This window comes from Campylobacter gracilis, assembly GCF_001190745.1.
Classification (GTDB): domain Bacteria; phylum Campylobacterota; class Campylobacteria; order Campylobacterales; family Campylobacteraceae; genus Campylobacter_B; species Campylobacter_B gracilis.
In genome coordinates, this window is sequence record NZ_CP012196.1 from 505832 (window position 1) to 733007 (window position 227176).

A 227176-nucleotide genomic window follows, 5' to 3' on the forward strand; every position below is an offset into this window, starting at 1 on the left:
ATTTAACCCCGAGGAATTAAAAAAGGCGCTGATAGATCTAAATTTAACCATGCAAGAAAAGGTAAATCTAGTCGAAATGGCTAAAAAGCAGATCAAAGAGGAGCTAGACAAAAAGGCGGCCAAAGTAGCCAAGGGCGAGCTTGCCAAGCAGGGCGAAGGCTTTATGATGAAAGACAGCGGAGTGGCAAAGAGCGATCGATTATAATGTCAAATTTGAGCTAGCCCCAAATGTGAGAGATTTAGCGAAGCTGCAAACCGATGAAATTTCAGCAGATTTAGAATATTTGGCGAATAAACACCCCGAGATGTTTAGCGGCAGACCTACCAACGTGTTTAAGCTGATCCGAGAAATAAAAGAAAACCCGACGCATTTTTACGCCAATAACAGGCTAGATTATGGGTTGATAGTCAAACGATTAGATGGCAATAAAATAGGTAAGCTTGCGGTAGAAAAGCAAACGGGCGATGTTAAACACGCAACCAAAGTAAATGATAAGACCTAAAGAGGCTTGAGAAAATAAGCAAGGAAAAATCAGGAGATGCTGGTATTATCCAAACTTTCACCCAGCCAGGTAGCAAACTTGAAAATCAAGGCTTAGGCTACCAAACTACGAGTATTATACCCCAAAACTCCCAAAAAGTAAAGGAACTTCCGCCCGCCGATCTTAGAAAGGCGATAATAAACGCTAAAGACGACAAAGAGCGCCTAGCCATAATAGAAAATCAAAAGGCAGGGATTAGACAAAGGCTTAAAGAAGAGATGACAAGCGAGGTCAAAACTGCGAATAACAAAGAAGCAACACCGCTTTTGGATCAAAAACTAATTGAAAGAGCAAACGAAAATTCACAATTTAATAGAGGGAACATTATAGAGAGCAATTTAAGAAAAACTCTAAATTCGATCGATGATCTTGAAATTTCGGAAGCCAAAAAAGAGATGGCTAAGAAAAAGATAATCGTCGAAACACAAAGGGAACTTAAGGCGGCAGCAGATTTTATTCCCGCAAATGTTTTGGGCGCGGCGGGATTTAATGTCAAAAAGGCGGGAAAGCAGTTGGATAGAATAACAAAAGCCCAAGAAAAAAAGGCGGAAATTATAGAGCGCGCCGGAGAAAAGAATAGTCGTTTCAACTCATTTAATGCCGATATAGCTGATAGTGAATTTATTAAAATTGGGAATTACGTTACGCTTAGCGGTAAGCCAAAAATAGCCGTATCTTTTAGAACGATACCCGACGGGAGCGTAAGGCTAGCTCTCAAGAAAAAAGGATTTTTTTATGATAACGGCATAAGCGCGTGGAGTATCGAGCCTGAGAAATTTGATAAGAGTTGGATAAGCGGGAGATTATCACAACTTTTTAACAAAGATGAAAGCACTCTTAATTTAAAGGCGATGACAAAAAACGATGACCCTTTTGCGCTCTTACCTAACGCAACTGCAACTCGTTTAAGGAAAATGAGACGAGATGCGAGCGAAAAAGATATACCCGATCATCTAATAAACGATAAGAGCTGGTATGATAAATACGTAGTAAAATATAATAAAGACAGAAAAACGCTAGAGAAGGCGCTAAATATAGCTCCTATTGAGAAATTTGGCATTAATTATGCCGAGTTTTACCACGACGGAAGCGGTGCGGTAAAGAAACTACTAGCCGAAAGGCAAGGACAGGTAGCGGGCGCATTTTATCGCAAGGATTTGGGCGACGTAGATATAATATGGGGTGAGGCAAAACAAAACGCAAAAGGGGGATGGGACGGCTATGGCTTAGCCAAAATAGAAAAAAAGCACCCTGAAATTTCAGCCCAAATTTTAGAGATACGATAAAAAATGGCAAGCTAGAAAAAACACACAATGGGTATAATGTAAAAAGCGGCGGCTACGTAGTCGGACTAAACCGCGGATGGAACGAAAACGGCGTAAAGGTTGGGGATAATAAATGGATCGTAACTGCATTTGATGATAGCAAAGAGAAAGCTATCAGCAAAGCACCCGTTGATAGCTTTGACAGCAGAAACGCTGCTTTTGCCAATTCTGTTTCTAGTATACCACAAAATCTCAAAAATGCGTCAATGGCTCAGTGGCAAAGCGAAATTTCTAAAGCCAAAGACGACTGGAACGGGCTAAAACGCCTGATGGATCAGATCAAACAAAACGAAACACTAGGGAAAAACGAAAGAGCCAAGCTATACGTAGATATAAGCGATAGATTAAAAGAGCTAAGAGAGGCAGAGAGATAATTCAGGTGCGAGGTATAGCCCCGCGCCAATGGCTGCCCCCTCGGATCTTAACTAACAGACCACGCAATCGTATCTAAATTTATCAAAAATCCTTCAAATTTAATATAAAAATACCAAAGGGTGCGTTTTATGGGTAGATTACGCACCCGCACTTGCGCGAAAATTGCCTTAACTTTCAAAAGGAGAACGTTATGGCAATCACATCTACGGGCTTTCAAGCTCCAGCAACAAAAAGAGAGAAGTTTAAATTTTGCTCTAGCACCATCATTAGATATATAGCTAATCTTATTTTGCACCTGATTTTAATTCTGTTAAAAGACTATTTATTGGACATCTTCTTAAATAATTGAATCAAATTTATCATTATGTCGTATCTTTATTGAAAATTTATCAATAAAATTTTGCTTAAGAGCCAGCGGAATCATGTCCATGTCGATTATCGTAAGCTATTTGTAAAATTTATGGCTTATGCAGAATTAGATTATTGAAGATAGCGGTAGCATATTTCACAAAATAGCGTCTGCAGCGCATTATGATAAAATTTCAGGTAAGCTTTCGATATCAAAAGGTGTAATACACTCAGCTTATAAATTGGCATTGCCCGATAGGCTTTGCCGATTTGTAGCGCTTAACACCTATCTATAGTTTTCGTTAAAATACCCGACTGCATTAGACTGGAGGTGCTACCAAATTATAACGTAGCACAAGAACGCGGCGTTATTAAATTTAAAATGGAATTCCATGGGAGTTGGAATTATTGTGTCTAATCTTAAGCCGCAGGAATTTTGAATTGTATGGCTGGCGAGCTAGGACTTCGTGCATTAGGCGCAGGGGCGGACGCTTTGGGCTTTGATAATGCAGGCAAGAGCTTAAAAGATACCGCAGACGATCTGGGGCAAACCTTTTCTCAAAGCGCGGAAGCAGTAGGACAAACGGGAGGTGCAGGCACTACCCGCATAATAGGGCGAGGATTAAAAAACTTCGTAACGGGTCAAGCTGCAGCCAATCAAAAGCTAGCTAGAGGCATTAACAACGTTTTAGCAGATACCGCAGATTTTTACGGAGCGGACAGGGCTAGGGATTTCTTTAGGCAGAACTCAAATTTAGCAAGCTCGGCGATAAATAAAATTGAAAACTTCGGCGATAACGATATGAAAGGTTGGCAAGCAGCAGGCGAGATAGCAGACGCTACTGCACTAGCTCCTGCGATGCTAGGCCATAGCGCAAAGGCTGCCCGCCTAGCAAAAGCATTGGGTGCTAGCGAAAAGGTAGCTACTCGCATCGGCAACGCCGCAGGATCTGCAGCAAACGGCGCGATAATGGGAGGCTTTACCGGAGGGGCTAGAGCTTACGGGCAGGAAAAACCAGGTCTAAAGCAAGCGGGGCTTGAAAGCACTATTTGGGGTGGGGCAAATGCTATTTTAGGCGGACTTAGCCGCGCTCCTTTAGCTAAAATAGGGGCGCGGAAACTAGAGGAGGCAAGGGTAGCCGCGCAGGAGCTAAAACCCGAAGCTAGCCCCGCAAAAGCGGCGCAAGATATTCAAAGTGCGACCCCTGCAGGACAAACCGCGGGCGAGGGCTTTACTATGAACGGAGGCACGACACCTTATCAATATGCAGAACAGAAATTTAAGCCCGAGGAATGGGTGAATAATTTAAGCGGCGTTTTAAGCGATGAATGGGCGGCAAATTTAAAGAGCCTCGCGGTTAAACATCCTGAAATGTTTAAAAGCGAAGCGGACGTATTTAGAGTAATCAAGCAGATCAAAGATAATCCGACACATTTTTTAGAGAATACAAACGAAAATACAGCCCTAATAGCAAAAAGATTAGGTGAAAATAAGGCAGGAAATATTGGCATAGATAAAAGTAGCGGTAAAATTATACACGCAAATAAAACCGATGAGCATGATTTAGATAGGTTAATAAGACGAGCGAGAGGATTAGAACAAGACAGAGGAAAGGGCGTCCCGACGCCCGCTGGGACGACCGCTCCGCAAACGCGGGCGGATGGCGAATTATTAAGCCCCTCCTCCGATAACACTATTATACCACAAAATTCTATCGCAGAGGGAATTTTAAATAATCCTAATCTTTTCGGACTTGACGAAAACGTGATAAAGGCCATTCGCTCAGAGCTTGAGGAAGCAGCCGGGATTGCTCCAAAAAAGATGAGCGAAGCGGTAAAAGGGGCAGATAAGGCAGAGACCGCAGCAGCACAAGCACCTAATCCGTTTTTAGATGAGATTTTAAGAGCTACGAATCCCGCTAATAATAACGCATATTTGGATCAGATCTTAGCAATTACCAATCCTAAAGCCGTCATCGCTGCCAAAAAAGGAAGTCCGACAACCCAGACTATTACCTCAACCTTAAATGGAAGCGATGAAGCCGCCAAAAAGGGATTAAACCCAAATAGCAGCCTTTACAGCAAGGATAAATATATCAAAGGAAGCGGGACAAACTCCGCAATTACTTCAACCTCTGATATATTTGACGGAGGGGTGGGGTCCACAACCCACATTACTACAACCCCCGCCAATGATGAAATTATATCTCTTTCCTCTGATAAAAACCTTAATGCCCCCGCGGAGTTTAAGAATTCCGCAGGAGGAGGCATAGACCCCGCTGCAGTAGTCCGTAATATAGCGGAGCGCGGAGATTTGGCGCTAAGACTAGAGCCTAAAGCCGATGTGCTTTCGCTCGTCCGCGACTTTCAGGCTCCTATTAAAACTCCGATATTTGAGGCAAAAATTGCGATTGATAAGATGTTAAATCATTTGGCGGATAAAGCAGGCAGCGAGCGTAGGCTCGAATATGTAAATTTAATCAAACCTACATTAGAAAATCCATTATTCATCGCAAAAGATGGCGAACGATATAGATTTTTTAAAACTTTTATCGACGATCGCGATAAAACTTTAAAATTCTTAAGCGTGATAGAAAACGACAGAGGAGAATTTTTAGGCGTAACCGCGACGCCGCTAAAAAACACCGATTTAAAAAATCTAATAAGAAAAGGCAATATAGTTTGGGGTGGGGACACACTCTCTAGCCTAAGCACCCCACAAGCGATGAGAAATCAAGGGCTAGACACCGCTACAGATATTATACCACAAAACGGCGAGAATATGATTAAAGGTTTTAGCTCTAGCGCAATCCCTGCTAATATCGCAAGCGCTGGAGCTGGAGCAGCCACAGGTGCAGCGCTAGATGATAAAAATAGAGCAAGAGGCGCTTTTATCGGAGCGTTGGGCGGGCTTGGGCTAGTAAATGCACCAGCTCTTGTTTCAAAGCTAAAAGGAGGCGCTAAGGTAGGCGAGATAGCGCAGGATATAGAAGCTGCAGCAAAAGATAAGCCTAGCATCTTAAGCAATATGCGCTCCTATCTTAAAGCCGTAGGCGCAAACTCCGCTTCAGAGCTAAAGGATTTAAGCGGCAAGGATATAGGGCTAAGCTACGCAAGGCAAATGGCAAGCGAGCATATCAATAAAGAGTTTAAAAATATCGCTTATGAAATTTTATCCGGCTCTCAAAGCTTAGCGCAGAATTTAAAAAATGGCGCTATTAATGCAGCTCGCTTTGTAAGGCGCGCATTAAGCGAAACCAAAGGCGCGGATTATCTTTTGCGAAACGATGAGCTATTTAGCGCCAAAAGCGCATATAGCGCTAAAATGGAAAATCTACAATCCGCGCTTAGTGGATTAGACGATGCTGATCGCGTAGCTATGCATGAATATATGGTGGGTGAAGCAAATGCCATTAAGCCTGAGCTAAAGCCACTAGCAGACGCGCTAAGACGTCAGATTGACGATATGAGTGCTAAGCTCGTGGATCTAGGCGTTTTAGATAAGGCTAGCAGAGACGCGCTAGCGGGGCAATATCTTGCTCGCTCTTATGAAAAGCATCTAAAAGATCGCATCAACTCAGTGTTTTCAAGCGGTAAAAAGGTAGATGAAATTCACAGCAGAGGCTTTGCGTTTAAAGAGTTTAAAAATAGGGAAGCGATGGATAAGTTTCTATCTAAAAACCCGCAGATCGCAAAGTCTATGGATCAGGCTTACAATAAAGGCGGCGTGCGCGTAGTAGAAAAGCCTAATGGTAAAATTGAGCTTTGGAGGGATTATACCAAAGATGAGCGTTCGGCTATGGGGGAGATAAAAAGATTAGCTTTTTATCTCATTTACCTCACATAGTAGCCAGCCAAACGGCACGCACCCCGCTTCTATTTGGTCTTTAACCTTTGCAAGCCAGGTCGTAGTTTCGGCTTCTTTTATGATAGGATTTTTACCGACGCCTTGCTTTATGCTAATTTCTCTCTTGCCCTCTATCGTTACAGCACGTGCGCCGCTATGTCTACCTATGCGCAGTAAGAATTGATTTGGCGCCAAATTGCTTCTACCAAAATCCTTGTAGCTTTCATAAAATTTTTCGCTCAAGCATTCGAGCACTCCGTCGTCATTAAATAAAGAACGAAATATCGGCTCATAGTGATCGTTGCAAGCTTTGATTAGGCGATTAATATCTAGGGGCTCTTCCGTAGAATTTTGCTTAATGCTTAAAGGAATTTCGCATGTCACGTTTGAGACTATAGCTTCTAAGCGGGTGCTTAGCGAATCATTGTATTTTATATCATCATTTTTAAGCTCTCGTTTGACGTTTGCGGTGGAATAAATTTTACTTGCTAAACCACCGCTATCGCTAATGAGTAGATTTTTAAATGGATTTCCGTCGCTCGGACTTAGTAAAAGATCGCGCACATCATGATACTTTATTCCTTCTTTTACTAATAGCTCTTGGTATGCTGTAGAAATCGCTCCCTTTAAACTGCTGCCAGTTAGGATCGCCGAATCCCTTTTTTGATTTTTATTCGATACGCATTTATAAATTTCAAGCTGATTTATTACGTTATTTTTGCCACTTTCTTTTTGAACTACCTTGCCAATTTTATCGTAATATTCTTGCGCGGCATTCGGGCTTACTTTTACGATTTTATAAGCTACTTGTCTTCCTTGTTTTTTATGCGCGAATATAAAATTTTGCATTTTAATAAGCCCATTTTCATCGGACGCTTCCACTAGATCGAGGAATTTTTCCTTATCCGTTTCAGATAGAATTTCATATAGAGCCATTGTGTCAAATTCATAAAGTGCATCTATCTCTTTTCTGCTAGGTTGTAGAATTTTTTCTATTACATATCCGGTCGGTTCATAAATCTCGCCGCTTCCAATATGCACGGGGCTTAGAATTTTGATTTTTAATTTATAGTGTTTTACAAAGCTCATTTCCGCTCCATTTCGTAGGTATTAAAATAGCGTATCCTTGTTGCACGCTTTTTTTGTGGGTTGAAACACCGCGAATGCTTTTACCGATAAATTGTATATTGCTTTCATCTTCTAGCGCTATTAGGGCTGACGTTTGTGCCATTAATACGGGTTTTTTAGTCACATCTGACGATGAAGCCAGATCTCCGCCATGCTTTCCGAACCTAGTAAATGGCTCGTAAAAGCACTTCTTGATAGCCAAATCGGATCCTTGTAAAACAAAAGGGCTGAGCGCCATAAAGATTTTACTTGCAGGCGTATTTAAATTTTCAAATTTATCGATCTTAAATCGCCCTTTGCCAATACTTGCCTTTTTTCCGTAGCCGCATTCTCCTATATCATGCATGACGGCTTTTAATTCCTCTTGGCTAAAAGCATTTTCATCGATTAAAAAATATATATCAAGTGGCGGCAATGCAGTCTCGATTAGTGCAAACGGAGCGAATTCATCGGCATCGGTAGTAAAAGTAGCGTAGTTAATAGAATTCTTTATTGTGGCGTTTTGTTTGATTTTTGACTCTAATTCATCGCCTGCTAGGGCGTTTTGAAATTTGCCTTCGGCAAAATCGTCCGCTTTGAGCCAAATCTTTTTTCTTATAGCTTTCTTATCGATATTTTTTCCAAAAACGCTAAGCGGCAAGCAAGGCTTTGGCAAAAAACCTGATAAAAATCCATCGGAAGCGATCAAAAATGGCTCTTTATCATAATTTTCAAGAAGGCTTTCCAATCTTGCTTCGCCGTATCTATATCTTATTGCCCAACAAATTTGCCCCCATAAGGTATCGCCTTTTAGCGAGGTTGCAAAAGACGACGTGGGCGTAATCGTGGTTTTAAGGAGCTTCATTTTTCGACCCATTCGTCTTTGTTGCTAAATTCCACTCTTCCGTATCCGCGAGAACCGCTACCACCCAAATAATCATTTTCCAATAAATTTAAACCGCGCTTGATAAGCTTTTTAAAATCATCGATATCATCGCCTTCTAATACTTTGATTTTAAAATCGTAGCAAAATTTAATTCCTTCAGGTACTCGCTCGCTTTGACGCGGATGTTTGGCGGTACCTTTTTGTCGGTCGATTATGTTTTCATATTTTGCTTCGCTTAAAATTTTATCTTCACTCTCGGGGCTTATTCGGCAGTCGCTAAAACTAATTCTAGTGATGCCAAATTTATTTTCTTTGACATCGCTGTCCCCAAATAGCTTTAATAGAATTTCTGCAGATTTTCTATCTTTGGCTCTTTCTATATTTTTATAAGAAAATGGTGCACCTTTTTTATCTTGATCTAGTCCTACCAATCCTAAGTCCCATTCGAGCAAGCTTCTAATTTTGCCTTTGAGCGAGCTAGCTGGTATATAAGGCCTGCCAGAATTGGCGTCTTTTATAACTTGATTATCTATGCCGCCGATTTTCATAACGTCATCGCCACCGCCTATGTGAAGTCCACTTAAAAGCCTAATATCGCCTTTTAAAGAGTAAATTTTCATCTTTCTTCCTTATCTTTACTAAATCCTAAAACCGCTTCAAAAAACAGTTTAAACACCTCGAGCTTTTCTACGCTATCTACCTGCGAAACACAGTCTTTTATAAATTCTACAAAGTTTTTACTTACATTCTTTCTGCTTGAAGCATAGGCCACTTTAGAATTTAGCATTTTCACAAATGGTAAAATTTCAGAGGAATTTTTAGTTTTTGCTTTTTCGCATAGATCCAGCACGTAGTCGTAAAATCTTCTGATTTGCGATTGACTAGTTCTAATACTATTCGCCGTTTTCTTCGCGGTTTCATTAAAAAGTTCGCCGTCTTTGATATAATCTAGCGTGATCTTTTCATATAAAATTCCAGACTTATCGGCTTTGGAATTGTCGTAGCTTTTGCGTTGTTGGCCGTTATGGGCGTAGTTCATCTTGCTCTCCTTTTATAAATGAATTCACATAGTGCCATTTTTACCTGTTCGGGACTTTTTTCTAGTGCATTTTGCAGCTTTTGTATTAGCCATTGCGAGTCTTTGGATAAATTTCTTACTATTAAATAATTCAGCTTCGAAGCCCAGATATTGGATATTGCGTCATTAGCTTTAGCGCTTTTTGCCATATCGCAAAGCTCTAGCAGATGATATAAAAATGCTGTATTTAGCTCCTCTATGCTTTCAAGCGTATTTGTTATGAGCGCATACATCGTTTTGTACTCGCTCCATCTAGCCGTTTGTCCAAATAGAGTAATAGCGTCCTTTTTTATCCCTTTTTCATCTTTAAATTCCTTGGCAAGCTCGAGCTGGTTTTCGCTCAGTTCGGCTAGGTATTTAATAGGCACGGAAGGTTTTGCAATGCAAATCCCCATACTTAGGCTAAGTGTTTTGTCGCTAATAAATTTTTTGAACTCATCATCTATAAATCTAGCAATATCTAGCACCGTATCCCAAGCTCCCACCAATAGTAAATCATCTCCGCCTGAAAATACTATATAGGTATGTGGAAAATTTTGTTTTATTAAGCGCGGAATGTAAATGCTAAAAAAGCTATCAAGCCCCTTCGAAAACATATCAAAGCTATCAAAACTATTAGTAACATTACTATTTTTGATGAAATCTCCCATTCCATCGACATCGGCTTTCAGTACGGCTATAGCTTTTAATCCCGAAGGCTCATCCTCGTGCATTTTATTGCATGCGAGTTGCGCCAGTTCGTTAAAGCTTGCCGTTTGCCCATCTTTTTTAAATACATAAGATTTTATACGATCATCTAGTTCTAGCTCGCAATTAAAGCCTTCTAAATCGATTCCTAGCTCGTCGAGAGAAATTTTTGAAGTTTTTGTGTCTGCAAGCTTGGCTCCAAGCCTCTCAAAGCCGTTTTCTATTGCTATTATATCGGCATAATTTAGCACGATTGCGCTTTGATTTAAAAGATCGAATTTATTAAGTTTTTCTAGCTCGAAAGCATCGCTTACTCGCTCTCTAAACTCCTTGTAACTATCCATATCACTAAAATCACTTTTTTTACAATCAAGCGCCACTAAACTCATACCTGCAATAGCACTAAATTTATCGATAAAAAATTTATCCACGTTGCGTTTGATATAGTTAAACGTATCTTGGGTGAAATTTTGCTTCGGTATTAAAATTTCAAATTTTCCCGCGCTTATGCTTAGAATTTTACTTTCGTTTATTTTCAATTTAAAGCATATAAATTTAGCGATCGCTTTGGTGAAAAGCTGAACGTAAGCAGATTTGGCACGTAGAATTTTAGCCGCATTTTTAGTATTAATATTTTCAAAAATGAATTTTTGAATACCGTAGAAATCTCCGGCTATAAGATACATTTCATCATTTAAAATATTGTCTATATCGGTAATCCGAAAGCTTTGCTCAAGCTCTTTAAATTCGCTATTAAAGAAATCGCTAAATTTGCTCAAAGATACTCCTTTTTAAAATAAATCTTTATAATTTTAGTGTTTTTATAATTAAGCAACCATTAAAAAAATAAATCTGGAACTAAATTTTATTTTTTGGTTTTGCCTTGTTGCATAAATCCATAAATATTACAAATAAAAATTTTTATTATTTAAATGCTAGCATTATTACGCCTGCGCCGATTAGTGCTAGCGCAAGCCATTCACGCAGACTCGGGCGCTCGCCTAAAAAGATCACGGCGATGATTACAACGAGCACTACGCTTAGTTTATCGATCGGTGCTACTTGATAGGCTTTGCCGATTTGTAGGGCTTTGAAATATGCTAGCCACGATGCACCCGTCGCCAGCCCACTTAGTATCAAAAATACCCAGTTGCGAGGGGTTAGGCTCGATAACGGCTGCCAGGCTTTAGCGTAGCGCAAGAATATGGCGAGACACAGGGCGATGATGATCGTGCGAATAAAAGTCGCAAAGTGGGAGTTGATGCCTTCAAGCCCGATTTTTGCAAATATCGCGGTCAGCGCCGCAAAGAGTGCTGATGCAAGCGCCCAAGCCGCCCAAGTTTCCATGATCTTCCTTTAGAAAAATTACTAGATTATAGCTCTATTCGGATAAAATTTTCTTATAATTTCGCGAGCGTCGCAGTAAAAAGCTAAATCGCAAGCGAGCAATCCCACGAAGGCGACATTTAAATTTTAAAATTTTAGCCGCAAAATACGGCTAAATTTCAGTTCTGACAAGCAAAACTTGCCTCGCGCGCTACCGAATGAGTTTGGGCACCGTTTGAGTAGTATGCCGCAAGACACGGTTCGCAGGAGTTGCTATAAAATTTTGCTTTGGCAAGATAAAATTTTACCAAGGCAAGACGAGCTTTCCTTCGAATGCAAAATTCTATTTTAATTCAGCAAAAGCACGACCGAATACCCCTTTCGCAAATCCAAACGCGATATAAATTCCCCCGAGCAGAAAGATCTGAATTTAAAAAATATTTATCGTTTGTATATAGAACCTCAAAATTTCTACGAGGAGAGCTTATGAAAAAATTCCTACTCGCGCTCATTGCGATATTCGTTTTAGCGGGTTGCGGCAGCGATCCAAAAGGCGTCGCCGAAGACTTCGTAAGAGCCCTATATGAGGGAGATTCCAAGACTTTGGTAAATATCATCGATATACCCGATAAGGACAGATCGGACGACGGCGCGATGCAGATGATAAACGGCAAATTGATGCAAATGGCAGGTGCTGGCAAGGAGGAGGCCTCTAAGCGCGGCAGGCTAAAGAGCATCTCGGGCGAGCTGCAAAATAGCGACGAGAAATCGGTGCTCGTGAAAGTCGCCGTGTCTTTTAAAAACGGCACGAACCGCACCGAGGGCGTTAAGCTCGTCAAAAAAGACGGCAAGTGGAAAGTCTCGCTTTAGCGAAAAAGTTTCTCATCTGCCTGATCTTTGCCGCAGGCGGGCTCGGCGAGCTCTGGATGCTCACGCGCGCATCTGCCGCAAAAGAGCCGCTGCGGGTGCCGGATGAAATTTTATCAAATCTACGCACGGGCGATCTCGTCTTTCGCATGGGCGACGTCACCGACAGCCGCATAATCGCGACTGCGACGGATTTTAAATACTCGCACGTAGGCATGATCGTGCGCGAGCGCCCGCTTTTGGTGGTGCACGCGGTAACGGGCGAAGGCGAGCAAGACGGCGTCGCGACCGTTTCGATGCGGGAGTTCTTGGAGCATGTGCGAGACTTTGGCGCGGTGCGGATGAAATTTTTAAGCGAGGAGCAAAAGGCGCGCCTCGCTGACTCTCTGCTTAGGCGCGTCGGCGAAGATTTTACGCTAAGACCTCGCGGCGAAGCGAACCTCTACTGCACGACGCTACTCGAGCAGGAAATTTCAAAAATCACGGAATTTTCTCCGCAATATTTTAAGCTAAGCTTAGCCGTCCTGGGCGGCGAATACCTCGCGCCGAAGGCATTTTGGCACTACGGCGGCGTCGAAATTTTATATGAGCGGTAGGCGCGACTTAACTTGGGGCGGAATTTTGCGCGCTGTGTAAATTTAAATATAGCATCAATTTAAATCCTCGCATGAATAAAATTTGAGCTTAGAATTCTGCGCCGTAAAATTTTGGTCAAATTTCGCCTTGATGCTAAATTTTAAAATTCCGAACGGCGTAAAATTCTACGTAATATAGAATTTCGTGGAGTACTAAATTACAAAATTCCATTAATTACTAAATTTGCAAAATTTGGTAGGCATGGAATTTTATAGAGCGCGCAACCTGCAAAATTTTAAAAAGCGAAGTGCACTTCGCCTCTACAGCTCGCCGAAAAGCGCTTCGAGATTTTTAAGACCTTCTTCCTTGGAGACTTTTTTCTCACTCGCCGAGCCGGTTTCGATAAGCTCGATCTCGCAGCCGCACAGCATCGAGGCGAGGCGGATATTTAGGCCGTTTTTGCCGATCGCTTTGCTTTTTTGATCGGGGTTTACGTAGACGATCGCCTTGCCGTCCTGCGTTATTTTGACCGAGTTTACGATCGCGGGCGCCATCGCGCGAGTGATCAAAATTTCGGGGCTTGCGGAGTATTCAAACGCGTCGATGCTCTCGCCGCCGCTTCCGTCTTGCAAATTTTTGCTCAAAAATTTACTTACCGCGTCGATGCGCGCGCCTCCTTTGCCGACGGTAGCGCCTACCGGATCGACATTTGGCGAGACGACGCTAAGTGCGATCTTAGCGCGCCTACCCGGTATCCTCGCGCAAGCCTGGATAATGACGCTGCCGTCTTTGATCTCGGGGACTTCGGCGGCGAGCAGGGCTTCTAGAAATTTCGGGCTGGTGCGCGAAAGCTCCAGTCTGATACCGTGGGATTTGTCGATGGCTACGTTTTTGATGACGGCTTGCAGCACGTCGCCCACTTTGAAATTTTCACCCTTGATGCGGTTTTTAAGCGGCATAAAGGCCTTCGTATCCTCGATCTCTACGTAGGTCGTGCCGTCGTGATCGATCTTGGTGACCGTGCCGTGGGTGAGGGTGCCCACCTTGCTTTTATAGTTTTCAAAAATTTTCTCTTCAAGCAGCCTTTGGATGTGGAAATTTAGCTCTCTAGCCAGCACGCCGGAAGCCGTGCGACCGAGGTTTTCTATATTTATTTCGTAGCTTAGCTCATCTCCGATCTCCGCGTTTTCGCCTATTTTTTTGGCTTCGCTTAGCGCGATGAAGTTATGATCGCCGAGCCGCTCATCATCATCCGCGACGACGTGGACTTTTTGGTAAAGCTTGACGCGCTTGGTTTGCGGATCGACTTCGCTGTCGTAGAGATACTCCTCGCCGAAAAGTCTTTTTGCGGTCTGGATGAACGCCGTTTTGACGCGCTCTTTGACGTCCGCGGGCTCAAGCCCCTTTTCATTTGCAATCGACTCGATGATGTCAGTGATTTTTTCCATAAATTTTCCTTAAGATTTGATTTCGTGCTACTAAATTTGGATTTTAAATTTTGAAGTGCGGTATTATATGGAATTTTGACTTTATTTTTATTTAAACGAATTATTATCTAAATTTCGCTAAACTCGCGGGTTTAAAAAGATAAATGAAAGGATAGATCATGCAGCTAAAACTTGCCAGAACGGAGCTCGCCTCTAAGCCAAAAAGCGTTAAGATCGAGGATTTGCAAGCCCAAGTAGAAAAGAGCGGACAGAAAATATTTTATCTGGATAGAGAAAATTCTCAAAAAGATTTAGCCGCTTTGGTAGATTTTTTCGATACTAAGGGTTTTAGTGTGTATCAGCGCATAGTGCGATACGGGCTAAACGAAAACGAGTATATGTACGAGGTGCATATCCTTTGAGTAAACTCCTCTTCATCCAGACCCTAGGTTGCGCGATGAACGTGCGCGATAGCGAGCATATTATTGCGCAGCTAAAAGAACAAGATTACGAGATTACCGACGACGTAAATATCGCGGATCTAATCTTAATAAATACCTGCTCCGTGCGCGAAAAGCCCGTGCATAAGCTCTTCAGCGAGATCGGCGCATTCGATAAAGCTAGAAAAAAAGGCTCCAAAATCGGCGTTTGCGGCTGCACCGCAAGCCATCTGGGCGGAGAAATTTTTAAGCGCGCGCCTTTTGTGGATTTCGTACTCGGTGCTAGAAACGTATCTAAAATTTCGCAAGCCGTTCGTACTCCTAAATTTATTAGCACTGACATAAACTACGACGAGAGCGAGTTTGCATTCGGCGATTTTGCGAGCTCGCCATATAAATCCTTCATAAACATAATGATCGGCTGCGACAAAAAGTGCTCCTACTGCATCGTGCCGCAAACTAGAGGCGATGAAATTTCGATCCCCGCTCAAATCATCTTGCGCGAAGCCGAAAGATCCGCAGCTCGCGGCGCCAAAGAGATATTTTTGCTCGGCCAAAACGTCAACAATTACGGCAAGCGCTTTTCTAATGCGCACGAAAAAATCGACTTCAGCGACCTGCTCATGCGGCTTAGCAAGATAGAGGGCATCGAGCGCATCCGTTTTACTAGCCCGCATCCGCTGCATATGGACGATAAATTTTTGGACGTTTTTTGCAATAATCCTAAAATTTGCAAATCGATGCATATGCCGCTGCAAAGCGGCTCTAGCAAGGTTTTGCGCGATATGAAGCGCGGATATACCAAGCAGTGGTATCTGGACCGCGCGCTTAAACTGCGCCAAAGCTGCCCGGGCGTGGCGATTAGCACCGACATCATCGTGGGCTATCCGAGCGAGAGCGAGGATGATTTTGCTGAGACGATGGAAGTATTGGAGGCGGTGAGATTTGAGCAGGTTTTTTCCTTTAAATTTAGCCCGCGACCGCTCACGCCGGCGGCAAGCTTAAAGCCGCTGGATGATGAAATTTCAAGCGAAAGATTAAGCAGGCTGCAGAACGCTCACGCTAAAATTTTAGATGAAATCGCAAGGGCGCAAAAAGATAAAATTTTCGACGTATATTTTGAGGAGCTGCGCGAGGGCGGCACCGCGTGCGGTAGAAGCTTTTCAAATTTTTTAATCTGCGCGCAAGGCGGCGAAGAGCTTTTAGGAAAAACGCGCGGAGTGCGTATCGAAAAGACCGCCAGAATGGCGCTTTATGGAAAAGTTATCGCTTAAAAAGCGGTTGTTTTTCCGCGTCGCCGAATATCTCATTTTTATCCTGATTTGGTGTATTTTTTTAACGTGCAGGGTTAAATTTACCCCTACGAAGCTGCCAGAAAAGCCCTGCGTCGTCGTGTTTTGGCATGGAAGATTAGCGATGATGAGCTTTGCGTATAGGCGCTGGTGGCTGCGGGATTTCGGCAAGAGGCGCGCCAAGGTTATCATCTCAGATCACAAAGACGGCGAGATCATTACGCGTGTGATCTCACATTTTGGTATCGGTGCGATCCGCGGCAGTAGCTTTAAGGGTGGCGCACGCGCACTTATGGGTGCGATCAAAGAGATAAAAAACGGCACAGACGTCATCATCACTCCCGATGGGCCACGCGGCCCGTTTCATAGCGTCGCCGACGGAGCCGTGATCCTTGCGCAGCGACTAAACTTAGACATTTACGCGCTAAATTATGAAGCAAGCAGTTTTTGGAAATTTCGCAGCTGGGACGAGATGTTATTGCCAAAGCCGTTTTCGCGCATAAATTACAGCCTCAGCGCGCCGCTAAATTTGGCGGGGCTTAGCCTCGATGCGGGCAAAGAGGCGATCAGGCAACTGCTTTTTGCAAGCGCTGAGCAGGACATTAAATTTTAGTTTGAAATAATAGTGTTTCGATATAATTGCAATTTTAGGAGAAAAAATGGCACTATTTAAAGCAAAATCATTCCTCGGCGTCGCTAAAAGTGTCGACGCATGCGAGTTTTTTTATAGAAAATTGGGCTTTGGTAAAAGAATTTTGGATGAGAAATCCGATCGCTTTCCTATAGCGCAAGAAAATGATCTGGCTACCTCGCTGGCGGGCTTTGCGGATCTGAGTGATAAAAATTTAATCTCTTGCGTGCTGATAGACGACGAAAATCAAAGAGTGCATTTTAACGAGGATTATATGATTAAAGAAAATAGCATTTATCAAAAAGTCGATGATAGCTTCATAGTGGAATTTCCTCGCGCAAGTGCACAGGCGGCGGATGAGACTTTTGGAATAGAATTTAACTCGCACGCCAGTTTATTTAAAATTTTATACTTCTTGCTAAAAAATCAAAGCGATTTTGAAAACATGGCGATGTTCGCACTGAAATTTAATAACCGCGCATGTTTCGTCGTCGCCAACCAAGAGCGCGTGCTCTACGCCGACATAATGCGCATCGATGAGGAGATGCAGGCGGCGATGAGCGACGCGGACGAGCTTTTTTACGAGCTTTTAAATTTTCAGATCGAGACCTTCTACAAATCCGAAAATAGCGAGTTTCTCACTAATGTTTTCATCTACTCAGATGGTACGCTTAGCAACGAGATCGGCTACGTGATTTTCACGCGCATCTTCATCAAAACAAATCTGATAAATCTAAATTTTGCCGATTATATCAACAAAATTGCGATGCTGGAAGCCCGCTAGATCAATTTTTTCGCTCTGCACCTAGGCAGAATTTTAAAATTTTATCTTTGCAATATTGCGCTTGCTCGGTACGATTTGGTTGCTCGTTCGCGGCTACGTTTTATTAAATTTATTTTGCGTTGCAGAATGGAATTTTGACTGGGCAAAATCATCCGTATTTAAGTGGCTCGCTTTTAAATTTAAGCTTATTTGCCGCAAAGGGTCCGTCTTGCGCCGTAAATTTTGTCTTTTTCATGAATCCCGATTAATTTTGCGTAAAAAATTTTCTATCAAAGCTCGCCTTTGCTCCATGTCGTCGTTCTCGCTAATGCCCTCTAGCTCGCTTGCGTGATGGGCCTTGGGCGGGATATCTTTCAGATACGACCACACCTCGTCTTCGCTTAAAATTTTGCCGTGCAGATCAAAGCCCACGTTTAGCGCCCTGCCCGAAACTTCAGCCATATCTGCGTGCAGGTGACCGTAGAGCATCAGCGCGCCATAATGGCAGTTTGCCCACTCGATCATCGGGTAGTGAGACAGAGCCGCTCTCTTATGCGATAGACGCACAAAGGCATATCCCACGATCTGCTCAAACATAAAATTACCGTCCGCCTTGCGTCCGCTTAGCAGTTCGTTTTTCATTGCGGCGATGCGCCCATCGTGGTTGCCGAGCACCAAAAAATGTCGCCCGTTTAGTCTGCGAAGTAACTCGCAAGTGTGCGCAAAATCCTTGTGAAAGGAGACGTCGCCGAGATTATAGACAAGATCCTCGGGTGTAACAAGCGCATTCCAAGCGGCGATGAGATTTTCATCCATCTCGGCTACGTTCGCGCCTTTTCTAAAATTCGGGTATTTTTTCAGCACCAGCTCGTGGCCGAAGTGTAGATCGGAGGTAAAATAAACGCTCATAAAAGCTCCTCAAATAGCGCAAGATCCGCTCCCGCGGCAAATAAAAATCCACGGTTTATCGGCGGGATTTTTAAGGTGCGGCACGCTTCTTTAAATTTCTTGTCCATCGTCGCTTTGATATATGGCGTCACAAAAATAAAATTTTCGCCCGCACCCACGGCTACCTTGCCGCCTAGCACGCAGTCGGCGCCATTTTCTAGGCAGCGAGCGCATTCGTTTCGCTGCGCCGAGCTTAGCACGAGCCCTAGCCGCTTGCAGGTAAGACTCACGCCGCGAAGCTCGCTTGTGCCTCGTTTTACAAGATAAATTTTAGGTGCGGGGTTAGAAATTTCAGGAGTTAAGCTTAACGCGTCGGTCGCCAAAAACTCAAAGCTTTTTTTCACGCCGCCAAAGCACTCGTTTAAAAATGGCTCGCTAAATTTCGCGCGAATAAAGCCGCGTTTAAACCGGTCCGTCAAATTCGTCTCGTCGGTGAAGTATTTTAGGTTTCGCTCACGCAAAAACCGCTCCAGCTCGCACTTTCGCACGCCTAGAAGCGGACGAGCGATCACGTAGTCCTCGCTGGCTTCGAGCTCTTGCATGCCAAGTAGCTCGCTAAGCCCTGCACCGCGCCCAAGTTGCATCAAAAACCACTCGAATTTATCGTCAAACTGATGCGCCAAAATCAAATTTTCATATCCCCGCTCGCGGCAAATCTCGGCGAAAAAATCATATCTGGCTGCGCGTGCCTCGTGCTCGAAATTTGACGCGCCTAGCCGCACGCTTTTTACGTAGATTTGTTTGTTAAATTTGACCGCCAAATACCTTGCCGAGGCGACTTCGTCCTTGCTCTGCGCGCGGACGTTATAATCCACGATCGCAAGGTCAAATTTCACGCCAGCCTCGTCCAGAAGGTAAAAAAGCGCCGTGCTATCGACGCCGTGCGAAAAAGCAAGCAGATTTTTGCCAGCCCGCAGCAAGGCTAGAATTTTGCTTGGAATTTCGGGCGGATTTTTCATCTCTCTTACGAGCTTCTTAGTACTCGCGCGAGCAGCCTATCGCCCGCAAATTCCGTGATTTCGCACTCGTATAGACCGCCTACTTTTAGATTTTGCACGTAGCTTTCATTGATTAAAATTTCGCCGTCGATGTCCTTGTCCCATGCAAGAGGCTTGGCGCCGTAAAAAAACTCGCCCTCGCTGCTGGCGCCTTCGATTATTAGGGGCATCTTTTTGCCTACGAGCGCGCGCATGCTATTATCTATCGCCTCGCGCGTGATTTTTTCGATTTTATTTAGGCGGCGGCTAATTGTCCGTGCGAGGATTTGCGGCATCGCAAAGCTCGCCGTATCCTCCTCCTTGCTGTAGGCAAAAGCTGAAATTCTATCAAATTTAAACTCCCGCAAAAATGCGCAAAGCTCGTCAAATTCGGCTTCGCCTTCGCCCGGGTGCCCCACTATGACGCCCGTGCGGAGGAATGAATTAGGCGCTTCACGCATTAAGCTTAAAAGCTCTTTGATCCGCGCCGCGCCTGCGCCGCGCTTCATCAAGCTTAGCATTTTGTCGTTTATGTGCTGGATCGGCATGTCGAAGTAGTTTGCGAAAACGGGTGAGCTCACGATCGTGCGGATGAGTCGCTCGTCGGTGCTGGTGGGGTAAAGATACAGCACGCGCGCGACCTTGACGCCCTTTATTTTTTCGATGCGTTTTATCAGCGCGACTAAATCTATGTCCTGCTCGTGGACTCTTTCGTCGTCCGCGTCCGCACTCTCGCCGCCAGAGTCCTTATCGCAGACGAGCCTACTTTGAGCGGAAATTCCATCTGCCGCGTCGCCGTTTGAGCTATTGGGGTTTTGCTCGCAGCAAGAGGCGTTAAAATTCTCTCCGTCGCGAAGGCCCGCAAAATTTAACTCGTCTTCGGAGCCATTAAAATTTGCTCCGTCCTTTTTGCTGCGTCTTAGATCGCGGCCGTAGCTGCTAGAATCCTGCGCGATAAAGCTGAAATCGTAAAATCCGCGCGCTACCAAGCCGCGCACCTCTGCTTCGATGTCGTCGATGCTGCGGCTTTTTAGGCGGCCTTTGAAGCTCGGAATGGCGCAGAAAGAGCATTTTTGATTACAGCCTTCCGAAATTTTAACGTAAGCGTGGTAGTTTGAGCCCGTTATCACGCGTGAAGAAGTAAGCGCGGGACTTTGCAGATAGGTTTGCGGGCTGAATAAATTCTGCTTTTTTAAGATCATTTCGTCGATCTTGTCGTAGTCGCCGACGCCGCTGAAAATATCGACCTCGGGCAGCTCTCGCATAAGCTCGTCTTTGTAGCGCTGCATCAAACAGCCCGTGACGACCAGCAGCGCGCCGCTTTTTTTCTGCTCGCTAAGCTTCAAAATTGCACGGATACTCTCTTGCTTAGCGCTTGCGATGAAGCCGCAGGTGTTTACGATCATCACATCCGCGCTCGCAGGCTCATCCGTGAGCTCGTAGTTTTGCAGACGCCCGAGCATGATCTCGGAATCAACTAAATTCTTATTGCAGCCCAGCGAGACGAGATGGAGTTTTGCCATTTTACAGCCAGATATTATCGATCAGGCGGGTTGTGCCGACCTTTGCGGCAAGCAGGATTATCGTATCGCCTTGCTTGATCTGCGAAATTTCATTAAATTTATAATCCACGAACGCTATGTAATCGACCGCCAGCGGCTCAAGTACGTTAAGCATCTTTTCGCGGACGATATTTATGCTGATCTCGCCTTTTTTAATAAGCGAGCTGGCATTTAGCAAGGAGCGCGAAAGCTTAAGCGCCATAAGCTTTCCCTCCTCGTCCAAGTAGGCGTTGCGCGAGCTAAGCGCGAGCCCATCACTCTCGCGCACGATCTCACAAGGGACGATATTTATAGGCATAAAAAAGCTCTTTACCATCTTCTGCACTATGAAAAGCTGCTGGGTGTCCTTTTTGCCCATATAAACGTTGCTAGGACGAGTTAGATTAAAAAGCTTATTTAGCACTTTAAGTACGCCGTCGAAGTGCCCGGGGCGCGTTTTGCCTTCTAAAATTTCACTTATCGGCTTAGGCGCTATGATCGCTGGCTCCTCCGTGCTGTAAATTTCATCCGCGGTCGGGATAAAAAACGCGTTCACATCGAGGCTTTCGCAAATTTTAATATCGCCCGCTTCATTTTTTGGGTAGCTGTTTAGATCCTCGCCGGGCAAAAACTGCGCCGGATTGAGGAACGCCGAGACGATTACGATGTCGTTTTCGTTCCGCGCTCTTTTTATGAGGCTCGCATGCCCCGCGTGCAAAGCCCCCATAGTAGGCACAAAGCCCACGCTGCCGCTTGCCGCCGCTCTGAAGCTTTTTAGCTCCTCTACGCTTCTAATGATCTGCATTATTCTCTCTTTTCAATATAAAATATTAAGGTTGGCAATTATATCAAAAAATATTAAAGGTATAAATTAAGCGCGAAAGGGCAATCTATTTAGCGAGCGTTAATCAATAAGTACTAAAATCTATCACGAGCTTTAGCTCTAAAATAAACTTCAAAAGGAGCGAAAATGGCTACTCAAGAGACAAATTTAGATTCTTTGAAAAAGGATATCGACTCTTTAAAAGCGGATTTTAAAGAGATTATGAAGTCCATCAAAAATATAGGCGCAGAGCGTGCGGAGTCTGCTAAAGATAAAATTCTAGATCAGCTAAATAGCAATGAGATCAAAAAATATATAGATGATCTAAGGCTCAAAGGCAAAGACGGCATAGAAAGCGTAAATGACACGATAAAACAAGACCCGATAAAAAGCATCGCTATCGCTGCTGGCGTCGGATTTTTGCTCGCTTGGTTGCTGAAAAAATAATGGCCGGCATATCTGAATTTATAGTTTCGGTAGTAGAGCTCGTAGACGCTCAAGCTAGCGATATTAGGCGCTCTTTTTTAAAGAGCGCCAATTCGGTTTTATTAAATATAATTACGGGCGTGATTTGCATTATAGGCTTAGTATTCTTTTTGTTAGGACTGCACGCGCTTCTTGAAAAAACTATCGGAGAAATTTGGGCGTATTTTGCTTGCTCTCTCGCAGCTTTTTTATGCTCTATTATCGTGTATAAGGTGCTTTCGTGCAAAGCGAAATGACAAAAGAAAAGCTAAGACTAGTGGTGTCTATGCTTGAAGACAAAAAAGCCGATTGCAAAAAGTTAAAGCTAGAAGAAGCAAAGCTAAAACTGCTACTAAACGACCCTTTGCCCGATCTCTCGACGGAGCTTAAACTGATTAATCATGGCAATATCAAGCAGGTTTTGATATCCCTAATAGATAAATGCTTCATAATACCCGCCTTAAATAAAATTTTATAAACAACCTTAATCCAAAATATGTTATAATCACGCCAAAAGCATAAAAAGGTCTTAAATTTTGGATAATTATGAATACACGGAACTTTTAAAAACCCTAAGTATTAAAGTCGAAAATATTGCAGGCGTCGTAAAACCGGAGAATATTAAAGCGCGTCTAAAAGAGATCGAGGAGCTTGAAAACGATCAAAATCTCTGGCAGGACATCGCAAAAGCAGGCGCCATCGGCAAGGAAAAAACTAAAATTTCAAATATCTTAAATAAATTTCTAAACGCTAAAAATGCCGTAGACGACGCAAAAGCTCTATATGAGCTGGCAAACTCGGAAAACGACGAGGAGACGATAAACTCGCTTTTTGCCGAGGCGGACGAGCTAGAGGACAAGATCATAAATTTAGAAATTTCTATGATGCTTAGCGGAGAAAACGACGATAAAAACGCTATCGTCAGCATTCATCCGGGCGCGGGCGGTACGGAGAGCAACGACTGGGCGAGTATGCTATACCGCATGTATCTGCGCTTTTGCGAGCGAGAGGGCTTTAAGATCGAGGTTTTGGACTTTCAAGAGGGCGAGGAAGCGGGTCTTAAGGACGTTAGCTTCATCGTGCGTGGCGAGAACGCCTACGGATATCTGAAAGCCGAAAACGGTATCCATCGCCTGGTGCGCGTAAGCCCGTTTGATAGTGCAGGGCGCAGACACACGAGCTTTTCAAGCGTGATGGTAAGTCCTGAGTTAAATGACGATATAGAGATAAATATCGAAGAGAAGGATATCCGCGTCGATGTGTTTCGCGCAAGCGGCGCAGGCGGGCAGCATATCAATAAAACCGAAAGTGCCGTGCGCATCACGCATATCCCGACGGGCATCGTAGTAAACTGCCAAAACGACAGAAGCCAGCACAAAAACAAAGAAACGGCGATGAAGGTGCTAAAGTCGCGCCTTTACGAGCTTGAGCTGATGAAGCAGCGCGAGAAGGACGAAAACGCGCCTAAGAGCGAGATCGGCTGGGGGCATCAGATCCGCTCCTACGTGCTTTTCCCGTATCAGCAGGTCAAGGATAACCGCAGCGGCGAGGCGTATAGCCAGACCGATGCGATTTTAGACGGCGATATAAAAAGCATAATCGAAGGCGTTTTGATTTCACAAGCGAACAGATAAATTTTTTTGAAAGGATGAGAATGAGTGAAGATGGAATTTTGCTAGCGCTAGGATATAGCGTAAACGACGCGACGGTCGCGCAGCTGCGAGGAATTTTATCGAAGTGCGATTTTGAGGATAATGAGCTTGATCGCATCGTGGGGCTGAACGATAAGCTTAAAATTTACGGCGCGCATGTGGCGATGTCTAATTCAAACCCGTATTTTAAGATCAAAAACGACGCTACAAATGAGGAGCGCAAGACCGCTGCGGAGGAGATTATCCGCTCTTGGTCGGAAAAATTTAAGCTCAAGCTGCAAAAGGTCGCAGGCAAAGAGACCTATTACGTTTTGGGTCGCCAAATTTCAAAAAATTAAGGAGCAAAATATGAAAAAAATTCTAGCTTTGATCGCCGCCGGGGTATTTTTAGCAGGCTGCGTTAGCAACGCGCCAAAGAGCGCAGTCGATGCGCCTAAGAGCGGTAAATATTCTTTCGCCGACGTTCAAGACGGTATCCGTGCGATGAACCTACAAGGCAGCGTCGTGCAAAGCGATGCGTGCAAAAACGGCAATGGCGCGATGTGTTTAAATTTCGCCGATTCTATGTATTCCAAGCACGACTATGCTTCTGCCGCCAACGCCTACAACGCCGCATGCACGCTCTCTCAAAATTTCCCTGCTTGCCAGAAGCTCGCAGCGATGTTTGAAAAAGGTGAAGGCGTAGAGCAGAATAAATTTAACGCCATTGATCTATACCGCATCTCGTGCTATTACGGCTACAAGGACGCGTGCGCAAATATGCGCCGCTTAGGATACAACGGCTAGCGTTTTTGGGATTTAAATTTTAAAATTCTGTTTAGATTTACTCGCTACGAATGAGCTGCTTTTAAATTCCATTCCGCCGTATCGCGGGATGGAATTTGATGCATTAAAAATTCTGCATCATATATTTTGATAAAATTTTGTGTCACTTATAGCTAGAGATAAATTTTATCTACATCGTTGATATTTATATTATGTCTAGTTAAGAAATATTCTTTCAATTCAAAATATATAGAATTTCTAAATATCGGTATTAAATAATATCTAGAGCAAGCAAATAAGCCGATATGTCCATAATGCGGTTCGCCAACTCTCAATGCAGGAAAAAGCGAAAATCTCCTATCGCCGCTCTTTCCCAAAACAAGGCAAAAGATAAATTTTACTAATATATTGCCCGCAAACTGAAACAAAGCAAAGCTCAAAAACCAACGAGCAGCTACAAGATCAATCGTCATGAAAACCAAGCATAGCAATACCGCCATAAACATATATAGCAATCCTCTTTTTCCTTTAAAATTTCCTATAAAAAAGGACCAATCCATATTATGCTGCAAATTTTCACATTGCTCGACATACGCGATTTTATCTTTTTCGTAAAATTCTATTTGGTTGTTTTTAAGCCGTATCGTCGGTCTCTTTTTTCTATAATCTATAAGCTCCGGCAATATAATAAATAGTGATAAAAATGATAGAAACAAAATCATGTATATACTGTCCTTGACGCTATAATCCACTGCGTCGCTGGTTTTCCAATCGAAATTTACGATTATGGCAAATACGCCGCCTATAAAAAGAGAGAAAACCATTAATAGCTTTTGATATAGATATTCGTAGTTTTTAAGAATTATCGGATCTTTGTCGTAATCTCTTGTTTGCTGTTTATTAAAATTTTCCATTTATCAGTACTTTTTATAAAATCAGCTTATTTCCTTGCTTTTTAATTTGCCTTATGATATCTCTTTTTAAATTTAAATTTTCTAAATTTTACCTTTTTGCTAAATACCGATAAGGTGCGCGGGACGGTATCTAAATCTATATGCGTTTTGCGCATAAAATACTCTCTTAATTCCAGATACTCTTTTTCGCTATAAATCAAAACATTTATAATTCTAAGACGCCCGTTTCGCCGTATATCACAAGCCGGTCATAGACGCCTAGGCATCTGAAACTGCCATTTTTAAGATGCATCAATATACCCGCTCCGAATAGGCTAATTGCTATCATCGAAATTAGCGCGATCATTGCATGCATTCCGCGCATAACTTATGCGCCCAAAGGCCAAAGCGACAAAAACATCATTTCAGGTATGCTTATCCTCTGCCGCCGGTCCCAGCGCGGATCAAAACTGATCGCAACGGCGCCGATTTGTTCAAGTTTCAAAGATTTATAAGCTTTATCTTCTTTGTAATATTTGATATCCGAATCGTTAAATACGAAATAGACGCCCTTTTGTTGCTTTCGCCTGATAAAAAACATTACCAAAGCGAAAGGAAGTAATCTAAAATTTTTGGGCTCAATGGGGTTTACTACGGTAACGACCGAGATGAAGAATAAGCATCCTATAAGCGTGGCAATCATGGAATATTTCATATAGTCGTAAAAAGCATAGTCTTTTATTATTATCGGATTTTTGTCGTAATCTCTGGCTTGGACTTCGGAGCTTTTGTTAATAGCGGTATCATCAGAATTTAAAGTCTTAGAGCTTGCATCTTCTAATTTTAAATTTTTGAAGTCGAAAGCGTTAAAATTTTTGGGATAAAGACCTTCTGTTAGATTTTGCTTTGCATCGCTGTGCTGATTATTTAGGAGTTTTCTTAATTCCTCAAGCCTGCTTTGATCCATTTATCGCCTTTAAATTTGATGGACGCACCATTTTATATTCTCATCACTTAAAGCTCAGTAAATTTTATCGCTCATTCGCTGTCCTACAATAAGGCAAAGACTCTAGAAATTTTAAGCTATACGTAAAATCTACCATAAATCCAAAAAATTCTAATCAAGCGTATAAATTTCCTTATTTTTAAATCCGCCTTATACTCAACTTTTTAAATTTTAAAGCAACCCTCGTGTCTTATAGTAAATTTCTCTCTTAGCAAATCACCTCTTTCTTAGATCAAGTAGCTATATAGCCCGATGCCCTGTCGTAAGTTACTTTCTAGCGCTTCACGGAGCTGCGCTAAATACGCATCAGGAATTTTAGATGTAGAAACAACCTGTATGGTATGATACTACTAGATGTAAAATATATATAAGAAATCTAAAATATAATCTTTAAAGAATTTTTATTAAATTCTATATTTCAAATTTAAGAAATTTCCGCGGAATTTTGACTAAATTTCGCATTTTATAATTTTATTATGTCATGGAATTTTCGAGGTAAAATTCCAACCAATTCCGCGGAATTTTAATTTGCGTCTGTGTCAGTCAAACTAGCTAAAAAGCTTTTTCATCGCCTTAAAAAACATTGCGGTGAGCGGATTTGATTTACCTGAGACCTTTGCGATCCAGCTCTCGTAGGTCTCGCCTTTGCTTTTTAAAAAGTCCACGAGCGCCTTTTGGCTAGCCTGCATACCGCCGTTTCTTTCAGCATCCAGTAGCGCCCTATAAATTGGCTCTATAGTTTCGATCGCGGATCTTGGCGGAGCCTTGCGAAATGCCGTGTATTCGGTGATCTGCCCTGTTACAGGATCTTTTTTAGAAGTAAATTCCGTAATGACCCAATAAAAGCGCCCATCTTTGGCTAAATTTTTTACCACGGCGGTAAAATCCTTGCCCTGCTGTATCGTATCCCACATAAGCTTAAACGCTATGCGCGGCATATCCGGATGCCTGATGATGTTATGCGGCTGCCCCAAAAGCTCAAGCTCACTATAGCCGCAAATCATACAAAAATACGGATTTGCAAACGTGATAATGCCCTTCGGATCGGTTTTGGAAACGATATAGCGCTTCTCATCGAGTTTGATTTCCTGATTAATCGGAGTCGGTCTTTGCATTTTTAATCCTTTGCTTAAAAATTTATTGCAGAGTATATAAAATTTTTCTTTTCAGAAATATTAAATTTTCGTTAAATTTTTATAAATGTTAAATCTTTAAGTGAATTTTTAAAATTTAATGTATAATCTCAAATCAAAATTTCAAAAGGCAGTGCGTTGAAAAATCCCTTCCTATCGCTTAAATACTCAAATTTTAGAATTTATTGGATCGGGATGAACCTCTCGCTGATCGGCTCTTGGATGCAAAGCGTCGCGCTGCCGTGGCTAGTGCTAAGCATAACCGCAGACGCTTTTAAGGTCAGCCTCGTAGCTGCGGCGAGGTTCTTGCCCGCGCTACTTTGCACGCCGTTTTCCGGTGTACTGCTCGATAAGTTTAATCGCAAAAAGATCCTTCTGCTCGCTCAAATAGGCATGGCGGTGACCGCTTCAATTTTCGCGGTTATGAGCTTTTGCGAGCTATATTCTTTCGGCAAAATTTTATTTTGTGCTTTTGCAAGCGGCATCTTTACCAGCATGGATGCCCCAAGCCGCCAGTCGATGGTAAAAGACCTCATCGACTCGCCCCGCGATCTAGCCAACGCCATAGCGTTAAATTCTATGTCCTTCAACGTCGCTCGTATCGCAGGACCCGCACTTGCGGGGATAGTGATGGCGCTGTGGGGCGTGGGCTTTTGCTTTTTATTCAACGCGCTTAGCTTTTTAGGCATCATCGTTTCGCTGTTTTTCATAAAAATTCCGCCATCCGCTACTACGCTATCTAGCAGAAGCGGAGGCGTTTTTGCCTCGATTGGTGCCGGAATTTCGTATGTCTTGCACAAAAAAATTCTAAGCGAGCTAATGATAATAGTGCTTATTGTAGCGACGTTGGTGCCAAATTACAACGTAACGATCTCGGCGCTTGTTAAGCTTAGCCTGGGTGCGGATGAGCGAAGCTTTGGATATTTGATGTCGGCTCTAGGCGTGGGAGCCTTTTGCGGCGCACTTTTCGTAGCAGTCTTTGATAAACTCGGCATCCGCAAAATCAGATCGTGCGCGATCGCTATGGGGGTGAGCTTAGCTCTTACTGGGGCTGCGAATTCCTTTACATGGGCTGCGGCAGGGCTTGCCGTAACTGGGTTTCTTTTCGTAATCACAAACTCAAGCATCAACTCCACCGTGCAGATGCACGTAAGCAACGAATTCCGCGGGCGCGTGCTTAGCTTATACGCGCTATTTTTAATAGGTAGTACGCCATTTGGAGCGCTCATATCGGGCTTTTTTACCGAGTTATTAGGCGCTCGCGTAGCCCTTGCGATCTGCGGCGCAATTAGCATTTTGCTACTGCTGGCGCTATTTTACGGCTTTAAAATACAGCGCAGGACGCATTTTATCTTTTGAGATAAAGTCTAAGCCAAAAGCTGCATTATCAAAATTAACCTTATTTTTACGATGAATCCTTAGAATTCCTACCGAAATTTAAAGGTAAGGAGTTTTTATGAATAGACGAAATTTCTTAAAAAGCACCGCCGCGATCGGCACGCTAGCGACGCTAAATCTAAATTTAAACGCTAGCGCGGTCACCGGCGGGACGGAAAAGAAAGTCGCCAGCGTCTGCGAGATGTGCTCCTCGCGCTGTCCTATCGAGGTGACCGTCAAAAACGGTCGCGGCGCTCTCATCGAGGGCAACCATCGCTTTTCGAACAAAACCTCAGTCTGCGCTCGCGGAGGCGCGGGCATCAATCAGCTCTACGACGATCAAAGGCTCATTAAGCCGCTCATTCGCGTAGGCGAGCGCGGCGAGGGCAAATTTAAAGAGGCGAGCTGGGACGAGGCGCTTAAAATTTGCGCGCAGAAGCTTGGCGAGATTTCGCAAAAATACGGCCCACAAAGCGTAGTTTTTACATCCAAAACGGGCGAACACCACACCCAGATGATGAATTTCGCCTGTGCATACGGCAGTCCGAACATCTACTCGCACTGGTCCTGTTGCCCGGTCACCTACAATATCGCCGTGCCGCACACTTTCGGCACTAACATGCAAAGAGACTACGGCGACGCAAAATACATCGTAAATTTCGGCCACAATCTCTTTGAGGGCATCGACATCTCAAAAACAAAAAAGCTCGCAAAAGCCGCAAGCAGAGAGGACGTAAAGCTTTTGGTGCTCGATCCGCGCTTTAGCGTCGTAGCTTCTAAAGCCGACGAGTGGCTGCCGATAAAGCCGGGAACCGACGCGGCGTTTTTGATGGCGCTGATTCACGTCTGGCTACGCGATAACAAATACGATAAAAAATTTATCGAACAATACGCCGTGGGGCTAGAGGAGTTAAGGCAGTCCGTGAAAGATACGACTCCGCTTTGGCAAGAGGGTATCACGGGCATCAAAGCGGATAAGCTCGAGCGCATCGCAAATGAAATTTACGCCGCAGCTCCCGCAGTCATAATCGATTGGGGTCATAAAACCACGACCGCCAAAGCCGAATACGTCCGCACGCGCGCCATCGCGATCGCAAACGCGCTGATGGGAAACGTCGAGAGAAAGGGCGGAATTTACTTCTCGAAGGACTCCAAAACCTTCAACGCGCTTTGCAAAGAGGATCTATTCCCTACTATCTCAAACCCCGATAAGGAGTTTAAAATTCCAAAGACCGCGCGCATCGACGGCTGCGGCGAAGAAGGTAGCGAAAATTTCTTCGTGCCGCGTAAACACGGCGTTTTGATGCAGATCGCGCCTACGATTTTAAGCGAAAAGCCTTACCCCGTAAAAGGCTGGGTCAGCACGCGCTTTAACCACCTTATCAACGTTGCGGGCGTGGATAAGAGCGTAGAAGCGATCAAAAAGCTAGACTTCGTGCTCGCAATAGACGTGTATATGAGCGACTTTGCGTGCCTAGCCGATGTGATCTTGCCCGAATCCACGTATTTGGAGCGCGACGAGTCGATTCAAAACAAAGGCGGCACCGCGCCGGGATTTGTGATGCGAAACAAAGCCGTCGAGCCGGTGGGCGATACGAAGTGCGGCTATGAAATTTTTAGAGAGCTTGCGAGGGTGATGAAGATCGATAAGGACTACACCTGGAACAATATCGACGAATACCGCATGCAGCAAGCCAAAGGCAACGCCGAGCTAATCGCAAATTTAATCAAAAACGGCTACGTAAGCTACAAAGTGCCGAAGCTATATTACCGAGAGCCGAAGCTCGTGGCTAAATTTATCGATAAATATCCTGCCGCGGCGGAGTTCGTGGACGAAAACGGCGAGATGAGCTCGCAGATGAAATTTAAAACCCCAAGCGGTAAGATCGAACTTTTCGCGCCGAAAGTGGAGGAGCTTTTCGCAGGATACGGCTGCTTAAATACCGAGGGTATGGACGTATTCGGCGGGCACAAATACTGCCTCATGACCGGCAAGACCGCGCTTCACACCAACGGCCACACTCAAAATGTCAAAATTTTAAACGATATGATGAGCGAATCGCCGGTTTGGATCAGCCCGGCTTCCGCAAAAGCGGAAGGGCTAAAGACGGGCGATATCGTGAAGCTCAAAAATAAATTCGGCGAGCAAAAAGCTAAAATTTTCGTCACGCAAGGCATCAGAGACGACTGCCTGTTTTTATACCACGGCTTCGGGCACGTAAGCCCGGGACTAAAGCGCACGAACGGCATAGGCACAAACCAAAGCGTCCTTCTCGATCCGGCTGCGGGTCCTGTGGTAAGCACGATGGTAACCAACGTCGGCGTCGATATAGTTAAAATTTGAAAGGGGCGGTTATGAAAAAACTCATAATGATTCACGACGAAAATTTATGTATAGGTTGCCAAGCCTGTTCGGTTGCGTGCAGGAATGAAAACGGCGTACCGAGCGGCGTTTATAGGCTGCAAGTGCACGGCAAAACAAGCGGCGTTTTTCCAAATTTAAAACTTGATTATTCGCGCGCCAGCTGCGTTATGTGCGAGGATAGCCCCTGCGTGGACGTCTGCCCTACGGGAGCGAGCTTTAAAACCAAAGACGGCGTAACGCTCATAGACGAGAGACTTTGCGTCAGCTGCAAATACTGCATCCTAGCCTGTCCTTACGACGCGAGGTTTGTAGATCCCGTCACGCACGCTATCGGCAAATGCACCTTTTGCTACACGAACCGCACTAGCAAAGGCTTACAGCCTGCCTGCGTAAGCGTGTGCCCAACGGATGCTTTAACTTTCGGCGACGTAAATGACGTAAATTCCGAGGTAAGCAAGCTGCTAGCCAAAACAAGCGTAGAATATCCAAAAGCATATCTAAACACCAAGCCGCGCCTAGCGAATATCAAAAACAAAAAAGGAGGACGCTATGAATAATATGTGGGGCGATATGAGCCAATACTCTGAAATTTACTGGCCTTGGCCGATTGCGATTTATCTATTTTTGGCGGGTCTTAGCGCGGGAGCGACGATGGTGGCGCTTTTAGTCAAATGGAATCGCCACGAAAGCGAGCAAAATTCCATCTGGGACGCGATGATTAGAGCGGGTGCGATCACGGCGCCGCTTACGATCTGCGCGGGGCTTTTGCTTTTGATCTTTGATCTGGGCAAGCCTCTTACCTTCTATCTTTTGCTGATCAAATTTAACTTCGGCTCGGTGATGAGCCTCGGCGTTTTGGCGCTTTTGATCTACGTGCCGTTTAGCTTTGTATTTGCGCTATGCGTATTCGGCGAAGAAATTTGTAAATTTAAACTACTTGCATTCCTACGCCCTATCGTAAATTTACTAAGCTCGTTCGCCAAAGCTTCCAAACTATTCGAGCGAGTTTTATTTATCCTTGCTCTTTGCGTGGGCGCATATACGGGCTTTTTGTTAAGCGCGGTGATGAAAATTCCGCTTTGGAATACTCCGGTGCTGCCGATTTTATTTCTGCTATCCGGCTTTTCCAGCGGCATCGCGGCGAGCATTTTAGTTGGACTTCTGTTTTTTAAAGGCTCGTTAAACAAAGATAGCATAAAATACCTTTTGGTGCTTGATCTGCGCGCGATACTCTTTGAGATTCCGCTTTTATTCATTCTGTTTGTCGGTATGTATTTTGAGGGCGGCACTAGCGCGCTTGCGGCACAGCAGGCTTTGACGCACGAGGTTTACGGTAAAATTTTCTGGATCGGCGTTTTAGGCACGGGGCTCATCGCTCCGATCATCATCGCCTTTACGGCGCTGAAAAACCACGCCTACAAGCCTGCGTTTATAGTTTTAAATTCTTTCGTCGTGCTTTGCGGCGTCATTCTGCTTCGCTACTATATCGTATATGCGGGGCAAATTTGCACGGGAGCGTAGCCTCGCTCCCGATTTAGGGAGTGAGTTTGAAAATTTTACTTTTAGAAGACGATTTTGAATACAGAAGCAGCGTAAGCGAGTATCTCACGGAGCTCGGCTACGAGGTGGACGAATGCGAAAGCGGCGACGCAGCCTGCGATAAGATCGCCGCGAATGCATACCACTTGCTGATTTTAGACATCAAAGTGCCGGAGGTTTCGGGAGAAGAGGTGCTTAGATATGCGCGAAGCCTCGGCCTCAACACCCCCGTGATGATGATGACCTCGCTCGGCGACATCGACGATTTGAGCCAGTGCTACGAGCTAGGCTGCAACGAATACCTAAAAAAGCCCTTTCACCTAGCTGAGCTTAAATTTAGAGTAAGCGAGCTGATGCGAAAGTATTTCGGCGACGAAAAGGGCGCCGTCAAGATCGCGGATAAATTTCACTACTTCGCAAATTTAAAAATTTTAAAGCGCGCAGACGAAGAGATATCGCTAAGCGCCAAAGAGATCAAAATCATAGAATTTCTGCTCGCCAATATCAAAAGATTCGTTAGCGTCGATGAGCTCATCGCCGACGTATGGGACGGCGAGGCGGGTAGCGTCGATGTGCGCGTGCATATCAGCAACCTCCGCTCCAAAACGAGCAACGATTTCATCCTCTCCAGCCGCGGACTCGGATATAAGATCAATGCTTAAAGGGTTTAAATTTACGCTTTTTAGCGCGATTTTTATCATCGGCGCCTTTATAAGCGAGAGTCTTTATATCATCTATTTAAACTCCAAAATCGAGGAGAGCGCCGACGTCGCCGAGCTGATGCAAAAAAGCAGCGAAGCTCTAGCCGGCGCGTATCCCGATCTAAAAGACGAGCTCATCTACGACTATGCGATCCTAAACGCAAACGGCGAAATTTTAAGATCAAACCTCAGCGTGCAACCGCCCGATTTTGCGTTTATCACGCTGAAATTCGGCGGGCGAGTATTTTTTAAGCGCCATTTTCTACATGAGGGCAAGCTGCATTTTTTCGTCATCTCAAAAAAGATAAGCTACGCCAAGATAGAATTTATCGCGATCTCTACGATCTTTATCACGATTTTCGTAGCGCTCATCATCGCGCTGTTTAACTACAAAATCATTAAAAATTTCTACGCGCAGCAAAGCAACCTCATCAAGGCGTTTTTCAACGACGCGATGCACGAGCTAAAGACCCCTCTGGGCGTCGCGCTCATCAACACCGAGATGCTTGGGCTGCGCGACAAACACACTGCGCGTATCAAATCCGCACTCAAGCAGATGGTAATTACTTACGAGGACGTGGAGTACTTCATCAAAAGCGGTAAGATGAGCTTCAAAAGCCGCCGCATCGATATGAGCGAGTTTTTGGGCGCTAGGATAAATTTTATCTATCTGGTCGCAAAAAGTAAAAACATAAGCCTGCAATCGCGAATAGCGCCCGATGTGAGCGTTTTTATGGACGAGACCTCGCTGATGCGCCTCATCGACAACACGCTAAGCAACGCCATAAAATACTCGCGTCCCGGCGGCAAAGTCATCATCGCACTGGAAAAGGGGGTGAGCATAGCGGTATTTAGCGTGCAGGACTTCGGCATCGGCATAAAAGATACGAGCGCGATCTGGGAGAGATACTCGCGCGAAAACGCGGCTCTTGGCGGATTCGGCCTCGGGCTAAACATAATCGATAAAATTTGCAAGCGCTACGGAATCGCAAAAAGCGTCAGCTCAAAACCGAACGAGGGCAGCACCTTTTGCTACAAAATCCCGCTGTTTAAGCAGAAGCTTTTGGACTAAAGGCGCGTTAAATTTAGGCGCAAATTTTAAAATTTAGAAGTAGAATTCGCGCGGCTAGGGCTTTTTAAAATTTTGTTTTAGCGCGGCTTTTCAGCCACCTTTAAACATACTTTCTCTTACCAAGCGATTCGCTATTTCCTCGATATTACTTTCATAAACTTCAAAATCACTATTACCGCATGTGTCGATTTTTAAATAATACTTCTTCTCGCGCGAGCCGTTTTCTATAGTCTCATCATAATGTTGCTTCGCTTCAGATAAATCTTTTATAGTGTCTCCCACATATATTTTAACCACGGCATCTCTAAATTTAAAATTATCATACAATATAAAGCTTTTATCGAAGTATAAAATATACTCGCGCAAACCGCCGTATTCTACTATAGGCTCCTCAAAACCGGCTGATCTGCCATCTAAATTTATTTTTAACTTTTCTGCGATATTTACGGGCTTCATTTGAAATTTCTCGACAAAAATACTTCTATACGGCCAAGCGACTTGATTTTCACGTTTTTGTATCTCATATTCTTTAGATAGAACTTCCAGCCAATCATTGTTATTAAATTTATCCGTTTCGTAAAAGCCTACTTTAACGGCAAATTCTCTATTGCCGTAGTTGCAAGTTTCACTGCCATATACATAATAGCATTTATCGGTAACGAGGGTTTGAAACAGCATACGCCTCTTTAAAAGATCTAAAATTCCGCGCTTAAATCGCTCCTCTTTGGGTAAAATTCTATCCTCTTTGAGGCAGTATCCTTGCTTGTATTTATTGTAATCGGGGAGGGAAACTACGGCGAAGCCTCGCGAGGTGGAATAGTCTGGCACGATGCGGATAAATGCGGCGCAGAGTATTATTATAAGAAGCAGCACTGCGGCTAGCGCTTTAAATTTAGCGGATTTATAAAATTTCATACCGACGCTCCTTTTAAAATTTAAAATTTCAGCGCAAATTTCCGCGATCTTGCGATTAAATTTAAAACGCTGCACCGCTGCGATAAAGCAGGCAAGCGACAGTCGCCTAAATTTAAATCCCGCCGCTAGCCTTCGCGGTGCAAAATTATATAGCCCAGCTTCGTGCCGTTTTCGTCCGAAAACGCCCTCACGTAAAAATAGTGGCCATCTTTTTTGATAAAACTCTGCGCCCCAAAATCAAGCGTCGCCAAAATCGACAAAACGTCGTAATCCGGCGCGCTGTTTACGACGATAAAGTCCTTGATAACGCCTATTTTATCGTAGAAGCAGTCGGTTTCAAACCTCTTATCGACTAAGATAAAAATATCGTTTCCTATGCGGTTGATCTGCGCAATGACGTGCTCGAAATCGAGCATTATCTCGGCGCTTCCGATAAATTTGCCCTCGCTAAAAACGGGGGAAATTCCGCGCATGAAAACCCCGCACCGCCCCATCTCGACGAGCGCTTTAGGAAGCAGGCTTTGACGGATCTGCAAAAGCGAATGGCGAAAGGAGCTCAGATCGTCGTTGTAAAATTCGTCGCTCCAGCTCCTAGCCAGGCTTCTGGCGCTTTGCGTATGAAAATGTATCTTCACGCCCGTATAGAATGGTACTGCGCTTAAGATGTCTTTGTATTTTTTCGTCACGTCCATACACTCGCCGTGTTTGCCGCTCTCAAAGCAGCGCACCACGTCGCTATTCTGCGACAAAATCAGCGAGATCGCAAAGGCGTTTAGCTTCTCTTCGTCCACGATCTTTTCAAACAGGCTCGCGCTAAAATCGAACTGCTGCTTGATTTTTATCTCGTTTTCCTCGCTTTTAAAGCGCAGATAAAACGCAAAGGTAGCGACGCAGCAAGCAAGCGCAAAAAGGCTTAGGTATTTTTTAGAGCGCGCGCCTATCATCTGAATTCCATCTTTAAATTTGCTGCTAAAACCTCTGCGAATTCGCTAAATTCCGGCAGATCGAGCTTGCCATTTCGCATCTTTTTACCCCAGACGGACTCCGGGAAAAAGCTGTCGTTTTTAAAGCGCGCTTGGACGTGAAAATGCACGCGCGGCACGTAGTTGGCGAAGCTTGCGATGTTGATCTTATCGGGTGCGTAAAACTCCCGCAGGCTCTTTTCGCACTGAAGCACGGCGCGCCACAGATGCGCCAGCGTCGCCTCGTCGCAGTCGCTGAGCTCCTTAAATTTCGCCTTCGTAAAGACCTTCACCCACGGCACTTCGTGCTCCTCGCGCTCCACATAAATCATCTCATCTTCGTAAATCATCGCTTCTCCTTGAAAATGGAATTTTAATGCAAAGCCCATTAAAGCTCGGTAAATTCCTCCTACATAAATAATATACTAAAATACATTAATTAAATATATCTATAAAATCTCGGTATATTCGTGATTTTTATGCTATAATTCTATTTTTTAAAAGGAATATATATGAAATCAGTTTGGATAATGATCCTATGCGCCGCGGCGATTTTGATGATTACGATGGGCATTCGTATGTCATTAGGTCTTTTCATGCAGCCTATAATGCAAGCAAATTCCCTATCCATCGCGCAAGTAAGCTTTGCGATGGCAACTACGCAGCTGGTATGGGGCTTTTCGCAACCGCTTAGCGGGATACTTGCAGACAAGCTCGGTGCCTACGTCGTGCTGTTTTGGGGCAGCGTGCTTTTGGCGATTAGCTGCACTCTTGTGCCGTTATTTAGCAGCGAAAGCTCGCTTGTATTAACGATGGGTTTTGGGCTTGCGCTGGGGCTTGGCGCGGGTAGTTTTCCGATTCTAATGAGCCTAATGGCAAAGCGCCTGCCATTTTCTATCCGCTCGGTTGCTAGCGGAGTGCTAAATGCAGGCGGCTCGTTCGGGCAGTTTTTATTTGCGCCAATGATTGGGTTTTGTATCGCAACGCCTGCTTTAGGATACGGCGGCGCATTTTTTACGCTTGCAGGGCTTAGCTTGCTAATTCTGCCGCTTGCGAGGCTTTTAGCAGGCGGCAAAATTCTATTCGGCGAGCAAACCAGCCTGCATGAAGAAGATAAGCGCAGCTTAGGCGAAGTGCTGCGTTTGGCGCTGCGTGATAAAAGCTATATTTTGATAAATTTAAGCTTTGCTACGTGCGGTTTTCACGTAGCGTTTTTAGTGACGCATCTGCCTAGCGAAGTAGCACTAAGCGGGCATGGCGCGCAGGTAGCATCCTTTTCGCTCGCACTGATTGGCATCGCAAACATCGTAGGCAGCTTATTCGTAGGCTGGTGTGTTTGCAAAGTGCGATGTAAAGTCATTTTATTTTGCATATATGCCCTGCGTATCGCTCTTATTGGTGCTTATGTGCTCTCGCCCAAAGATAGCCTTACGTTTTATATCTTCAGCGTGGGATTAGGATTTACCTGGCTAGCGACCGTGCCGCCTACTGCGGCTGCCGTTGGTAAGCTATTAGGGACGCGATATTTAGCAAGCCTATTTGGATTTACGATGCTTTCGCATCAAATCGGCGGATTTTTTGGCGCATATATCGGAGGTCTTGCGGTGCGAGCATACGGCGCGTATGATTATATGTGGTATTTGGATATGACGCTAGCGGCTATTGCAGCTCTGCTAAGCCTGCCTGTGCGTGAAGCTAAGATGAAGCACGTGAAATTTTAAAGATTTTATGGGATTTTGAAATTTACGGACGGAATTTTTGCGTGATTTTGCAAGCTAAATTACGACAGAATTTTGAAATTCTTAAAATTTTAAAATTTATTGGATTTTATGTTTCGCACGATAAAATTTCACTTTAGCTTTAAAATTCCGCTACTATAAAATGCAAAATCCGCTTATGCTTTCAAATTTAGCCGAGACGAGCTTTTAAATTTTATAGAATTTTGGAATTTTAAAATTCCGGCTCGTGCAGCATTTTAAGAGCCGGCGCGAGAGCATCTGCAAAGCCTTTAAATTTTTCAAATTCCTCCGCGCTAAACTCTGCGCTAAACTCCGCTCCCGCAGCACCGAAGCTCGCCTCATAAACAAAACCCGATTTTTTTAAAAAATGTTCGAATTTCGCCACCGCCGCAAACGGCACGAAAAACGCGCAATGCCTTTTAAGAAAAAAGTCGGTTAAAGCACCACTGCTTGCGGCAGCCTCGATAGCGAGATTTGCGCTACTAGCGTATGCGCGCACTAGCCCGCCGGTACCCAGCTTGATGCCGCCGAAGTAGCGCACCACGAGCACTGCGGCGTTAATCAATTCGGCACCGCGAAGCGCGTTTAGGCACGGCGCGCCCGCGGTCGATTTGGGCTCGCCGTCGTCGCTTGAGTTTTCTACGATCTGCCCGGGCTCACCGAGCGCGCGATACGCCCAGACGATATGGCGCGCCTTTGGGTGTTGCTGCCGCAACTGCGCACGCAGCGTCTCAAAGCTCGCTAGCGGCGCTAGATAGGCGATGAAGCTTGATTTTTTGATCTCCTGCGCGGCGCTGATCTCTTTTTCAATCGTTTTCAAGGCTTTCCTTTGCGGAATTTTATCTTTTTTGCATTATAATAAAAGTTCAAAAAAAGATCAAAGGAGCTTCATGATCCAGACTTGTTTATTTCCCGCGGCGGGCTACGGTACGCGCTTTTTGCCCGCGACCAAATCGCTACCAAAAGAGATGCTTCCGATCCTTACCAAGCCGCTCATTCACTACGGCGTGGACGAGGCGCTGGAGGCGGGCATGGACAATATGGCGTTTGTCACGGGTCGCGGCAAACGCGCGCTGGAGGATTATTTCGACCGCAGCTACGAGCTGGAGGATCAAATTTCAGGCAGCAGCAAAGAGTATCTGCTCGACGAAATCAGGGCGCTTATGAAGCGCTGCACCTTCTCTTTCACACGCCAAGAGCAGATGAAGGGGCTCGGTAACGCGATTTATACGGGTAAAATTTTAATCCGCGACGAGCCTTTCGGCGTAGTGCTCGCAGACGATCTGTGCGTGAACGAAAACGGCGAGGGCGTGCTTGCGCAGATGGTTAAAATTTACGAAAAATACCGCTGCAGCGTCGTTGCGGTGATGGAAGTGCCGCCGCAGGACGTAAATAAATACGGCATCGTCGCGGGAAAGAGCATCAGCGACGATCTGATAATGGTCTCGGATATGATTGAAAAGCCCGAGGCTAGCGAGGCTCCCTCAAGCTTAGCCATCATCGGGCGCTACATCCTAACGCCTAATATTTTCGATCTCATCGAGCAGACGGCGCCGGGTAAAAACGGCGAGGTGCAGATCACCGACGCGCTTTTGAAGCAGGCTCAAAACGGCGTGGTGATCGCGTATAAATTTAAAGGCACTCGCTTCGACTGCGGCTCAGTAAAAGGCTACGTGGAGGCGATCAAATATTTCTACGAGCGAGAATTCGGCGATGGTAAAAAATGAGCTGTTTTTCCCGCTGGCAAAAGATGGCGCACTAGAGGAGGTAGCGGCAAAGATCCGCGCCGAATACGAAAGCGGCGAGATAGGCTACTACTGCCTGCCGCAGCAAGGCGCAGACGAAATAGCGCAGGCGGAGGAATTTTTTAGCGCGCGAAACTACGATGCGATCGTGCTTATAGGTATCGGCGGCTCCAGCGTGGGCGTGCGGGCGCTTTATGAAATGCTACGCCCACGCGTAAGAAAGAGTTTGCGCTTTGAAATTTTGGATAATCTCGACGGGCACAGTGTAAACCGCGCGCTTGAAGGGTTAAATTTTGCTCGCACGATCTTCATTATATCGTCCAAATCGGGCGGTACGATCGAGACGATCTCGCTTTTTAAGGTCGTTTTGCAGCGTTTTGGAATTTCAAATTTAAAAGCGCTAGCAAAAAATTTCATCTTTATCACCGATGCGGGCTCGCCGCTTGATATCTTCGCGCGCGAGCACGACGCCTGCGTGATAAATATGCCCGCTAACGTAGGCGGGCGCTTTAGCGTGTTAAGTGCGGTAGGGCTAGTGCCCGCAGTTGGGCTAGGCCTTGATGCAAGCGCGATGCTATGCGGAGCCGCCGCCGCAAAAGAGCGGTATCTGGATGAAATTTTAGCATGCGATCCCGCTAAAATCGCGGAGAATAAAATTCTACGAAAAGCCCATCACTACGCCACACACAAAAGTGCGAAAATCAACGTCCTTTTTAGCTATGGCGACGCGTTGCGCGCATTGGACGAGTGGTACGTACAGCTATGGGCGGAAAGCCTAGGTAAAAAGATCGGCTTTAGCCGCGAGGGGCTTACTCCTGTGGGGCTTGTAGGCTCACGCGATCAGCACAGCTTCCTTCAGCTCATAATGGACGGCGTAAAGGATAAGACCGTGACTTTCTTAAAGCTCACGGACAACGGCATTGCGGATGCGGTGCCCGGTATCAGTCTGCAAGGTCTTGAGGGCTGCGACTTCGTAAACGGCATGCGACTGGATGAGGTGCTAAATCTTCAGTGCGATGCTACGCTGCAAGCCGTGCTAAACGAGGGTATCAGCGTCGATCTAATCGAGGTTTCGCGGCTTTGTGAACAGAGCGTGGGCGAGCTATTTTACTACTTTGAGCTGCTAACTAGCGCTACTGGAGCGATACTGGGCGTCAGCACTTACGATCAGCCGGGCGTCGAGGTAGGCAAGAGAATTTTAAAATCGCTAGTTTTAAAATCGCGAGATTAGAATTTGCGGCGCTAGCTAGACGGAATTTTGCTGGGTCAAATTTTACTAAAGCCAGGTTCTACTTGCATCCCATTTTGCTTAGGCTAAATTTTAGAATTTTAAAATTGTAGCCGCGGAATTCTGCGCGTAAAATTGTCGCTGCGGAATTTTGATTTTTTGCTACTAGCATTTGGAATTTTGTCGCAAAATTTCACGGTAGAATTCCAAAATCGTACCGCGAGGCGTAAAAATTTTACGACTTGCGAGCGCACAAGGAGGCAAAATGAAAATCGCAAAGATCGATCACTTCGTCCTAGTTACGGACGATTTGCAAAAATGCGTGGAATTTTACGAAAGAATTTTAGGGCTAGAGCATGTTTGCGAGGGCGGCAAACACAGCCTGCGTTTCGGCTCCTCAAAGATCAACATCCACACTCGCGCGGGCGAGTTTGCGCCGTTTGCGGCGCGTCCTGGCACGGGCTCGGCGGATTTTTGCCTCATCTGCGAAGGGCAAAGCACGCAGCAGCTTAAAACGGAGCTGGAAAGCAAAGGGGCGCAAATAGAGCTTGGCGTCGTGCCTCGCACCGGCGCGCGCGGCGCTATGCAAAGTATCTATCTGCGCGATCCTGACGGCAATCTCGTAGAGCTCGGCGTATATGAAGGCAGCGATGATAGCGCGTAAATTTAAAAGCAAAATTTTAAGCGGAATGTTAGAATTTAAATTTTCTAAATTTTACCTTTTTGCTAAATACCGATAAGGTGCGCGGGACGGTATCTAAATCTATATGCGTTTTGCGCATAAAATACTCTCTTAATTCCAGATACTCTTTTTCGCTATAAATCAAAACATTTATAATTCTAAGACGCCCGTTTCGCCGTATATCACAAGCCGGTCATAGACGCCTAGGCATCTGAAACTGCCATTTTTAAGATGCATCAATATACCCGCTCCGAATAGGCTAATTGCTATCATCGAAATTAGCGCGATCATTGCATGCATTCCGCGCATAACTTATGCGCCCAAAGGCCAAAGCGACAAAAACATCATTTCAGGTATGCTTATCCTCTGCCGCCGGTCCCAGCGCGGATCAAAACTGATCGCAACGGCGCCGATTTGTTCAAGTTTCAAAGATTTATAAGCTTTATCTTCTTTGTAATATTTGATATCCGAATCGTTAAATACGAAATAGACGCCCTTTTGTTGCTTTCGCCTGATAAAAAACATTACCAAAGCGAAAGGAAGTAATCTAAAATTTTTGGGCTCAATGGGGTTTACTACGGTAACGACCGAGATGAAGAATAAGCATCCTATAAGCGTGGCAATCATGGAATATTTCATATAGTCGTAAAAAGCATAGTCTTTTATTATTATCGGATTTTTGTCGTAATCTCTGGCTTTTTGTTTATTATAATTTTCCATTATTTCAAGCACCTTTTTAAAAATAGATATAAATTTATAATAGCTTAATTTGACAAAAGACTTTTATACGCGTTGCCTGGCTTCTTTCTTAGCAACCTCTTCCCTCATCATTTTATCCTCCTCATTAGATAAACAAATAATCTTTCTTAACGTTATTTATATTTACGTTTTTCAGCAAAAAATATTCTTTAATTTCATCATAAATTTTTTGATTATAGAGATAAACGAGATAATATCTTGGATAAACGGGTTTGTTCCTAAACCATCTGCCGTATGAGGGGCATGCGATCCTAATAAACGGCAGAGCCCTAAACCCTTTTAAATTCCTATTTATAAATAGATAAAGTATAAAATTTAATAAAAATCCAAATAAATATGTAAAGAATACTGCTATAAAAAATATATCCCACCATGTTACGCATATAAAAATAGCGATAAAGTACAAAAATATCTTTTCAGATTTTCCTATCTCATATGAACTTGCCAAAATTCCGATAGAGAAATTTAAAGATAAAGCGTTTTCGTCAATTTCGCAGCGTTTTTCAACCAGACCGTCGTTAATAAATTCTATATACTTGTTTGTAAATTTTATCTCTTGTCTAGGGCGGATTATGGTAAATATGGATATTATAACTGTAGATAGTAAAATAATGAATAAAATAGCGAAATACTGAACTATATCAATATCTTCATGATTTATAAAATTTATAATTAAAAATGCATGTAGCGTAGAGATCGGCAACAATAGGACTAAAAACGAATATACAAAAAACTTTTCATAATTTTTTATTACTATCGGATCTTTGTCGTAATCTCTAGCTTTGGAATTTTGCGGCAAGGCGTCGCTATCATCCGAGATAAAATTTTGCTGCTCTGCGTTGTTTTCACAGGCGGAATTCTGATCCGCTTCGGTTTCTAAATTTAAAGCGTCAGAATCGGAATTTAGGGTTTCAGAATTTGAAGCTTCAAAATTCGGGGCTCTAGAATTCAGGGATTCAAAATTTGAAGCTTCGGAATTCTGGATTTCAGAATTTGGGGCCTTAAAATTTTCGCCGTTAAAATTTTGTTCCAAGCCCCGCTTTGGCTCCTGATGCCGCTTTTGTAGTAGCCTTTTTAATTCTTCAAGCCTGCTTTTATCCATTCGTCGCCTTTAAATTTGATGGATGCGCCATTTTATAGCGCCGCCACTTAAAGCTCATTAAATTTTACCGCTCGCCCGTCGCGCACCGTTTGATCAAAATTTAGCCCTCGTATCTTTGCAGCGATTTTTTATATGTTTTCGCGGCAGCGCAGCCCGCGCTCAGATATGCCTCAAACTCCTTGCTAGTAAGCCTGCGCGGCTCATTCGCAAGCTTCGCCGCACCCGCCGCGCCGTTTGGCGTATTTGCGTCCAGATTCGCTTCATTTACGATCTCGCTCCGTCGGATTCGGTTGCTAAAGCCCGCTGCGCGCGCTGTTTTCGGCGCATACTTTAAAGAAAAGCTTAAATTTTGCGTTTGCAGATTTAAAATTTTACCCATGCATTTGCGCGGACCCGCTATAAAATCGCCATTTTGTATGAGCGGGGCGGCGGAGCCGAGCGAATCACTCTCCGTCAAGCCGTGCAAGTCGCCTGCCAAGCCGGGTAAGCAGCCCGTTGAATCCGGTAAGCTACCCGCCAAAAACTCTGCGCCGCTTAGGACGCGCAGGCTTCGCACCAAAATCCCGCCGCCGCTTTGCGGGACGCTGCGAAACGAAATGTCAAAGCCGAAATTGTGAAAAAATATCTCGCCCGCCCGCGACGTGCGCTTGTAGGTGTTGCGGTCCGCGCACGTGAAATACGCCTCGATCTCCGCGAAGGCGAATTCCGCGCCGCTTACGCAAAGCACATAGTTTTGCAGCAAATCGCGCATGAAATTTTGGATCTTTGTCTGCGCTCGCTCGGCATCAAACGGCGCCTGCGGCAGCTCGGCATCAAACGCAAGCGCTTGTCTGACGCCCGGCTCCAGCTGCGATGGACGGACGTTAAATTTTAAGTGTGCTTGCTCCGTATCAAGACGCGCTTGCTCGGCGTCAAACGGCGGCTTGGCATTAAATTTTAAAATTTCATCTTGCTGCGCGCCGCTAAAATATGGCTGTTCGCCGCGAAATTCCGCGCCGCCTTGTGATTTTAAGGGCTTGTCGCCGCTCCCATCTCTAGTGCTTCCTGCAAGTTTGGGATTTTTTGAAGCAAGCTTTGAACCTGCCGAAATCCCAAACTCCGCCGCGTCGATTTTTGAGAAAAATTTTTCTAAATTTTCATCGCCCAGCATTTTGCTCTTCCGTAGAATTTCCTTTGCGCTTCGTCTTGTCCACCTTGCTGCCCGTAGTGTCGGCTTCGCCGTTATTTGCCTCGGCGCGCGTTAAATTTCTCTCGCCGTCAGTCGCGTTCGTATCGCCTCGCGCTAAATTACCGCCGCCGCTCGTCGTATTTGCTTCGTTATCTCTAAAATTTGGAGCTTCGCAACGATCTACACCTAAACGCTCGAAATAATATCTCTCTCGCTCGCCTAAGTTTTCTACTCCCCTTTCGCATACGCGCTTGATATACGCCTTGCTAGGGTATCTAAGCCGATTGAGCGCCAATTCACTGCCTGCGTCTGCGCGCTTTATCAGCTTGGCGATACAGGCATCATCCTCTTCACTATTTGCGATATAATCCCATATGCCACAGTATCTATCACCGCCCAGCGTCGTAATCAAAAAATAAACCCAAAGCAGGATTATGGCAATCGATATGCTTCCTTTTATTTTTAAAGATCTCTTTTTTACCATGTTTTTCCTTGAGTAATAAATTTTAACTCATTTTTTCATAGATTTGACCAACGGCATAAAATTTACGATATCGCCCTCAAGGCTAATCTTATCGCCCAGTATTTTGTTCTTCCGTAGAATTTCCTTCGCGCTTCGTCTTGTCTGCCTTGCTGCCCGTAGTGCGGGCTTCGCCGTTGTTTGCCTCGGCGCGTGTTAAATTTCTCTCACCGCTCGTTACGTTCGTATCGTCGCTCGTCGTATTTGCTTCGCCGCCTTTTGATTTGGGCGTTTTAAAGCCCCAAATCTCGCAGCGATCCCCGCCAAAGCCCTGGAAATAATATCTCTCGCGCTCGCTCAAGTTTTCCACTCCCTTTTCGCACACTCGCTTGATATATTCCATAGTTGGGTATCTAAGCCTACTTTCTGCAAAACTATTTCCGTCGTCCGCTCGCTTTACCAGCTTGGCGATGCAGGCATCATCTTCTTCATCATGCCTGCCTGAAAAAAATTCTCTCGCGCTACAATACCCGCCGCTACCGCTTATAAACGCGGCATAAATAATAATAAGCGCCAAAATTAGCACAAAAACATGACTTTTACCGATTTTCAAGTTCGCCCCCTTCGCGGTTAAATTTTGATTTTTTCCGCAGATTTACGATTTGCGGGCGGATCGTAAACTCGCTCACGTTGGACTTCGTGCGCAGAATTTGCAGCGTAAAATTTGCGATCTCCCCTGTATCCACGAAGCTCGCCTCATCATATGCGGGCTCGAAGCTCAAATCCTCGTAAAAGGGCGTTTTGGTGACGTCAGGGTTGATGCAGCTTACTCTGATCTGCTTGCGCGCCTCTTCGAAAAGGCAGAGCAGAAACGCCCGCAGCCCCGCTTTGCTCGCGCTATAAACCGCGCTAAAGCGGCTAGATCGCAGCGCCTCGATCGAGCTAATGCCGATGATATGGGCGCGGTTGCGCTTTAAATTCGGCAAAAGCGTGCGCGTGATGATGATGTTTGCGGCAAGATTCACGTTTAAAATTTTTGAAATTTCGCTCTCGCTCATCGCCTCAAGCGGCGCAAATTTCGCCGTACCCGCGCATAAAATCAGCGCGTCGACCTCGCATGCCGCAGCCAGCGCGCGGCACTCCTTCGCTAGCGCGTCCGTATCCTCAAAGCGCGAGGCTAGCGTTAAAATTTCATAGCCGTTTTGTCGCAAAAGCTCCGCAACCGCGCTGCCGATACCGCCGCTTGCGCCCGTGATCAATGCTTTCATCTTTTCTCCTTTAAATTTTCATGCCGCTTCGGCGCGATAAATTTCACGCGCCCGGTGAATTTCGCTGCGCTAAAATTTTCTTTGCTCGCGCCGTATCTGCCGTCCACCGTGCCGCCGCTAAATTTACGCGATTGGACAATCCGCGCCGCCGACCTGCGTTGGATAAAATTTTAAATTTAGCCCGCGGATGTTTTGCTGCGCCGCTGCTTTGTAAAATTTCATCGCCGCTCGCTGTGCCCGCCCCGCACGATTTATAAAATTCAATTTTATAGAGCCGGGCGTGCCGTTAAATTTTAATTGCTCGTTCGCCGCTAAATTTCGCGCTGTGTCCTTGACGCCGCATGCGAGCCGGCACAGGCCGCGACATCTGCGACAAACAGCGCGTCTAGCACTGCCGTATCTTTGCAAAATACGCCGCTTTCATCGCCTCCTCAAACGCGTCGTTACTTTCGTACTCGTGCCCCAAGACCTCGCGCCACAGGCTCGCATCCTCCATGCAGAGGTAGAAAAATACCCGCTCGCGCCAAGACGAAAGCGCGTCCGCGGCAAATTTAAAAAGCTCGCGTTTGATCTGCAGCGGATAGGACAGCTTGCCGTTCGCGTCCGCAAGGGGCATCTGCAGAATTTTACTCCGCAGCCCGCGAGAGCGCAGTTTTTTGACGACGGGCTTGATGAAGGTAAGCGTGCCGAGCGAGACCATCGCGACGCCGCTTGGATCGAAGCTACGCAGCAGCCGCTCAAAAAGCGCGCCGTAATCACTCTGCCAGCCCTCGTACCAAACCATCGGGTGGAGGTGAAAGCCCACCAAAATGCCGCGCTCCGCGAGCGCTTCGGCTGCCGCCAGCCGCGCATCCAGGCTCGCGCTTAGATGCTCCTCGTTCGCTATGATCGCGGGGGTATTTAGCGAAAAGGTGACGATGAGGTTGCGCGGGATCTCGCGCTGCAGGAAAAACCGGATATTATTCGACTTGCTTTTAAGCTCCAAAATCACGTTTTCATGCCGCGCCGCAAAATCGCATAATGCGCTTAAAATGCCGAAGCGATCGCCCCACATGAGCGAGTCGGAGCTCTGCCCTGTGCCGATGTGGTAGCTGCGCGCGGGATCGAGCCGCAAGCGCGCTAAATTTGCCGCGAAATTCTCGTCAAAGCCGATTTTCCCCTGCTTGTAAAAGGAGCCGATCGCGCAATAGGAGCAGTCAAAGCCGCACGAATTGACCGCATCGAGCGTCAGCAGATTGCAGCAGCGCGTGTTTTCGCTCGCCACCGGGCAGCGCCCCAAAGCGATGCGGTCCGCGCGAAAGGAGGAAATTTCAAATTTTCTCGGCGCGTAATCGCTTTTGAAGCTCGCGTACGAGTGCGGGCGCGACTTGAGATCCAGCCAAACCTCGCGCACGAAATTAAAAATTTGCTCGCCGCTCGGGTTTTTCCCTGCGTTATTAAATTTGGCTTTATTAAAATTTAGCCCGCACCGCTCGTCCGCAAGCAGCTCATAAACGGGCGTCTCGTCCCACGCCTCAAAATCGCTCGCAAACTCCGCAAGCTGCTTTCGTTGCTGAAATGAAAAGTGAAATTTATCAAATAGCGCGCCCAAAAACGCGCTTGATCGCTCGTCCAGATTCACGCCAAACTGCGCGCCCGGCTCTTTTTTCGCCTCCGTCATCTTGCTCCGCTTCGTTTAAATTTTGCAAATTATACTTAAATTTCGCGCGTCGTCACTGAAAATCGTTGAAATTTCAGATCGCGTCATAGAATAGTCGCTCGAAATAGAAGGCGTAAGCTAGCGTAATAGCGACATTTAGGATCAAAATTCCGCCGAGTATGAGCTTTTGCGGGATTTTTTTGACGCCCGTTCGGTAGTAATACGGTAGGGCGCAGAAAAACGCGGGCAGCACGAGCAGAGCGATACCTAGCGGTATGCCCGCACCGCCCACGCCTATCTCGGCACTGCGCACAAACTGCGCCATGGCGGGAAATTTATGAACGGCGAATATGACCGCTACAAAGAGCAGCTGTACGCAGACGCAGTAAAATAGGTAACGCGCGCCTATTAGGGTATCTTTTAGCCATAGCCCGATACAGGCAAATGCGAGCAAAAGGGCTAAAAAGACTAGCGAGGGCGGATCCGCGAACAGATCTGCCACGGCATACGCGCAAGCCGCGACGCATGCGCACGCTAAGAGGGCAAAATACAGATAAGAGCCTTTTATTTTCATCGTTTCTCCTGCGACTCCGCAATACCTTAAAATTCCGCGTCGTATTCGGCGTATGAGGCTAAAATTTCATCTCTCGGCTCGGTTTTTTGCATACGCCCTCGTGGTTAAATTTCGCCCTTTATCGCGGCGCGGATTTGCGGCAGGCGCGCCTTTACGAGCTCATAGACGAAGCTTTTGCTAAGCCGCTCGCCGCGCAGATGATCGCTTACGATCTTCATCATCGCCCACGGCACGCCCGCGCGCTCGCAAGCACCCACGAAAAGCGCGCTCTCCATATCGTAAAGCGTAACGCCGCGATTTGCACGCTCGCAAGTAGCGCCTTTTGCCGTGCATAGCGTATTTTGTGTTGCTCGTGCTGCGGTATTCGTCGCGATGCTGTGCCTGCCTACCGCGATTTGTGAGGGTTTTACGCTCGCTAAATTTTGCGTCTCGACTTGCGTTACGCCTTGTATTGTAGCCCGCGTCGCCTCGCGCGTGAAATTTTTTGTATTTGCTGCGCCGTTCGCCCCTTGCGTTGGGGTTTGTGCGTTTATCTCGCCGCACGCTTCAATCGCTGCGATATTTGCCTCATCGGTTTGCTCCGCTGCGTTTAAAATTTTAGGCTCGCTTACGCAGATCAAATTTGCCCGCAGCTTGTCGCCTAAACTCGCGCCGCAAAATTCACGCTCGCAAACGTTTTGAAATTTTAGAGCTCGCGCGCTGTGTTCCCGAACCTGCGAGCTATAAAATTTCGATCCGTCCTCGCCGCAAAATTCCTGAGCTGCCGTGCCGTCAAAGTAAAACGCCTCGCCGATTTGCACGCCTTTATCCGCGCAGCCGCAGACGCCTATGTTTAGCGCAAAGTCTACGCGCCGCGAAAGTAAAATTTCACCGAAGCGCTCTGAATTTTGCGCGGAGCCAAGATCTAAAATTTTAAAATTTTTGATCGCATTTTGCGCGGAGCCGGTCTCTGCATCGCCGCCGCAGAGCGCGTCCGCATCCGAACGGTGCTCAAATTTCACGTCCGCACCGAGCCGATCCCTGCGGAGCTCGCGCCCGAATTCTGCGTCTGTATCGGCACGGCGAACAAATTTTGCGCCGGGTTCGCTCTTAAATTCTATTTCTATGTCGCCTGCAGCATCTGCTTCAAATTTAGCCCCAAACCTCACGCCGCATATGTATAGAAGCATCTGCTCGCCTGCGAACAGATCGCCGCTACGAGTAAGTTTAAAACTCTCGATTATCGCTTGGGCTTCGCAGCGCAAAGCCGTGCAGATTAGTATCATCGCCGCCCCTTCCAAAAGCACAATTTTAACAATTTGAGCTATAATGTAAGATTAATTTGGCACAAAAGGGCGAAAATGAACGATCTCATCACCATCACGGGCGCGCGCGAGCACAATCTGAAAAATATAAATTTGCAAATTCCAAAGGACAAACTCGTCGTTTTTACCGGTCTTAGCGGCAGCGGCAAGAGCACGCTGGCGTTTGATACGCTATATGCCGAGGGACAGCGCAGATACGTCGAGAGCCTAAGCAGCTACGCGAGGCAGTTTTTAGACCGCGTAGGCAAGCCCGACGTCGATAAGATTGACGGTCTGACGCCTGCGATCGCGATTGATCAAAAAACGACGTCGAAAAACCCGCGCTCGACGGTGGGCACGATCACCGAAATTTACGACTATCTGCGCCTCTTATATGCGCGCGTTGGGGTGCAGCACTGCCACAAATGCGGCAAGCCGATCTCAAAGATGAGCTCCAGCGACATCATCGCTGAGATTATGAAGCTGCCGCGCGGCGCAAAGGTGATCTTGGGCGCGCCCTTGGTGCGCGAGAAAAAGGGCAGCTTCGCCGATATGCTACAGAGCCTACGCGAGCAGGGCTACGTGCGCGCTCAGATCGACGGCGTGCTGGTGCGGCTGGATGAGGAGATCGAGCTAAGCAAGACGAAAAAGCACTCGATCAAGGTCATCATCGACCGCACGATCATCGACGAGGAAAATTCCATCCGTATCGCAAGCGACGTCGAAAAGGCGCTCAAGCTCAGCTTCGGCGAGCTTGAGGTGGAGATCGCAAACGCCGCTGAACTGGGGCTTGCGCAGAGCCTGATCCACTACAGCGAGCATATGGCGTGCTTTGATTGTAAAATTTCATTCAAGCCGCTCGAGCCGCTCGCGTTTAGCTTCAACTCTCCAAAGGGCGCGTGCGAGAGCTGCGACGGGCTGGGGATAAAATTTAGCCTCGATCTGGGCAAGATCATCAACGAAAATGCCTCGATCGAGGGCGGCGCGATCAAGGTGATGTCGGGCTTTAACAAGAGCTATTATTATAAATTTCTACTCGGATTTTGCGAAGCAAACGGCATAAACGTCAAAATCCCGTACGCAAACTTAAGCGAGGAGCAAAAAAAACTGATCCTCTACGGCAGCGTCAAAGAGATCGATTTTTACTGGAAAAAACATAAGCTCGTGCGAAAATTTGAGGGCGCGATCAAATACGCCTACGATCTGCTCAAGAACGAAAGCGATCTGGACGATTATATGAGCGAAAAAATTTGTCCCGACTGCGGCGGGTTGCGCCTGCGCCCCGAAAGCCTAGCCGTAAAGGTCGCGGGGAAAGGCATCGGCGACGTGATAAATATGAGTATCGCAGACTGCGTGGAATTTTTCAGCGACGAGAAGCGGTTTTCAAATTTAAGCGAAAAGGACGCACAGATCGCTGCGCCGATCCTAAAAGAGATCAACGAGAGGCTGTTTTTCTTAAAGGACGTGGGACTTGGATACCTCACGCTGGGGCGCGATGCGCGCACCATTAGCGGCGGCGAGGCGCAGCGTATCCGTATCGCAAGCCAGATCGGTTCGGGTCTTAGCGGCGTGATGTATGTGCTCGACGAGCCTAGCATCGGGCTTCACGAGCGCGATACGCAAAAGCTCATCAAGACGCTACGAAATTTACAGGAAAAGGGAAATTCCGTAATCGTCGTCGAGCACGATAAAAAGACGATCGAGGCGGCGGACTTCGTCGTGGATATCGGCCCTGGGGCGGGTAATCTAGGCGGCGAGGTCGTATTTGCAGGAGATGTGGCGCATCTGCTTAAAAGCAACACGCAAACTGCGCTGTATCTGAATAACCAAAAGGAGATAAACTACCAAAAGCACCGCAAGCAAGAGCTTTGGCTAAGTATCAAAAACGTAAATATCAATAACATCCACGGCCTTTGCGCAAAATTTCCGCTGCGAAATTTAGTCGGTATCACGGGCGTTAGCGGCAGCGGCAAGAGCTCCTTGGTGCTGCAAACCATACTGCCTACCGCGCTTGAGGAGCTAAATCGCGCTAGAAAGGTGCACGCGGTAAAGGACGCTAAAATTTCGGGGCTTGATAGCCTGGATAAAGTGATCTATCTGGATCAAACCCCGATCGGACGCACCCCGCGCAGCAATCCCGCGACCTACACGGGGGTGATGGACGAGATCCGCGCGCTTTTTGCCGCGACGAAAGAAGCGCAGCTGCGCGGATATAAGATCGGCCGCTTCAGCTTCAACGTCAAAGGCGGGCGCTGCGAAAAATGCGCGGGCGAGGGCGAGATCACGATCGAGATGCACTTCCTACCCGATATCAGCGTCGTCTGCGACGTCTGCCACGGCACGAGATACAATGCGCAGACGCTTGAAATTTTATACAAAAACAAAAGCATAGCCGACGTTTTGGCGATGAGTATCGACGAGGCGCTCGAGTTTTTCAAAGCCGTGCCTAAAATTTATCAAAAGCTAAAGACGCTCGCGGACGTCGGGCTCGGCTACGTTTCGCTAGGCCAGCCCGCCACGACGCTTAGCGGCGGCGAGGCACAGCGCGTCAAGCTCGCCAAGGAGCTAAGCCGCACCGACACGGGCAACACGCTCTATATCCTAGACGAGCCCACGACGGGGCTACATTTTGCAGACGTAGATCGCTTGGTAGCGGTGCTGCATCATTTGGTTGATCTGGGAAATTCCGTCTTTGTGATCGAGCATAATTTGGACGTCATCAAAAACTGCGATTATATCATCGACATGGGACCCGAGGGCGGCGAGGGCGGCGGACAGATCGTCGCTTGCGGCACCCCCGAAAAGCTCGCAAAAGATTTCAAAAAGACCGGTAGCTACACGGGGGAATTTTTGGCGCAGGAGCTAGCGGCGATGAAGAGCGCAAGCAAAAATAAGCGAGGTTAAAGCGCCTTACCGGGGGCAAGAATGGATCAAAATAGGCTTGAGGAATTAAGAAAGCTACTACAGAAGCGGCATCAGGAGCCAAGGCAGGGCTTGGAGCAAAATTCTAACGGCGACAATTTTAAAGCCTCAAATTCTGAAACCAAAAATTCCGAAGTTTCAAATTCTGAAACCAAAAATTCCGATCCTGACACTTTAAATTTAAAAGCCGAATTAGAAGCCGAAGCGGACCATAATTCTGCCTGTGAAAACAGCGCAGAGCCGCAAAATTTTATATCGGATGACGGCGGCTCTTTGCAGCAGAATTCCAAGACTAGAGATTACGACAAAAATCCGTTAATCATAAAAGATCATACTTATTATGACTATATGAAATACTCTATAATTCCTACTATGGTAGGCTTGTTAGTAGCGCTTGCATTTGCCACTATCGTAAATCCTATAAACATTGAAATGTTTCGCCTCGTTCCTTTGGTCTTGGTAATATTCGTAACAAATTTTATGAATAGAGACGGCGCATACTTCGTGTTTTATAACGATAAAATTTTATATTACAATAAAAATAAGATTCGTAAAACGTTCGAGTTAAATAAGATCGGCGCTATGGTTTTGAGCTTTGACTGGAGATGGAGCTGGAAGCAAAAAATCCCAATTTTTATAAAAATCTTTCTTGTTATTTGGTTTTTGCTCGGTTGGCTTGCGACGGGAGAGCCGATCAACGGCGTGGCGATAATTTTTACTTTTTGCTTTTCCATTTTAACCACCAAAGCCTATATGCATCTGCTTAACGGTAGCCTCGGCTTTTTCGGTCTTCACGATCAGCTTGTGCTTTATGATAAATCTCATATAAAAGGTAAAAAAAGTGAGATTGATAAAAAATGCGGAGCGAATAGCGATTTGGGCGATATTTGTAAGCATATAGGGGTGAGGTAAAAAATGAGAAACTAAAATGCGAATTTTGCAATTTTCGCGCATTTTTTTCACATTTTTGAAAACGAGCCCTAGGGGGCTTCAAAATAGCTTCAAAGTTCTTTCAAAAAGCTTCAAAATCCCTAAAAATAGGCTTCAAATCACGCAGCGCAAAACCTTACCGACGATTTGTACTCGGACCTCGTCATTCGGTCCTATCTCATAGCTGCGGTATTCTTGATTGACGCTATTGACAAAAAGCGTACCGTTTGGGTGCTTTTGTAGCAATTTCACCATAAAATTTCCGCCGAAATCTATGATATAAAGTCCATCCCCATCGAAGCTCGGCCCCATGCGTGCTATAACCCAGCTATCCGGATAGAGCATCGGTATCATCGAATATCCGACGACTTTGAGGCAGCGGATATTATGCTCGTTTACGGGTAAATTAAAAAGCATCCGAGAAAAAGGCACGAGCACGTCCGTATCGTATACTTCGACGCCTTCGATATCGACGCTCTCGCCCGCACCAACGGCCGAGCTCAGCTTACGGATGAAAATTTGATCCTCTGCGATCTGCTCTTTTTGTGACTTTTTAAGGTTTGCGGGACTTACGACAGAATTTTTATTACTTACGAACGACTTACGAAGCACTAACGAACTTTTGTCTTTTGTAAAAAAATCAATATCGACATCCAAAACCTTTGAGATGTCTGATAATTTTTTAACCGGAATTTCAACTTTATCTGCTTCGTATAGTTGAATACTCGCTCTTGATATTCCGCTTAAATTTGCTAATTCTAGTTGAGTTAATCCGCGCTCTTCTCTTAAATTTTTAATTCTTAAGCCCAAATTCATATGCTTATCCTTGATAAAGCATAATATCTTATGCTATAATTCAAAATATCTTTAGAAAAATAATACCTATAAAAAGGTTAAGGTTTTCTAAAAGTTCTTTGAAATTTTATTGTTAAACCTATTTAAGGAGGATACGATGAGTAAGATAGATGAGCTACATAAAGAGTATCTTAGACAAAGAGACGAGCTGATCGCAAAGATGTTTATGGAAGAAGATGCCAAGGCGGCATTGTCGAGAGAAAAAAGAGGGCTACAGGGTATGATTTTACCCCCGTAGTGATAATTTTATCTAATGAGATTTGCAGACTTCGTCGATCATCTCAAGAGCGGCAATGTAACGATTAGTAATATACTCTACGCTGTCTTCGGGTAGCCCGTGGGGTTCTAGATGCGCTTTGGACGCTATGCGTTTAGCTTCATCAAAGCATCCGAGCTTTTCTAGAATACTTAGGGCTAGCCGCTCTTTTGCGACTTGGCTTAAACTTTCCATTTTAACGACTCCTTTCTATAAGATATGTGCAAAAAAATTATAGCAAAAGGGGTCTTTAAAGTCGAAAAATCGGTTTACCAATAAAATTTTAAAAAGGAGCGGCTTTGAAAGCGAAAAGAAAAGAGAGCCTAGCAAGGCAAATAAAGGCTAAAACAAAGTATGTATGATCTAAAGGCATACTGCGAGATTAGAGGGCTTAGCGTTACGAGCCTTTATAAGGGCTTTATTAGTAAAAAGAGCAAAAAGATACTCGAAAAAGACGGTATAGCGGTAAGTAGGGTAGCCTAAGGCTTAGATATGTGGGTAAATTCCAAGTGCGCGGCTGAAATTTTGGGTGTAAGTGACAGAGCTTTGCAAAAATCTACTAAACTAGCATCTCAAAAAGGCAAAAAAATTTGTTCTGTAAAGCATAATATATTATGCTTTACCTACACCGATGGCATCGGTCGCGGTGGTAAAACCCTTCAAATTTGGATTGATGATAATCTGATAAACGGCGAAAACGGCGAAATTTCACAGCAAAGCGCGCCCGCCGCCATTAAAAATAGCGCAGAGAGCGAAGATAAATACCAGGAACCCGCGCTCTCCGCAGAGCAAAACGAGCGTAGCGACGCAGGGCGAGGCGGCGTTTCTTGCGAGCGCAGCGAAGCAGAGCAAAACGCTCCGAGCCTAAAGATTAAGGATATAGAAAAGATGAATAAGTTAAAGGCGGTAAACGAGCTAAAAAGCTGCCCTGCGGGAATGAGTAAGACGCTATGGGGCAAGGGGGTAGCGGCGAAATACGAAGTGAGCTTAAAAACGCTTTATTCGTGGGCTAAGCTATTTAAGCAAAGCGAAGTAGAGGTAAAAAACGATGAGCTAAGCATTGATTTCAAAGCTAAATTTAAAAGCTCCAGCTTTTAGATGAGCGCTTTAGAGTGGGCGGTGGGCTTTATGCTGCACAATCCGCTAGCTAGCAAGAGCTTTACTTACGAGCAGCTGCAATCCTATGCGAAAGATAACGCCCTTAAAATCGGCTCATATCAAAGCTTTGCCCGCCTAACCGCGGCGCCCGAGATTAAAGCGATGTTACTTCGTGCAAGCTGCGGCGATCGCGGCGTACGAAACGAGTGGGCTATGCATATCATCCGCGATCTAAACTGCTATGAAAGTATGGAGATGATCTGCGGCGATCAGATAGTATTTGATTTCGATGCGGTAGGCCCCGCAGGAGAGGTAGTTAATCCTAACGCTTATGTTTGGATCGATATGGGAAGCGGAGCGATAATAGGCATAGATATAGTGCTTGGAAAATATAACCGCCTAAGCGTAGGCAATAGTCTAAAGATGGCTTTGCGCTTTGGCATCCCCGATGCCATCTATACTGATAACGGAAAGCCCGAGCTAAGCGAGTATATCGCAGGCGTCAGATCTCAGCTAGGCGGGATCAAATTTAGAGATTTTGACGATTTGGCGCCAAATCTACTTCATAAAAAAGCGAAGGTAAGGAATTCCCGCGCGAAACCTATCGAAAATATCTTTAATCACGTCCAGCGCCGCATGGGCGAGATGGTAATAGCCGAGCGCGGCGGAGCGGGATACCATAAAGACGGCGATAGACAAAGCGAAATCGTAGCTAAATATATGAAGCAAAACCCGCTTAATTTTACCGATTTCATCTCATATTTCGAGCGGGCGGTGAGGTGGTGGAACGAGCACTATAACGCATCTCGTAAGATCCATCCTCTAAAAAGCTTCTTAGATAAGTTGGAGGCTAAGCCTCGGGCGGTATTTGATGAGACGACGCTTGAGTATATCTTTAGCGAGCGCAGATCTATCAGGGTGAGAAATAGCTGCATAGCTCTATCGGTAATGGGGCAGAGGCGGACATATTCGCATCCTGCGCTTTGCAAACTCGTAGGGCAAAACGTAGAGGTAAGGATAAACAGAGGCGAGGTAGAAAGCGTATTCGTCGTAGATATGAAAAATAATCGCCCTATCTGCGAGGCTCATTTGATAGATCGTATAGATCCGCGCGATCATGCCGCGCTTAGCGCGCAGCTAGCTAAAAATGAGGCGGTAGTAAGCGCCGTTAGGCAGGCGTTTGGCTATTACGCAAACCTTTATAAACGTCCTAATACTATCAGCTCCTATGCGAGTACGGCGTTTGAAGTCGAGGCCCAAAGACAAAACAGCAGGCGTCTGCACTCCAAAATTGCTATGAGCAACGAGGAGCTTTTGGCGGCGATGTAAAGCGCCTTTAAAATCCGCTAGCGGGCAGATTTTATAAGCGTTTGCTTAAATTTAGCCTACGGGCAAAGGAAAGAGCGATGAGTTTAAAAGAAAAATTCGAGGTATGCAAGGCTTACGGCATAACCTTAGGCAAGATCGCAGATGCGATCGGCAAGAGAGAAGGCACCGTTAGCGGCGTGCTAAACGGCAAATATGACTCCTCTAAAAGCGAGCTATATGCCGCTGCGATCGAGGCGTTTTTAGATAAGGTAATTGCCGCTAATACTCCCAAAAAAGAGGCGCGAAATGGGGGCGAATGGCTAAGCCTGGCACAGCAAAAGATCAAGGAGCGCATCTATAAGATGGAGCAGACGAAGCTTAGCTTTTTTGAGCTCATTTTGGGCGAAAGCGGCATGGGGAAAACCTACCTGCTTCAAAAGCTTACGGGCGATCTCGGCGGTATCTACGTAAAGGCTAGAAAGAGCCTAAGCGCCAGCGCATTTATGAGTTTGCTGCTGCGAGCCGTGGGTGAAAAGCCTAAGGGCAATACGGATGATAAATTCGAGCAGTTTTGCGAGGCGATCTCGAACTTAAAAACACGTCTGATAGTAATCGACGAAGCCGATCTTTTCGTGCGCGATAACGATCTGACTTTTGAACGGAAATTTGAGCTTTTGCGCGAGATCTATGAGTTTAGTAAACGCGAAAACCTAGGCATAGCCGTAATTGCCGTAGGTATCGGAGTGCTTAAAAAGCGTATCGATAGGCTAGGAGGCTATCTGCAAAGTAGGCTTACCTACTCGCCAGAGATGACGCTAAGCAGGGATGAGCTTATTAAAATCGGCAAGCTGGCAGGTATTGATACGGAAGTGGCGGAGTTTTTAGCCGAGGGGCAAAACGCAAGGTTATATGAAAAGACGGCGCTAAATTTAGCCCTAGGCTACGAGCAAAAAGTAGCCGCTAATTTAGTTTATCACGTACGAAAAAGATAAGGGGTAAAAAATGAAAATTTCAAAAGATATGAAAATGAGCGATCTAAAGGCCTGCAGAGATGAGATCATCATCGCGCACTCATTCATTCTATTTCACACCCCGCGGGGCTGGATCGCAAAGATGAGAAAGCGCGAGAGCATAGTAGTGCCGATGCCTAGATTTCGTCGCGGGCTAGGAACGATTTGGAGCTAAGGCTTTGATTTTAAATAGCGCCCTGCGCGGGCGTCTTATAAAGTCAAATTTAAAAGGAGCGGATATGAAATTTCCAAAAGAGCTTGAAGCAAAACGCACCAAGTGCATAGTATATACCCGTGTGATGGGCTACTTACGCCCGGTAGAGAGCTTTAATATCGGTAAGATAGGCGAGCATAAGCAGCGCGTGCTATTTGAAGAGAAAAAAAGATGTCGCCCGCACTAAGTAGGCGCAATAAGCGGAAGCAAAAGGAAGGGTGAAATGCAAAGAATTCAAGGCTACCGCACGGACAAGGTATGCGCCGAGCGGGTGAGGATGCTAAAGGGCGATGCGGATGTAGCTTACCACGAGCTTGCGGCGATGCTAGGTATCAGCGTCGAGCGCGTCGCGATGATAGAGCGCACGGCGCTTGCGAAGCTTAGGCACCCGAAAAACCGCAAGAAGTGGATGGAGATATTTGAAACCATCGCCGAGCTTGAGCGCTGCGAAGCTCAAAGGCTCGGTAGTGGCTGGAGCCTGAAAGGAACAAAAAGTTGAAACTTAAGGATTTGATAAACCTAAACACGCAGGATTATAGCGCCACAGCTCTGCGCGAACTACACGCAAAGATGAGCGCCACCATGCCCTCGATGGTAAGCGTAGGTTTGCGCTCGGTGCGTCGCGACGAAATAAGAGGCGGGTTGCTCGTAAAGGGCTGGGCATTTTATGTGAGCTTTTGGTGCAAAAGCAAAAAGGAGTGTGCGGAAATCGCATGCTTTGGTAGGCTTCATATTTGCGCCGATGAGACGATGGCGGCAGATCCGTATATAGAAAAGATTTTAAGGCATTTAAAAGAGCCTTAATAACGCCCAAAGCTTTTAATGGAGCTTTTAAATTTAAAAATTCCATTAAGCGCTTAATGAGCTCAAAGTGCGGCAGAGGAGTTATATCAATAGCTCAAGGTGGGTAAAGCCCTGAAAAATCAAAAGAAAGGTCGAAGAAATGACGATAGTAAATAGCGATATAGATGTCTTAGTTGACGCCTTGCGAAGCTTAGGTGCAGGAGCGCTTTTAGGCGCAGCCGCAGAAAATTTAAAAGAAGCCATAAGGGCGGTGCAGATTACGGGGAAAACGGCGGGGGTCACGATAAAAATAAGTGTGAAATCCGATCCAAATTCCGAAGGAGAGGTACTCGTTTTCGGAACTACGAGCGCAAGCCTTCCAAAAGAGCCCGTAAAAGCTAGATTTTATGTGTCAAACGAGCTATTACCGGTACGAAATGCGCCTAATCAGCTCGTAATGAAAATGTAAATTTTAAAAAGGATAGAAAATGCAAGAAAAAGAGAGTAAATACGTAGTACCTAGCGTAGTGCTGGACGAAGACAAAAGAGCCATACTAAGGCACCAAGACTACGGAATATCCGAGGTTTTACTAAAAGAGCCTCTAAGAAACAAATATACCGTAGACGCTCTTGACGTAGATAGCTTCGTTGATCTAGTCAATGAATATAAAGAGCCTAGCTCAAAGCTATTTTTCGACGATAAAAGCATAAAGTGCATCGTCGATTTTAATTCTAAAGATAAGGCTGAGTTTTGTGAAAAGCGCATAAATCTGGGCTTAGGCTACACGCCGTTTTATGAAACCTTTGCCGCCAGCGTAGGCAAAAATCTAGGTCAGCGCGATTTCGTATTTTTGCTAAAAAGCCTATTTATGTTTATTTCAGACATTGACGGCAAGGCAAACGACGATATGGATGTGATCGAGTTAGCAGAAAGCCTGCAAGCGGTTAAGAAATTTGACAGCGTGCAGAAAAACACTAGCTCAAAAATTAGCCTAGACGTCGAGATCAAATCGGGAGCGAAAGAGACCATCTCTATACCAAAGACGATCACTTTTACATTACCCGTTTACGAGGCCGATACGGAGATTAGAGGGAAATTCGAGTGCGAGCTTTTCGTAAGTATCGATGAGGAGAGGTTCGGTCTAAAGCTAGTGTGCTATACGGCGGAGGTTTCAAGGCGTGAGGTGCTAAGCAAGATAGTATCAAAGATCAGCGAGCGCTGCGAAGGGGTGAAAGCCTATAAAGCCAGCATAAATTAATTTTACAGAGCCCTTTTTTGAGGGCTCGATAAAGTTAAATTTAAAAAGAAAGGAGCAAAAGACAATGGACAAACGAACGGCAAGGCTTTGTTTCGTAAGCTCGCCGTATGCAAGTATCAAATGCAAGCATGATCGAGATCGCGACTACTACGCCCGCAAGCTTGCCGAGCAGGCCTGCGCCATCGTGCGAGCTAACGGCTACGAACCCATAAGCCCGGTGCTTGCATGGCTAGGCGTATACAGCGAACTGGAGCGAGATCGCATAATGAAAAACTGCGAGGAGCTTCTAAGCGTTTGCAGCTATTACTATTTCTTTCCGTGTGAATACTCGGAAAATAGTAAGGGTATGGCTTACGAGCGAGAGCTTGCAAGGCAGCTCGGCGTAAATGAGCTGAAATTTAGCCTTTTTGACTAAAGGGCATGCGGTGCGGATCGTAAAGAAGAATAAAAATCACCTTCCGATCTGCCTACGATACGGCTACGTCATAAAATACGGACTAGCTAAACGCCTAAAGTTAGAATATCGGCGACAAAAACCGATAAAAAAAGCGGCGATAGCCGCCGTAACTTTAGCGGGGTGCGGGGTAGAACCCCGCTCGCAGGCTCGGACTTGTTTGAGCCGAGAAATAAAAATATAAAGGAAAAACTATGGAGATCAAAAACTTCGCAGACGTCGATAACGCGCTAAAGAGAGTGTGTGAGCTGGAGGTGGCTCTTGCGGACATTAACGGCGAAATAACGCTGAAGTGCAATGAGATCAAAGACGCGCAAAAAGCTAAGGTAGAAAAGCTCGATAGCGAAAAGAAATATATCGAAGCCCAAATCACGGCTTTTTGCGAAAGCAATAAGGCGGAGTTTGCCGAAAAGCGCAGCAAGGATTTTACTTTTGGCAAGATCGGATACAAACTAAGCAAGAGCGTAAGCTTGCCGCGCATCAAAGAAAAGGTCGAAAAGCTCATCAAAGCGCTAAAGAGCTATAAGCTTGATGATTGCATATCCTACGAAGAGACTATAAAACAAAGAAGCGATCTGCGAGCTCGATGACGCAAGCCTCGTTAAGCTTGGGCTAAAGCGTACGGTAAAGGATAACTTCCGCATAGAGACTAAGATAGAAAATTTGCAAAGCGCAAATATTTAAAGCTTTAACAAAAAGCCCTATTCAAGGGCTTTTGATTAAGGTTTTACGAAGCGAAATTTTGGTAGAATATCGCATCTTTTAAAGGAGAGAAAATGGCAGAAGCAAGCGACAATCTGATTAAGCGAACCTGCAAACAGCTTGGGCTTACTTATAAGCAGCTCGGGGAGCTGATAGGGTATTCCGAGAGCGCGCTAAATAACGCCGCAAGGCAAGATAAAATTAGCGAACCGCTTACATTTGCCATAAATTTATATCTTGAGAATTTAAAACTCAAAGAGGAACTTAAAGATTTCAGGACTTTAAAAGACATTCTCTCAAAAACACTTTAAAAGTGCCAATTCTTAATTATAAACATAAAATATCGCTTCAAAACCTTGACAATAATACTGTAAAAGTGTTATAATCCTTTCATCAAGCACTAATAAAGTGCTTTAGCTTTTACCGACGGCTTAATTTTAAGCCATCGAGCGAAGCACGGATTATAGCCTAAGGTTTGTCGAAAGACTTCAATCGTTTAAAATTTTACCAAAGGAGTAAAAGATGAACGCTGTCGTAAATTTTAACGGCTTGGATTTAGAGGTGCTTGAGTTTAATGATACTTGGGCTTTATCAAACAAACAAGTTGCAGATGGCTTTGGGGTAAGTGAAGAGGCTATCAGGCAACAAAAATCGCGCGGAGAATACCGAAATAATGTGCATTTTTACACTGTGACAAATTGTAACGGTGGTGCATATAAGACTTTTTGGACTAAAAAAGGCGTCATCACGTTGGGTTTCAAGCTACGCGAGACGCCTCAAACTATCGCCTTTAGAGATTGGGCGAGCGACTTTATATTAAAATCGAATGATATTATATCTAAATCCAACCCATATTTAGATAAACTAGTTGATAATATGGGCATCCTAAACGAAAAGATAGATAAGCTTCAGGCTAAAAACTCCGCCCTTGCAGGTGAGCTGATCGAAGCTAGCCGCAAATACACCGCCGCACTCGAGCGCGAAAACGCCCTATTGCGTCGTGATGCCGAAGGAGCCGGGCGGCTGCTTAAGAAGTCCACCAAGCTAAGCGAAGCGGAAAGAGATGAAGTAGCAAGGCTGTATGAAAGCGGGCTATCGCAGGCACAGATATGCCGCAGGCTCGGTCGCAGCGATACGGCGGTGCGAAACGCGATAAGATCTCGCAGCTTGGGCAGCGCGGGCGGACTTTTCGAAGGTGCGCTATGAGGGAGGTAAGTATTGCCTATATCGATGCGGCGGATAGGGCAAGGGATATGCTTTTATGCCTAGGCGTTTTAATGCAAGGTCTTGGCTTAGTATGCGAGAATTACGAAAGCCCCAGCGGGCTAAAAGAGGCTCTATATCTTTTAAGCAGATCCTGCGACGACGCAAGCGACGATATGGCTCGGGCGAAAGCTGAGGGATTGCCGCCTGCTAAGGCATAAAATAACTTCATCGGGGCGAGAGATCGCCCCTGTTAAAAATTCCGCCCGTTTTTGCTACAATCGCAGCGTCTTTAAACCGCAGGAGCGAAATCATGACCAAATCCCAAGAAATCTATCGCAAAAAGCTTCTAGCGATGATCCATCTGCACCCGTTTCATAAGCACGCCGTGCAAGAAGGGGCGTGGGATGTATTTTTGCAAAGCTGGGGTGTGGGCAGCTGTGCCGAGCTAAACGTAAAAGAGCTCGTAAACGTGCTAGCGGTAATGGACGGCAAGGCTGCCCCTCGCAGATTTGAGGACGCAGCGACCGCTCCGCAAGTGTTTGCTATAAGAAACGCATGGCAAAGAGTAGCGGTAAACGTAAGCGAAACTGCGCTGCTAGCCTTTGTAGGGCGCATCATTAAGCAGCCTTGCACCGATGTGTCAAAGCTAAGTAAAAAGCAAGCATCCTGGGTTATTGCCGCTCTTAGGAAAATGAGGGAGGCTAGATAGTGTTTTGCCCGAAGTGCGCACACGAAAAAACCGCCGTGCTAAAAACCATAAAGGGGCTAAAAAATATCCGTATGCGCCGCTGCGAAAAATGCGGATATACCTGGATTACTGAAGAAAAACCGCTTAAAGATAAAGATCTGGCGGGTTACGTAGAGTATATTGACGAGATAGATAAAAAAGTTTAAAAATAATATCTCTTTTCGCGAAGTTAAACCGCTGAAAATTCCAAAATTTTGCGTAGCAAAATTTCTGAAACTTTAGCGGGGCGCGGGGTAGAACCCCGCTCGCAGGGCGGGCTTGGCTCGCCCAAGAAGTAAAAGCAAATAAAAGGTAAAAAATGAGAAATTTAGCTAGATCTTTAATAAGATTTAAAATTTTAAAAGCAAAGGGCGAGGTAGAAGCCTTGTTACAAAACTACTCACAGACGCAAAGACAGAGGCTGGAGCAGATCTTAGATGAAATCGTAGCTCTTAGCACGCAAGAAACGGATGCGTCTACGTTAAAAAAGCTACTCTTAGATAAGGCTGCAAGTGCAAATATCGAGGTTAGCCCGCAGGATTTAGAAAGCATATATATCATCCTTGCGCAAAAGGTGAGCAAAAAGCTTGCCGTAGCGGCTGCGGGGCACATTAAAGAAGCCGTTAAATTTAGCTTTGACACCGTCGATGCCGAAGCGATCGAGGCTATGCGCAAGGGATTTTATTGGATGGGCAAAGAATACAACGAAAGGCTGCAGAATAGGCTAAAAGATATTATCGAGCGGGTTTTTAAAGCAGAGATTGCAAACGAGGAGGTAGGCTCCGCACTAAAAGAGGAGTTCGGCTCCATTATAAACGCAGATGAGAGCTATTTTAAAGGAGTAGCCGATCATATTGCGCTTCAGGCGCAAAACGTAGCCGCCGTGACGCAAGGAAGCAAATACGGCGTGCAATTTTACAAAGTGCTTGCGATCTTGGACGATCGTACTACAAAAATTTGCCGCAGCATGCACGGGCGCATAATACCCGCCGAGCATCTAAGCGCACAGGCGGATAAAATTTTAAACGCTCATAGTTTAGCCGATAAAAAAGCCGCCGCCGCGTGGCGGGATCAGGCCTTTTTCGGCAAGAGTTTGCCTAAAAACTTCGGTCTGCCTCCGTATCACTTCCGTTGCCGCACGGAGGTAACGCCCGTGTGGGTGGATGAAGAGGAAGAAGATGGAGTGATGATGCGAAACACGCAGCCGCTAAGCAATGATGAGATAATCAGGCATATCGATAAAATCGGCGTGGAGCGCGTGCTAGATCTAAAAGCGGCGAATGGCGAGCACGGGTTAAAAAATAGATTAAAACGAAACGAAAAGCTAAAAAGCGATATAATAAAAGCGTTAAATTCGATAATTGCTATAGCCCCTAAAAAGGATGAGGAAAACTTAAGCAATGCCGTAAGCAGCAATGGCTATTTTATGGTGTTTGATGGCAATAGGATAGTAACGGCATACAAGCCAGGCAAAGGTGCGCAGACGTATTTTAAGGAAAAAAGCCTAGCGTTGCAACAAGAAATAATTAAGAGATGGTGGCAAAAATGAGGGATTTTATTTTATACATTGATGAGCCCGAATGGGGCGTATACCAAAAGGGCTATAACCTTTGGGCGGGGGAGGATTACGATAAAAAGCTTGCGGACAGATATCCCTTTGCTACGCTTTGCGTAAAAGACGGCCTAATTATGGGATTTTTTGATATATCTGTCTCGGACAAAGTCATAAAAATATCTCAAAATGACGAGATGATGAGGGAAGTTTGCAACTTCAGAGTACTAATTCATAATAAATTTAAAGAGATTTTTAAAGGTTCATTTATTGACGCGCTTAAATATATAAAGGAGCATTCGGCTAAATGAAAAATTTAGATAAAGCTTTACGAAATTTCATCTACCGTGTGGGTGCGGAGACCGTGAATGTAGCTAAAGAGCATACCGCACCCATTAAAACGGGTGCGCTGAAGCGGAATATAAAAGTAATAAGGATAGATGCAAGAAGCGTAACTATAGGCAATACTGCAGGGGTTGGTTATGCTAAGTTCGTCCATGAAGGCACGGGGCTTTACGGAGCCAAAAAGCGTAAGATAACGCCTAAAAAAGCTCGCGCGCTAAAGACGCCGTATGGATACAGAAAATCGATAAAAGGACAAAAGCCGAATCCATATTTGCTTAGGGCGTGGAACGAATACAAGCTTAAAGGGCTTGCTAAGGCCCACGTGGCACTCACTAAAGACATCGGGCAAGAGTTGGCGGCGGAGATAAAGGCGAGCTTACAAAAAATGACTCCGTAAACGCGATAAAAATTTTTAAAATCGCAAACTCTCGTATATTGTTGAATTTGACATCGGACTTTAAACGATTTATAATTTAAAGAAAATTTTAAAGGCGCATCGGTGTTTCAAATTTTCATCATCTTATTAGGGTTGTTTGCGATTCTCTTATTAATTTCAATTATAAATAGGAAGAAATGGAGCAAAATTTTAGGCTACGAGCCCACATTGGACGAGATGAGTATTATACTTGAGCTTAGAGCGGCTGGATGTTCTCAAGAAAAAGTAATTGAAATTTTACACGCATTTAATTCAAAAATGCTTGATAAAAAGGCCATTGACGCCATTATAAAAGACAAAAAACAAAGATTAAAGTTTCAAACGAAACGGCAGGAGTTGCAAAATAGACCTACGGAAATTACGGCATACGAACAGGAATCAGAAGAATCGGCGGATGTTATAGACATAGACCCAAGCGATGAGCAGATGATCTATAGTACCGATATCTGTGCCAATAGATATGCCGATATCGTATATCAAAGCCTTCATATAGCCATAAATAGTAAAAAACTAGACACGATAGAAAGCAGGATCGGCGTAGCCGAAGATGACTTTGAAAAAATCATACAATATGATAGCTATTTTGCCAAAGCTATAGAAAATAAATATAAAGACCTTTTAAAAAGAGCATACACGGCCAAATATATCAATGTAGCGCAAGCTTATTATGAAAAATACCAAACATTAAAATCGCAAAAAGCCAAAGATAAGTATTTTGATATGGCAAAAGAGCATTTAGAAAAAGGGATGGAGGATTTTGCCGCGGATCAAGACACAATACGCGGGAAATATAGAGAACTGTTTGACGAAAATTTTAAAGTTTTGCCGCAAATTTTAGAGGCAGAGGTGATCGACTCAGACGAATATCCAGCTGGAACGACTAATGAAATGATCAAACTTTTTAAAATGGGTAGCTTCGATGAGTTAAGAATGTTGATAAGCCAGATGGCCTATAAATTTGCTAGCACGCCGCAAAGCGATGCCGTAAAAAAGATAGGTATGTTTTTCGTAAAGCACGATCCGATATATATAGACATATTATCAAAGGTACAAAAGATAGTTTCTAAAAGTCAAGGCGTAAAACAATCAACAATATATAACGACGTAAGCCCCGATGAAGTTTATTCTGTTGAGGATATACGATACGTACTTTATTATGCAGCAGAATACGGAGATATTATAAGAAAACCGTTCGGCAATAGCTACAAACTATACACGAAAGAATATCCGCAAGATAACCTACTTATCTCAGGTAGCTAGTTTTACGTTTACGATGCCTGAAATTTCAAATTATATACGCCTTGTTCCTTCTCTCGCGTACCTTTTCAAAGTAGCTAAGCGCTAAAGCCAACGCCCAAAACCTATCGGCATGGCCGTGCTCGTTTCGATCGCTATCGTATAAAAAGCTCTTTTGCCCCGCTTTACGCTTAATGGCGTGCAGGTCTGCGATAAGCAAAGGATCGTTAGGGATAGATATGCTTTTGTCCTCAAAGTGCTTCTTTAAATTTAAAGCCAAAGCCTCCTTGACGCTAGCGGTAAAATATACTCCGCTCACGCGAGAGGTAAAGCGCGATTTAAGCCGCTCTGCTACCGGCATACCGATGCCCGTTTTATCGATCTTAAGGTAAGCTAGTAAATTTAGTCTCAAAAAATCCGTTAATAGATTTTCTTGCGCCTCAAAGCTTGCTTTTGCTATCACATCGTAAAGACATAGCCTTTTGATGCCCTCCCCGGCGTCATAAACCCCCATATGCACGCTTCTGTCCTTGGTGCGTCCTACGTCATAACCTGAAAATACGGGTATATTTTTTGGCGGCAATGTGGGGGTAAAATCGCTTACGCAAGATTTGATAAGATCGATACCTAAAAGTGCGCTTTCATCATCTACAAATTGACATTCATAGGCGCTAGCCCAGGTATCGGCATCAAATAATGCCCTCATCGTCTCAAGATCAAATTTCAATCCCCCCGCCATAGCCCGGTAAATATCTACGCGGTGGCGGCTAAACATATAAAATTTAAGCTCGTCGCCAAATAGCTCGGCAAAAAAACTATTCTCTTCAAAAGGTGTAGAGAGAATGGTAAGCCTACCGGCTACGGCGCCGATAGAGGGCACGAAGGCGTGCCAGATACGCTTTTGATTGGGATACCAAGCAAACTCATCCATCCAAATATCGCCGGTAAAGCCTTGAACGGTGCGAAAATTATGTGCCATGACGCGGATGGTAGCGCCGTTATCAAGGCTCTTTTCATATTCGCTATCCTTGGCAAAGGATACGCCTAGCTTTTTCGCCCACATTTGCGAATAATTCATTAAAATTCGGGCCTGCTCCTCGCTGGCGCTTAAAAATAGTTGATTACGCCCCGCTACGGCGCCAAGGAGCGCATCGAGGCTCGAGACATAGGAAAATCCTATCTGACGGGATTTTAATACGATGCGAAATTGCGAAGCGTCGTTTAAAAAATCCTTTTGATAATCGAATAGCTCGCCGCTTTTAAGCGCTATTTCTTTTAGGCTTTCATATGCTCCGTTCATTAGCGCAATGGGTTTTTTCTTATTTTTTACCTTTTGTTCTTTTGCTTTGGCGCCCTGCAGCCTAGAAAGCGAAGCTGTAAGCATGGCGATCTGCTTTGCCTTGGAGTCGCTGCTTTTGCCCTTGCTAAGCGTAGCTATTTGAGCTTTTAGATTTTGGATCGTCATCGCGCCGCCCTCTTCCGCACCTTTCTTACGCCAGCGCGCGATCGTAGCGGCATTTACTCCGTAAGATTTAGCTAACTCGGAGGCGGCATAACCCGAGTGCAAAAGATTTAGGATAAGCTCTTTCGTCTTTTTGCTATACATCACTCATCCAGACTAGCCATAGCCAAAAAATCTAGGGTAAAGGTGAAATTTAATATGTCCACGCCACGCTCATCCGTAGCATCTACGCTAGAGCCCGTAAAGCTTAGTAGCGGAGTTAGTCGCATCAGCTCTTTTAGCACCGTCTCTCCGCTTGCGATAGGTACTATTACGCTAAGATTGACGCGGTATTGCGTGAGATTTAGCGCCGATCTTTCGGATACAAAAACTTTATAATCGTCCTCATGTTTTAAGATAAGTTCTTCGCAAAGTGCAATAAGCGCTTTTTCAGTAGTGATTTTTTCGCCCAGATCCATTTTTACTCCTTAAACCGCGGCATAGAAGTAGCCGTTAGTGTTCTTTTTAGTCGTTAGCTTATAAAATTTATCCATCCAGTACTCCTCCCATTGCTTTACGTCCTTGAAAGTCTCCAGGCTTTCGTCGTATTCGTTCGCACGCTGCTGGATCTTTAGCCAAAGCTTTTGCCCCAAAAGAGCAAGGCTCATATAGGCTTTAGCCTTAATCAAGTTTAGCCCGCTAATGTCATATTTTTTTATCTCATATTCTGCCATCTCGATATATGGGATAATCTCTTCGTCGCTTATCATCTTTAATTTGTTATATCTGCGAATTTCGTTTAAAATTTCATCCATGTTTTTTTATCCTCTGTGCTCATAATTTAAAACCCCCTTCAAAAAGCTTCAAAACGCTTTCAATTTTGCCGCAAAACTTTTTCCCGTATGTTTTATCGTCTTAAGCCATAAAACGAGCGTAGCGACGCGAGGCGTAGCCGAAGCGACGTTTCTTGCAAGCGCAGCGAAGCAGAGTAAAACGGCTTAAACGCTTTTATTTGTCGTATCCTAAAATTCCACGGGCCTCGGCGAGCGATAAGATACCGCTAGCAACCAAAGAACTCATTAGCTCGCCGTCGTCCTTAAAGCTGCTAACATCGATCGGATTTAGTTTGATCTTAAAACCCAAAGAATCGAAAAACCACTCTATCTGTTTCTGCTTAGGTATAATAGTAAGCTCATTAAAGCTATGTAGCTGCTGGGCGACCTCGCCGCCGCCACCGAGTTGAGAAGCGTTTATTATGCCCATCATCCGAGGCGGTACGCCATGAGCGGCAATAATCTCGTCTCGATTTAAATTCTTAAGTTTTTCAAAACTTATATCTTCTACTTTGCTGAGATCTTCTATGCGTACCTTAGCGTTTTCGCCGTTTGCCGTAAGCACCAAAGTTTTATGGGCCTTCTGATGGCCTTTAAAATTTACTCCAAAAAAATCTCTAAAAGCATTAAGCTGCGCCTCGTCGGGTTCGGAGTTTTCAAATATGATCGCAGTATCGGCTCTAGCTGAGTTTTCAAAAAAGGCGTTATTGAAGCTATCGGCTTTTTGATTAGTCATTATGGCTAAAAGCGCGCCTAAATAATCAGGCTCGCCGTAGTATCTGCTCATCGGCGAATAATATGCTAACTGCCTCGCATTTAGCGCGATCTTACGCCCGTTTTTTACCTGAAAAACCTCTTTGTTTTTGTCCACTCGCGCTTCTACGGAGGGCAAGATATAAAGATTTCGCCCGGCGATCTCCAAATAAGCATTGCCGAAGATTTCTAAATTTAATATGAAGGCGTATAAAAAATCCTTAGGCGTGCCTGCCATACCTTCTAATGCTTTGCCGTCTTGCACGTTTGAAAGCAAAGAGGCCTTTAGCTGGATCGCTCTACGGTGATAGGTATTGGCATAAAATAATCCAAGCAAGTGTTCCGGAGCGCAAAACGGCTCTATAATACCGTCCGCACCTACAGTTTCATCTTTTATTTGCGCGCTGGCTTCCGCGGCAGCTTTAAAAATCCTATCCATATTACACCTTAAATTTTTAGCGACATTGTATAGAAAAATTTTATAAAAGTTAAGCTAAATAGCGCGTATAGCGCTTATATGGGTTTTAATTTTTTCATATTTTTGTAAAAATAACGCAACTTTTTGAGCTTATGGCAATAACCCATCGCGAGAAATTAAAACAAAGGAGGTACAAAGGTGGCAAAAGAGATCACGGATCTACAAATTCATCTGATCTCGCTCGTAAATGCAGGGGCGAATAATAAAACCGTCATCTATAAGGATAAAAATTTCGAGGAGCTTTTGCGGGTAAGTTTCAGTAAGGACTCAGCAGGGGAGGAAGGGATCGTATACGGCATAGTTTATGCTCCGGACGAGGTGGATAGCCAAGGCGAGTTTGCAAATGCCGCCGAGATTAAAAAGGCGGCATACGACTTTATGAAAAGAGCCGATCTTAGCTATTGCGTCGACGTAAATCACGACTTGCGCCCGGCGCCTGCGTATATCTGCGAGAGCTGGATAGTCAAGGAAAAGGATGCGTTTTTCAGCGAAACGGGCGCTTGGGCCGTAGGCATCAAGCTTGAGGACGAAGATCTGCGCGCTCGCGTAAAAAGCGGCGAGCTTTCGGGGTTATCGATGTACGGCTCCGGAGTCATCAAGTCGGGTGACGGCACGGGCAAGGAAGGCGGTATGTTAGAGGCGGTCAGGCAGGGCCTGAGGGAGTTTTTTAGCAAGAAAGATGAAAGCGGAGCGACCCCGCAAGGGGTGGTTTCTAATAAAACCGAAAAAGGAGAGGAAATTACCGAGCTAATTAAGGCCAAAACGGCGGCGAGCGACGAAAAGATGGCGAACTTGGAAAAATCGCTAGAGGATTTAGGAGTGAAGCTCGGAGCTTTGCAGGAGCAGATCAATAAGTCCGCTCAAGATACGAGCGTTTCAAAACAAAAAACTTCAGGTAGCGAGGGGATACTATGAATAATCTAAGTGAAATTTTAAAAGGTTCAATAAATGCGCAAAACGTTACGTTAAGCGGATCGCTAACGCCGGCACAAGCGCACAACTTCGTAGATGCGATCAAAAACAATAACGGCTTTTTAAGCAAGATCCATACCGAAAAGATGGGAAGGCTTACCAAGGAGCTTGATGCATGGGATGTAGCCAAAGGGATCTTGGTGCGCGTAGCAAGTGGCGAAAAGCCTACTGAGGCGCAAAGAGCGGCACTCGGTAAGGTAGGTACGAAGCTCGATGCCAAAGGCGTGCAGCTATTTGCTAGGATTTTACAAGACGCGCTGGAGGACAATGCCGATAATCCAAATTTTGAGACCGAGACCCTAAACGCCTTTACGAAAGCTTTCGGCAACGATCTTGCCCTACTTGGTTTCATAGGTGAGAGCGACACCTACGACGGCACCTTTAAAAAGCTGCATAAAGGCTGGATCCAAGTCGCCAAAGACGCTAGCGATACTACGAAGCTAACCTATGCAAGCTCGGATAAGGTATCGGATAGACTAGGCGCGCTCGTAGGCTCCATTAATTCCGACATCTTGGGCGAAAGCGTGGTGCTGATCAACCCCGCCGACGCACAGGCTTACAACAAAGAGCTAAGCGCGCTAAATTCTCCGATTCACTTGATCCAAGGAGGCGCGGACAAAATTTTAGGCGTACCTTTGGAGATTACCCCACTAATGCCAAAAGGCGTATATATGGCTACTCCACTTAAAAATCTCGTGCTGGGAATGGGGCTTGACGTGCGCCGCAACCGCTGGTACGACGCGGAGGAGCGGGCATTAAAATATGTCTTTGATCTTTATACTGATTATGAGATCGTAATCAAAAGGTGGGTCAGCCTAGCGACCGCTGCATAAGGATGCGATATGAAATATTTTGCACTAAAAAACATCTGCGCGGGCGGAAATTTCGTCCGCGAGGGTGAATATGTGGAGCTAGGGGGAGAGGTTGCCGCGGAGTATCTAAGCGTGGGTGCGATAGAGCAGGCAGAGTCTTTAGAGCTGGATAAAACCCAAACGGACGAGCCTCAGGCGGAAGGAGCAGCGCAAGAGCTGCAACCGGATATTGATAAGGCCTCGTCTGAAGTCGCGGGGCAGCAGCCTACCGAGTCCGAATCGCAGGCAGGGCAGGCGGAAAAGACTGCGCCTGATGAGGCTGCCGCCAAAAAGAACAAAGGTAAAAAATGAGATTTATTGCCGCAAAAGTTTTAGACGAGCAAAGGAGCGAAGAATGAGCCTAATCGCAAACATCAAAGAAAACGAAGGCTTTTGCGGTGAAATTTATGAGGACACAAGGGGCTACAAGACTATCGGTTACGGCTTTTTGGTCGCAGCTCTTAGCAAGAACGAACTAGCGCTAAACGGCGGAAAAGTAGAGCCGATGAGCCGCGAGGCGGCGGATCAAATTTTAGAGCTGAAATTAAAAAAGTTAAAGCCTAGGGTATTTGAAGCCTTTGCCTGGCTTCAAGACAAACCGCAAAACGTGCAGGACGTAGTGATAGAGATGTGCTATCAGATGGGTGTTGTGAAAGTGCAAAAATTCGTTACGACGCTTCATCATATCCGCATGGGCGAATATGAAAAGGCTATCACAAACGGGCTTCGCAGCCTTTGGGCGCAGCAGACTCCAAACAGAGCGAAGAAGGTGTTAAATGGGCTTCTTGCTAAACATTAAATTTATACTGGCGGCTTTCGCGGTAATAGCGGTATTGTGCGGAGCCGAGATTTTAAGCCTTAAAAGCGATGTTTCGCAGCTAAGCACCGAAAATGCAGGGCTAAAGGCGAAGTTGCAGCAATGCGAGCTAAATCTAAGCTTGCAAAACGCCGCGATCAAATCCCTTGAGGTGAACGCAAGCCGCCGCAACGAGGATAAGATCCAAAGCGTTTCTAAAATTTATGTCAAAGATAAAAGTTGTGAGGCACAATTAAATGCATATAAAAAACTTCTTGATAGCGCTTTTTAGCGTGCTTTGTCTATTTGGTTGCAGCACAAAGGAACCACAGATAAAGCAAGTCTATGTGCCTGTGCGCTGCAATCTGAAAATGCCGCTTAAACCTGCGGCAAACGGCAACTTTGAAGCGCATAAAGAGCTTGTGAGGTATTTTTTAAAATGCGAAGAGATAGCCAAAGACTGCACAAGGAGCGAGTAATGAAAGCTTTGATTTGTCTGCTTAGAGCTTTTGTCTTGGTGGTATTTAACCTTGAGCTTTACGTAGTCTTTGACAACTTTATACGAAGCGAAAATTTAGTACTCCTTCTTTGGTCGCTTTGTATAGGTATTGCAGGCGCTCTTTTTTCGCCTACATTGCTATATAAAACCTTTAGAGTATGAGTCATGGAGTATCTGCTCTATATATTAGCTGCAGGCGTTGCGGGCAGCGTAACGGCCTTTTTGAAGTATGGCGAGCGTGGCGCGGGTAATTTTATCAAACGAGTATTGGACGGCTGTTTTAGCGCATACATCGTTTATGAGATATCTTTCTTTTTCTGCAAAGATATGCGCCTTAGCCTTGCGATCTGCGGGATTGGCGCTTTTAAAGGCAGCGGGATTTTAGATTTAGCGGTCGGATTTATAAGAAATAAATTTGATCTAGATGATAGAAACAAGGACGAACAATATGAGCAATAATCTAAATGAGATTGGCATCGTAAGCGAAGTAAGCGGGGATCGCGCAAGGGTTGCGATCGGTCTACTCGTGACCGATTTTTTGCCCGTATTTCAGCCTTTTGCCAATTCTTTCGCCACGGGCTTTGCTCCGATCCGAGTGGGCGAGCAGGTGCTTGTGCTGCCGGTACGAGGTGAGCTCAACGTAGGCGTGATCCTGCGCGGTATCTATCAGAGCGCCCATCGAGCAGCCGCGACCGATAAGAAGATCCACGCAAGTTTTGAGGATGGGGTAAGCTTTTCGTATGATACGGCTAGCTCCACTCTTGAAATTTCAAGCCCGAAGCAGATCAATATCACCTGCGAAAACGCAAGCTTGAACGCAAAAAGCGTAAACGTAAAAGCGGATGATACTACCATACAAAGCGGCAATATCAAGCTTTTGGGAAATACGCTCATTCAAGGCTCAATCTCTACCGCAGGAAGCGACGGGGGTAGTGGTAGCTTTTCTATCAACGGAGATCTAAATATCACAGGATCGCTTAAGACAAGCGGAGATATAAGCGACGGCAGAGGCTCACTTTCTAGCCATACCAACGGCGGAGTAGCGAGGGATTGAGATGAGCAAATACCTAATAAGCATTGAAGATAGCATAAAAGATATACTTTCTACCCCTATCGGCTCTAGGGTAATGCTGCCGCAGTACGGCAGCCGCCTTTTTGAGCTGATAGATAGGCGGGTCAATGATGAGTTTAGAGCCGATCTTAGCTACTTTGTCATCGAAGCGGTGCAAAGATGGGAAAAACGGGTGCAGATCGACGAAGTCAAATTAATATCGTTGAGAGATCACAAGCTAAGCTTTAAAATTTTGCTTACTAACGGCAAAGAGATCGGAGTGGAAATATGAGCTTTTTAAAAAATTTGCCCTATCCAAACGTCATCGAACAGCTTAGCTACGATGAAATTTTAAAAGCCGTTAAAGGGCTTTTTAAAGGTCATTTAAACGATGACGAGATCGCTTTGCTTGAGAGCGACCGTTTTTCGGCTCTGCTTGAAACGTTAGCTTACCGCGAGCTGTTTTTAAGAGCTCGCATCAATAGCACCGTAAAATCTATGCTGCTACCTTTCGCGCAAGGGGCTGATCTTGACAATATCGTTGCGATGTATGGAATTGCACGCAAAAAGGGCGAAAGACCCGTAGCGGAAGTAGAATTCACCTTGAGTATGGCGCGCGATTCGGACGTACTAATCCCAAAAGGCACTATCTTGTGCGCAAGCTCCGGCGAGCTTGCCGCTATCAAAGATGACATCACGATCGCAGCGGGGCAGCTAAAGGGTACAGGCCATAGTGTCCTACAGACCTTCGTCAAACAAAGCGATCTAAAATGCGAGCTCATCCAAACGCCTTTTTCATTCGTGCTTAAAGCGCGCCAAACATCGCGCTTTGAAGGCGGTGCAGATGAAGAGAGCGACGAGAGACTGCGCGATCGCGCCGTGCTTTCGCTGGAGCGATTTTCTACGGCGGGAAGCAGGAAAGCCTATATCTATCACGCTCTGAGTGCCAACGCCAAAGTGGAGGAAGTGAGCGTGATAAACGGAGGACCCGGTATTGTGAAGCTCTATCTAAAAACTGCCGATATGAGCGAAGAGACGAGAGTGAGCGTGCAAAGCTATATAGGCGGCGAGCGGGTGCGGCCGCTTTGCGATACCGTAGTCGTAGAGAATGCCAAAATTATTAATGCCGTAATAAAAGCCGAACTTGAGCTAAAAGATATGCTTTTGCAGGCTAGTATTCAAAGCGAAATCGAAGCCGGCAGGACCAGTCTAAGCCTCGGCGAGGATCTAAATCTAAGCTATATCTATTCTACTCTGCACCGCGAGGGGGTGTATCGGGTAAATCTAAAACAACCCGCCGCCGACATAAAAGCGGACGTAGATAGTTTTGTGAAAATCAAATTTGAACTAAGCTTTGCAAAGGCCGTATTATGAGTATTTTACCAAGCGGAAAGCCAAAATTTGACAAGAAGCTCGACGATCTTTTTGGCCTCAGCTTAGCAGGGCTTGATATAGGAGTGATAAACACCTTGGCGGATAGTTGCCCCGCTTCGCTTCTTGGGATTTTGGCAGATAGCCTGGACATAAATATAGATGGGCTAAATGAGACTGGCGCAAGGCTGCTTATTAAAGAGGCCTTTAAAATTCATTATTATTCAGGCACCTTTTACGCAGTCAAAAAGGCGGTGAATGCGATCGATAGCGGAGCGATCATAGTAGAGGGAAATTTAGGGCAGAAATATGACGGCTCTATAAAACATGATAGAAGCAGATTTTACGGCTCAAACTCGCATTGGGCCGAATATAGCATCATAAGCAGCGTTCCTCTTTCAAAGAGTAGGGCGGCGGCGATAGCGACCGCGGCAAAAGCGGCGGCGCCCGCAAAGTGTGTGCTAGCTCTGATCGAGCATCAGGCTAGCCAAATCACATATAACGGGCAAATAAAATATAACGAGCAATTCAACTATGGAGCATACAATGGCTAATATCAAAGAAGAAAAAACCTGGGAAGAAGGGATATATCAGCTCGAAGTAACCGATCCGGTAGTAGGCGGAATAGACGGCATAAGCAACAAGCAAGCTAAGCAGCTGGCAAACCGCACGAGATACCTAAAAGAGCAGATCAAAAACAATAAAAGCAGTATGGATACCGCCCTTGCTACAAAACGAAATGTCACAGATAGCTACTCAAAAACCCAAACCGATGAAAAATTCCTAAAAATTGGGGACTATGGCTTGGGCGGGGTGGACAATATGCCCATCCTAAATAATCTAGATGATTTTACAACAAAGACAGGTATTTATAGGACAGTAGAAGATAGGACTACTGGAACTCCTCCCGCTACTTGGTCAAAAATTAGACACTCTTCAGTAATAGTGGAAAGAGTAGACCAAAACTGGATAAAACAAACAATGACCTATATAGACAGTGAACATATACCGCTTGTATGGTATAGGACAAACAAGAGCAATACCATATGGCATTCTTGGACTTGTCTAAACCCTCTCGGAGTAGGTCAAACTTGGCAAGAGGTTACAAGCCAGAGGCTAAAGGGCGTTATTTATACTAATACAACAGGACGTCCAATTCTTGTATGTGCTACTGACTACAACGGAAACGGTGGAGGAAGTTCTGTCATAGAAATAGACGGAGCAGATAGAGGAGTGATTATGGGGGGTACCGCCACACAGACTTCCTGCACAGTAATAGTACCTGTAGGGTCAACTTATAAGGTAAAAGACAATGTTCCAACTCCTGGCAGTGAAAACTATTACAGATGCCACGAACTACGATAACGAAAGGACAAAACAATGAGATACTTCTTAAAAAACAATGACGTCTACGCATACGACGACGAGCAAATAGCTTTAGGCTATGCAGAGGGACTTAAAGAGCTTACAGAGGAGGAGCTACAAGAAAAATTAGCTCCATCAATCGACCAACTAAAAGAGGGCAAGACAGCAGCTCTTAACGAATGGTACAAGAATATGACTGAAAACTTCAAAGTCAATATCAAAGACTTCGGAGTAGTCGAGGGTGGGTACAAAGCACTCGTACAGATACAAGCTATTATAGACACATCAGACGACTTAGCAGTACGAGCATATCCTCTAGCTAACGGTAAAATGGCTAAGGTTAGCGGAGTAGAAGACATCAAGAAAATTAAGAAAGCTTTGCAGAGAGCAATTACAGGACTCAATGCCCTTAAAACAATCTACGAAGCTAAAATCAGTAAAGCAAAAAACAGCGCAGATATCGAAAAAATCGTATTTGCAGATACAGTACAGGAGACCTTATAATGAGCTACGTAATCATTACAGTACTATCGTTAGTAGTTGGCATCATTGCTTGCCCTTTCATCATCTTTTTACGTGCAAGAAAATGCGACCAGTGGGACAAAAGCAATATGATGAACATACTTCGCGTATTTGCTCATCTAGCTACTCATCCAGACGACTTCGCTAAGATGCAGTATGCAGACGGTAAAAAGCCTTTCTGGTACTTAAGCGGAGACGAATTCGCTGACGTAGTTAAGACACGACCAGAGGACAAGTAAAGCTATGTTTTGGCTGCTAAATAGACTACGCGGGAGCTACAACTACTTTGCTAAGGTAAATGCAATCTACCTAGCAGCCATAATCTATTTATCTACAAAAAACATATATGCATCAATACTCTGCGGACTAGGATACATTCTTGGTGAGAGCTTCGGCTGGGGCGTATGGGTCGGTGCGCTCATCACGCATAGCGGATTCAAAGATGAGCGCGAAAATAGGCTCATCGAGCGCGGCGCCGCTAGGCTTTTCGAGCCCAAAACTCATTGGCTGGCGTATTGCAGGCTTTGCCTCTTTCTGCGCGGGCTACTTTGGTGGCTGCCGGTATTCGTGCCGCTAGTCTTTGCGGGTCTTTACGGCGCGCCGCTTCTAGCCGTGCTACTCGCAGCAGGCTTCCCGCTTGCTTGTGAGCTGGGATACCGCACGCATTTCAAATTTAGGCTCAAGAAATTTGAGGTAAACACGGCATGGGCTAGGCAGGAGCTCTTTTACGGTGCAATGCAGGACTTGGCGTTTACCGCCATATATTTGATATCAAAATTTTAAACCGATGAAAGGTGCGGGCGATAGCCCGCTGTAACTTTAGGTGGGTGCAGGGAGTGCCTGCACTCCCGCTCGCAGGGCGGGCTTGGCTCGCCCGAGAAATCAAACAAAGGAGTAAGAAAGATGGCTGCAAAATTTGGAGTAAACATAACCGTTTCGGCAGAGGCGGCAAGGCCGATAAGCGTAGAAAGTACTACGCCCATCGGGATCGCAGGATATGAAGAGGTGCTGGGAAACGGCCTACATTTTTACATGACGACAGACAAGGCGATCACCGCACTCGAGGAAATTTACGAGGCAAAAAAGAAGGCAAGCGAGCAATTTAAAAAAGGCTCGATCTATCGCGCACTGAAAGCCATCAGCGATCAAAGCGTGCAAACGCAGATCATCCTATCGGTTTTTAGCCGTACCGATAATAATGACGATAGCGATGATATCACGGCTTGCAAGGCTGCGATAGAAGCTTTCAAAAATGCGAAGTCCGCCACCGGCTATCGTCCAAATTTGCTAATCGCCCCCGAATATAGCGGTGAGGACGCAATCAAAGCAGCACTCGAAGCTATGGCCACAAGGCTCAAAGCCACCGGTATCGTCGATCTCAAGGCAAGCGCCGCAAATGAGGCTATCGCAAAGATGAAAGATTTTGGCACGGCACGGCTGATTGCGGCATACCCCTATGTCAAAATTTGGGATGATGAAACAAACGGCTACGTTATGAGCCCGCAAAGCGCTCGTATTGCCGGAATGATCGCCTATGTGGACGGTCTTAGCGAATTCGGGTACTCCGATAGCTATTCCAACAGGGTGATGGGTGGTATCAGCGGCACGGCAATAGACGTAGACTTCGAGCCGGGGGAAACCTGCACGGCAGATGAGCTTAGGGCGGCTCATATCAGCACGGTCATTCGCGAACAAGGCTTCAGGGCTTGGGGTGGAGAGACTAGCGATGTCGATAGCATTTGGCAGGATCTTGCCAGGGTGCGCATTTTTGATCGTATCTCGCAGGCTTGTCAAAGGGGGGTATTTTTCGCGATAGATCGCAAAGCCGATCAACTCTATCACGCAAAAAGAAGCGTAGATGAGCTACTGCGGGCTCTCGTAGGAGCTAGAGTACTGCTCGGGTATGAGCTTAGCTGGAGCGCAAAGAACACCCTTGCAAATATCACGGCAGGTAAATTTTATCTTGACGTCAGAATGCAGAACAATCCGATAGTTAAGCAATTGACATTAGATTTTATCTATGTCGATTCTTATGGCAAAGCATTAATGGATTCGCTTAATGCATAACAAAACCAATAAGAAAAATTAAGGAGATAAAAATGCTTAGAAGACAAGTACCTCAGGCAATCCAGGAAGGAAACGTTTTTATTAACGGACAAGGTTATTTAGGGGTCACTAAAAAACTTAAAATCCCTATGATCGAGTTTGAAACGATAGAGGCGAAAGGTGCGATAAGCGCAAATTATTCGGCAGGTATAATCAAACCGATGGAGGTTGAGTTTACGATCTCCGTACTCGATAAGAATATGCTTGCCGCGATTGGCCTTAATAGCTTTACAAGCCGCATCCCGTTTCTTTTTAAGGCGTCTATCCACCAAAGTGGAAAGGATGGCCCCGTGCCTTTTAGCGCCGCTTTTACGGGCGATATCACGAGTTATGAAGTCAAGGAGTTTGAAAGCGGTAATGAAATGGAGATAACAATCAAACTAGCAGCAAATTTCGTTGACATTAATGTCGATAGTGTGCCGATGGTGCTAATTGATGTCGAAAATATGATATGTCGCATTAGCGGGATAGATTACATGGCAAGCGTCAGGTCGAATTTGGGCGAATAATTTTAAAGGAGAAAAAAATGGCAAAAGCAAAATCAAATGTCGTTGAAGAAAACGGCAACCAGTATACCGTAATAGCACTTAGTGATGGTAGGGAGATAAAAATCCGTCACCCAAAAGGTAAAGATCTACGCTTCGCGATGAACGGTAGCGGCGGAAACGATGCCGACATCGTTTTTAAACTCTCATCAACACTTACGTGCCTTAGTTTGGATGAGCTTGACGAGCTACAAGCAAAAGACTGTTCGCTAATCATCAAAGAGGTGGCCGCTTTTTTAGCATAGCCCACACCTTTGAAGGTGTGGCTTTGGTTGCGCATGTACTTCATTTTTCATTCAGCGAAATAATGGATCTGAATGTTAATGAGTACCACAGATTTTTGAAAATTTCGCAAGAAATTTTAAAGGCTAGTGCGGGTAGCTTTAATTAGTTTTTAAAGCGTCGTAAATAGAGGCGATTGTGACAGAAATAAAAATTACGGCAAAAGGATTTACATCTGCTGTGGCATATAAGATACCGCCTATTACGGCAGAGACGCCCAAAGCAGCGGCTATTATGTCGGTCTGATATGATGCTTTCGTTTTCATATTATGATTTTAGCATTTACAAGTAAAAAATTCAAGACCGACTGAAAATCCTAAAATCAGGTGGACGAGAGCAGTATAATTTCCACCCGCAGGCTTGACTTTGCTAAAACAAGGAGTAAAAAAAGAAAATGGATAGCACGCAAATCGGAATTTCAATATCGCTGATTACCAAAGGTTTTTCCGTACTTAGCGGCGATGTGAAAAGGCTAAACGCCCTTTCAGAAAGCCTAAAAAAAGCGGGGCGGGACGTAACGGAGCTAAATCAAAAAATATCCAAAATCAAGTCCTTTAAAGAGAAGATCGGTATCAACCAGGATAAAATTCTAGGTGAATTTTCACATTTTCAAAGCAGGCTAGCGGCCGTCGGCTCTTTCGGGCTGCCGTTAAAACTTGCGATAGATTACGAGGATGCATTCGCAGATATCAAAAAGGTAGTGGATTTCAAGGATGAAGCCGAAAAAGAGGCGTTTTCAAATGAGCTTTTAAGGCTAACTCAGATAATACCGCTTACCGCGAAAGAGCTTACCCAAATTGCTGCTGCAGGCGGCCAAATGGGTATTTCAAAAGATGAGCTTTTGGATTTTACGCAGATGGTAGCAAAAGTTGCGACCGCTTTTGATATGTCTGCGGATAGCGCCGGAGAGAGCATTGGAAAGATCAAAAATATTTTAAATTTGGATCTTAGCGGTACAAAAGATCTGATGGATGTCATAAACGGGCTTTCAAATTCGAATCCAGCAAAGGCTGGCGAGCTTGTCGACGTGATGAAACGAATCGGTGCCCAAGGAAAACAAATCGGACTTACAAAAGAGCAAACCGTTGCTTTGGGCTCGGCATTTATTTCGCTCGGAAAAGTGCCCGAAACTGCATCTAACGCGGCCAATAAGCTGATGAAAACATTAGGAAATATCTCAACTTCGAGCGAGAAAGAGAAAAAGGCTCTTGCCGAGCTAGGGTTTGATGTGGATTTTATCCAAGCCGGGATGAAGACGGATTCTAAAAAAATGATGATGGATTTTTTGCGCGCAGTGAAAAACATCGAGGACAGTAAGCGCGGAGCTATACTTAATACGCTTTTTGGCGATAATTACGATACCGATATCGCCACGTTAGTCGGCGGTTTGGATACCCTCGAAAAAGCCATGAACGATGTTACGGATCCAGCAAAATTTAAAAATAGCTCGGATACGGAATTTCAAAATAAAGCAAACACCACTCTCGCAGCACTTAAACGTTTTAGGGGAGCATGGACGGCTATCGGTATTCAGATCGGAAATGCATTTTTACCTGTGCTAAACACCGTTACATCATTTTTTAGCGCAGTAGCTAAATTTATAAGTTATTTTTTAAAGGAATTCCCAAGACTTTCAAAAGTAATTTTTGGCATTGTAGGTGGGTTTTTAGCAATCGTTACGCTTGCGCCGATGTTTAGAATCTTGGGCTGGAGTATTGGAATTTTAATCAATCAAGCTCGTATTTTAGGTACGGCTTTTTCATTCTTAATTAAAGTCTTTAGATTAAAGTGGTTAGCCACTCTCAAGCTTAACCTGGCGTATATCGCCGTTACGGCACAAACTAAAGCCACCGCCGCCGCTACGTGGATAGCGAATACGGCAAGTAAGGCCTATGCATTTACTACGGGAATTTTAAGCAAAGCACTAGCTGCGTTAAAGGCGGGATTTGCTGCTGCGGGATTAGGGGCAAAAATACTTCGTATCGCGCTAATCAGTACCGGTATCGGCGCCATAGCGGTCGGTATCGGCATAGCCGCCGCATATATTATAGAGCACTGGGATGAGGTAAAAGCCTTCTTTATGGGCTTTTGGCAAAAAATTCAGCCGTATTGGGAAAGTATTGCAGCCTGGTTTGAAAAGGTCTGGAGCACGGTGGCTAACTTTTTTAGCTCCGTTTGGGATAGCGCAAAGGCTTTATTTAGCGGATCGTGGGACGGGATAGAGACGAGATTTAGCGCCGCGGTAGAGACAATTAAAGCCTTTTTTTCTCCACTTACAGATTTTTTCAGCGATATCGCTAAAAGTATTTCGGCTGCGTTTGATTGGGTAATAGATTTTTGGAAAAATACTTTTGGCAGCTTTTTTGATTGGATAGGCGAGAAAGTGAATTGGATGAAAGATATGGCACGTAGCGTCAAGGAATTTTTTGGCTTCGGCGAGGATATGGATACTCCGCAAAAAAGCGCGATTAATCTATTTGGGCAGAACGCAAGAGGCGAACTTGCGGACATAAATAAAACCTATGCCGGGCAAACTCGCTCCGCTGTTTTAAAAACGGCGGATGGTCGCGAAGTGAATGTAAATTTCAGCGGGAATTTCAACCTGCATTCAAATGACGGGAAATTTGATTTACAAAGCTTTAAATCTCAAGTTACTCGCGGCGTACAAGACGCTCTCAGGCGCGACGAACTTAACTCCCAAAATACGGACGTAAGGGGTTAGAATGGTCTTAAATATCGGTGGCTTTAAATTTGAATGGAAGCAGACACTTGGTATCGACATGCAGACTGATTTTAGTATTGAATCGATAGATAGAATCGAAAATCACCCGACTTTATTATCCGCTGCGCTGGAAAGTCAGACTATTAGCGTATCTGCACAGACATTGCCGTTTAGAAACGACGGGCAAAATGCGTTAAAGGCACTTTACATATTAGCGGCGACACGACAAAGTTATCCTTTGGTAGGCGGTAACGGTAGATATTTCGGTAGGTTCGCAATCATCAAAATCAGTGAAAAGAGGGCTATTTTTACGCCAAACGGAGCATTTTTAACACAAAATTTCACAATGGAGCTGAAAAGAGATTATGATATATAAAGCGAAAGATGGCGAACGGCTAGATCAAGTCGTTTATAAATATTACGGCCATTTGAAGTATTTTGAGCAGGTTTTGGAGCTAAACGCTAAACTAGATCCGATATTAAAGGCCGGGGATATCGTATTGTTGCCAGAAATTGAGAAAGCGACGAAAGAGCAGGCAAAGCTATGGTGAGAAAACCGAGTTTCAAGCTTGAAGCAAATGGCAAAAACATCACAGATGCCATCAAAAGAAACCTTTTAAACCTAAATTTCGACGATAAAGAGGGATTCAAAAGCGACGAGATAAGCTTTCAAGTATTTGGGATCTACGCCAAGCCTGCGTTCGGCGACAAATTAAAGCTTTGGCTTGGTTGGGCGAATGATCTTTCATCCGCAAATCAAGAAAGCGGGCTTTATTTTTGCGGCTCTTTCAGCGTACAAACGGTAAGTAGGGACTATAAAGCTAAAACAACCGAAGTGCGCGCAACCGCTGTAAATTTTGCCAGCCCCCAAAAGGATAAAAAGCGATGTAGCTGGGAAAATACTTCAGTTTTTGCGATCGCAGGCAAAATAGCCGAACAAAATAATCTAAACTTAAAAACTACTGGAGCCGATCAGCCTGTTATGTCTGAGCTACAAGACGGGATCAGCGATATAGAATTCCTCTACACGCTTTGTTTTAAACTGGGCTATAAAGCATTTATTAAAAATGATACTGTGATCGTAACTCCCAAAGAAGCAAAGGGTGATGAGACTCAAACAAGCGGGACGTCAAAAAATAATAACCTACCCGAATTCAGTATAAATCTAACCGATCTAAGCTCCCTTGAAATTACGGAAGCAAATCGAAATAGCTACACTGCGGTAATTTTAGAGTGGCAAGATATCTCAAGCGGAAAAACTAAAAGTATTAAAGTAGGCAAAGGCGAGCAGGTTTATAAAATGCAAATTCCTGAGCCAAAAAGCGATAATGAGGCTTTTAAGCACGGCGAGGCTAAATTAAACGAGCTTCAACGAGGCGGCATTAGTGGCAGGTGTGAGACTTTGGGCGCAAATATAGTAGCCGGGGGAAAGCTGAAATTTAAAGACGCTTTAGGGCTTGAAAAAAGCGAATTTACCATAAAGTCCGTATCGCATAAATTGAGTGTTGAAAATTACAGTGTAGAGATAGAATTTGAAGGGTAAAGGAATAAAAAATGGTCTTAGAAATCGTTAGATTTAAAGAGATTGATGATATGACGCTAGGGCGCTTCGTATTGCGCGATGGCGAAAGAGAGGTGCTAAAGGGTTATACCTGCGAGCCTGCGGGCCCTGATACCACGCAGAGCGGCATGGATAGACGCATACCGCAAGGGCAGTATCAAATAGCCTGGCACGAGAGCTCGAAATTTAGAGCTCGTCTGCCGCTGCTATATAACGAGCAGGTGCCTAAAAGCCGCTGCATTCTGATCCACGCCGGCAATACCGGAAGCAATACCGAGGGTTGCGTGCTACTGGGTTCATCTTTGGGCACGCACGGAGTGAAAGACTCCCGTGCGGCTTTGAGCGCACTACTCGCCACCGTCAAGGGGCAAGAATTCATCGTGAAAATAAAAAATGAGATAGAGAGGTAGAAATGAGCGTTTTAAAAGATATAAATAATACCCCAAAAATGGGGGGGGGGGGGGTAAATAAACCCCTCCACGCTCCCTTTGCCTGGATAGGCGGCAAGAGCAAGCTAGCGGCGCAGATCATACCCCTAATGGCTCCACATCAAAAATATATTGAGGTATTCGGCGGGGCCCTATCGGTTTTTTACCGAAAGGAGCCAAGTAAAATTGAAATTTTAAACGATATAAACGGCGACCTCATAAACCTACACCGAATAATCCAAACTAGACCGCAGAGCTTAAACTCGTGTATTAACGGGCTCTTAAGAAGCAGAGAGATCTTTTATGCTATCAAGCACAGAACCATTAAACCGCGCAATAAGATAGAAGCGGCGACGTTTTTCTACTTCCAAATTGCGGCAAGCTTCGGCGCAAAGGGCGATCACTTCGCTATGCCAAAAGGCCGCAGCGCTAAGAATATATATAGGGATTTTTGCGTTTATTCGCGCAGGCTTAAGCGCGCTACGATTGAGAATCTGAGTTACGAAAAGCTCATCAAAGAGTATGACGGCGAGGATAGCCTTTTTTACTTAGATCCTCCGTATGTCGGCACCGAAAATTATTACAAAACGGCAGATGGATTTAGCAGGCAAGATCACGAAAGCTTGGCTGAAATTTTACGAAGTATCAAGGGCAAATTTATGCTTAGTTACAACGATTGCGAGCTAGTGCGAGAGCTTTATAAGGGCTTTAATATGAAAGAGCTAAAGATTAGCTATAGCCTCAATAACGCAGCAGAGCGAAAGAACAGTAAGGAGCTTTTGATTATGAATTATTGAATTAATTATGCCCCCCTAAAATTTTCTCATTTTTCACTTAAGAGTAAAAAATGAGATTTTTTTTACGAAAAATGTGAGAAGTGTTATTTATAAGGAAAATGCAGAGGTCGAGATACTAAATATCTTGATGGCAAATAAAGAGGAATATCTGCAGCTAAGAGATTATTTTATGCAGACGATGCAAAAAGATATAAGCAACCTGCAACGCACGATGTCGATCTTTAATGAAAAGATAGAATTTAGAAAGTTTAAATTTTAAAATTCCGTACTAGTTTGCTTTTTTTGAGATTAAAATCCCTCTGCTACAATGTCGTAAAGATATCCTACTGTTTCGTCGTTTAAATTTAGCGTCTTTTTGCTTCGTAAAAATTCTAAAATTTCATCCTGCGCAAAGCCCGCTCTTTGCGCGCAATGCTCGTGCGCAGGCAAAAAGCCGCGGCATAGCGCGATATTTTCTAAAATTTCCTCATCGCATAAAAAACAATATGGCTCGTCGTGCAATCGCCCCTCAAATTTTAAAATTTCAGCGTAGCTTTCTACGATTATGCGGCGCGGATTTTGTTTGCCAAAGCGCGCAGCAGCCCGGCTTAGCAGCTCGTAATAGAATTTATCCAGATGCTCGGCATCTTTTAGATGCGCGTGTAAAAGTCGCATAAATTGCTGCCAAAACAAGAGCTTCTCGCGGTTTCCAAGCCACGCGTATCCCAGATGCATTACTCCGCTAAGACGAGGGAGGAAGTTTTGATTTTGCGAGAGCTCAAAGTCGATTTTATAGCCCTGGATGATGTTTGAATGGCGCGCGCCGTAAAAGCGGTACGCACGTACGAGCGCACTTTCGCTTAGCACGTCTACGATGCAGTCCTCATCCCTAACCTTGGTCGTTTTTAATATAAATCCTTGCATTTTCCTATTTTATCGAAATTCACATATAAATTTAAATAAAGAATTTTAGGTTATAATCAGAAGTTTCATTTCATAGAATTTAAAGGAAATCATATGAATTTTGGAGATCTATTTTCAAAAATACGCAGGACGCAACCTGCGCCGAGCGAAGCTCCTACGCACTGGATAAAGTGCCCGGGATGCGGTGCGCTGATGTATAGCAAAGAGGTCGAGCAAAATCATAGCGTTTGCCCCAAGTGTAACTATCACCTTCGTTTTGACGCGCAGGCTCGCATCGATCTGATCTGCGACGAGGGCTCGTTCGTGGAGTACGATCAAAATTTGCAGCCCGTCGATCCGCTAAAATTCGTCGATAAAAAATCCTACAAAAAGCGCATCTCCGAGAGCAAGGAAAAAACGGGCAGGTTTAGCGCGGTGATCGCGGGCGAGGGCGCTATAAGTCGCCAAAAAATTCAGCTCGTGGTGTTTGATTTTAACTTTATGGGCGGAAGCCTGGGTTCTGTAGAGGGCGAGAAGATCGTGCGTGCCGTAAAACGCAGTCTGGATAAAAACGAGCCGCTAATCATCGTAAGCGCAAGTGGAGGCGCAAGGATGCAAGAAAGCACCTTTTCGCTGATGCAAATGAGCAAAACCTCCGCCGCGCTTAAAATTTTATCCGAGCATAAAATTCCTTTCATCTCCGTTCTTACCGATCCTACGATGGGCGGCGTAAGCGCGTCCTTTGCGTGGCTTGGAGATATCATCATCGCAGAGCCCGGCGCTCTCATCGGCTTTGCCGGGCAGCGCGTCATCAAGCAAACTATAGGCGCAGATCTGCCGGAAGGCTTTCAGAGATCGGAATTTCTGCTCGAGCATGGATTAATTGATGCGATCGTGCCTAGAGCCGAGATGAGGCAGTATCTAAGCGATATAATCAACGTGCTTAGCAAAAACGCCGTGCAGATTGACGACACGAGCGATAAGTCGCTACACGAAGAGGGAAGCGAAGAGTAGTGCAGATAACGGTAAATTCCATCCAAAAGGGCGCGGACGAGTTCGCAGGCGCGATAAGCGATTATAAAAAAATGGCGGCTAAATTTGCCGCGGTGCGAGATGAGACGTTTTTTAATGCTAATATCGCTCGCGCCCAAGCAGCGTCCCGCGAGCTCGCTCTTAGGGCGTATGATGAAGCTTATCTACCACGCCTTAGCGGATACGTCGTAGCTCTGGATGAGCGCGGGCAGGCACTAGACAGCGTGGAATTTGCGAGTATGCTAAAGGATAAAAGCGCCGTGTCGTTTTTCATCGGCGGCGCTTATGGGCTTAGTGAAAATTTTAAGGCAAAAGCCGATAAAATAATCAGTCTTAGCAGGCTTACGTTAGCGCATAAAATCGCTAAACTTTTGCTTTTTGAGCAAATTTTTCGTGCACTGTGCATTAACGCAAACCATCCATATCACAAATAAAGGGAAGTAATGAAGAAAAACGAGTTGAAATTTTACAAGAAAATTCTAGAAGAAAAAAGAGAGCAACTCATCGCCAATATCAATAGCTCTGTAAATGAAATTTCGGAATTGCGCGAAAATAAAGCTGCGGATGATTTTGACGTAGCGAGTATGAATACGGATTTAAGCATCGAATACTCGCTCAATGTTAATCAACAAAAGGCGTTTTTAGAGATCGAAAGCGCGCTTAAACGCATCGAAAACGGCACTTATGGGCTTTGCGAGAGCTGCGGCGAGCAGATAAGCTTAGAGCGTCTTAAGGTAAATCCGGAGGCGAGATTGTGCATTTCGTGCAAGGAACAGGCGGAAAAGCAAAATAGGAGTTAGCTATGAAAACCAAGCAATTCTTTTTATATTCGATCGTCTATATCGCAATCGTCGCGATTTTAGTTTTTACGCAGCAAAGCAGTAGCTATACGCTGGGGCTTTTCGGTTTTACGCTTACGCTTCCTGTGGCAGTGTGGATCGTGCTGCCGTTAATTTTATATATGATTTTGGCGATTTTTCATATCGTTTTTCATAGCTTTGCGTTTTACCGTACAAAAAGGGCGATCGCAAAGGATCTAAGCGCATACGATGCGATGAGTAAAGAGGTTTTGCTGGGTCTTGATACCAATAAAGACTTTAAAACCGAGTATTTTAAAGACCCGAGTGAGCTTACTAAAATTTTATCTCCGTGGTACGATAGCACCGGCATAGACGTCAAAAATGAGGATCTAAAAGAGGTCATAGGCGTTATCGAGAAGGTTAAAAACGGCGAAGTGGCGGATCTGCGAAAATATAAACTCCCTAAAGATAACGGACTATTTTTGCAAAATGAGCTCAATCGCCTCGACGCCGAGCCTGCGTATGCGTATGAAATTTTAAAAACTAAGGGCGTTTATAGCGAAAATATCACTAAAAAAGCCTATGCCGTAGCGCTTGCCAAAGGAAGCTACGATAAGATCAAGGCCTATAAAATTCCTCAAGATATAGCCGAGGTAAATATTTTAGTGGATCGCGCGGTGAATGACGCGAGCTTTGAGATCAGTAGCGAGGAGCTTTTCGATCTCGTAAATAATGAAAAATTTAACGAGCAGGATTTTATCGGCTTTGCCAAAAAGCTAAAAAATCATCTCGCTCCAGAGCAATACAAAGCCTTTTTCGAGCGGCTCAAAAACGAGAATCAAGAAGCGACCGAGGCATATCTGTACGCGCTATATGAGCTTGGCATGATCGACGAGTTTAGAGAACAGCTAAGCCTTGCCGACGGCGACGAGTTTGAGAAGTTTAAAATTCTGCTATTTTTGCGTGACAACGGCAAAAACGTTCCTGCGTCGCTGTTATTTTAGCTCAGTAATTTTACGAGTTCGTTTTGTGCGAATAAAGGAAGTCACCTTTTAGGCTCTTTGCGGCTATCAAAAACAGCCTGCGCGATAAATTTTAAAATGCGGATAAAATTTTAACTCGCGCAAATTTGAAATTTCAAAATTTATCGAAAGATCAATGCGCGCAAGCGGTAAAATTTAAAAGATTTGCTTGCGTAGTGCGCGCTTAAACGGATTTTGCATTTACGCGATGAAATTTAAAATTTAAACATAAAGCACAAGACTTGCTAGCTGAATAAAGTGCTGAAATTTTAAAATCCGCGCGGCGTTTTGCAAGCTGCTTGCTTCGTATCGCCACGCAAATAAAATTTGGTGGTGATCATCCTTGCTGCCGTTTTGCCGCCATGCAAATTAGCTAAGCTTAAAAATAAAATTCGCGCCTAAATGCGAATACGTAGCCTATGAAATTTAAAATTTTAAAGCTCGTGGCAAAACCTGCTGCAAGCGCTGCGGCGTTAAATTTAAAGGTTTAAATTCAAACGAAATCAAAATGAGAAATTTAAAATGACGGAAGATTTTTTTAAAAAGGACCCTCTATTTTTAGCGCCTTTGGCGGGCTTTTCGGATCCGCCGCTACGGGGCGTAGTGAAAAAATTCGGCTGCGACGCGACCGTAAGCGAGATGATAAGCGCAAACGCCCTTGTTTTCGAGGGCGAAAAGACGCTAAAGATGCTCGAAAAAAACGCCGCCGAAACCCCTTTTTTCGTGCAGATCGCAGGCAGCGATGCGGAAATTATCAAAAAGGCGGTTTTGCTCATCAATAAATTTGACGGCATCGACGGCATCGATCTAAACTGCGGCTGCCCCGTCCCCAAGGTCGTAAAGCAGGGAGCTGGCTCGGCGTTGCTGCTTGATCTGCCTCGTCTATCACGCTTGGTTGAGACTATAAAAAAGTATTCGAACAAAAAATTTACGAGCGCGAAGGTGCGGCTGGGCTTTAGTGCCGTGGATATCGAAAATATCGCGCGCGCCGTACAAAGTGCAGGAGCCGATTTTATCGCGATTCACGGGCGCACCAGAGCGGGCGGATACAGCGCGGCGGTGGATTACGGCGCGATCGCAAGAGCCGGGCGCGTGCTGCAAATCCCAGTGATCGCAAACGGCGACATAAACTCCGCCAATGCGCCCGCAGTGCGAGATCTTAGCGGTGCAGATGCGCTGATGATCGGTCGCGCGGTAATCGGCAGGCCGTGGATATTTCGCGAGATCAAAACGGGCGAGCAGGCAAGCGACGCACTAAAAAAAGAGGTCGTGCTCTATCATTTCGCTCAAATGCTAAGCCATTACGGCGTGCGCGGCGTAGCGATATTTCGCAAGCATCTGCACGAATACTCCAAGGGGCGCGAAAACGCCGCAAGCTTTCGCGAGCAGATCAACCACGTCGCCGCCGAGAGCGAAACGACTCGGCTAATCGAGGAATTTTTTAGTTAAATTTAGAATTTTAGGAACTCTGATGATTATTTTAAAAATTATAGCCTGTGCATTTTCGATGAGTTTTTGCTTGATGAATATTTCGAGCTTGGGCGATTTTGTGGTATGGCGGATTTTTGACACGTCTAGCGTCTGGGATGACGATCCCATAGAATGGCTACAGCAGAAGTGCGTATATTTCATATTTTTGTGGATATCTTTTTGCGGGGTTTGCGCGGTGCTTGCCGTAAAGTTAAAGGATTTTGGTAAGCTCGCGGATTTTTTCGTAAATCTGTTTTTGCCGATCGTGGCGATTTGGATACTATCGCCATATTTAGGGATAATAATTGCGGCTGTTTGCATTTCGGATACAAACCTTGTTGACTTCTATTCCGCATTACTTAGCGCATTAATATCTATCGTTCTTTTTATGATTGTCGTAGCTGAGGTCCTAAAGCAGATTTATCCGCCCAAGTCCTAGCGCGCGAAATTTTAAAATTTAGTGCAGAGCTTTGCCGCGAAATTCTCGCCTGCCGCCTATAATCATAGCCTGCGCGTTAAAAGGCGAGGGCGTTAAAATTTAAGGAGAAATTATGGAAAATATCTACATCATCGGTGATGTGCATGGCTGCTACAGATCGCTTTTGGCGTTAATAGAACAGCTGCCGCATAAATTTGATAGTAAAATTTGCTTCGTGGGTGATCTGATCGATCGAGGTCCTGCGAGCGCGGATGTGGTGGAGCTAGTGAGCACTCGCGGATATGACGCGGTGATGGGCAATCACGAAAAGCGCTTTGTGGGCAACGCAAAAACCGCTCTGAGGTGTGCAAAGACGGGCAAATTTACGAACTCAAACGACCCTTACGCATTTTTTAGCTTGGACGAAAGCTGGCTGTTTAACAATGGCGGTGAAGCGACGCTAGCGTCGTATTATCGTCACGGAGGCGTGAAGCAATGCAAGGAGCATCTGCGGTTTGTCTCGCGGCTGCCGATTTACCTAGAGTATGATTTGCGTGATGAAAGCGGTCGCGCGCTCGTCGTATCGCACTCCGCAGTGGGTCGCGCGTGGGGGATCAGACACGATGCAGAGCGTGCGAAAAGCTTCGCCGCTCACGTGCTAAGCGGGCGCGGAGACGATAGCGCAAATGACGGGATTTTTAACGTCTACGGGCATACTCCGGTGAAAAAGCCCGTCATTACGGAATTTAGCGCAAATATCGATCTGGGCTGTGTTTATAAAAAGCATTGGGGCGAGAAGGCGAGGCTTTGCGCGCTGGAGTTTCCCTCAAAGAAAATTTTTACGCAAGAATGCATAGATTTTTGAGTTCGCATCCATGCTCGCACGTATTAAAATTTAAATTTGCGCAGGCTGTTTGAAAGCGAAATTTTAGAATTTAAGGCGCGTTCTTAAAGCACCCGTCGCGCTGAAATTTTAAATAATATCCCTTAGTTTGCGCGCTTCATACATCCACGCCTCAAGCTCATCCCAGCGCTCGTCACGAATCATCCCCACGCAAAGATCAAGCTCGTTTTTAAAAGCATCGATCGCGCCCAGTAGGTTCGTGCGGTTTTGCTTGAAAATATCGACCCACATCTGCGGCGAGCTTTTGGCGATACGGCTCATGCCCGAGAAGCTGCCGCCGGCTAAATTTATGATGTTGCGGCGATTTTCCTCTTTTAGCACGCTGTTTACGAGCGAATAGCTGATCGCGTGGGGCAGGTGCGAGATGAGCGCCACGTGGTGATCGTGGCTTTTTGCGTCCATAAATACGATCTTCATCCCCGCGAACGAAAAAATTTCGACCGCTCGTTTGATATGCACTTCGTCCGCACCGTGATCGTCACAGATGACGACTACTGCGCCGTTTAAAAGCTCTTTAAACGCCGCTTGCGGACCGGAGTTTTCGGTACCAGCCATTGGGTGAGCCGCAATGAAATTTCGTCTGATCTGCGGCGGGCAGTTTTGCAAAATTTTAAATTTCGTGCTTCCCAGATCGATGATCGTCGTCTCGCTTCTGCAGTCGCTTAGTTTTTGCAACGTCTCAATAATTGCCTCCACGGGGATTGCAAGAAATATCGCGTCGCAGCTTTGCTTCATCTGCTCCAGACTTAAAATTTCATGCACTAGTCCGAGCCGCAGAGCTTCTTTTTCATTTTCACGGCTGATGTCGCAGCCATAGACGGCGCTAATTATTTTGGTGCTTTTTAGACATAGCCCAAGAGAGCCGCCGATGAGACCCAAGCCGATAATTCCTATCTTCATAAAATTCCTTTTTGATATATGCAAGTTTTAATTTTAATGTGGTATTATACGCAAATTATTTTCGTTTTTAGGTAAAATTTTATGAAAAAAAGCGTTTTTTTACTCTTAGTAGGCGGGATTTCCGTGGCGTGCGCCGCGCAGATCAAATCCATTAAATTTGAAGGTCTTAGGCATCTCTCTCCACAGGTCGCACAGCAAATTTCAGGACTTAAGGTAGGCGATGAGCTTAACGGAGAAAACACCAATGCTGCGATTTCAAAGCTATTTGAGCAGGGCTATTTCAGCGACGTTTATATCAGCGAACAAGGCGGCGCGGTCACTATCAATGTAACCGAAAAACCGACTATCGCTAAGGTCGAGATCAAAAACGTAGTTACCAACGACCGCGACAAGATCAATGAGCTCATCGGCTTGCGTCCGGGTCAGGTTTACGACGAGGTGGCTGCTAAAAAAGCGGAGACCCGTATCAAGCAATACTACGAAGTCAAGGGCTTTTTTGACACCGTGGTGGAATTTTATCCAAAGCCGATAAACGACGATAAATCTGTCATCTTGCTAACGATCGAGGTAAATCGCGGCGAAAATATCATCATCGATAAGGTAAATTTGGTGGGCGCGGACAAGCTCGACTATGACGATATTGAGCCATCCGTCGCCAATAAAGAACGCGAGACGCTGGGCTGGATGTGGGGCTTTAACGATGGCAAGGTAAAAACCGCCGAGCTTCCTAACGACGCAAATAGAATTCAAGAAGAATATTATAAAAAAGGCTACTTAGACGCGCAGGTTTCGGCGCCGCTACTTAATGCCGATATGGATAATTACACTGCTGATCTTACCTACTATATCAGCGAGGGCGAGCAATACACCGTAAGCTCCGTAGATATCGAGTATCCTGCAGATATAATCAAGCTTGATAAAGAAAAGGTTCTGGACGATTTTAAGCTTCAAAAGGGTGATACAATGAATTCCGAGCGTTTGCGCCGCGATATGAATACGCTAGAGACTTTAGTCGCCGATCAGGGATACGCCTATGTGCGCATCGTGCCTAAGACTAAGCAGGACAAAGAAGCTCGCACGGTCGCTATCACGTATCAAGTCATCCCGGAGGATAAAGTCTATATTAGAAACGTAACGATCTCGGGTAACGATAAGACCGAGGATAAGGTCATCCGTCGCGAGATGTATCTGACCGAGGGAAATTTATATAGCAAAACCGACTACAACGATTCGTTAAATTCTTTAAAACGCACGGGGTATTTCGATGAGGTGGAGATTAAAGAAAACCGCGTTTCTAACGATCAGATCGATCTTGAAGTCGCAGTTAAAGAAGCTCCTACGGGCTCTATCACGGGTGGTATCGGATATGGCAGCGAGGATGGAATTTTACTTAGCGGTGGTATCAGCGATCGTAATGTATTCGGCACCGGCTTGCACGGCGCATTCTCGGTTGAAAAGAGCGACGATCAGTTAAGCGGACGTTTGAGCTTAACCAATCCTAGAGTGTTTGATTCTGAGTATAGCTTGGGCGGATCGATCTTCGCCAATGATTACGACTGGGACGACTACGATGAGAAATCTTACGGATTTTCAATCACGGGCGGTCGCAAGATCGGACGCAATACCGATGTAAGCCTTACATATTATCTAGAAAAAAGCGAGATTAAGGGCTTAAACGAATATTACGCCAAAGCAGGCTATCTAGATGGTAAGAATTTAAAAAGCTCGATTATCCCGTCTATTACATACAACAGCACCGATGATTATTACTTACCAAGAAGCGGTATGATCGCAAGTGCTAGCTTAGAATACGCGGGTCTTGGCGGCGATATGGACTACACCAAGGCGCGAGGATCATTTAACTACTACTTTGGCTTGCGAGATTATATCGATCACGACATTATCTTTAGATACAAAGCTGCAACGGGCTATATGTGGGAAGGTAATAAAAAGATCCCGATCAACGAAAAACTATTCCTAGGCGGAATGAAAAGCATTAGAGGCTACGAAGGTCGCAGTATCCCGAAAAAAGAGATCTGCTTAAATGCAAATAATTGCCGCTATATCGAAACAGGCGGTATGCAGAGCTTCAATAACTCCTTTGAGCTAAGCTTTCCGGTGGTAGATAGGCTTAAAATGCGCTTTGTAACGTTTTTTGACTACGGAATGATCGGCGATCATGACTGGAATGAAGAGGAGCGCTACAGCACGGGTGCTGGTATCGAGTGGATGACGCCGATGGGGCCTTTGCAACTATACTTCGTTAAGCCGCTTAATAAAAAGCCGCACGATGACACAAATAGCTTCGAATTTAGTATCGGTGCTAGATTTAATTAAACGCGACGACTTGCGAACGCTGTGGCGTGCGTAGAATTTTCTACCGCACGCCTTAAATTTAATAATGCTCGCAATTTTAGCTTTTTGTGTAGCGCTTATTTGCAGCTATTGTAGGCGGTTTGAGCTAAATTTAATTGGGATTCTGCTCGGCTTAGGATGAAATTTAAACGCGTAGCTTGCTTTGAATTTTTTAGAATTTTATTTATCAAGATAGTTTAGAATTTCATTCGTATGGCAAAATTTTAGGCATAAGAGTTTTAAAAAAGTCAATACAAGCAATTAGCAGAATTTAAAGAAATTCTATATTGAAATTTTAAAGATTACGATATAGACGATAAACGCCGCTTTGTTGTGCGCGGAATTTCACTGCATAGGATTTAGCGCGCCACTGAATTTTAAAGCTCATAAATTTTGAGATTCTAAAATCGCTAGAATTTAAAATTTTAAATCGCCTTGTAAATCGCTAAACATTTGCGTTAAATTTTACCTCGCTTTACCGATAATTTAAGTTAAGCTTGTAAAATCGCGCTCTAAAATCATATCAAAGGCTCTTTTATGCGTAGAAATGGCAATGGAACGAAGCTTAAAATTTTAATATTTCTTATTATAATATGCGCTTTGGTTTATGGAATTTTTAGAATTTTCACCTCGCCGAAATTTGAAAAAAATCCTCCGCAAATTGCGCTGGAAAATGAAATTTATTGGAATTTAACCTCGCCCTTGAAGATTAAAATTTCAGACGATACCGGCATTAAGGTTGTCCGCGTAAACTTAAACGACGGAGCCAGCACGATACCTCTACTAAATGAGGAGCTAAACGTTCCGCAAACGACGCTAGAGCTTGCCGTGCAATTTCCTAAAAATTTGATGCTTAATAAAGATAAAAACTACAAGCTCGAAGTTTTCGCAAATGACATTAGCTCGTGGAATTTTGCGCAAGGAAATAAGAGCGTAAAAACGGCAAATATAATAATAGACGACAAAAAGCCCCTCATAAATATCATCAATCAATCCTATAAAATCACCAAAGGTGGTAGCGCTGTAGTTGTATTCTCAGCTAAAGACGAGCGCCTAAATGAAGTCTATGTCAAAACCAACTATGGCAAAATTTTTAAAGCGATTCCTTTCGTAAAAGAGGGTTATTATGCGTCTCTCGTAGCATGGCCTGCAAATTTAGAGGAATTTCGCGCAGAAGCGGTCGCCACCGATCGTGCAGGCAACGAAAGCATTTCGCAGATCAAGTATTTTTATCAGGACAAAAAATACAAAGTCTCTACTATCAAGCTAAATTCTGGTTTTATTAACGGCAAGGTAAGCGATCTGGCTAGTCAATACGCGCAGAATTTTAACTCAATGAGCGATCTGGAGAAATTTAAATTCGTAAATGAAACTTTACGTAAGAAAAACGGAGACGATCTGCACGCTGCTACTAGCGCGGTGCACGAAGATAAAATAAATGGATTTGAGCTAAAGCCTTTTTATCCGCTTGCTAAAGGCGCAGCGGTAGCAAGCTTTGCCGATCATCGGATATTTTTTATGAACGACGAACAAGTAAGCGAGTCATGGCATATGGGGCTCGATCTAGCAAGCGTTGCAAACGCCGATATCAAAGAGAGCAACTATGGCAAAGTAGTTTTTGCGCAGGAAAATGGAATTTTCGGATTAAATTTGGGAATTTACTATGGCTTTGGATTATACGGCATCTACGGACACTGCTCGGCGACGCAGTTAAGTGTGGGCAGCGATGTAAAGCCGGGCGACATTCTAGCACAGACGGGCTCAAGCGGTTTTGCTTTCGGAGATCATCTGCATTTTGGCATCGTAGTTCAGGGCGTGGACGTAAGACCCGAGGAGTGGATGGATCCTAAGTGGATGAAAGATAACATTACCGACGTCTTAGAATCGTCCAAAAAAGTAATAGAAAAAGGTAAGTAAATTCTAAAATTTTCGCTATAATGCGCGGGTTAATGAAAACGAGGATAGAAATGAGACAGACAACGATAGCTAAGAAAGTCCATAACGTCGGCATCGGGCTGCACAAAGGTGAGCCTATCAGACTTACGTTAGAGCCTTTAGAGGCAGGCAGTGGAATCGTATTTTATAGAAGCGATCTTGGCGTTAGTTTTAAAGCCGAGCCGAAAAATGTCATAAATACGCAAATGGCAACTGTCGTAGGAAATGAGAAGGGCTATATATCAACGATAGAGCATCTAATGAGCGCTATTAATGCCTATGGCATCGATAATATCCGTATTATCGTCGATGCTAATGAAATTCCTGTGATGGACGGAAGCTCCGCGAGCTTTTGTATGCTTTTGGACGAAGCGGGAGTAAGAGAGCTCGACGCTAATAAAAAAGCTCTCATTATCAAGCGTGCCGTGGAGATTCGTGAGGGCGATAAGCTCGTACGGCTAAGTCCTAGCAAGAGCCCGAAATTTGATTATACGATTAAATTTAGCCATCCGCTCATCGGCACTCAGCACCATGTTTTTGAATTTAGCAAAAAAGCCTATCTTAAAGAAATTTCGCGCGCCAGAACTTTTGGATTTTTAAAAGATGTACAGGCGCTACGCTCCATGGGGTTAGCTCTAGGCGGCAGCTTGGAAAACGCCGTCGTAATCGATGAGAATAAAATTTTAAATCCCGAGGGTTTGCGCTTTGAAAATGAGTTTGTCCGCCATAAAATTTTAGACGCGATCGGCGATCTTGCGCTCGTGGGTGCTCCGATTTTGGGCGATTATACGGCATTCGCGGGAAGCCACGATCTAAATCATAAGCTCACTTTGGCGGTCCTTGCCGATGCGAAAAATTTCGAGCTAGTAGATCTTACCGCCGAGGTCGTGCGCGAGTATCAAAAAGTCTTTGCTTAAGGGCGCAAAATCAAAGAGGTTGAAATTCTAATCGCTGCTCTTAGCGCTCCATGCCTACTCGGCGTGTATGAAAACGGCGCCAAGATAGCGGAATTTGCAAGCGCCGAAGGCGAAAAAGCCGATAAATTTCTGGTCGCTAAATTTAGCGAAATTTTAAAAACTTATAAAATCAAAGAGCTCATCTACGCAAATACTCCCGGCAGCTTCATGGGCATGAAGGTAAGCTACGTGATATTGCGCACGCTTAGCATAGCTCTTGATGTGCCGCTGTACGCGATCAGCGGCTTTGAGCTAAGTGGCTTCGGGCCGATCAGAGCGAATAAAAACTTCAGCTACGTTTATGAGAACGGCGAAATCAAAATGAAAAAATGCGCTCCCGCCGCGCTGTCTTTGCCGCAGGATTTATCGGTTTTAAATAAAAGCGATGATATACTTCCAAATTACATCATAGAAGCGGTTTAGGAGAGAGCTTGATTATAAGAATTCCTGCGACGAGCGCAAATTTAGGTCCCGGTTTCGACGCGCTCGGCCTTAGCCTAGGGCTATTTAACGAAGTAGAGATTACCGAGCAGAAGTTTTTTTGCGTATCGCTTAGCGGTGAGGGCAGCGACAGAGCGTGGCTTAAGAAGGGCAACGCTTTTTTGAATATTTTCAATGAAATTTACAGAAAACTAGGCGGCAGGCAAGAGATAAATTTTAAATTTGCTTTTCACAACAACATCCCGTTTTCGCGCGGGCTGGGCAGCAGCTCAGCCGTGATCGTAGGCGCTATCGCAAGCGCTTATAAAATTTGCGGTTTTGAGATCGATCGCGCTAAAATTTTAAACACGGCGCTGGAATATGAAAATCACCCCGATAATATCGCGCCCGCGACGCTCGGCGGCTTTGTCAGTAGCGTCGTGGACGGCAAGACGGTTCGCACGCAAAAATGCGAAATTTCGCAAGATCTGCAAGCGGTCGTCGTTATCCCCGATACGCCGATGCCTACGAACGAATCGCGCGGCAGGCTGCCTAAGAGCTTTTCGATCAAAGATTGCGTTAGCAACCTTTCGCACGCGGCGTTTCTGAGTGCTTGCTTTATGCGACGCGACTACGACAGCTTGCGCTATGCCTGTATCGATAAGATGCACGAGCAGATGCGCATGGGCGTGCTTCCGCAGCTTTTTGAGGTGCGCGAGATCGCTTATGCAAACGGCGCGCTTATGAGCTCGCTATCGGGAAGCGGCTCAAGCTTTTTAAATTTAGCCTATAGATCCGACGCTGCAAAGCTTAAAGCCTGCCTTAGCGAAAATTTTAAAAACTTCCGCGTCGAAATTTTAGATATCGACAACGGCGGCTTTAATATTGACTAAGAAAAATAAAGATATAATCGCATGAGCGAACCGATTAGGATGTGCGTTATTTGCAAGGGGCGCTTCGCCAAGCGCGAGCTCCACGCCTTTTTGCAAAATTTTAAAAATATAAGCTCAAACAGACAATTTTATATTTGCGACGGTTGCATAAATCAAAAAGAGAAAATTTCAAAATATCTATCTAAATTTGCGTCTAGCGCAGATTTGGGACATATCAAGGAGAGGGTTTTAAATGGGTGTTCTGATTAAAGATATCGCGGACGAGCTTGGATACGCAAGCAAAGAGATAATCGAAAAAGCGCAGGAGATGGGCTTTAAAAAGGTAAAAACCGCGTCTAATAAAGTAAGCGAAGAGGAAGCTGCCGCTATTTACGATTATATTCAGACGGGAATTTTGCCGGGGAAAAAGTCAAAGCCTGCGAAAAAAAGTTCCGAAAAAGCGCAAGAAGACGAGAATAAGCCCGCTAAAAAACAGAGCGAAACTAAAAAAACCGCTAAAAAAGAGAGTCCTAAAAAGGCGGAAAGTTTAAAAGCTTCCGGATCCAAAGAGTCCGCGCAGAGTGCCAAAGAGCCTAGCGATGAAAAAACGCGTACGCAAGAGCCCGAGGTAAAGACCGAAAAATCTCAAAATCAAAAAGAAGAAATTTCCTCCGCCCCGCAGGAGAAAGAGGAGAAGCAAAACGCTGCCTCAAAGCCTGCGCCGGTGCAGATAAACAGCGGCGATAGCATCGCTAACGAGAGCCTGCAAAAGCGCCGAGGCTTAGTCATCGTCAAAAAGAAAAAGGAAGTTCAAGTCCCGGCGGCACAAGATAGGACCGAGCCTAGGCGCGAAAAGATAAGTGCGAGCTTGGAGGCGATCTTTTCAAATGCCGAACTAAATTTGAAAAAGAAAAAGATCGAAAAGAAAAAAGCTCCCGCGGCTAAAAAAGAGGACGCCCTCAAAATCGACATCATTCCTGATCACGAGATGGCGGATATCGTCATTGAGGACGAGGACGTCGTGGTAATGCCCGATTTCACCGTCAAACCAATTCAGACCGAAAACCGCACCAAAAGTAAAAACCAACCTAATATTTATCGCGCCTCGCAGAATCAAATTTTTAGCAGTGAGGGCGGTATAAGTCGCGGCGGTCGCAAAAAGCATAAAAAAGCCCCTCGCGAGCAGGGTAGCGAAATCGTAAGTTCTGTAAATATCCCAAAAGAGATCCGCGTTTACGAGTTTGCCGATAAGATTAAAAAGCAGCCTAGCGAAATCATCGGCAAGTTATTTGCGCTCGGGATGATGACGACGAAAAACGACTTTTTGGACGAGGATGCGATAGAAATTTTAGCAAGCGAATTCGGCATTGAGGTAAATATCATCGATGAGGCGCAGGAGTTTGATTACATCAAGGCCTACGAGGACAGCGAAGGCGAAGAAAATTTAATCGCTAGAGCGCCTGTCATTACCATCATGGGGCACGTCGATCACGGTAAAACGAGCCTGCTCGATTACATCCGAAACTCGCGCGTAGCAAGCGGCGAAGCGGGCGGCATCACGCAGCACGTAGGCGCGTATATGGTCGAGAAAAACGGCAGGAAGATCACCTTCATAGATACCCCGGGCCACGAAGCCTTTACTTCGATGCGCGCGCGCGGAGCCGAGGTTACCGATATCGTAATTATCGTAGTGGCTGCAGACGACGGCGTCAAGCCTCAGACTAAGGAGGCTATAGCGCACGCCAAGGCCGCAAACGTGCCGATCATCATCGCGATAAATAAGATGGACAAGCCTAACGCCAATCCCGATCTCGTAAAAACCGGGCTTGCAGAGCTTGACATCATGCCTACCGAGTGGGGTGGCAGCTACGAGTTCGTGCCGATCTCCGCAAAAACGGGCGACGGAATTGAAAATTTATTAGAGATCGTGCTTTTGCAAGCCGATCTTTTGGAGCTCAAAGCTGATCCTAGCAAGCAGGCTAAGGCAACCATCATCGAAAGCTCCCTTCAAAAAGGCCGCGGCGCCGTTGCTACTGTCATCGTGCAAAACGGCACCCTGCACGTCGGAGACACCGTCGTAGCGGGCATTGCATACGGCAAGGTGCGCGCGCTTAGCGACGATAAGGGCAGGGCGCTAAAGCAAATTTTACCAGGCGAATGCGGCGTTATCATAGGCCTTAGCGAGGTTCCGGGCGCGGGCGAGACGCTGATCGGCGTTTCAAGCGATAAAGAAGCGCGCGAGTACGCGAGTAAAATTTATGAGCATCAGCGCCAAAAAGAGCTTAGCAAATCGACCAAGGTCACCATCGACGAGCTAAGCGCCAAGATTGCCGAAGGCTCGCTAAAAAGCCTGCCCGTGATCGTTAAAGCCGACGTTGCGGGCTCGCTGGAGGCTATCAAAGCAAGCCTTGAGAAGCTTCGTAACGACGAGGTCAAGGTCGATATCATCCACAGCGGCATCGGCGGTATCACGCAAAACGACATCGCCTTGGCAAGCGCTAGCGAAAACTGCGTGATCTTGGGCTTCAACGTCCGTCCTACAGGCGAGATCAAAGAGCTTGCCAAGGAGCGCGGCGCGCAGATTAAGACCTACAACGTCATCTACAATCTAATCGACGATATCAAGGCGCTTTTGGGCGGCCTTATGAGCCCGATCATCAGCGAGGAGGCCTTGGGCCAGGCCGAGATCCGCCAGGTCATCAACGTGCCTAAGATCGGGCAGATCGCGGGCTGCATGGTTACCGACGGGCTCATCGCTCGCGGCGCGAAGATCCGCGTCATCAGAGAGGGCGTCATCATTTTCGAGGGCAACGTCAGCTCGCTCAAGCGCTTCAAAGACGACGCCAAGGAAGTCGCCAAAGGCTTAGAGTGCGGCGTAGGCATCGAGGGCTACGACGATATGCGCGTGGGCGATTTTATCGAAAGCTACAAGCAAAAAGAGGAGCAGGCTACGATCGATTAATGCTCGCGGAATTCCGCGTAGGCATTGGCTTCGTTTGCACGGCTTGCGGCTAAATTTTAAGCCTCGATCGCGCTTTGAAATTTTATGCTCGTAAAATTTCGCCTTTTAAATTTAGTGGCGGAATGCGCGAGCAAAGCTTTAGATTTTGTCCGTTTCTGCGCGAGGCTCTGCCGCGTAGCGCTAGTTTTGAAATTTTAATGTTTAGACTTTTCTTGCAGTGCGTCTTTGCGATCAAATTTTAAATTTACGCTGCTTATAGGTTGCGAATTTTCTGTGCGACTTAAATTTTAAATTTAATCGCAAAGTCGGAATTTTAAAGCGGCAAAATTTAGATTTCGCGCGGCATCGAAGCGCTTTTAAAATTTAAGATAAATTTCGAAGCGGCGCAGTGTGGGAAAAACAGCAGCGCGGAGAATAGCGCGGTGCAGGCGGCGCAAAATGAGACCGCAACGGCGCGTGGTGTCATCGCGGCGCTGCCAAAAGACGGCAGCGCGGATATCGTAAATAGCGACGCAGTAAGCGAGCGTAGCGCAAAGAGGATGCCGCCGCGCGCTGTGGCGGCGCCAAGACGGGCAGCGCGGCAGCGAACATAACGCGCCGTGGCGAGCAGAGCACGGCACAGAATAGCATTGCGCCTCAGTGCGGAAATAATTTCTGCGGTAGCGGCGCAATTATGCGACGAGCTTTTGTATGCGAGCCATGAAATTCTCGCGCAATCTGCGTTTAAAATTTAAGCGCAAAAGCGCGCGGACTAAAATTTAAAAGTAAAATTTCAAAGCCGAACTTACGTCTTTTAAAATTTAAAAGCGAAATTTTAAAAGGCGCAGTCGCTGTCCGCAATACCTGCGCGCAGCAAACCGCTCAGGATTTAAATGGACACTCCGGCGCATCGCAAGCCGCGTCAAATTTAAACAGACCGCATCGTCGCAGGACGGATATTTCGCAACGCCGAAGTGGAATAGAATTCCGCATCGTCATGCCCAAGCGAAATAAAATTTCGCGTCGCTGAAAGACGCGAGATAAAACTCCGTGGCGGAGCAATAAAATTCCATCGCCGCGCAATCTGCGGCGATTTAAGATAGCGAGGTAAAGATGAATCCGACCGAACTCAGAAGACTGCGCACGCAAAGCGTGCTAAAGCAGCTCATCCCCGAAGCGCTCGCAAGCCTTGAGGACGAGCTTTTGCGCGGGTTGTGCGTCACCGACGTGGAGTGCAAGCGCGGGCGCTACGACGCGTTCGTGTATCTGGATAAAAACGCCTTCGACGAGCGCGAGCAGGAATTCGTGCTCGAAAAGCTCGGCCGCGTGGCGAGATATTTGCAAAACTTCTGCGCCGAGGCGGAGGGCTGGTACCGCTGCCCCGCGTTTCACTTCAAATTTGACGATCGCTTGGAGTATCAAAACAAAATGGACGATCTTTTTGACAAAATAGAGGAGGAGCTGCGCAAAAATGGTTGATTTAGAGGCTTTGGCGCGCGAGTGCGGCGTGCAGCTTTACGACGTGGAGACGGTGAGCGAAAACGGCAGAACGATCTATCGCATCAGTATCACGAAAGCGGGAGGCGTGGGCCTAGACGACTGCGAGCGACTATCGCGGCTGCTTTCGCCGATTTACGACGTGGAGCCGCCGCTTGAAGGCGAGTGGACGCTGGAGGTCGGCTCGCCCGGGCTTGAGCGCAAGCTAAGCAAGCCGCAGCATTTCGCAAACTCCGTGGGCGAGCTGGTGCGCCTAAGCTGCACGGACGGGCAGAAGCTAAGCGGCGAGGTGCTAGACTGCGAAGGCGGTGTGCTTAGGCTGCGCACGGACGGCGGCGAGGTAAGCGTGCGACTTGACGAGATCAAAAAGGCGCGAACCTACGTGCAGTGGTAGCGGCGGAGATTTAAAGCTCTGCGCGCAGCTTTGAAATTTTGCGAATGAGGCTTTAAAATTTGCCGCGCAAGATTTGCTGGTTTGAAATTTTGGCTTGGAATTTTGAGGTTTAAATTTTAAAATCGCTTTTGAAATTTACGGCTTCTAACTGTTCTTAGCCGCTCTTGATCTCTCGCGGCGCTCGGCGCAAAATTTTAAAATTCCGGCGCCGCTCGCCTGTTTTAAAATTTACGTCGCGCCGATAAAAGGTAATTTTCACGCCACCGGGCGGCGCTTTGAAATTTCAGATCGTACCGCTAAAAAGCAAGCTTCGTGGCGATTTCTGCTGCGTAAATTTTAATTCCCATGCCGCGCGTGCCGTTTTGAAATTTCACACTGCACCGCTAAATGATAAGTTTTGTGTGACGATTGCGCGTTGTTTTGGAATTTCGCGTCGCGCCCGAAAGCGGCTAAATTTAAAATTTACGCGCTGTTTTTGGGTGCAGTAAAATTTCACGCTAAAATTCTGCTTGCGAAATTACAAAATTCCTGTGTCAAATTTTGCTTTAAAATTTTGTCCGCAAAATTTTAAGAGGTTAAATTCCGCCCATAAATTTACGCTTTAAAACTCTGCGGGCGGAGGTTTGCGCGCGCTCGGCAGGAGTTTAATTATCCGCCGACGAATAATTGTTTGCCCGGCGAGATTTTATATGCCGGGTGAGCGTGCGGGTATTTGCGGCTACGAAGCGGAGATGCCGATTGTGGCTAGCAGCACGGGCGAGGTCATGAGCCCCACGATCGTAAGGATCCACGCTAATATCGCTATTACGAGCGAGGCTTGCTTTTTGACGGCTTGATAGGTCGCGGCGATTGCGCACAAAAACGCAAGCGGAACGAAAACGATTCCTAGGAAAAAGATCCCTAAAATTGCGAAGACTATGGAGAGTATCCCAAGCACGTTTGATTGGGGTTGAACGGTCGGTTGTTCAGACATTTTAATCCTTTGAAGAAAATTCGTGTAATTCTACCCCCCCCCCCCTGAATTTGAGCTGAAATCAAGCCGCGACTTTTGAAATTTAATATTCGCGCCCGATTGCGATTTTGTCCTAGCACTCCATTAAAATTTTACTTCGCAAAATCCGCGTTTGCGCGCTATCGGTAGACGCTCGTTCGCGCGATAGGCGAAAATTCTTGGCGCGCGAAACGGACGCCGCAAAATTTACGATTTAGGATAAAATTCTAAAACCTGTGGTAAGATTTCGCAGTTTTGTTCCCGCGCGGAATCTTGCTCCTACACATACGGCGCGTCGCTTGCACTCTGATAAATTTTGCGCTTAAAGCGAGGCTTGTAGCAGCAAATGTATTTGGAACGCAAGTCGGCGAACCGGTACGGCACGGGCGAGCGTAGGCGGGCAAGCGGGTTGCGTCCGAGGCGTAATCCGTTGCGGGCATACTAGGTTGCCGACTAGCCGCAAAATCGGCTAAGCGATCGCGGCGGAGCAGGACAATTTAAATTTTGGATATTTTATGAACGACGAATTTTACATGGATTTGGCGCTGCGGGCTGCGTGGCGCTATCAGGCTCTGACGCTACCCAACCCCGCCGTGGGCTGCGTGCTTCTGGATAGGGGCGGCAGGGTTCTTGGCATAGGCGCGCACAAAAAGGCGGGCTTTTTGCATGCCGAGGCAAATGCCGTTTTCGCCGCGCTGTGCGATCTGGACGTAAATTTTGCGCAGGATTTTGCTTGCGAATATGCCCGCGAATTCGGCGTTAAATTTCAAAACTTAGAGGCTCTAAAAAGTGCACTTTTGCAGCCGAGCTTTGCTTATGATTTCATCTTAAACCGCCACGGCGGGCTTTTGCGCGGCGCTTGCGCCTACGTTACGCTCGAGCCCTGCGCGCATCGCGGCAAGACCCCGTCTTGTGCCGAGCTTTTGGCACAGCTCGGACTATCGCGCGTGGTAATCGGCGCGCGTGATACGAACGCGCAGGCTGCGGGCGGCGCGGAAATTTTACGCCGCGGGAGCATAGAGATAAAATTTGACGTTTGCCATGCCGCGGCGGAAGAGCTTGCAGAGCCGTTTTATCTGGCGCGCGAGAGCGGCTTTTGCTTCATCAAAATCAACGCCACGCTAAACGGCGCGGCGCATGGGCGGATCGGCAGCGAGAAGCAGCGTGTGTTCGTGCATGAGCTGCGCAGCGTATGCGATTACGTAGGCGTGGGCGGGCAGACCGTGCGTGCCGATAGACCGACGCTGGACGTGCGTGCGGCTAAATTTGATGAAATTAGCGCTTTGGTGGGCAGCGTCGATAAGCCATTGCTAGATACTCGCGTCGCTAAACTCGGCGAAATTGGTACTTTAACAAACAGCACCGACAAGCTGATAAACACGTCGTGTACCGCGCCGCGAAATCTAAAGCTGCGCGCACCCGATGTGTGGATCCGCTCGCGCCGCGCACTTTCGGATTTTGATGCGAGCATCCCGCTTTTCGGCGTCGCAGGGCGCAAGGTGGAGGTCTCGCGCTCGCTGCCTGCGGACGCAAAAATCACGATGATAGAGGCGGGGGCGAGTTCGTTTGACGAGTTCGCGCAGTTTGCGAGCCACGCGCTTATTTTTTACAGCGCGCAGATGAGGAACGCGGGAAATTTTAGAGCAAATGCCGCGCTACGGCCGCTTTTTATATCTCGCGCGGGCGATCCGCACCTAGAAGCGAACGAATTCTACGGCTGGTTTAAAATTTTAAAGTAGAGCAAAACAGTACTGTAGCTGCAGAAATAGTATTTTAATCAAAATTTTGTGTTTGCCTGGCAAAAAACAGTAGCGACTTTAATACCTAAAAACTCTTTGCTATTATCGGTATAATTACTAAGAGCGCGATTATAAGCAGTACTATCAATAGTGCTTTGTCAATTTTGTAGTGTCTTTTGCTACTGCAATTTTGCAAAAATTTCCCCAGCTCATATTCGCTGCTCTTGAATAGCCAAGCTGTCCAAATTATCCCTAAAAATAGACACATTGCTGAAAATGCCGCATTTGACTTTTGCCATACGATCGTACCGAAAATCATAAATAAAGATAGTATGTTTACGATGAATATACCTATCGTCGCAAATGCGATGAAAAATATGAAATTTAGCTTGCGATCGATACCTTTGACGTAAAAATCGCTCAAACTACTGCTGATGTAAAAGGCGAATAGCTCAAGAATCGCCGTCGTAAAAGGCAGGCGAATATCGCCCGGAAATAAAAAATAGCCCTTCAAAAAACCTATTACATCGAGGCCCGAGAGCATTGTAAGGTGCCACGAAGCAACGTAAAATGAAATCAAAAAAACTGCCAAAAAGACATTGCCTAAAAGAAACTTGTAAATTAGGTATTTTATGTTTTTGCGCACCTTGGCTCCCTGAAATTTCGCGAGATTATACGGCAAATTTGCTTTTAACAGGCTCAAATCGGCAGGAAAATTTGATGAGTGAAATTTAGCCAAAATTTTGATGCGTAGTTTAAATTTGCGGCTCTATTTACAGCTCAATTCGCGGCGCGAAATTTTAAATTTTAGCGGCGCGATGCACTTGGCTAAATTTAAAAATGTAGCGCGCGTTGTGTCGTTTCCACGCTATTAAAATAGAAGGCGTTTGGCTAAATTTAAAACCACTCCGTATGTTCGATAAATTTCGCTGCATTTGCCAGTGCGGGTATGCTATAAGTCCAAAGCTCTGGCTTTTCAAAAGGGGTGTAGATATTATTCAAATACAAAGCTAAATTTACGACAAGCAGTAGAAAAATATATAATTCTTTTTCATAAAAGGAAAAACGGCGCAAACCAAGACTACTATCAAATTTAATGCGATAAGAAAACCTATGTAATTAATATCTATAAAGGCGCAAAGTAAGCCTAAAATCGCGATTAATATATGTTTTTTCATATCCAATTGTCGTCCTTTTTAATTCCTGCAATTATAATGCGTAGGTTTAAATTTTGATAAAAATATTTCGTGCTTAAAATTTTGTCGCGCCGTGCGGGCGATTCGCACTTATGAAATTTAGCGCAGACGGACGAAATTTAAACGGGGTGCTTAGCTTTATTTAGATTCAAAAACGATAAAGTTTAGCCATATTATTACGCCTATAAGCAATAAAATAGACGATAGTGTTTCGTTGGCATTCCAGCGCCTTTTTAGACTAACGATTTGTAAAAATTTACTGAGCTCGTAATTACTTTTGCGAAATGAAAATGCCGTAGAATAGGTGCCTATGAATAATATCGCGGCGGATAATATTGCTACTAGTTTTTTATCCAGATCCAGACCGAATAGCATAAAACCGAATACTATGATATAAGTAACGGCGGTAAGCGCCAAAATTCCTATCGTCGCAAAGGCGATGAAAAATATAAAATTTAGCTTGCGATCAACCTCTTTGACGTAAAAATCGCTCAAACTGCTGCTGACGTAAAAGGCGAATAGCTCAAGAATCGCCGTCGTAAAAGGCAGGCGAATATCGCCCGGAAATAAAAAATATCCCTTCAAAAGGCTCATAACATCGATATTTGAAATATTTTCAATATGCCACGAAACAACGTAAAATGAAATCACAAAAATGGCTAAAAATACGTTACCCAAAAAGAACTTGTAAATTAGGTATTTTATGTTTTTGCGCACCTTGGCTCCCTGAAATTTCGCGAGATTATACGTCAAATTTGCTTTTAACCGCCTCAAATCGGCAGGAAAATAATGAGTGAAATTTGACAGAATTTTGATGCGTAGTTTAAATTTACGGTTTTATTTACAGCTCAATTCGCGGTGCTGAATTTTTAAATTTAGAGGCGCGGTATGCTGGCTAAATTAAAATGTAGCGCGTTATGTCATTTCAGCGCTATTAAAATGGAAGGCGTTTAACTAATTTTAAACCATTCCAAGCTTCTGCCAAATTTCACCGCATTTGCCAGCCTGCCGTTTCCGTCAAATTTAAAATTCTACAAACGCGTATAGGCGCCGTTTTGAATGATACAGCGATCTGCTGCGTAAAATTCTACTATTTTGCGCGTACAGCGCCCGATTTTTAAATGGCGTCCGCGGGGCGAAATTTTAAAATTCCGCCACGCGAAAGGATTTAAAATTCACAACGAGCGTAAAATTTTAAAATTTAAAATCTCGAAATTCAAAATTCCGGAATTCCACGGCGCGGGCAAAATTAAAATTTAAAACTCAAGCCAAATTTTAAATTTCAAACCGAGCGGAATTCTAAATTCTAAATTGAGCGGAATTTTAAATCCAAAAATTTAATGACTATGCCCCAAATGCACGCCTGCGGCATTTGATCTTACTTCGCAGATGAGCTCGCCGCCACACTCGTTTTCGCTGCTTTCAAGTTGTAGCGTCGTGTGCGTGATGCCCAGATGCTCCATTTCGTGCGATATTTCGGCCATGATCTGCTCCGCCTCGCGTACGCTCAGCTCGCCGCTAACCACGATGTGAGCCGTGAGCGCGTTTGCGCCGCTTGTTATGCTCCAGACGTGCAGGTCGTGCACCGAAAGCACGCCGTCTACGCCCCTGATCTGCGCGACGAGCCCGTCCAGGCACACGCCCTTTGGCGAGCCTTCCATGAGGATGTTTAGGCTGTCTTTTAGCACGCCCCAGCCGCTTTTTACGATGAGCGCGGCCACGAGCACGCTAGCTGCCGCGTCCGCCCAGCCCCAACCAAAGCACATCATCAGCAGTGCCGCCGTGATCGCGCCCACCGAGCCTAAAGCGTCGCCCAGCACGTGCGCATAGGCGCCGCGCATATTGACGTTTTCTCTCACGTCGCCGCCGCGCAGCATATAATAGGCCACGACGATATTTACGACAAGTCCCAGCGTGCTGATGGCGAGCATGCCCGTGGTGGCTACTTCTGGCGGGTTTTGCAGGCGCCGCGTCGCTTCGATAACGATAAAAACGGCGATGACGATGAGCATGACGGCGTTTATCGTCGCGGCTAAAATTTCGATCCGCCTGTAGCCGAAGGTATTTTGCAGATTGCCCTTGCGTTCGCCGAATTTAAACGCAAATAGCGAAAGCCCGAGTGCTGCGGCGTCTGATAGCATGTGTCCGGCGTCGGAGAGTAGGGCGAGCGAGTTCGTCGCGAAGCTGCCCGCGACCTCGACTAGCATATAAGCGAATATTATAAGGAAAGAATTTCTCAAAACGACCTTGTTTGACGCGTGCGAATGCGCGCAGTGGGCGTGATTTTCGTGCATTTTGACCTCGCTTTTGGACAAATTTTAGTTAAATTATACCCAAAAAAGCGCCTAAATTTTATCTATTTCGCCCTCTAGCTCGATGTTTACGCGCTTGCCGATGTCTTTAACTTGCTAAACTCTTCCACTAGCCTCGGCGCGTCATCAAGACTGATCGCAAATGTCCATAGATAGGTAAGCACCGAGTAGATGTGACCCGCATTTGCATGATTGCTCGAGAGTAAAAATATCGCCAAGCTAAAAATCGCCGCCGCACTCGCGCCGATGATAAAAAAACTCATTGCCTCTCTGTTTGAAATGCGGATACGAAGCTTTGAAAGTACGTCGTAGTGGCGATTTAGCGTGTTTTCGTCGCCTACGCTTATGCGTCCTGCTTCGCGCTCCAGCTGGTTGTTTAGCTTTAGATACAAGCGGTCGTTTTTAGTGATGTATTTTGGTAGCAAAATGCCAAAAACCGCGAGCAGAGCAAAAACGGCCAAACCTACGTAGAACTCGATAAACAAAAGCATGATCGCCGAGCCGAAAATCGAGACGACCGAGGTGAAAAATACGGGAAAGTGCTGCTCGAAAAAATCCACGAATTCGCGAGATAAATTTGCCCTTGCGATTATGACGCTTTCGTCTTTTGCGGCTCTTTTTTCGTTCATTATCACGCTTACGGCAAGTCCTGCATATATCCTAGTAAATACCTGCGTATCCACACGCCGCCTAATCGAGCCGAGTCCCCAGCCGACAAACACTAAGCCCGAGTAGCTAAGCGCTAAAATCGTATCGCCCGCTACGATGGCGTTTATGGCTATGCCGGCTAGTACGGGATAGGCGAGAAATAGCCCGTTTTCCGCCAAAACTAGACTAAACGTTAAAAACAGTCTTTTAAAGTTTTTCTTTGCTATGAGCGTTAGCGTCTTAAATGCGCTATTTTGCATAAAAATCCTTCGGTTAAAATCGCGCGGATTTTAGCTGATTTTAAAATTCGCGTCAAATTTTTTGAAATTTTTGCTGTAACTCTTGACATTACAACAAAATTTGACTATACTTCGCTCATCGGTTGTAAGTTATAACATTACAACAAAAAATATAAGGAGACAAAGATGTCAAACTTCAAGATCGTTTCAACGAAAAGCGAACCGAGAGTCGAGCTAAAAGAAGCTCTAGGCTTGAGCGGCTGTGAGCTTTCTATCAACGAGCTTCCCGCAAACGCGAGCGTGCCGTTCGTGCATTCGCACAAGCAAAACGAGGAGCTTTACTTGGTGCTAAAAGGCGGCGGCGCGCTCTTTATCGACGGCGAGGAGAAGGCGGTCAAGGAGGGCGATGCGATCCGTATCGATCCGGCAGGCAAAAGATGTTTCAAAGCGGGCGCGCAAGGGATGAAATTTATCTGTATCCAGACTAAACGCGGAAGCCTGGAGCAGTACACTAACGGCGACGGCGTGATAAACGACGATGTAAAGCCAAGCTGGCTGTAAAATTTCGCAAGACAAGCGCGCGGCAAAGCGCGGGAGTAAATTTTAAACTGCGTAGCGCGGCAAGACGCCCCTGCGTAGCGGGTGCATCGGCCGCCACAGCGATAGACAGTCGCATGAGAGAGTGCATTAGCCGCGATGGCAACTAAATTGGCTTGCAGCGGCGATAAGCGGCTGCGCAAGCAAACAAAATCTAAATTTAAAGGATATAAAATGAAAAAAGTAGCAATCATCGGAGCAAACGGGAAATCAGGTAGCGCGCTAGTCGCGGAGGCGCTAAAGCAGGGCTACGACGTAACGGGTTTCGCGCGAAACAAAGAGTATAAAAACGGCGCCATCAAGCTCGTGCATAAGGACGTTTTTGAGCTTAGTAAAGCCGATTTGGCGGGCTTTGACGTCGTCATCAGCGCGATCGCTACATGGACGCCGCAGACCTTCCCGCTTCACGCGAAAATGACGCAGCACATCGCAGAGCTGCTAAGCGGCACGCAGACGAGGCTTTTCGTCATCGGCGGCGCGGGCGTGTTATACACAGACGCTTCACGCAAGACGCGCCTGATGGATACTCCGAGCTTCCCGGCTGAGTATATGGGCGTAGCGGGGGCGACTGCGGCGAGCTACGAGGTGCTAAAAGCGAGCAAAGATTTGATCTGGACCTATGTGATTCCCGCCGCGGAATACGACGCAAACGCCGCTCGCACGGGCTCATACGTCCTAGGAGGCGACGAGCTGATCCTAAACGGCAAGGGCAAAAGCTACATCGGCTACGCAGACCTCGCGCTCGCCGTAATAGACGAGATCAAGGCGCAAAAATTTATCGGCAAGCCGTTCACGGCGGTCGGCGAATAATGGGCGTTGCCACGCGTAAATTTTAAACCGTGCGGCACGGCAAAATTCTAACGTAAATTTTAAATCGTTTAGCACGGTAAAATTCGAACGCAAATTTAAAATTTAGCGAAAAAGTAAGCTAGAGCTTTAAATCAAAATTTAGCGCCAGGACAGAGCCTATGTTTGAATTAAAATTTAGAGCTAGCTACGGCTTGAAATTAAATTTAGCGGCGGAGCCGAACTCAAGCTAAAATTTAAAATTTAACGGAGACGGCAACGCCGCTGCGGTGCTAATGACGGCTGCGATTGTATTGCAGAACATCGGTAGCGATTGTATTTGAATAATAGCGGCGATTGTATTTGCGACAACGGCATCAGAAGTAATGAACAGCGGTAGCGGCTGCAACGGCGGTGTAGGCGACAGCGGCGTGTACGGCGGCATTAGTAGCAGCCGTATCGCAGCGGGCGGCAGCGAGAATATAATGAACGGGTTGGCGGCGCCCGCAACAACGGCGTAAAGATAATGAGCGATGGTAGCGTAACGACAAGCAGCAATAGCAATCTGCTGTAAATATAATGAATTGGTAGCGGCAGCAGCGACAGCGACAATTGGAGACAAAGATAATGTAGTAATAGCGACGATAGCGGCAGTTGCGGCGACGAGGTTGGGATAGTCGCGCTATCAGTATCGGCGGCGCGCGGTTCGCTATGTCGCGGATAAAATTTAGGCGTGATTAAAATTAATATCTAAATTTTAAAAAAATCGCCTAACAGATGAAATTTCGGAACGATTAAAATTTAATATCCGAATTTTATAAAGATCGTTTGGCTGATAAAATTTAGACACGATTAAATTTAAGATTAGAATTTTAAGAAAATCGTCTAGCGGATGAAATTTTAGCGCGATCTGAAATTTAGCGGTCGAATTTAAGGAAAATTTCGCTTAAATTCTAAAACTCAGATCCAAATCAAGGAGCGGAATGCAGGTAGGTATCAAATTTTCACTCGCGGTTCACATCATGCTTTGCGTCGCGTATTTTCGCGAGGAGAAGGTCACGGGCGATTTCGTCGCCGCAAGCTCGGGGATAAACCCCGCCATCGCGCGCAAGCTGATCTCGCAGCTGAAAAACGCGGCCCTAGTGCTCACGACCGCGGGCGTGGGCGGCATCACGCTGGCTCGCGACGCGCGGCTCATCACGCTTTTAGACATTTACGAGGCGGTGAGCGAGGAGGACGCGATGTTTCGCCTACACAAAGGCTCGCCTAGCGCCTGCCCCGTGGGCGGAAAGATCGAGGCGGTACTCGCGCCGCGCTTTGCTCGCATTCAGAATGATTTTAAAAAATCCCTATCAAGCGTGAGCTTGGCGGATCTTTTGAGCGATCTGGGATAGAGCTATTAAAATTCTAAATACGCATTTATCTTCTAAATTTGCTCGAATTTCAAGGCTTGCGGGCTAAATTTATATAAAATTTTACCCGCCCGCCATGTAAAATTTCGGTTTAATTTGATTTAAGATATAATCCTCCCAATTAATTCTAAGGGGAAATTTTGAAATATCTAAAAGCCATATTGCAATTCATCGCAGTTTTTGCTTGCCTTATTTTGTATCTATTCATAAGCGGAAGAGTAGGACTTCATAAATCTCAATCTCACTACACTATTACGATAGGCTCTGATGCTACTAAAGAAGCGGGTCTTGATAAGTATGTAAGCGAAGCGGAGATGCAAAGTTTTGCATTTAGACATTGGGATATAGATTATAATTCAAACCCGAAAAACGTATTTAAAGAACCTGCCACAGACGTAGAGCTAAAAAGGCTTTTAAAAAGCAAGCAAACGGATAAAATTTTAAAATTTATGAAAGATAACAATCTAACCGTCGATCATACTATGCACGGAGGGGTAACGCCCGTGATGTATTCTAGCTTTTGGGATGATACAAATACTACTCAAGAGCTTATAAAGCTAGGTGCGGATATACACAAAAAAGACGAATACAAACTATCCGCTATGGCTTATGCGATAGAAAATAATGCTACCAAAGCGGTAAGACTGCTTTTAGACAACGGGGTTAAATTTGAAGAGGCGGAAGTCGTTAGAAATAGACTGCTTCCGCCGAATTATAATCATATAAAATCCCTACAAATAAGTGATGACGGAAATTTTACGTTGATTTATGATACCGACTATCCTATGATTAGTATAGGAGAGCCGAATTATTTCTTTTCATATCTTACGAATACGAATATGTATGAGATAGCGAAGATGGCATTAGAAAGCGGCTATAAGCCATATATTTGGAAATTTCAAAACTCTACGGTAGGTTTAAGGTACGGAAACGATATTAAAAAGGTCGTGCCTGAAGGAATATTAAATGATAAAGCGGAACCGACGGACGGATTTGATATTACCGAATATGATTTTTCATTGTATGATACATTTCCGGGCACTCCAAATTACGAACCGATTTTAAAGCTGCTTATGCAGTATAACGTAGGCGGACAACCGAGTCCGGAATTTCTAAAACGAAAATATGATGATTGTCATAGAAACTATATATATAGTTTGGATAGTTATTATAAAATAAACTACGATGCAACTTATTATATACCTAAAAGTGAAATTTCTCTTATAATGACGGTATATCGCAAATATTGCAAAGATAAAAATTTTACATTTAAAGATGTTTATGAATATACGAAATTTACAAGCAAGTTAAATGAAATGAAAGCTGTATCTATCCATATGTATACCAGAGATAAAGACGGTCGCAAGCTTGATCAGCCGTATAAAGATAATTTAAAAAAGCTAGATAAATATATAGACGAGATCTCATCCGATGAGATAAAAAATGCAATAAAAGAATCTTATGAAAACTAACCCCTCAAGCTACAATTTTATCTTCCTAACTTCCAGTTCGCCGCCAAAAAAGTTCGCGTAGTAAAGCAGGTCTTTTTCGACCTCAAGCCCCGCTAGGTAGCGCAGAGCGAGGTTTGCCTCAAAGCTTGCCGCAAACATCACGATCGCAGCCGTTATGCCCGCAGGCGTCGCGTTTAGACTCGGGAAAAATTTAAAATCCGCATTCTGCACGAAGCATACTTGGCACTGCCAGCTATCCACCGACGCAAACACCCACGGCACGCCTATTTGCTTAGCAAAGGCATCGATCTGCGCGCGCGTAGCGAGATTATCGGTCGCATCCAAAATCAGATCAAATTTCTCGCCCGAGGCGGTCGCGCTGGTGAAAAATTCATCCGCACGGCTTTTGTGCACCTCCACGCTCACTCCGTCGTAGCGAGCCTCCGTACGGCTTTTAAAAACATCCGCTTTAAATTTGCCCTCGTCTGCGAGAGTGAATAAAATTTGCCTGTGGATGTTGTGAAGCGCCACCGTGTCGAAATCCACGACGCTGATCCGCCCGATGCCGCTTGCGCCCAGAGCGTAAGAAAGGCTGCTTCCAAGCCCGCCCGCGCCGATGATTAGGATGCGCTTGTCCGAAAGCGCGCGCTGCGTCTGCTCGCCCCAAAGCTGGATCTGTCTGTGAAAGTAGTTCATAAAAGCCCCCTGCTGACTAGATTTTTGCGGAATTTCCACAGCCCGCGCGCTGCAGCGATCTCGTCCGCGTCCACTTCGCACATCAGCACGCCCTCTTCGTTTTTCAGCTCGTTTGCGATCTCGCCGCCGGGGGTTGCGACGAAGCTCTCGCCGTAAAATTTAAACTCGCTTTCGCCGAATTTCGCCTCGCCGATGCGGTTGGCGCGGATGACGTAGAGCGAGTTCGTAAACGCGCGCATCTTCAAAAGTTCGCGCCAGCGCCCGCCGCTTTCAAAGGTCGAAGCGCACGGCACGAGCACGCAACCGACGTTTTTCTGCATAAAATAGCGCCAAAATATGTCAAAATGCGCCTCGTAGCCGAAGCAGACGCCGAATTTTACGCCACCCTCGCTAAAGATCATCGGGGAAATTTTACCGATTTTGCGGCTTTTGCGGTTGGCGAAAAAGCCCTCCTCGTTCCAGTGCGGATAGTCCATCAGGATATTTTGATCGTAAAATTTCACCTCCGAGGGCGAAAATTTCGCGCAGGATTTCACCCAGATGGGCTCGTTTTCGCTCGCGCAAAAGATCTCCTCTTCGCTCGCGTCTTTTTGGCTTTCGGCTTTTAAATTTGAAGCGTTCGAGTTACTTGGGATCGAAGCGCTTAAATTTAAACCGTCTGCAGAATTTGCGGCTTTGAAATTTAAAGCGTGCGCGCCGCAGGAGCTTAAGCCGCCTTTGCAATTCTGCTCGTTTTTGGAATTTAAAGCGCCTTTAGAATTTGAACCATCGTTGGAATTTAAATCGCTCTTGGAATTTAGCTCGCCCTTGCGACCTTGCTCGCTTTTAAGGCTTGCGGAATTTTCGCCGCCGCAGCGCGCGCTTTTTTGAGCTGCGCCGCCGAAAATGCCCGCCTGCCTTAAAATCGCGCCGCTTGCGGCTCTGATTATCGGCGCTACGATATGCAGGTCGTATTTGGCGGCCAGCCGCGCCATCAGCTCCTGCTTGTGCTCGCTCTGTTCGCACGCGATGGAGCGGGGCATCTTTTTAAGCTCGCTAAAGAAGGAATTTAGCTCATATTCGCCCAGCAGCACGATCCGCGCGCCGTTATCTTTGGCGACCTTCATATAGTAATCAATCCGATTTTCGCTCATCGAAAGCGTCGGTAGTTGCAAAACGCATACGTTTATCATCGCCGCCTCCTAAGCCTGCTCGGGCGCGTTTATTTCGGCAACCTCGAGTTTGGCGTTTTCTAAAATTTCCTTTGCCTCCTTTAGCAGCGCGACGCCCTGTTTATACAGCTTCACGCTCTCCTCTAGGCTCAGATCTTTATCGTTTAAGCTTTTTAAAAGCGCGTTAATCTTTTCCATTTTTTCCTCAAAACTCATCCAAAATCCTTTTTATGATGTAATCAAATTTTTCTATCTCGACCAAAAACGCGTCGTGTCCGTAGTCGCTGTCGATCTGCGCGTAGCTCGTGCGATCCTTTTTGCCCAGATCGCTCATCGCATCGTAAATTTCTTTCATTAGCCCCGGCGGAAAGAGCACGTCGCCTTTGAAAGAGATGAGGTGCAGGCGCGATTTGATCTGCGCGCAAGCGTTTTTGAGATTGCCGTAGTGGCGCGTGCAATCAAATATATTCATCATCTTAGCGATGTAGAGATAGCACAGCGGATCGAACCTGCGCGCGAAATTTTCGCCGTTGTATTCAAGGTAGCGATCGACCTGAAAGCGCCCGTTAATCTCGTAAAGACCGTCGGTTTCGACGTAGTTGCGCCCAAATTTTTCCTGCATCGAGCTTGGGCTTAAAAAACTTATATGCCCCGCCATGCGCCCCACCGCCATGCCGTCAAGTCCGTGCTCGGCGATCAGATTTTTATCGTAGTTGCCGCCTTTGAAATTTGGATCGCGCAAGATGGCCTCGGTCGCGATCTTATTAAACGCGATCGCCCAAGGCTGCGTAGCGTATGTGCTTGCGAGTACGAAAATTTCATCCGCAAATTCCGGATATTCGATCGCGTAGCACAGCGCCTGCATGCCGCCCAGGCTACCGCCGATAACGGCGCGAGCGCGAGCGATGCCTAGGCGCTTTAAAAGCATCATCTGCGCGCGCACGACGTCCGAGACGACCACTACGGGAAAGCGCAAGCGGTACTCGCGGCCGCTGCTTTCATCGACATCGAGCGGGCATGTCGAGCCGAACGGTGAAGCTAAAATGTTTATACAGATGACGAAAAATTTTGTCGTATCGACCGCTTTATGATCGCCGATGAGCCCGTCCCACCAGCCGGGCTTAACGTCGCCCTCGTAGAGCCCTGCGGCGTGCGCGGAGCCCGTTAGGGCGTGGCAGATTACGATGACGTTGGATTTATCCGGATTTAGTTCGCCGTATGTTTCATAGACGAGCTTGAAGTTGGAAAAGACGCGGCCGCTCTCCAGATAGAGCGGCTCGTCGAAATTTTGAATTTTGCTCTGAAGGATCACTGATTTACTCGGTAATTCGGCGCTTCCTGCGTGATGATGACGTCGTGGACGTGGCTTTCTTTAAGACCTGCGCTCGTGATCTCGACGAATTCCGCCTTTTGCTGAAAGGTCGCGATATCCTTGCTGCCGCAGTATCCCATCGAGCTTCGTAAGCCGCCTAATAGCTGAAAGATCACGTCTTTTAACATACCCGCGTACGGCACGCGTCCCTCGACGCCCTCGGGCACGAGCTTTTCTTTTGCGGTGCCGTCTTGAAAGTAGCGATCCGAGCTTCCCTTATGCATCGCCGCTAAAGAACCCATGCCGCGGTAGGTTTTGTACTGGCGACCCTGAAACGTAATGAGTTCGCCCGGGGTCTCGTAGCAGCCTGCAAGCAGGCTTCCCATCATCACCGAGCTTGCGCCCGCGGCTAGAGCTTTGGCGATGTCACCCGAGTATTTGATGCCGCCGTCTGCGATGATCGGAATTCCAAATTTAGCCGCCTCGATCGCACAATCGTTGATCGCGGTAAACTGCGGCACGCCCACGCCCGCTACGATGCGCGTAGTGCAGATCGAGCCCGGGCCGATGCCTACTTTAATCGCGTCCGCTCCCGCGTTTGCGATGTCTTTTATGCTGGCGGGGTTTGCGACGTTTCCGACCACTACGTCGACGTCAAAATTTCGCTTCAGCTCCTTAAGCGTGTCGATAATGCCTTTGGAGTGTCCGTGCGCAGAGTCCATCACAAGCGCATCGACGCCCGCCTTTACGAGAGCTTCGGCTCTTTGCAGATGACCTACGCCAATCGCCGCGGCGACGCGAAGGCGGCCGAATTTGTCTTTATTGGCGCTTGGATATTCGATACGCTTTTTAAGGTCTTTAATCGTAATAAGTCCCTCTAAGTGGCCGTTTGCGTCGATTATCGGAAGCTTTTCTACCTTATTGTTTCTAAAAATTTTCTCCGCATCATCAAGCGTGCAGCCTTTTGGAGCGGTAATTAGCGGAGCCTTGGTCATCTTTTCGCCTACGAGCGCGGCGGTATCGGTTTCAAAGCGCAGATCGCGATTGGTCAAAATTCCAATCAGCACGCCGTTGTTGTCGATAACAGGAATGCCGCTGATGTGGTACTCGCCCATCAGATCGAGAGCGTCTTTGATCGTGGCGTCCGCCTTGATCGAGATAGGGTCTATAATGACGCCGCTTTCACTCTTTTTTACGCGGCGAACCATCTTGGCTTGGGAATCCTCGTCCATATTTTTATGGATCACGCCGATGCCGCCGAGGCGCGCCATCATTATCGCCGTGCGGTACTCGGTGACCGTATCCATCGCAGCACTCACAAGAGGGGTATTTAGCGTGATATTTTTCGTAAAACTCGTGCTGATATCGACCTCTTTGGGTAAAATTTCAGAGTATTGCGGTACCAACAAAACATCCTCGAAGGTCAGAGCCTTTTTGACGATCTTCATACTTATCCTTTCACGATTTTTTCTAAACTCAAGCCGCCGTCCAGCACCGTTTGTTCGTCGTAGGCGCGCCCGATGAGCTGCGCGCTGATATTAAGAGCCTCTTTGTTTTTCGCTACCGGCACGGAGATTGCGGGAAGCCCCGCTAAATTTACACCGATCGTGTAGATATCACTAAGATACGCGCGAAGCGGATCGCTAAGCTCGCCGAATTTATACGCCACGCCCGGCGCGATCGGCATAAAGATCAAATCGGCGTCTTTTAAAATTTCCTCATATTCGCTTTTGATGAAGGCTCTTGCCTTCTGTGCCTTGATGTAATATGCGTCGTAGTAGCCGCTGCTTAGTACGAAGGTGCCTAGAAGCATCCTTCTTTTGACCTCGTCGCCGAAACCCTCGCCGCGGGTGTTGGCGTAGAGCTCTTTTAAATTTAGAGCCTTCGCGCGGTTTCCGTAGCGTACGCCGTCGTAGCGGCTTAAATTTGCGCTAGCCTCGGCGGTGGCGATGATGTAGTAGGTCGCGATGTCGTATTTGGAGCTGCAAAGATCGCGGTAAACGATCTCATGCCCGAAGGATTTTAGCTTTTCTATGCTTAAGCTTAAAGCCTCTTTGACCTGCTGCGAGGCCTCGTCGATATAATTTTTTATAACGGCGATCTTAAGCTTGCGATCCGCGTTTAGCTTATCCGCGGTGCTTTCGTAAGCGCCTGCGTAGCTAGTGCTGTCCATCTCGTCGCGGCCTGCGATGATGTCGTATAAAATCGCCGCGTCCTCGACGCTACGCGTGATCGGTCCTATCTGATCGAGGCTGCTCGAATACGCCGCGAGCCCGTAGCGGCTGACCCTGCCGTAGCTCGGCTTAAAGCCTACGCAGCCGCAAAATGCCGCCGGCTGGCGGATCGAGCCGCCCGTATCGCTTCCGAGTGCGGCTACGGCGATATTTGCCGCTACGGCAGCCGCGCTTCCGCCGCTACTGCCGCCGGGTACGCGCGAGTGATCGGTCGGATTGAGAGTTTTGCCGTAGAATGAGCTTTCGGTCGTGCTTCCCATCGCAAACTCATCCATATTCGTTCGCCCAAACGGGGCCAAACCGCGCTCGCGTAGCTTTTTAATTACCGTCGCGTCGTATGGCGCAACGTATCCTTGCAAAATTTTACTCGCTGAAGTGACGTTCCAATTTTTTACCTGAATGTTATCTTTGATCGCGATCGGCACGCCCTCACCGCTGACGTTTAAAGCCTCGCCCGTAAGCTGCTCGACGTAGGCGCCGAGCTCTTTGGTTTTTAAAATTTTATCCTTTAGCTCCGCTCTAAGCGCCGAAATTTCATCCGCGCTCAGCTTTAGAGCCTCTTTTAAACTTATCATCTGCCATCCTTAAATTTATTCACGAAATAGATCCCTACGCCCGTCGCTACGCAGATCAGCGCGATCGTAAAAAATACGAAGCCAAGACTTATGGGGCTAGCGAGCATGCATGACCTTCGCGCAGCGCGGGCAGAGCTCATCGGGCTCTTTTGCGTTAAATTTCCAGCATCTAGGGCATTTATGTTTAGAGGATTTTACGAGGCGGAAAATTTCGTCGTTTATCTTAAACTCCGCCAGAGCCTCCTCGCTTTGCAGAGTATCCACGTCGCTTACCATGAACCAATCCGCCACGCCTAGGATGTCGTTTGATAAAATTTCGTTCGAGCTCGTCTGCAAAACCAGCTCAAGCGTCGATTTGATGATCTTGTCCTTTTTAAGCGCATCGATAAGCTCGAAAAATTTCTCCCTCGATTTGATTAAAATTTCGTCGAATTCTAGAAAATCGTCAAATTCTATCGGCTTGTAGATCAGATCAAAAGCGTCCTGCTTGCCCTCTTTGATGATATGCGGCGCAAACTGCATTACTTCGTCGATCGTGTAAGTTAGCGTAGGCGCGATCAGAGGCAGCAGCGCTCGCGTAATCAGCGCGATCGCGCTTTGCGCGCTTCTACGGCGCGGCTCGTCCGACTCGTCGCAGTAGAGCCTGTCTTTGCAGATATCAAGATAAATTCCGCTCAAATCGGCGCTTAAGAAATTTAATAAGGCGTTGAAGCCCTTTGAAAAATCGTAGTTTCTAAACGCGGCTTCCGCGCTCGAAAAGGCGTTTGCCGCGCGCGTTAGGATCCAGCGGTCAAGCCGCGTAAAATTGCTCGTCTCGATCTCATTTAAATCGCTCGTGCTTGCGAGCAGAAATCTTATAGTATTTCGGATCTTGCGGTACTGCTCGCTTACCTGCTTTAGGATATTGTCGCTGATCTTTAGATCGGTCGAATAATCGCTCATCGCGACCCACAGGCGTAAAATTTCAACGCCGTGGCTCTTTGCGACCTCTTGCGGATAGACGACGTTTCCGACGGACTTGCTCATCTTCTGACCCTTCTCATCGACGGTAAATCCGTGCGTGAGTATGCTTTTGTACGGTGCGCATTCGTTGATCGCGCAGCTTAGAAGCAGAGAGCTTTGAAACCAGCCGCGGTGTTGGTCGCTGCCCTCAAGATACATATCCGCGGGGAATTTGCCCGCATCGTAGGCGCCGCTTTGTAGCACCGCTTTCCACGTCGAGCCGCTATCGAACCAAACGTCTAAGATGTCCATCACCTTTTCTAAATTTTCGGGCCTATAGCCGCTGTCTTGCGGCAAAAGCTCCGAAATTTCCATCTGCCACCAAGCATCCGCGCCCTTAGCCTTAAAAATTTCGTAGATATTATTTAAAATTTTCTCATCAAAGATCGGCTCTTTGGTGCTTTTATCGCGGAAAAACGCGATCGGCACGCCCCAATCCCTTTGGCGCGAGATGCACCAATCTGGGCGGTTTTCTATCATCGAGGTAAGGCGGTTGATGCCGCTTTGCGGGTAAAATTTAACCTTGCCGATCTGCTCTAGCGCCACCTGACGCAGCGTCTTGCCGCTAGGCATTGGCTCATCCATCGCGATAAACCACTGCTTCGTCGCGCGGTAGATCACCGGCTTGTGCGTGCGCCAGCAGTGCGGATAGGAGTGGACAAATTTGCCGGATTTGATAAGCGCGGGGCCTAGAAGCTCTAAAATTTTCTCGTTTGCTTTGAAAATATGCATCCCCACGAGCTCATCTACGACGTCTGCGCGGAAGAGTTTTTTGGTTTTAAGAGTTTGATCGAAACAGCCGCCCTCATCCACGGGCATAATCACCTCGATGCCGTATTTAAGCCCTACGAAATAATCGTCCTCGCCGTGTCCGGGAGCCGTATGCACGAGCCCGGTGCCGCCGTCCATTAAAACGTGCTCGCCGAGGATAAGCTTTGAAGCTCTATCGTTTAGCGGATTGATCGCGTTTAGGCCTTCAAGCTCGGTAGCCTTAAATTCTTTTACGATCTTGCCCTCGGTGATGCCTAGGCTTACGAGGCTTTCGACCAAAGGTTTTGCAAGGATTAAATTTTCGCTCGTCAGCGCATAAATTTCATTCGGGTTCAAAGATATCGCGCCGTTTGCGGGCAGCGTCCAAGGCGTGGTCGTCCAGATGACCGCTTTAGCGCCTTTCGCGCCGATTTTAGCGTTCGCTTCATCGCTTAGATCGAACGCCACGAAGATCGAGTAGTCCTCTTTGTCTTTGTACTCGACCTCGGCTTCTGCGAGCGCGCTTTTTGCCGCCCAGCTCCAAAACACGGGCTTACTTCGCTCGATCAGAATTCCTTTTTTAGCGATCTGGCAGAGCGCTTTGTAAATTTCAGCCTCAAACTCAAATTTTAGCGTCAGATACGGATCGTCCCAGTCGCCCAAAATCCCCATATCTTTAAATTCATTGCGCTGCACGTCGATGAACTCTTTGGCGTGCTGTCTGCAAAGCTCGCGGATCTGCACTTTTGAAAGCGATTTTTTCCGCTCGCCTAGCTTGATCTCTACTTGCTGCTCGATCGGCAGACCGTGGCAGTCCCAGCCGGGCACGTAGCGGATATCCTCGCCGAAGAAATAATGGGTTTTGGTGATGATGTCTTTTAAAATTTTATTCAGCGCGTGGCCGATGTGGAGGTGTCCGTTAGCATACGGCGGGCCGTCGTGGATATTGAAGCTGACGCTTGCGCCCTTGCGCCTAGCTTTCATCTTTTCGTAAATTTTACGCTCGTCGTACCACGCCCTAAATCGTGCAGGTTCGTTTTGCGGTAGCGCGCCTCGCATCGCAAAGTCCGTCGTAGGAAGAAAGAGAGTATCTTTGTAGTCCATATTTGTACCTTTTCGTGTCTTAAAAAATTTGTGAAGTTTATCCAAAACGCCATTAAAAAGCTCTGAAAGAGCAATCTGCGTTTATGCTATAATGTGCGAAAATTTAATGAGGGGCTTTATGAAAAATATCATCCTTGTAATCGGCGAGGAGATCCGCTACGACGCGGCTTTGATGAGCTATATTTCTCGCAGCTACGAACGAGTTTTTGGGCGGATGGACGATCTGAAATTCTTAAGCGAAAACGATAAAGTTTTGCCCTTCGCGCTTGAAAAGATGATCGATTCGTACGATTTTATCACGATCTTTGCGGCAAACTCCGCCTACGCGGTCGTCGGAAAAATTTTATCGACGCTCTCTTTCGATTCGCTCGAGTTGAAAAACGGAGAAACCTTAGCGCCCTCGATGGCGCGCGCGGTGGCGAAAAACAGCTTCCTGCTAAACGTCAGAGGCTGCTCGGTAAACGTGATCAAGGCACTTTGCTTGCAAAGCTTGCCGCCGATCCTTCAAGACGCGCCGAACGCGGGCGAGAGCTTTTATCTATTCGATTGCGAATACGAAAGCGTAAAGCAGCGCCTAGAGAGCCTTGCGATCAGTTATAAAATTTCGCTTACGATCAGCAGGCCCAGCTCCTTTTTGCTACTCGTGCGCGCCAGTGCGATGAAATTCGGAGCGCTGGACGCGTTTTTGCAAAGCGTCGGCAAGTATTATGAGAGCTGCTATATCGAAGGCGGCGATTTTATGGGCTTTGTGGTAGATAGACTGCGCGAAATAGGCGCCAAGATCACCTTTGCCGAAAGCTGTACCGCAGGGCTAATCGCCGCAAAATTCGGTGCGGTCGCGGGCGTGAGCGACGTTTTTGACGGCTCGCTCGTAAGCTACGCCAACGAGATAAAAAATCTCTGGCTAAACGTAGGCGAAGATACGCTCGCTCGCTACGGCGCGGTAAGCGCGCAGACCGTGGGCGAGATGCTGGAGGGCGCGCTGCAAAGCAGCGGGGCGAGCTTCGCTCTTGCAGTAAGCGGTATCGCAGGCCCCGGCGGCGGAAGCGCGCAAAAGCCCGTAGGGACGGTCTTTATCGGCGCAAAGGAGCAGGGCGGCAAACAGATCGTCGGGGAATTTCATCTAAAGGGTGATCGAAACTACATCCGCGAGCAAAGCGCCGATATCGCTATCTGCTTGCTTTTGAAGCTTAGAAGCGATCTGTTTTTCGGGCGGCTTCCAAGCGCGATTGCAAGGGATGAAATTTAAAGGAGCGGATTTTGAAAAGACGAATTTTGAAAGGATGCGGACGCGATTTAGCGCATAATTTTATCCGAGCAAGCGGCGAGCAGGGCTTTGGACGGCTGCGAAATTCCGTTTCAGCCGGCGGCGGGCAAAATTTTACTTCGGCGTACGTTGGGCAGAATTTTATCAAGATCGGCAGCGAGCAAAATTTTATTTCGGCGGATCGCGCTAGAAATTTTAATTTTATAAACGATTTTAGCTTTATAAGCGCGGCGCGAAATTTTACTTTGGCGCTAGCCGCGACGTGCGTTTTGAGCGGCTGCGACGGCGGGTCGGACGCGCAAGATCGCGAGCAAAGCGCACGCTCGGAGCAGAATTTTAGCGCGGGCAATCAAGGGCGAAATTTTAATAAAAGCACGGATAGCTCTGAGCAAAATTCCGCGCAAAATTATACGCAAGGCTCCGCGCAAAATTCCGCGCCGCAGGGCTTTGAGAGTAAGAAAAAATCCGATCTGAACTCCACGATAGACGAGCTTGCAAACGATGCTAAAGTTTTGGGCGAGGCCTTGCAAAATTTGCAGAAAAAGGCGCCCGAAGTCTTGAACGATTTCGCCACTCGCAACGCAGACAGGACCAAGGATCTGCTAAAGCAGGGCGAGGCGGCGGCACGCGAGGCGGGCAAAAACCTTGATCAGATGGGGCAGAGCCTGCAAGGAATTATAAAAGATGCGAACGAGAGCCTAGGCAAGGTCTTGGAGGGCTTTGGCGTGCAGCCTAGACAGGAGCCGCGCGGCGGGCGCTCGCAGGAGCGCGATGATAATTCAGATCCTGAAGAGGCGGCTGGTAGGCAAAGCTTTAGAATTTAAATTACGCTAAATTCTACTCAAAATTTTTTTGCAACTACCACCCACAGGAAAGGGGCAAGCCTCCAAAAGAGCGCGACGAGCCTGCACGAAAGCGTGATGGGCACTCATAAGAGCGCGATGATCGTTCGGATCAGAGAGACTACGCTGGCAGGCAAAGCTTTAGAATTTAAACGCGGCTAGATTTCATCTAAATTTTATTTGTTGTGGCGAATGCTCGCAGAGAAACGATGCTAAATTTTATTAAAATTTCCCCTGCGCGGCGGTTTCGTTAAAATTTTACTCGCGCGAGCCTCCGCAATGGAATATGAATATTTGCAAAGAAACAGTAAACCTCTGTAAAACGCGACGAGTGCCCCAAGGGCGAGCATTTCTAAATAAAGCGCGAGTAGTGGATGAAAGTTTAGAATTTAAAACTTGCACTCTTTGAGGCTGCTGTAAAGATAAGCAGGTGGCGGCCGGTAAAGCTTTAGAATTTAAGGCTGCTTGCGATAAAACAAGAAAAATTTTACGAAGTAGGGCTATAATGCGCCCCGCAATTTCAAATTTAAAGGATAGAAATGAAAACTCTCATTATTTTGGCTCACCCAAATATCGCAAACTCGCTCGTAAACCGCCACTGGAGGGATGCCGTGCTAGCGCATCCCGATAAGTTCGAGCTTCACGATCTTTACGCGCTTTATGCGGATTTTAAAATCGATGTGGAAAAGGAGCAAAAACTGCTCGAAAGCCACGATAAAATCGTGCTTCAGTTTCCGTTTCGTTTTTCAAACTGCACGCCGCTTCTTAAGCAGTGGTTTGAGGACGTTTTTACGCGCGGCTGGGCTTACGGCGGAGAGGATGGCGGCAAACTTAAGGGCAAAAAATTTGCGCTTGCGATCTCGCTTGGCGCGACCGAGGCAAACTACTCTAAAAACGGCATCGTAGGCTTTAGCGTAGATGAGGTGCTAGCGCCATTTAAGGCTACATTTAATTTCGTCGGCGCGATTGCGCTACCAAATTTCGTATCATACGGCTTTACTTACGATAAAAGCGAGCAAGCCGTAGAAAATAGTGCAAAAAATTATATAAAGTATTTAAATAAGCTTTAGATTCTTTATTTTTCTAGCCGCCTGCCGCGCGTAAAGCTTTAAAATTTTACGTAAGCGGCGTGGCGGATTTTTTAAAATTTTCGCTCAAGAAGCTTAAGTTTAATCTAAAAATTTTTAAATTTTACCCCAAAATTCCGCTCGCGCTTCGTATGCGAACTCAAATGAAATTCCAAGCAAAATTCCGCGTCTAAATTTGAGCCCCGCTCTTAAATTTTAAAATTTTATCAGAGATTTTTTTATACAATTACGGCTGAAATTCGGCCCAAAAAAGGAGAGGGAATGTATAAGCTAAAGCATCTTCTTAGCGCGCAGGATCTGAGCCGCGAGGACATCTACGACTTTATAGATCTGGCGCGCGAGTTTAAAGCGCTCAACCGCTCTGACGTCAAAAAATCCGACTCGCTTCGCGGCAAGACGGTCATCAACGCGTTTTTCGAAAACTCCACCCGCACCCGCACGAGCTTTGAGATCGCAGCCAAGCGTCTGGGCGCGGACAGCGTAAATTTCACCGCCGCGGACAGCAGCACGAAAAAGGGCGAGACGCTGATTGACACCATTAGAAATATGCAGGCGATGCGCACCGATATCTTCGTGTTGCGCCACAGCTGCTCGGGCGCGGCGAAATTCGTCGCGGCCAACTGCGACGCATCGATCGTAAATGCGGGCGACGGGCTGAACGAGCATCCGAGCCAGGCGCTGCTGGATCTTTTTACGATCAGCGAGCGCAAGGGCAGGATCGAGAATTTAAACGTCGCGATCATCGGCGATATATTTCGCTCGCGCGTAGCTAGAAGCGACATCTGGGCGATGAAAAAGCTTGGCATAAACGTGCGGCTCTTCGGCCCTCCGATGATGCTGCGCGACTGCGACGCGTTCGGTTGTCCGATATGCAAAAGCGTGGAGGAGGCGATCGAGGGCGCCGACGTCATCATCATGCTTAGAATCCAGCTTGAGCGGCAAGACGGCGAGCCGAGCTTCCCGAGCGTGCGCGAATACTCGAAATTTTTCGGACTTACCGCAAGGCGCATGCAGGCGGCGAAGGAGGGCGTCATGATAATGCATCCGGGCCCGATCAATCGCGGCGTGGAGATCAACTCCGACGTAGCCGACGATCCGCGCTATAGCTGCGTTTTAGATCAGGTAGAAAACGGCGAGGCGATGCGAATGGCGATACTTCATACGATAAATTTAAACAGGAGCGCACGATGAAAATTTTAATAAAAAACGGCACGATCGTTAATTGGGGCGGCAGCGAGGAGGCGAACGTCCTGATCGAGGGCGATAAAATTTCAAAGATCACGCGCGAGTGTCCCGCCGCAGATCGCGTCATAGACGCTGCAGGCAAGCTTGTGATGCCGGGGCTTATCGATATGCACGTGCATTTTAGAGACCCGGGGCTCGAATACAAAGACGACGTCATTAGCGGCAGCGAAACCGCGGTCGCAGGCGGCGTGACGACCTGCCTCCCGATGGCGAATACCAGGCCCGTAAACGATAACTCAAGCATCACGCGCGCGATGATCGCCAAGGCCAAGGCGCGCGGGCTTATCGATCTACTGCCCATAGGCGCGATCTCACAGGACTGCAAGGGCGCAAAGATCGTCGAGATGGGCGATATGCTTGAGGCGGGCTGCGTGGCTTTCAGCGACGACGGGCTGCCAGTGACCGACAGCTCCGTGATGCGACAGGCGCTCGAATACTCCGCACACTTCGGCTCGTTCGTGATAAATCACAGCGAGGATTGCTCGCTATGCCACGGCGGCGTGATGAACGAGGGCAAGATAAGCGCGATCCTCGGTCTAAAGGGGATGGCGAGCGAAAAAGAGGAGATCATGATCGCGCGCGATCTACTGCTTGCCAAAAAGACGGGCGGGCACATCCACATCGCGCACGTGAGCTCGGCGTGGTCGCTAAAGCTCATAAAGCAGGCTAAGCGCGAGGGCATCCGCGTCACCTGCGAGGCTACGCCGCATCATTTTACCTTCGACGAGCGCGAGCTGATGGGATACGATACGAATTTTAAAATGTCGCCGCCGCTTCGCACACAAAGCGACGTGCAGGCGATCAGAGAGGCGCTTAAAAGCGGTTTGATCGACGCCATCGTGACCGATCACGCTCCGCACAACACCGACGATAAATTCGTCGAATTCGACCACGCGCCGTTTGGAATTTTGGGGCTTCAAACCCTCGTGCCGCTTACGTTGCGACTCGTAAACGAGGGCGTCATCAGCCTTGAAGACATGGTGCGGCTGTGCTCGTTTAACCCGGCTAAAATTCTAAATTTGAAAGACAAGGGCGAGATTAAAGAGGGTTTTTTGGCCGACGTCGCGATCATCGATCCGCAGATTTCTTACGTTTACGATGAGGCGCTAAATAAGTCCAAATCGCGCAATTCGCCGCTTTTCGGCAAGCAGCTTACGGGCGCTGCGGTATGCACGATCAAAAGCGGCCGCGTGGTCTATGAGTTTCCAAACGTCGTAGCGTAGGGCGCTTGCGGCGTAAGACTTGCGATCGGCGGCTTGCAGATGAGCGGTATTCGTAGCGCAAATGGCGCTATTTCTTAATTTTAAATTTAGCTAGTTTGGGCATAACGGCTTGCTTTTAAAATTTTGCGGTGCGATCGGTTCATTTTAAATTTGGCGGCAGCGCAGGCGTAGCGACTTGTCTTTGAAATTTCATAGCGCGTTTTGCTCGGTATCGGCGCGATCTTTGATCCAGTAGCGCGATCGCCTTGCTTAAATTTAATGGTAGTCCGGATATAGCAAACTACGTTTAAAATTTTGCGGCGCGATTTTTTTGGTCTAATTATGCGGAGCTCTGCGACTAATTCGCTTTAAATTTTGCGGTAGCTCGGCGCGGCATCACTTTTAAAATTTCATAGTGCGAGCGCGATTGAATTTTTTAAAGCGGTTTGTCATTTTGGAGTGCAAAAATCCGCGTCCATAGCCGCACATAGCAGGGTTTTTATACAGCTTTAAAGACTAAAATCTAAAATCGAAATTTCAAAAAAGGCCGCACGAAGCATGGATAAATTTCGTCCGCGCGACCTTAAGAGCCCTAAATTTATAGCCTTCAAAACCAAAATTCCGGCTCACTCAAAGAAAGTAATGTCTAAACCTCTATCGTCGCAGGTCTATCAAACGCCGTTACGCTCGGCAGTTGGCCTTTAAATTTCTCGATCTGCACCATGCTCGTGTGCGCGGTGTTGCTTTGCGAGAGCTGCGAGCTCGGCACGTCCCTCGTTAGCACGTTTATGTTGCCGTGCTTGCATAGGCTGCGCTCGCCCCAGACGGCGGGATCGTACCACGCGCCCTCGCTCACGATCACGACGTTATCTTGCGCGGTATCGCTTACTAGCGCGCCGCAGAGGATCTCGCCTCGGTCGTTATAGATCCTTACCACGTCGCCCGTTTTGATGCCGCGTGCCTTTGCCGTGGCGAGGCTAATGAGCGCGGGTTCGCGGCCCGCGATCTCGGCGTAGTTGCGGATGAGCGAGCTATTTAGCTGCGAGTGGAGCCTAAATTTAGAGTGCGCACCGCTGATAGCGATAGGATACTTGCTCACGTCGCCGCCCAGCCACTCAAAGGGCTCCATCCACGTCGCGTGCGGCGGACAGTCGGCATAGCCTAGCTTTTCGACCGCTTCGGAGTAGAGCTCGATCTTGCCCGACGGCGTTTTTAGAGCGTTTTTCTCGGGATCGGCGCGGAAGTCCGCGTAGTTTGTGAAGTACCGCTTTTTCTCGTCTACTTGATCAAATTTAACGTAACCTTTTTGCCAAAACTCCTCAAATTTAGGCATCGCTATGCCCATGCCTTCGGCTTTTTGGACTGCATCGGCGTAGATTTCCTTCACCCACTCAAGCTCCGTTTTACTCTCGCTAAAGGCCTGCTCGTACTCCTCGCCCCACTGTGCGCAGATGAGCCGCGCGATCTCAAAGTCGCTCTTGCTCTCGCCTGCGGGCTTTACTAGCGGCTTAATCGCAAAAAGGTACTCGCTAGTGGAATTTGCAAACTCGATATCCGTGCGCTCGCACTCAAGAGCCGACGGCAGTACGATGTCGCTGAGCCTCGCCGTACTCGTCCAAAAGGGCTCCGTGGTGATGATCGCTTCTATTTTACGCATCGCCGCGACCGCGCGGTTGGTATCGGGGTGGCGGGTGAAGGTCGAGCCATTGGCGTTAAACATCACGCGGATGTGCGGCATGACGTATTTTTTGCCGTTGCGCTCGATTTGCTTGCCCGGCTCCATGATCGCGTCTATGAGCCTGCTGTTTGGTATCTCGTGATATTTGGCCTTGGCTAGCTTGCCTTGCGGGGCGATGTATTTTTCGTTTACCGCGGGATTAAAGGCCTGAAGCTTTGGCGCGATGAAGCTAATATCGGCGTTTTTATGCATCTGATCGTTCATCACGTAGCCACGCCCGGTCTTGCCGATGTCGCCTAGCATCGCAGCTAGCGCGATGAGCGCCCAGTACGCCATCTCGCCGTGGTGCTGACGCTGTATCGCGTAGCCCGTGACTATGAGCGTATCTTTTTTAGCTAGCGTGTCGGCTAGGCTTTTTAGCTCTTTTTCGCTCACGCCGCAAATTTTACTCGCCCACGCAAGATCTTTTTTCACGCCGTCTTTCGCGCCCGTGAAATACTCTTTAAATTTATTAAATCCGACCGTGTAGCGCTCAATAAATTCTTTGTCGTAAAGCCCGTTTTCGTAAAGATATTCGCAAAGCCCGATCAGCATCGCCGTATCGGTGCAAGGGCGCACGGCGAGATAGTGCGCGCCGAAATACTCCGCCGTTTCGTTGCGGTAAACGTCCACGCTGTAAATTTTCATCTCGCCTTTTTTAAATTTCTCTTTCATGATCTCGTAGTAGGCGTAGGAGTTATGCATCGGCACGGAGGTAGCGATCTTGTTTGAGACGACTGGGTTCGTGCCCCAAAACACGATCGTTTTAGCCTCCTTTACCACGCCCTCCCAGCGCGTAGGATTATGCGTCGGATCGATAGAACCGGTCACGTGAGGCAAAAACGCCGTCGCCGCGCCGTATGAGTAGCCGCCAAGCTCGCTCACGTAGCCTCCTAGCGCGTTTAGCATGCGTTTTGCGGTGCGCTGCGAGTGGCCGACCTTGCCTAGGCTACCCCACTGATAAAGCTGCCCGTAAATGGCCTGCGAGCCGTATTTATCGAAGTTTTCTTTTAAAATTTTTGCGCTTAGCTTTATCGCCTCGTCCCAGCTAACGCGCACGAAGGGCTCTTTACCGCGAAGCTGCGGCTTTGGATTTGAGGGATCGGCTAGGAAGATTTTGCGCACGTATGGGTATTTCACGCGCGTTTCGTTTTGGATATGATCGCTTAGAGCGTTGTTTAGCACCGTAGGCATCGCGTCGCCCTCGAATGGCTCGGTACCCACGACCCTACCGCCGATGGTTTGGACGTAAAACGCGCCGAATTTATTCGCGCAAAGCCCCATCTGCTCGTCAAATATCGCCTGTGCTAGCGCGTTAAATTGCTTTGCCTGCGCCGATGCTGCCGCCAGCGCGCCTAGTTTTAAAAAATCTCGTCTTTTCATGGTTGTCTCCGTTAAATTTAAATTTGTTGGTTGATTTAGTTTAAATTTAGCGGGATTTATGGAGTTAAACTTTGCATCGTTTGCCTTTAAACGTATTACGCGACCTCGCGTCTTGGCGATGATTTTACGAAATTTAGGCTTAATTTGCCATTTATTTATCGCGTCGCGATGGAATTCTATTAGAGCTAAGCACTAGACAAATTCCGCCGCGACTATTTGGGTCAAAAGCTATACGTAAGGCTTAGATTGAAGGTGCGCGGATCGCCGTAGATCATTCGATTAGAACCGATGCCCTCAAAATAGCGCTTATCGGTTATGTTATCGACGTTTAGCTGCACATCTAGGTTTTTACTCGCTTTGTAGCCTAGCATTACGTTTGCAATCGTGTAGGCTTTCTGCTCGATCCTGCCGTATGGCGAGTCGGAATAAATCTTTGAGCGATACATCGCGCCTGCGCCGATTCTAAATGTGCCGATCTCATATTTTGCAAAAAGATTTGCGCTGGTACGGGAGGAGTCGCTGGCGTAAATATTGCCGTCAGCGTCTTTGGCTTTGTAGTGCGCTAGCCCCATGCTTAGGCTTAGCGCATCGGTAATTTTACCGTTTACATCCGCTTCAAAGCCCCTGCTGGTTACTCCGCGACCCTGCCTGTAAGCGTAGGAATTTGTGCCAGTGATATACTCGTCGGTGCGGATGCCGAGCTTATCTTGGATGATCTTAAAAACGCCCAGGCTTGCTTGCAGATCGCCGTCAAAGTACTCGCCTTTGATGCCCGCTTCGTAGTCCTTGCCTTGGATGGGATCAAGATATTTATTGTTTTTGTCCTTGTAGGTTTGAGGTTTAAAAATACTCGTATAACTTGCATAAAGGGTATGATGATCGTCTAAATCATAGGTGATCCCTGTATATGGAGTAATTTCGCGGGTAAAATTTCTATTATCCGCTCCACCTGTAATTTTATATTTATAGTAACTCATCCGCGTTCCTAATAAGAGCTTTAAATCCTCGGTGATTGAGAGTTTATTCGCGGCATAAATTGCTTTTTGAATAGTTCGATCGGCATTATTTTGATCTACATACGGTAAGCGTGGATCTTCAATATGAAGGTCGTTAAAATTTATTCTAGTACGCGCGGCATAAGCAAGGCCTGCTGGAGTATTTCGGTTATTCCAGTAGCTACTTACGTTATCAGATCCTTTTTTGTAAAGATTATACATCACACCAAATACAAATTCATGATCTTGTCCGAAAAGCTCATACGGGATATTTGCGTAGGCGTCGATGTTGTGGATATTCTCTTCGCGCTTGTTAGCATAAACGCTAAGATCGGCGACGTTTCCGATGCCGCCAGGGCCTACCCTGCCGCCATAATAGAGCAAATTTGAATCGGTATGAGCGCGACGAAACGAATAACTCAAGCTTAAACTCGCCTCGTTTGAGAAATATTGTTTAAAATCGGCATAAAAATCAAGCGTAGAGATGTCGTATCGCGTCCAAGGCTGAGAGAAAATTTTGTTTTTGCCGAAGTGCGTGCGCGTACCATCCGAGTTAAACGCGGGCATTCCGCCCCAGCGCGTGCCATGTCGGCGTAGAGTCTGATAAAATGAGCCAAAGCTCAGCCTTGAATCGTCTGTTACATCGATATCTAATACGCCATAAACGGCAGTATTGCGACGATTGTAATAGTCCATATAAGAGTGCGATCGTTCATGCATAAACGCTAGGCGTCCGCGCACCGAACCGCTTTGATTGAGCGGGCTTTGCACATCGGTTTTAAGCCCGTATTTGTCGTATGAGCCGCCGTTTAGACTTATATAACCTTTTGGGATGGTGGAATCTGCGTGCTTACGGATAAAATTTAAACTCGCGGCGGGATTTCCCGCGCCCGCCAATAATCCGTTCGCACCCTTTACTACCTCAACGCGCTCATATGGCAGTAAATTTAAATCGTTCGCCCCGAGGCTAAAACCTCCGAAGCTAGGCATCGAATCAAGCAGATAATAATCTATGCTAAATCCGCGCGCCGTAGGATAGAGCCTCTCATCCATACGCCCGCTCGTAATGCCCGCTATATTTCGCATCAGCACCTGATAATCGGTTATCCCCATATCTTTTAGCTTGGCTTCGGTCACCACGGTAAGAGACTGGGGTGTTTCTCTCGCCGTAAGATCGAGCCTGGTGGTACTTTTAACGAGCTTTCTAGCCTCATAATCTCTGTCGTCGCGACGGAGCTTTTGGGTATCTTGCACTTCTATGGTGCCTAAGTCCTCCGGGGTGCTCGCAGTGGCGTTATTTTCCGCATAAAGTGAAGTTAGCATATTTAATACGACTACGAGCGAAAGAGATACTTTCTTCATAACTTTCTCCTTTTAGAATTTCTATTTTTTAGGGTTATGTAAAATCCGCAAATGCTTAAAAATAGGGGCGCAAGCCCCGTTAAAAACCATATAAGCTTCGTTATTGCGCCGTATGAGCCCGCATGGGCGCGACGAAAGCCGTCTTGAAGTTTGTCCGAAAAATCCGCATCGTTTATAAAGTCCGCTTTTAAAATTTCGCCTGCATCTGATATCGTGATACGGCTCGCGTAAGGGCTTTGCAGCGGGTTTTGCCCCGCCTCGAAGCCGTATACGGTAAAAGCGCCGCCCGGACAGAGCGGAAAGGCGATATAGGTGGAGCGAAATTCTTTAAATTTAACCGCTATCTTCGCCAAAGCTTCATCTAGCGTCGCAAGATTTTGCGCCGTTTTCATGCTTACCGTTCCGTTTGATGCCGCGACGGTGGAATTTCGCTCGGTCTTAAAATTCTGCAAGACCGCGCCGCATGGATTTGCGAGCGGCTTGTAAGTTACCGCCCTTAGCTCCCACCATGCTCCGCTTATAGTTATAGCAAACATTACGGGAGTGCTCGCGACTCCGATTAGGCGGTGAGCGCCGCGCATAAAATATATGGCCCGATCTAGCCTCAGCGAGAATAAGTTTTGCCAAAATTTTTTGTAGATAAAAAAGCCGCTAATGCCGATAAGTAGCGCGCTAAGCCCCACGATACCCGTAAAAATTCTACCGCCGCGACCTAAAAACAGCTCCGCGTGCAGCTTATTTATCGCGCCGATAAAGCCCTCATCTCGCGGCATGGGCGCGCCTTTAATCTCGCCGCTAAAGGCGTCCAGGTAAATTAGGGCTTGCTTTTGTAGCTTCTGCGAAGAAAGTCTGATTTTATCGGTCTTTGAAGCATCTTGCGCGATGCTCCAGCCTATGATTGCATACTCTTTAAATTTGGAATTTATCTCGGATTGCAGGGTACTAAATTTCATTCTAACGGGGAATTTCGCTATGCTTTCTTGCGTCCTAAACACCTTGTCTTTTAGCAAAACTTCATTGATCTGCTCCGCGTAAACTAAAACCGAGCCGCTTATAGAAATGATTATAAGGGGTAGGCAAAATATCAAAGATAGCCACAAATGAAATTTGCGCGAGATTTTGCGAAAGGATTTAGACAAAATTTTCCTTTTTTTTGAAAATTATTTTAATTAAGACGGCGTGATTTTAGTGAAAATTGTATTAAAGCATCTTGAAAGTCGTTATAATTTTTTAGCTAAAATTTTACGGCGTAAAATTTGCTTAAATGATTTATCTATAGAAATTTTAAAAGCTATTTTAAAATTTTAAGAGCCGAGCGAATATTAAAATTTTCGCGCACAGGAGAGTTTAAATTTAAAGCAAATTTCGGATTTTAAAATTTCAATATCACGCAGGGTCGTGTTTGGGTTGCAGGCGTGGACGATCAACGACTCAAGTGGCTTGCAAATTCCGCACTCGCCAAAAAAACTCTGCGTTGCAGCGATTTAAATCTTTAATCGCGAAATTTGCAATTACGCGATTAAAAGAATTTACCGATAAACGCATATCCCCACAGCGCGGCGTTGAGAAATAGGCTCATCATCACGGCCGTGCTTGCGGTGTCTTTGGCGCCCTTGGCTAGCGGGTGGATTTCGCTCGTGGCAAGATCGACCGCGCGCTCTATGGCGGAGTTTACGCACTCAAGCGCGATGGTAAAGACCGTGCCGAAGATCAAAAATAGATTTAGAGTCGCGCTAAAATTCCAAAAAAATAGCGACAGCAGAAGCGGAACGAACACGCAAAGCTCGAGTCTAAAGCTACGCTCGCTACGCAGCATCTCGCAAAGACCCGCCATCGCGTAGCTCCAGTTGGCAAAAAATCGGTATTTGGGCTGATTACGCATAATTTTCCTTTAAATTTAGTCAAAATTTCGTATAATCATACCAAAATTTTCAGGCCAAAGGCTAAATTTGAAACTGATTAGTTGGAACGTAAACGGACTGCGCGCAGTGCTGGGCAAAGACGGCTTCGCGTGGCTCGCGGAGCAAAACCCCGATTTTTTGGGCTTGCAAGAGATTAAGGTGAGCGAAAAGGACGCTCCGAAAGGGCTTTATGAGCTAGGATTTTCTCAGATCGATCTAAATTCCGCCGCTCGCGCGGGCTATTCGGGCGTGGCGAGCCTGGCGAAATTTAAAAGCGAGACGAGCAAGGCGCTGTTTTTCCCCGACGACGAAGGGCGCGTGCTGCAGCACCGCTTCGGCGACGTCGTGCTTTTTAATATCTACTTTCCAAACGGCCAAAAGGACGAGGCGCGGCTAGCCTATAAGATGGAATTTTACGCGAAATTCCTAGCCTACGCGCGCAGCCTCGCGGAGCAGGGGCTCGGGGTGATATTTTGCGGCGACGTAAATACCGCGCACCGCGAGATCGATCTTGCAAACCCCAAAGCAAACTCCAAAACCTCGGGCTTTTTGCCGATCGAGCGCGCGTGGCTCGATGAGGTGGAGGCGGCGGGCTTCGTAGACACTTTCCGTGCCGTGCACGGCGAGTTGCGAGACGCCTACTCGTGGTGGAGCTACCGCTTTAACGCGCGCGCAAAAAACGTAGGTTGGCGGATCGATTATTTTTTCATCTCGGCTAATTTGCGCTCGCAGCTAAAAGACGCTTTCATCCTAAGCGACGTGATGGGTAGCGACCATTGCCCCGTGGGTATCGAGATCGAAATTTAGCCGGGTTGAATTTCACGCCTGCAAGCTTTGATTTGCGCGGTTTGCGGGCAAAGTGCGCGTAGCTTTGCAAGCTAATGCGCGGATTTAAAGAGGCGGTGCGTAAATGCTGCGCGATAAAATTTTAAATTTAAGGAGAGAAGATGTTGAGCGATATCGAAATAGCAAATGCGGCGAAGCCGGATAAAATTTCAAACGTTGCAAAAAATTTGGGGCTTAGCGAGGATGAGATCGAGCTGTACGGACACTACAAAGCCAAGCTAAATATCAAGCCGCGCTCGCGCGCTTCGAAGCTTATTTTGGTCACGGCGACCAATCCGACGCCGTTTGGCGAGGGCAAGACTACGACCTCCATCGGCCTAGCCGACGCGCTAAAACGCCTGGGCAAAAGCGTCTGCCTTGCGCTACGCGAGCCGTCGCTAGGACCGGTTTTCGGTATCAAAGGAGGGGCTGCCGGCGGCGGGTATTCGCAGCTGGTGCCGATGGACGATCTAAATTTACATTTTAACGGCGATTTTCACGCAATCACCTCCGCAAACAATCTCATTTCGGCGGTCATCGACAACTCGCTGTATCAAGAAAACCCGCTAAAGATCGATAAAATTTTATGGAAGCGTTGCATGGATATGAATGATCGCGCGCTGCGCCATATCACCGTAGGACAGGGTGGGCGCACCGACGGAGTGCAGCGCGAGGACGGCTTTAATATCACCGCAGCTAGCGAGATAATGGCGGTGCTGTGCCTCTCAAACGATCTTGCCGAGCTTAAGGAAAACATCGCAAACATCATGGTCGCCTACGATACGCAGGGAGAGCCGATATATGTGCGCGATCTGGGTTGCGCGGATGCCGTGGCGATCCTGCTAAAAGACGCGATGAAGCCTAATCTCATCCAAAGCCTTGAGCACACGCCCACGCTCGTGCACGGAGGACCCTTTGCAAATATCGCGCACGGCTGCAACTCCATAATGGCGAGCAAGTTAGCGCTCTCGCTTGCTGATTACGCCGTGACGGAGGCGGGCTTCGGAAGCGAGCTGGGGGCTGAAAAATTTATCGACATCAAGTGTCGCCGCGCAGGCATCGCTCCGGATGCCGCGGTGTTAGTCAGCACGATCCGCTCGCTTAAATACAACGGCGGCGCGGATAAAGAAAATATCGCGAGCCCGGATCTTGCCGCGCTTCAAAGAGGCATCGTAAATTTAGGCGGGCATATCGAAATTTTACAAAATTTCGGGCTAAATCCGGTCGTGGCGCTTAACCGCTTTAGCTTCGATAGCGACGGCGAGATCGCCTTCGTGCGCGATTACTGCAAGCAGCGCGGCGTGCAGATGGCGATTTGCGAAAATTTCGCCAAAGGAGGCGAGGGCGCGCTTGAGCTAGCCCGTCTCGTAGTAGATGAGTGCGAGCGTGCTAAGGAGCTGAAATTCGCCTACGAGCTTAGCGATGATACGGCGAGCAAGATCGAAAAGATCGCTACTAAAATTTACGGCGCGAGCGAGGTCATTTTCGAGCCGGAAGCGCAAAAGGCGCTGCAGCATATCAAGGCCTTGGGGCTTGAGCGGCTAAACGTCTGCATCGCAAAGACGCAGTATAGCTTCAGCGACGATGCCAAGGCGCTTGGGCGGGCGCGCGACTTTAAGCTCAGCGTCAAAGATCTTCAAATTCGCACGGGAGCAGGCTTCATCGTCGCCGTCTGCGGTAAGATAATGCTTATGCCGGGGCTACCGAAGGTTCCTAACGCGCTAAATATGAGGATCACTAGCGAGGGCGTAATAAGCGGACTGGCGTGATTTTAAAATTTTATTTTTTGCGCCCGAAGCCAAAGCCGAGAATTCCGCGCTTGGGCGGTAAAATTTAGCTGCGGACTTCGGCGGCGATAAATTTTTTCCTAAAGCTTCGGTAGCAATAAATCTTGCCTTCAAGCTTCGGCGAGTTTATCGCGCCGGGTTTTGATTGGTCGGATTGGTCGGATTTCGGCCCGCGAAATTTCGTTAAATTTCGCGCAAGATCTATGTAGAAATTCGGCGCAAAACCCGCGCGGGTTTGGCATTTGAAATTTCGCTCGCAAAATTCCGCGCAAAAACCGAGCCGTCCGCGAGCTTGCGAACTCATCGCGGCGAGATTAAAATTTCATGCCGCATAAGCTCGTCGTGAGATTTAAAATTTCACGCGGCCGCGCACAGTGTCATGTGTCGCTACGAGATTCTAAATTTCATGTCGAGCGCACCGTGAAATTAATCCGTCGGTCGCGCAGCAGATCGCCGCACGATCTAAAATTCGCGCTTGCGCCGCGACATGCACCGCCGCGAGTTAAATTATGCGGTATAGCAAGCTAAATTTTACGCTCATGCAGATCAGTCATGTTGTCGGAGGTTTGCAGTGCCCAGATCAAATTTTACGTACTGCTGTGTAGTGCTTGCAGTGGGCACGGATGCTTGATCCGCTCTGCTTGCAAATGCGCAGGCGGCTATAGTTGCGCGGTAACAGGATTAAATTTTACGAGCCGCCGTGTCGCAGTATGAAATTCTATGCCGAAGCTGTCCGCTGCGAACTGAATTTGCGCGACGACTATATGCCGCTGCGTGCTTATAAATTAAATTGCACTACACGCGCCCGTCGCCTGATTGTCGCGCGGGATTGAAATTTGCGCGATGCTGCTTGTCGCAGAATTTTAGATCGCTGCACGCCGCGCCATAGCTGTCGTAAAATTTTAAATTTCATGCTGTGCGTACGTACGAGTTAGCTGTGAAATTTAAAATTTATGCGGGCGTGAAATTTACTTCGCGTTATGCTGTGTCGTACATCGTCGCGAGCCAAATTATGCGCTGCTGCAGAATTAAAGTCTTGCATGCCCGCTGCTACCGCTCGGGCGCCATATGCCGGGCGGCTCCGTTTTGCGATCCGTTCGCGCCGTATTTGTTGCGATCAGTTACGCGCGTCGCCGTCGCAGTGCGAGATTTCGCGTCGAGCTATATTTTAGAGCTTTGATTTGCAGTGAGATTTTACGGCGTGCAATGGCGCTAAATTCCATCCTGCGTGAGATTTTGGAATTTTAAAATTCCCTTTCGCGGTATAATTGTATGAAATGCAAAATTTGCAGGATTTTAATAAAGGAATTTTAAAATTTATGCGGCGCGGCTTTGTGGCGCGTCCGCAAGAAAGGAGCGATCATGGACAAGCTGGATAAAGAGGGGCTTGCAGAGGCGTTTGTCGCTAGGCTCAAGGCTTTAGCGCGTAGCGGTGGCGCCGATCTGCGTGAGCTTGATCGCGAGTTTTACGGATTTAGCGTGAGGCTTGGCGTGCGTTATGACTTTGACGGCAAGTTTAGCGTCTCGCAGATAAGTGGCGGCGAGCGCGCTCAGCTGCATTTCGCAGATATCGCGCAGTTCGAGGCTCATGCGCGCGAGTGCCTACGCGCGGCAAGCACTGATGCGGAGCTAAGCGAGACCTTTATGCTGCGCCTGCGCGCAGACCCCCAAAAAGCCGCTATGAATGCGGATCAAATCATAAAATTCCACGATTTTAAGCCCTTTAGCGTTCAGCTGCGTTGCGAGCATTGCGGCGGATCGGGCAGGAGGCGCTGCAAAGCCTGCGAAGGCGCAGGCAAGACGCCGTGCGCTAACTGCGGCGGACGCGGGCGCTTGATCTGCTCCACTTGCAAGGGCGCCGGTGGCTATAGCCGTGCGGCGTTAAGCTCTACGGACGCTCACGTGCGCGGTCTTTCTGGAGGTGACTCTGCAGGCTCTGCGTCAAATTCTATGGGCTATCGCTTCATCTCCTGCGCTAGCTGCGGCGGTAGCGGCTCGCGCATTTGTCCCGCTTGCGGCGGCGCAGGCAGATTGCGCTGCGAAAAGTGCGGCGGTGCGGGTGATTTTCGCTGCGAGCATTGCGATGGGCGCGGGTATTTCACTCGCACTGGCAAAGTATCCGTTTATGCCCGCCCTAGCGTCAGCATAGGCGCTAGCTCGCAGGTTTTCGGGCGCGAGCTGCTGGAGTTTTTATGCAGCAAGGGCGTAGGTTTTGCGGCGCGCAGACTTTTGTTTCGTCTAAGCTCGCTGCGAGCGGCGCAGGGCGGCTGTGAAGCGGTATTTAGCGCGGAGGATGATTTTTTGCGCTTGAGTTTTGCCGTCTGCGGTAAGGCTTACGATGCGGCGTGCTTCGGTGGCGTGACATTCGTAAGACCCAACTTTTTTGACGAAGTTTTTGCGTCGGAGCTTGCGGCGGCACGTGGTGCGCCCGCTAGACTAGGGCGGAACGATGCGCAAAGCCTTTTTACGCTATTTCGCGCAAAGCCTGCGCTGGATGCGGCGATGCGCCTAGCTAGTGCTAAGCTGCGCGGCGAGACGCTAAATCTCGATCAGTTGCGCGGCTCGGACGGATATTTTAACTCTGTAAATTCTACCTGCGGCACGGCTGATCGCGACGCTTTGAGCCTTGCAAAAGACGCTTCTCGCAAAGAAAATCTCGAGGGCGGCGCGAGCGTAAAATTTGCGGGCATGAAATTCGCGAGCGCTCCGGCAAATTCTATGGGCGCGGAAGATAATCACCTGGGGTTGCGCGGAGAGCAAGGCAGGTTCGCAGGAGGAGTGGGCGGCGGCATAAAATTTGCCGGGGCGGATCTTTTGGAAGGTGGAGAGAATTCTGCCGGCGATTTTGAGGCTAGGCAGCAAAGCAGCGAAGCTCTCGCGCAGAATAGACCTAATTTTGCCGGCTTGCAAGAGGGCTTAGGCGGCACTTCTGATTGTGCCGCAGAGGATCTTTACAAATTACGCAGCAAGCGAGATTACCGAGGTTTAAGCGCCTTGGGTGCTGAAAATTCCACAAATTCCATAGACTCCTCCGCGATAAATTCTGCAAATTCCAAAAACTTCGCCGCTGCAAAATTTAAAAATCGCGCGAATACGCAAAGCCCTGCCGCGTCAAATTCTAAAATTTCGCTCTTTGCCCGATTGAAGAAATTCTTTTTCCCGCGTTCTTTGCGCGAGGATTGCGCGCAGAGTTTCGCCGCGGCGATTATGCGCGTTTGCGAGGGCTTTATTTCGCAGCAATGCGCTCGCGATTTGGGTAGCGCGATGGCTGGGGCGCTTGGCGTGCTAAGCCCACGCTATGACCGCGCGGTGTGGTGCATAGGCGGAGGCGCGCTCATCGCAGCGGCTGCGCTGGCGTGCGAGGGCTGCTTCGAGATGATCTTTGCGGAGCATTATTTTTGGGCACTTGCATGCGGCGTGGCAATCGCTGCTGCGGGGCTGTTGGGCGGTGTGGCGCTGTGGCTGGCAAGCGTAGTGCAGTGTACCGTAAAAGCTCGTAAAATTCCGCGAGAGTATCGCTGCGGCAGAGGCGGCGCGGCGTTTGCTCGCTTTTGCAAAGCTCTGCTCTGCGCCGTTTTGGCTAGCGCAATCTACGGAGGCGCGGCAAATACGGGCTACGTACCAAAAACTGGCGCAGCAGGGCTGCTGCGAGGGTGGATGCCTACATTTTTTGAGGACGAAAATTCCACTTCCGCGAGTGATGGCGTAAATTCTGTAGACGAAAATTCTACGAGTGCAAGCTCTAACGGCTCTGAAAGCCCTGCTTCAAATTCCGCTTCCGGGGCGACTAAGGATTCCGCTGCGATGCAAAAGGATAAAATTTTATATATCCAAAAAAGCATCGGAGTGAGGCAGGATGGGATTTTTGGCGCACGCACGCTAAAAAAGGCGAGAGAGGTTTTGGATCAGAATCTAAGCGGCGTCGATGAAATTTACGAGGCTCTAAAAAGCAAAGAGCAGGCGAGATCGAACCCGAACTCTAGCGATCAAACTGCGCCTTAACGATAAATCCGCGCCTTAGGCTTGGCAGGCGATCTTAAAAACCAAAAAGGACGAAAATGAAAAATAAAATTTTAATTCTAGCGCTTATCGCGACGCTTGCTGCAAATTTCGCGCTTGCCGAAAATTTTGAAATCACCGCAGACGATATAAGCCGGGCTACAAAATCCTGCGATAAGGGCGATATGAAGTCGTGCGGGGCGTTGGCACAGATTTATAATTATGGCTGGGGCGTGCCGCAAGATCTGCTAAAGGCTGCGCCGTTATACGTCAAAGCTTGCAAAGGCGGCGATGCGGAGTCGTGCGTAAATTTAGGCATTTTGTATCAAAGCGGAGAGGGGATGCCGCGCGATGAGGCGAAGGCGGCGGAGCTGTTCGACAAAGCCTGCGATGACGGGCACGCGATAGGCTGCAGTAACGCAGGCTCTGCGTATATCAGAGGCAGAGGCGTGCGCAAAGACGCTATAAAGGGCGTAGGTTACTATGTGCGCGGTTGCGATATGGATATCGCAGACAGCTGGCTTGCGTGTTTAAATTTAGCGCGTCTTTACGAGGGCAGCGATAATGTTAAAGCCGTAGAGTACTACAAAAAGGCCTGCGAGCTAGGCGGTAAAGATAGATTTATGAGCTCGGTAGCGGAGCATGAGCAGATATGGAAAAGCTCATGCGAAAGCTACGAAAGGCTTAAATAGCCCGCAAATCTATGCATTGAAGCAGACTCTCGCGCTCGCCGTGGCTACGGAGCAAGAACCCTAGCGGATTTCGCATAAATAGCGCAAATCTAAACATCAAGTATCCTGTAGGAGCGGGAACATAACGGCGCAAGCTCTTAGCGGGCTCGTATTTTAGGAGGCAAGATAATGACGCTAGCGCTGATCCGCCACGTTACGCCGCTGATCGATCGCGGCGTATGCGACGCCGCAGAAGCGGCACGGCGCGCGATCCTATATGACGCTACGCTAAGCTTAGCTTTGTGGCAAACCGATAAATTTAAAAGCAGCGCCGCATACGAAAAGCTCGCTCGCATAAGCCGAGTATGTTCCTCTCCGCTGCCGCGCGAAACGGCGCTAAATTTTAACCTTCTCCCACGGCTCGATTCCGCCCTCGACCTCTTTAAAAATGCTCGCGATTTCTACATTTTTTACGCTTAAATTTCGCTCGTAAGCCTTGACATCGCGCGATTTTAGCTTCTTTTGTAAAAAGGCGAATTCATACTCGATCTGACCGCGAGCGACGCTGATTTGAGCCAAATTTCGCGCGTCAAATTCGCCCACCTTCGCGGCGTCAAATTTATACCCGCGAGCGCAGGCCTGCGCGTAAACCTCCGCCAAATACGCATTTACCGCCTCTAGCGCGTTTTCATGCGCGTAAAAGCGGTCGAGCTGCGGGTGATTTTTGTAGCCCTTAGTAAGCTCAGCCAGCACGTTTTTAGCTAGCAGCGCCTCGCGCCACAGCGCCACGAGCCCCTTTGCGTCGAGATATTTAAAGCTTATCGTCCAAAGTCTCATTTTCGCCTTTCGTTAAATTTCGTCGTTAAATTCGGCACGCTTTGCGCCGCAGCCTGAGCCGCGATAAATTCGCGTCTTAAATTTAGCCGCGCCCTAGATTAGAGGCTAAATTTTATCTCGCTGTGCATTTAAAATTTGTCCGCTCATTGCAGCTTGCCTCTGCATAGCACAGCGATCTTTTCTACGACCTCGCCGCCGCTAACGAGATAGGCGAACTCGTGTAAATTTACGACGGGGCAGATGTGGTTTGGATAAATTTCGAGCCGATCGCCTACGCGCACGGCGTCTCGCAGCGCTCTGTCGTAGATGATCGCGTGCTCGTCGTAAACGCCATTTATCCACACCTCCGTGCCCTTTATGCGCCCGAGCCCGGGCGTGGCGGTGAAACCCTCGGTGCGCCTCTGCTGCGTGAGCCCCTTGGCGCCGACGTCGGTGATGATGCGGTCCGCCGTAGGCCTGCTGATGACGGTCGTAAGGATACTCGCCGCATTCATCGAATAATCGCCGTACGCCTGCGCCTGCGAGGCGTCCATAAAGATATATGTGCCCGGGCGGATCTCGGTGATACCTTTTAAAATTTCAAAATCATTTATGAGCGATGGCGTCGAGCCGATACTAACGACGCGTGCGGGCAGAGCCAGCTCGCGCGCGATATCCGCAAACTCCAGCGTGCGGCGCTGCGCGGCTAGGTGGATGCGCTCGCATTCGCTCTTATCGGCGGCTTTGTAGGAGTGTCCGTCGTGGGAGAATACGCCGCGGAATTCGATATTTTTACAGCCTTTTATAAATTTTATAAACGCCGCGAAATCCTGCTTTTCCACGAAGCCCGAGCGGTTTTCGCCCACTTCGATCTCGGCAAGCACGCAGGCCTTCGTGCCGCTACGCTCAAAGGCGCGTTCTATCAGGCCCGCCTGCTCTATGCTATCTGTGCCGAAGCTTAAGTTTATCCCCGCGCGCAAAAGCGCGATGATGCGCCGAAATTTCAACTCGCCCACGATCTCGTTTGCGATAAATATATCTTTTAGCCCGTTTGCCGCCATGATCTCGGCTTCGCCCGTTTTGGCGACCGTGATGCCCGCAGCGCCGAGGCTTTTTTGCAGCTTCGCGAAATAGGGCATTTTGTGCGTTTTGGTGTGCGGGCGCAGGCTCACGCCCGCGGCGTCCGCGTAGCTTTGCATCTTTTGCAGGTTGCGAAGCACGATTTCGCGATCAATCAGCAGCGCCGGCGTGTCGATGTCGGATACACTCATAAGCTTCCTCTTAGTTAAATTTGCGAAATTTTAATGCAGCCGCGCTTGGTAGCTGTGTCCGTTTTGCGGCGGCAAAATTTTAAAATTTAGCGCCGCTTGCAAAGGACAAAATTTATCTATCGCCTCCAAAAAGCGGAATTTACGCGCTTCTCGCAAAATATGGAATTTGCGCGCCGTAAATTTAGCTTTCTCTGCGAAATAGTGGTTTGCTCGCCGTAAATCGGCTCCCTTCGCGAAGCGTCTAAATTTGGCGAGCAAAATTTATGATTCGGCGCCGTATATTTTCACATCGCTGCCTATTTTAGTGCCGCCGCTCGTTTCCGCAGCAGCACTTAATTTTAGCGCGCCTCGCTATTTTTTGTCCTGAAGCACCTTGTCGCGCCATTTCGAGTTTGCTTTGTTGTCGGTCGCTACGTCTTTGGATATCTCGGCCGCCGCTTCGAAATTTTTACTTACGCCCTCTTTGGAATTCTCGTATTTTAGGGCGTTTTCGCTTTTGATGCCGATACTTTGCGCTTCGCTTGCGGCGTCGATATTAGCGCCCAAAAAGATAAACTCCCAGTCGTATTTCTCCTGCTTGTCGCTAATCATCTTTTTGATCTGCGCTTTGGAGTATTCGCGGCTCGAGTTCTCCATCCCGTCGGTGATGATGACGAAAAGCACGCGATTGTTTTTGGCATAGATGTCGGGCACTCGCTCGATACGCGCTATCGTGCTGCCGACGGCGTCTAGTAGCGCGGTATTGCCGCCGGCGTAGTACTCTTTGGACGTTAGGTTTTCGACCTTTTTAAGCGGCGTGCGGTCGTGGATGACATTAAATTTCGTATCGAAAAGCACGGTCGTGACGCTCGCGTCGATGCCCTCTTTGCGCTCCTTTTCTATCATCGAGTTAAATCCGCCGATCGTATCGCTCTCAAGCCCGCTCATCGAGCCTGATTTATCTAGGATCAGCACTAGTTCTAGGTGATTTACGCCGTCTTTATGATCGGCCGGTGTGGCGAGCTCTACACTTTTGGCAAACATTATGCCCGCAAGCGCGGCTACAAGAAGGATGATTTTTTTCATAGGGGCTCCTTTGTTAAAATTTCGTTATTGTACTATTGTACCGCTTAATCAATGAAATTTTATCGCTAAAGCTTCGTCGCCAGGTTCCGCTTCGTAAAATTTTAAAATGGAATTTCACTGCGGAATTTTAACGTATTCTCGCGCACGGCGCCGCAAAGTTCGGCGCGACATAGAATTCTGTATGGCACGGAATTTCGCTGCGAAATTTTAAGGCGTAGAATTTTATACAGCATGGAATTTTGCATGTAAATTTTATGCAGCACGGAATTTTATGGCGCAAAATTCCACGCGGCCACGCGGCATGGAATTTATGGAATTTGCGCTGCCGTAAAATCAAACGTCTGCGGATCTGCTCCGTCTTGCGCTGAGGTAGTTTCCGATCTCGCTTATTAGGACGCCTGCGAGGATGAGCGCCGCGCCTAAAATTTGCATCGCGCTTAGCCTCTCTCCGCCCACGAATACGCCCATAATACCCGCCGTTACGGGTTCGAGCGTGAAAAACAGAGCGGTTTTTACGGGCGTCGTGTATTTTTGCATCAAGGCCTGCGCAAAAAAGCCAAAAACCGTTCCTAGCAGGCAGATCACCGCCATCGCGACGAAAAAGCTTCTATCCATCACCGGCACGATGCTGACTCTTTCAAAAAAGATCGCCGCAAAGCAGCAAAGCACGCTTAAGCAGAGGATCTGCACGTAGGCGATGCCCGCTACGTCGCAGCTTTGCACGAAACGGTTGGTCAGCACGATGTGAAACGAATACGCGCACGCGCAGACTAGCGCCAGCGCTTCGCCCTTGCCGAGCCCAAGCTGCGTGTCGCCGATGAGATATAGCCCTATGACCGCAAGCGCGATGCCCGCGTAGGCGTAGGAGTAAATTTTGTGTCTAAACAGCGCCGCGGCGATGAAGGGCACGAGCGCGACGTTTAGGCCGATGATGAACGCCACGGAGGAGCTTTGCGCAAATTTAAAGGCGAAGGTTTGCGACGTAAAGCCCGCGAATAAAAACAGGCTAAGCACCGCGCCGTGCTTGATCTCGCGCGAAGTTATGGCTTTGAGCTTGGGGAAAAATATCGCGCCTGCGATGATACTTGCGGCAAAAAAGCGCCAAAATAGCAGCACGAAGGCGTTGTTACTCGCAAGCGCCTGCGAGGTGGGCAGATACCCGAGCCCAAAAGCGATCGCCACGAAGAGCATTCCGATGTCGGCTCTGAATTCCAAACTTTTATTCATCAGTGTCCTTTTTGAAAATTTAAAGTGGTAATTTTACGAAATTTTAGGTAAAAAATAGGCTAAATTTTGACGCAGCGGTTTGGAATTTTGGTTTTTAAAATTGCGAGTTAAATTTTAAGCGCCCGGCTCGTTTTAAGCTTTCGGCTCGTCTTTTTAGGCTTGCGTTGGGATTGCTCGCGCACTTGTTGCCGCCGCTTCGCCGCAACTTGTCATAAATACAGCTGCTACTCGCGTGATCATTATGCTGCTTTGCTACGGCTTGTCATAAATTTTCATAGCTATTGCTAGCGCGTGGCTAAATTTAAAATTTAATCGCCCGCGCCCTCTTTGTCGTTTTTTAGAATTTCTATGTTTGCGCGCTCATTCGCGTCTTTTAAGCTTATAGTTTTTCTGAGCGCGGATTTAAGGGGAGTCTTTGCCTCTTTTGATTTCATCATCTTATAGCGCCTCTTTCTTATCTCTGCTTCGATAAATTTTATATCTTGCTGTGTGTATGGGAATGAGAGCGTGAAATTTTTTCCGCTTTGCCCGTCTTTTATTTTTAAAATCGGCATCTCGCCCTTCATCCCTTTTTCCATAAGGGCATTTTCTATATCGATCTTTGTGCTAAATTTAAACGGCGAGCATTCCCATTCTCTCCTTATACTGCGGCTATCTATGATGACCCCTTTTTCGGTTAATAGCCATAGCGATATAAGTATCAAAACAATGCCCATCGCGATCACAAGTGCAGTTTCGTCGCCACTTCTGTGCAAGAAGCCGTCTATACATAAAGGGTCGTTTGCGTCAAAGCATGTAACTTTACCTTTACCTTTTATCCTCTTTATCCAGGGCTCGTCAAACGCCACTATCGACCCCCAAGATAAAAGGAATATGACGAGTGTAAATTTGGCTACAGGGCTAGGCGGTATGAGCCAGGCGCCATTTTGTACGGTTTTATAAGAAGCGCTGCTTTTAAACAGAAAGTTTTTTAAACCGCAAAGTACAAATAGCACTACATTTGCAAAAAGCACAAAATATAAAAGCCTCATGCGGCTCCTTTCACTTCGGATATTTTACGACGATATATTTAAATTTAGGCATTTCGCTCGACTGCTTTAGCTTTTGAAATTTCAGCTAGCTTTTCGGATATAAAATTTTGCAAAAAATCTATATCCCTTCGTGCATATAAAAATCCCGCCCCGAATTTAACGCTGCTAATTTTGCCTCGTATGCTGATTATTTTTACGCCTCTTATAAACCCTACGGCGTAGCTCATCTCGTCAAAGTATATCTTTTCCGTATGCCTAAACGGCAGAACCTCCCATTCTTTGCAGATGCCGCTTTTATCTATTCTAATTCCTTTTTGAATTAGATACGATAAATGAAAAAATTATGGCACAAACAGATATGATTTTGCTAAGTATTAGTCTGGGCTCGCTTATTTGCAGATACCCATCCACGCATCTGGGATCGCCTTCTTCGAAGTATCTTAAATTTATGCCCGCCGCTTTGTACTCTTGCGAGCAAACTTTATCGTGGGTGTAAAAGCAGGGTATCGGATTGCCGTTATGTTTTGCTACGTGCGGGCTGGATAGAGTGACTACGCCGAAGCTTAGGCATATTATAAACATAGGTATCTTTAAAAGCGGATCGGTTGGGATAAACAATGTCCCGCGATACACGGTTTTATACGATCTGTTTGTCTGAAGCAATGAAACAATAAGGCAAAAGCCTATCGTAACATAAAGGATTATCGTAGCAAACTCGACTATACTTTGCGACATAATAATGACCTCGTTTTTTGGATTACGCAAGCTCGCGTCTTTGGCAATTTTAGCGCAAAATTTCTAAATTTACGAGATTTTGAGCGCGATTTACGAAAGGGGCGCGTTAATTAAAGCTTTATTTTACCAGCGTGATCTTGCCGCGCAAAAGGCAGATTAAATTTTTAGCTTTTAGATCTTGCAGCACGCGGTTTATTACATTTCGCGAAGTACCTAGACGCTCTTGTGATACCATAACGCGCCTTAAATTTCGCAGCCTAAATCTTAATGATAATTATCTAAATATTTAAAATCGCACAATATAATTGCGAACCTCAATCAAATAAAGATTAAATTTATCTCGCAAGGATATACAATGAGCTCGCTTTTGAAGCGCAATAAAATTTTGTTTAACGTCCATCTTATTTTGTCGATCGTTTTTTCTATCCCGCTACTTATTATAGGCGTGACGGGCGCGATTTTGTCGTATCAGTACGAGCTTGAGGCGCTAATAAACGCGGGCTCTAAAAAGGTCGAAAAAACAGGCGAAATGCAAAGCATAGAGAAAATTCTGCAAAGCTTTAGCGAGCAAACAGGCGCTAAGCAGCCCGTAAGGCTCGTCGTGCCCAAAAGCGATGACGAAGCCTTCGTCGTTTACGCAAACAGAAATGATGCGTATCTAGTCGATCCGTACACTGCGCAGATCATCGGCAAGGACCGCGGCACGAGCTTTGTGCTAACGGTGATGTCTCTGCATCGAAATTTGGGCCTAGCGCTAAGTGGCAATAAAACCGCAGCCGAGGTTGGCAAACAGATCGTGGGTGCGAGCGCCGTGGCGATGATACTGCTCGTAATAAGCGGCGTCTGGCTGCATTTCCCAAGGCTTAGGCGTAAATTTATCGAAGCGATAAAGCCGAATTTTAAACTCAAAAAATACGCTCTTTTTTATAACCTACACACAAGCCTAGGCTCGCTAAGTGCGGTGATTTACCTGCTTATCTGCTTAACCGGGCTTAATTGGTCGTATAGCTGGTATAACGATGCTGTGATGAAGCTTTTTGTAAGCTCGCAAAATTTGCCGCAAGCTAGCGCGCCTAAAGCCGCCGCTTCTAAAGATCACGCCGCCGCACCTGCTAAAGAGGAGAGCAAAAAGCCCGCTACGTATAAATTTAGCGACGCGCAGAGGGCTTATGAGATATTCAGATCAAGCGGCATAGAGTATAAAGAATTTATCCTAATGCTCGCAGCCGGAGATAAGATCGGCGTCAGATACTACGAGCCCGACGCGCCCGCTACCGCCCGTCCAAAAGGCGCGAGCGTGAAGCTAAAAGAGGGAAAGGTCGCGGAGCAGAAGCAGACGGACGGTATCACCGTGGGCGAGTTTAAAGACGCGAACTACCAGCTTCACACGGGCTATTTTTTCGGGCTTGCGGGTAAAATTTTATGGTCGATTGTCTCGCTTTGCATGGCACTTTTCATCTTTAGCGGCTTTTATATGACGGTAAAAAGGGCGTTTAAGTCAGAAAAGCTCGGCTAAATTTTACTTTGGCGATAGAGGTGCGACGAGCGGCGAAAGAGGGCTAAATATCTACAAAACATTGAGATGAAATTTGCCGAAGCGGATCAAGAAAAGCCCTGATTTAACGATATTTGAGACATTCTAAAATTATCGCAGATTAAGTCTTGAGGTATATCGCTTTCGTATATTTTACTTTAGTTCGCTTTCAAATTTTGCGATTTCGGCTTAATGGGTTCGGATAGACATGATTTTATTTAGCTTCGTTTCATTCGCCTGAGCAAAACAAGCTTTGTCGATTCTGCCTTTTTGGAAATCTTGGTCTAATTTCGTTTTTAAACGTTTAAAAATTTCTTCTTTTGAGCCGATACTGATTAATTTGTAGATCTCTTTTTCATCGGTTAAAATTTTATTCCTATCGCTATTTCTATCAATGGCGATAATATTAATTTTATCCCCGAAATGCTCTTTTAGCTTTTTTAAACCGCTCGGCAAGTTGCCTTGGATACTAGACATAACTTCAATGCTCCCGCCGCGCCCATATTCGTTAAAGCGCTTAAAAGTATTGTCTAAAGCTTTTTCTGGCTCTATATGCACCGCAGCAATTGTAACGTCTAATCTCTTTTGCAAGCATTGCTCTATTTTTGGGATAGTTGGCGTCGGGTTTGCCAACTGCCCTTCAAAAATAAGTTTAACTTTATCATCGCTCATAAAATTTTTTACCGAGGTTGTTTTTCCGGCTCCAGGAATTCCGGTGATGAAAATTGCTTTGGTTTTATTAGGCTCATCGCGTTTCAGAACTTCTTCAAACTGCGTCGCTGCCAAAACAGCAGAGGAATTATGTATCGCATCATTTACTAGAGCCCTATTTTCTTTTGCCTCAAAGCAAGGAAAAAGCTCTTTGAAGGTATCGGAACAAATATAACGACCACCCGAGGTATTAGGGTGCTCATTATATTCTTTTAAAAAATTTTTTAAAGAATTTTCAGCAAGGACAATCGCTTCGTCTTGAATTTTTACCAATTCGGCATTAGAGCTGAAATCAATCTTTTTTATTGCGCTTACCAACTTTGATTGGCTATTTTTTATACCTGCTTGTCGTATTCTTTCAATACTCTTTTTTGGCGCACCGCGATAAAGTTGCTTTTCTATTTCCTTGTGATATTCAGCGTCGTTTTCCATTCGCGTCAAATGATCGCTTACGCCTTGCCACATTTTCATGTCTTCTTCTGTTAAAGCCATTTCAAGTCCTTTCTAAGAAATTTGCAGTATTTTAATACATTCTAATTATAGCATTTATCTTTCTTATAATTATGCAACAAATGTATCTTGGGCTGCAGAAATATACTTTTGAGTTATATGGGATATTACTACGATGAAAAAGAGAAAACAATAAAACAAATATCGAATAATGAGCGATAAATGGAGAATATAACTAAATTTTACCTTCACGGCAAGGGCAGTAAATTTATAAAATTTTACCTCGGTAGCGAAGATGATAAAATTAAAATTTATCCGCCGCGCCTGCTTAAAATTTCTTGCTTAGCGCTATTTACCTCTTGCACCGCGAGTGATCATCAAGGACTGCTCGTAGAAAATTAGCAGCGTTATTGAAACGCCCGTGCCGAGTGCCAGCGAGATCGAAACCGTGGCGAGGGCGTTGTCGAAAAACGAGATGAGGTGGGCGAGTTTATGCTCTGCGCCCGCGGCTCTGATATAAGAAAACAGCGCCAAAACCGCCTTGTAGGCGTAGATGCCAGGTATCATCGGAAGCAGTGCGGGAAAGGCGATGATCTCTGCGGGCACCTTGAGGCGCTTGGCGCAGAGCATCCCCAAAACGCCGATCAGAAACGACGCAAAAAGCGTCGCAGCGGCGATCGAAAAAATTTGGCTCTGTATCAGCAAAAACCTGCACGAATGTGCAACTGCCGCAAGCAGCGCCGAGAAAATGAGCGTCTTTTTAGGCGGCATGCACGCATATGCAAATCCCAGCCCCGCCGCAGCGGCAAAGCAAGCATCCTTAAATACCGAAAACGCGAGATCAAACATTTACAAGCCCCAAATTTGAGATGCTAAGCGTCAGAAAGAGCCCGATCGCGATGCAGATGATCAAAAGCCCGGTGTTCAGCCCTCTGCTGATGCCTACGAGCATATTTTCGTTTAGGATGTCAAATACCGAGTTGATCAGCCAGACGCCCGGGATCAAAAAGAGTATGCTCGATCCTACGGCTACGTCGGGCGTGGCGCTAAGCCCGTAGCGAGCGCCTAGCGAGACGATGAATGAGACTGCGAACGAAACCGCGATGTATTGGATTTTTAGATTGATTTTGAGCTTGCTAAGTAGATAGCGGGCGCAAATTCCAAAAGCCGTAGCCGCAAAAACTAACGCCATTGCGCCGCCATCGCCGCCGAAAAGCTCGCAGAACGCGGCATTTGCGACGCTGAGCAAAATGAGAGTTTTGGCAAAGCTTTTCTTCTGTGAGGCTAAAATTTCGGCAAATGAGGCTCTGGCGCGCGCAAGGGGGATTTTTTCGTCGTAAATTTCCCAGCTAAGCGCGCTTAGCTCCGAGATCAGATCGAAGCTGATCTGCGCCGCAGCGCCCGTTTTGACGTAGGTGCGGCGGATAGAGTTGTCCGCAGGATCCATCACGCTGATGATGAAGTGGCGCACAAAGATCATCAGGCTAGCCTCATAGTCATAAGCGTCCGCTATCCTGCGCACGCAGCGCTCGATGCGCGCGGTGTAAGTGCCGATACTAAGCATCTTGGCGGTGTATTCGCTAAGAAAATTGGTGAGCTCTTGGATTTGCGGTCTCGCCTCTTCTACTTCTTTTGTCGGTGCCATCTCTGCTATCATTATTTCCTCCGCTACTCTTGTAATCTCAATATCGTTTTGCGCTGTTTTCGTCGTTTTTACTTCTACGACGCTCGTTGTAGCTTCCTGTTTTTGCGGCGCCCGCCATCGTTTTTGATGTCGCTATGATGTCCGCCGTCGCGGAATTTTTATTTTTAAAATTTAATGCAGTGGCTCCCGTGGCGGAATTCTCGCTATCTAAATTTGACGTAGAGGCAATATCTATGGCGGCAGAGCTTTGATCGTTTAAATTTAACGTCGCCGCAGAATTTTCATCGCTCAAATTTAACTCGCAGTCCGAGCTTTGCTCGCTTAAATTTAGACTTTCGGCATCCTCGCAAGATTCGCCAAATTTAGGATTTTCCCTGCTCACGGCTTACCTCAAGCTGATTAGATCGAGCGGGTTGATGTGGTAGTTCTGCTGCGTCACTTCAAAGGTCAGATCCGAGCCGATGCGCCCGATGATGTAGCCCTTTTTGACGTTGGAGCCGACGCGCACGGTAGGCGGGATCTGATTTAGATGCGCGTAGATCGTGTGGATGCCGCCGCTGTGCTCTAGGATCACGACTTTATCGAGCACGGCGGTTTCTTTAGCAAAGACCACTTTACCCGGTAGCACCGCCTTAACCTGCGTATCGCCGCTGTTTGAGCCTAGCACGATATTTTCGTTGAAAAGCTTGATGTTATACACGGGATCGTTGTAGTTGCCGAATTTTCGCTTCAAATACGCGCCGTTTAAAGGCGCTGTCGTCTTGGCTCCGCCGTATTTTTTAACGCGCGAGGACTGATAGCTAGAGCCGTACTGCTTGACCTTTTGGTTGATCTTGCTTACGCGCTCATCCGCTGGCTCGCTCACTTCTGGCTCGGGCTCGCTAGGAGGCGCAGGCTCGGGCTTGCCCGCTTTTTTGGCAGCTACCTTTGCTTTGGCGTACTCTTTTTCGCGCGCCTGACGCTCCTTTTGCTTCTGCGCTTCAAGCTTTGCTTGGCGCGCCGCTTCCTCCTTCTGCGCTTTGGCTTTCTCCTCGGCGTCGTCGATGATCTTAAGCTCCTGCAGGGTCTTAGATATGGCGTCTTGCTCGTCGTTTATCTTCTCCAGCTTCGCGATGTAGTCCTCTTTGTCCTTTTTCATCTGCGCGAGCTTCTCTTTTTGGGTGGTTTGCTTGGCGTCAAGATCGGTTTTTTTCTTGTCATAGCCCGCCATGCTCGCCTGGATCGATTTGATCTTTTTGTTCTGCTCGTTGATAAAATTTTGATTATTTTCGTAGTCTTTGATTAGCCCTTTCAGCTCGTCGTTCATAACGACGCCAAGAGCTTCTAAAATTTCGCTAGCCATGATAGAATCGGGCGTGGTGGTGGAATTTACGTCGGTGATGAGATCAAACGATAGCTCTTGTGAGATTACGCTTACGATCTTGCTTTCCAGATCGTTTTGTACGCTAAGAAGAGTGACTTTTTGGCTATTGAGCTTCTCAAGCTCCTGCGCTTCAGTGGCGTATTGATCTTTTAAGCCCTCGATCGTGTCGCTTAGCTGCTTGATCTCGCCTTCGCGCTTTTTAAAGCCCTCCTGCTCCTTTACGATCTGGCCTGCGATCTCGTCGATCTTTTGCGAGAGTTGCATCCCCTCCTTTTGCGAGCTTTTGAGCTCTTGACCCGCTTTGGCGATTTTATCTTTCGTGCTTTGTCCCTTTGCGGGCGCGGCATAAGTAAGAGCCGCGGCAAGCCCCAGCGTAAGAAGCGGCGCTAAAAAAGCCTTTTTCATGCTCGTTTATTTCCGATTTGCAGCATCACAAAACTTACCGCGATGATAGATAGTGCTAAAGCCACGCCTAAAAGGATCAGCGCGTCGTAAGGCAGCACTATGGCGGTGCGCAGATCGCCGATACCTTTAAGCGTTGTCGAAAACATCTCCCAAGAGGGAAGCGCAATGTAAAAGCAGGTCACGATCAGCGTGGCGATGAAGGAGTCTATTATCGCCATTCGGTAGAGTTTGCCGCTTTTTATCAGAAACGACGCGCCGAAAAGCTCCATGATCTCGATGCGCTCTTTGTGTTCGTAAACCCAGATACGCATCTGACGGTGAATTAACATCACGCCTAAAAGCACGATGAGAAACGCAAAGCCGTAAACGAGGCTTTTGATAAGCAGTAAAATTTTAAAAATTTCATCGTGGGTCTTTTTAAAAATTTCAACCCGCGTAAGCGAGCCTATGGATTTTAGATCTTGCTCGATCTTTGCAAGCTGTGCGGCGTCGGGGAAGCTCTCGAGCTTGACGCTATAAAATTTAGGCAAATTTTTACTAAGCTCGGCAAAGGCGTTTTGTGAAATTTTACCCTTCAGTCGCTCGGTGATGCCCGCTGTGGAAATTTCGCTAAGCGAGCTGATCTTCGGCACCGCTTTTTGCGCGTCTTGCAGGCTGAGCGGGGTTTTGGAGACTAGCACGATGTTGTATTCATTTTGGATCGAGCGCTCGTAGCTTTTGGTTAGGTTACTCATAAAAATTCCAAACTGCACGGAGAAAAGCAGCGCGACGAGCGAAAAGATCACGCCGAAATGGGTTTTAATCGATTTCATTTACTTTAGCGTCCTTAATCTCAAAATGTCGGTGCCTAAAACGAAGCGTGGAGGGCATTTTGTGCGTTACGATGACGACGCAGGCGTTCCACGACTCGCACGCCGAGCGCAGCAAATTCCAAATAATGGCGCTGGAGTAGTCGTCCAAATTTCCCGTAGGCTCGTCGCACAGCAGCAGGCGCGGATTATGCGCCATCGCACGCGCCAAAGCCACGCGCTGCTGCTCGCCGCCGCTAAGCTCGAGCGGATACTTACCCATCTTATGCCCGAGCTCGACGTGGCGCAGTAGCTTTTTGGCTTGGTCTTGGCAGACCTGTTGATTGTAGCCCATTATCATTAACGGAAGCATTATGTTGCGCTCGATCGTCCATTCGTTGATCAGGCGGTAGTTTTGAAAGATAATGCCGATGCGCTGGCGCAGGGTGCGCAGATCGGAGTTTGTGATGCCCTTTAGATCGCACAGGCAGACGTTTAGCTCGCCGCCGATGATGTCGATACCGCCGTAGAAGGACTTAAGCAGCGTGGATTTGCCGCTGCCGCTCTTGCCCGTGATGATGACGAAGTCCTTCGCACCGATGCCGAAGCTCGCGTCTTGGATGACTGCGCCCGCCTTTTCGTAGCCTAGCGTGAGGCCCGCTGCGGTGATGATGTTGTAATCGTCCGTTATCTCTGCCATTGTGAAAATATCTCCGAAATTTTTTGATGTGCCGCGTGGTTTTCGCGCGTAGGAAGCGGGCGGCGGATGAAGTAGCGCGTGCCGCTTGCGTTTGCGCGGATGAAACACTGCTGCGGAAAGTCGAATGCACCGAGCGAAAGCAGGATTAGCACGTCTTGCGGCTCGGCGGCGCCCGACTTGCTTTGCCGTTCGTTTTGCGGCTCGGTGCAGCACGGCTTGCTTTGCTGTTTATCTTGCTGCTCGGCACGGTTTAATTTGCCTTGGTGTTCGGCTTGTAGCTCGTCATGGCTTGGCTCGCTTCGGCGCCCGACTTGCGACTTGATAGAGTTTGATTTATTTTGTAATTCGGCTTGCGGTTCAGCAGCGTGGTTTAGCTCGTTTTTTAGTTCGGTTTGCAATTCATTTTTGCAAAGTATGGCGCTCGCTTTTTTTAGAATTTGCGTAACGTTCGCTTCGTCTGTGTGGGTTGCATTTGATGTGGCGTTTGCTTCCGCTGCACGGGTCGCCGCGAATGAGCCGTCCAAATTCGGCATATTGCTTGCATCTATTGTGCCGATCGCTGCGGGTGTAGTGCTCGCACCTGTCGCGTCGATAGCTGCAAGCGCACCCTCCGTGCCGCTAGCATTTAGCGCGCTGCTTGTTGCGATCTGTTCGCAGGCTAAAGCGCGCTTTTCGCTCGAGGCGGGGCGGTTAAATTTAGCGCTCGTTGCGGCGCCTGTGCTTATCGTATTTCTCGCACTCGCTACGCCGCCGCCTGTTAAATTTACGCCGTTTGTGCTCAAGCGATCCTCTTTTAAATTTACGCCGTCTTTTGCACTCGTCTTATCCGCGCGGTTTGTATTCAGTGCGCCGCTTGCTTTTTTTAGAATTTGTGTAGCGTTCTCGCAAGCTGAAATTTTATCGCTCGCTGTCGTAGCTAAAATTTTGCCGCCGCCTGACGAAATTTCATCCATGCTTGCGCGCTTAGTTAAATTTTTTCCTCGCATTGCGTTTAAATTTATGGCTTCGGACATGCCGTCGGCGCCTGCTTCGTACGAGATAAAACCGCCATCTAGGTTTGCACAAGGATTTGAGTTCGTTTTTGAGGTAAAATTTGAGTCACTGCCTGCATCAAAATTTACGCCACCATCCGCGGTGCAAGCCCAGTCCGCATCCAAGCTTTTTTGCGCGTCAAAATAAAAAATTTCCTCAAAATGCACGAAAAAATCCTCGCCTTTGAAGGTAGAATTTTTAAAATTTCGTGCGATTGCCGCCGCGTCAAATTTTAAAAATTCCATCTCAAATTGCTGCGGCTCGCCCAGACCCGCGGTTTTGTTCTCATAGATCAGATCGTAGATGTCTTTGTCCATCTTGCGCCATCTATCCTCGTATTTGCTCGCTACGGCGGCGTCGCGGTTTTTAAAATGCGAAATTTCGCCCGCTTTTCGCTGAACGTAGGGCGAGAGCTTTTGCATCGCATAGAGGAAGTACTCCTCGCTGTCGGTGCGAAGCTCGAAGCGGCCGCCGAGCTCGAGCGTGCGTGCGATCTGCGAGGCGAACTCGTCGCTTATGACGCGGCGGTGCGGCGCATCGTCCCACGGCACGGGGAAGTGCAAAAACACGCGCTGCAAGCAACCCGCGGGAAGCAGGCTTAGTAAAATCCGCGCGTCGGTGGCTATGAGAGCGATGTTTTGCAGCCCCTCGCGGATCGCTAGCTTTGCGACCTGTTCGATTGCTGGCTTGTAAATTTCGATACCGATTAGCAGCGCGTCTTGATTTGAGTGCGCTTGATGAAGCAGGTGTCGGCCTGAGCCGAAGCCGATCTCGATGAAAATTTTATTAAATTTAGAGCTTTTTACGAGGGATAAAATTTCATTCTCGTCCAAAATCAGCGGCGTTTTTTCGGTGAGCGAGCTGTCTTTGTAAGCAAACGCCTGCGAGATGATCGACCCGCAGAAGCGCTCTTTAAAAATTTCGAGCGCTCGCTGCAGATGACCGATCTTGGCGGGCTTAGTGATCTTTTCGCCCTTTACTATTACTTTGCCGTCGCTGGGCTTTAGGGTGATAAAAAACTCGCTATCAAAGCTCTTAGTTCGCACGAGCGTTAAATTTCTGCCGCGCGCCGTTTCTAAAAATTCGACCTCGCCGAATCTAGCAGGCAGCGGCGGCAGGCTCACGCTTTGGGTTATGAAATTCGGCAAACTTTATTCTGCCTGCGCTGCGGCAATGACTGCACTAGGCTTGGACAGCTCTCCGTTTTCGGTTTTGACGGTAATGCGGTATTCGTATCCTTCGCCGTAATCGATATTGTCGATATATTCGGCGCTAAGTCTGCCGCGAACCTCTTTAATCGTGCTCCATGACTCGCCTCCCTTAGGACGGCGCTCGATTAGATAAGAGCTTACGCGAAGATCTGGATGCGGGCGCCAGATGATCTTAACGCGGCCCGGAAGCCCGTAGATCGCCTGCGCAAACGGCACGGACTCTAGCATCTTTGCTGTGCTTGCGATAGCGACCGGAGAAGGAGCCGAAACGCCCTTGGCGCCGTATGTGCGCACGGTGTATTTATACGAAGTGCCCGGCTGCAGCCTCGTATCTACGTAGTGTGTGGAGTATGGATCTGCGATAGTGGCGATTTTTTTGGCTTCGCCGCCGCTTGCAGGCGCTCGGTAAACGACAAAGCCAAGTACGGCGGTATTGCTGTCGTATCTTGGCCACTCAAGTCCGATCTCATTGTCGCTCGTGATCGTCCTAATGCTCTCCACGCGCGGCAGGCTTTCGTCGCTTGCGCTAGGCGCGCTAGACGTAGCGCAGCCAGCCACTAATATCGCTAAAGTAGCGCTCAACGTTAGTCGGTAAAATTTTTTCATAAATTTCATCCTTTACCTTTTGATTTGTCGTAAAATTTAGAAATTCGCTCGGCAAGCCCGCGCATATTTTCACCTCTTTGCCGCTTCGCGGATGGATGAAATAGAGCAAATAGGCATGGAGCAAAATCCTGCTAATTTTAGCGTTTTCGCTCTTAAATCCGTATAAATGATCGCCCAAAATGTGCCGATTTATCGAGCTTAAATGCACGCGGATCTGATGCGTGCGACCCGTGAAGAGCTTCGCCGCGACGAGATTAAAGCTCTTTAAGTTTATCGGCGGCAGCTTATAGTTTTGAGCGGGATTTTTAAAATTTAAAGCCTTATTCTCGGCGAGACGGGCGGTTTGGGTTTGATCCGCGCTCATATCGGCGGTTAAAATTTTATCTGCGTTATCCGCGCGGTTATTTGGAATTTTATCTGCGCTTTGAATTAAAATTTTATCCGCGCTCTGCATGCAATTATTTGAAATTTCATCCACGTTATCCGCACGATTATTTAAAATTTTATCCGTGCCTGCGTTGGGATTCGCGCTTGCGTGGGTCGCTAAAATTTTACTCGCATCTGCGTCCCTGCTAGCGTTTAAAATTTTATCCTTGCCTGTGGATACAGCCGAAATTTTATTCGCATCACCAGTTGAAATTTTATCCATAGCGTCGCCCAAAATTTTCTCTTCAGTGGAAATTCTACTTGCGCTTGCGTTCGCAGCCGTACCGTCGCCTGCGCCTAAAATTTCATCGCACCTCTCGGCGGAGTTTTGAAGTTCCGTTAATTCCGCTCCGCTTAAAATTTCATAAAACGCGCTCTTTGCGCTACGTCCGCCGGGCACGATCCCCATTTTTAGACGGTTTGCGGGGTTGCGAGAGATCGGTCGCTCGATCACGCAGGGCTCTTTCAGCGGCAGGTCGATGAGCGCGAGGTATATCCGCCCCATGCTTTTATCGCTTAACTGCGCCGAGAGCGCGGCGTGCGCGGCGTTGTTTTTGGCGACGAGCAGGGCGCCGCTGGTGAGCTTATCCAGGCGGTGCACGATGCCTGCGCGAAGCTCGCCGCCGAGCGTGGAGAGCAGATAGCCGCGAGACTTGAGCCAGTCCACGAGCGTCGGTTCTTTGACGCTTGCGGCGGGGTGGACGGTAAGGCCCGCGGGCTTATTTACCACGAGCAGATCATCGTCCTCGTATAAAATTTCAACGTCGAAGTTTAGCCTCTCCGCGCTTGTTTGCTGCGGCGCGGACGCGGGGTAGTCGATACGTACGAGCTCGCCCGCAGATAGCTTGTAGCCGGGCTTAGTTTGCACCGCGCCGTTCACTCTGACCGCTGCGGATTTGATTAAATTTGATATTTGGTTGCGCGAAATTCCAAGCTGCGAGCTTAAAAAAACGTCGAGCCTTTCGCTGCATTGTGCTATTAGATTATCCAAATTTATACCTTTTTTGGCTATTCTTACGTCAAAATTTTAATAGGATTAAGCGTTGTTTAAAATTGACAAAAAGATTTTAGCATATTTTGATTTCATTCAACCTTTTTTGATCGTGCCGATAGTGGTTTTTTCATACGTTTTAATAAGCGAGGCAAACGACGTGCTGTCCTCGAAGCAGGTGGTTTATTTCGGCGTCGGATTTGCCGTTTTTACGCTGTTTTTTCTCTTTCCGATACGCAAATTTTTATATCTGATCCCGATATTTTATTGGACCAACATCATATTGCTGCTCAGCGTCGATTTTTTCGGCGTTAGCAAGCTAGGAGCTAGGCGCTGGCTAGAGATTCCTTTCGTGCATTTTACGCTGCAGCCCAGCGAGGTAATGAAGCCCGCATTTATCCTGATGCTGATGTATCTGATACACAAAAATCCGCCGCCGAAAAACGGCTACGGGCTGAAGGATTTTTTGCGCCTTAGCTTTTACATACTTCTGCCTTTCGTTCTGATCGCGAAAGAGCCCGATCTAGGCACCGCCGCGATACTTTTTTTGACGGGATTTGCGATCCTTTTCATCATCGGCGTCGATAAAAAAATTTGGCTTACGCTGATCATCGTTTTTGTGGCCAGCTCGCCGATTTTGTACGAAAACATGCACGATTATCAAAAAAAGCGCATCGCCGATTTCATCAGCGAGGAGCCCAATTACCAGGTCAAGCAGGCGATCATCGCTATCGGAAACGGCGGCATCTACGGCAAGGATAAGGATGAAGCGACGCAGACGCACTTTAAATTCTTGCCGATTGCGACGAGCGATTTTATCTTCGCTTATACGATCGAGCGCTTCGGCTTCGTGGGGGCTGCCGCGCTGATCGCGCTGTATGCGCTGCTGATACTGCATCTGCTGAGCCTGAACTACGATTTCAAAAGCGATTATCTGATACGGGTCTTTACGAGCGCGCTTGCCTCGCTCATTTTCATCTACACGGGCGTCAATATCTCGATGGTGGTGGGCTTCGCGCCCGTCGTGGGCGTGCCGCTGCCGTTTTTCAGCTATGGCGGCAGCAGCTTCATCACCTTTATGATCCTTTTTGGAATTTTGCAAAATTTGCTGACGTTTAGGATGAAGGATAACTACAAGACCTACAAGATTAGGATGTAAATTTAGCCCGTGCGGATAAATTTTGAAATTTTACGAAATCGCGCGAGACTTGTTTTTAAGTCGGCGGTGAAATCTTAAGCAGGGCGCTAAATTTTTAAAGCTCGCTACAAAATCACGCCGATGCCGAGCGTAAAGACCACCGCGAAAAAGGCGTATGTAAAGGCAAATTCCAAAGTTTGCGAATTAAAAAATCCGTAGTACAAAACGCTTGTGAAAAATCCGCCCACGAAGGCTACGGCAAAGATCCCAATCCGCGCCGCGACTGGCTTTGCGCCGCAAAATTTGTATAGGTAAAAAACCCCGCAGAAACTGATCGCAAACCAGATCATCGCAGGCACCGGCCCGCTTATGCCTATCATGCCGAAAAGATTGGCTAAATTTAAAAGCAGTAAAAATATCACCGCAAGCGCGATCAGCGCGGATTTGATCATCTGTCGCGCCTTGCGTCGGGCACGGAATTTTCGCCGCCCTGATTGAAATTTTGCGCGGAATTTTTGCTCTCGTCGCCTTCATCTGTGCCGTCGTTTAAAATTTTAAAATTTTCGTCGGAATTTTCATCGGCGCCGCTTGCGAAATTTTCATCGAGATCGCCACTGGAGTTTAAAATTTCATCCTCGTTTTGAGAATTTGAAATTTCGCCGCTTTCTTTGAAATTTTCGCTCTCGTTGCCGTCTAAATTTTTAGAGCCTGCGTCCGCAGAATTTTTATAAATTTTATTTGAAAATCTTTTGTGCCTTATCTGCAGATAAAAGACGAAGGCGACGAACGCCACCGCGGTGATCGCGATGTAGTAGCGGTTTTCGAAGAGCAGCACGCCCTCTACCAGCCCCGAAAACAGCGCGAGCAGCGAGGCGGTAAGAAACGGAAAGCGCACTACGTCTTTTTCGCCGATTGCTAAGGCGATGAGCGCGACGCCGAAGATCGTGGCGTTTAGCAGCGCGCCTAGGACTTTGATCTCGGCAAAAAGGCTCGGATTGACGCGCGAAGTGACGTAGAGCGCGAGCGCGACGGCGGCGAAAAGCAGGATCAAAAATACGATTTTTTTCATTTCAGACCTTTTAAAATTTATCTTTAATTTACGATTCAGCTGCGCCTTTTATGCGCATAGAGCACAGGCATCGGCGCGTTGCAACTGCCATGTCTGAAGCATTACGCAAATATCGTGCGTCTTGCGGACATAGCACGGAATTTCAGGACGCGACCGCGCTGTTTTAAACGCGATTGGCGCAATATACACGCTCATAACTTAAAGTGCAATCCTAATTGCGCGGACGGCGGTTTGAAACGCGATTCGCATTAGCGCGACAAAATCGCTATTTTTGCGCGACTTAAATGCGATTTTGTCGGTAAATTTTACCGCCAGCCGCACTCTGCTGAGCAAGTGGTGCCAAGTCTGTGCTTTAAAATTTTACGCCGAGCCGCGTTAAAATTCCGCGTCTAAGCCGTTATATATCCCCAGCTCGTGGCGCCGCAAGACGCCCCGCAAAATTTACCTGCCCGTAGTAAATATTTGGCATGCGAGCGAAATTTGCATGCAAGCGCCCGCGCGTTTTGCTTTAAATTTAGCGCGGCGGATTTTAAATTTTAAATTTACCGCCTCTCGCTCTGTTTATCGCAAGATCTGTGCCGCTCGCCAAACTATATCTGCGGAGCAAATCTTGGCGCCAAAATAAAATTTCATCTCGCTCGCAAAATGCGTGGCGCGTAAAATTTCATCACTTGTTTTTCTGAAAGTACGCGTCCACGCCGTTTGCGATACCTTGGGCGATGCGGTCTTGATAGGCGCTTTTGCCTAAATTTTTACCCTCCTGCGGGTGCGTGATGTAGCCGATCTCCACGAGTACCGCGGGCATCGTAGCGCCCACCAGCACCCAAAACGGCGCCTCGCGCACGCCGCCGTCCTTGCTTGAAAAGCTCTTTTTGACCGAGCTTAGCATATAGCTTTGAATGTCGATGGCAAGCTTGTTTGAGGAGATTATCTTCTCGCGATTTAAGAAATTTAGGAAGGTCTGCTTCGAGAAGGTGTTCATATCCTCCAAATCGCCCCTGTTTTCGAGCGCGGCGGCGTTTTTACTGCGCTCGCTTCTAGCCGGGCTTAAGAAAAAGGTTTCCACACCGCTCATTTTAAGTGCTGAGCTAGCGTTAGGAGCAGCGTTTGCGTGGATCGAGATAAACATATCGGCGTTTTTTTTAGCGGCGAAAGCGGTGCGCGACCTTAAATTTATAAACACGTCGGTGCTACGCGTATAAAGAACCTTGTATCCGCGCTTGGTAAGCAGCGCACCGAGCTTTTTGGATGTGGCCAGCACGACATTTTTTTCCTTCAGCCCGTTTCCGACCGCGCCCGAATCGCTACCGCCGTGCCCCGGATCGATTACGATGAGCTTGCCTTTGGTCGATTTGTAAATTTTACCGGCAGCCACGGATACGGTTTTGGCGCCTTGAGTTTCATCTATAGTGCTGACTTGCGGCTCGCTATCTTGCTCTCGTCCGCGCTTGCGCCCTGATTTTTGATCCTTGTTTTTTTCTGCGCGCGCAGATTTTGCAGCTTTTAAGCCTTCAGCCGTACTTAAAATCATCATATTGCCGTTAATTTCTACGTTTGCGTTGAATTCTTTCGGGTCGCTAAGTACGATGCGCACGGTCTTGTCGTTGTATTGCGAGACGCGTACATCGCTAACAAAGCTATCTTTAAGCCGCGTTTTTTGTGACTTTTGTCGCGCGCTAAAATCAATCACGAAGCGAAAATGATCGTTGCTTGCAATGGTGAAATCCTTGTAATCGCTCTGGCTTAGATCGCGGTTAAACTCAAGCACGATCTCGTTTTTATCGCCGCGCAGAGAATTTAACGCAAGCTGGGCGTTTTTGTCCGCTTTTTTGACGCTGCTTTTTCTAAGCTCGCTACTTTGATCTGCGGCCTCTTCCTCATCCTCGTTTTGCGCGATTGCGTCCTCACCGCCATCGTCCTCTTGGGAGTCTACGGCCTCGTCCGCGCCGATCGGTCTAGTCGAGCGTAAAAATTCCAAATCCTCTTTAGATAGCGAGCTTAGATCGGCGTTTTTCGCAGCTTGCGTTTTTTTGGCGGAGGAGTTTTTGGATGTAGAGGCTTTAGAATTTTCCGAGGCGGAAGCTTTGGGATTTTTATCCGCTAAATTTGAAGAGCTTTTGGAATTTTCCGCTTCGGAGCTTTTTTTGCTTTTTGTGGATTTTGTTTTGGAGCTGCTCGAAGCTTGAGAGTCCTCATTGCTAGCAGAGCTTGTTTTTTTGGAATTTTTCGAGCTTTTCTTTTCAGCGGAGCTTGAGCTTTGTTTGCTTTCGTCGCTAGAGCTTTTGGATTTCGTTTTATCCGCGTCCTTTGTATTTATGCGCGCGAGCTCCTTTTCGTAGGCGGAGGAGTCAAGCCCTAAATTTTTCGAGCTGTAAACCAGCCTCTTTAGCGCTTTGATGCGGACCTCTTTATCGGACGCGCCTTGGTAGAGCGATTTTAGCTCTTTGTGCAGCGAGCGCTTGTAATTCGGCGTCGCTACGATGAAATCCTTGTCGAATTTCGCAAAAAACGCCTCGCTGGAAGCTCCAAACGCCAATACGCAGCTAAAAGCCGCGATTAGAAAAATTTTAACTATCTTCGCCATTTACAAGTTTTTCTATCAATTCCTTCACGGATATTATCTCGTTTAATCGCCATCCGTTCGCACCGGTAAAAAACAGGCCGCTTTGCGTTTTGCCCAGATATGCGTCGCTTAGGCGGTCGGCGATGCAGTATCCTACGGCGTTAGCGCCTTTGCCGCGCTCGCAAGGGCTTACGCAGTTGCTGATACAGCGGATCTTAGGCGCGCTGCCCGCGGCGATCATATCTTGCAGATTGGTATGAATTCCGCGCGCGGGATAGCCTACGGGCGATTTTAGAAGCTGGATGTCTTCTTTTTTGGCGTTAAGAAGTACCTGCTTAAATTCCTCCGCGGCGTCGCATTCAAAGGTGCCGATGAAGCGCGTACCCATCTGCACGCCATCCGCGCCCAAAGATTTCACGCGATCAATGTCGGTTTTATCCCAAATTCCGCCTGCGACAAATAGCGGGAAGCTGCCCCATTGTGCGATTTCTGCTTTTACTTGCGGGATTAGATTATCTAGCGCAAACGCTGGATCGCCGCACTGCTCGTAGGTAAAGCCCTGATGTCCGCCGCTAAGAGGGCCTTCGAGCACTACAGCGTCGGGAATTCTGTCGTAGCGCTGCTTCCAGCGCTTGGCGATGATCTTAAGAGCCTTAGCGGAGGAGACGATGGGCACGAGCGCGACGTCCGGAAAATCGGCCGTAAATTCCGGCAGATTGGTAGGAAGCCCGGCGCCGCTAATTATGATGTCGATACCTGCTTCGCACGTGTCGCGCACGATGTGCTCGTAGTCGTTCGCCGCACACATTACGTTCATCCCCAAAGGCGCATCGCCACAAATTTTACGAGCGTTTTGCACGATGGCAAAAAGCGCCTCTTTGCTATAAAAATTCTCGCTTTGATATGGTCTGCCATCGAGCGATTTTTTGGCAAATTTAAGATTCTCGTAATAGCCGGTGCCGACCGAGCTAATGACGCCTAGACAGCCGTTTAGGCTGACATTGCCGGCAAGATTATCCCAGCTGATACCAAGTCCCATGCCGCCTTGAATTATCGGGTGCGCAATCTCGTGTTTGCCTATTTTTATACTCATTAATCCACCTTTAATTTAGCGAATTTTTTCTTTCCTACTTGGAGTGTATATTCGCCCGAGCTAAGCTGAAGCTGCTCATCTAAAATTTTATTTTGATCGATACTTACGGCGTTTGATTTTATCAATCTGCGCGCATCCGAGCTAGAGACTGCGAGCTTGCAGCTAATTAGCGCCTTTACTATCCATGCAGGCGAGCTTACGTGGTACTCCTTGATCTCGCTAGGAAGCTCGCCGGCGCCGTGGACGCGGTCAAATTCCTGCTTGGCTTCAAAGGCGGTGTTTTCGTCATAAAATTGCGTTACGATCTCGGAGGCAAGCTCCTCCTTAACCGCCTTAGGATGGATCGAGCCATCGGCCACAAAGCCTTTTATTAGCTCGATATCTTCGCTGCTTTTTTGGCTTAGCAGATTATACCAATCCCACATTAACGCGTCACTAATGCTCATCACCTTGCCGTACATATCATGCGGCGTATCGGTTACGCCGATGTAGTTACCAAGGCTTTTGCTCATTTTGTTTGTGCCGTCGGTACCTACCAAAAGCGGCATCATCACGACGCTTTGCTCTTTACCGATATCGTAAATTCTTTGCAGCTGGCGACCCATTAAAAGATTAAATTTCTGATCGGTGCCGCCAAATTCTATATCGCATTTCATGCAAACGCTGTCGTATCCTTGCAGTAGCGGATACATAAACTCGCTGATGCTGATCGGCTGCTCGGCCTTGTAGCGCTTCTCGAAGTCGTCGCGCTCGAGCATCCTGGCAACATTAAAAGTGCTTGATAGCTCGATCATACCGCTAGCACCCAGGCGGTTGGTCCATTCGGAATTAAACATCACCTTGGTTTTGGCGGGATTTAAAATTTTAAACACCTGCTGCTCGTAGGTTTTGGCGTTTTGAAGCACGATTTCGCGCGCTAGCTTTTTGCGAGTCTCGCTCTTACCCGTAGGATCGCCGATTTGAGCGGTAAAATCGCCGATTAGAAACTGCACGATCGCGCCGTGGTTTTGCAAAAATGCAAGTTTATTTAGAACGACGGCGTGTCCTAGGTGTAGATCCGCAGCAGTGGGATCCATGCCGACTTTGACGTAAAAGACCTCGCCGCTGTCGTAATAGCGCCTAATCAGCGCCTCGATCTGCTCTTCGCCGATGATCTCCGCGACGCCGCGCTTAAAATTTTCCATAATGCCTTGAATGTCAGCCATTTGCTCTCCCTTATTTAGTTTTTATATACGTCCGTAAGTGATACGAAATCCACGATTTTAAAGCGGTTTTTGAGTTTGTCTTTAATCTCCGTGGAGTCTAAATTTTCGTTCAGCTCGATGATGATCTCAAAATAATCTGACGTCGTTTCGCTATTTTCGTTGAGGCTTATCGATACCAGATCGATCTCGAGCTTGACTAAATAGTTCAAAAACGTCGCCAGCGAGCCGCGCTTATTTTCTAAATTTAATATGATCTTGTAGCGGTGCGGCGCATTACGCGTCCATTTTACGAAGATCATCTCATCGGTTTTGATTAGCTCGCTTGCACGTTCGCACAGCTTATGATGCACCGTCACGCCGTGTCCGTTGCGAAAGCCGATGATGTCGTCGCCGCGCTTTGGGTTGCAGCAGTAATCAAACTCAACCTCGTCGATTTTAAAATTTGAATACACCACGATGTTGTCAAATTTTTGCTTCTCGATCTCATACTTGCTGCGAAATTTCATATTGAAAAATTTCTCTTTGAGCGGGTATTTTTTAAGCGCGTTTACGACGTCTTTTAAAAATACCGAGTCATAGGCTGCTTTGTCGATCTTTTTGCTTAAATTTTCTTTTTCAAGCCAGCTTAAAATGCTCTCCTTGCTCGTCGTAAAGATCGCGCATAAAATTTTAATCGCTACTTCAAAATTTATATCTCTGATCTTTTGCTTGCAAAACGCCTTGATCGTCGCGCGCGCCTTGCCGGTTTTGACCGAGCTTAGCCAACTGCAGCGGTAGTGTGGCTCGCTTCCGGTGATGATATGAACGATATCTCCGTTTTTTAGCTCCGTAAGAAGTGGCACCTTGACGCGATTTATAAAGGCCTCGGTCGCTTTTAAGCCCACTTGAGAGTGTATCTCGTAGGCGTAATCAAGCGCTGTAGCACCGCGCGGCAATGTAAAAATTCCGCCCTTGGGCGAATATACGGCGATATCCTCGACGTAGAGGCTGTCTTTAGCGTATTCGTAAAGATCCTCGGCGTTGGCGTCGTCCTCTTCCTGCATGCCGATGTCGTTTAGCCAATCAAGCTTCGGATTGATCGAGCCGCTATATTTATATTTCCAGTGCGCTGCGACGCCGAATTCCGCGGTGTTGTGCATATCGAAGGTGCGGATCTGCACCTCTACGATCATACTTTCGTTAAAGACAGTCGTGTGGATCGTCTGATATCCGTTTTGCTTCGGAAGTGCGATATAATCCTTAAAGCGCGATATGAGCGGATTAAATTTAGTATGTATTATACCCAGAGCCAAGTAGCAATCCATCGGCTTTTGCACGATGATGCGGATAGCCAAAAGATCGAGCACCTCCTCGATCGAAATTCCTTTGCGCTGCATTTTTAAAAAGATCGAGTAGTAGTGTTTCATCCGCTTTTGGATCTCAAAGCTGCCCTCACTAAAGCCGTTTGAGAGCATATACTCTTTGATCTTTTCGCTAAATTTGCTCAAGCTCATCTGAAGCTGCTGCTTATGCTCTTCGACGTAATCGGCAATCGCCGAATACTCTTTAGGCATAACGTATTTGAAGCTAAGATCTTCAAGCACGTTTTTGATCGATGAAATTCCAAGCTTGTGCGCGATCGGCGCGTAAACCAAAAGCGTCTCCTCGCCGATACGTTTTTGCTTATCTGGGCGAAGTGCGTCTAGGGTTAGCATATTGTGCAGCCTATCGCAGAGTTTGACTACCAAAACGCGCTGATCGTTAATGGAAATCATCAGCATCCTGCGGAAGGTAAGCGCGGTAGTTCGCAGCTTGGCGTTGCTATCGCCGGATGGGGCTAATTTATCCTCCCTGATGTTTACGATTTTAGTAAGCCCTTCTACGATTTTGGCTACTTCGTCGCCGAATCTTTGTCTAACCTGCTCGATGCTGTAATCTGTATCCTCTACTACGTCATGCAATAGCGCAGATATTACCATCGCGTCGTCTCCGCCCATAAAAGATACGAAGCAAGCTACCAAAATCGGATGGATCGCATATGGCTCGCCGCTTTTGCGAAACTGCCCGTCATGCTGCGCGATGCATAAATTTATAGCATCTACCAGCAGCGGAGTGGGCTCTTTTAGATTATAAAGCAGCTGCTTGGCGCTTTGGATGTCTTTGGTATCGACGACATCGTCGATAAGACTTTCTAAGAAGTTATCATTAATCCTTGTCAACGATTCCATCTAATGCGATCTTACCTTCGGCTAGTTCTAAGATTGCTATATCGGCAAATTTCATTCTGCGAGTATCTACGTTATCTATTAACGGCGGTTCGCCTGCAGCTAGCTGCTCGGCGCGTTTGCTTATCATCAAAGATAGCTTATATCGGTCTCCGCCCGTTACTTTTAAAGCCTTGGCTACAATTTGTTCGGTTCTCATCAATTCTCCTTAAATTTAAAATTTCAGTTTTTTACGATCGAGCAGGAGCTTAGATCTCCGCCATCGACGATTTTGTATAAATTTCCGCTCTTAAACATATTGCATACGATGATCGGAAGTGCATTGTCCTTAGCAAGCGCGATAGCTGTATCGTCCATCACCCTGATGTTGTCGTGCAGGGCTTGATCGTAAGTGACTTTGGAAAGCAATTTGGCGTCTTTAAATTTTTGCGGATCTTTGTCGTAGATCCCCATTACCTTGGTGGCTTTTATGATAGCGTCTGCTCCGATCTCGATCGCGCGGAGAGTGCCCGCAGTATCGGTAGTAAAGAATGGATTTCCGGTGCCCGCGGCAAAGATCACGACGCGACCTTTTTCGAGGTGCCTTTTAGCGCGACCGATAATGAAGGTCTCGCAGATCGCTTCCATCTTTATCGCGCTTTGCACGCGTACGTCCATGCCTGCGTATTCTAGCGCTTCTCTCATCGCGATTGCGTTGATGACGGTCGCTAGCATGCCCATATGATCGCCGCTGGTGCGTTTGATGATACCGCTAGCTGCGGCGCTTACGCCTCTTATGATGTTGCCGCCGCCGATTACGATGCCTACTTCGATGCCGCCCTCTACGAGCTGCTTGATCTCTTTGGCGATAAATTTTAAAATTTCGCTGTCAATCCCAAAGCCGTTCTCTCCCGCTAGCGCTTCACCCGAAAATTTTACGAGTATGCGATTGTATTTAGCCATAAATTTAGCTCCTAATAAAATTTTAAAATATTACCTAAAAGTCGTTTAAAAATAACTTTTTAGGCTATTTTAGATGATCTTTAAGGCGGTTTATCCAGATCTTTTTCGGAGCGATTATTTCGCTAGCGCTGCCGTTTACGGCGTGATAGACCAATGTGCCGTGCAAGCTCGCGTAGTAGCGGATTATGAGGCGCTGCAAATAGGGCTCGTAGCTCGGCACGAACCAGCCGTTATTACTGATCGCTACGACGTATTTGGGCGAGCCTTCGTAAAGCTCTGCGCGCGTAGCCTCGTAGCAAACCGCGCTTCTTACGCTTCGCCCGCCAAGCTCGTAGTCGCTAAAGCCACTAGCCGTCGAAAAATCGGTCGCACCGCCTAGCAGCACGCGGTTGATAAAATTTCGCGCGAATTCCGGCAGCGGCACCATTTCGCCAAACGGCACCAAAATGTGCTTATCGAAGCGCTTCATTTCCCCGTTCGCAAAAAGATAGGCGCTGTTGTAAAATTTCCCGTCCTCATACGCTTCCGCGCCCGCTACGATAGTAATTGCGCGCGATTTTTCCTTTAGAGCTTCAACTAGCGCGTTTTCTAGATTTAGCGGCATCGCAAAGGCGCTCTCGGGCAGGATTATCGCGTCTTGTCCCTCTGCGATCGCCTCATCAATCCGAGCCAAATTTGCCAACGCGGCGGATAAAATTTTATCCTTCGCCCAGATGTCATGCTGCGAAATATCGGTGTTTGCGAGTGAAATTTTAATCGGTAGCGGCTCGGGCTCTTTTTGGCTGAATTGCAGCGCGCAGATCAAAAATACCGCAAAGATCGTGGCATTAAGCTTAGCCCGGGCGCCTCGTCCGCGCAGATACAAAACCGTGCAAAGCCCCGCTAAAATCAGAGCCAGCGCGCTAAGATCGGCTCTGAAAATTCCATGGCTTAGCAGCAGTTCAAAATTTAGCCAATCAAAGCCGAAAGGATGGATAAATTTTAGAATCAAAAGGCACGCAGCGCGCAAAACCGGCGCGTCAAAGATCACAAAGATGCGGAAAATAAAGGCGTAAACGAGGCAAATTCCAAGAATTTCAATCGGGATCAAAAATGCAAGATCGAAATAGATCAGGCTGAAGCTGATCCAGTGCATCCATAGCGCGCCGATAAAAAATCCGCACCAAAACCACTCCGCCTTGCTTGCTTTTAGCAGATAAAAAAGTGCTGCTATCGCGATCAGGGGCGAGAAAAATTCTGCCGCCAAAGCGCCTAAGCCGTCAAATTTAGAGCTTAAAATTTCTACGAAAATAAAATTTGAAAGCGCAAGGGCAAGAACAAAGCCTTTATTTATGTAACTTAATGTAAAATAGCTACTTTTTAAATTTCTAATGAAGGAAACACATGGAACAAGGAAACTTCTTTGCATCAATCCTGCCTATCGTCGTAATCTTTGCGATTATGTATTTTTTGATTATCAGACCGCAGCAAAAGCAGGCCAAGGATCATAAAGCGATGGTCGATGCGCTCGGCAAAGGCGATAAGATCATAACTAGCGGTGGCATAAAATGCACGGTCGTGAAAACAAACAATGATTTTATCACAGTTAAGCTTAACGATGAGGTCATGGTTGAGCTGGATAAACAATTTGTGGCAAGAAAATTAGATGAGCAGTAAAATTTCATACCGCCTGCTGATCTTTTTGGCTGCGGTTATTTTTTCGGCGATTTTTGCCGCGCCTTCGATCTTTCAGACCGAAAAGGGAAGCAAGATAAACTTGGGTTTGGATCTGCAAGGCGGCCTACATATGCTTTTGGAAGTTCAAAGCGACGAGGCGGTCGTTTCAAAGATCAAATCGATCGCTGCGAGCGTCAATTACGCCGCCAAGCGCGATGATCTGCTGATGGACGGGCTAAAATTGGAAGGTGATTCGTTCGAGTTTGAAATTTTAGACGCGGACGAGGCTTCTAAATTTGATGCAATTTTGCATAGTGCGGCAAGCGGATTAGACATTCAAAAATCTGGCGAAAAATACCGCGTCACGCTAACGCCTGAGGAGGTCGAAGCGACTAAAAAGTACGCGATCGAACAGGCCGTAGAAACTATCCGAAACCGCTTGGATCAATTCGGACTTGCGGAGCCGACGGTAGCAAAGCAGGGCGAGAGCTATATTTTGGTTGAGCTTCCTGGTGTCAAAAGTGCAGCGGATGAGCAGCGCGCCAAGGATCTGATCGCCAAAGCGGCTCACTTGCAGCTTATGGCAGTGGACGACGTGCGCCAAGACCGCGCGCAGACTATCAGCGCAGCGGATGCTAGAGCTTACGGAGACGTGATCTACCCGGACGTTAAAAATCCGAATTACAAGTATCTCATAAACGAAATTCCGGTGCTTGATGGCGCGATGCTAGTTGATGCGAAGGTTGCTTTCGATCAACACACCAATCAGCCGATCATAAATTTTACGCTGAATTCTCAAGGCGCTCAAATTTTTGGTGATTTTACTGGCAAAAATGTCGGTAAGCGCCTTGCGATCGTGCTTGATGGCAAGGTTTACTCCGCGCCGCGCATAAACGAGCGTATCGGCGGCGGTAGCGGTCAGATCAGCGGCGGATTTAACGTCGAAGAGGCGCACGACGTAGCGATCGCGCTTAGAAGCGGCGCGCTTTTGGCTCCGGTTAAAGTCTCAGAAACGCGCAGCATCGGTCCTAGCCTAGGACAAGATAGCATCGATAAAAGTATGGCAGCGCTTAGTCTTGCGGCGGTTGCAATTTTAATCTTTATGATTTTCTACTACGGCGTGGCGGGACTTTTTGCCGACATAGCGCTTGTAGTAAATATTTTATTTCTAATCGCTTGTATGGCGCTTTTTGGTGCAACATTAACGCTTCCTGGAATGGCGGGAATCGTGCTAACTATCGGAATGGCGGTGGATGCGAACGTTATCATTAATGAGCGCGTTAGAGAGGTGCTAAGGACGGGAGTTTCGATCCGACAAAGCATAAATAAAGGCTATGAAAATGCGATGAGCGCGATCGTGGATTCAAATATCACTACGCTAATTACTTCTGCTGCGCTTTATGCTTATGGCACGGGTCCGGTGAAGGGCTTTGCCGTCACGATGAGTATCGGTATCGTAGCGTCGATGATAACGGCGATTTTGGGCACTCATGGAATGTTTGAGTTAGTAATGGATAAGATGGAAAAGAGCAAAAATACCGCGCTTTGGCTCGGTTATAAAGTAAGAGGAGGCGCAAATGCAAGTGTTTGATAAGGGCAAAATTTATGATTTTATGAAATTTAGATATTTTACCTTTACGCTTTCTGCAGTTTTGATAATAGGCTCTATTGCGCTGTTTTTCATTAAAGGTGTCAGCTACGGCATCGATTTTAGCGGCGGTACGCTCATTCAGGTTAAATACGACGTCAAAGCACCGCTTGATGAGATCAGAAAGCGCTTCGAAGCAGCAAATTTAGGTAATATCAACGTTACGGAATTTGGTAGCGATCAAGAAGTCACGATTAGATATTCAGGCGCTGCGAGTGAACTGGGTGATAATCCAGCTTTAGCGGCGCAAAAAATTTTGCAAGGCAGCGGAAACTTCGACATTCGCAAGGTCGATATCGTAGGTCCTAAAGTCGGCGAGGAGCTTCGCACAAACGGAATTTTAGCGGTATGTGTGTCGTTTGCGCTCATTTTGGTTTATATCACCCTGCGGTTTGAATGGAGATTTGCGGTCGCCGCAGTGCTATCGGATCTGCACGACGTCGTAGTTGCCGTAGGTGCGATGATTTTAGCCGGCGTGGATTTCAACCTTGAAATTTTAGCTGCGCTTCTAACTATAATGGGCTATTCGCTAAACGATACCATCGTTGTTTTCGATAGAATTCGAGAGGGTGTAAAAGATAGTAAATCGATTAAGCTTGACGAGGTTATAAACGAATCGATCTCTCACACGCTATCGCGCACGCTGCTTACTTCGCTTACGACTCTCATCGTCATTGTGATTTTATTCGTCTGGGGCGGCGAGATGATCCACGGCTTTAGCTTCGTGATGCTAATAGGCGTCGTAGCAGGAACTTTCAGCTCTGTATTTGTAGCTGCTCCGATGCTGATTTTGTTTAAATTTAATGTCGAGAAATACCGCGCGTTTTTAGCCGAAAAACAGCGCCGTATCAAAGAGAAAGAAAAGAATCGCGCCATGTATGAAAAAGGCACGGTGTAAGGATAGAAGATGAACTGGGGAAGGGTAATTTACATATTTTTTGCGCTTATGAGTATGACTACGATAGGCGGGTTTTTGTATGAGAAGAATGAAATTTTACTTTTCATAGCAACCAGCGTAAATGCGGTCTCGACGCTTTTGAAGGTAGGCGTGCGAAATATGCTAGCAGCCGAGCTTTTTGCAAGCTCGCTCGTAGCGGATCTGCATCTCATACCGGCGTTCGTTTTGATTGTAGTAGCGCCGGGAGATCTATCGATCGTGACCTCGCTTGCCATCGGCGCGCTACTTGCAAACTTTTTCTCGCTAATTTTAATAGCGATCGAGTCGGCAAAAACTAAAGACGAATTCTAGGAGCGCAAAATGCCTTACGATAGTAAAAGTATTGAGCTTAAATGGCAGAAAATTTGGGACGAAGAGGGAGTTTTCGAGCCTAAGGACGATTATAGCCTGCCTAAAAAATATATCCTTTCGATGTTTCCCTACCCAAGCGGCCGCATCCACATGGGGCACGTGCGAAACTACAGCATCGGCGACGCGCTGAGCCGCTACTACAGGCTTCGCGGATACAACGTGCTTCAGCCGATCGGCTTTGACAGCTTCGGCATGCCTGCAGAAAACGCGGCGATCAAACATGGCATTCACCCTAAAACTTGGACCTACGAAAATATCGATTATATGAAAAACGAGCTGCACCGCCTGGGCTTTAGCTTTTCGGCTCGCCGTATGCTCGCTACCTCCGATCCGCTTTATACGCGCTGGGAGCAGGAATTTTTCATCAAACTTTTTGAAAAAGGACTCATCTACAGAAAAAGCGCCGTGGTAAACTGGTGCGAGCACGATCAGACAGTGCTTGCCAATGAGCAGGTCGAGGAGGGCAGGTGTTGGCGCTGCGGCAACGAGGTCGTGCAAAAGCAGATGCCTGGCTACTACCTAAAAATCACCGCCTACGCGCAGGAGCTTTTGGATTGCCTAAAACAGCTTGAGGGCAAGTGGCCCGCTCAGGTGCTTACGATGCAGGAAAACTGGATCGGACGCAGCGAGGGTTTGGAATTTAGCTTTAAATTTGACGAGCAAAGCAGCGCCAAACTTGGCGGCATCGAGGGCTTCAGGGTTTTTACGACGCGCCCCGATACGATCTACGGCATGAGCTACGCGGCACTTGCGCCGGAGCACGAGGTGGTAAAGAGGCTTTTGGATAATAATTTACTAGGCGCCGAAGCTGCGGCGAAGGTGAGAGAAATTTTAAATCAAAGCCCGCGCGAGCGCCAAGCAAGCGATAAAGACGGCGTGAGCCTCGGAATCAGCGTGCTTCATCCGCTAAGCGGCAAAAAAATCCCCGTTTGGACCGCAAATTTCGTCCTAGCAGAATACGGCGGCGGCGCGGTCATGGCGGTGCCTGCGCACGATGAGAGAGACTTCGAGTTCGCGAAGAAATTTAACCTGCCGATCATTCAAAGCATCGCTCCAAAAAGCGGCGATTACGACGCTAGCAAAGCCTACGTAGAGAGCGGAGTTTTGATAAATTCCGCGGAATTTAGCGGTATGGATAGCGAAAAAGCAAAAAGCGCCGTCATTTCAAAATTTGAGGAGCTAGGGCTCGGACGCCGCGTGGTAAATTTTAAACTGCGCGATTGGGGAGTGAGCCGCCAGCGCTACTGGGGCGCGCCGATTCCGATGATCCACTGCCCAAAATGCGGGCTGGTAAGCGAGGAAATTTCAAATCTGCCCGTAGAGCTTCCGCAGGATGTCAAGATCACCGGCAAAGGCAATCCGCTCGACGCGCATCCTAGCTGGAAGTTTTGCAAATGCCCTAAATGCGGCGGCGACGGGGTACGCGAGACCGACACGCTCGACACCTTTTTTGAAAGCTCGTGGTATTTCGCGCGCTATGCAAGCGACGAGCGAACGTGGCAGCAGCGGGCGTTTGACGAGCAAAGCGTGAACTACTGGATGAACGTCGATCAGTATATCGGCGGCATCGAGCACGCGATCTTGCACCTTTTATACGCGAGATTTTTCCAAAAGGCTCTTCGCGACATAGGCTATCTGCGCGATAGCGAGCCGTTTGAGCGGCTGCTAACTCAGGGTATGGTGCTAAAAGATGGCGCAAAGATGAGTAAAAGCAAAGGAAACACCGTCGATCCGGATGATATCATCGAGACCTATGGCGCCGATACGGCGAGACTTTTTATGCTTTTTGCCGCGCCTCCTCAAAAAGAGCTTGAGTGGAATGACAGCGCGGTAGAGGGCGCGTATAAATTTCTTAGCCGCCTCTACGATCGCGCCGAAAATGCCTACGCTACTGATAAAATTCCTCAGATCGATCACGCTGCTTTAAATAAAGAGGAAAAATACGCCCGCCTTAAAGTCTACGAGGCGCTTAAGAAATCACAGCAGGTTTATGAGAGCAGCTTTGCTTTCAATACCCTAATCGCTGCGTGTATGGAGGCGCTAAACGCGCTAAATGCGCAGAGTAACAAAGACGTATTCACCGAGGGCTACTTCGTGATCTTGTGCCTGCTCGAGCCTATTGTGCCGCACATCTGCGCCGAGCTTAGCGAGCGGCTGTTTAAGAGGCAGAATTTCGGCGAGCTGCGAGTTTGCGAAGAGGTCTTTGAGAGCGATACGATCAAGCTTGCCGTCACGATTAACGGCAAAAAGCGCGCCGAGTTTGAAGCGGGCGCAAGCCTAAGCGAGGGCGAAATTTTAAGCCTTGCGAAGCAGAACTGCGCCAAATGGTTAGAGGGCAAGAGCATCGTAAAAGAAATTTATGTCAAAAACAAGCTTGTAAATTTGGTGATAAAGTAGGCAAAGATGAGAAAAGCTTTAACCGTTTTTTGTTTGATTTTTTTAATCGGCTGCGGCTACAAACCCGTTTCAAGGATTGCAAAAGAGACGATGAGCGGAAGTGTATTTGTGGATGTGATGATGAGCAAGACCGATCCGCAAAACACCGTCGCGATCAAAGACGCGATCAGGCAGGGTATAGTCCAGCGCCTAGGGATGAGCCTTTCGGATAAAAACTCGGCGCAGACGATTGTAGTAGCAAGCATAAAAAGCCTAAGCTTTAGCGAGCTTTCATACGATCAGTTCGGCTATGTCACTAGCTACCGCGCAAATCTCATCGTAAATTTTAGCACCAAGCTTAAAAACGGCGAGGTTTTCAGCAAGGATTGCGTGGGCGATTACGATTTTAAAGTTAGCCGCCTAGTCAAAAATAGCTACGATACGAGCTCGATCATTAGCGATAAGGACCGCTACAAGGCGATCGAAAATGCCTCCGCGCAGGCGTTTGACGAGTTTATTTCGGCGCTTGCGATTAGGGGATTCAGACTTGAGCGGGCGCAGCATTAAAGAATTTTTGCAAAATCGCCCGATTTATTACAAAAAAATCGACTATGAGCGCTTCCCGCGGGCGTATGCCGCCATTAAAGATAAAATTCCGCTTAAAAACGTCATTCAGATCATCGGCACCAATGGCAAGGGCAGCACCGGGCGGTTTTTGGCTAACGCGATCGCCGCAGCGGGCTTTAGCGTCGGGCACTACACCAGCCCGCACGTTTTTAAGCTCAACGAGCGCATCTATCTAGGCGGACGCATCGCGCAAAGCCCTGTTTTTGCGTTAAATTCAGGCGCTTCAAATTTTAAAAACGAGCAAAATTCCGCTTCGGCGTCAAATTTTACGGAAAAACAAAATTCCGCAAAGATGCAAAATTTTGCGAATAGAGAGAATTCCGCCTCACAAATTTCTATTTCTAATTTGCAAAATTCCGCCACGCAGAATTTACATAGCGAGCAGAATTCCGCCCTGCAAAGTTTCGTTTCTACCACACGAAATTTTTGTAGCGAGCATAATTTCATCGCGCGAAATTCGATCGATACGCAAAATTATGCTTCTACACAAAATTTATGGAATTCGCAAGATCTCAAATCGCCGTCTGAGCAAAATTTTAAATCCGCTCAAAGCTCGCTTCCCATTTCGCTAGGTCGTGATGCTACGGATGAGGAGCTTGATTTCGCGCATGAGTTTTTGCAAGAGAGCTTGCCTGCGGAGTTTAAAGATAGCCTGTCGTATTTCGAGTATCTCACGCTTGCGGCGGCAGTGATCTTTAAAGATTGCGATTACTGCGTGATCGAGGCTGGGATGGGCGGCGAGTTTGACGCTACGTCGAGCTTCGGGCGCACGCTGTCGCTTTTTACACCGATCGGCACCGATCATTTGGGCATGCTAGGACAAAATCTAGAGCAGATCGCCCACACTAAGCTCATTACGATGGATAAGGAAGCGATTTTAAGCGACGAGATGAGCGAGGTTCCGCTTCGTATCGCGCAGCAGATCGCAGAGCAAAAAGGAACTCATTTGAGGTTTGCAACAGAGCTTTTAAGCAAGAGCGAGCAAGCGCAGATCGCGGAGTTTTGCGCGCACAATAATCTGCCTAAATTTCAAATTTCAAATTTAGCCCTAGCGCTTGCCGCGATGAAATTTTTAAATTTGAAATTTGAAATTTCACAGCTGCCGCCTCTAAATTTACGCGGCAGGATGGAAGTTTTGGCGCCAAATTTACGCGTGGATGTCGGACACAACGAGCTTGCGGCACAGCAAGTCGCCCGCGAAATTACCGAAATCTACGGAGGCAAAAAGATCGTGCTGATTTATAACGCCTTTGCCGATAAAGACGTAGCCGCGGTGCTACGGACTTTAGCACCCGTGGTAGAGCGCGTGGAGATCTTTAACTACGAGGTTGCGGATCGCGAAATGGCAGCAGAGGCGATAACCCGTGCGCTTGACGCGCTTAAAATTCCGCATTCGCCGTTTCGCGGCGAGCTTAGAGCGGACGAGGAGTATTTGGTTTTCGGCTCGTTTCATTTGGTAGAAAATTTCATTTTATGGCTTGAGGCACGCCGTGGCTAAAACTAAACTCACCCTAAGCGATCACTTTGGCACCAAGACGCTGTATTTTGGCGAAAATTTTAGATTTCAACTTAAAATTTTATCTGCGTTTTTCGTAATTTTTCTGCTCGTTCTGTTTTTTGCGATATTTAAACTCGCGAGCGACCGATCAAATTTAAAGGAGCTAAACAAAACCCTCTACGCCGAAAATCTCGCGCTTAAAGAGCAAAATATCGCGCTTGAGGGCAAAAATGAGGAGGTGCTTGCCAAGCTGGACGGACGCGAAGACGATGGAGGCGGGCTGGATAGTGATATCCAGGTAATGCTCGCGATGAACGAGATGAAAAAGGAGCGCAAAAAGGGCTCCGGCGCGCATATCGCAGCTAGCGAAAAAACGGCGAGCGCGATTCTTAGCGCTGTACCTAACGGACTTCCGATGCAGTATCGTGGCGTCACTAGCCCTTTTGGGATGCGCACTCATCCAATCAGCGGCGTTATGAGGATGCACCACGGCATCGACTTGCGAGCAAGCGAGGGCACTCCGGTGTTTGCGACAGCAGAGGGCTTTGTGCAGTTTGCAGGCGGCAGTGGTAGCGGATATGGAATTTTAGTGATTCTATCGCACAATTACGGTTTTGAGACCCGCTACGGCCACCTTAGCTCCGCGGTCGTAACGCCCGGTTCTTGGGTTAAAAAGGGCGATCTTATCGGCTATAGCGGCAACACCGGCTACAGCACCGGCCCACACCTGCATTACGAAGTTAGGTTTTTGGCTCAAAGCGTCGATCCTGCAAATTTTATGAGCTGGAACGCGCAGAATTTCAAAAATATCTCGACCTTGGAGCCTAACGTATCGTGGCAGGAGATCGCAAATGTCGTGCAGCACCAGATCGAAAGGTTTAAATAATGCAAGCCGAGGTTTACGAATACTTTTTGCAAAACCAAAAAGAGCTTTTGATCTGCGAGGACGATAAAGAGGCTGCGGCGTGCGAGCAGGTGCTTAAATTTATGGGCTACGCGGCCTTTTGCCTGCCAGATTTTAGAGCGAGCTTCGGCGAGGATCTGCGTAGCTACATGGGTGAGCTAGCAGGCATCAGCACCGCTCTTAGCGCGTTTTACAAAGCAAGCGGTAAAAAAATTTTAATCTCGCCCGTCCGCACGATCTTAAATAAACTCCCCGCCGCAAGCCATCTGCGCCCGTTAAATATAAAATTTGGAAGCGAATTAAACTTAGGCGGGCTGAAAGAGGAAATTTTGCGCCTTGGATACGACGTGCGCGACATCGTCGAAAGCGTGGGCGAGGTGAGCTTCCGTGGCGAGATCGTCGATATTTTTTCGGTAGGGAGCGAAAGCGCGGTTAGAATTCTACTCGAAGGCGAGACGGTCGAGAGTATCAGGCGCTTTGACGTCGCGACGCAAAAAAGCGAAAAAGATGAACTTGCGCAAGCCGAGATAGCGCCGTTTTTGGCAAATTTAAGCGAGGACGAGTTTGAGAGCGTGAGCGAAAAGATATCGCGCGCGGATAGCGACGCGTTAGCGCGCGATCTGGGCTCGCTCGGGTTTTGGTTCATCGATGGCTTCGTCGATTACGCGGAGGCGTTTGATTGCGTCTTGCTGCACGAGATCAAAAAGGATGAAATTTTTTCCGAGCGCAATTTGGATTTTTTAGACGCGATCGAGGTACTGCCTGCGGCGCGTAAATTTAAAGACCTCACCGTGACGCCGTCGCAGGAATTTTTTGAATTCCACCGCAGCGAGGCTATCACGCTCATCGCGCGAAACGACGCTCTGCTAGCGCCGTTTGATCTCGGCGGATTTAGCAATATCGAAATTTTACGCGAGGATTTCGTCGTAAATTTAATAAGTGCCGAGCGGATCATCCTTTCGCTAAACAAAGCGGCGCCTAAAAAGCGCGTGCGAAGATCGAGCCTAGCTCTGGATGAGCTAAACGTGGGCGATTTTGTCGTGCACGAAGATCACGGTATCGCTAAATTTAACGGGCTCGAGCTCATCGAGGTGATGGGACACAGCAAGGAGTTCGTATCCCTGCTCTACGAGGGCGGCGACAAGCTGCTGCTGCCGGTCGAGTATCTAAACAAGATCGATCGCTACGTCGCAAGCGGCGGCGCGGTAAGCTTGGATCATCTGGGCAGAGCGAGCTTTTCAAAAATCAAAGAGCGAGTGCGCGAAAAGCTCTTTGCGATCGCTTCAAATATCATCGCGCTGGCTGCCAAGCGCGAGCTGGTGCGAGGGCTCGTCATCAAAAACGAAAGCGCGGATTATGCGAAATTTTTAAGCGCAAGCGGCTTTAGCTACACGAGCGATCAGCAAAAGGCGGTGGGCGCGATTTTAGCGGATCTGCAAAGCGGCAAGGTGATGGATCGCCTACTTAGCGGCGACGTGGGCTTTGGAAAGACCGAGGTTGCGATGAATGCGATTTTTGCCTGCATCCGTAGCGGCCATTCGGTGCTGTTTTTCGTACCCACTACGCTGCTTAGCTCACAGCATTACGCTACGCTTAGCGAGCGCTTTAGGGAGTTTGAAATTCCCGTTTTCAAGCTCGATCGCTTTAGCAGCGCGAGGCAAAAGAGTGAAATTTTAAAGCGCCTGCAAAGCGGCGAGGCGATCGTCGTGGTCGGCACGCACTCACTTTTAAATTTAAATCCCGCAAATTTAGGGCTTATAATCATCGATGAGGAGCATAAATTCGGCGTTAAGCAAAAGGAGCGGCTCAAAGAGAAAAGCGCCGCCTCGCACCTGCTTAGTATGTCCGCGACGCCGATACCGCGCAGCCTAAATATGGCGCTAAGCTCGATTAAAAGCTACTCCACGCTGCTTAGCCCGCCGCAGGACCGCCTGGACGTGCGCACCTTCGTCAAGCAGTGGGACGAAAAGATCGTAAAAGAGGCGATCTCGCGCGAGCTGCGACGCGGCGGGCAGATTTTTTACGTCCATAACCACATCGCGACGATGCAAAGCGCCAAAAAGAAGCTGCTTGAAATTTTGCCGAGCCTTAAAATTTTAATTCTACACTCCAAGATCGATGCTAAGACGACGGAGGATGAAATTCTAAAATTTGTGGCGGGTGGATACGATCTGCTGCTTTGCACCAGCATCGTAGAAAGCGGCATTCATATGCCGCGCGTAAATACAATCATCGTCGAAAACGCTGATAAATTCGGTATCGCCGATCTGCACCAGCTGCGCGGTCGCGTCGGGCGCAGCAACAAACAGGGCTTTTGCTACTTTTTGATCGAGGATAAAACCGCTCTTACGCAGGACGCGCTAAAACGGCTCGTAGCGCTTGAGAGCAACTCATTTTTGGGTAGCGGCTCGGTGCTAGCGTATCACGATCTGGAGATTCGTGGCGGCGGAAACCTACTCGGAGAGGCGCAGAGCGGGCATATCGAAGCGATCGGCTACTCGCTTTATCTAAAGATGCTCGAAGAGGAGATCGGCAAGCTGCTAAGCAGAAAGAGCGCCGCTGCGAGCGTGGAGCTTAAAATTTCCGTAAACGCCTTTTTAAACTCGGAATTTATCAGAGAGGATCGCCTGCGCTTGGATCTTTACAGGCGGCTTAGCAAGTGCGCCGAGGCGAGCGAAGTGCTTGAAATTTTCGGTGAGATCGAGGATCGCTTCGGGCGCGCGGATATCTACACCAAGCAATTCATCGACGTGATGATGATTAAGGTTTTGGCTACGAAGCTTGGCTTGCGCGTGATTTCGAGCATGGACGAAAATATCTTGATCACCCTTGCAAACGGCGATAAGGTGCGATTAAAGGCGCAGACGCGCGATGATGACGACGTGATAAACGAAATTTTAATCTATCTGCGAAGGGAGCTAAAAAATGCGAACTTGCGATGAAAATATCAAAAAAAGCGCGAGCAAAAGTAGAAGTGAAGAGTTGAATTTAGCCGCGGCGAGCGGTTTAAATTTAGCGCCGCAAGCCGTCCTAAAAAGCGCGCAGAGCGACGCCAGTGAGCAAATTTATTTCAGCGATTTTAGCGCGATTGATTGGCGCACGGCGCAGGTCGCCGTCTTTCGCGCGAGCAAAAAGGCGCTAAAGATCGTCCGTGACATCGATTTTACCGATCTTGACGCGCTCGTGGGGCTAGAGAGCCAAAAATCGGCTCTTATAAAAAACACGGGCGCTTTCCTGCGCGACTGCAGCGCCAACCACGTACTTTTGTGGGGCGAGAGCGGCTGCGGCAAATCAAGCCTTGCGAAGGCGGTTTTTTCTAAATTTATCCCGCAAGGCCTTAAGATCATCGAGATCGGCAGGGACGATCTGGGCTATCTCGTGGATATAATCGACGCGATCCGCGAAAGGAATTTTAAATTTATCATCTTTTGCGACGATTTGAGTTTTGAGCTTGGCGAGAGCGGCTACAAGCACCTTAAGCCGCTGCTAGAAGGATCCTTAGAGCGCGCGCCGCGCAACGTGCTGATGTATGCGACGTCCAACCGCCGCCACATCGTAGGCGAATGCACAAGCGATAATGACGCCGCGCAGATCAGCCGCGGCGAGCTGCACCTAAGCGACGCGGCGAACGAGCGAATCAGCCTGAGCGAGCGCTTCGGGCTGCAACTAAGCTTTTACGGCGGGAGCATGCGGGAGTATTTAGGGATCGTAGATGCCTATTTTGCGGCTGCGCAAGGTATGAGCGCGGCAGAATTTCGCTTGAGCTTTGCCGCAAATTTAGATGCGCTGCACGCAAAGGCAAGGGAGTTTGCGATGCTTCGCGCAAGCCGCAGCGGCCGCGCGGCAAAGCAGTTTTTCTTGAGCTTTGGCGAGGAATTTTTTGCAAATTTAAAAGGCGGCGACAGATGAATACGGCGCGCGAATTTAAATTTGGCGTAAATTTTATCGCCGTGCTAGAGTGCATGCGGAAAATCGCCGCCGCCGCGCAAAATTTTAGAAACGATGCCAGAAATTTAGGAGAAGCGAAATGAGCGCGACCGAGCTTTTTATCGCGCTTTTTCGCGCCGTGGAAATTAAGGATTTTCGCTGGTGGCCCGAGTTTGGAAGCTTTGAGGTGGTCGTGGGGGCGATTTTGATCCAAAATACGGCGTGGCGTAATGCCGATGCGGCACTGCAAAACCTGCGTAGCAAGGGGCTTTTGAGCCTAGATGGGATCGCTGGGCTAGATAAAGCGGAGCTTGCGGAGATCATTAAAGTGAGCGGATTTTATAATCAAAAAGCGAGACGCCTAAGCTTGCTTTGCAAAGCGATAATCGCGGATTTTGGGGATTTTGAGAGCTTCAAGGCGGGCGTTAGCCGTGAGTGGCTGCTAGCGCGCAAGGGGATCGGTGCGGAGAGCTGCGATGCGATCTTGTGCTATGCGTGCGAGCGCGCGGTGATGGTCGCAGATAGCTATTCGGCGCGGCTGCTCGAGGCTTTGGACTATGAGTTTGAAAGCTACGACGAGCTTAGCGCATGGCTTAGTGAGCTGGAATTTGAGCGGATCTATGAGCTTGTAAATTCTGCTAATCTTCCCTGCGATGCGGTGGCAAAAGTAGATAAGCTGGAGAACGAAAACGGCGCGTATGCGTTATTTCATGGGCTCATCGTGGAATTTTGCAAAGCACATTTGAAAGGTAAAATTTTCGACGAGAGCGCGAAAATAATTTTAAATGATTTGAGGTAGATATGTTTAACACTAAAATTTTAGAAAATTTAATGGTTGCTTTTTGCTTTTGTATAACGCTTGCGTTACATTTACTGATATTTAACCATTACTTCTCACTCCAAGAAGGCTGGTGGGAAACCTATGCTTATTTAGTAAATAGGGGAGAGGTGATAAATAAAGATTTTTATCTAGCATGGACTCCGTTATTTGTATATATAAACGCCTTTTATCAAAAAATATTTGGGATAAATTTTTTTGCTTTTGCCTGCATCGGTGTAGTAGCTGCAATGATACAGGTGATCTTGCTTTATGCTGTTTTGAGGGAGTTTTTTTCTAAAGTAAGTAGCGCTGTAGCAGCAATTTTTGCGAGCTTGCTATGGATCGTTGGTGGGTCGTATATCGCCAAAGACTATCATACCTACGTCTTCATCATAGAATTTTCTACTCTATTATTTCTAGTAAGATCCATAAAGAACGAGAATTCTAAAAAAGGTATCATATATCAAATACTTGGAATCTTATTTCTAGTCCTACTTTTTTTTATAAAACAAAATGTGGGATTAGTTCTTTTTGCAAGTCTTTTTGTATCTTATGCTTTTATATCTAGTAGCGTAAAAGATTATTTAAAAAGAATAGGATTTTTACTACTCTTTACTATTATATTCTTTGCATCCATAAATTTCATCATGCCTTTTGATCCTTCATCAATAATAGATAATGATTCAAAAGGAAGTCTATGGACGATAGCGACGAGGTTTTGGACAAATAATGTAAATTTTGAGACTTTATTAAATGGATTTTATGTCTTTTGTATCATTCTAATCCTTTTTTACCTTAGAAACTATATAAAGGATTTTTATGCAAAAATTTTATTAAAAATTATATCTGTTACTACTAAAGAATTTCGCATATTTATTCTTATTTTAATTTATATATTTCCAATTTATGGCTTTATTTATATTATTAATAACTTTGGAATTTCAATGTATCGTTTTATATCAGCCGCAATAGGTCTAATTCTCTTTATTATGTATGCTTTTTTTATAAAAAATAATCGATTCTACAATTCACAAAAATATGTATTTATAACTTTATCGATGACGGCTATTTCCTACGCAGGGACCTTTGCAGATTTATTTACGGCTAATTCAAATATGATTTGCATAGCTTTTTTATGTGCTTTTATAATAAATTATACAAGAATTAAACATATTAAAAATATATTAGTGTGTTTTTTATTAATTTCTATATATTTTAATATCGAATCTGTTTTATATACACCATATCAATGGAATTACAATTATCAAACTAATGTATTTAATGCTAGAACTCAAAGTACTTATCCGCAACTTAAAGGCATCTATATGGATGAAAGGACTGCAAATATTTATAATTATTTTATGATTTATGTTAATGAAAAATCAAAATCCAAAGATGATTTTTACTTTTTTAATTTGCCTATAATGTATTTATTAAATAATAAAATTCCACCATATAGGCTAGTAACACATTGGTTTGATGTATCATCATCTAAAGCCATAGAAGAGGAGTATAATGAATTTATAAAGTCACCTACGCGAAACATTGTAATGTATCAATACCAAACTTACTTTTCTTTGGCACATAAACGTTTTCAAGGTAAAAGTTCTTTTAAACAGGCTGATTTTTATGAAATAATGAACAAATGGGTAAAAGAAGGAAAGTATAAATTTATAGGATCTATTATAGTACCGTATGACGACGCCTCTTTGGAAGAAGAGAAAAATCATATACTTAAGAATTTATTAATTATACTTCAGAATGATAAATTTTTTGGTATGAGTCGCGATGAGTTTACGAACTGGCTTAAAGACAACGGTATAACACTTACATATGTTAAGCATGAAGAAGTAAAAGCTGATGATCAAAATCCTAAACAGTTGGATGAGAATAAGCAAGATTTGATGCAAAATGGTGATATATTACAAATGGACGGAAGCGTAGCTGATTTAAGTAGGATATTTCCGCAATTGGGAGTGGCACCCATCGAATCTACCTTTTTTAATACGATAAATATTTATGAAAGACAAGAAGACTAACTATGAATGATATACGTCTAGAAAAATTTATAATAGCTTTATCTCTTATAACAGTTTTAATCCTACATCTCCTCATCTTTAACCATTACTTCTCACTCCAAGAAGGATGGTGGGAAACCTATGCTTATTTAGTAAATAAAGGAGAAGTGATCAATAAAGATTTTTATCTAGCATGGACTCCGTTATTTGTATATATAAACGCCTTTTATCAAAAAATATTCGGGATAAATTTCTTTGCCTTTGCCTGCATCGGCGTAGTAGCCGCAATGATACAGGTAATTTTATTGTATTTGGTTTTGAGAGAATTTTTTTCTAGGGTAAGTAGTATTTTGGGGGCTACATTCGCTAGTTTTTTATGGTTTGGTATGGAGACGTATATCGCCAAAGACTACCATACCTACGTCTTCATCATAGAATTTTCTACTCTATTATTTCTAGTAAAATCCATAAAAAATGAAAATTCTAAAAAAGGCATCATATATCAAATACTTGGAATCTTATTTTTAGTCCTGCTTTTTTTCATAAAGCAAAATGTAGGTTTGGTTCTTTTCGCTAGTCTTTTTGTATCTTATGCTTTTATATCTAGTAACGTAAAAGATTATTTAAAAAGAATAGGATTTTTACTGCTCTTTACTGCTATATTCTTTGCATCCATAAATTTCATAATGCCTTTTGATCTTTCATCAATAACAGATAACGACTCAAAAGGAAGTCTATGGACGATAGCGACGAGGTTTATTTTTGAGCCATTATTATTTAAGAATTTAATTGTGGCATTTACTATATTTATTTTTATACTAGTATTAAAAAGATACTTTGATTGTATTTGTTGTATATATGATAAAACTATGATGAAAATAATGCATGATGTTGCTAGTCCTATAAGATTCGCAATGGTGGGTGCAATTTTTATAGTGCTTGGATATTTTATAATTCATTTTACTAGCAAGCATATCTATATCGGCTTTTCTATATCTATAATACTATTTATAATTACCATGGTATTTATTATTAAAAATGCTAAAATTTATAAATCTAAAGAATATAAATTTATGACGCTAGCCATTACGGCCATAGTATATAGTGGTACCTTAACTTCGTATGCGCTAGACATGAATACTATATTGCTTTGCCTGAGCTTTGCCTTTGCATATATATTAAATCAAAATTTAAGAAATTTTGTAAGGGCGATATTTTTATTCTGGATGCTTTTTATAATGGCTTTAATATTTTATAGTAAGCTATTAAATCCATATAATTGGTTAGAGAATTATCAACCAAGTATATTTCGGGCAGATAGCGAGGCTTCTTATCCGCAATTAAAGGGTATAAAAATGGATAAGAAAATTTCTGAAATTTTAGATTTTTTTCATGAATATGTTGGTAAAAAATCCAAGTCTGATAAAGATTTTTACTTTTTCAACTTTCCTATAATGTATCTATTAAACGATAAAATTCCACCATATAAATTGATGACGCAGTGGTTTGATGTAGTGCCTACAAAGCTGGCAAATAAGGAATACGAAGATTTTATAAATAACCCAAGTGATAACGTGGTATTGTATCAATATTCTGCTTTAGCATTTGATGTTCACAAGAGATTTTTACAAAAAGATCATTTTATGCAAGAAGAATTTCATAAAACTATGAATGAGTGGGTTAAAGAGGGTAAATATAAATTTATTAGATCTTTTATAGTGCCTAGTTATTTAGAATACGCTCCAAGGTATCAAAATGGAGCTATCAAAATGGAAGTAATAATACAAAATAGTGCTTTGATCGTTGAAAATTATAAAAAATTAAAAATTTGGCTTGATGCGAATGGAATAATTTTAGAGAAAGTAAAACGAGATGGTGCGAATATATATAGTAGCGATGATTTGGATGATGTATCGCAAAGTATAAGTATAGGTGATGTTGTTGTTATTGAGGGGCCGATAAAGTATGTTTTTGCCATCTTTCCTCAAATAGGTGTCATGCCAATTGATAGATCAGGGAGACTAAATTCGATAAATATATATGAAAGGATCAAATAGTGAAGAGAATTACTTTAATAAAGATATTCGTCTATTATATTTTAATAAATGCTCTAATTTATTTATTTCTCTTTCCGGCAGAGAAATTTAGCGACCATAAGTATGCTTATAACGACTATGGTTTATCGTTTTTAGCAAAAAGCAATAATGTTTTATTTTTTTATCTATTTTATATATTTATTACATCGATAGTATTTACTATTCTGCTTTGGTTCATAAGATATAAATCTGGAGGAAGCGATGAATAATGCTATAAAGTATGCAATCAATTTCTTTGTTGCGTTATTGGTTGTAGTACAAGTTATATTTTTTGTATATGGAATTTTTACAGATTTTAAACTAATTAATGAATTTAAAAATATAGATGAAGAGACACTAGTGGGTGACAAATTTGTTAAAAATAGTGAATATATAAAACAGAATTTAATCTTTGAACCTCTAAAATCATCTATGTATCAATATAATTCTTATAACGATATAGTTTCAAAATGTAAATCCATATCTAGCGGTTGTAAATATAGTGTAATTCATGGCGATGCTCATAATTCACAATTTGCTACTTTATATAATAGAGATTATAATATAACCATGTTTGATGCCCTAATAAATCCTAGTAGTAATAGTTCTGCCAATGCTATAGTTAATACTTTGATGAATTATAATGATAGAACAAAAAACCAAGATACTGGCGCTTGGGATGCGTATCCTTTATTTTGGGCAGACTCTCTGGACAAGCTGCAGGAAAAAGTAGATTTTATTGCAAACAATCTTTATGAGCAGCAAACACAACTTATAAATCGCTATTTTTGGCATGAAGCCCCCTTTATGTTGAATGCCGTAAATGAACTAAATCTAGGTAGAGATAAATCTGAAATTTTTTCTCAGTATGGATTTTTGAGTGCCTACACGGTAAAATTTATTATGCAAAGCTTGGGAGGCATAAACGTAGAGAATTTTGACAAGGCAAAGAATATAATTAATTTAATATATTATATTATTTCTATAGTATTTATAATTTTATTTACTAAAAATTATTTTATTAGATTTATTTTTATAATTCTCTTTAGCATATATTTTTTTAGCATAGGGTTTCATTCTTATCATTTTGCTCCAACGCATGTCTATATTAGGCATTTCTTTGATATTTTAATAGCATTAATGCTTTTTTGGTCTATGGAATTTAAAGAATTGAGATTGTATTACGTAGCTATAGTCTTTGCATTGGGGATTTTATCTATACTTTTAGTAAAGGATTTTGGACTATTCCTATTTTTATCTATAGTTGGTACTTTTATAATAAAATATGTATTAGAATTTATCGAGCGCAGAAGGGTTGATCTAAAAGAACTTTGGATCTTTATAATTTTTATATTATTTAGCATAATTGCTTGTATAAAATATCCACTCATGGATAATCCATCTACGAAATACTTTTTAGATGGCTTTTATTCTCTCCCTATCAGTATGCCAATTTACATGCTATTATTATTTGCTATATCTCTGCTTTGGCTCGGGCTTATATGGTTTTATGTGGAGCTTAAAAGATCGAATTATCTTTTAAGCTATATATTTTTACTTTTCTATACTGAATTTTTATGTGTTTTTTTTGTATGGAAAGGGAATTTTGATAATATAAATTTTGCTATCATTACTTTGCCTATGTTGATACTATTTCATTTCATAGTTAAAAGAGTTAGAGATATTTTATATATTATAATAGTACCTATACTCATATTTGCTTATGCCAAATACTGCTATGAATATATATCCCAAATGACACTATATGAAAATACTTTTGCCACACACAGAAATTATAAATGGGATCATGAAAGAGCAGGTGGTATTATTACTACCTATTCATTTGAGCGCTTTGATGATGCTTTAAGACTTATAAACAAGTACTCTAAAAATTCAAATGAGTTATATATGATATCCAAATATGACAATATGTTACAATTCTTTAGTAAAAAATATAGTGGATTAAAGTATTTTGAACTAAAATCCTTTATAGTCACAGATAATGAATACAATGAAGTTTTAGATCTCATAAATTCCAAAGCCGATATCTTATATGTTGATACTGACATTTTTAATGTATATTATAAAGAGCTAAAAGAGAGACGTTTTTTCGATGTTTATAATAATCAATGGCTACCAAACGATGTTATGCGGCGAATTATACAATTAAAAATATTACTAAATCTTTTTGATGATGTTCGCGATAAATATGAGCTGGTAGAGCACGGTAAATTAATAGATGTGTATAAAAGGAAAAAAGAATAATTTTAATATGTAGTTTGTAGTTAATCGATTTTGGTTAAAAAGATATCGATATTTGGAAGGATTCCATGACGAAAAGAAAAATTTTAATAGTATTTGGAACGCGTCCGGAGGCCATTAAGATGGCTCTGTTGATAAAGGAATTTCAAAAGCACGCGGAATTTGAAGTGAAGGTTTGCGTCACGGCGCAGCACAGACAGATGCTTGATCAGGTTCTGGAATTCTTTGAGATAAAGCCTGATTTTGATCTAAATTTAATGAAGCAAGGGCAGGATCTGTACGATATTACGTCAGGCGTTTTGCTTGGTATGCGCAATGTATTTAGCAAATATTCCCCGGACATCGTGTTTGTGCATGGAGATACGACTACTACTTATGCCGTTTCTTTGGCGGCGTATTATCAAAAAATAGATGTTGCTCACGTAGAAGCTGGACTTAGGACGCATAATATCTATTCACCGTTTCCTGAAGAGATAAATAGGCAGATGACGGGGCTCATAGCTAAATATCACTTCGCGCCGACTGCCGATGCGAGAGACAATCTCTTAAAAGAAGGCAAAGATTCAAGAAATATAGTTGTTAGTGGCAACACCGTTATAGACGCGCTTTTGTGGACGATAGATAAAATCGAAAACGACGAGCTGCTAAAAAATAAAATTTTATCCTTTATAAATTCCAAATATAAGCTTAGTGATAGAAAATTTATTCTCGTTACAGGACACAGACGAGAGAATTTCGGAGAAGGCTTTGTTAATATTTGTGAGGCTTTACGTGAAATAGCGCTAAAAAATGAAAATATCGACATCGTTTATCCCGTGCATCTAAATCCAAATGTAAGAAAGCCTGTGGGAGAAATTTTATCGGGTATTCCGAATATATTTTTAATTGATCCGCTAGAGTATGATAGTTTTGTCTATCTTATGAGCAAGTCATATATGATAGTAACAGATAGCGGCGGCATCCAGGAGGAGGCACCGAGCCTTTGCAAGCCCGTTTTAGTTATCAGAGAAACTACCGAAAGACCTGAAGGGATAAGGGCAGGATGCGTTAAGCTTATCGGCACCAAGCGCGAAAATATCATAAAAGAGGTGCAAAAATTATTAAATTTAAAAGATGAATATGATAAAATGAGTAAAAGTGTAAGCCCGTATGGCGACGGTAAAGCTTGCAAAAAAATACTAGAATTTTTAAAAGGAATATTGTGAAAAAAGTTTGCATCTTAGGTCTTGGATATATAGGGCTACCGACGGCGGCACTTTTGGCAAATAGGGGATATAAAATCCATGGCGTTGATGTGGTGCAGAGCGTCGTAGATACGATCAATGAGGGTAAAATTCATATCGTAGAGCAAGGGCTCGGGGAGCTTGTAAAAAAATCAGTAGAAAGCGGAAATTTAAAAGCAGACGTTAAGCCTGATTTCGCAGACGTTTTTATCATAGCTGTTCCGACGCCGTTTCGAGACGGATACGTGCCAAATATCGATTATGTCATAAGTGCGGCAAAATCTATAATACCATACGTAAAAGACGATAATATGGTCGTTTTAGAATCCACTTCACCAGTAGGTACTACCGAAAAGATAGGTGAAATTTTAAAAAATGGCGGTATTGATATTTCTAAAATTTATATCGCTCACTGCCCTGAGAGAGTTTTGCCGGGTAAAATTTTAAAAGAGCTTACGCAAAACGATAGAATCGTGGGTGGAACTACAAAAATTGCTACTAAAAAAATAGCGGAATTTTACGCAGAATTCGTAGAAGGTGAAATTTTACAGACTGACTCAAAGACTGCAGAGATGTCAAAGCTTACAGAGAATTCTTTCCGCGACGTAAACATAGCCTTTGCAAACGAGCTTAGTATTTTGTGCGATAAATTTGGCATCAATGTTTGGGAGCTTATCTCGCTAGCAAACCGTCATCCGCGAGTTAATATTTTAAACCCAGGCTGCGGCGTAGGCGGGCACTGCATAGCGGTCGATCCATGGTTTATAGTGCATGCGGGCGGCTACGAAGCAAGGCTGATCAAATCTGCAAGGGAGGTCAATGATCACAAAGCTGAGTGGTGTATTGAAAAAATCAAAAACGCCGCTTTGAAATTTGAGCTGCAAAATGGCAAAAAGCCTAAAGTTGCGTGCATGGGACTTGCTTTTAAGCCCGACATCGACGATTTGCGGGAGTCACCTGCGCTAAATATAACCAGACGCCTGATCGCAGACGGCGTCGATGTGGTCGCCGTGGAGCCCAATATCAAGGCTCACAAGGATTTTGAGATAGCGGATTACAAAAAGGCTATTGAAATTTCGGACATTATCGTATTTTTAGTCGGACATAAGGAATTTAAAGGACTAAAAATAGAAAAAGAAGTTTTGGATTTTTGCGGCGTACGAAATACTAATATTTAATATTTTTTAAGGTATGATTAATGATACAAGCAATAGTTAAAAAAGGTAAAGTTTTAGCAGAGCAGATCCCGGCTCCGAGCGTTTCAAAAGGATGCGTTCTTATAAAAGTAGTAAATAGCTGCATATCGGCGGGCACCGAGATAAGCGGCGTATCAAATAGCGGAAAGAGTCTGATAAAGCGAGCCTTAGAACAGCCCGAAAACGTAAAAAAAGTCATCAATATGATAAAATCAGACGGCATCGCAAACGCCTATGCGAAGGTAAAGGGCAAGCTTGATAGCGGTAGCCCGACCGGCTATTCGCTTAGCGGCGTCGTCATAGCAGTCGGAGAGGGCGTTTTAAATTTTAAAATCGGAGATCGCGTCACCGCAGCCGGTGCAGGGCTTGCGAACCACGCAGAATACGTAGACGTGCCCAAAAATTTAGTTATGAAAATGCCGCAGAACATGGACTTTGAGCGGGCTTGCACCGTGACGCTGGGCGGTATAGCGATGCAAGGCGTTAGGCGGATCGATCTAAGGTTGGGCGAGACCTGCGTAGTGGTCGGTGCGGGGATCTTAGGGCTTCTTGCGGTGCAGATGCTTAAAATTTCAGGCGTAAGGGTTGCGGTCAGCGATTTTGACGATAGGCGCTTGCAGATAGCTAAAGAATACGGCGCCGAGCTCGTTATAAACCCGTCAAGAGATGATTTGCTGGGCGTCGTTTCGTCTTGGAGCGGCGGATACGGCGCTGACGGCGTGCTATTTACCGCCGCTACGAGCAGTAGCGAGCCGCTATCGCAAAGTTTTCAGATGTGCAAGAAAAAGGGCAGAGTGGTGCTCGTAGGCGTTGCCGGCATGCAGATAAATAGAGAGGATATGTATAAAAAGGAGCTTGATTTTCTTATCTCCACCTCCTATGGGCCGGGCCGCTACGATAAGAGCTACGAAGAGGGAGGGCTTGATTATCCGTTTAGTTACGTCAGATGGACCGAAAACCGAAATATGAGCGAGTATCTAAGGCTGGTAAATGAAAATTTGATCAAGCTAGATAAGCTCATAGACGCAAAATACCCTATCGAGCAGGTAACGGAGGCGTTTGAGTCGCTACAGACTTCGCAGAATAAGCCGCTTATGGTTTTGCTTGACTATGGCGAGGCAAATTTAACCGAGCTTGATAACTATCTAAATCACGATAAAAAAATCATCATAAGTTCCGCGCCAGTAAACAGGGATGTGATAAACGTTGCGTTCGTCGGAGTCGGCGGATTTGCCACTGGTATGCACTTGCCTAATATCTCAAAGCTTATGGATAAGTATAAAATTTACGCGATAATGAACCGAAGCGGACATAAAGCAAAGGCGGTGGCGCAGCAATACGGAGCGAACTACGCTACTTCAAATTTAGACGATATTTTAAACGACAAAAATGTCGATCTTGTGATCATCTCCACAAGGCACGATAGCCATGCGGAGCTTACTTTAAAGGCGCTTGAAGCGGGCAAAAACGTATTTGTAGAAAAGCCGCTTGCGACAAATAAAGATGAGCTTGAAAAGATAAAGAAATTTTACGAAGTGGGAGGCGACAAGCCCGTTTTATTCGTGGGATTTAATAGGCGATTTAGCGCATACGCGCAGGAGATAAAAAAGCACACGAGCGCTAGAATAAATCCGATGATAATCAGATACAGGATGAATGCCGGCTACATACCGATGGATCACTGGGTGCATGAAAACGGCGGCAGGATGGTGGGCGAAGCGTGCCATATAATAGATCTGATGACGGCACTAACGGGCAGCGAGATACAGAGCGTATTTTCGCAGTCCATCACGCCGAGTAACGAAAAATATAGCGCCGAGGATAACAAATCCATCGTCTTAAAATACAAAGACGGCTCGGTAGCAAATATCGAATATTTCGCAAACGGTAGCAAGGAGCTAAGCAAGGAATTTATGGAGATCCACTTTGACGGCAAGAGCATCGTTTTGGATGACTATAAAAGTCTTAAAGGATACGGGGTGAGGGTGAAAGAAATTTCAACGAACGTAAGCCAGAAAGGGCAGCTTGAGGAGCTTGAGGTGTTATTTGAGACTCTAAAAAAAGGCAAAGGCTGGCCGATAGAGCTTTGGGATATGGTGCAGACGACGGAGATTTCGTTTTTGATATAAAAGGCTAAATTTATGACCGGTCAAATTTGCAAAAAGATAAAAAGCAAAATCAAAAATTATATTTTTATCAAAAGAAATTTTAGCGAATATGATAAATTTCAGTGGAGAAGCGCAGAAGAGATAGAGCGTATCAGGACTAAGAAGCTAAAAGATATAGTAAAAAAGGCGGTTGATTTCGTGCCTTTTTATAAAAATTTGGATTTAAAAATAGATTTTGAAAATTTTAGCTTAGACGAATTGAAAAAATTTCCGGTTATAAATAAGCAATTAATCAAAGAGAATTTTAAAGATTTTTGCTCTATCAAATTTAACGGAAAAGCATCTCATACGTCAGGATCTACTGGGGCTCCGTTTGAATTTAAAGTCCCATATGAAAGCGATGCAATAGAAAAAATTGTAGCGAATAGGGCTTGGGGTATGGGTAAAGATTATGCTTATAAAAGCGGTGATCCGATAATCGTTTTAAGGACGTATTCGCCAAAAGCAGGCGAGCCGCTTTATAAAATTTCGGGCGATTATTGGTATTTATCCCCGTTTCATATTAACGAGTCAAATTTGGCTTTATATTTATCCGTTATCAAAAAGTCAAAAGCCAAAATAATAAGAGGATACGCAAGCTCCATATATATTTTTACGCTACTTTTAAAGCAAAAAAACATAAAAATACCTCAAATAAAAACTATAGTAACTTCATCTGAGACGTTACTGCCTGCATATAGAAGCGCGATTGAGGAGTATTGGGGGTTATCCGTTTTAGACTGGTACGGGCAAAATGAAAGAACTGTAACCGTCCAGCAGTGTTGGGCGGGTAACTATCATAACAATGATGATTACGGGATAATAGAACTTAGCGATAAAAATGAAATCATAGCTACTTCTTTAAATAACTACGTAATGCCTTTTATTAGATATAATACCGGCGATAAGGCTATACCTTTAGACGGTAAAGCGCCGATTTGTCCTTGCGGTAGGCATTTGTCTATTCCTTTTAAAGGGATAGAGGGTAGAAGCGACGATATATTGATTAAAGATGACGGAACTAAAGTGCCTTCTATAAATATCTATACCATTATGCATGAGCTAGAGTTTATAAAGCAGTTTCAAATTATCCAATTCAAAAATACTGATATTGTAATAAATGCAATTGGTAACCTAGATGATGTAAAAGAGCTATTATTGTGTGATAATATTAGAAATAGACTTGGAAATGTGGCTATTAAAATAAATGTTGTTGACGAGATCGAAAGAGACTTATCGACTGGAAAGATTAAAACCATAATTAGGAAATAAAATGTTTGAAAATAAATATATTGCTAAGCTTAAGCCATATAAATTAGCATCTCATAAGGTATGGGAACTAAATGATGATGAAATTTTAAAATTGGATTGGAATGAAGCTACTATCCAGCCTTCGCCGAGGGTTAAAGAAACTCTTATTGAGTTCATAAAAAATGGGCATATTAATTGGTATCCCGATACGAATAATACTTTACTTTTGAAGGAGTTATCGTTGTATTGCGATATCTCGGTTGATAATATTCAATATTTTGGCAGTTCTGATTATTTGCACGAATATATTGCTAAAACATTTATTCAAGATAATGACAAAGTACTCATTGTCGCACCAACGTATGATAATTTTAGATCTACTATGGAGAGCTGCGGAGGCATAGTAGAATCTTTTTATCTCAATAAAGATTTTACTTTTAGTAATAATTTATTTTGCGCTACTTTAAATAAGTTTGAGCCTAAAATTGTTTATATATGCAACCCAAATAATCCAACTGGTACCGTTTATAATAATGATTTAATCGAAGGATTGGTGGCTAGATTTCAAAATATTTTATTTATCATAGATGAGGCATATTGGGAATTTACGAGTATTACTTGTAAAGATTTGGCTAAAAAATATAATAATATTTTGATTTGTAGGACTTTCTCTAAGGCATTTGCCTTGGCTAGTTTTAGAATAGGATATGTTATATCGTCGGCGGGCAATATAAATATGATCTCAAAAATTAGGAATCCAAAAAATATTACTGCTCTTTCCCAAATAGCTGCTATAGCCGCTTTGCAAAATAAGGAATATATGAAAAAATATGTAAAAGAAGTCAATGATGCAAAATTATTTTTTGATAAGGGACTTAGAGAGTTAGGATATAATGTATTTGGCATAGGAGGAAATTTTAGTTTAATAAAATTTCAAGATAAAACCTCAAAAAATAAATTTATAGAATTCTTGGAGATGAATAAGATTTTTATTAGAGATTATGGGCATATACCAAATATGGAAAATTGTGTGAGGATTACTATTGGGACTACTAGGCAAATGGAAAAGGTGTTGAATATTATTAGAGGTTTGAGGATTGAAAAATAAGCCCATATTAGCTATTTTTGACTTTTGCGATACTATTTTTGATGGTCAATCAGTTACATTTTTTTTGAATTTTCTAGAGTCTAAATTACCACTATATAAGAGAATATATGCAAAGGTTATGAAAAAAATCAATAAAATACCGCCATCAAATAGCAAAGAATATAAAGAAAATTTAATGCAGGTATTTTATGGTATTGAAGAAGAGACAATCAATAAATATTGCTCTGAATTTTATAGTAAGGTTATTTTAAATAGACTACATAAATGTGTCATTGAAGCACTTTTATATCATAAAAAAGAGAGGCATATAATCGCAATTGTGTCTGGTGGATTTGATATATATTTGAAATATTTTGCAAGAGATTATGGCATAGATTATTTAATATGCACAAAATTAGAATTTAAAAGTGGTATTTTTGTTTCAAAAATACTTGGCGATGAGTGCCTAGGGAATGGGAAATTAGAATTATTAAGTAAAAATTTAAATCTGAGCGACTACGATTTACTTAATTCTTTTTGTTATAGTGATAGTCGGAGCGATTTACCATTATTTTCTTTAGTGGGAAATAAAGTAATCGTAAAAAATAATCAAGATATCAGTTGGGCGAATGATAGCTTTCAAATTTTAGAGGTAGACAGAAAATATGCTTAAAAAGATACTTGGCTCAAAAGTCGCTCATCAAACGCTATTTCTATTTACGGCACAGATATTTGGCATGGTTGTGGGTTTTGTGTCTAACATGCTTTTGGCAAAGCAGATGGGAGCGGTTGATTTTGGGATATATTCTTTGTCTCTCGCTATTATCATATTTATTTCCATATTTTTTGAGTTCGGATATTTTTCTAGCGCTTCAAAGATGCTGGCAAACAACCATGATATAAATTTGGAAAAAAAGATATTTGGAGCGTCAATCATTATAGTTTGTGTGATTGCAACTCTATTTTTATTGTTTACTCTGATTGTTTCTTTTTTAATGGATATAGTTTTTAATGATAAGGTTGGTCATATTATCAGGCTTTCTTCTTTTATAAGCTGGAGTTTTGTAATTCCATTTTTTATGGAACTAATATTAAAAGGCAGTAATCACATAGGATATTTAGCTGGTTTTAATATATTTTCTAAAATTTTATTTGTAGTATTTTTATTCATTTTGTTTATTTTTGAGCGCTTAAATCCGTTAAATGCGCTTTTATCATTTTCCTTGTCTTATGCGTTTGCATTTGTGATATATGGGTGTATATTACGACCAAATTTCGGTGGTTTTTCTGAAATTTTGAGAACTATAAATTTAGAAAATAAACGGTACGGTATACACGTGTATATAGGCAGAGTAATTGATGTTTCGACATACAATATAGATAGACTTTTAATAGGATATTTTATAGGTGCAAAGGATGTCGGTTTTTATGGGCTGGCAAATTCTATGGCAACTCCGATAAATTCGTTATCTAATGCTATGAGTAGTACTATGTTTAAAACGCTGGCAAATAGCAACAAAATACCCACTGCTGTTTTAAAGGCAAATTTAGCTTGGGTATTTTTAGCGTTTATTTTGGCTAATATGCTGGGCAATTTAATTATAAATTTTTACCTAAAAGAAGAATATAGCGATGTTTCTTTATTATTGCTTTTAATGTCTATCGCGGTTTGCTTTCAGGCTCTTTGTCAACCTTACAATGCTTGGATTAGTGGGCATGGATATGGAAAAGAGCTAAAGAATGCTAATATAAAAATGACTATCGTGACTGCTGCGTCTAGCGTTTTATTGGTTCCTTTTATGGGGGCTGTCGGTGCCTGCATTTCTAGTCTGATATCAAATTTATATTCGCTATTTTTATATGTAAAGATTTATTATGCCAAAATATAAAATATATACGAGTTATGCGAGAACTGCGATATACTTAGCTTTATTGTCTATAGGCGCAAAAGGCAAAAAAGTTTTATTGCCGGCTTTTATTTGCGCTACGACATTACCGGATGCGATGGTGCAGGCCGGCGGGATTCCGGTGTTCGTGGATATCGATGTGCATAGTTTAGAAATGATTCAAGATGATATAAAAAGTAAAATTTCATCCGATACGGTAGCAATAATATCTCATCATTATTACTGCGCCTATATGGACTATGTCGTAAAAATACAAGATATCTCAAAAAAATACAACCTTATTCACATAGAAGATAGGGCTCATTGTTATGGCTTAAAGAAAGATTTGATCGGAGATGCCGCTATATATTCTTTTTCAAAGAATATGATTTCTCCTGGCGGGGGATTAATAGTTACAAAAGATCATAAGATATGGCAAGAATGTCTAAGCATTCAAGATAAAAATAAGAGTATTTTTCATACATTCATTTTAAACACTGAAGCCTTTAGTTATATGGAGGCCATTAAAAACGATAGGTCTTGCAAAGGATATAAAAAATGGGGACTTCTAAAATTTATTAAAATGAGTGCCTCCAAGCTGCTCAAAATTCTTGGTTTTTATCAAAAAAACTATTTTTATAAAATAACCAGCAATGACATTGGAAAAAATTTTCATATATTTGATACCAGGATGACTTCAGAGCAATTGAAATATATCTTGATAGCCATAAGAAAGTTAAGGCTTGCGATTAATACTAGGAAAAAAGTTGCATCCAGGCTTAATGAAATTTTACCATCCTTTTTGAACGTAGACAATAATATATTTACAAATTATGTAATATATAGCGATGAGCTTGAGAAGCTAGAGCCTATTTTTGGCGATCTTAATATTAAAACTAGAAGAGTATGGCCGTATTTTCAAAAATATTGGCATCAACAAAAAACTGCAAGTGTCGAAGAACTATCTAAAAAACTATTGTTAATAGACTTGGATTGCTTTAATGAAGAGAAAATAGGTAAGTTAAGAGGGGTGCTTAATGGAAATTAGAATTCTTGCAAAAGATTTAATTGACCCGATAGAGTGGAATATTGATATAAAGAATCCAACACAACTATTTGAATTTGCAAATACTAGTGGTAAATTTTCAATTCCGTATTTTCTAATCATAAAAGATAAAGATATTATTTTTAAATGGCAGTTTTTTGTAGTAGGTTTTAGATATTTTAGATATATCAATATTATTTCAGAACCGAACATTCAAACTACTGAATTGACAAATATCGCCTTTAAAGAGATTTTAAGAGTCTTTAATCCCTTTAAGGTAGTTTTTTACTCTATCACATTATCAAAATTTACAAATATGGATTTTTTAGAACTAAATAATTTTAATGAAATATATAGATACGGCTCATCTGTTTTAGATTTAACTCAAAATGAAGACGTAATATTTTCTAATATACATAGTAAACACCGTAATGTTATAAAAAAGGCGCAAAAAGAGGATGTTGAGGTATTTGAGGATACGAGCGAACAGGGAATATACGATTTTTATAAAATAGGCGTTGAAACATATGCCAGATCAAATAAGGAGGCTTTAGAAGTTGAATATTTACTAAAGTATTTTTTTGCGCTAAATAAAACGGGCAATATTAAAATATTTTTTGCAAAAAAAGATAACGTCATCCAAGCCGGAGCAATTTTTCTCGTTTCTAAACATATGTCTATATATTGGCACGGTGCATCTATAAATAATTGTGCTACCGGCTCTTCAAATTTGTTGCAGTGGGAGGCAATAAAATATTTTAAGCAAAACGGCACAAAGATATATGATTTTGGAGGCTGCTCTGATTTGGACGAGAAAGCTAAATCTATCAGTAGATTTAAAGGTAGATTCGGCGGTATGACGTTTAATTATATAGGGTTTATAAAAATAAACAATATTTTAAAAAATATGTTATTTATCTTTATAAAAAATTTTACTAATAAAGGCTAAATATGACTACGCAAGAGAAAATTTTGGACCGATATAAAGAAATAAGAGGCGATTTTATAGATACTAAAGACGAGAAGCTCAGGCAAGAGTTTTTTGATAATCTCTTAAAATACAACTATTTAAAATTCATAAATCCATATATAAACGGCAAAATTTTAGAGATCGGTTGCAATAAAGGCTATATGTTAAAAGCATTGCAAGGTTTGGGTTTTAAAAATTTACACGGTATAGATTTGTCTAATTCCGACTTGTCGATAGCTAAAAATAGGACCGGGCTAGATACGCTAAAACAAGAAAATGCTTTTGATAATTTAAAATATAATAAATACGACCTTATACTGTGTAAAGACGTTATGGAGCATATACAAAAAGATAAGCAAGAGGAATTCGTAAAAGGGATATATAACTCGTTAAATATCGGCGGAACGGCAATTATCCAGGTTCCAAATATGGACTGGATGATGTCTAATCATGAAAGATATATGGACTTTACTCATGAAATAGGCTATACTAGAGAGAGCCTTGCGGATATTTTTAGGCTATATTTTGCCGAAGTAGAGGTGCTTCCAGCCTCATATATATTTAAAAATAGCAAGAAAAAGATCGTCGTTTCGCTAGTAAGAAGCATTATGATTAAATGTATAAGATTTGCTTTAAGGATACTTGGAGAAGGCGCAAGCGATGTTTGGTTTGAACACAGAGAGATAATGGTTGTAGCAAAAAAAGACAAATAATGAAGCAAATTTTAATAACCTGCGATACCGAGGTCGGAGAACTGCATGCAAATAGAGCCGATGCGTTTGAGATTTTTATAAAAGGCGAGACTGACGGCAAGGAAGTCGGCGTAAAGCTCATAAACGATTTAGCAAACGAGTACGGCGGCGTAGCGGAGCATTTTATAGACGTATATCCGTATGAAAGATACGGCGAGGATAAATTTAAAAGGCTGTGTCGCCAAATCGTTAAGAGCGGACACGGCGTAAATTTACATACCCATCCGTCCGGAAAATACGATAAAAATAGAAAATTTATGCGCCAATATAGTCTAGACGAGCAAATAAAAATTATAAATTTCGGTAAGCAAAAGATAAAAGAGTGGATAGGCGTGGACGTTATAGCTCATAGAGCCGGAGGATACGGCGCAAACGACGACACGCTAAGAGCCCTTAGGATAAACGATATTTTTATAGACAGCTCGTTTTTTTATAAAAATATAAATTGCGCTATAAACTATGACTACGTAAATAAAACTAGCAAAAAATGCGGCGTGTTGCAGTTGCCCGTTAGCGTTTACGAAAAGCAAAAGCGCTATGGTTTTTTAAAAGCCAAAAGCGTTTTTCAAAAATTTGATTTTAGATACGGCTCTAGCGCGGATGAAATATTAAGAGCGATTGATTTAATGCCCAAAGATTGCATAATAACGCTTTTTTTGCATAGTTTTAATTTTTTAAATTTAAAATATAATTTTAAAAGCGGGCGGTATGTCGATATAAGCATAAACGAGGGTTTAATAGGCGAGTACAAAAAACTTTTAGAGAAAATCGCGGGCAATAAAGAGTGTAAATTTACGTCGATAAAAGATTTAAATTTAAGCTCTTTAAGCTACTCGGACTATATGCCAAAGATTAGCGTAAACGCCGAAATACTAAAGCCCGCGATGGATAAATTTAGGCTAAAATTTATGCAGATAGGCGATATATGATGAAAATACTTTATCTAAGGACGCTTTATTGGTTTGGGCTAAAAGCGGGCGGCTCGGTGGGGCACACGGCAGGCGTTATAAACGCTATGGATAAAAAGGTACGGCTAAGCGTCGTTTCAAATGACGAACTTTGGGGGGTTGATAAAGAAATAACCGTCGTAAAGCCTATAAAATTTCCTTTTATACCAAAAGACGTTCTTGAGTTTTTTTATAATTTTAAAATAATAAAGCATTGCTCCGATTTGGAGGCTGATGCGATATACCAGAGATATAGCGGATTTAGCTTTTGCGGGGCGTATATCGCAAAGAGAAAAAAGATACCGTTTGTTTTAGAATTTAACTCGTCTGATGTTTGGAAAATTAAAAATTGGAAAAACAACGACGCTCTTTTTAAGCGAATTTTCAAGACTATTTACTACAAAATTTTTAAGTTACCTATCGTTTGCGCGATAGAAAGTTATAATCTAAAAAATGCTAAATGCGTAGTTGCCGTATCGGAGGCGTTAAAAGATATCCTTTTAAATTTAGGCGTAGACGAGGGCAAAATAATCGTAAATCCAAACGGAATAGACGAAAATAAATATAACCCGCAGGTAAGCTGCGAGGACGTAAAGCAAAAATACGGTCTTGAAAATAAAATCGTAATCGGCTTTATAGGAACGTTTGGGCAGTGGCACGGGGCCGAAAACATAGCTCTGGCTTTTGGCGGGTTGCTAAAAAAATATCCTGAGTATAAAAATAAAGCAAAGCTCTTTATGATAGGCGACGGCGTTAGAATGTCTGCCGTAAAAAAATATATTTTGGAATTTGACTTGCAAGAAAACGTCGTATTAACGGGCCTGATTCCACAAGAGCAAGGAGCAAAATTTCTAAACGCTTGCGATATTTTAATCAATGCCACTGTGCCAAATCCAGACGGAAGCGAGTTTTTCGGAAGCCCCACTAAGCTTTTTGAGTATATGGCTATGGGTAAGGCCATAATATGCAGCAATATGGCTCAGATGTCTGAAATTTTAGAACACGGCAAAACCGCCTATATGGTAGAGCCTGGGAATATAGACGAGCTGGAGATTGCCATGAAGAAGCTTGTGGATGATGGTGAGCTAAGACAGCGCCTGGGCGATAGCGTGAGAGATGAGGTCGTCCAAAAATACACGTGGGATAAGCATGTGGATAAAATTTTAAAGGCCGTGGGTAATGAGTAGAATTTCTTATTATCTTAAAAAAGCTAGATCAATGCCGTTTGATGAGTTGGCCATAAAAATAGCTGATAAAATTTTAAATACCGCAAAGAATAAATTTCAAAAAATGTGCGATGTGCTAGGCAATACTCACATAAATTTTAACGTTTCTATTATCAAAACTAGCTATATAAATACAAAAGAGCTAGACCTGTCAAATATCGATCCGGATGTCGCAAAATATCTATCCAAAATGTACATCGAGCATAAATTTGATCTGCTCGGTAGTGGGTGGGTAAAAAATAGCTATGATAGCGCGGCGCTCGGGCTTGAGGGTTATAAGTACGATATGAATGTCGCCGCGCCCGCCAGTGCGCCCGAAGACTACGAGCCGATCGATTGGCAAAAGGATTTTAAAAGCGGCTTTCGGTGGGATGAAAAAAAATGCTACAAAGACCAGCGCATAGCCCATAAGCCCGGCAGCGATATAAAGGTGCCGTGGGAGCTTGCTAGGTTTCAGCACTTGCCGCAGCTTGCTATTTTTGCGATGGCGGATCCGAGTCTGAAAGAGCAAAATTTAAAAGAATTTAAAAACCAAATTTTAGATTTTGTCCACAATAATCCGCCCCGAATGGGCGTAAATTGGACCTGCACGATGGATGTGGGTATCAGGGTCGCCAACATGCTGGCGGCTTATGATATGTTTCGCCAGATGGACGAGGGCGGAATTTTAGATCAAAATTTTAAGCAGACCTTTTCAAATAGCGTCTACGAGCATGCGCTTCATATCGTAAATAATCTGGAGTATTCGCCGCATCTTACGTCAAATCACTATCTAAGCGACATCGTGGGCCTGCTGTTTGCGTGCGCGTATCTAGACGGCGGCTGCGAGACGGACGCGTGGCTAGCATTTGCCGTGCAAGAGATAACCTGCGAAATGAAAAAGGAATTTTACGAAGACGGTGGAAATTTTGAGAGTTCTACGAGCTACCACCGCCTAAGCGGCGAGCTAATGGCGTATAGCGCGGCTTTGATACTGGGTCTAAAAAGCGAGAAAATTTTATCTTTGCAAAATTACGACGCAAAGCTTTGGCGCAAAAAGCCGAAACTTTTGCCTCCGGATGAGCAGGAATTTAAAATTTTAAACGGACAAATATCGCTGCCGCAGTGGTTCGTGCACAGGTTGTATAAAATCGGCAGATTTACCGCGGATATTACAAAACCAAACGGCGAAGTACCGCAATTCGGCGATAACGACAGCGGCAGGTTTTTTAAATTTAGCCCAAACGGCGAGTTCTTGAGCAACGAACAAGCCGTGCGAAAATATCTAAATTTAAGCGGCTTTGAGGGCGGCGACGAGCCGTTTTGGGATGAGAATATCTTAAATCACTCCACGCTAATTAGCTGCATGGGCGGAATTTTTGACGATGAGATATTTAAAAACGATATGCGCTTTGAGCGGAGTTTTACGAGAGCTCTTGCGGGGCGCACGCTGCAAGTAGGCGATAAAGCATACAGACGCCCGATCGCCTCGGGCGTGAAATTTAGCGAACTGCCGCATCGAAAAAGCATAGAATTTAAAATTCCAAATTCGCAAGAGATCAAAAATATATTTTATCCGGACAGCGGAATTTTTATTTTCAAATCAGATAAATTTTACCTTGCTATCTGCACTACGCCGCTTGGGCAAAAGGGTCACGGCGGACATACGCACAATGATAAGTTGGGCTACGAGCTGTGGATAGACGGGCTGGATATAGCAAGAGATCCCGGCACCTATCTTTATACTCCGATCCCCCGCAGGAGAAATGAATTTAGAAGCGTCGGAGCACACAATGTGCCGATTGTGGGCGATCTAGAGCAAAATAGTTGGGGCGAAGGAGCGATAGGACTATTTGGAATGTTTGCGGAATGCAGATGCGAAGTGGCGGATTTTGGAGAGAATTTTATAAGCCTCGCTGCAGAATACAAAGGCGTAAAGATAATTAGGAAATTTGAGATAAAAGAGGACAAATTGGAGATTATCGATATGGCAAATAGGGAATTTTATTATAGTAAATTTGAATTATATTCAAATGGATATGGGAAGTTGATGAAAAATGTCTAAAAAAGTTTTAATGGCCGTTGCAAATTACTATACTTCGCCGTTTCAGGTCGGCAGTCATCATTATGCTAGAGCGTTTGAAAAGCTAGGATATGAGGTGCTTTTTATCTCAAATCCCATCTCGCCGATACATAAAATTTTTGCAAATAGTAACGAATTAAAAGAGCGGGAAAGAATTTATAAAAAAGGCGGCGAAAGTGCGGGAAGCATTTTTTATTATGTTCCACGCTCCATTTTTACTCCTCAAAATAAGCCGTTTTTATCGTCAAATTTTGTTTTAAATAATTGGCAAAATTTTATGTATCCAAATTTATTAAATTTTATAAAGGAGTGTGGTTTTGGCGAGGTTGATATATTGTGGTTTGATAGCCCGTTGTTCGGCTTTTTGCTGGATACCATAACTTATAAAAAATCGATTTTAAGGATAGCTGATTATTCAAAAGGTTTTAATGCAGTTTCTGATACGCAGTTTAAAGCCGAGATAAATATCGCGAATAAGGTAGATGCAGTCATTTATACGGCCAAAAATTTAAAGGAAAAATACAATCAAATAAAAGATAAATCTAAAATGAAATATGTACCAAATGGCATTGATCTTGATTTCTTTAAAGAGGCAGATAGGTCTTTGCCGCAGGAGCTTGAAGATATTCCTGAGCCTAGGGTAATTTACGTAGGCGCAATACATGATTGGTTTGATGTGGATTTAGTATATTACTGTGCTAAAAATTTGCCAAATTATAATTTTATTATAATAGGTCCGGAGCAAAAAGATCTATCTTTACTTAAAAAGCTAAAAAATGTCCATATTTTAGGCTCTGTTCCATATGCTAAGATCCCTGCGTTTTTATATAATTCGCAGGTGGGTATTATTCCTTTTAATGTTAAAGATTATCCTGATCTCGTAAATAGTATAAATCCTTTAAAAATGTATGAGTATCTTGCCTGCGGATTAAAGGTTGTTAGCGTGGAGTGGGAGCAGATTAAAGATATGGCTGATTATGTGTATTTCGCGGAAGATAAAGAGGAGTTTTTGAGCTGTATTTCAAACAAAGAAGAGAGGAGACCTCTTGATCTGGAAAAAATGACGTGGCTGGGCAGACTTAAGGAATTGCTTGCCGGTTCGTCATTAAAAAAAGAAAAATGAAAATTTTATTTATCACGCTTAGGGCCGATCACGGCGGTGGACCAAAACACATCGATCTGCTTATAAATAATTTATCTAGCGAGATAGAGATATATCTTGCTTGTCCGCAAGATAGGCCCTACTATGATCTGTGGAACGAGTCAAAAAAGATTAAAGACATATTTATCTTGCCGCATAGAAAATTTAGTGTGAAAAAACTCCTTGGGCTGAATAAATTTATAAAAGATAATGATATAGAGATAGTCCATTCCCATGGTAAGGGCGCAGGCATCTATTCTCGGATACTTAAAATTTTAAATCAAAGGCTAAAAATAGTCCACACTTTGCACGGCGTCCATATCGGAGAATACGGCTTTTTTAAAAAGAGCGCATATATTTTTTTGGAGCGATTTTTAACGCTATTTACCGATAAATTTATAAATGTCTCAATGAACGAAAATAGCCTTTGCTTAAAGCTTAAATTATTCAAAAAAAGCAAGAGCGAGGTCGTGCATAACGGCGTAAAAGCTCTTTTAAAAGACGATGATGCCAAGATAAAATTTAATCTATCGGGGAAAAGGATGGTTACGACTATTTCGAGATTTGATTATGCGAAAAATATGTCCTTGGCGTACGAGATAGCTCAAAATTTTAAAGACAACTCAGACATCGTTTTTTTGTGGCTCGGAGACGGCGACGATAGGGCAAAATTTGAATCTATGGCGCAAAAAGACGGCGTAAATATAATCTTTACGGGCTTTACCGACGAAGTGCCCGCGTATCTATCCGCTACGGACATATACCTGTCTACATCCAGGTGGGAGGGGCTGCCTTATGCGCTCATAGAGGCGCAGTCGCTCGGTATCCCGGTAGTAGCGACAAACGTAGTGGGAAATAACGAAGTCGTAGAAAACGGCAAAAGCGGATTTTTGTTTGAGAACGCACAGCAGGCGTGCCGGGATATAGAAATTTTATTAAATGATGAGAAAATATACGGTAAAATGCAAAGCGAAGCGTTGCTAAATTTTAAAGATAAATTTGATATCGGCATCGCGATTCGTAAAGTGGAAAAAATTTACGAGCAAATATTTGAAAATAGATCAACTAGGGAGCTGCAATGAAAAAAGCCCTTATCCACGACTGGTTTAGCACCTACGCAGGCGCGGAGAAATGCGTCGAGAGTTTTACCGATATCTGGGATGATTTTGAAATTTACAGCCTCATCGACTTTTTAAGCGATGCCGACAGAAATAAAATTTTAAAAGGTAAGCGCGCCCACACGAGCTTTATCCAGAAGCTGCCCTTTGCGAAGGACAAATATCGCAACTACCTGCCGCTATTTCCGCTCGCGATAGAGCAGTTTGATCTAAGCGGCTACGATGTCGTGCTATCCAGCTCGCATGCCGTCGCAAAGGGGGTGCTGACGCACTCAAATCAGCTTCACATCGCTTATGTACATACGCCGATCCGCTACGCGTGGGATCTATATTATCAGTACTTGCGCGAAAGTGGGCTGGATCGCGGTTTAAAGGGCATGCTGGCGAAGTATTTTTTGCATAAAATTAGGCTTTGGGACGCGAGCACCGCAAACCGCGTGGATCACTACGTCGCAAACAGCCGCTACATCGCGCGCCGTATAAAAAAAACCTACGGTAAGCCTAGCGATGTCATCTACCCGCCCGTGGATGTGGATAAATTTACGCTGCGCGAAGCCAAAGAGGACTTCTACCTCACTGCCTCGCGCATGGTGCCGTACAAAAAGATCGATCTCATTGTAGAGGCGTTTTCGCAGACGGATAAAAAGTTGCTCGTTATTGGCGATGGCCCCGATATGGCCAAAATAAAATCAAAAGCGGGCAAAAACGTCGAGCTTTTGGGCTTTACAGACGATGAGACGATGGCGGATCTCATGGGGCGAGCCAAGGCGTTCGTTTTTGCCGCAGAGGAGGACTTTGGCATTACGCCCGTAGAGGCACAGGCATGCGGCACGCCGGTGATTTGCTTCGGGCGCGGCGGCGCTCGCGAGACGGTGCTTGACGGCGAGAGCGGACTGTATTTTATGGAGCAAAATACAAAGGAGCTGCTCGCCGCCGTAGCTAAATTTGAGCAAAATTATGATAAATTTGAGCCTGTAAAAATCAGAGAAAATTCTTTAAAATTTTCGCGCGCGCGCTTTGAAGCCGAGATCAAAAGCTACGTCGAGAAAAAATATGAGGAATTTAAGGACGGCTTAAATGACTAATATAATCCTAAGCGGCGGCAGCGGTACGAGGCTGTGGCCCATCAGCCGCACGCTTATGCCAAAGCAGTTCGTACGCCTCTTTGACGACCGCTCGCTTTTTATGATGAGCTACGAGCGAAACTCCCCGCTATGCGAGCGCACGCTCGTCGTCTCGAACGAGCAGCAGTATTTTTTGGCGCTCGATCAGCTTGAGATTTTAGGCGCGCGCGGCGTAAAATTTCTGCTCGAGCCCGTCGGCAGAAACACGGCTCCTGCGATCGCGCTTGCGTGCTTGAGCCTAAAGGCCGAGGAGATCGTTTTCGTAACGCCGAGTGATCATCTAATTAGAGATGAGGCGGCGTATAAAAACAGCGTCTTGCGCGCACGCGAGCTTGCGAAGCAGGGATTTTTGGTGACGTTTGGTATTAGGCCCGCGGATGCAAATACGGGCTACGGCTATATCGAAGCAAGCGGCGAGGACGTGTTAAAATTTCACGAAAAGCCCGGGCTTGCGGCAGCGCAAAGCTACATAGCGGCGGGGAATTTTTACTGGAACAGCGGCATGTTTATGTTTAAAGCTGGCGTATTTTTAAGCGAGCTAAAGGCGCAGAGCCCTGAAATTTACGAAGCCTGCGTCCGTGCGTACGAAAATTCTAACGCAGAAAATCCGCTTAGAATTAAACTAGACGATATGCAAGAAATCCCAGCAGATAGCATCGATTACGCAGTTATGGAGCACACGAGCCTTGCTAAGGTCGTACCTGCAGACATCGGCTGGAGCGATCTGGGAAGCTTCGATAGCTTAGACGCCGAGCTACCTAAAGACGCGAACGGCAACACCGCAAGCGAGCAAAATATCGCTCTAAATTCTAAAAACAATCTCATCATCGGCTCGGGCCGCACGATAGCCGCCATAGACATCGAGGATCTCGCTATCGTCGATACCAAAGACGCCCTACTCGTATGTAAAAAAGGCTCTACTCAAAAGGTAAAGCAGGTAGTGGAGCGGCTCGGAGATAGCGATCTAGCGCGCGTGCACGTAACGACGCACCGCCCATGGGGCAGCTACACGGTGCTCGAAGATGAGCGCGGCTATAAGATCAAGCGTATCGTCGTTAAGCCCGGCAAGCGGCTATCGCTGCAGAAGCACTACCATCGCAACGAGCACTGGATCGTCGTTAGTGGCACCGCGACCGTGACTGTGGGCGAGCGAAATTTCTTGTTGCGCGAGAACGAATCGACGTTCATTAGGATGGGCGAGGTTCATCGCCTCGCAAACGAGGGCAAAATCCCCGTCGTACTAATCGAAGCTCAAGTTGGCAGCTACACCGGCGAGGACGATATCGTGCGCCTACAAGATGATTTTAATAGGAGCTAGGATGAAAAAGCAACTCTGCGTTTTGATAATCTTGGCGGTCGATATTTTCGGCATCTGGCTTTGCTTCGGACTTGCCGTGGTGCTTAAAAATCTGCTCTACGGCGATAGCGTGTTGCTAGACATCGGTAGGTATCAGGGCTTCGCGCCTTCCTATGTCATAATGATATTTTTGTTTTTCTATCAAGGGATCTATTCGAGGCGATATGATTTTTGGCACGAGAGTAGAATTTTGGTGAGAAGCTGCTTTTTTGGGCTTTTACTCAGCCTAGCGCTACTTGCTTTAATCAAAGTCAATTACGAATTTTCGCGCGCCAGCTTTATTCTGAGCTTTGCCTTTATGGCGGTAGTTTTGCCGCTTTTTAAGCTCATAACGAAAAGGGAGCTTTTTAAATTTGGATTATGGCGAAAGAGGGCGAAAATTTTAGGCGAGGGCGAGGAGTTTGAAAGCGCCGTCTTAGAAAGCGCGTATTTGGGATATGTTAGAGCTCTTGGCAACGATTACGACGTGCTGTTTATCGGCGGAAGTAGGCTTGGTGCGAAAGCCTTGAACGAGCTTATTGAACATAATATCAAAAAAAACAAAGAAATTTTATTTACCCCCGTGCTGCGCTCATACGATTTTACGCAGGTAGATATTTACAGCGTTTTTGCCTCGCGTACCAGCCTCTTTGCGATACGAAATTCTCTGAAAAGCCCTTTAAATTTAGCGCTTAAACGCGGGCTTGATTTGGCGCTAATTTTCTTAGCACTTCCTTTGCTGGTGCCGATTTTTGGCGTAATCGCGCTGATGATGAAGCTAAAAGAGCCCACGGGGCGCATATTTTTTTCGCACCAAAGGATGGGATTTGGTGGCAAGCCATTTGGGTGTCTGAAATTCCGCTCGATGAAAGAAAACGGTGATGAAATTTTAGCTCAGTATCTAAAGCAAAATCCGCAAGAGGTGGAGTATTTTGAAAAATATCACAAATACGAGCACGATCCGCGCATCACGACGCTGGGTGATTTTTTGCGCAAAAGCTCGCTCGATGAGCTTCCTCAGCTGATCAACGTCCTAAAGGGCGAAATGAGCATCGTAGGTCCTCGCCCGTGCGCGCAATACGAGCGCAAGGATATGGGTGAATATGCAGATCTTATACTCGCCGTCAAGCCCGGTATCACGGGGCTTTGGCAGGTGAGCGGGCGCAGCGATGTGGATTTTGCGACCAGGGCGGGCATGGATACGTGGTATATGAAAAACTGGTCTATCTGGAACGACATCGTAATTATTTTAAAAACTTTCAAAGTCGTTTTAGCGCGCGAAGGGGCAAGCTGATAGTTTATAGAGTTTAAGACGGGGCTGCCTCTTGAGATAAATTTTAATTTAATACAAGCGCTTCGATCGAGATATTAGAATCGCTTGAGGCTAAATTTGCACTATTTAAAATCATATATATAACAATACAATCGCGCGGTAATAGCTAGTAATTTGTGGCGCAAAATTTGAAGTTCTGAAATTTTATTTCGTACCTGCATGGAAATAAGACTACGCGAAAATGGTGCGAATTTAATGCGGACGACCAAGATTATGTAGTATCGCGGGAAAATTATTAGCGCGAATCGTATTGCTTAAGCACACATAAAAATGGCGCTACCCGATAAATTTTACTGCCGTTTTCCGCTTTTGCGCGAATACTGCTACGTAAAATTTGCACAACGCGGATAAATTTTATCCTCGCTTCCGCGTTGACGCATTTTAAAATTTTAAATTGCCTATCTCGCAAAAGCGGCAGCTATTTTAAAATTTAGGGAATTTACAGATAAAATTTTGATCTGTTTGAGGGATAGGGGGACGGTGTCTGGTAAAATAGACAATGGAAATGAACTATTCGTAAATCATACTATTTCAAATACCGCTCGGATATACCGATAAAAAAGCGACCAACGGCTATGAAGCCCTAAAAGCCTATGATCTAAATGGCGACAACGTAATAGATGAAAAGGATGAGATATTTAATAAGCTTAAAATTTGAAAGGTACGAATTCTAACGGCATTACCGACAAAGGAGAGCCAAGCTCGCTTGCGGATAATAATATCAAAAGCATTGATCTAAACTACAAAGAGATAACGATAGACGAGAATTCTAACACCGTAAAGCAAGGCTTTAAGGCTACTCTTATCAATGAGCTGATCTACGAATGGGCTGGAGTGAGTGAAGCGGCTAAAGACTCACGGGGAATTTATAGCTGCTTAAGTAAGGTGGATATAGAATTCGCAAAAGCAATCAAATTAAAGGCAAGAAGAGGACTGAGATTTTATAACATTCACTGTCGGCAGATTGCTTCGCTTGTAAAGTTCACCCGTAATGACGAGAAAAGCAAAGAAAACGGAAGGATAAAATTTGGAAAATTTTGAAAACTGGAATAAAAATGTTAAAAAACGGGATTTAAACTCAAACGAAAATGCAAATTTAAATGATTTCAATCAAAGAGACTACGATAAAGAACCGATAGTAATTAAAAATCCTTATGAATTCTTTCTTAAAAATTTGGATTTATTTTGTTTTATAGGAGCGTTTGTGATTTTATCAACTGCCTGTATTGATTACACGGACAATATACACAAAAAAGAAATTAAAATTTTATTATACTTTCCTTTTGCGTTTGTAATTTTACATATTATTTGGGCCTTTTATTACTACATTATCAAAAACAAATGCGAAACCAAATTTACAAATAAAACGATAGAATTTATCATAAATGGAGAAGTTAAAAGGGTTAAAAATTTGATAGATTTAGAGCCTATTACAAGAAATTTTAAGCTTTCGTATTCTCTTGGAGTATATTTTCATTTGTTTCTATTTTTTTTGATTATTTTAATTTCAATTAGTGAAAAATCATTGCTATATGTTTTTATAATAATGGTCTATTATATACTTTGGTTTCTTTTAAATTTTTTATTTAAACTTATTTTTCATTTGATTTTAGGCGGAAAATTAAAAGATTTTTCGTTGTATCCAGCTATTATTTTTGATTATCCGCAATATATTGGTGGACGCTTGTGGAGATTAGCTACAATTGATATGCGACCATATAATGGAAAGTTTCATATGGTTTATATAATTCATAAGCAAGATTATTTAGATTTACAAAAATATTTTTCTGATAAGAAACATATAAATTTAAACTTGGTTGAAAAGAAATTTTAATCTAAAAAGGAGAAAAACATGAGTAGAGAATTAGTTGCTAAACAAGAATTAGACAAAGCAGAAGTAAGACTTAGAAAAAATAGTGATTTGGTTAGACAATTAACTGAATTATTGAAAGATGCACTTTCTGGTGCCGATATGTCGCTAAATGGCTTACAAAGATATATAGAAATAAATGGCAAAAAATATACAAAAGCACAATTAGACGAATTGGGTAAAAAACCAAGATATGCAGGAATTGGTAAAGCATTAGCTGGTATAGCCGATGATTATGCTGACGGTCAAAGCTTCGGTCATACCGTCGTGGGCGCAGCTGTGGATTTCGGGCTTATTGCAATTACTAAATTTATCCATGTTGTCGGTTGGATAACATTATGGTATGACATAGGAAATTTATTAGATAAGTTGGACGGAAAAGATAGCGGCATATTTGATTTACGTAAACAGGTACAAAATTTATGGGACAAAATAACGGGCGACGGATTATCAGATATTGATATGAACGCTTTGCAAAAAGGTATTCTAAAAGTAACAATGCCCGATAAAACAGCCTATGCAAGACCGCTATCATCTATATTTTTCCCATACGAAGTAACCCCAAGCGGACTTTTAACGGGCGACTACAAAGACGATGTTTTATTGGGCGGATATGGCGATGATACGCTAATGGGTAAAGGCAGCGGCGATTTACTAATAGGTGGATATGAAAATGGTAAGACAAATTATAAAAGTTTCCAAAGAGTTTAACAAGCTTAAGAGCTACTATACATTTTTTTAATATACAGGTAGTTTCTCTTAAACTACCTGTATAATCTAGTGTTTTTAGCATTTGAGATTTTTTTGATAAAATTTTAAAAACCCGTAAAACAGGGCTTTCAAAAAAATCAAAAAACTAAAAATAGGGGGAATTTGGGTTGGTGGTGTCCCGTGTAGGATTCGAACCTACGGCCGCCTGATTAAGAGTCAGATGCTCTACCAACTGAGCTAACGAGACAAGAACTGTAATTGTAGTGATAAAAATATAAAAAACTGATTAAATTTTATAAAAATTTCGTTAAATTTCATAAAATTATATCGATCTTTATATATCCAATGACTCATAAAAATTAAATAAAATACTTTAGTCAAGAATCAATAAATCTTTTTAAAAATAACCTATGCACTTCGATTTCACGTCTAAGCGCTCTTGCACAAACTCAACGCAAAGCCAAAGCAAGAAGCCCCATAAACGGGGCTTGGCTCGATAATTTATTTTGCTTTTTTAGCCTTTTTGCTTCGCGTAGCCTTAGCATGAGTTCTAGGAGAGCGGTTTGAGATGATTGGCTTACCATCAGGGTATTTTTTCTGCACGTGATTTACAGGTATCGCCGCGCTGCTGCTAGCGCCGTATTTCTCGCCGTTTGTAAAATATTTCCTCATCACTTCTTTCCATCTTTTTGCGTATTTATTCGCGCGTGGAGAGTCATTTAAGATGTCCTCGTAGTCGTAAATTCTCTCGTAGAAGTCGTTAGTTAGCTGATCGTCGATAGTGATTCTGCCGTTGTCGATCGATACGCCTAGGTAGACGCCTGTTTGCTCGCCCGGGCTTACCATCCATGCAGAAATATCAGGCAGATCAGTTGCGCGACCTGTTCTTCTACCTACGCCGCCTGCCGCAGCACCTACATTAATCTCAAGGGTGTCTGTGCCGGTAAAAATGTCTTGATATGACTTCGTAGTATGAAAGATCATCACGATGTCGCTCGTCTCGTAGCCTGCCTGTAAGCCCACGCCGTAGCCTTTATATTTGATAAAAATCGGCGAACTCCACTCGCCGTTCTCGCCTTTGACGCTAAAAATTCCATCGCCGTATTGTAGCGATGCGCCCGCAGCTAAACGTTTTACGTCGGTTAGGATTGCGACGGCTTTGGCGCTGGTTAGATAGCGCTCATCGGTGCCGAAGTTATTAGCCGCTACGAAAGATCTAACGACGTTAGTCGCCGCTATAACCTCTTGATTTGCCACGACGTCCGCGTGCAAAAGACCGCAAAGTGCAACAGATGCTAGAAGCAAAAACTTTTTCATCATTTAATCCTTTTAAAATTGAATTTTCGTTATTATAACAGCAATTTCATTTGTTTTAGCTAATTTTTAACAAAAAATTGATGAAAAATAACGAATTTTGGAAAATTTATGAAATTTCTAGCTATTTTTGCACTTTTGGCGATCAAAATTTTCGCTTTAGACATAGTAAACGGTGATGTTGTTATCTTAAAATTAGATAAAAGCACAACCGAGTTGAGCTTTGGCTCAAAGCAAATTCCTCTCATCACAGCTCCAAATTCTAGCGATAAAATCGCCGTTTTAGCGGCGAATTACCGTGCTAAGGGAGATTTCGCGCTGCGAATAGTAGATCAAAGCGGCAGTCACGAGCAGATCGTCGCTTTGAAAAAGGGCGAGTATAAAAAAGAGGCTCTAAGTGTCGCTCCAGGCAAGGTTAAACCACCCAAAGAAGCCGCCACGCGTATCAAAAAAGAGCTCGACGAAGCCAACGCGATCTATGCGATCACCACGCCGCGCTATCTTTTTTCCACGCCGTTTGAGCTGCCTTTAAACTCCAAAATAACCTCTGCATTCGGCAATGCTCGCACCTTCAACGGCGAGCTTAAAAGCTATCACAGCGGCACCGATTATCGTGCCGCGGTAGGTACTGCGGTGCGCGCCGCCAACGACGGCGTCGTAGTCATCGCCAAAGACCGCTACTACGCGGGCGGTTCGGTCGTGATCGATCACGGCGGCGGCATCTATTCGCAGTACTATCATCTAAGCGAGATCAAGGTAACGCTTGGCGATCACGTTCGCAAAGGCGATGAAATCGCGCTTTCGGGCGAGAGCGGTAGAGTCAGCGGCCCGCATCTGCACTTCGGCATCGCGATCAACGGCGTGAGCGTCAATCCGCTAAGCTTCGTCGCTAAATTTAATGAAGTGGTTTTTGGCGAGCGCTAAAATGTCCTACAATCCGAAGGAATTAATGAAAAAAATTCTCGCAGGCAGCGATTTTAAGCTAAAAGGCTCGGTCAAAGGCCGCGTGCGCGTCGCGAGTAGGGACGGAGCGATCGTAAATTTTACCGCTGCAGACTTCGGCGTGCAGAGCCTAAACGATAAAATTTCGCTCAGTGGCGAGCAGTTCGAGCGTTTTAGAGCTAGAATTTTTGGGATTTTAAACTCCGGCGGACGCGAGCTTACAGGCAGGCTCACGCTCTCTTCTACGCCCAAAAAGAAAGCCCGCGCAGATCGTCTCCGCACGGCAGATGGCTATGCGGAGTTTGACGGCGCCTTCGATTTTGGTAGCTTTTGCGGCGGAGATTCGGGCGCGGTTTCGTCCGAAGCTGGTGGCAGCTTGGCGAAGACCTCGTATGCCACAAATGCAAGGCGCGGCGAGCGAGATTTTTCTGCGCGCAGCGCTCAGAGTGCGCAAGGCTTTACTTCGCAGGCAGAATTTCAAGATGTTTCGCAAGCAGAATTTTATGGTGCGGCTCAGGCGGAATTTTGCGCAGATACCGCGTGGGATACAGCGCGCGAGAATTGTATTTTGCAAAATGACGCCGCGCAGGATGATATGAGCGTGGGGCTTGCTGCTAGTTTCGAAGAGAGCGCAAATGCGAGGAGTAAAAATTTTATGCCGCAAAGCTCTGTGTCTGCGAATTCTGCTAAAGGGCAAAGCTTCATTCCTGCATCGCGAAATTTTATTTCCGCGCAAAGCTCTGCGCTCGTGAGAGATTCCGCATTTGAGGCGCAAAATTCTAATTTTACGGCGCAAGCGGAGAATTTTGTGGCTGAAAATTCGTTTGTAGCAGAGCAGGACGCGGACTTACGAAGTAAAAATTCTACGGCGCAAAGCTCTGCATCAAAAAATTCCACTTTCGCAAATTCTGCGCTTGATATAAAGTGCGCAAATGATTGCAAGCCTCAAGGCTCCGAGTTTTCCAAGGGGCAAAGCGCTAAATTTGCTAGCTGCCGTGCCGCAAATTTTGCCTTAGAAAATGCCTTGGAATTCGCGCCTCAAGATGAGAATTTAGTCGGTGAGGATTCAATATTTTTGGCAAAAGGGCAAAATTACGCGCTAAAAAATTCCGACGAGCAAAATTTAGCACAGAAAAGCTCCACACAAGAGTGGCAGCCTTTAAATTTGCCACCGCAATCGGGAAATGAATTTGCGCTCGAATTTGAGCGATCAGCGCAGCCCGCGTTAACGGGTGAGAATTCTACGGTTGCTTCTTCTATGGCGGAGGGGGCGCTTGGTGATGAGCCCGCGTCTGCTGCTTTTGGGAGCGAATCAACTTTTGCGACTAAGCCCGTAAATTTCTATGGCAAGCCTGCGCACAAAGCGCCTACAAAAGAGCGCGCACGCCTGCCGGGGCGTCCGCAGGCTCTGCCTATTGTAAGCGCTTCGCGTCCTATCTCGCCATCGCAAGCGCCTAGAGCTAGGCTCATCGAGCTTAAGCCGCGCTTCATAGGTATCGCGCACAGGATTAAAATTTCGTTTTTGAAAAAGAGCGCGAGCGAGCCGGGCGAAGGGGTTTTGGCGCGCGTTCGTATTCCACTTTTGATGGAGAATTTCGGTCTTAATGATATTTTGTCGTCCACGGCGAGCTACCAAATGGCGAAAAAGATGGTGCGAACGATCGCTGATCTTTACATCGCCAAGGACCTGCGCGGCGTACATATAGACGTGCCGGTGCGCCTTGAAATGGGCTTTAAAAGCGGTATCTCCGACGTCAGCAACCACGCCTTTATCTTTAAGCTCATCGAGGACAGCCTCGTTAAAAACGGCGTCATCGACGATGATAATGCAGATATCGTGCGGGAGATCAAACTCTTTAAGCAAGACGTTTTCGATGGGGTTTTAGTAAACCTCGTGCGGTTTGAGTAGAGACTTTGCGATGCTTTGCGTATAAATTTAAAATTTTGCGTTACCGCATGAAATTTCGCCGTTTTCGAGCTTTAGCTTACACTGGCAGCAAGCGCTTTTTAAAATTTTTTTGATCAAACCAGTAAAAATTTGAAAGGATTGAGATGCAAAAAGCCTTTTTTAATTCGCCCATTGGAATGCTTGAAATTTGGGATGACGAGATCGGGATCTGCAGCATCGACTGGGTCAAAAGCTCTGTCTACGGGCCCAATGATGAGATCTTTAAAAAACACGACGCAGGGCTTATCGGCTTTGTGCGTGCTACGGATGATAAAGGACGCGATTTAAGGCTTAGCGATTTAAGAAAGAATTTAGCTCTTTGCACCGATGAGCTTAGCGCCTATTTTAGGGGAGAGCTTGAGAGCTTCAGCGTTAAACTGAGCCAAAATGGCACGCAGTTTCAAAAGTCCGTGTGGAGCGCGCTTTTAGATACCCCTTACGGCGAGGTCGTAACATACGGCGAGCTAGCCCGGGCTATCGGCAGACCGCACGCAAGCCGAGCAGTAGGCAGCGCAAATGGCAAAAACAAAATCCCCATCATCGTGCCGTGCCACCGCGTCGTAGCTTCGGGCGGGCTCGGAGGATACAGCGGCGCGGGCGGCGTAGCGACCAAAGCGTGGCTGCTAAACTTTGAAAGAGAAAATTTAGCCAAATTGGGCAAGTAAAATTCCGTTAAATTATGCCCTGCAGGCGCGACGCTGATTTTAAAATTTTACCGCGCGACGCTGCGAAATTTTATAAAGCGATTTTGTAAATTTCTAGTTTTTGTGGCGACCAAGATAGTTGAAATTTTGCAAGAAGCGAAGCCTGCTTTCAAGTCCTAACTTTAAATTTATCGCACCGCAGACGCTTGCTATGAGCGGTTGAAATTTTTCGCAGTGATAAATTTAGCCTCGCGAAATTCTGCGCTGAAGTCCTTCGATAAATTTCATCTTGCGTGCATTTAGTGCGGCAGCGTGCGAGGCAGTAAAATTTTGAGCCCTTTTCGTAGAAATGAGGCAAGGATAGCAAGTTTTGAGGCGGAATTTTGCAGAGGTTAAAATTTTATGTCCCTACGCCGTACGGGCAAAATTTCACATTGCCGTATCAAAGCAAAGTAAAATTTTAATCGCGCTTGTCAGGCGGGGTTAAAATCCGCGCAGAAGCGGTAAGCGGGGCAGAATTTATCTCAGCGGCAACGCTACTAAGTAAAATTCTATAAACCCACGAAGCGGGCGGTATCCCGGCAGAAGCGGCATCGTCTTAGCCAAGCTCTTGCGTAAGCGGCGGATGTACCAAAGATAAAATTTTGCAAAGACGGCAAAGTGCAGCAGCATCCTGATAGCAACGCTAGGCAAGAATGAAATTCCATGCGAAGAGAGCGAGGGGAATTTTGCGCAAAGACCGCACTATTTGCTGAAATTCGCGCAAAAGCAGTATTCTTTTAAAAAATTCCTAGCAGCGGTAGCGTTCGTTGTCAAAGCTCGTCTTCGAGGCGGCAATGTTTTGCTAGAGTTTCTTGCGAAAGCGACGTTGCATAGCAAAGTAATTGTAAAAGCGGCGAGCGTGCTGTAGATAAAATTTCTTGGCAAAAGCGACGTAGCAGGGCAAAATTTCTACGCAATACGCACGGCAAAGATAAAATTTGCCAAGCAGCTACGAGCGAAAACCCTGGCAAATTTGGCGAAGCTTGGTAGAACGCAGAATTTTTATCAAATCTACGTAGCTTTGCCAAATTTCTAAATTAGCCAAAATTTTCTATCAGATCGATAAAAATTTTAGCTAAATTTTCGACGTCGCTAATCTCTACTCGTTCATTGATCTGATGGATAGTGTCGTTTCGCACGCCAAACTCCGCCGTCTCCACGCCAAACTCCGCGAAGTATCTCGCATCGCTCGTGCCGCCTGCGGTGTTTAGCTCGGCTGCTGCGCCGCAGATCTTCTGCACGCTAGCGCTTAGTTTTTGCACGATTTTGGAGTTTCGCTGAGTTAAAAAAGGCTTTGAGGAGCTTTTTAACGCAAGGTGTAGCGACGCGCCTGCTCGTAGCTGCGCGGTGCAGCTCATTTCTAGCTTGCCGCAGGATTCGCTTTCGCTGCACAGCGCGTCTTTTGCATCTAACTCAAATAACCTCAGTACGTAGTCTCGCACGTCTTTTAGCCCCAGTCCTACGCCGCCGCGGACGTTAAACATCACGCGCACATCCTTGGGTGTTACGTTTACGACCTGCGAACCGCCGCGAATGTCGGTGATGACTATCTTGGCTGGAGCGAAATCCTCGCTACCTGCGTCCAGATCATGCCCCGCGAGGCTTGCTAGCACCGGCGCTAAAATGTGGACAGGATTGATGCATTTATCTGGGTAGGCCGCGTGCCCGCCGATACCCGTGAGTGTGAGGATGCCGTTAATCGAGCCGCGACGGCCGATCTTAATGGTATCGCCGAAGCGCACTTCGCATGTAGGCTCCGCAACGACTGCGAAGTCGGGTAGGGCACCTTGCTCGCGCAATTTAGAGAGCATTTCGCGCGTGCCGTAGATACCCTCGCCCTCCTCATCGCTGGTTAGCAGTAGGCTTAGCGTGCCCTTAAAATCGCGTGCCGCCGCTAGCGCGCAGATCGCCGCTGCGATGCCACTTTTCATATCCTGTGCGCCGCGCCCGTATAAAAAGCCGTCCGCTTCCACCGGCTTAAACGGATCGCTCGCCCAGCCCTCGCCCGGAGGGACTACGTCGATGTGCCCGGCAAAGCACAGATGCGGACCCTGTCCGAAGCGCTTGGTAAAAATCGCGTTAGTTACGCCGTTTAGCTCGAATCTATCCTCGCTAAAGTCTGCCAGCAGCATCGAGACGTAGTTGAAAGCTCCGTCGTCGCTAGGCGTGAGCGAGCGGAATTTGATGAGCTCTTTTAGAATTTCAATCGGTTTCATAAGCCATCCTTCGGTTTAAATTTTAGCGAAAATTATAGCGTATAAAAGCTTTAGTGCGAAAAA

At 45.6% G+C, this 227176-nt stretch carries 229 protein-coding genes, 1 tRNA gene and 5 pseudogenes (2 of these 235 cut by a window edge); 148 read left to right on the forward strand and 87 right to left on the reverse strand.

Annotated features, from left to right (window positions below):
* The 6 genes and pseudogenes from CGRAC_RS12815 to CGRAC_RS12825 form a co-directional block, all read left to right on the forward strand.
* On the forward strand, nucleotides 1–205 hold the 3' portion of the coding sequence (locus CGRAC_RS12815; protein ID WP_050346299.1) for a hypothetical protein. Its footprint begins 80 nt before the window's first position; the window shows 205 of its 285 coding nt (coding positions 81–285); its start codon lies beyond the left edge, outside the window; the stop codon is at nucleotides 203–205.
* A 25-nt stretch (nucleotides 206–230) separates the two neighbouring features.
* Nucleotides 231–503: a hypothetical protein gene (locus tag CGRAC_RS12820; RefSeq protein WP_005870098.1), complete on the forward strand. Its 273-nt coding sequence runs from the start codon at nucleotides 231–233 to the stop codon at nucleotides 501–503.
* A 257-nt stretch (nucleotides 504–760) separates the two neighbouring features.
* Nucleotides 761–1828 (forward strand): putative barnase/colicin E5 family endoribonuclease, encoded by a 1068-nt coding sequence (locus CGRAC_RS02670; protein WP_005870097.1) that lies wholly within the window; start codon nucleotides 761–763, stop codon nucleotides 1826–1828.
* Nucleotides 1825–1914 (forward strand): annotated as a pseudogene (locus CGRAC_RS12885) (hypothetical protein); the annotation flags it as partial. The gene CGRAC_RS02670 and the pseudogene CGRAC_RS12885, both read left to right, overlap by 4 nt.
* Nucleotides 1915–2073: 159 nt before the next feature.
* Nucleotides 2074–2241, forward strand: a complete 168-nt coding sequence (locus tag CGRAC_RS12420; protein ID WP_005870095.1) for a hypothetical protein — start codon at nucleotides 2074–2076, stop codon at nucleotides 2239–2241.
* Nucleotides 2242–3035: 794 nt separating this feature from the next.
* Entirely contained in the window at nucleotides 3036–6437 is a 3402-nt protein-coding gene (locus tag CGRAC_RS12825) for a PBECR2 nuclease fold domain-containing protein (protein ID WP_005870093.1), read from the forward strand.
* Here the strand turns inward: CGRAC_RS12825 and CGRAC_RS02680 are convergent.
* The 6 genes from CGRAC_RS02680 to CGRAC_RS02705 form a co-directional block, all read right to left on the reverse strand.
* A complete protein-coding gene (locus CGRAC_RS02680) occupies nucleotides 6408–7526 on the reverse strand; it encodes a hypothetical protein (RefSeq protein WP_005870091.1) in 1119 nt (372 codons plus the stop codon). The two genes, CGRAC_RS12825 and CGRAC_RS02680, sit on opposite strands and share 30 nt — an antisense overlap.
* Nucleotides 7504–8409, reverse strand: a complete 906-nt coding sequence (gene csm4 / locus CGRAC_RS02685) for a type III-A CRISPR-associated RAMP protein Csm4 (RefSeq protein WP_040303592.1) — start codon at nucleotides 8407–8409, stop codon at nucleotides 7504–7506. Before csm4 ends, CGRAC_RS02680 begins: the two co-directional genes overlap by 23 nt.
* Complete coding sequence (gene csm3 / locus CGRAC_RS02690; RefSeq protein ID WP_005870087.1) at nucleotides 8406–9050, reverse strand: type III-A CRISPR-associated RAMP protein Csm3; 645 nt, start codon at nucleotides 9048–9050, stop codon at nucleotides 8406–8408. The genes csm4 and csm3 overlap by 4 nt, the downstream gene beginning before the upstream one ends.
* The gene (gene csm2, locus CGRAC_RS02695) at nucleotides 9047–9469 is read right to left on the reverse strand and encodes a type III-A CRISPR-associated protein Csm2 (RefSeq protein WP_005870086.1); all 423 of its coding nucleotides are present in this window, start codon (nucleotides 9467–9469) and stop codon (nucleotides 9047–9049) included. Before csm2 ends, csm3 begins: the two co-directional genes overlap by 4 nt.
* Entirely contained in the window at nucleotides 9466–10974 is a 1509-nt protein-coding gene (gene cas10, locus CGRAC_RS02700; protein ID WP_005870084.1) for a type III-A CRISPR-associated protein Cas10/Csm1, read from the reverse strand. Before cas10 ends, csm2 begins: the two co-directional genes overlap by 4 nt.
* Nucleotides 10975–11119: 145 nt before the next feature.
* Nucleotides 11120–11542: an EamA family transporter gene (locus CGRAC_RS02705; RefSeq protein ID WP_005870082.1), complete on the reverse strand. Its 423-nt coding sequence runs from the start codon at nucleotides 11540–11542 to the stop codon at nucleotides 11120–11122.
* A 465-nt stretch (nucleotides 11543–12007) separates the two neighbouring features.
* Between CGRAC_RS02705 and CGRAC_RS02710 the strand changes: the two genes are divergently transcribed.
* Nucleotides 12008–12391 carry a DUF4878 domain-containing protein gene (locus tag CGRAC_RS02710; RefSeq protein WP_005870080.1) on the forward strand — a complete coding sequence of 128 codons (384 nt, stop codon included), beginning with the start codon at nucleotides 12008–12010 and terminating at the stop codon, nucleotides 12389–12391.
* Entirely contained in the window at nucleotides 12373–12984 is a 612-nt protein-coding gene (locus CGRAC_RS02715) for a YiiX/YebB-like N1pC/P60 family cysteine hydrolase (protein WP_005870079.1), read from the forward strand. Before CGRAC_RS02710 ends, CGRAC_RS02715 begins: the two co-directional genes overlap by 19 nt.
* A 300-nt stretch (nucleotides 12985–13284) precedes the next feature.
* Here CGRAC_RS02715 and nusA read toward each other — a convergent pair whose 3' ends face one another.
* Nucleotides 13285–14412 (reverse strand): transcription termination factor NusA, encoded by a 1128-nt coding sequence (gene nusA, locus CGRAC_RS02720; RefSeq protein WP_005870078.1) that lies wholly within the window; start codon nucleotides 14410–14412, stop codon nucleotides 13285–13287.
* A 158-nt stretch (nucleotides 14413–14570) separates the two neighbouring features.
* Between nusA and CGRAC_RS02725 the strand changes: the two genes are divergently transcribed.
* The 4 genes from CGRAC_RS02725 to CGRAC_RS02740 are packed head-to-tail and all read left to right on the forward strand — an operon-like array spanning nucleotide 14571 to nucleotide 17538.
* A complete protein-coding gene (locus tag CGRAC_RS02725; protein WP_005870077.1) occupies nucleotides 14571–14813 on the forward strand; it encodes an HP0268 family nuclease in 243 nt (80 codons plus the stop codon).
* Entirely contained in the window at nucleotides 14810–16105 is a 1296-nt protein-coding gene (gene miaB / locus CGRAC_RS02730) for a tRNA (N6-isopentenyl adenosine(37)-C2)-methylthiotransferase MiaB (RefSeq protein WP_005870076.1), read from the forward strand. The genes CGRAC_RS02725 and miaB overlap by 4 nt, the downstream gene beginning before the upstream one ends.
* Nucleotides 16086–16736: a lysophospholipid acyltransferase family protein gene (locus CGRAC_RS02735; protein WP_005870074.1), complete on the forward strand. Its 651-nt coding sequence runs from the start codon at nucleotides 16086–16088 to the stop codon at nucleotides 16734–16736. Before miaB ends, CGRAC_RS02735 begins: the two co-directional genes overlap by 20 nt.
* 46 nt (nucleotides 16737–16782) lie before the next feature.
* Complete coding sequence (locus CGRAC_RS02740; protein ID WP_005870073.1) at nucleotides 16783–17538, forward strand: hypothetical protein; 756 nt, start codon at nucleotides 16783–16785, stop codon at nucleotides 17536–17538.
* 231 nt (nucleotides 17539–17769) lie between these two features.
* On the opposite strand, the gene CGRAC_RS02745 is transcribed toward CGRAC_RS02740, so the two are convergent.
* From CGRAC_RS02745 to panC, 5 genes and pseudogenes are all read right to left on the reverse strand, one after another.
* Nucleotides 17770–18426, reverse strand: coding sequence for a metallophosphoesterase (locus tag CGRAC_RS02745; protein ID WP_005870071.1), 657 nt, complete (start codon nucleotides 18424–18426; stop codon nucleotides 17770–17772).
* Nucleotides 18423–19424 carry a tRNA lysidine(34) synthetase TilS gene (tilS, locus tag CGRAC_RS02750; protein ID WP_005870070.1) on the reverse strand — a complete coding sequence of 334 codons (1002 nt, stop codon included), beginning with the start codon at nucleotides 19422–19424 and terminating at the stop codon, nucleotides 18423–18425. Before tilS ends, CGRAC_RS02745 begins: the two co-directional genes overlap by 4 nt.
* Nucleotides 19425–19429: 5 nt before the next feature.
* The gene (locus tag CGRAC_RS12890) at nucleotides 19430–20221 is read right to left on the reverse strand and encodes a radical SAM protein (RefSeq protein WP_407637298.1); all 792 of its coding nucleotides are present in this window, start codon (nucleotides 20219–20221) and stop codon (nucleotides 19430–19432) included.
* A 120-nt stretch (nucleotides 20222–20341) separates the two neighbouring features.
* A pseudogene (locus CGRAC_RS12895) lies at nucleotides 20342–20965 on the reverse strand (radical SAM protein); the annotation flags it as partial.
* 1 nt (nucleotide 20966) lies between these two features.
* On the reverse strand, nucleotides 20967–21788 hold the full coding sequence (gene panC / locus CGRAC_RS02760) for a pantoate--beta-alanine ligase (RefSeq protein WP_005870066.1): 822 nt from the start codon (nucleotides 21786–21788) through the stop codon (nucleotides 20967–20969).
* A 165-nt stretch (nucleotides 21789–21953) separates the two neighbouring features.
* On the opposite strand from panC, the gene CGRAC_RS02765 reads away from it, so the two are divergent.
* The 5 genes from CGRAC_RS02765 to CGRAC_RS02790 all read left to right on the forward strand — a co-directional run bounded on the left by CGRAC_RS02765 (nucleotide 21954) and on the right by CGRAC_RS02790 (nucleotide 24709).
* Nucleotides 21954–22253, forward strand: a complete 300-nt coding sequence (locus CGRAC_RS02765) for a DUF883 family protein (RefSeq protein WP_005870065.1) — start codon at nucleotides 21954–21956, stop codon at nucleotides 22251–22253.
* Nucleotides 22254–22512: 259 nt separating this feature from the next.
* Nucleotides 22513–22749, forward strand: a complete 237-nt coding sequence (locus CGRAC_RS02775) for a hypothetical protein (protein ID WP_100067308.1) — start codon at nucleotides 22513–22515, stop codon at nucleotides 22747–22749.
* 58 nt (nucleotides 22750–22807) lie between these two features.
* Entirely contained in the window at nucleotides 22808–23905 is a 1098-nt protein-coding gene (prfB, locus tag CGRAC_RS02780) for a peptide chain release factor 2 (RefSeq protein WP_005870062.1), read from the forward strand.
* Between the two features lie 20 nt (nucleotides 23906–23925).
* Complete coding sequence (locus CGRAC_RS02785; protein WP_005870061.1) at nucleotides 23926–24261, forward strand: hypothetical protein; 336 nt, start codon at nucleotides 23926–23928, stop codon at nucleotides 24259–24261.
* A 10-nt stretch (nucleotides 24262–24271) separates the two neighbouring features.
* On the forward strand, nucleotides 24272–24709 hold the full coding sequence (locus CGRAC_RS02790) for an SEL1-like repeat protein (RefSeq protein WP_005870060.1): 438 nt from the start codon (nucleotides 24272–24274) through the stop codon (nucleotides 24707–24709).
* A 152-nt stretch (nucleotides 24710–24861) separates the two neighbouring features.
* Here the strand turns inward: CGRAC_RS02790 and CGRAC_RS02795 are convergent, their stop codons facing one another.
* The 3 genes from CGRAC_RS02795 to CGRAC_RS02805 all read right to left on the reverse strand — a co-directional run bounded on the left by CGRAC_RS02795 (nucleotide 24862) and on the right by CGRAC_RS02805 (nucleotide 27702).
* Entirely contained in the window at nucleotides 24862–25602 is a 741-nt protein-coding gene (locus CGRAC_RS02795; RefSeq protein WP_005870059.1) for a hypothetical protein, read from the reverse strand.
* 367 nt (nucleotides 25603–25969) lie between these two features.
* Nucleotides 25970–26548 (reverse strand): hypothetical protein, encoded by a 579-nt coding sequence (locus CGRAC_RS02800; RefSeq protein ID WP_050346301.1) that lies wholly within the window; start codon nucleotides 26546–26548, stop codon nucleotides 25970–25972.
* A 587-nt stretch (nucleotides 26549–27135) separates the two neighbouring features.
* Entirely contained in the window at nucleotides 27136–27702 is a 567-nt protein-coding gene (locus CGRAC_RS02805) for a PAS domain-containing protein (protein ID WP_005870765.1), read from the reverse strand.
* Nucleotides 27703–27858: 156 nt separating this feature from the next.
* Between CGRAC_RS02805 and CGRAC_RS02810 the strand changes: the two genes are divergently transcribed.
* The 6 genes from CGRAC_RS02810 (at nucleotide 27859) to CGRAC_RS12435 (ending at nucleotide 34774) form a co-directional block, all read left to right on the forward strand.
* Entirely contained in the window at nucleotides 27859–29079 is a 1221-nt protein-coding gene (locus CGRAC_RS02810) for an MFS transporter (protein ID WP_005870766.1), read from the forward strand.
* Nucleotides 29080–29176: 97 nt separating this feature from the next.
* Nucleotides 29177–31441, forward strand: a complete 2265-nt coding sequence (phsA, locus tag CGRAC_RS02815) for a thiosulfate reductase PhsA (protein ID WP_005870767.1) — start codon at nucleotides 29177–29179, stop codon at nucleotides 31439–31441.
* 11 nt (nucleotides 31442–31452) lie between these two features.
* On the forward strand, nucleotides 31453–32019 hold the full coding sequence (locus tag CGRAC_RS02820) for a 4Fe-4S dicluster domain-containing protein (protein ID WP_040303872.1): 567 nt from the start codon (nucleotides 31453–31455) through the stop codon (nucleotides 32017–32019).
* Nucleotides 32012–32983 (forward strand): NrfD/PsrC family molybdoenzyme membrane anchor subunit, encoded by a 972-nt coding sequence (gene nrfD / locus CGRAC_RS02825; protein WP_005870770.1) that lies wholly within the window; start codon nucleotides 32012–32014, stop codon nucleotides 32981–32983. The genes CGRAC_RS02820 and nrfD overlap by 8 nt, the downstream gene beginning before the upstream one ends.
* Nucleotides 32984–33009: 26 nt before the next feature.
* Nucleotides 33010–33663, forward strand: coding sequence for a response regulator transcription factor (locus CGRAC_RS02830; RefSeq protein WP_005870772.1), 654 nt, complete (start codon nucleotides 33010–33012; stop codon nucleotides 33661–33663).
* Nucleotides 33656–34774: a sensor histidine kinase gene (locus tag CGRAC_RS12435; protein ID WP_005870774.1), complete on the forward strand. Its 1119-nt coding sequence runs from the start codon at nucleotides 33656–33658 to the stop codon at nucleotides 34772–34774. Before CGRAC_RS02830 ends, CGRAC_RS12435 begins: the two co-directional genes overlap by 8 nt.
* Nucleotides 34775–34864: 90 nt before the next feature.
* Here the strand turns inward: CGRAC_RS12435 and CGRAC_RS02840 are convergent, their stop codons facing one another.
* The 3 genes from CGRAC_RS02840 to CGRAC_RS02850 all read right to left on the reverse strand — a co-directional run bounded on the left by CGRAC_RS02840 (nucleotide 34865) and on the right by CGRAC_RS02850 (nucleotide 37001).
* Complete coding sequence (locus CGRAC_RS02840) at nucleotides 34865–35689, reverse strand: hypothetical protein (RefSeq protein WP_040303876.1); 825 nt, start codon at nucleotides 35687–35689, stop codon at nucleotides 34865–34867.
* Nucleotides 35690–35814: 125 nt separating this feature from the next.
* A complete protein-coding gene (locus tag CGRAC_RS02845; protein WP_005870776.1) occupies nucleotides 35815–36633 on the reverse strand; it encodes a cache domain-containing protein in 819 nt (272 codons plus the stop codon).
* A complete protein-coding gene (locus CGRAC_RS02850) occupies nucleotides 36630–37001 on the reverse strand; it encodes an HIT family protein (protein ID WP_005870777.1) in 372 nt (123 codons plus the stop codon). Before CGRAC_RS02850 ends, CGRAC_RS02845 begins: the two co-directional genes overlap by 4 nt.
* A 162-nt stretch (nucleotides 37002–37163) precedes the next feature.
* On the opposite strand from CGRAC_RS02850, the gene CGRAC_RS02855 reads away from it, so the two are divergent.
* The gene (locus CGRAC_RS02855; protein ID WP_005870778.1) at nucleotides 37164–38372 is read left to right on the forward strand and encodes an MFS transporter; all 1209 of its coding nucleotides are present in this window, start codon (nucleotides 37164–37166) and stop codon (nucleotides 38370–38372) included.
* 229 nt (nucleotides 38373–38601) lie between these two features.
* On the opposite strand, the gene CGRAC_RS02860 is transcribed toward CGRAC_RS02855, so the two are convergent.
* Nucleotides 38602–39210 carry an IMPACT family protein gene (locus tag CGRAC_RS02860; RefSeq protein WP_005870780.1) on the reverse strand — a complete coding sequence of 203 codons (609 nt, stop codon included), beginning with the start codon at nucleotides 39208–39210 and terminating at the stop codon, nucleotides 38602–38604.
* A 70-nt stretch (nucleotides 39211–39280) separates the two neighbouring features.
* On the opposite strand from CGRAC_RS02860, the gene galU reads away from it, so the two are divergent.
* The 3 genes from galU to CGRAC_RS02875 all read left to right on the forward strand — a co-directional run bounded on the left by galU (nucleotide 39281) and on the right by CGRAC_RS02875 (nucleotide 42027).
* On the forward strand, nucleotides 39281–40117 hold the full coding sequence (galU, locus tag CGRAC_RS02865) for a UTP--glucose-1-phosphate uridylyltransferase GalU (protein ID WP_005870782.1): 837 nt from the start codon (nucleotides 39281–39283) through the stop codon (nucleotides 40115–40117).
* Complete coding sequence (locus CGRAC_RS02870; RefSeq protein WP_005870784.1) at nucleotides 40104–41366, forward strand: glucose-6-phosphate isomerase; 1263 nt, start codon at nucleotides 40104–40106, stop codon at nucleotides 41364–41366. The genes galU and CGRAC_RS02870 overlap by 14 nt, the downstream gene beginning before the upstream one ends.
* A 262-nt stretch (nucleotides 41367–41628) precedes the next feature.
* Nucleotides 41629–42027 (forward strand): VOC family protein, encoded by a 399-nt coding sequence (locus tag CGRAC_RS02875; protein WP_005870786.1) that lies wholly within the window; start codon nucleotides 41629–41631, stop codon nucleotides 42025–42027.
* Nucleotides 42028–42357: 330 nt separating this feature from the next.
* Here CGRAC_RS02875 and CGRAC_RS02880 read toward each other — a convergent pair whose 3' ends face one another.
* The 10 genes from CGRAC_RS02880 to CGRAC_RS02925 form a co-directional block, all read right to left on the reverse strand.
* A complete protein-coding gene (locus tag CGRAC_RS02880; RefSeq protein ID WP_050346302.1) occupies nucleotides 42358–42765 on the reverse strand; it encodes a PH domain-containing protein in 408 nt (135 codons plus the stop codon).
* 124 nt (nucleotides 42766–42889) lie between these two features.
* On the reverse strand, nucleotides 42890–43906 hold the full coding sequence (locus CGRAC_RS02885; RefSeq protein ID WP_005872563.1) for a hypothetical protein: 1017 nt from the start codon (nucleotides 43904–43906) through the stop codon (nucleotides 42890–42892).
* Between the two features lie 100 nt (nucleotides 43907–44006).
* Nucleotides 44007–45056: a hypothetical protein gene (locus tag CGRAC_RS02890; RefSeq protein WP_005872562.1), complete on the reverse strand. Its 1050-nt coding sequence runs from the start codon at nucleotides 45054–45056 to the stop codon at nucleotides 44007–44009.
* Complete coding sequence (locus CGRAC_RS02895) at nucleotides 45043–45558, reverse strand: hypothetical protein (protein ID WP_005872561.1); 516 nt, start codon at nucleotides 45556–45558, stop codon at nucleotides 45043–45045. Before CGRAC_RS02895 ends, CGRAC_RS02890 begins: the two co-directional genes overlap by 14 nt.
* Before the next feature lie 88 nt (nucleotides 45559–45646).
* The gene (locus tag CGRAC_RS02900) at nucleotides 45647–46147 is read right to left on the reverse strand and encodes a hypothetical protein (protein ID WP_005872560.1); all 501 of its coding nucleotides are present in this window, start codon (nucleotides 46145–46147) and stop codon (nucleotides 45647–45649) included.
* On the reverse strand, nucleotides 46134–46802 hold the full coding sequence (locus CGRAC_RS02905; RefSeq protein ID WP_005872559.1) for an SDR family oxidoreductase: 669 nt from the start codon (nucleotides 46800–46802) through the stop codon (nucleotides 46134–46136). The genes CGRAC_RS02900 and CGRAC_RS02905 overlap by 14 nt, the downstream gene beginning before the upstream one ends.
* 123 nt (nucleotides 46803–46925) lie before the next feature.
* Nucleotides 46926–47210, reverse strand: a complete 285-nt coding sequence (locus tag CGRAC_RS12275) for a hypothetical protein (RefSeq protein ID WP_040304126.1) — start codon at nucleotides 47208–47210, stop codon at nucleotides 46926–46928.
* Complete coding sequence (locus CGRAC_RS02915) at nucleotides 47188–48462, reverse strand: spore photoproduct lyase family protein (protein ID WP_005872556.1); 1275 nt, start codon at nucleotides 48460–48462, stop codon at nucleotides 47188–47190. The genes CGRAC_RS12275 and CGRAC_RS02915 overlap by 23 nt, the downstream gene beginning before the upstream one ends.
* A gap of 73 nt (nucleotides 48463–48535) precedes the next feature.
* The gene (locus CGRAC_RS02920) at nucleotides 48536–49015 is read right to left on the reverse strand and encodes a hypothetical protein (protein ID WP_005872555.1); all 480 of its coding nucleotides are present in this window, start codon (nucleotides 49013–49015) and stop codon (nucleotides 48536–48538) included.
* Between the two features lie 104 nt (nucleotides 49016–49119).
* Nucleotides 49120–50280: a hypothetical protein gene (locus CGRAC_RS02925; protein ID WP_040304124.1), complete on the reverse strand. Its 1161-nt coding sequence runs from the start codon at nucleotides 50278–50280 to the stop codon at nucleotides 49120–49122.
* A 75-nt stretch (nucleotides 50281–50355) separates the two neighbouring features.
* On the opposite strand from CGRAC_RS02925, the gene uvrA reads away from it, so the two are divergent.
* A complete protein-coding gene (uvrA, locus tag CGRAC_RS02930) occupies nucleotides 50356–53202 on the forward strand; it encodes an excinuclease ABC subunit UvrA (protein ID WP_050346303.1) in 2847 nt (948 codons plus the stop codon).
* A gap of 21 nt (nucleotides 53203–53223) precedes the next feature.
* Nucleotides 53224–54132, forward strand: coding sequence for a hypothetical protein (locus CGRAC_RS02935; protein ID WP_005872547.1), 909 nt, complete (start codon nucleotides 53224–53226; stop codon nucleotides 54130–54132).
* A gap of 132 nt (nucleotides 54133–54264) precedes the next feature.
* Here the strand turns inward: CGRAC_RS02935 and CGRAC_RS02940 are convergent, their stop codons facing one another.
* Nucleotides 54265–54966, reverse strand: a complete 702-nt coding sequence (locus CGRAC_RS02940) for an XRE family transcriptional regulator (RefSeq protein ID WP_005872545.1) — start codon at nucleotides 54964–54966, stop codon at nucleotides 54265–54267.
* Between the two features lie 136 nt (nucleotides 54967–55102).
* Here CGRAC_RS02940 and CGRAC_RS11760 point away from each other — a divergent pair, with 136 nt between their 5' ends.
* Nucleotides 55103–55243 carry a hypothetical protein gene (locus CGRAC_RS11760; RefSeq protein ID WP_005872544.1) on the forward strand — a complete coding sequence of 47 codons (141 nt, stop codon included), beginning with the start codon at nucleotides 55103–55105 and terminating at the stop codon, nucleotides 55241–55243.
* Nucleotides 55244–55255: 12 nt separating this feature from the next.
* Here the strand turns inward: CGRAC_RS11760 and CGRAC_RS02945 are convergent, their stop codons facing one another.
* Nucleotides 55256–55456, reverse strand: coding sequence for a hypothetical protein (locus tag CGRAC_RS02945; protein ID WP_005872542.1), 201 nt, complete (start codon nucleotides 55454–55456; stop codon nucleotides 55256–55258).
* A 159-nt stretch (nucleotides 55457–55615) separates the two neighbouring features.
* Here CGRAC_RS02945 and CGRAC_RS12690 point away from each other — a divergent pair, with 159 nt between their 5' ends.
* From CGRAC_RS12690 to CGRAC_RS03055, 21 genes and pseudogenes are all read left to right on the forward strand, one after another.
* Nucleotides 55616–55744: a hypothetical protein gene (locus CGRAC_RS12690; RefSeq protein WP_005872539.1), complete on the forward strand. Its 129-nt coding sequence runs from the start codon at nucleotides 55616–55618 to the stop codon at nucleotides 55742–55744.
* A 9-nt stretch (nucleotides 55745–55753) separates the two neighbouring features.
* Complete coding sequence (locus CGRAC_RS02955) at nucleotides 55754–56359, forward strand: hypothetical protein (RefSeq protein WP_005872537.1); 606 nt, start codon at nucleotides 55754–55756, stop codon at nucleotides 56357–56359.
* Nucleotides 56360–57688, forward strand: a complete 1329-nt coding sequence (locus tag CGRAC_RS02960) for a Mu transposase C-terminal domain-containing protein (RefSeq protein ID WP_005872535.1) — start codon at nucleotides 56360–56362, stop codon at nucleotides 57686–57688. It begins immediately after the preceding gene.
* A 77-nt stretch (nucleotides 57689–57765) separates the two neighbouring features.
* Nucleotides 57766–58659: an ATP-binding protein gene (locus CGRAC_RS02965; RefSeq protein ID WP_050346304.1), complete on the forward strand. Its 894-nt coding sequence runs from the start codon at nucleotides 57766–57768 to the stop codon at nucleotides 58657–58659.
* A 10-nt stretch (nucleotides 58660–58669) separates the two neighbouring features.
* Nucleotides 58670–58852 (forward strand): hypothetical protein, encoded by a 183-nt coding sequence (locus CGRAC_RS02970; protein ID WP_005872531.1) that lies wholly within the window; start codon nucleotides 58670–58672, stop codon nucleotides 58850–58852.
* Between the two features lie 64 nt (nucleotides 58853–58916).
* Nucleotides 58917–59078, forward strand: a complete 162-nt coding sequence (gene nrdD, locus CGRAC_RS11765) for an anaerobic ribonucleoside-triphosphate reductase (protein WP_040304121.1) — start codon at nucleotides 58917–58919, stop codon at nucleotides 59076–59078.
* 36 nt (nucleotides 59079–59114) lie between these two features.
* Nucleotides 59115–59390 (forward strand): sigma factor-like helix-turn-helix DNA-binding protein, encoded by a 276-nt coding sequence (locus CGRAC_RS02980; RefSeq protein WP_005872527.1) that lies wholly within the window; start codon nucleotides 59115–59117, stop codon nucleotides 59388–59390.
* On the forward strand, nucleotides 59387–59695 hold the full coding sequence (locus tag CGRAC_RS02985; RefSeq protein WP_005872525.1) for a hypothetical protein: 309 nt from the start codon (nucleotides 59387–59389) through the stop codon (nucleotides 59693–59695). Before CGRAC_RS02980 ends, CGRAC_RS02985 begins: the two co-directional genes overlap by 4 nt.
* A 139-nt stretch (nucleotides 59696–59834) precedes the next feature.
* Nucleotides 59835–60143, forward strand: a complete 309-nt coding sequence (locus tag CGRAC_RS02990) for a hypothetical protein (protein ID WP_005872523.1) — start codon at nucleotides 59835–59837, stop codon at nucleotides 60141–60143.
* A 19-nt stretch (nucleotides 60144–60162) separates the two neighbouring features.
* Nucleotides 60163–60933, forward strand: a complete 771-nt coding sequence (locus tag CGRAC_RS02995; protein WP_005872521.1) for a DUF2303 family protein — start codon at nucleotides 60163–60165, stop codon at nucleotides 60931–60933.
* A gap of 64 nt (nucleotides 60934–60997) precedes the next feature.
* Nucleotides 60998–61348, forward strand: coding sequence for a hypothetical protein (locus tag CGRAC_RS03000; RefSeq protein ID WP_005872519.1), 351 nt, complete (start codon nucleotides 60998–61000; stop codon nucleotides 61346–61348).
* A gap of 233 nt (nucleotides 61349–61581) precedes the next feature.
* Nucleotides 61582–62071: pseudogene (locus tag CGRAC_RS03010) on the forward strand (host-nuclease inhibitor Gam family protein).
* A gap of 92 nt (nucleotides 62072–62163) precedes the next feature.
* Entirely contained in the window at nucleotides 62164–62400 is a 237-nt protein-coding gene (locus CGRAC_RS03015; RefSeq protein WP_005872515.1) for a hypothetical protein, read from the forward strand.
* A 211-nt stretch (nucleotides 62401–62611) separates the two neighbouring features.
* Entirely contained in the window at nucleotides 62612–63295 is a 684-nt protein-coding gene (locus tag CGRAC_RS11460; RefSeq protein WP_005872513.1) for a helix-turn-helix domain-containing protein, read from the forward strand.
* Nucleotides 63292–63513 carry a hypothetical protein gene (locus tag CGRAC_RS03025; protein ID WP_005872511.1) on the forward strand — a complete coding sequence of 74 codons (222 nt, stop codon included), beginning with the start codon at nucleotides 63292–63294 and terminating at the stop codon, nucleotides 63511–63513. The genes CGRAC_RS11460 and CGRAC_RS03025 overlap by 4 nt, the downstream gene beginning before the upstream one ends.
* A gap of 92 nt (nucleotides 63514–63605) precedes the next feature.
* Nucleotides 63606–64004, forward strand: coding sequence for a phage protein GemA/Gp16 family protein (locus CGRAC_RS03030; RefSeq protein WP_005872510.1), 399 nt, complete (start codon nucleotides 63606–63608; stop codon nucleotides 64002–64004).
* Nucleotides 64004–64189 (forward strand): NrdR family transcriptional regulator, encoded by a 186-nt coding sequence (locus CGRAC_RS03035; RefSeq protein WP_005872508.1) that lies wholly within the window; start codon nucleotides 64004–64006, stop codon nucleotides 64187–64189. Before CGRAC_RS03030 ends, CGRAC_RS03035 begins: the two co-directional genes overlap by 1 nt.
* A 152-nt stretch (nucleotides 64190–64341) precedes the next feature.
* Nucleotides 64342–65571, forward strand: coding sequence for a structural protein (locus tag CGRAC_RS03040; protein WP_005872506.1), 1230 nt, complete (start codon nucleotides 64342–64344; stop codon nucleotides 65569–65571).
* Nucleotides 65568–65885, forward strand: a complete 318-nt coding sequence (locus CGRAC_RS03045) for a hypothetical protein (RefSeq protein ID WP_005872504.1) — start codon at nucleotides 65568–65570, stop codon at nucleotides 65883–65885. Before CGRAC_RS03040 ends, CGRAC_RS03045 begins: the two co-directional genes overlap by 4 nt.
* Nucleotides 65882–66316, forward strand: a complete 435-nt coding sequence (locus CGRAC_RS03050; RefSeq protein ID WP_005872502.1) for an HK97 gp10 family phage protein — start codon at nucleotides 65882–65884, stop codon at nucleotides 66314–66316. The genes CGRAC_RS03045 and CGRAC_RS03050 overlap by 4 nt, the downstream gene beginning before the upstream one ends.
* 375 nt (nucleotides 66317–66691) lie before the next feature.
* Complete coding sequence (locus CGRAC_RS03055) at nucleotides 66692–67615, forward strand: hypothetical protein (protein ID WP_143297842.1); 924 nt, start codon at nucleotides 66692–66694, stop codon at nucleotides 67613–67615.
* Nucleotides 67616–67640: 25 nt separating this feature from the next.
* On the opposite strand, the gene CGRAC_RS03060 is transcribed toward CGRAC_RS03055, so the two are convergent.
* The 4 genes from CGRAC_RS03060 to CGRAC_RS03075 form a co-directional block, all read right to left on the reverse strand.
* Nucleotides 67641–69197, reverse strand: a complete 1557-nt coding sequence (locus tag CGRAC_RS03060) for a terminase large subunit domain-containing protein (RefSeq protein ID WP_005872498.1) — start codon at nucleotides 69195–69197, stop codon at nucleotides 67641–67643.
* Nucleotides 69197–69511, reverse strand: coding sequence for a hypothetical protein (locus CGRAC_RS03065; RefSeq protein WP_005872496.1), 315 nt, complete (start codon nucleotides 69509–69511; stop codon nucleotides 69197–69199). Before CGRAC_RS03065 ends, CGRAC_RS03060 begins: the two co-directional genes overlap by 1 nt.
* 9 nt (nucleotides 69512–69520) lie before the next feature.
* The gene (locus CGRAC_RS03070) at nucleotides 69521–69847 is read right to left on the reverse strand and encodes a hypothetical protein (RefSeq protein WP_005872494.1); all 327 of its coding nucleotides are present in this window, start codon (nucleotides 69845–69847) and stop codon (nucleotides 69521–69523) included.
* 193 nt (nucleotides 69848–70040) lie between these two features.
* On the reverse strand, nucleotides 70041–71057 hold the full coding sequence (locus CGRAC_RS03075) for a phage portal protein (RefSeq protein WP_005872492.1): 1017 nt from the start codon (nucleotides 71055–71057) through the stop codon (nucleotides 70041–70043).
* A gap of 177 nt (nucleotides 71058–71234) precedes the next feature.
* Here CGRAC_RS03075 and CGRAC_RS03080 point away from each other — a divergent pair, with 177 nt between their 5' ends.
* From CGRAC_RS03080 to CGRAC_RS11770, 25 genes are all read left to right on the forward strand, one after another.
* Nucleotides 71235–72011, forward strand: coding sequence for an XkdF-like putative serine protease domain-containing protein (locus CGRAC_RS03080; RefSeq protein ID WP_005872490.1), 777 nt, complete (start codon nucleotides 71235–71237; stop codon nucleotides 72009–72011).
* On the forward strand, nucleotides 72008–72901 hold the full coding sequence (locus tag CGRAC_RS03085; protein WP_005872488.1) for a hypothetical protein: 894 nt from the start codon (nucleotides 72008–72010) through the stop codon (nucleotides 72899–72901). The genes CGRAC_RS03080 and CGRAC_RS03085 overlap by 4 nt, the downstream gene beginning before the upstream one ends.
* A gap of 9 nt (nucleotides 72902–72910) precedes the next feature.
* On the forward strand, nucleotides 72911–73231 hold the full coding sequence (locus CGRAC_RS03090) for a hypothetical protein (RefSeq protein WP_005872486.1): 321 nt from the start codon (nucleotides 72911–72913) through the stop codon (nucleotides 73229–73231).
* A gap of 43 nt (nucleotides 73232–73274) precedes the next feature.
* Entirely contained in the window at nucleotides 73275–73718 is a 444-nt protein-coding gene (locus CGRAC_RS03095; protein ID WP_005872484.1) for a glycoside hydrolase family protein, read from the forward strand.
* On the forward strand, nucleotides 73696–74007 hold the full coding sequence (locus CGRAC_RS03100; RefSeq protein WP_005872482.1) for a hypothetical protein: 312 nt from the start codon (nucleotides 73696–73698) through the stop codon (nucleotides 74005–74007). Before CGRAC_RS03095 ends, CGRAC_RS03100 begins: the two co-directional genes overlap by 23 nt.
* Entirely contained in the window at nucleotides 73973–74194 is a 222-nt protein-coding gene (locus CGRAC_RS11310; protein ID WP_005872480.1) for a hypothetical protein, read from the forward strand. Before CGRAC_RS03100 ends, CGRAC_RS11310 begins: the two co-directional genes overlap by 35 nt.
* A 185-nt stretch (nucleotides 74195–74379) precedes the next feature.
* The gene (locus tag CGRAC_RS03110; protein WP_005872476.1) at nucleotides 74380–74673 is read left to right on the forward strand and encodes a hypothetical protein; all 294 of its coding nucleotides are present in this window, start codon (nucleotides 74380–74382) and stop codon (nucleotides 74671–74673) included.
* Entirely contained in the window at nucleotides 74663–75268 is a 606-nt protein-coding gene (locus tag CGRAC_RS03115) for a phage baseplate assembly protein V (protein WP_005872475.1), read from the forward strand. The genes CGRAC_RS03110 and CGRAC_RS03115 overlap by 11 nt, the downstream gene beginning before the upstream one ends.
* Before the next feature lies 1 nt (nucleotide 75269).
* Complete coding sequence (locus CGRAC_RS03120; RefSeq protein WP_005872473.1) at nucleotides 75270–75557, forward strand: GPW/gp25 family protein; 288 nt, start codon at nucleotides 75270–75272, stop codon at nucleotides 75555–75557.
* Nucleotides 75554–76639, forward strand: a complete 1086-nt coding sequence (locus CGRAC_RS03125) for a baseplate J/gp47 family protein (RefSeq protein WP_005872471.1) — start codon at nucleotides 75554–75556, stop codon at nucleotides 76637–76639. The genes CGRAC_RS03120 and CGRAC_RS03125 overlap by 4 nt, the downstream gene beginning before the upstream one ends.
* Nucleotides 76636–77190 (forward strand): phage tail protein, encoded by a 555-nt coding sequence (locus CGRAC_RS03130; RefSeq protein ID WP_005872469.1) that lies wholly within the window; start codon nucleotides 76636–76638, stop codon nucleotides 77188–77190. The genes CGRAC_RS03125 and CGRAC_RS03130 overlap by 4 nt, the downstream gene beginning before the upstream one ends.
* Nucleotides 77183–78001 carry a hypothetical protein gene (locus CGRAC_RS12280; RefSeq protein ID WP_050346305.1) on the forward strand — a complete coding sequence of 273 codons (819 nt, stop codon included), beginning with the start codon at nucleotides 77183–77185 and terminating at the stop codon, nucleotides 77999–78001. Before CGRAC_RS03130 ends, CGRAC_RS12280 begins: the two co-directional genes overlap by 8 nt.
* A gap of 15 nt (nucleotides 78002–78016) precedes the next feature.
* Nucleotides 78017–78505, forward strand: coding sequence for a hypothetical protein (locus tag CGRAC_RS03140; RefSeq protein WP_005872465.1), 489 nt, complete (start codon nucleotides 78017–78019; stop codon nucleotides 78503–78505).
* A 261-nt stretch (nucleotides 78506–78766) separates the two neighbouring features.
* Nucleotides 78767–79306 (forward strand): hypothetical protein, encoded by a 540-nt coding sequence (locus tag CGRAC_RS03150; RefSeq protein ID WP_005872463.1) that lies wholly within the window; start codon nucleotides 78767–78769, stop codon nucleotides 79304–79306.
* Between the two features lie 120 nt (nucleotides 79307–79426).
* Nucleotides 79427–80590, forward strand: a complete 1164-nt coding sequence (locus CGRAC_RS03155; protein ID WP_005872461.1) for a phage tail sheath family protein — start codon at nucleotides 79427–79429, stop codon at nucleotides 80588–80590.
* Between the two features lie 32 nt (nucleotides 80591–80622).
* Complete coding sequence (locus CGRAC_RS03160; RefSeq protein ID WP_005872454.1) at nucleotides 80623–81138, forward strand: phage major tail tube protein; 516 nt, start codon at nucleotides 80623–80625, stop codon at nucleotides 81136–81138.
* 17 nt (nucleotides 81139–81155) lie between these two features.
* Nucleotides 81156–81419, forward strand: a complete 264-nt coding sequence (locus CGRAC_RS03165; protein ID WP_005872452.1) for a phage tail assembly protein — start codon at nucleotides 81156–81158, stop codon at nucleotides 81417–81419.
* A 23-nt stretch (nucleotides 81420–81442) separates the two neighbouring features.
* A complete protein-coding gene (locus CGRAC_RS12695) occupies nucleotides 81443–81565 on the forward strand; it encodes a hypothetical protein (protein WP_005872449.1) in 123 nt (40 codons plus the stop codon).
* A gap of 285 nt (nucleotides 81566–81850) precedes the next feature.
* A complete protein-coding gene (locus CGRAC_RS03170; RefSeq protein ID WP_005872445.1) occupies nucleotides 81851–84178 on the forward strand; it encodes a phage tail tape measure protein in 2328 nt (775 codons plus the stop codon).
* 1 nt (nucleotide 84179) lies between these two features.
* Nucleotides 84180–84554, forward strand: coding sequence for a phage tail protein (locus CGRAC_RS03175; RefSeq protein WP_040304114.1), 375 nt, complete (start codon nucleotides 84180–84182; stop codon nucleotides 84552–84554).
* Complete coding sequence (locus tag CGRAC_RS03180) at nucleotides 84544–84729, forward strand: tail protein X (protein ID WP_005872440.1); 186 nt, start codon at nucleotides 84544–84546, stop codon at nucleotides 84727–84729. The genes CGRAC_RS03175 and CGRAC_RS03180 overlap by 11 nt, the downstream gene beginning before the upstream one ends.
* The gene (locus CGRAC_RS03185; RefSeq protein ID WP_005872438.1) at nucleotides 84723–85721 is read left to right on the forward strand and encodes a phage late control D family protein; all 999 of its coding nucleotides are present in this window, start codon (nucleotides 84723–84725) and stop codon (nucleotides 85719–85721) included. Before CGRAC_RS03180 ends, CGRAC_RS03185 begins: the two co-directional genes overlap by 7 nt.
* Before the next feature lie 11 nt (nucleotides 85722–85732).
* Nucleotides 85733–86149: a DUF5675 family protein gene (locus tag CGRAC_RS03190; protein ID WP_005872436.1), complete on the forward strand. Its 417-nt coding sequence runs from the start codon at nucleotides 85733–85735 to the stop codon at nucleotides 86147–86149.
* 38 nt (nucleotides 86150–86187) lie between these two features.
* Nucleotides 86188–86964 carry a DNA adenine methylase gene (locus CGRAC_RS03195; RefSeq protein ID WP_236842383.1) on the forward strand — a complete coding sequence of 259 codons (777 nt, stop codon included), beginning with the start codon at nucleotides 86188–86190 and terminating at the stop codon, nucleotides 86962–86964.
* A 73-nt stretch (nucleotides 86965–87037) separates the two neighbouring features.
* A complete protein-coding gene (locus tag CGRAC_RS11770) occupies nucleotides 87038–87223 on the forward strand; it encodes a hypothetical protein (RefSeq protein WP_005872432.1) in 186 nt (61 codons plus the stop codon).
* Between the two features lie 29 nt (nucleotides 87224–87252).
* Here the strand turns inward: CGRAC_RS11770 and recO are convergent, their stop codons facing one another.
* Nucleotides 87253–87867 (reverse strand): recombination protein RecO, encoded by a 615-nt coding sequence (recO, locus tag CGRAC_RS03200; RefSeq protein ID WP_005872429.1) that lies wholly within the window; start codon nucleotides 87865–87867, stop codon nucleotides 87253–87255.
* Nucleotides 87868–87960: 93 nt separating this feature from the next.
* On the opposite strand from recO, the gene accD reads away from it, so the two are divergent.
* From accD to CGRAC_RS03225, 5 genes are all read left to right on the forward strand, one after another.
* Nucleotides 87961–88860, forward strand: coding sequence for an acetyl-CoA carboxylase, carboxyltransferase subunit beta (gene accD / locus CGRAC_RS03205; protein ID WP_005872426.1), 900 nt, complete (start codon nucleotides 87961–87963; stop codon nucleotides 88858–88860).
* Nucleotides 88860–89312 (forward strand): 23S rRNA (pseudouridine(1915)-N(3))-methyltransferase RlmH, encoded by a 453-nt coding sequence (locus CGRAC_RS03210; RefSeq protein ID WP_005872424.1) that lies wholly within the window; start codon nucleotides 88860–88862, stop codon nucleotides 89310–89312. The genes accD and CGRAC_RS03210 overlap by 1 nt, the downstream gene beginning before the upstream one ends.
* A gap of 9 nt (nucleotides 89313–89321) precedes the next feature.
* Nucleotides 89322–89678, forward strand: coding sequence for an RNA polymerase-binding protein DksA (gene dksA / locus CGRAC_RS03215; RefSeq protein ID WP_005872423.1), 357 nt, complete (start codon nucleotides 89322–89324; stop codon nucleotides 89676–89678).
* A gap of 2 nt (nucleotides 89679–89680) precedes the next feature.
* Nucleotides 89681–90682 carry a hypothetical protein gene (locus CGRAC_RS03220; protein ID WP_005872422.1) on the forward strand — a complete coding sequence of 334 codons (1002 nt, stop codon included), beginning with the start codon at nucleotides 89681–89683 and terminating at the stop codon, nucleotides 90680–90682.
* Between the two features lie 540 nt (nucleotides 90683–91222).
* A complete protein-coding gene (locus CGRAC_RS03225; RefSeq protein ID WP_005872420.1) occupies nucleotides 91223–92149 on the forward strand; it encodes a tRNA dihydrouridine synthase in 927 nt (308 codons plus the stop codon).
* On the opposite strand, the gene CGRAC_RS11775 is transcribed toward CGRAC_RS03225, so the two are convergent.
* Entirely contained in the window at nucleotides 92126–92491 is a 366-nt protein-coding gene (locus CGRAC_RS11775) for a hypothetical protein (RefSeq protein ID WP_005872419.1), read from the reverse strand. The genes CGRAC_RS03225 and CGRAC_RS11775 overlap by 24 nt on opposite strands.
* A gap of 230 nt (nucleotides 92492–92721) precedes the next feature.
* On the opposite strand from CGRAC_RS11775, the gene CGRAC_RS03235 reads away from it, so the two are divergent.
* Nucleotides 92722–93453: a metallophosphoesterase gene (locus tag CGRAC_RS03235; protein ID WP_005872418.1), complete on the forward strand. Its 732-nt coding sequence runs from the start codon at nucleotides 92722–92724 to the stop codon at nucleotides 93451–93453.
* A gap of 108 nt (nucleotides 93454–93561) precedes the next feature.
* On the opposite strand, the gene CGRAC_RS03240 is transcribed toward CGRAC_RS03235, so the two are convergent.
* The gene (locus CGRAC_RS03240; protein WP_005872417.1) at nucleotides 93562–94392 is read right to left on the reverse strand and encodes a prephenate dehydrogenase; all 831 of its coding nucleotides are present in this window, start codon (nucleotides 94390–94392) and stop codon (nucleotides 93562–93564) included.
* Nucleotides 94393–94473: 81 nt separating this feature from the next.
* On the opposite strand from CGRAC_RS03240, the gene bamA reads away from it, so the two are divergent.
* From bamA to CGRAC_RS03285, 10 genes are all read left to right on the forward strand, one after another.
* The gene (bamA, locus tag CGRAC_RS03245) at nucleotides 94474–96729 is read left to right on the forward strand and encodes an outer membrane protein assembly factor BamA (RefSeq protein WP_050346307.1); all 2256 of its coding nucleotides are present in this window, start codon (nucleotides 94474–94476) and stop codon (nucleotides 96727–96729) included.
* 555 nt (nucleotides 96730–97284) lie between these two features.
* The gene (pgp6, locus tag CGRAC_RS03250) at nucleotides 97285–98664 is read left to right on the forward strand and encodes a peptidoglycan metallopeptidase Pgp6 (protein WP_005872411.1); all 1380 of its coding nucleotides are present in this window, start codon (nucleotides 97285–97287) and stop codon (nucleotides 98662–98664) included.
* Between the two features lie 50 nt (nucleotides 98665–98714).
* Nucleotides 98715–99599, forward strand: a complete 885-nt coding sequence (gene lpxC, locus CGRAC_RS03255) for a UDP-3-O-acyl-N-acetylglucosamine deacetylase (RefSeq protein ID WP_005872409.1) — start codon at nucleotides 98715–98717, stop codon at nucleotides 99597–99599.
* Nucleotides 99600–99662: 63 nt separating this feature from the next.
* Nucleotides 99663–100061, forward strand: coding sequence for a hypothetical protein (locus tag CGRAC_RS03260; protein WP_005872407.1), 399 nt, complete (start codon nucleotides 99663–99665; stop codon nucleotides 100059–100061).
* An 8-nt stretch (nucleotides 100062–100069) separates the two neighbouring features.
* Nucleotides 100070–100951, forward strand: a complete 882-nt coding sequence (gene thrB, locus CGRAC_RS03265; RefSeq protein ID WP_005872405.1) for a homoserine kinase — start codon at nucleotides 100070–100072, stop codon at nucleotides 100949–100951.
* A gap of 21 nt (nucleotides 100952–100972) precedes the next feature.
* Nucleotides 100973–101200 (forward strand): hypothetical protein, encoded by a 228-nt coding sequence (locus tag CGRAC_RS03270; RefSeq protein ID WP_040304108.1) that lies wholly within the window; start codon nucleotides 100973–100975, stop codon nucleotides 101198–101200.
* Complete coding sequence (gene infB, locus CGRAC_RS03275) at nucleotides 101184–103892, forward strand: translation initiation factor IF-2 (protein WP_005872401.1); 2709 nt, start codon at nucleotides 101184–101186, stop codon at nucleotides 103890–103892. The genes CGRAC_RS03270 and infB overlap by 17 nt, the downstream gene beginning before the upstream one ends.
* Nucleotides 103893–103966: 74 nt before the next feature.
* Entirely contained in the window at nucleotides 103967–104134 is a 168-nt protein-coding gene (locus tag CGRAC_RS11780) for a hypothetical protein (protein WP_005872398.1), read from the forward strand.
* A gap of 850 nt (nucleotides 104135–104984) precedes the next feature.
* Entirely contained in the window at nucleotides 104985–105350 is a 366-nt protein-coding gene (rbfA, locus tag CGRAC_RS03280; protein ID WP_005872391.1) for a 30S ribosome-binding factor RbfA, read from the forward strand.
* Nucleotides 105343–105762 (forward strand): ribosome maturation factor, encoded by a 420-nt coding sequence (locus CGRAC_RS03285; protein WP_005872390.1) that lies wholly within the window; start codon nucleotides 105343–105345, stop codon nucleotides 105760–105762. The genes rbfA and CGRAC_RS03285 overlap by 8 nt, the downstream gene beginning before the upstream one ends.
* Nucleotides 105763–106480: 718 nt before the next feature.
* Here the strand turns inward: CGRAC_RS03285 and CGRAC_RS03290 are convergent.
* Nucleotides 106481–106735: a hypothetical protein gene (locus tag CGRAC_RS03290; protein ID WP_069435689.1), complete on the reverse strand. Its 255-nt coding sequence runs from the start codon at nucleotides 106733–106735 to the stop codon at nucleotides 106481–106483.
* 533 nt (nucleotides 106736–107268) lie between these two features.
* Between CGRAC_RS03290 and ribD the strand changes: the two genes are divergently transcribed.
* Nucleotides 107269–108492, forward strand: a complete 1224-nt coding sequence (gene ribD, locus CGRAC_RS03295; RefSeq protein ID WP_005872387.1) for a bifunctional diaminohydroxyphosphoribosylaminopyrimidine deaminase/5-amino-6-(5-phosphoribosylamino)uracil reductase RibD — start codon at nucleotides 107269–107271, stop codon at nucleotides 108490–108492.
* 85 nt (nucleotides 108493–108577) lie between these two features.
* Here ribD and CGRAC_RS03300 read toward each other — a convergent pair whose 3' ends face one another.
* The 4 genes from CGRAC_RS03300 to CGRAC_RS03320 form a co-directional block, all read right to left on the reverse strand.
* On the reverse strand, nucleotides 108578–109231 hold the full coding sequence (locus CGRAC_RS03300; RefSeq protein ID WP_005872386.1) for a hypothetical protein: 654 nt from the start codon (nucleotides 109229–109231) through the stop codon (nucleotides 108578–108580).
* A 595-nt stretch (nucleotides 109232–109826) separates the two neighbouring features.
* The gene (locus CGRAC_RS03310; RefSeq protein WP_005872381.1) at nucleotides 109827–110441 is read right to left on the reverse strand and encodes a hypothetical protein; all 615 of its coding nucleotides are present in this window, start codon (nucleotides 110439–110441) and stop codon (nucleotides 109827–109829) included.
* 584 nt (nucleotides 110442–111025) lie between these two features.
* On the reverse strand, nucleotides 111026–111982 hold the full coding sequence (locus CGRAC_RS03315) for a cation diffusion facilitator family transporter (RefSeq protein WP_050346363.1): 957 nt from the start codon (nucleotides 111980–111982) through the stop codon (nucleotides 111026–111028).
* Nucleotides 111983–112068: 86 nt separating this feature from the next.
* Entirely contained in the window at nucleotides 112069–112908 is an 840-nt protein-coding gene (locus tag CGRAC_RS03320) for an ABC transporter six-transmembrane domain-containing protein (protein WP_005872377.1), read from the reverse strand.
* Nucleotides 112909–113073: 165 nt separating this feature from the next.
* On the opposite strand from CGRAC_RS03320, the gene CGRAC_RS03325 reads away from it, so the two are divergent.
* The 5 genes from CGRAC_RS03325 (at nucleotide 113074) to CGRAC_RS03340 (ending at nucleotide 117154) form a co-directional block, all read left to right on the forward strand.
* Complete coding sequence (locus CGRAC_RS03325; RefSeq protein WP_005872375.1) at nucleotides 113074–113448, forward strand: cupin domain-containing protein; 375 nt, start codon at nucleotides 113074–113076, stop codon at nucleotides 113446–113448.
* A 210-nt stretch (nucleotides 113449–113658) separates the two neighbouring features.
* Complete coding sequence (locus tag CGRAC_RS03330; RefSeq protein WP_040304253.1) at nucleotides 113659–114294, forward strand: NAD(P)-dependent oxidoreductase; 636 nt, start codon at nucleotides 113659–113661, stop codon at nucleotides 114292–114294.
* A gap of 362 nt (nucleotides 114295–114656) precedes the next feature.
* Nucleotides 114657–114791: a hypothetical protein gene (locus CGRAC_RS12700; protein ID WP_005872371.1), complete on the forward strand. Its 135-nt coding sequence runs from the start codon at nucleotides 114657–114659 to the stop codon at nucleotides 114789–114791.
* Nucleotides 114792–115253: 462 nt separating this feature from the next.
* Nucleotides 115254–115664 (forward strand): Rrf2 family transcriptional regulator, encoded by a 411-nt coding sequence (locus CGRAC_RS03335; RefSeq protein ID WP_005872369.1) that lies wholly within the window; start codon nucleotides 115254–115256, stop codon nucleotides 115662–115664.
* A 158-nt stretch (nucleotides 115665–115822) separates the two neighbouring features.
* Entirely contained in the window at nucleotides 115823–117154 is a 1332-nt protein-coding gene (locus CGRAC_RS03340) for an ankyrin repeat domain-containing protein (protein WP_005872367.1), read from the forward strand.
* Between the two features lie 9 nt (nucleotides 117155–117163).
* Here the strand turns inward: CGRAC_RS03340 and CGRAC_RS03345 are convergent, their stop codons facing one another.
* The 7 genes from CGRAC_RS03345 to ileS form a co-directional block, all read right to left on the reverse strand.
* Nucleotides 117164–117829 carry a HesA/MoeB/ThiF family protein gene (locus tag CGRAC_RS03345; RefSeq protein WP_005872365.1) on the reverse strand — a complete coding sequence of 222 codons (666 nt, stop codon included), beginning with the start codon at nucleotides 117827–117829 and terminating at the stop codon, nucleotides 117164–117166.
* Nucleotides 117826–119001, reverse strand: coding sequence for a carbon-nitrogen hydrolase family protein (locus CGRAC_RS03350; RefSeq protein ID WP_005872363.1), 1176 nt, complete (start codon nucleotides 118999–119001; stop codon nucleotides 117826–117828). The genes CGRAC_RS03345 and CGRAC_RS03350 overlap by 4 nt, the downstream gene beginning before the upstream one ends.
* 9 nt (nucleotides 119002–119010) lie before the next feature.
* Entirely contained in the window at nucleotides 119011–119196 is a 186-nt protein-coding gene (xseB, locus tag CGRAC_RS03355; RefSeq protein ID WP_005872361.1) for an exodeoxyribonuclease VII small subunit, read from the reverse strand.
* Nucleotides 119186–120289, reverse strand: a complete 1104-nt coding sequence (metX, locus tag CGRAC_RS03360) for a homoserine O-acetyltransferase MetX (RefSeq protein WP_407637299.1) — start codon at nucleotides 120287–120289, stop codon at nucleotides 119186–119188. Before metX ends, xseB begins: the two co-directional genes overlap by 11 nt.
* Nucleotides 120289–121740: an IMP dehydrogenase gene (gene guaB / locus CGRAC_RS03365; protein ID WP_005872359.1), complete on the reverse strand. Its 1452-nt coding sequence runs from the start codon at nucleotides 121738–121740 to the stop codon at nucleotides 120289–120291. The genes metX and guaB overlap by 1 nt, the downstream gene beginning before the upstream one ends.
* A 2-nt stretch (nucleotides 121741–121742) precedes the next feature.
* Nucleotides 121743–123101, reverse strand: a complete 1359-nt coding sequence (gene gatA / locus CGRAC_RS03370) for an Asp-tRNA(Asn)/Glu-tRNA(Gln) amidotransferase subunit GatA (RefSeq protein WP_005872358.1) — start codon at nucleotides 123099–123101, stop codon at nucleotides 121743–121745.
* Between the two features lie 96 nt (nucleotides 123102–123197).
* Nucleotides 123198–125957: an isoleucine--tRNA ligase gene (gene ileS, locus CGRAC_RS03375; protein ID WP_005872356.1), complete on the reverse strand. Its 2760-nt coding sequence runs from the start codon at nucleotides 125955–125957 to the stop codon at nucleotides 123198–123200.
* A gap of 118 nt (nucleotides 125958–126075) precedes the next feature.
* Here ileS and CGRAC_RS03380 point away from each other — a divergent pair, with 118 nt between their 5' ends.
* From CGRAC_RS03380 to CGRAC_RS03400, 5 genes are all read left to right on the forward strand, one after another.
* On the forward strand, nucleotides 126076–127206 hold the full coding sequence (locus tag CGRAC_RS03380) for a CinA family protein (protein ID WP_050346308.1): 1131 nt from the start codon (nucleotides 126076–126078) through the stop codon (nucleotides 127204–127206).
* Nucleotides 127207–127217: 11 nt separating this feature from the next.
* A complete protein-coding gene (locus tag CGRAC_RS03385) occupies nucleotides 127218–128048 on the forward strand; it encodes a hypothetical protein (RefSeq protein ID WP_005872353.1) in 831 nt (276 codons plus the stop codon).
* Nucleotides 128049–128605: 557 nt separating this feature from the next.
* Entirely contained in the window at nucleotides 128606–129136 is a 531-nt protein-coding gene (locus CGRAC_RS03390) for an NAD(P)H-dependent oxidoreductase (protein ID WP_005872351.1), read from the forward strand.
* 279 nt (nucleotides 129137–129415) lie between these two features.
* Nucleotides 129416–130345: an aspartate carbamoyltransferase catalytic subunit gene (locus CGRAC_RS03395; protein ID WP_005872349.1), complete on the forward strand. Its 930-nt coding sequence runs from the start codon at nucleotides 129416–129418 to the stop codon at nucleotides 130343–130345.
* The gene (locus CGRAC_RS03400) at nucleotides 130342–131622 is read left to right on the forward strand and encodes a dihydroorotase (protein ID WP_050346309.1); all 1281 of its coding nucleotides are present in this window, start codon (nucleotides 130342–130344) and stop codon (nucleotides 131620–131622) included. Before CGRAC_RS03395 ends, CGRAC_RS03400 begins: the two co-directional genes overlap by 4 nt.
* A gap of 625 nt (nucleotides 131623–132247) precedes the next feature.
* Here CGRAC_RS03400 and CGRAC_RS03405 read toward each other — a convergent pair.
* The 4 genes from CGRAC_RS03405 to CGRAC_RS03420 form a co-directional block, all read right to left on the reverse strand.
* Nucleotides 132248–134701, reverse strand: a complete 2454-nt coding sequence (locus CGRAC_RS03405) for a molybdopterin-dependent oxidoreductase (RefSeq protein WP_005872344.1) — start codon at nucleotides 134699–134701, stop codon at nucleotides 132248–132250.
* A gap of 221 nt (nucleotides 134702–134922) precedes the next feature.
* The gene (locus tag CGRAC_RS03410; protein WP_005872343.1) at nucleotides 134923–137058 is read right to left on the reverse strand and encodes a TonB-dependent siderophore receptor; all 2136 of its coding nucleotides are present in this window, start codon (nucleotides 137056–137058) and stop codon (nucleotides 134923–134925) included.
* Nucleotides 137055–138197, reverse strand: a complete 1143-nt coding sequence (locus CGRAC_RS03415) for a PepSY-associated TM helix domain-containing protein (RefSeq protein WP_005872342.1) — start codon at nucleotides 138195–138197, stop codon at nucleotides 137055–137057. The genes CGRAC_RS03410 and CGRAC_RS03415 overlap by 4 nt, the downstream gene beginning before the upstream one ends.
* A gap of 380 nt (nucleotides 138198–138577) precedes the next feature.
* Complete coding sequence (locus CGRAC_RS03420; protein WP_005872339.1) at nucleotides 138578–138940, reverse strand: diacylglycerol kinase; 363 nt, start codon at nucleotides 138938–138940, stop codon at nucleotides 138578–138580.
* A 67-nt stretch (nucleotides 138941–139007) separates the two neighbouring features.
* Between CGRAC_RS03420 and CGRAC_RS03425 the strand changes: the two genes are divergently transcribed.
* The 4 genes from CGRAC_RS03425 (at nucleotide 139008) to CGRAC_RS03450 (ending at nucleotide 146262) form a co-directional block, all read left to right on the forward strand.
* Nucleotides 139008–139766 carry an exodeoxyribonuclease III gene (locus CGRAC_RS03425; RefSeq protein ID WP_005872338.1) on the forward strand — a complete coding sequence of 253 codons (759 nt, stop codon included), beginning with the start codon at nucleotides 139008–139010 and terminating at the stop codon, nucleotides 139764–139766.
* A gap of 140 nt (nucleotides 139767–139906) precedes the next feature.
* Nucleotides 139907–141553 carry a formate--tetrahydrofolate ligase gene (locus tag CGRAC_RS03430; protein ID WP_005872337.1) on the forward strand — a complete coding sequence of 549 codons (1647 nt, stop codon included), beginning with the start codon at nucleotides 139907–139909 and terminating at the stop codon, nucleotides 141551–141553.
* Between the two features lie 1380 nt (nucleotides 141554–142933).
* Nucleotides 142934–145573 (forward strand): zinc finger-like domain-containing protein, encoded by a 2640-nt coding sequence (locus CGRAC_RS03445; RefSeq protein WP_005872328.1) that lies wholly within the window; start codon nucleotides 142934–142936, stop codon nucleotides 145571–145573.
* 56 nt (nucleotides 145574–145629) lie between these two features.
* A complete protein-coding gene (locus tag CGRAC_RS03450) occupies nucleotides 145630–146262 on the forward strand; it encodes a tetratricopeptide repeat protein (protein ID WP_005872326.1) in 633 nt (210 codons plus the stop codon).
* A 137-nt stretch (nucleotides 146263–146399) separates the two neighbouring features.
* Here CGRAC_RS03450 and CGRAC_RS03455 read toward each other — a convergent pair whose 3' ends face one another.
* The 9 genes from CGRAC_RS03455 to CGRAC_RS12190 form a co-directional block, all read right to left on the reverse strand.
* Complete coding sequence (locus CGRAC_RS03455; RefSeq protein WP_040304106.1) at nucleotides 146400–146597, reverse strand: hypothetical protein; 198 nt, start codon at nucleotides 146595–146597, stop codon at nucleotides 146400–146402.
* Nucleotides 146598–146637: 40 nt separating this feature from the next.
* Nucleotides 146638–147078: a pyrimidine dimer DNA glycosylase/endonuclease V gene (locus CGRAC_RS03460; RefSeq protein ID WP_005872324.1), complete on the reverse strand. Its 441-nt coding sequence runs from the start codon at nucleotides 147076–147078 to the stop codon at nucleotides 146638–146640.
* 143 nt (nucleotides 147079–147221) lie between these two features.
* Nucleotides 147222–148328 carry an alanine racemase gene (locus CGRAC_RS03465; protein ID WP_005872323.1) on the reverse strand — a complete coding sequence of 369 codons (1107 nt, stop codon included), beginning with the start codon at nucleotides 148326–148328 and terminating at the stop codon, nucleotides 147222–147224.
* A 351-nt stretch (nucleotides 148329–148679) separates the two neighbouring features.
* Nucleotides 148680–149393, reverse strand: a complete 714-nt coding sequence (locus CGRAC_RS03475) for a vWA domain-containing protein (protein ID WP_005872320.1) — start codon at nucleotides 149391–149393, stop codon at nucleotides 148680–148682.
* A gap of 101 nt (nucleotides 149394–149494) precedes the next feature.
* Nucleotides 149495–149626 carry a hypothetical protein gene (locus tag CGRAC_RS12705; RefSeq protein ID WP_256641014.1) on the reverse strand — a complete coding sequence of 44 codons (132 nt, stop codon included), beginning with the start codon at nucleotides 149624–149626 and terminating at the stop codon, nucleotides 149495–149497.
* A 100-nt stretch (nucleotides 149627–149726) separates the two neighbouring features.
* Nucleotides 149727–150620: a DMT family transporter gene (locus tag CGRAC_RS03480; RefSeq protein ID WP_005872316.1), complete on the reverse strand. Its 894-nt coding sequence runs from the start codon at nucleotides 150618–150620 to the stop codon at nucleotides 149727–149729.
* A gap of 308 nt (nucleotides 150621–150928) precedes the next feature.
* Nucleotides 150929–151651, reverse strand: coding sequence for a hypothetical protein (locus tag CGRAC_RS03485; RefSeq protein ID WP_005872315.1), 723 nt, complete (start codon nucleotides 151649–151651; stop codon nucleotides 150929–150931).
* A 303-nt stretch (nucleotides 151652–151954) separates the two neighbouring features.
* Entirely contained in the window at nucleotides 151955–152416 is a 462-nt protein-coding gene (locus CGRAC_RS11785; RefSeq protein WP_143297843.1) for a hypothetical protein, read from the reverse strand.
* Nucleotides 152417–152504: 88 nt separating this feature from the next.
* The gene (locus CGRAC_RS12190) at nucleotides 152505–152621 is read right to left on the reverse strand and encodes a winged helix-turn-helix domain-containing protein (RefSeq protein ID WP_005872311.1); all 117 of its coding nucleotides are present in this window, start codon (nucleotides 152619–152621) and stop codon (nucleotides 152505–152507) included.
* A gap of 120 nt (nucleotides 152622–152741) precedes the next feature.
* Between CGRAC_RS12190 and CGRAC_RS03500 the strand changes: the two genes are divergently transcribed.
* On the forward strand, nucleotides 152742–153902 hold the full coding sequence (locus CGRAC_RS03500) for a PepSY-associated TM helix domain-containing protein (protein ID WP_005872310.1): 1161 nt from the start codon (nucleotides 152742–152744) through the stop codon (nucleotides 153900–153902).
* Nucleotides 153903–154109: 207 nt separating this feature from the next.
* Here CGRAC_RS03500 and CGRAC_RS03505 read toward each other — a convergent pair whose 3' ends face one another.
* The 11 genes and pseudogenes from CGRAC_RS03505 to CGRAC_RS12905 all read right to left on the reverse strand — a co-directional run.
* Nucleotides 154110–155123: a hypothetical protein gene (locus CGRAC_RS03505; protein ID WP_005872309.1), complete on the reverse strand. Its 1014-nt coding sequence runs from the start codon at nucleotides 155121–155123 to the stop codon at nucleotides 154110–154112.
* A gap of 306 nt (nucleotides 155124–155429) precedes the next feature.
* Entirely contained in the window at nucleotides 155430–155930 is a 501-nt protein-coding gene (locus CGRAC_RS03515; RefSeq protein ID WP_005872307.1) for a threonine/serine exporter family protein, read from the reverse strand.
* Nucleotides 155923–156738, reverse strand: a complete 816-nt coding sequence (locus CGRAC_RS03520) for a threonine/serine exporter family protein (RefSeq protein WP_005872306.1) — start codon at nucleotides 156736–156738, stop codon at nucleotides 155923–155925. Before CGRAC_RS03520 ends, CGRAC_RS03515 begins: the two co-directional genes overlap by 8 nt.
* 25 nt (nucleotides 156739–156763) lie before the next feature.
* Nucleotides 156764–157108: a hypothetical protein gene (locus CGRAC_RS03525; protein ID WP_005872305.1), complete on the reverse strand. Its 345-nt coding sequence runs from the start codon at nucleotides 157106–157108 to the stop codon at nucleotides 156764–156766.
* 3 nt (nucleotides 157109–157111) lie between these two features.
* Nucleotides 157112–158494: a murein hydrolase activator EnvC family protein gene (locus CGRAC_RS03530; protein WP_005872304.1), complete on the reverse strand. Its 1383-nt coding sequence runs from the start codon at nucleotides 158492–158494 to the stop codon at nucleotides 157112–157114.
* Entirely contained in the window at nucleotides 158491–159306 is an 816-nt protein-coding gene (locus tag CGRAC_RS03535; RefSeq protein WP_005872303.1) for a cell division FtsX domain-containing protein, read from the reverse strand. Before CGRAC_RS03535 ends, CGRAC_RS03530 begins: the two co-directional genes overlap by 4 nt.
* Nucleotides 159293–159982: a cell division ATP-binding protein FtsE gene (locus tag CGRAC_RS03540; RefSeq protein WP_005872302.1), complete on the reverse strand. Its 690-nt coding sequence runs from the start codon at nucleotides 159980–159982 to the stop codon at nucleotides 159293–159295. The genes CGRAC_RS03535 and CGRAC_RS03540 overlap by 14 nt, the downstream gene beginning before the upstream one ends.
* Nucleotides 159970–162162 (reverse strand): tRNA (guanosine(46)-N7)-methyltransferase TrmB, encoded by a 2193-nt coding sequence (gene trmB, locus CGRAC_RS03545; protein WP_005872300.1) that lies wholly within the window; start codon nucleotides 162160–162162, stop codon nucleotides 159970–159972. The genes CGRAC_RS03540 and trmB overlap by 13 nt, the downstream gene beginning before the upstream one ends.
* 3 nt (nucleotides 162163–162165) lie before the next feature.
* Nucleotides 162166–162831: a fibronectin type III domain-containing protein gene (locus tag CGRAC_RS03550; RefSeq protein ID WP_115587581.1), complete on the reverse strand. Its 666-nt coding sequence runs from the start codon at nucleotides 162829–162831 to the stop codon at nucleotides 162166–162168.
* Nucleotides 162761–163087: pseudogene (locus tag CGRAC_RS12900) on the reverse strand (RluA family pseudouridine synthase); the annotation flags it as partial. The pseudogene CGRAC_RS12900 and the gene CGRAC_RS03550, both read right to left, overlap by 71 nt.
* Before the next feature lie 510 nt (nucleotides 163088–163597).
* Nucleotides 163598–164248 (reverse strand): annotated as a pseudogene (locus CGRAC_RS12905) (pseudouridine synthase); the annotation flags it as partial.
* Between the two features lie 52 nt (nucleotides 164249–164300).
* On the opposite strand from CGRAC_RS12905, the gene CGRAC_RS03560 reads away from it, so the two are divergent.
* Nucleotides 164301–165407, forward strand: a complete 1107-nt coding sequence (locus tag CGRAC_RS03560) for an FtsW/RodA/SpoVE family cell cycle protein (protein ID WP_005872296.1) — start codon at nucleotides 164301–164303, stop codon at nucleotides 165405–165407.
* Nucleotides 165408–165511: 104 nt separating this feature from the next.
* On the opposite strand, the gene CGRAC_RS03565 is transcribed toward CGRAC_RS03560, so the two are convergent.
* The 9 genes from CGRAC_RS03565 to CGRAC_RS03605 all read right to left on the reverse strand — a co-directional run bounded on the left by CGRAC_RS03565 (nucleotide 165512) and on the right by CGRAC_RS03605 (nucleotide 175870).
* Nucleotides 165512–165838, reverse strand: coding sequence for a hypothetical protein (locus CGRAC_RS03565; RefSeq protein WP_005872295.1), 327 nt, complete (start codon nucleotides 165836–165838; stop codon nucleotides 165512–165514).
* Nucleotides 165835–166455: a hypothetical protein gene (locus CGRAC_RS03570; RefSeq protein ID WP_005872294.1), complete on the reverse strand. Its 621-nt coding sequence runs from the start codon at nucleotides 166453–166455 to the stop codon at nucleotides 165835–165837. Before CGRAC_RS03570 ends, CGRAC_RS03565 begins: the two co-directional genes overlap by 4 nt.
* 667 nt (nucleotides 166456–167122) lie before the next feature.
* Complete coding sequence (locus CGRAC_RS11470; protein WP_005872291.1) at nucleotides 167123–169039, reverse strand: N-acetylmuramoyl-L-alanine amidase; 1917 nt, start codon at nucleotides 169037–169039, stop codon at nucleotides 167123–167125.
* A complete protein-coding gene (locus tag CGRAC_RS03580) occupies nucleotides 169023–170111 on the reverse strand; it encodes a nitronate monooxygenase (protein WP_005872290.1) in 1089 nt (362 codons plus the stop codon). The genes CGRAC_RS11470 and CGRAC_RS03580 overlap by 17 nt, the downstream gene beginning before the upstream one ends.
* Complete coding sequence (gene tyrS / locus CGRAC_RS03585) at nucleotides 170111–171316, reverse strand: tyrosine--tRNA ligase (RefSeq protein WP_005872287.1); 1206 nt, start codon at nucleotides 171314–171316, stop codon at nucleotides 170111–170113. The genes CGRAC_RS03580 and tyrS overlap by 1 nt, the downstream gene beginning before the upstream one ends.
* A 14-nt stretch (nucleotides 171317–171330) precedes the next feature.
* Entirely contained in the window at nucleotides 171331–173523 is a 2193-nt protein-coding gene (locus CGRAC_RS03590) for a RelA/SpoT family protein (RefSeq protein WP_005872286.1), read from the reverse strand.
* Nucleotides 173501–173719, reverse strand: coding sequence for a DNA-directed RNA polymerase subunit omega (locus CGRAC_RS03595; protein ID WP_005872285.1), 219 nt, complete (start codon nucleotides 173717–173719; stop codon nucleotides 173501–173503). Before CGRAC_RS03595 ends, CGRAC_RS03590 begins: the two co-directional genes overlap by 23 nt.
* A gap of 23 nt (nucleotides 173720–173742) precedes the next feature.
* Nucleotides 173743–174462 (reverse strand): UMP kinase, encoded by a 720-nt coding sequence (gene pyrH, locus CGRAC_RS03600; protein WP_005872284.1) that lies wholly within the window; start codon nucleotides 174460–174462, stop codon nucleotides 173743–173745.
* Between the two features lie 64 nt (nucleotides 174463–174526).
* Entirely contained in the window at nucleotides 174527–175870 is a 1344-nt protein-coding gene (locus tag CGRAC_RS03605) for an apolipoprotein N-acyltransferase (protein WP_005872283.1), read from the reverse strand.
* Between CGRAC_RS03605 and yajC the strand changes: the two genes are divergently transcribed.
* The 36 genes from yajC (at nucleotide 175846) to CGRAC_RS03785 (ending at nucleotide 220007) form a co-directional block, all read left to right on the forward strand.
* A complete protein-coding gene (gene yajC / locus CGRAC_RS03610) occupies nucleotides 175846–176118 on the forward strand; it encodes a preprotein translocase subunit YajC (RefSeq protein WP_005872282.1) in 273 nt (90 codons plus the stop codon). The two genes, CGRAC_RS03605 and yajC, sit on opposite strands and share 25 nt — an antisense overlap.
* Nucleotides 176108–177709 (forward strand): protein translocase subunit SecD, encoded by a 1602-nt coding sequence (gene secD / locus CGRAC_RS03615; RefSeq protein WP_005872281.1) that lies wholly within the window; start codon nucleotides 176108–176110, stop codon nucleotides 177707–177709. The genes yajC and secD overlap by 11 nt, the downstream gene beginning before the upstream one ends.
* Entirely contained in the window at nucleotides 177696–178664 is a 969-nt protein-coding gene (gene secF / locus CGRAC_RS03620; protein WP_005872280.1) for a protein translocase subunit SecF, read from the forward strand. The genes secD and secF overlap by 14 nt, the downstream gene beginning before the upstream one ends.
* A gap of 9 nt (nucleotides 178665–178673) precedes the next feature.
* Nucleotides 178674–179015 carry a DUF6394 family protein gene (locus tag CGRAC_RS03625; RefSeq protein ID WP_005872279.1) on the forward strand — a complete coding sequence of 114 codons (342 nt, stop codon included), beginning with the start codon at nucleotides 178674–178676 and terminating at the stop codon, nucleotides 179013–179015.
* Between the two features lie 9 nt (nucleotides 179016–179024).
* Nucleotides 179025–181472 (forward strand): leucine--tRNA ligase, encoded by a 2448-nt coding sequence (leuS, locus tag CGRAC_RS03630; RefSeq protein ID WP_005872278.1) that lies wholly within the window; start codon nucleotides 179025–179027, stop codon nucleotides 181470–181472.
* Between the two features lie 6 nt (nucleotides 181473–181478).
* Complete coding sequence (lptE, locus tag CGRAC_RS03635) at nucleotides 181479–182018, forward strand: LPS assembly lipoprotein LptE (protein WP_005872277.1); 540 nt, start codon at nucleotides 181479–181481, stop codon at nucleotides 182016–182018.
* Between the two features lie 7 nt (nucleotides 182019–182025).
* Nucleotides 182026–183576: a folylpolyglutamate synthase/dihydrofolate synthase family protein gene (locus tag CGRAC_RS03640; protein ID WP_143297844.1), complete on the forward strand. Its 1551-nt coding sequence runs from the start codon at nucleotides 182026–182028 to the stop codon at nucleotides 183574–183576.
* Complete coding sequence (locus CGRAC_RS03645) at nucleotides 183569–184462, forward strand: M23 family metallopeptidase (protein WP_005872272.1); 894 nt, start codon at nucleotides 183569–183571, stop codon at nucleotides 184460–184462. Before CGRAC_RS03640 ends, CGRAC_RS03645 begins: the two co-directional genes overlap by 8 nt.
* The gene (locus CGRAC_RS03650; protein ID WP_005872270.1) at nucleotides 184462–187422 is read left to right on the forward strand and encodes a DEAD/DEAH box helicase; all 2961 of its coding nucleotides are present in this window, start codon (nucleotides 184462–184464) and stop codon (nucleotides 187420–187422) included. The genes CGRAC_RS03645 and CGRAC_RS03650 overlap by 1 nt, the downstream gene beginning before the upstream one ends.
* A 145-nt stretch (nucleotides 187423–187567) precedes the next feature.
* Complete coding sequence (locus CGRAC_RS03655; protein ID WP_040304230.1) at nucleotides 187568–188389, forward strand: ATP-binding protein; 822 nt, start codon at nucleotides 187568–187570, stop codon at nucleotides 188387–188389.
* Nucleotides 188386–188511 carry a hypothetical protein gene (locus CGRAC_RS12710; RefSeq protein ID WP_005872266.1) on the forward strand — a complete coding sequence of 42 codons (126 nt, stop codon included), beginning with the start codon at nucleotides 188386–188388 and terminating at the stop codon, nucleotides 188509–188511. Before CGRAC_RS03655 ends, CGRAC_RS12710 begins: the two co-directional genes overlap by 4 nt.
* Nucleotides 188508–189206 carry a 3-methyladenine DNA glycosylase gene (locus CGRAC_RS03660; RefSeq protein WP_005872264.1) on the forward strand — a complete coding sequence of 233 codons (699 nt, stop codon included), beginning with the start codon at nucleotides 188508–188510 and terminating at the stop codon, nucleotides 189204–189206. The genes CGRAC_RS12710 and CGRAC_RS03660 overlap by 4 nt, the downstream gene beginning before the upstream one ends.
* A 2-nt stretch (nucleotides 189207–189208) precedes the next feature.
* Nucleotides 189209–191266: an ArnT family glycosyltransferase gene (locus CGRAC_RS03665; protein WP_005872262.1), complete on the forward strand. Its 2058-nt coding sequence runs from the start codon at nucleotides 189209–189211 to the stop codon at nucleotides 191264–191266.
* Between the two features lie 2 nt (nucleotides 191267–191268).
* Nucleotides 191269–193302, forward strand: coding sequence for an ArnT family glycosyltransferase (locus CGRAC_RS03670; RefSeq protein WP_040304100.1), 2034 nt, complete (start codon nucleotides 191269–191271; stop codon nucleotides 193300–193302).
* Nucleotides 193303–193542: 240 nt separating this feature from the next.
* Nucleotides 193543–195585 (forward strand): hypothetical protein, encoded by a 2043-nt coding sequence (locus CGRAC_RS03680; RefSeq protein WP_005872257.1) that lies wholly within the window; start codon nucleotides 193543–193545, stop codon nucleotides 195583–195585.
* Nucleotides 195586–195650: 65 nt separating this feature from the next.
* On the forward strand, nucleotides 195651–196787 hold the full coding sequence (gene wecB / locus CGRAC_RS03685) for a non-hydrolyzing UDP-N-acetylglucosamine 2-epimerase (RefSeq protein ID WP_005872256.1): 1137 nt from the start codon (nucleotides 195651–195653) through the stop codon (nucleotides 196785–196787).
* Entirely contained in the window at nucleotides 196781–197983 is a 1203-nt protein-coding gene (gene wecC, locus CGRAC_RS03690; RefSeq protein WP_040304229.1) for a UDP-N-acetyl-D-mannosamine dehydrogenase, read from the forward strand. Before wecB ends, wecC begins: the two co-directional genes overlap by 7 nt.
* Nucleotides 197984–198003: 20 nt before the next feature.
* A complete protein-coding gene (locus CGRAC_RS03695; RefSeq protein ID WP_005872254.1) occupies nucleotides 198004–200130 on the forward strand; it encodes a bi-domain-containing oxidoreductase in 2127 nt (708 codons plus the stop codon).
* 12 nt (nucleotides 200131–200142) lie between these two features.
* Complete coding sequence (locus tag CGRAC_RS03700) at nucleotides 200143–201420, forward strand: phenylacetate--CoA ligase family protein (RefSeq protein WP_005872253.1); 1278 nt, start codon at nucleotides 200143–200145, stop codon at nucleotides 201418–201420.
* A 1-nt stretch (nucleotide 201421) separates the two neighbouring features.
* Entirely contained in the window at nucleotides 201422–202507 is a 1086-nt protein-coding gene (locus CGRAC_RS03705; RefSeq protein WP_005872252.1) for a pyridoxal phosphate-dependent aminotransferase, read from the forward strand.
* Nucleotides 202497–203159, forward strand: a complete 663-nt coding sequence (locus tag CGRAC_RS03710) for an HAD-IB family hydrolase (RefSeq protein ID WP_005872251.1) — start codon at nucleotides 202497–202499, stop codon at nucleotides 203157–203159. The genes CGRAC_RS03705 and CGRAC_RS03710 overlap by 11 nt, the downstream gene beginning before the upstream one ends.
* Nucleotides 203152–204375: an oligosaccharide flippase family protein gene (locus CGRAC_RS03715; RefSeq protein ID WP_005872250.1), complete on the forward strand. Its 1224-nt coding sequence runs from the start codon at nucleotides 203152–203154 to the stop codon at nucleotides 204373–204375. Before CGRAC_RS03710 ends, CGRAC_RS03715 begins: the two co-directional genes overlap by 8 nt.
* Entirely contained in the window at nucleotides 204362–205420 is a 1059-nt protein-coding gene (locus CGRAC_RS03720) for a DegT/DnrJ/EryC1/StrS family aminotransferase (RefSeq protein WP_005872248.1), read from the forward strand. The genes CGRAC_RS03715 and CGRAC_RS03720 overlap by 14 nt, the downstream gene beginning before the upstream one ends.
* On the forward strand, nucleotides 205410–206366 hold the full coding sequence (locus tag CGRAC_RS03725) for a lipid II:glycine glycyltransferase FemX (RefSeq protein ID WP_005872246.1): 957 nt from the start codon (nucleotides 205410–205412) through the stop codon (nucleotides 206364–206366). The genes CGRAC_RS03720 and CGRAC_RS03725 overlap by 11 nt, the downstream gene beginning before the upstream one ends.
* Nucleotides 206367–206368: 2 nt before the next feature.
* Entirely contained in the window at nucleotides 206369–207100 is a 732-nt protein-coding gene (locus tag CGRAC_RS03730) for a class I SAM-dependent methyltransferase (RefSeq protein ID WP_005872245.1), read from the forward strand.
* Nucleotides 207100–208068 (forward strand): polysaccharide deacetylase family protein, encoded by a 969-nt coding sequence (locus CGRAC_RS03735; RefSeq protein ID WP_005872244.1) that lies wholly within the window; start codon nucleotides 207100–207102, stop codon nucleotides 208066–208068. Before CGRAC_RS03730 ends, CGRAC_RS03735 begins: the two co-directional genes overlap by 1 nt.
* Nucleotides 208065–209273 (forward strand): glycosyltransferase family 4 protein, encoded by a 1209-nt coding sequence (locus CGRAC_RS03740; RefSeq protein ID WP_005872243.1) that lies wholly within the window; start codon nucleotides 208065–208067, stop codon nucleotides 209271–209273. The genes CGRAC_RS03735 and CGRAC_RS03740 overlap by 4 nt, the downstream gene beginning before the upstream one ends.
* A complete protein-coding gene (locus tag CGRAC_RS03745; protein WP_005872242.1) occupies nucleotides 209266–211356 on the forward strand; it encodes an alginate lyase family protein in 2091 nt (696 codons plus the stop codon). The genes CGRAC_RS03740 and CGRAC_RS03745 overlap by 8 nt, the downstream gene beginning before the upstream one ends.
* Nucleotides 211349–212497, forward strand: coding sequence for a GumK N-terminal domain-containing glycosyltransferase (locus CGRAC_RS03750; RefSeq protein ID WP_005872241.1), 1149 nt, complete (start codon nucleotides 211349–211351; stop codon nucleotides 212495–212497). The genes CGRAC_RS03745 and CGRAC_RS03750 overlap by 8 nt, the downstream gene beginning before the upstream one ends.
* Complete coding sequence (locus CGRAC_RS03755) at nucleotides 212494–213597, forward strand: glycosyltransferase (RefSeq protein ID WP_005872240.1); 1104 nt, start codon at nucleotides 212494–212496, stop codon at nucleotides 213595–213597. The genes CGRAC_RS03750 and CGRAC_RS03755 overlap by 4 nt, the downstream gene beginning before the upstream one ends.
* Nucleotides 213594–214718: a glycosyltransferase family 4 protein gene (locus CGRAC_RS03760; RefSeq protein ID WP_005872239.1), complete on the forward strand. Its 1125-nt coding sequence runs from the start codon at nucleotides 213594–213596 to the stop codon at nucleotides 214716–214718. The genes CGRAC_RS03755 and CGRAC_RS03760 overlap by 4 nt, the downstream gene beginning before the upstream one ends.
* Nucleotides 214711–216075, forward strand: coding sequence for a mannose-1-phosphate guanylyltransferase/mannose-6-phosphate isomerase (locus CGRAC_RS03765; protein ID WP_005872238.1), 1365 nt, complete (start codon nucleotides 214711–214713; stop codon nucleotides 216073–216075). The genes CGRAC_RS03760 and CGRAC_RS03765 overlap by 8 nt, the downstream gene beginning before the upstream one ends.
* A gap of 1 nt (nucleotide 216076) precedes the next feature.
* On the forward strand, nucleotides 216077–217387 hold the full coding sequence (locus CGRAC_RS03770; RefSeq protein WP_005872236.1) for a sugar transferase: 1311 nt from the start codon (nucleotides 216077–216079) through the stop codon (nucleotides 217385–217387).
* 693 nt (nucleotides 217388–218080) lie between these two features.
* A complete protein-coding gene (locus tag CGRAC_RS03775; RefSeq protein ID WP_005872231.1) occupies nucleotides 218081–218467 on the forward strand; it encodes a hypothetical protein in 387 nt (128 codons plus the stop codon).
* Entirely contained in the window at nucleotides 218454–219260 is an 807-nt protein-coding gene (locus CGRAC_RS03780; protein ID WP_005872230.1) for a hypothetical protein, read from the forward strand. The genes CGRAC_RS03775 and CGRAC_RS03780 overlap by 14 nt, the downstream gene beginning before the upstream one ends.
* Before the next feature lie 18 nt (nucleotides 219261–219278).
* A complete protein-coding gene (locus CGRAC_RS03785; RefSeq protein WP_005872229.1) occupies nucleotides 219279–220007 on the forward strand; it encodes a hypothetical protein in 729 nt (242 codons plus the stop codon).
* 171 nt (nucleotides 220008–220178) lie between these two features.
* Here the strand turns inward: CGRAC_RS03785 and CGRAC_RS03790 are convergent.
* Nucleotides 220179–220254: transfer RNA gene (locus CGRAC_RS03790), tRNA-Lys, on the reverse strand.
* A 254-nt stretch (nucleotides 220255–220508) separates the two neighbouring features.
* Nucleotides 220509–221324, reverse strand: coding sequence for a lipid-binding SYLF domain-containing protein (locus CGRAC_RS03795; RefSeq protein WP_005872227.1), 816 nt, complete (start codon nucleotides 221322–221324; stop codon nucleotides 220509–220511).
* A 108-nt stretch (nucleotides 221325–221432) separates the two neighbouring features.
* Between CGRAC_RS03795 and pgp3 the strand changes: the two genes are divergently transcribed.
* The 3 genes from pgp3 (at nucleotide 221433) to CGRAC_RS03810 (ending at nucleotide 224876) form a co-directional block, all read left to right on the forward strand.
* Complete coding sequence (gene pgp3 / locus CGRAC_RS03800) at nucleotides 221433–222245, forward strand: peptidoglycan metallopeptidase Pgp3 (RefSeq protein ID WP_005872226.1); 813 nt, start codon at nucleotides 221433–221435, stop codon at nucleotides 222243–222245.
* Between the two features lie 25 nt (nucleotides 222246–222270).
* Nucleotides 222271–224172 (forward strand): RusA family crossover junction endodeoxyribonuclease, encoded by a 1902-nt coding sequence (locus CGRAC_RS03805; RefSeq protein ID WP_005872225.1) that lies wholly within the window; start codon nucleotides 222271–222273, stop codon nucleotides 224170–224172.
* A gap of 143 nt (nucleotides 224173–224315) precedes the next feature.
* Nucleotides 224316–224876, forward strand: a complete 561-nt coding sequence (locus CGRAC_RS03810) for a methylated-DNA--[protein]-cysteine S-methyltransferase (RefSeq protein ID WP_005872223.1) — start codon at nucleotides 224316–224318, stop codon at nucleotides 224874–224876.
* A gap of 1058 nt (nucleotides 224877–225934) precedes the next feature.
* On the opposite strand, the gene dapE is transcribed toward CGRAC_RS03810, so the two are convergent.
* Entirely contained in the window at nucleotides 225935–227113 is a 1179-nt protein-coding gene (gene dapE / locus CGRAC_RS03815; RefSeq protein ID WP_005872213.1) for a succinyl-diaminopimelate desuccinylase, read from the reverse strand.
* A gap of 15 nt (nucleotides 227114–227128) precedes the next feature.
* On the reverse strand, nucleotides 227129–227176 hold the end of the coding sequence (locus CGRAC_RS03820) for a LysE family translocator (protein WP_227940496.1). 522 nt of this gene lie beyond the right edge of the window; the window shows 48 of its 570 coding nt (coding positions 523–570); its start codon lies beyond the right edge, outside the window; the stop codon is at nucleotides 227129–227131.

What these genes read in the sequence shown, in the direction of transcription:
- CGRAC_RS02670 (WP_005870097.1), top strand. Translation starts at nt 761, where the DNA reads ATGACAAGCGAGGTCAAAACTGCGAATAACAAAGAAGCAACACCGCTT.
- CGRAC_RS12420 (WP_005870095.1), top strand. Translation starts at nt 2,074, where the DNA reads ATGGCTCAGTGGCAAAGCGAAATTTCTAAAGCCAAAGACGACTGGAAC.
- CGRAC_RS12825 (WP_005870093.1), top strand. Translation starts at nt 3,036, where the DNA reads ATGGCTGGCGAGCTAGGACTTCGTGCATTAGGCGCAGGGGCGGACGCT.
- CGRAC_RS02680 (WP_005870091.1), bottom strand. Translation starts at nt 7,526, where the DNA reads ATGAGCTTTGTAAAACACTATAAATTAAAAATCAAAATTCTAAGCCCC.
- csm4 (WP_040303592.1), bottom strand. Translation starts at nt 8,409, where the DNA reads ATGAAGCTCCTTAAAACCACGATTACGCCCACGTCGTCTTTTGCAACC.
- csm3 (WP_005870087.1), bottom strand. Translation starts at nt 9,050, where the DNA reads ATGAAAATTTACTCTTTAAAAGGCGATATTAGGCTTTTAAGTGGACTT.
- csm2 (WP_005870086.1), bottom strand. Translation starts at nt 9,469, where the DNA reads ATGAACTACGCCCATAACGGCCAACAACGCAAAAGCTACGACAATTCC.
- CGRAC_RS02705 (WP_005870082.1), bottom strand. Translation starts at nt 11,542, where the DNA reads ATGGAAACTTGGGCGGCTTGGGCGCTTGCATCAGCACTCTTTGCGGCG.
- CGRAC_RS02710 (WP_005870080.1), top strand. Translation starts at nt 12,008, where the DNA reads ATGAAAAAATTCCTACTCGCGCTCATTGCGATATTCGTTTTAGCGGGT.
- nusA (WP_005870078.1), bottom strand. Translation starts at nt 14,412, where the DNA reads ATGGAAAAAATCACTGACATCATCGAGTCGATTGCAAATGAAAAGGGG.
- CGRAC_RS02725 (WP_005870077.1), top strand. Translation starts at nt 14,571, where the DNA reads ATGCAGCTAAAACTTGCCAGAACGGAGCTCGCCTCTAAGCCAAAAAGC.
- CGRAC_RS02735 (WP_005870074.1), top strand. Translation starts at nt 16,086, where the DNA reads ATGGAAAAGTTATCGCTTAAAAAGCGGTTGTTTTTCCGCGTCGCCGAA.
- CGRAC_RS02740 (WP_005870073.1), top strand. Translation starts at nt 16,783, where the DNA reads ATGGCACTATTTAAAGCAAAATCATTCCTCGGCGTCGCTAAAAGTGTC.
- CGRAC_RS02745 (WP_005870071.1), bottom strand. Translation starts at nt 18,426, where the DNA reads ATGAGCGTTTATTTTACCTCCGATCTACACTTCGGCCACGAGCTGGTG.
- tilS (WP_005870070.1), bottom strand. Translation starts at nt 19,424, where the DNA reads ATGAAAAATCCGCCCGAAATTCCAAGCAAAATTCTAGCCTTGCTGCGG.
- panC (WP_005870066.1), bottom strand. Translation starts at nt 21,788, where the DNA reads ATGCAGATCATTAGAAGCGTAGAGGAGCTAAAAAGCTTCAGAGCGGCG.
- CGRAC_RS02765 (WP_005870065.1), top strand. Translation starts at nt 21,954, where the DNA reads ATGGCTACTCAAGAGACAAATTTAGATTCTTTGAAAAAGGATATCGAC.
- CGRAC_RS02785 (WP_005870061.1), top strand. Translation starts at nt 23,926, where the DNA reads ATGAGTGAAGATGGAATTTTGCTAGCGCTAGGATATAGCGTAAACGAC.
- CGRAC_RS02790 (WP_005870060.1), top strand. Translation starts at nt 24,272, where the DNA reads ATGAAAAAAATTCTAGCTTTGATCGCCGCCGGGGTATTTTTAGCAGGC.
- CGRAC_RS02795 (WP_005870059.1), bottom strand. Translation starts at nt 25,602, where the DNA reads ATGGAAAATTTTAATAAACAGCAAACAAGAGATTACGACAAAGATCCG.
- CGRAC_RS02800 (WP_050346301.1), bottom strand. Translation starts at nt 26,548, where the DNA reads ATGGATCAAAGCAGGCTTGAGGAATTAAGAAAACTCCTAAATAATCAG.
- CGRAC_RS02805 (WP_005870765.1), bottom strand. Translation starts at nt 27,702, where the DNA reads ATGCAAAGACCGACTCCGATTAATCAGGAAATCAAACTCGATGAGAAG.
- phsA (WP_005870767.1), top strand. Translation starts at nt 29,177, where the DNA reads ATGAATAGACGAAATTTCTTAAAAAGCACCGCCGCGATCGGCACGCTA.
- CGRAC_RS02820 (WP_040303872.1), top strand. Translation starts at nt 31,453, where the DNA reads ATGAAAAAACTCATAATGATTCACGACGAAAATTTATGTATAGGTTGC.
- nrfD (WP_005870770.1), top strand. Translation starts at nt 32,012, where the DNA reads ATGAATAATATGTGGGGCGATATGAGCCAATACTCTGAAATTTACTGG.
- CGRAC_RS12435 (WP_005870774.1), top strand. Translation starts at nt 33,656, where the DNA reads ATGCTTAAAGGGTTTAAATTTACGCTTTTTAGCGCGATTTTTATCATC.
- CGRAC_RS02840 (WP_040303876.1), bottom strand. Translation starts at nt 35,689, where the DNA reads ATGAAATTTTATAAATCCGCTAAATTTAAAGCGCTAGCCGCAGTGCTG.
- CGRAC_RS02845 (WP_005870776.1), bottom strand. Translation starts at nt 36,633, where the DNA reads ATGATAGGCGCGCGCTCTAAAAAATACCTAAGCCTTTTTGCGCTTGCT.
- CGRAC_RS02850 (WP_005870777.1), bottom strand. Translation starts at nt 37,001, where the DNA reads ATGATTTACGAAGATGAGATGATTTATGTGGAGCGCGAGGAGCACGAA.
- CGRAC_RS02855 (WP_005870778.1), top strand. Translation starts at nt 37,164, where the DNA reads ATGAAATCAGTTTGGATAATGATCCTATGCGCCGCGGCGATTTTGATG.
- galU (WP_005870782.1), top strand. Translation starts at nt 39,281, where the DNA reads ATGATCCAGACTTGTTTATTTCCCGCGGCGGGCTACGGTACGCGCTTT.
- CGRAC_RS02870 (WP_005870784.1), top strand. Translation starts at nt 40,104, where the DNA reads ATGGTAAAAAATGAGCTGTTTTTCCCGCTGGCAAAAGATGGCGCACTA.
- CGRAC_RS02875 (WP_005870786.1), top strand. Translation starts at nt 41,629, where the DNA reads ATGAAAATCGCAAAGATCGATCACTTCGTCCTAGTTACGGACGATTTG.
- CGRAC_RS02880 (WP_050346302.1), bottom strand. Translation starts at nt 42,765, where the DNA reads ATGGAAAATTATAATAAACAAAAAGCCAGAGATTACGACAAAAATCCG.
- CGRAC_RS02885 (WP_005872563.1), bottom strand. Translation starts at nt 43,906, where the DNA reads ATGGATAAAAGCAGGCTTGAAGAATTAAAAAGGCTACTACAAAAGCGG.
- CGRAC_RS02890 (WP_005872562.1), bottom strand. Translation starts at nt 45,056, where the DNA reads ATGCTGGGCGATGAAAATTTAGAAAAATTTTTCTCAAAAATCGACGCG.
- CGRAC_RS02895 (WP_005872561.1), bottom strand. Translation starts at nt 45,558, where the DNA reads ATGGTAAAAAAGAGATCTTTAAAAATAAAAGGAAGCATATCGATTGCC.
- CGRAC_RS02905 (WP_005872559.1), bottom strand. Translation starts at nt 46,802, where the DNA reads ATGAAAGCATTGATCACGGGCGCAAGCGGCGGTATCGGCAGCGCGGTT.
- CGRAC_RS02915 (WP_005872556.1), bottom strand. Translation starts at nt 48,462, where the DNA reads ATGACGGAGGCGAAAAAAGAGCCGGGCGCGCAGTTTGGCGTGAATCTG.
- CGRAC_RS02920 (WP_005872555.1), bottom strand. Translation starts at nt 49,015, where the DNA reads ATGAAAATAAAAGGCTCTTATCTGTATTTTGCCCTCTTAGCGTGCGCA.
- CGRAC_RS02925 (WP_040304124.1), bottom strand. Translation starts at nt 50,280, where the DNA reads ATGATACTAATCTGCACGGCTTTGCGCTGCGAAGCCCAAGCGATAATC.
- uvrA (WP_050346303.1), top strand. Translation starts at nt 50,356, where the DNA reads ATGAACGATCTCATCACCATCACGGGCGCGCGCGAGCACAATCTGAAA.
- CGRAC_RS02935 (WP_005872547.1), top strand. Translation starts at nt 53,224, where the DNA reads ATGGATCAAAATAGGCTTGAGGAATTAAGAAAGCTACTACAGAAGCGG.
- CGRAC_RS02940 (WP_005872545.1), bottom strand. Translation starts at nt 54,966, where the DNA reads ATGAATTTGGGCTTAAGAATTAAAAATTTAAGAGAAGAGCGCGGATTA.
- CGRAC_RS11760 (WP_005872544.1), top strand. Translation starts at nt 55,103, where the DNA reads ATGAGTAAGATAGATGAGCTACATAAAGAGTATCTTAGACAAAGAGAC.
- CGRAC_RS02945 (WP_005872542.1), bottom strand. Translation starts at nt 55,456, where the DNA reads ATGGAAAGTTTAAGCCAAGTCGCAAAAGAGCGGCTAGCCCTAAGTATT.
- CGRAC_RS12690 (WP_005872539.1), top strand. Translation starts at nt 55,616, where the DNA reads ATGTATGATCTAAAGGCATACTGCGAGATTAGAGGGCTTAGCGTTACG.
- CGRAC_RS02955 (WP_005872537.1), top strand. Translation starts at nt 55,754, where the DNA reads ATGTGGGTAAATTCCAAGTGCGCGGCTGAAATTTTGGGTGTAAGTGAC.
- CGRAC_RS02960 (WP_005872535.1), top strand. Translation starts at nt 56,360, where the DNA reads ATGAGCGCTTTAGAGTGGGCGGTGGGCTTTATGCTGCACAATCCGCTA.
- CGRAC_RS02965 (WP_050346304.1), top strand. Translation starts at nt 57,766, where the DNA reads ATGAGTTTAAAAGAAAAATTCGAGGTATGCAAGGCTTACGGCATAACC.
- CGRAC_RS02970 (WP_005872531.1), top strand. Translation starts at nt 58,670, where the DNA reads ATGAAAATTTCAAAAGATATGAAAATGAGCGATCTAAAGGCCTGCAGA.
- nrdD (WP_040304121.1), top strand. Translation starts at nt 58,917, where the DNA reads ATGAAATTTCCAAAAGAGCTTGAAGCAAAACGCACCAAGTGCATAGTA.
- CGRAC_RS02980 (WP_005872527.1), top strand. Translation starts at nt 59,115, where the DNA reads ATGCAAAGAATTCAAGGCTACCGCACGGACAAGGTATGCGCCGAGCGG.
- CGRAC_RS02990 (WP_005872523.1), top strand. Translation starts at nt 59,835, where the DNA reads ATGACGATAGTAAATAGCGATATAGATGTCTTAGTTGACGCCTTGCGA.
- CGRAC_RS02995 (WP_005872521.1), top strand. Translation starts at nt 60,163, where the DNA reads ATGCAAGAAAAAGAGAGTAAATACGTAGTACCTAGCGTAGTGCTGGAC.
- CGRAC_RS03000 (WP_005872519.1), top strand. Translation starts at nt 60,998, where the DNA reads ATGGACAAACGAACGGCAAGGCTTTGTTTCGTAAGCTCGCCGTATGCA.
- CGRAC_RS03015 (WP_005872515.1), top strand. Translation starts at nt 62,164, where the DNA reads ATGGCAGAAGCAAGCGACAATCTGATTAAGCGAACCTGCAAACAGCTT.
- CGRAC_RS11460 (WP_005872513.1), top strand. Translation starts at nt 62,612, where the DNA reads ATGAACGCTGTCGTAAATTTTAACGGCTTGGATTTAGAGGTGCTTGAG.
- CGRAC_RS03025 (WP_005872511.1), top strand. Translation starts at nt 63,292, where the DNA reads ATGAGGGAGGTAAGTATTGCCTATATCGATGCGGCGGATAGGGCAAGG.
- CGRAC_RS03030 (WP_005872510.1), top strand. Translation starts at nt 63,606, where the DNA reads ATGACCAAATCCCAAGAAATCTATCGCAAAAAGCTTCTAGCGATGATC.
- CGRAC_RS03040 (WP_005872506.1), top strand. Translation starts at nt 64,342, where the DNA reads ATGAGAAATTTAGCTAGATCTTTAATAAGATTTAAAATTTTAAAAGCA.
- CGRAC_RS03045 (WP_005872504.1), top strand. Translation starts at nt 65,568, where the DNA reads ATGAGGGATTTTATTTTATACATTGATGAGCCCGAATGGGGCGTATAC.
- CGRAC_RS03050 (WP_005872502.1), top strand. Translation starts at nt 65,882, where the DNA reads ATGAAAAATTTAGATAAAGCTTTACGAAATTTCATCTACCGTGTGGGT.
- CGRAC_RS03060 (WP_005872498.1), bottom strand. Translation starts at nt 69,197, where the DNA reads ATGTATAGCAAAAAGACGAAAGAGCTTATCCTAAATCTTTTGCACTCG.
- CGRAC_RS03065 (WP_005872496.1), bottom strand. Translation starts at nt 69,511, where the DNA reads ATGGATCTGGGCGAAAAAATCACTACTGAAAAAGCGCTTATTGCACTT.
- CGRAC_RS03070 (WP_005872494.1), bottom strand. Translation starts at nt 69,847, where the DNA reads ATGGATGAAATTTTAAACGAAATTCGCAGATATAACAAATTAAAGATG.
- CGRAC_RS03075 (WP_005872492.1), bottom strand. Translation starts at nt 71,057, where the DNA reads ATGGATAGGATTTTTAAAGCTGCCGCGGAAGCCAGCGCGCAAATAAAA.
- CGRAC_RS03085 (WP_005872488.1), top strand. Translation starts at nt 72,008, where the DNA reads ATGAATAATCTAAGTGAAATTTTAAAAGGTTCAATAAATGCGCAAAAC.
- CGRAC_RS03090 (WP_005872486.1), top strand. Translation starts at nt 72,911, where the DNA reads ATGAAATATTTTGCACTAAAAAACATCTGCGCGGGCGGAAATTTCGTC.
- CGRAC_RS03095 (WP_005872484.1), top strand. Translation starts at nt 73,275, where the DNA reads ATGAGCCTAATCGCAAACATCAAAGAAAACGAAGGCTTTTGCGGTGAA.
- CGRAC_RS03100 (WP_005872482.1), top strand. Translation starts at nt 73,696, where the DNA reads ATGGGCTTCTTGCTAAACATTAAATTTATACTGGCGGCTTTCGCGGTA.
- CGRAC_RS11310 (WP_005872480.1), top strand. Translation starts at nt 73,973, where the DNA reads ATGCATATAAAAAACTTCTTGATAGCGCTTTTTAGCGTGCTTTGTCTA.
- CGRAC_RS03110 (WP_005872476.1), top strand. Translation starts at nt 74,380, where the DNA reads ATGGAGTATCTGCTCTATATATTAGCTGCAGGCGTTGCGGGCAGCGTA.
- CGRAC_RS03115 (WP_005872475.1), top strand. Translation starts at nt 74,663, where the DNA reads ATGAGCAATAATCTAAATGAGATTGGCATCGTAAGCGAAGTAAGCGGG.
- CGRAC_RS03120 (WP_005872473.1), top strand. Translation starts at nt 75,270, where the DNA reads ATGAGCAAATACCTAATAAGCATTGAAGATAGCATAAAAGATATACTT.
- CGRAC_RS03125 (WP_005872471.1), top strand. Translation starts at nt 75,554, where the DNA reads ATGAGCTTTTTAAAAAATTTGCCCTATCCAAACGTCATCGAACAGCTT.
- CGRAC_RS03130 (WP_005872469.1), top strand. Translation starts at nt 76,636, where the DNA reads ATGAGTATTTTACCAAGCGGAAAGCCAAAATTTGACAAGAAGCTCGAC.
- CGRAC_RS12280 (WP_050346305.1), top strand. Translation starts at nt 77,183, where the DNA reads ATGGCTAATATCAAAGAAGAAAAAACCTGGGAAGAAGGGATATATCAG.
- CGRAC_RS03140 (WP_005872465.1), top strand. Translation starts at nt 78,017, where the DNA reads ATGAGATACTTCTTAAAAAACAATGACGTCTACGCATACGACGACGAG.
- CGRAC_RS03150 (WP_005872463.1), top strand. Translation starts at nt 78,767, where the DNA reads ATGTTTTGGCTGCTAAATAGACTACGCGGGAGCTACAACTACTTTGCT.
- CGRAC_RS03155 (WP_005872461.1), top strand. Translation starts at nt 79,427, where the DNA reads ATGGCTGCAAAATTTGGAGTAAACATAACCGTTTCGGCAGAGGCGGCA.
- CGRAC_RS03160 (WP_005872454.1), top strand. Translation starts at nt 80,623, where the DNA reads ATGCTTAGAAGACAAGTACCTCAGGCAATCCAGGAAGGAAACGTTTTT.
- CGRAC_RS03165 (WP_005872452.1), top strand. Translation starts at nt 81,156, where the DNA reads ATGGCAAAAGCAAAATCAAATGTCGTTGAAGAAAACGGCAACCAGTAT.
- CGRAC_RS03170 (WP_005872445.1), top strand. Translation starts at nt 81,851, where the DNA reads ATGGATAGCACGCAAATCGGAATTTCAATATCGCTGATTACCAAAGGT.
- CGRAC_RS03175 (WP_040304114.1), top strand. Translation starts at nt 84,180, where the DNA reads ATGGTCTTAAATATCGGTGGCTTTAAATTTGAATGGAAGCAGACACTT.
- CGRAC_RS03180 (WP_005872440.1), top strand. Translation starts at nt 84,544, where the DNA reads ATGATATATAAAGCGAAAGATGGCGAACGGCTAGATCAAGTCGTTTAT.
- CGRAC_RS03185 (WP_005872438.1), top strand. Translation starts at nt 84,723, where the DNA reads ATGGTGAGAAAACCGAGTTTCAAGCTTGAAGCAAATGGCAAAAACATC.
- CGRAC_RS03190 (WP_005872436.1), top strand. Translation starts at nt 85,733, where the DNA reads ATGGTCTTAGAAATCGTTAGATTTAAAGAGATTGATGATATGACGCTA.
- CGRAC_RS03195 (WP_236842383.1), top strand. Translation starts at nt 86,188, where the DNA reads ATGGGGGGGGGGGGGGTAAATAAACCCCTCCACGCTCCCTTTGCCTGG.
- recO (WP_005872429.1), bottom strand. Translation starts at nt 87,867, where the DNA reads ATGCAAGGATTTATATTAAAAACGACCAAGGTTAGGGATGAGGACTGC.
- accD (WP_005872426.1), top strand. Translation starts at nt 87,961, where the DNA reads ATGAATTTTGGAGATCTATTTTCAAAAATACGCAGGACGCAACCTGCG.
- dksA (WP_005872423.1), top strand. Translation starts at nt 89,322, where the DNA reads ATGAAGAAAAACGAGTTGAAATTTTACAAGAAAATTCTAGAAGAAAAA.
- CGRAC_RS03220 (WP_005872422.1), top strand. Translation starts at nt 89,681, where the DNA reads ATGAAAACCAAGCAATTCTTTTTATATTCGATCGTCTATATCGCAATC.
- CGRAC_RS03225 (WP_005872420.1), top strand. Translation starts at nt 91,223, where the DNA reads ATGACGGAAGATTTTTTTAAAAAGGACCCTCTATTTTTAGCGCCTTTG.
- CGRAC_RS11775 (WP_005872419.1), bottom strand. Translation starts at nt 92,491, where the DNA reads ATGCAAACAGCCGCAATTATTATCCCTAAATATGGCGATAGTATCCAA.
- CGRAC_RS03235 (WP_005872418.1), top strand. Translation starts at nt 92,722, where the DNA reads ATGGAAAATATCTACATCATCGGTGATGTGCATGGCTGCTACAGATCG.
- CGRAC_RS03240 (WP_005872417.1), bottom strand. Translation starts at nt 94,392, where the DNA reads ATGAAGATAGGAATTATCGGCTTGGGTCTCATCGGCGGCTCTCTTGGG.
- bamA (WP_050346307.1), top strand. Translation starts at nt 94,474, where the DNA reads ATGAAAAAAAGCGTTTTTTTACTCTTAGTAGGCGGGATTTCCGTGGCG.
- pgp6 (WP_005872411.1), top strand. Translation starts at nt 97,285, where the DNA reads ATGCGTAGAAATGGCAATGGAACGAAGCTTAAAATTTTAATATTTCTT.
- lpxC (WP_005872409.1), top strand. Translation starts at nt 98,715, where the DNA reads ATGAGACAGACAACGATAGCTAAGAAAGTCCATAACGTCGGCATCGGG.
- CGRAC_RS03270 (WP_040304108.1), top strand. Translation starts at nt 100,973, where the DNA reads ATGAGCGAACCGATTAGGATGTGCGTTATTTGCAAGGGGCGCTTCGCC.
- infB (WP_005872401.1), top strand. Translation starts at nt 101,184, where the DNA reads ATGGGTGTTCTGATTAAAGATATCGCGGACGAGCTTGGATACGCAAGC.
- rbfA (WP_005872391.1), top strand. Translation starts at nt 104,985, where the DNA reads ATGAATCCGACCGAACTCAGAAGACTGCGCACGCAAAGCGTGCTAAAG.
- CGRAC_RS03285 (WP_005872390.1), top strand. Translation starts at nt 105,343, where the DNA reads ATGGTTGATTTAGAGGCTTTGGCGCGCGAGTGCGGCGTGCAGCTTTAC.
- CGRAC_RS03290 (WP_069435689.1), bottom strand. Translation starts at nt 106,735, where the DNA reads ATGTCTGAACAACCGACCGTTCAACCCCAATCAAACGTGCTTGGGATA.
- ribD (WP_005872387.1), top strand. Translation starts at nt 107,269, where the DNA reads ATGAACGACGAATTTTACATGGATTTGGCGCTGCGGGCTGCGTGGCGC.
- CGRAC_RS03315 (WP_050346363.1), bottom strand. Translation starts at nt 111,982, where the DNA reads ATGCACGAAAATCACGCCCACTGCGCGCATTCGCACGCGTCAAACAAG.
- CGRAC_RS03320 (WP_005872377.1), bottom strand. Translation starts at nt 112,908, where the DNA reads ATGCAAAATAGCGCATTTAAGACGCTAACGCTCATAGCAAAGAAAAAC.
- CGRAC_RS03325 (WP_005872375.1), top strand. Translation starts at nt 113,074, where the DNA reads ATGTCAAACTTCAAGATCGTTTCAACGAAAAGCGAACCGAGAGTCGAG.
- CGRAC_RS03330 (WP_040304253.1), top strand. Translation starts at nt 113,659, where the DNA reads ATGAAAAAAGTAGCAATCATCGGAGCAAACGGGAAATCAGGTAGCGCG.
- CGRAC_RS12700 (WP_005872371.1), top strand. Translation starts at nt 114,657, where the DNA reads ATGAACAGCGGTAGCGGCTGCAACGGCGGTGTAGGCGACAGCGGCGTG.
- CGRAC_RS03335 (WP_005872369.1), top strand. Translation starts at nt 115,254, where the DNA reads ATGCAGGTAGGTATCAAATTTTCACTCGCGGTTCACATCATGCTTTGC.
- CGRAC_RS03345 (WP_005872365.1), bottom strand. Translation starts at nt 117,829, where the DNA reads ATGAACTACTTTCACAGACAGATCCAGCTTTGGGGCGAGCAGACGCAG.
- CGRAC_RS03350 (WP_005872363.1), bottom strand. Translation starts at nt 119,001, where the DNA reads ATGATAAACGTATGCGTTTTGCAACTACCGACGCTTTCGATGAGCGAA.
- xseB (WP_005872361.1), bottom strand. Translation starts at nt 119,196, where the DNA reads ATGAGTTTTGAGGAAAAAATGGAAAAGATTAACGCGCTTTTAAAAAGC.
- guaB (WP_005872359.1), bottom strand. Translation starts at nt 121,740, where the DNA reads ATGAAGATCGTCAAAAAGGCTCTGACCTTCGAGGATGTTTTGTTGGTA.
- gatA (WP_005872358.1), bottom strand. Translation starts at nt 123,101, where the DNA reads ATGATAAGTTTAAAAGAGGCTCTAAAGCTGAGCGCGGATGAAATTTCG.
- ileS (WP_005872356.1), bottom strand. Translation starts at nt 125,957, where the DNA reads ATGGACTACAAAGATACTCTCTTTCTTCCTACGACGGACTTTGCGATG.
- CGRAC_RS03380 (WP_050346308.1), top strand. Translation starts at nt 126,076, where the DNA reads ATGAAAAATATCATCCTTGTAATCGGCGAGGAGATCCGCTACGACGCG.
- CGRAC_RS03390 (WP_005872351.1), top strand. Translation starts at nt 128,606, where the DNA reads ATGAAAACTCTCATTATTTTGGCTCACCCAAATATCGCAAACTCGCTC.
- CGRAC_RS03395 (WP_005872349.1), top strand. Translation starts at nt 129,416, where the DNA reads ATGTATAAGCTAAAGCATCTTCTTAGCGCGCAGGATCTGAGCCGCGAG.
- CGRAC_RS03400 (WP_050346309.1), top strand. Translation starts at nt 130,342, where the DNA reads ATGAAAATTTTAATAAAAAACGGCACGATCGTTAATTGGGGCGGCAGC.
- CGRAC_RS03405 (WP_005872344.1), bottom strand. Translation starts at nt 134,701, where the DNA reads ATGAAAAGACGAGATTTTTTAAAACTAGGCGCGCTGGCGGCAGCATCG.
- CGRAC_RS03410 (WP_005872343.1), bottom strand. Translation starts at nt 137,058, where the DNA reads ATGAAGAAAGTATCTCTTTCGCTCGTAGTCGTATTAAATATGCTAACT.
- CGRAC_RS03420 (WP_005872339.1), bottom strand. Translation starts at nt 138,940, where the DNA reads ATGCGTAATCAGCCCAAATACCGATTTTTTGCCAACTGGAGCTACGCG.
- CGRAC_RS03430 (WP_005872337.1), top strand. Translation starts at nt 139,907, where the DNA reads ATGTTGAGCGATATCGAAATAGCAAATGCGGCGAAGCCGGATAAAATT.
- CGRAC_RS03445 (WP_005872328.1), top strand. Translation starts at nt 142,934, where the DNA reads ATGGACAAGCTGGATAAAGAGGGGCTTGCAGAGGCGTTTGTCGCTAGG.
- CGRAC_RS03450 (WP_005872326.1), top strand. Translation starts at nt 145,630, where the DNA reads ATGAAAAATAAAATTTTAATTCTAGCGCTTATCGCGACGCTTGCTGCA.
- CGRAC_RS03455 (WP_040304106.1), bottom strand. Translation starts at nt 146,597, where the DNA reads ATGCGAGCGAGCTTTTCGTATGCGGCGCTGCTTTTAAATTTATCGGTT.
- CGRAC_RS03460 (WP_005872324.1), bottom strand. Translation starts at nt 147,078, where the DNA reads ATGAGACTTTGGACGATAAGCTTTAAATATCTCGACGCAAAGGGGCTC.
- CGRAC_RS03465 (WP_005872323.1), bottom strand. Translation starts at nt 148,328, where the DNA reads ATGAGTGTATCCGACATCGACACGCCGGCGCTGCTGATTGATCGCGAA.
- CGRAC_RS03475 (WP_005872320.1), bottom strand. Translation starts at nt 149,393, where the DNA reads ATGAAAAAAATCATCCTTCTTGTAGCCGCGCTTGCGGGCATAATGTTT.
- CGRAC_RS12705 (WP_256641014.1), bottom strand. Translation starts at nt 149,626, where the DNA reads ATGCTGTATAAAATTCTACGCCTTAAAATTTCGCAGCGAAATTCCGTG.
- CGRAC_RS03480 (WP_005872316.1), bottom strand. Translation starts at nt 150,620, where the DNA reads ATGAATAAAAGTTTGGAATTCAGAGCCGACATCGGAATGCTCTTCGTG.
- CGRAC_RS03485 (WP_005872315.1), bottom strand. Translation starts at nt 151,651, where the DNA reads ATGAGGCTTTTATATTTTGTGCTTTTTGCAAATGTAGTGCTATTTGTA.
- CGRAC_RS12190 (WP_005872311.1), bottom strand. Translation starts at nt 152,621, where the DNA reads ATGGTATCACAAGAGCGTCTAGGTACTTCGCGAAATGTAATAAACCGC.
- CGRAC_RS03500 (WP_005872310.1), top strand. Translation starts at nt 152,742, where the DNA reads ATGAGCTCGCTTTTGAAGCGCAATAAAATTTTGTTTAACGTCCATCTT.
- CGRAC_RS03505 (WP_005872309.1), bottom strand. Translation starts at nt 155,123, where the DNA reads ATGGCTTTAACAGAAGAAGACATGAAAATGTGGCAAGGCGTAAGCGAT.
- CGRAC_RS03515 (WP_005872307.1), bottom strand. Translation starts at nt 155,930, where the DNA reads ATGTTTGATCTCGCGTTTTCGGTATTTAAGGATGCTTGCTTTGCCGCT.
- CGRAC_RS03520 (WP_005872306.1), bottom strand. Translation starts at nt 156,738, where the DNA reads ATGATAGCAGAGATGGCACCGACAAAAGAAGTAGAAGAGGCGAGACCG.
- CGRAC_RS03530 (WP_005872304.1), bottom strand. Translation starts at nt 158,494, where the DNA reads ATGAAAAAGGCTTTTTTAGCGCCGCTTCTTACGCTGGGGCTTGCCGCG.
- CGRAC_RS03535 (WP_005872303.1), bottom strand. Translation starts at nt 159,306, where the DNA reads ATGAAATCGATTAAAACCCATTTCGGCGTGATCTTTTCGCTCGTCGCG.
- CGRAC_RS03540 (WP_005872302.1), bottom strand. Translation starts at nt 159,982, where the DNA reads ATGGCAGAGATAACGGACGATTACAACATCATCACCGCAGCGGGCCTC.
- CGRAC_RS03550 (WP_115587581.1), bottom strand. Translation starts at nt 162,831, where the DNA reads ATGAAAAAATTTTACCGACTAACGTTGAGCGCTACTTTAGCGATATTA.
- CGRAC_RS03565 (WP_005872295.1), bottom strand. Translation starts at nt 165,838, where the DNA reads ATGATCAAATCCGCGCTGATCGCGCTTGCGGTGATATTTTTACTGCTT.
- CGRAC_RS03570 (WP_005872294.1), bottom strand. Translation starts at nt 166,455, where the DNA reads ATGAAAAAAATCGTATTTTTGATCCTGCTTTTCGCCGCCGTCGCGCTC.
- CGRAC_RS11470 (WP_005872291.1), bottom strand. Translation starts at nt 169,039, where the DNA reads ATGGCGAAGATAGTTAAAATTTTTCTAATCGCGGCTTTTAGCTGCGTA.
- CGRAC_RS03580 (WP_005872290.1), bottom strand. Translation starts at nt 170,111, where the DNA reads ATGAGTATAAAAATAGGCAAACACGAGATTGCGCACCCGATAATTCAA.
- tyrS (WP_005872287.1), bottom strand. Translation starts at nt 171,316, where the DNA reads ATGGCTGACATTCAAGGCATTATGGAAAATTTTAAGCGCGGCGTCGCG.
- CGRAC_RS03590 (WP_005872286.1), bottom strand. Translation starts at nt 173,523, where the DNA reads ATGGAATCGTTGACAAGGATTAATGATAACTTCTTAGAAAGTCTTATC.
- CGRAC_RS03595 (WP_005872285.1), bottom strand. Translation starts at nt 173,719, where the DNA reads ATGAGAACCGAACAAATTGTAGCCAAGGCTTTAAAAGTAACGGGCGGA.
- pyrH (WP_005872284.1), bottom strand. Translation starts at nt 174,462, where the DNA reads ATGGCTAAATACAATCGCATACTCGTAAAATTTTCGGGTGAAGCGCTA.
- yajC (WP_005872282.1), top strand. Translation starts at nt 175,846, where the DNA reads ATGGAACAAGGAAACTTCTTTGCATCAATCCTGCCTATCGTCGTAATC.
- CGRAC_RS03605 (WP_005872283.1), bottom strand. Translation starts at nt 175,870, where the DNA reads ATGCAAAGAAGTTTCCTTGTTCCATGTGTTTCCTTCATTAGAAATTTA.
- secD (WP_005872281.1), top strand. Translation starts at nt 176,108, where the DNA reads ATGAGCAGTAAAATTTCATACCGCCTGCTGATCTTTTTGGCTGCGGTT.
- secF (WP_005872280.1), top strand. Translation starts at nt 177,696, where the DNA reads ATGCAAGTGTTTGATAAGGGCAAAATTTATGATTTTATGAAATTTAGA.
- CGRAC_RS03625 (WP_005872279.1), top strand. Translation starts at nt 178,674, where the DNA reads ATGAACTGGGGAAGGGTAATTTACATATTTTTTGCGCTTATGAGTATG.
- leuS (WP_005872278.1), top strand. Translation starts at nt 179,025, where the DNA reads ATGCCTTACGATAGTAAAAGTATTGAGCTTAAATGGCAGAAAATTTGG.
- lptE (WP_005872277.1), top strand. Translation starts at nt 181,479, where the DNA reads ATGAGAAAAGCTTTAACCGTTTTTTGTTTGATTTTTTTAATCGGCTGC.
- CGRAC_RS03650 (WP_005872270.1), top strand. Translation starts at nt 184,462, where the DNA reads ATGCAAGCCGAGGTTTACGAATACTTTTTGCAAAACCAAAAAGAGCTT.
- CGRAC_RS12710 (WP_005872266.1), top strand. Translation starts at nt 188,386, where the DNA reads ATGAATACGGCGCGCGAATTTAAATTTGGCGTAAATTTTATCGCCGTG.
- CGRAC_RS03660 (WP_005872264.1), top strand. Translation starts at nt 188,508, where the DNA reads ATGAGCGCGACCGAGCTTTTTATCGCGCTTTTTCGCGCCGTGGAAATT.
- CGRAC_RS03665 (WP_005872262.1), top strand. Translation starts at nt 189,209, where the DNA reads ATGTTTAACACTAAAATTTTAGAAAATTTAATGGTTGCTTTTTGCTTT.
- CGRAC_RS03670 (WP_040304100.1), top strand. Translation starts at nt 191,269, where the DNA reads ATGAATGATATACGTCTAGAAAAATTTATAATAGCTTTATCTCTTATA.
- CGRAC_RS03680 (WP_005872257.1), top strand. Translation starts at nt 193,543, where the DNA reads ATGAATAATGCTATAAAGTATGCAATCAATTTCTTTGTTGCGTTATTG.
- wecB (WP_005872256.1), top strand. Translation starts at nt 195,651, where the DNA reads ATGACGAAAAGAAAAATTTTAATAGTATTTGGAACGCGTCCGGAGGCC.
- CGRAC_RS03695 (WP_005872254.1), top strand. Translation starts at nt 198,004, where the DNA reads ATGATACAAGCAATAGTTAAAAAAGGTAAAGTTTTAGCAGAGCAGATC.
- CGRAC_RS03700 (WP_005872253.1), top strand. Translation starts at nt 200,143, where the DNA reads ATGACCGGTCAAATTTGCAAAAAGATAAAAAGCAAAATCAAAAATTAT.
- CGRAC_RS03705 (WP_005872252.1), top strand. Translation starts at nt 201,422, where the DNA reads ATGTTTGAAAATAAATATATTGCTAAGCTTAAGCCATATAAATTAGCA.
- CGRAC_RS03715 (WP_005872250.1), top strand. Translation starts at nt 203,152, where the DNA reads ATGCTTAAAAAGATACTTGGCTCAAAAGTCGCTCATCAAACGCTATTT.
- CGRAC_RS03720 (WP_005872248.1), top strand. Translation starts at nt 204,362, where the DNA reads ATGCCAAAATATAAAATATATACGAGTTATGCGAGAACTGCGATATAC.
- CGRAC_RS03725 (WP_005872246.1), top strand. Translation starts at nt 205,410, where the DNA reads ATGGAAATTAGAATTCTTGCAAAAGATTTAATTGACCCGATAGAGTGG.
- CGRAC_RS03730 (WP_005872245.1), top strand. Translation starts at nt 206,369, where the DNA reads ATGACTACGCAAGAGAAAATTTTGGACCGATATAAAGAAATAAGAGGC.
- CGRAC_RS03735 (WP_005872244.1), top strand. Translation starts at nt 207,100, where the DNA reads ATGAAGCAAATTTTAATAACCTGCGATACCGAGGTCGGAGAACTGCAT.
- CGRAC_RS03740 (WP_005872243.1), top strand. Translation starts at nt 208,065, where the DNA reads ATGATGAAAATACTTTATCTAAGGACGCTTTATTGGTTTGGGCTAAAA.
- CGRAC_RS03745 (WP_005872242.1), top strand. Translation starts at nt 209,266, where the DNA reads ATGAGTAGAATTTCTTATTATCTTAAAAAAGCTAGATCAATGCCGTTT.
- CGRAC_RS03750 (WP_005872241.1), top strand. Translation starts at nt 211,349, where the DNA reads ATGTCTAAAAAAGTTTTAATGGCCGTTGCAAATTACTATACTTCGCCG.
- CGRAC_RS03755 (WP_005872240.1), top strand. Translation starts at nt 212,494, where the DNA reads ATGAAAATTTTATTTATCACGCTTAGGGCCGATCACGGCGGTGGACCA.
- CGRAC_RS03760 (WP_005872239.1), top strand. Translation starts at nt 213,594, where the DNA reads ATGAAAAAAGCCCTTATCCACGACTGGTTTAGCACCTACGCAGGCGCG.
- CGRAC_RS03765 (WP_005872238.1), top strand. Translation starts at nt 214,711, where the DNA reads ATGACTAATATAATCCTAAGCGGCGGCAGCGGTACGAGGCTGTGGCCC.
- CGRAC_RS03770 (WP_005872236.1), top strand. Translation starts at nt 216,077, where the DNA reads ATGAAAAAGCAACTCTGCGTTTTGATAATCTTGGCGGTCGATATTTTC.
- CGRAC_RS03785 (WP_005872229.1), top strand. Translation starts at nt 219,279, where the DNA reads ATGAGTAGAGAATTAGTTGCTAAACAAGAATTAGACAAAGCAGAAGTA.
- CGRAC_RS03795 (WP_005872227.1), bottom strand. Translation starts at nt 221,324, where the DNA reads ATGAAAAAGTTTTTGCTTCTAGCATCTGTTGCACTTTGCGGTCTTTTG.
- pgp3 (WP_005872226.1), top strand. Translation starts at nt 221,433, where the DNA reads ATGAAATTTCTAGCTATTTTTGCACTTTTGGCGATCAAAATTTTCGCT.
- CGRAC_RS03805 (WP_005872225.1), top strand. Translation starts at nt 222,271, where the DNA reads ATGAAAAAAATTCTCGCAGGCAGCGATTTTAAGCTAAAAGGCTCGGTC.
- CGRAC_RS03810 (WP_005872223.1), top strand. Translation starts at nt 224,316, where the DNA reads ATGCAAAAAGCCTTTTTTAATTCGCCCATTGGAATGCTTGAAATTTGG.
- dapE (WP_005872213.1), bottom strand. Translation starts at nt 227,113, where the DNA reads ATGAAACCGATTGAAATTCTAAAAGAGCTCATCAAATTCCGCTCGCTC.